Annotated in this window: 165 protein-coding genes, 6 tRNA genes, 1 rRNA gene and 9 pseudogenes; 85 read left to right on the top strand and 96 right to left on the bottom strand. The window is 54.4% G+C overall.

The window, feature by feature from the left end; genetic code table 11:
• The first annotated feature begins 132 nt into the window (after window positions 1-132).
• Together HMPREF1121_RS07245 and HMPREF1121_RS07240 are read left to right on the top strand one after the other, a co-directional pair.
• Entirely contained in the window at window positions 133-588 is a 456-nt protein-coding gene (locus HMPREF1121_RS07245) for a hypothetical protein (RefSeq protein ID WP_044115585.1), read from the top strand.
• Window positions 589-782: 194 nt separating this feature from the next.
• A complete protein-coding gene (locus tag HMPREF1121_RS07240) occupies window positions 783-3,197 on the top strand; it encodes a TonB-dependent receptor (RefSeq protein ID WP_044115584.1) in 2,415 nt (804 codons plus the stop codon).
• A gap of 108 nt (window positions 3,198-3,305) precedes the next feature.
• Here HMPREF1121_RS07240 and HMPREF1121_RS07235 read toward each other — a convergent pair whose 3' ends face one another.
• The 12 genes from HMPREF1121_RS07235 to HMPREF1121_RS07180 all read right to left on the bottom strand — a co-directional run bounded on the left by HMPREF1121_RS07235 (window position 3,306) and on the right by HMPREF1121_RS07180 (window position 18,260).
• Window positions 3,306-4,808, bottom strand: coding sequence for a glutamine synthetase family protein (locus tag HMPREF1121_RS07235; protein ID WP_044115583.1), 1,503 nt, complete (start codon window positions 4,806-4,808; stop codon window positions 3,306-3,308).
• A gap of 91 nt (window positions 4,809-4,899) precedes the next feature.
• Entirely contained in the window at window positions 4,900-5,211 is a 312-nt protein-coding gene (locus tag HMPREF1121_RS07230) for a DUF4298 domain-containing protein (RefSeq protein WP_044115582.1), read from the bottom strand.
• Window positions 5,212-5,533: 322 nt separating this feature from the next.
• Window positions 5,534-5,821: a ribosome hibernation-promoting factor, HPF/YfiA family gene (hpf, locus tag HMPREF1121_RS07225; protein ID WP_009433670.1), complete on the bottom strand. Its 288-nt coding sequence runs from the start codon at window positions 5,819-5,821 to the stop codon at window positions 5,534-5,536.
• A gap of 477 nt (window positions 5,822-6,298) precedes the next feature.
• Window positions 6,299-7,738 (bottom strand): RagB/SusD family nutrient uptake outer membrane protein, encoded by a 1,440-nt coding sequence (locus HMPREF1121_RS07220; protein ID WP_044115581.1) that lies wholly within the window; start codon window positions 7,736-7,738, stop codon window positions 6,299-6,301.
• Window positions 7,739-7,757: 19 nt separating this feature from the next.
• Window positions 7,758-10,868, bottom strand: a complete 3,111-nt coding sequence (locus tag HMPREF1121_RS07215) for a SusC/RagA family TonB-linked outer membrane protein (protein ID WP_052353646.1) — start codon at window positions 10,866-10,868, stop codon at window positions 7,758-7,760.
• A 663-nt stretch (window positions 10,869-11,531) separates the two neighbouring features.
• Complete coding sequence (locus HMPREF1121_RS07210; RefSeq protein ID WP_044115579.1) at window positions 11,532-11,822, bottom strand: DciA family protein; 291 nt, start codon at window positions 11,820-11,822, stop codon at window positions 11,532-11,534.
• Window positions 11,809-12,936, bottom strand: coding sequence for a DNA replication/repair protein RecF (locus tag HMPREF1121_RS07205; protein ID WP_044115577.1), 1,128 nt, complete (start codon window positions 12,934-12,936; stop codon window positions 11,809-11,811). Before HMPREF1121_RS07205 ends, HMPREF1121_RS07210 begins: the two co-directional genes overlap by 14 nt.
• A 12-nt stretch (window positions 12,937-12,948) precedes the next feature.
• Complete coding sequence (gene rlmN, locus HMPREF1121_RS07200) at window positions 12,949-13,998, bottom strand: dual-specificity RNA methyltransferase RlmN (RefSeq protein ID WP_044115576.1); 1,050 nt, start codon at window positions 13,996-13,998, stop codon at window positions 12,949-12,951.
• Between the two features lie 131 nt (window positions 13,999-14,129).
• Window positions 14,130-16,289: a peptidylprolyl isomerase gene (locus HMPREF1121_RS07195; RefSeq protein WP_044115575.1), complete on the bottom strand. Its 2,160-nt coding sequence runs from the start codon at window positions 16,287-16,289 to the stop codon at window positions 14,130-14,132.
• A 195-nt stretch (window positions 16,290-16,484) separates the two neighbouring features.
• The gene (locus HMPREF1121_RS07190; RefSeq protein ID WP_009433705.1) at window positions 16,485-16,787 is read right to left on the bottom strand and encodes a DUF4834 family protein; all 303 of its coding nucleotides are present in this window, start codon (window positions 16,785-16,787) and stop codon (window positions 16,485-16,487) included.
• A 75-nt stretch (window positions 16,788-16,862) separates the two neighbouring features.
• Entirely contained in the window at window positions 16,863-17,561 is a 699-nt protein-coding gene (gene pssA / locus HMPREF1121_RS07185) for a CDP-diacylglycerol--serine O-phosphatidyltransferase (RefSeq protein ID WP_044115573.1), read from the bottom strand.
• 42 nt (window positions 17,562-17,603) lie between these two features.
• Window positions 17,604-18,260: a phosphatidylserine decarboxylase family protein gene (locus HMPREF1121_RS07180; protein ID WP_044115572.1), complete on the bottom strand. Its 657-nt coding sequence runs from the start codon at window positions 18,258-18,260 to the stop codon at window positions 17,604-17,606.
• 816 nt (window positions 18,261-19,076) lie between these two features.
• On the opposite strand from HMPREF1121_RS07180, the gene HMPREF1121_RS07175 reads away from it, so the two are divergent.
• On the top strand, window positions 19,077-21,929 hold the full coding sequence (locus tag HMPREF1121_RS07175; protein ID WP_044115571.1) for a M16 family metallopeptidase: 2,853 nt from the start codon (window positions 19,077-19,079) through the stop codon (window positions 21,927-21,929).
• A gap of 153 nt (window positions 21,930-22,082) precedes the next feature.
• Complete coding sequence (locus tag HMPREF1121_RS07170; RefSeq protein ID WP_044115570.1) at window positions 22,083-22,607, top strand: thioredoxin family protein; 525 nt, start codon at window positions 22,083-22,085, stop codon at window positions 22,605-22,607.
• A gap of 102 nt (window positions 22,608-22,709) precedes the next feature.
• Here the strand turns inward: HMPREF1121_RS07170 and serS are convergent, their stop codons facing one another.
• The 3 genes from serS to rplU all read right to left on the bottom strand — a co-directional run bounded on the left by serS (window position 22,710) and on the right by rplU (window position 24,709).
• The gene (gene serS / locus HMPREF1121_RS07165; protein WP_044115569.1) at window positions 22,710-23,996 is read right to left on the bottom strand and encodes a serine--tRNA ligase; all 1,287 of its coding nucleotides are present in this window, start codon (window positions 23,994-23,996) and stop codon (window positions 22,710-22,712) included.
• A 101-nt stretch (window positions 23,997-24,097) separates the two neighbouring features.
• Window positions 24,098-24,355: a 50S ribosomal protein L27 gene (rpmA, locus tag HMPREF1121_RS07160; protein WP_009433701.1), complete on the bottom strand. Its 258-nt coding sequence runs from the start codon at window positions 24,353-24,355 to the stop codon at window positions 24,098-24,100.
• Window positions 24,356-24,391: 36 nt separating this feature from the next.
• Complete coding sequence (gene rplU / locus HMPREF1121_RS07155; protein ID WP_009433676.1) at window positions 24,392-24,709, bottom strand: 50S ribosomal protein L21; 318 nt, start codon at window positions 24,707-24,709, stop codon at window positions 24,392-24,394.
• A gap of 684 nt (window positions 24,710-25,393) precedes the next feature.
• Here rplU and HMPREF1121_RS07150 point away from each other — a divergent pair.
• Window positions 25,394-26,563 (top strand): PDDEXK-like family protein, encoded by a 1,170-nt coding sequence (locus HMPREF1121_RS07150; RefSeq protein WP_052353645.1) that lies wholly within the window; start codon window positions 25,394-25,396, stop codon window positions 26,561-26,563.
• Between the two features lie 335 nt (window positions 26,564-26,898).
• Here HMPREF1121_RS07150 and infB read toward each other — a convergent pair whose 3' ends face one another.
• The 11 genes from infB to HMPREF1121_RS07095 all read right to left on the bottom strand — a co-directional run bounded on the left by infB (window position 26,899) and on the right by HMPREF1121_RS07095 (window position 47,381).
• The gene (gene infB / locus HMPREF1121_RS07145; RefSeq protein WP_044115568.1) at window positions 26,899-29,811 is read right to left on the bottom strand and encodes a translation initiation factor IF-2; all 2,913 of its coding nucleotides are present in this window, start codon (window positions 29,809-29,811) and stop codon (window positions 26,899-26,901) included.
• Window positions 29,812-29,938: 127 nt separating this feature from the next.
• A complete protein-coding gene (gene nusA / locus HMPREF1121_RS07140) occupies window positions 29,939-31,270 on the bottom strand; it encodes a transcription termination factor NusA (protein WP_044115567.1) in 1,332 nt (443 codons plus the stop codon).
• A gap of 47 nt (window positions 31,271-31,317) precedes the next feature.
• Window positions 31,318-31,788 carry a ribosome assembly cofactor RimP gene (gene rimP / locus HMPREF1121_RS07135; protein WP_009433673.1) on the bottom strand — a complete coding sequence of 157 codons (471 nt, stop codon included), beginning with the start codon at window positions 31,786-31,788 and terminating at the stop codon, window positions 31,318-31,320.
• Window positions 31,789-31,984: 196 nt separating this feature from the next.
• The gene (locus tag HMPREF1121_RS07130) at window positions 31,985-32,755 is read right to left on the bottom strand and encodes a hypothetical protein (protein ID WP_044115566.1); all 771 of its coding nucleotides are present in this window, start codon (window positions 32,753-32,755) and stop codon (window positions 31,985-31,987) included.
• 662 nt (window positions 32,756-33,417) lie between these two features.
• Window positions 33,418-35,235, bottom strand: a complete 1,818-nt coding sequence (locus HMPREF1121_RS07125) for an endo-dextranase (protein WP_232223762.1) — start codon at window positions 35,233-35,235, stop codon at window positions 33,418-33,420.
• Window positions 35,236-35,360: 125 nt separating this feature from the next.
• Entirely contained in the window at window positions 35,361-37,487 is a 2,127-nt protein-coding gene (locus tag HMPREF1121_RS07120) for a glycoside hydrolase family 97 protein (protein ID WP_044115563.1), read from the bottom strand.
• 148 nt (window positions 37,488-37,635) lie between these two features.
• On the bottom strand, window positions 37,636-39,087 hold the full coding sequence (locus HMPREF1121_RS07115) for an alpha-galactosidase (RefSeq protein WP_044115562.1): 1,452 nt from the start codon (window positions 39,085-39,087) through the stop codon (window positions 37,636-37,638).
• Window positions 39,088-39,115: 28 nt separating this feature from the next.
• Window positions 39,116-40,675: a SusF/SusE family carbohydrate-binding protein gene (locus HMPREF1121_RS07110; protein WP_044115561.1), complete on the bottom strand. Its 1,560-nt coding sequence runs from the start codon at window positions 40,673-40,675 to the stop codon at window positions 39,116-39,118.
• A 46-nt stretch (window positions 40,676-40,721) separates the two neighbouring features.
• Window positions 40,722-42,446 (bottom strand): RagB/SusD family nutrient uptake outer membrane protein, encoded by a 1,725-nt coding sequence (locus HMPREF1121_RS07105; RefSeq protein ID WP_044115560.1) that lies wholly within the window; start codon window positions 42,444-42,446, stop codon window positions 40,722-40,724.
• A gap of 45 nt (window positions 42,447-42,491) precedes the next feature.
• Window positions 42,492-45,482, bottom strand: coding sequence for a SusC/RagA family TonB-linked outer membrane protein (locus HMPREF1121_RS07100; RefSeq protein ID WP_369793564.1), 2,991 nt, complete (start codon window positions 45,480-45,482; stop codon window positions 42,492-42,494).
• Between the two features lie 210 nt (window positions 45,483-45,692).
• Window positions 45,693-47,381: a DUF6377 domain-containing protein gene (locus tag HMPREF1121_RS07095; RefSeq protein ID WP_052353644.1), complete on the bottom strand. Its 1,689-nt coding sequence runs from the start codon at window positions 47,379-47,381 to the stop codon at window positions 45,693-45,695.
• 564 nt (window positions 47,382-47,945) lie between these two features.
• On the opposite strand from HMPREF1121_RS07095, the gene mfd reads away from it, so the two are divergent.
• The 14 genes from mfd to HMPREF1121_RS07030 all read left to right on the top strand — a co-directional run bounded on the left by mfd (window position 47,946) and on the right by HMPREF1121_RS07030 (window position 65,655).
• Entirely contained in the window at window positions 47,946-51,344 is a 3,399-nt protein-coding gene (gene mfd / locus HMPREF1121_RS07090) for a transcription-repair coupling factor (RefSeq protein WP_232223761.1), read from the top strand.
• A 31-nt stretch (window positions 51,345-51,375) separates the two neighbouring features.
• Window positions 51,376-51,888 (top strand): bifunctional adenosylcobinamide kinase/adenosylcobinamide-phosphate guanylyltransferase, encoded by a 513-nt coding sequence (locus HMPREF1121_RS07085; protein WP_044115558.1) that lies wholly within the window; start codon window positions 51,376-51,378, stop codon window positions 51,886-51,888.
• Between the two features lie 26 nt (window positions 51,889-51,914).
• Window positions 51,915-52,967, top strand: coding sequence for a nicotinate-nucleotide--dimethylbenzimidazole phosphoribosyltransferase (cobT, locus tag HMPREF1121_RS07080; protein ID WP_044115557.1), 1,053 nt, complete (start codon window positions 51,915-51,917; stop codon window positions 52,965-52,967).
• A 68-nt stretch (window positions 52,968-53,035) separates the two neighbouring features.
• Window positions 53,036-54,544, top strand: a complete 1,509-nt coding sequence (locus tag HMPREF1121_RS07075) for a LysM peptidoglycan-binding domain-containing protein (RefSeq protein WP_044115555.1) — start codon at window positions 53,036-53,038, stop codon at window positions 54,542-54,544.
• Window positions 54,531-55,214, top strand: a complete 684-nt coding sequence (locus tag HMPREF1121_RS07070; protein WP_232223760.1) for a porin family protein — start codon at window positions 54,531-54,533, stop codon at window positions 55,212-55,214. Before HMPREF1121_RS07075 ends, HMPREF1121_RS07070 begins: the two co-directional genes overlap by 14 nt.
• A gap of 91 nt (window positions 55,215-55,305) precedes the next feature.
• Window positions 55,306-55,377 (top strand) — tRNA-Arg (locus HMPREF1121_RS07065).
• Window positions 55,378-55,950: 573 nt separating this feature from the next.
• Window positions 55,951-56,838: a DNA damage-inducible protein D gene (dinD, locus tag HMPREF1121_RS07060; RefSeq protein WP_044115554.1), complete on the top strand. Its 888-nt coding sequence runs from the start codon at window positions 55,951-55,953 to the stop codon at window positions 56,836-56,838.
• A gap of 366 nt (window positions 56,839-57,204) precedes the next feature.
• Window positions 57,205-57,280, top strand: a tRNA-Gly gene (locus HMPREF1121_RS07055).
• Between the two features lie 85 nt (window positions 57,281-57,365).
• Window positions 57,366-57,527, top strand: a complete 162-nt coding sequence (locus tag HMPREF1121_RS08840) for a hypothetical protein (RefSeq protein ID WP_198019169.1) — start codon at window positions 57,366-57,368, stop codon at window positions 57,525-57,527.
• Entirely contained in the window at window positions 57,487-59,532 is a 2,046-nt protein-coding gene (locus tag HMPREF1121_RS07050) for a DNA topoisomerase 3 (protein WP_044115552.1), read from the top strand. The genes HMPREF1121_RS08840 and HMPREF1121_RS07050 overlap by 41 nt, the downstream gene beginning before the upstream one ends.
• A 178-nt stretch (window positions 59,533-59,710) precedes the next feature.
• Complete coding sequence (locus HMPREF1121_RS07045) at window positions 59,711-62,557, top strand: M16 family metallopeptidase (protein ID WP_084152012.1); 2,847 nt, start codon at window positions 59,711-59,713, stop codon at window positions 62,555-62,557.
• Entirely contained in the window at window positions 62,554-63,450 is an 897-nt protein-coding gene (locus HMPREF1121_RS07040) for a ChaN family lipoprotein (protein WP_044115549.1), read from the top strand. The genes HMPREF1121_RS07045 and HMPREF1121_RS07040 overlap by 4 nt, the downstream gene beginning before the upstream one ends.
• A 21-nt stretch (window positions 63,451-63,471) precedes the next feature.
• Window positions 63,472-64,002, top strand: a complete 531-nt coding sequence (locus HMPREF1121_RS07035; RefSeq protein WP_044115548.1) for an exonuclease domain-containing protein — start codon at window positions 63,472-63,474, stop codon at window positions 64,000-64,002.
• 591 nt (window positions 64,003-64,593) lie between these two features.
• The gene (locus HMPREF1121_RS07030) at window positions 64,594-65,655 is read left to right on the top strand and encodes a YeiH family protein (protein WP_044115547.1); all 1,062 of its coding nucleotides are present in this window, start codon (window positions 64,594-64,596) and stop codon (window positions 65,653-65,655) included.
• A gap of 258 nt (window positions 65,656-65,913) precedes the next feature.
• Here HMPREF1121_RS07030 and HMPREF1121_RS07025 read toward each other — a convergent pair whose 3' ends face one another.
• The 8 genes from HMPREF1121_RS07025 to HMPREF1121_RS06990 all read right to left on the bottom strand — a co-directional run bounded on the left by HMPREF1121_RS07025 (window position 65,914) and on the right by HMPREF1121_RS06990 (window position 72,713).
• Window positions 65,914-66,741 carry a class I SAM-dependent methyltransferase gene (locus HMPREF1121_RS07025; RefSeq protein WP_044115546.1) on the bottom strand — a complete coding sequence of 276 codons (828 nt, stop codon included), beginning with the start codon at window positions 66,739-66,741 and terminating at the stop codon, window positions 65,914-65,916.
• A 184-nt stretch (window positions 66,742-66,925) separates the two neighbouring features.
• Complete coding sequence (gene nagA / locus HMPREF1121_RS07020) at window positions 66,926-68,095, bottom strand: N-acetylglucosamine-6-phosphate deacetylase (RefSeq protein ID WP_044115543.1); 1,170 nt, start codon at window positions 68,093-68,095, stop codon at window positions 66,926-66,928.
• A complete protein-coding gene (locus tag HMPREF1121_RS07015) occupies window positions 68,095-68,700 on the bottom strand; it encodes a Maf family nucleotide pyrophosphatase (RefSeq protein ID WP_044115542.1) in 606 nt (201 codons plus the stop codon). The genes nagA and HMPREF1121_RS07015 overlap by 1 nt, the downstream gene beginning before the upstream one ends.
• Window positions 68,701-68,715: 15 nt before the next feature.
• Window positions 68,716-69,237 (bottom strand): KdsC family phosphatase, encoded by a 522-nt coding sequence (locus tag HMPREF1121_RS07010; protein ID WP_044115541.1) that lies wholly within the window; start codon window positions 69,235-69,237, stop codon window positions 68,716-68,718.
• 170 nt (window positions 69,238-69,407) lie between these two features.
• Entirely contained in the window at window positions 69,408-69,791 is a 384-nt protein-coding gene (locus HMPREF1121_RS07005) for a DUF1573 domain-containing protein (protein WP_044115540.1), read from the bottom strand.
• 82 nt (window positions 69,792-69,873) lie between these two features.
• Window positions 69,874-70,587 (bottom strand): type IX secretion/gliding motility protein PorT/SprT, encoded by a 714-nt coding sequence (locus tag HMPREF1121_RS07000; protein ID WP_044115539.1) that lies wholly within the window; start codon window positions 70,585-70,587, stop codon window positions 69,874-69,876.
• Between the two features lie 43 nt (window positions 70,588-70,630).
• Complete coding sequence (locus HMPREF1121_RS06995) at window positions 70,631-71,212, bottom strand: RNA polymerase sigma factor (protein ID WP_044115538.1); 582 nt, start codon at window positions 71,210-71,212, stop codon at window positions 70,631-70,633.
• 562 nt (window positions 71,213-71,774) lie between these two features.
• Complete coding sequence (locus tag HMPREF1121_RS06990; RefSeq protein ID WP_044115537.1) at window positions 71,775-72,713, bottom strand: DMT family transporter; 939 nt, start codon at window positions 72,711-72,713, stop codon at window positions 71,775-71,777.
• Window positions 72,714-72,961: 248 nt separating this feature from the next.
• Here HMPREF1121_RS06990 and HMPREF1121_RS06985 point away from each other — a divergent pair.
• From HMPREF1121_RS06985 to HMPREF1121_RS06975, 3 genes and pseudogenes are all read left to right on the top strand, one after another.
• A tRNA-Ser gene (locus HMPREF1121_RS06985) sits at window positions 72,962-73,046 on the top strand.
• Between the two features lie 311 nt (window positions 73,047-73,357).
• Window positions 73,358-73,894 (top strand): annotated as a pseudogene (locus HMPREF1121_RS06980) (phage integrase SAM-like domain-containing protein); the annotation flags it as partial.
• Window positions 73,895-73,896: 2 nt separating this feature from the next.
• A pseudogene (locus tag HMPREF1121_RS06975) lies at window positions 73,897-74,313 on the top strand (DUF1896 domain-containing protein); the annotation flags it as partial.
• 414 nt (window positions 74,314-74,727) lie between these two features.
• On the opposite strand, the gene HMPREF1121_RS08820 reads toward HMPREF1121_RS06975, so the two are convergent.
• Both HMPREF1121_RS08820 and HMPREF1121_RS06970 read right to left on the bottom strand, forming a co-directional pair.
• Window positions 74,728-74,895 carry a hypothetical protein gene (locus HMPREF1121_RS08820; RefSeq protein ID WP_156946064.1) on the bottom strand — a complete coding sequence of 56 codons (168 nt, stop codon included), beginning with the start codon at window positions 74,893-74,895 and terminating at the stop codon, window positions 74,728-74,730.
• 27 nt (window positions 74,896-74,922) lie between these two features.
• Window positions 74,923-76,314, bottom strand: coding sequence for a hypothetical protein (locus HMPREF1121_RS06970; RefSeq protein ID WP_044115536.1), 1,392 nt, complete (start codon window positions 76,312-76,314; stop codon window positions 74,923-74,925).
• 508 nt (window positions 76,315-76,822) lie between these two features.
• Between HMPREF1121_RS06970 and HMPREF1121_RS06965 the strand changes: the two genes are divergently transcribed.
• Window positions 76,823-77,551 (top strand): hypothetical protein, encoded by a 729-nt coding sequence (locus HMPREF1121_RS06965; RefSeq protein ID WP_044115535.1) that lies wholly within the window; start codon window positions 76,823-76,825, stop codon window positions 77,549-77,551.
• Between the two features lie 161 nt (window positions 77,552-77,712).
• Complete coding sequence (locus HMPREF1121_RS06960) at window positions 77,713-78,597, top strand: glycosyltransferase family 32 protein (RefSeq protein WP_044115534.1); 885 nt, start codon at window positions 77,713-77,715, stop codon at window positions 78,595-78,597.
• Between the two features lie 91 nt (window positions 78,598-78,688).
• On the opposite strand, the gene HMPREF1121_RS06955 is transcribed toward HMPREF1121_RS06960, so the two are convergent.
• Together HMPREF1121_RS06955 and HMPREF1121_RS06950 are read right to left on the bottom strand one after the other, a co-directional pair.
• On the bottom strand, window positions 78,689-79,186 hold the full coding sequence (locus HMPREF1121_RS06955; RefSeq protein WP_044115533.1) for a hypothetical protein: 498 nt from the start codon (window positions 79,184-79,186) through the stop codon (window positions 78,689-78,691).
• A gap of 749 nt (window positions 79,187-79,935) precedes the next feature.
• On the bottom strand, window positions 79,936-80,418 hold the full coding sequence (locus tag HMPREF1121_RS06950) for a hypothetical protein (protein ID WP_044115532.1): 483 nt from the start codon (window positions 80,416-80,418) through the stop codon (window positions 79,936-79,938).
• A gap of 298 nt (window positions 80,419-80,716) precedes the next feature.
• Here HMPREF1121_RS06950 and nrfH point away from each other — a divergent pair, with 298 nt between their 5' ends.
• The 4 genes and pseudogenes from nrfH (at window position 80,717) to ccsA (ending at window position 85,107) form a co-directional block, all read left to right on the top strand.
• Window positions 80,717-81,307 (top strand): cytochrome c nitrite reductase small subunit, encoded by a 591-nt coding sequence (gene nrfH, locus HMPREF1121_RS06945; RefSeq protein WP_044115531.1) that lies wholly within the window; start codon window positions 80,717-80,719, stop codon window positions 81,305-81,307.
• 56 nt (window positions 81,308-81,363) lie between these two features.
• Window positions 81,364-82,851: pseudogene (gene nrfA, locus HMPREF1121_RS06940) on the top strand (ammonia-forming cytochrome c nitrite reductase).
• A gap of 115 nt (window positions 82,852-82,966) precedes the next feature.
• Window positions 82,967-84,199: a cytochrome c biogenesis ResB family protein gene (locus HMPREF1121_RS06935; RefSeq protein WP_044115530.1), complete on the top strand. Its 1,233-nt coding sequence runs from the start codon at window positions 82,967-82,969 to the stop codon at window positions 84,197-84,199.
• 119 nt (window positions 84,200-84,318) lie between these two features.
• A complete protein-coding gene (gene ccsA, locus HMPREF1121_RS06930; protein ID WP_044115629.1) occupies window positions 84,319-85,107 on the top strand; it encodes a cytochrome c biogenesis protein CcsA in 789 nt (262 codons plus the stop codon).
• Window positions 85,108-85,232: 125 nt separating this feature from the next.
• Here ccsA and HMPREF1121_RS06925 read toward each other — a convergent pair whose 3' ends face one another.
• The 4 genes from HMPREF1121_RS06925 to HMPREF1121_RS08680 all read right to left on the bottom strand — a co-directional run bounded on the left by HMPREF1121_RS06925 (window position 85,233) and on the right by HMPREF1121_RS08680 (window position 89,377).
• Window positions 85,233-85,898, bottom strand: a complete 666-nt coding sequence (locus HMPREF1121_RS06925; protein WP_052353641.1) for a hypothetical protein — start codon at window positions 85,896-85,898, stop codon at window positions 85,233-85,235.
• 377 nt (window positions 85,899-86,275) lie between these two features.
• Complete coding sequence (locus tag HMPREF1121_RS08905; RefSeq protein ID WP_255327148.1) at window positions 86,276-87,094, bottom strand: cation:proton antiporter domain-containing protein; 819 nt, start codon at window positions 87,092-87,094, stop codon at window positions 86,276-86,278.
• Entirely contained in the window at window positions 87,073-87,858 is a 786-nt protein-coding gene (locus HMPREF1121_RS08900; RefSeq protein ID WP_255327147.1) for a cation:proton antiporter, read from the bottom strand. Before HMPREF1121_RS08900 ends, HMPREF1121_RS08905 begins: the two co-directional genes overlap by 22 nt.
• 232 nt (window positions 87,859-88,090) lie before the next feature.
• Window positions 88,091-89,377 carry a hypothetical protein gene (locus HMPREF1121_RS08680; RefSeq protein ID WP_052353640.1) on the bottom strand — a complete coding sequence of 429 codons (1,287 nt, stop codon included), beginning with the start codon at window positions 89,375-89,377 and terminating at the stop codon, window positions 88,091-88,093.
• A gap of 898 nt (window positions 89,378-90,275) precedes the next feature.
• Here HMPREF1121_RS08680 and HMPREF1121_RS06910 point away from each other — a divergent pair.
• Complete coding sequence (locus tag HMPREF1121_RS06910; protein ID WP_232223759.1) at window positions 90,276-92,516, top strand: glycyl radical enzyme family protein; 2,241 nt, start codon at window positions 90,276-90,278, stop codon at window positions 92,514-92,516.
• Window positions 92,517-92,696: 180 nt separating this feature from the next.
• On the opposite strand, the gene HMPREF1121_RS06905 is transcribed toward HMPREF1121_RS06910, so the two are convergent.
• From HMPREF1121_RS06905 to HMPREF1121_RS06875, 7 genes are all read right to left on the bottom strand, one after another.
• Window positions 92,697-92,951 carry a GlsB/YeaQ/YmgE family stress response membrane protein gene (locus tag HMPREF1121_RS06905; protein WP_044115528.1) on the bottom strand — a complete coding sequence of 85 codons (255 nt, stop codon included), beginning with the start codon at window positions 92,949-92,951 and terminating at the stop codon, window positions 92,697-92,699.
• A gap of 203 nt (window positions 92,952-93,154) precedes the next feature.
• On the bottom strand, window positions 93,155-94,396 hold the full coding sequence (gene nqrF, locus HMPREF1121_RS06900; RefSeq protein ID WP_044115526.1) for an NADH:ubiquinone reductase (Na(+)-transporting) subunit F: 1,242 nt from the start codon (window positions 94,394-94,396) through the stop codon (window positions 93,155-93,157).
• 21 nt (window positions 94,397-94,417) lie between these two features.
• Window positions 94,418-95,035 carry an NADH:ubiquinone reductase (Na(+)-transporting) subunit E gene (gene nqrE / locus HMPREF1121_RS06895; RefSeq protein ID WP_044115525.1) on the bottom strand — a complete coding sequence of 206 codons (618 nt, stop codon included), beginning with the start codon at window positions 95,033-95,035 and terminating at the stop codon, window positions 94,418-94,420.
• Between the two features lie 32 nt (window positions 95,036-95,067).
• The gene (nqrD, locus tag HMPREF1121_RS06890; RefSeq protein WP_009433758.1) at window positions 95,068-95,709 is read right to left on the bottom strand and encodes an NADH:ubiquinone reductase (Na(+)-transporting) subunit D; all 642 of its coding nucleotides are present in this window, start codon (window positions 95,707-95,709) and stop codon (window positions 95,068-95,070) included.
• A gap of 2 nt (window positions 95,710-95,711) precedes the next feature.
• Window positions 95,712-96,446 carry an NADH:ubiquinone reductase (Na(+)-transporting) subunit C gene (gene nqrC, locus HMPREF1121_RS06885; RefSeq protein ID WP_044115523.1) on the bottom strand — a complete coding sequence of 245 codons (735 nt, stop codon included), beginning with the start codon at window positions 96,444-96,446 and terminating at the stop codon, window positions 95,712-95,714.
• A gap of 18 nt (window positions 96,447-96,464) precedes the next feature.
• Window positions 96,465-97,679 (bottom strand): NADH:ubiquinone reductase (Na(+)-transporting) subunit B, encoded by a 1,215-nt coding sequence (locus HMPREF1121_RS06880; RefSeq protein ID WP_044115522.1) that lies wholly within the window; start codon window positions 97,677-97,679, stop codon window positions 96,465-96,467.
• A 33-nt stretch (window positions 97,680-97,712) separates the two neighbouring features.
• The gene (locus HMPREF1121_RS06875; RefSeq protein WP_044115521.1) at window positions 97,713-99,065 is read right to left on the bottom strand and encodes a Na(+)-translocating NADH-quinone reductase subunit A; all 1,353 of its coding nucleotides are present in this window, start codon (window positions 99,063-99,065) and stop codon (window positions 97,713-97,715) included.
• A gap of 827 nt (window positions 99,066-99,892) precedes the next feature.
• Between HMPREF1121_RS06875 and HMPREF1121_RS06870 the strand changes: the two genes are divergently transcribed.
• The 7 genes from HMPREF1121_RS06870 to lipA all read left to right on the top strand — a co-directional run bounded on the left by HMPREF1121_RS06870 (window position 99,893) and on the right by lipA (window position 110,294).
• The gene (locus HMPREF1121_RS06870; protein WP_052353639.1) at window positions 99,893-100,531 is read left to right on the top strand and encodes a hypothetical protein; all 639 of its coding nucleotides are present in this window, start codon (window positions 99,893-99,895) and stop codon (window positions 100,529-100,531) included.
• A 285-nt stretch (window positions 100,532-100,816) separates the two neighbouring features.
• Entirely contained in the window at window positions 100,817-102,286 is a 1,470-nt protein-coding gene (locus HMPREF1121_RS06865; protein WP_044115519.1) for a potassium/proton antiporter, read from the top strand.
• A gap of 1 nt (window position 102,287) precedes the next feature.
• Complete coding sequence (locus HMPREF1121_RS06860) at window positions 102,288-103,649, top strand: MATE family efflux transporter (RefSeq protein WP_052353638.1); 1,362 nt, start codon at window positions 102,288-102,290, stop codon at window positions 103,647-103,649.
• 79 nt (window positions 103,650-103,728) lie between these two features.
• Window positions 103,729-105,144, top strand: a complete 1,416-nt coding sequence (gene cobJ / locus HMPREF1121_RS06855) for a precorrin-3B C(17)-methyltransferase (RefSeq protein WP_044115518.1) — start codon at window positions 103,729-103,731, stop codon at window positions 105,142-105,144.
• A gap of 610 nt (window positions 105,145-105,754) precedes the next feature.
• Window positions 105,755-106,951: an MFS transporter gene (locus HMPREF1121_RS06850; RefSeq protein ID WP_044115517.1), complete on the top strand. Its 1,197-nt coding sequence runs from the start codon at window positions 105,755-105,757 to the stop codon at window positions 106,949-106,951.
• 203 nt (window positions 106,952-107,154) lie between these two features.
• Window positions 107,155-109,329: a S9 family peptidase gene (locus tag HMPREF1121_RS06845; RefSeq protein ID WP_084152004.1), complete on the top strand. Its 2,175-nt coding sequence runs from the start codon at window positions 107,155-107,157 to the stop codon at window positions 109,327-109,329.
• A gap of 71 nt (window positions 109,330-109,400) precedes the next feature.
• Window positions 109,401-110,294: a lipoyl synthase gene (gene lipA / locus HMPREF1121_RS06840; protein WP_044115516.1), complete on the top strand. Its 894-nt coding sequence runs from the start codon at window positions 109,401-109,403 to the stop codon at window positions 110,292-110,294.
• Between the two features lie 96 nt (window positions 110,295-110,390).
• Here the strand turns inward: lipA and HMPREF1121_RS06835 are convergent, their stop codons facing one another.
• Both HMPREF1121_RS06835 and HMPREF1121_RS06830 read right to left on the bottom strand, forming a co-directional pair.
• Window positions 110,391-111,749 carry an alanine/glycine:cation symporter family protein gene (locus tag HMPREF1121_RS06835; protein WP_044115515.1) on the bottom strand — a complete coding sequence of 453 codons (1,359 nt, stop codon included), beginning with the start codon at window positions 111,747-111,749 and terminating at the stop codon, window positions 110,391-110,393.
• A 446-nt stretch (window positions 111,750-112,195) separates the two neighbouring features.
• On the bottom strand, window positions 112,196-112,840 hold the full coding sequence (locus HMPREF1121_RS06830; protein WP_044115514.1) for an NAD(P)H-binding protein: 645 nt from the start codon (window positions 112,838-112,840) through the stop codon (window positions 112,196-112,198).
• Window positions 112,841-113,002: 162 nt separating this feature from the next.
• On the opposite strand from HMPREF1121_RS06830, the gene HMPREF1121_RS06825 reads away from it, so the two are divergent.
• The 10 genes from HMPREF1121_RS06825 to HMPREF1121_RS06780 all read left to right on the top strand — a co-directional run bounded on the left by HMPREF1121_RS06825 (window position 113,003) and on the right by HMPREF1121_RS06780 (window position 121,436).
• Window positions 113,003-113,452 (top strand): hypothetical protein, encoded by a 450-nt coding sequence (locus tag HMPREF1121_RS06825; RefSeq protein ID WP_044115513.1) that lies wholly within the window; start codon window positions 113,003-113,005, stop codon window positions 113,450-113,452.
• Window positions 113,453-113,628: 176 nt separating this feature from the next.
• The gene (locus HMPREF1121_RS06820) at window positions 113,629-114,081 is read left to right on the top strand and encodes a hypothetical protein (RefSeq protein ID WP_044115512.1); all 453 of its coding nucleotides are present in this window, start codon (window positions 113,629-113,631) and stop codon (window positions 114,079-114,081) included.
• An 808-nt stretch (window positions 114,082-114,889) separates the two neighbouring features.
• The gene (locus HMPREF1121_RS06815) at window positions 114,890-115,333 is read left to right on the top strand and encodes a hypothetical protein (protein WP_044115511.1); all 444 of its coding nucleotides are present in this window, start codon (window positions 114,890-114,892) and stop codon (window positions 115,331-115,333) included.
• 175 nt (window positions 115,334-115,508) lie between these two features.
• Window positions 115,509-115,958 carry a hypothetical protein gene (locus HMPREF1121_RS06810; protein ID WP_044115510.1) on the top strand — a complete coding sequence of 150 codons (450 nt, stop codon included), beginning with the start codon at window positions 115,509-115,511 and terminating at the stop codon, window positions 115,956-115,958.
• A gap of 167 nt (window positions 115,959-116,125) precedes the next feature.
• Window positions 116,126-116,590 carry a hypothetical protein gene (locus HMPREF1121_RS06805; protein ID WP_156946063.1) on the top strand — a complete coding sequence of 155 codons (465 nt, stop codon included), beginning with the start codon at window positions 116,126-116,128 and terminating at the stop codon, window positions 116,588-116,590.
• A gap of 453 nt (window positions 116,591-117,043) precedes the next feature.
• Window positions 117,044-117,469 (top strand): deoxycytidylate deaminase, encoded by a 426-nt coding sequence (locus HMPREF1121_RS06800; protein WP_009433799.1) that lies wholly within the window; start codon window positions 117,044-117,046, stop codon window positions 117,467-117,469.
• 45 nt (window positions 117,470-117,514) lie between these two features.
• Window positions 117,515-119,164, top strand: a complete 1,650-nt coding sequence (locus tag HMPREF1121_RS06795; RefSeq protein ID WP_052353637.1) for a S41 family peptidase — start codon at window positions 117,515-117,517, stop codon at window positions 119,162-119,164.
• A 3-nt stretch (window positions 119,165-119,167) separates the two neighbouring features.
• Entirely contained in the window at window positions 119,168-119,728 is a 561-nt protein-coding gene (locus tag HMPREF1121_RS06790) for a 5-formyltetrahydrofolate cyclo-ligase (RefSeq protein ID WP_044115507.1), read from the top strand.
• A 13-nt stretch (window positions 119,729-119,741) separates the two neighbouring features.
• Window positions 119,742-120,641: a dihydropteroate synthase gene (gene folP / locus HMPREF1121_RS06785; protein WP_044115506.1), complete on the top strand. Its 900-nt coding sequence runs from the start codon at window positions 119,742-119,744 to the stop codon at window positions 120,639-120,641.
• Between the two features lie 21 nt (window positions 120,642-120,662).
• Window positions 120,663-121,436: a diadenylate cyclase gene (locus HMPREF1121_RS06780; protein WP_009433756.1), complete on the top strand. Its 774-nt coding sequence runs from the start codon at window positions 120,663-120,665 to the stop codon at window positions 121,434-121,436.
• A gap of 146 nt (window positions 121,437-121,582) precedes the next feature.
• Here HMPREF1121_RS06780 and HMPREF1121_RS06775 read toward each other — a convergent pair whose 3' ends face one another.
• The 10 genes from HMPREF1121_RS06775 to HMPREF1121_RS06730 are packed head-to-tail and all read right to left on the bottom strand — an operon-like array spanning window position 121,583 to window position 133,149.
• A complete protein-coding gene (locus tag HMPREF1121_RS06775; RefSeq protein WP_044115505.1) occupies window positions 121,583-122,884 on the bottom strand; it encodes a M64 family metallopeptidase in 1,302 nt (433 codons plus the stop codon).
• A gap of 21 nt (window positions 122,885-122,905) precedes the next feature.
• Entirely contained in the window at window positions 122,906-123,853 is a 948-nt protein-coding gene (locus tag HMPREF1121_RS06770; protein ID WP_044115504.1) for a ketopantoate reductase family protein, read from the bottom strand.
• Window positions 123,854-123,867: 14 nt separating this feature from the next.
• Complete coding sequence (locus tag HMPREF1121_RS06765; protein WP_044115503.1) at window positions 123,868-124,842, bottom strand: glycosyltransferase family 2 protein; 975 nt, start codon at window positions 124,840-124,842, stop codon at window positions 123,868-123,870.
• Window positions 124,843-124,848: 6 nt separating this feature from the next.
• Entirely contained in the window at window positions 124,849-125,826 is a 978-nt protein-coding gene (locus HMPREF1121_RS06760) for a glycosyltransferase family 2 protein (protein ID WP_044115502.1), read from the bottom strand.
• A complete protein-coding gene (locus HMPREF1121_RS06755; RefSeq protein ID WP_044115501.1) occupies window positions 125,827-126,900 on the bottom strand; it encodes a glycosyltransferase family 4 protein in 1,074 nt (357 codons plus the stop codon).
• 12 nt (window positions 126,901-126,912) lie between these two features.
• A complete protein-coding gene (locus HMPREF1121_RS06750; RefSeq protein ID WP_044115500.1) occupies window positions 126,913-128,103 on the bottom strand; it encodes a glycosyltransferase in 1,191 nt (396 codons plus the stop codon).
• Window positions 128,103-129,026 carry a riboflavin biosynthesis protein RibF gene (gene ribF / locus HMPREF1121_RS06745; RefSeq protein WP_044115498.1) on the bottom strand — a complete coding sequence of 308 codons (924 nt, stop codon included), beginning with the start codon at window positions 129,024-129,026 and terminating at the stop codon, window positions 128,103-128,105. The genes HMPREF1121_RS06750 and ribF overlap by 1 nt, the downstream gene beginning before the upstream one ends.
• Window positions 129,011-130,429 carry a murein hydrolase activator EnvC family protein gene (locus HMPREF1121_RS06740; RefSeq protein WP_044115497.1) on the bottom strand — a complete coding sequence of 473 codons (1,419 nt, stop codon included), beginning with the start codon at window positions 130,427-130,429 and terminating at the stop codon, window positions 129,011-129,013. The genes ribF and HMPREF1121_RS06740 overlap by 16 nt, the downstream gene beginning before the upstream one ends.
• Window positions 130,426-131,325 carry a lipoprotein insertase outer membrane protein LolB1 gene (locus tag HMPREF1121_RS06735; RefSeq protein ID WP_044115496.1) on the bottom strand — a complete coding sequence of 300 codons (900 nt, stop codon included), beginning with the start codon at window positions 131,323-131,325 and terminating at the stop codon, window positions 130,426-130,428. Before HMPREF1121_RS06735 ends, HMPREF1121_RS06740 begins: the two co-directional genes overlap by 4 nt.
• A gap of 6 nt (window positions 131,326-131,331) precedes the next feature.
• Entirely contained in the window at window positions 131,332-133,149 is a 1,818-nt protein-coding gene (locus HMPREF1121_RS06730; protein ID WP_044115495.1) for a tetratricopeptide repeat protein, read from the bottom strand.
• 449 nt (window positions 133,150-133,598) lie between these two features.
• Here HMPREF1121_RS06730 and radA point away from each other — a divergent pair, with 449 nt between their 5' ends.
• The 17 genes from radA (at window position 133,599) to HMPREF1121_RS06645 (ending at window position 146,508) form a co-directional block, all read left to right on the top strand.
• Complete coding sequence (gene radA, locus HMPREF1121_RS06725; protein ID WP_044115493.1) at window positions 133,599-134,975, top strand: DNA repair protein RadA; 1,377 nt, start codon at window positions 133,599-133,601, stop codon at window positions 134,973-134,975.
• A 164-nt stretch (window positions 134,976-135,139) separates the two neighbouring features.
• A complete protein-coding gene (rpsF, locus tag HMPREF1121_RS06720; RefSeq protein WP_009433752.1) occupies window positions 135,140-135,469 on the top strand; it encodes a 30S ribosomal protein S6 in 330 nt (109 codons plus the stop codon).
• 26 nt (window positions 135,470-135,495) lie between these two features.
• Complete coding sequence (rpsR, locus tag HMPREF1121_RS06715) at window positions 135,496-135,762, top strand: 30S ribosomal protein S18 (RefSeq protein WP_009433795.1); 267 nt, start codon at window positions 135,496-135,498, stop codon at window positions 135,760-135,762.
• A 60-nt stretch (window positions 135,763-135,822) separates the two neighbouring features.
• The gene (gene rplI / locus HMPREF1121_RS06710) at window positions 135,823-136,347 is read left to right on the top strand and encodes a 50S ribosomal protein L9 (protein ID WP_009433798.1); all 525 of its coding nucleotides are present in this window, start codon (window positions 135,823-135,825) and stop codon (window positions 136,345-136,347) included.
• 209 nt (window positions 136,348-136,556) lie between these two features.
• Window positions 136,557-137,030, top strand: a complete 474-nt coding sequence (locus HMPREF1121_RS06705; RefSeq protein WP_044115492.1) for a Dps family protein — start codon at window positions 136,557-136,559, stop codon at window positions 137,028-137,030.
• Window positions 137,031-137,175: 145 nt separating this feature from the next.
• Window positions 137,176-138,171, top strand: coding sequence for a polyprenyl synthetase family protein (locus tag HMPREF1121_RS06700; RefSeq protein ID WP_084152002.1), 996 nt, complete (start codon window positions 137,176-137,178; stop codon window positions 138,169-138,171).
• A 31-nt stretch (window positions 138,172-138,202) separates the two neighbouring features.
• Window positions 138,203-138,790, top strand: coding sequence for a hypothetical protein (locus HMPREF1121_RS06695; RefSeq protein ID WP_044115491.1), 588 nt, complete (start codon window positions 138,203-138,205; stop codon window positions 138,788-138,790).
• Between the two features lie 6 nt (window positions 138,791-138,796).
• Window positions 138,797-140,290, top strand: coding sequence for a metallophosphoesterase family protein (locus HMPREF1121_RS06690; protein WP_044115490.1), 1,494 nt, complete (start codon window positions 138,797-138,799; stop codon window positions 140,288-140,290).
• A gap of 37 nt (window positions 140,291-140,327) precedes the next feature.
• Window positions 140,328-140,666, top strand: a complete 339-nt coding sequence (locus HMPREF1121_RS06685) for a TM2 domain-containing protein (RefSeq protein WP_044115489.1) — start codon at window positions 140,328-140,330, stop codon at window positions 140,664-140,666.
• A gap of 32 nt (window positions 140,667-140,698) precedes the next feature.
• Entirely contained in the window at window positions 140,699-141,115 is a 417-nt protein-coding gene (locus tag HMPREF1121_RS06680; protein ID WP_044115488.1) for a DUF2752 domain-containing protein, read from the top strand.
• 315 nt (window positions 141,116-141,430) lie between these two features.
• Window positions 141,431-141,518: transfer RNA gene (locus HMPREF1121_RS06675), tRNA-Ser, on the top strand.
• Window positions 141,519-141,829: 311 nt separating this feature from the next.
• Window positions 141,830-143,056, top strand: coding sequence for a site-specific integrase (locus HMPREF1121_RS06670; RefSeq protein ID WP_044115487.1), 1,227 nt, complete (start codon window positions 141,830-141,832; stop codon window positions 143,054-143,056).
• A gap of 32 nt (window positions 143,057-143,088) precedes the next feature.
• Window positions 143,089-143,565, top strand: a complete 477-nt coding sequence (locus tag HMPREF1121_RS06665) for a DUF1896 domain-containing protein (protein ID WP_044115486.1) — start codon at window positions 143,089-143,091, stop codon at window positions 143,563-143,565.
• A gap of 135 nt (window positions 143,566-143,700) precedes the next feature.
• Complete coding sequence (locus tag HMPREF1121_RS06660; RefSeq protein ID WP_044115622.1) at window positions 143,701-144,036, top strand: hypothetical protein; 336 nt, start codon at window positions 143,701-143,703, stop codon at window positions 144,034-144,036.
• A 377-nt stretch (window positions 144,037-144,413) separates the two neighbouring features.
• On the top strand, window positions 144,414-144,812 hold the full coding sequence (locus HMPREF1121_RS06655; protein ID WP_084152000.1) for a hypothetical protein: 399 nt from the start codon (window positions 144,414-144,416) through the stop codon (window positions 144,810-144,812).
• Between the two features lie 5 nt (window positions 144,813-144,817).
• Window positions 144,818-145,240 carry a PcfK-like family protein gene (locus HMPREF1121_RS06650; protein ID WP_044115484.1) on the top strand — a complete coding sequence of 141 codons (423 nt, stop codon included), beginning with the start codon at window positions 144,818-144,820 and terminating at the stop codon, window positions 145,238-145,240.
• Between the two features lie 2 nt (window positions 145,241-145,242).
• Window positions 145,243-146,508, top strand: a complete 1,266-nt coding sequence (locus tag HMPREF1121_RS06645) for a PcfJ domain-containing protein (RefSeq protein WP_044115483.1) — start codon at window positions 145,243-145,245, stop codon at window positions 146,506-146,508.
• A 155-nt stretch (window positions 146,509-146,663) separates the two neighbouring features.
• On the opposite strand, the gene HMPREF1121_RS06640 is transcribed toward HMPREF1121_RS06645, so the two are convergent.
• The 9 genes and pseudogenes from HMPREF1121_RS06640 to HMPREF1121_RS06600 form a co-directional block, all read right to left on the bottom strand.
• The gene (locus HMPREF1121_RS06640) at window positions 146,664-147,437 is read right to left on the bottom strand and encodes a hypothetical protein (protein ID WP_044115482.1); all 774 of its coding nucleotides are present in this window, start codon (window positions 147,435-147,437) and stop codon (window positions 146,664-146,666) included.
• An 88-nt stretch (window positions 147,438-147,525) separates the two neighbouring features.
• Window positions 147,526-148,002: pseudogene (locus HMPREF1121_RS06635) on the bottom strand (lysozyme).
• The gene (locus HMPREF1121_RS06630) at window positions 147,995-148,444 is read right to left on the bottom strand and encodes a DUF3872 domain-containing protein (protein ID WP_044115480.1); all 450 of its coding nucleotides are present in this window, start codon (window positions 148,442-148,444) and stop codon (window positions 147,995-147,997) included. The pseudogene HMPREF1121_RS06635 and the gene HMPREF1121_RS06630 overlap by 8 nt, the downstream one beginning before the upstream one ends.
• Before the next feature lie 14 nt (window positions 148,445-148,458).
• Window positions 148,459-149,031, bottom strand: a complete 573-nt coding sequence (locus tag HMPREF1121_RS06625; protein ID WP_044115478.1) for a conjugal transfer protein TraO — start codon at window positions 149,029-149,031, stop codon at window positions 148,459-148,461.
• 4 nt (window positions 149,032-149,035) lie between these two features.
• Window positions 149,036-149,995 (bottom strand): conjugative transposon protein TraN, encoded by a 960-nt coding sequence (gene traN / locus HMPREF1121_RS06620; RefSeq protein WP_044115477.1) that lies wholly within the window; start codon window positions 149,993-149,995, stop codon window positions 149,036-149,038.
• A gap of 20 nt (window positions 149,996-150,015) precedes the next feature.
• Window positions 150,016-151,254, bottom strand: a complete 1,239-nt coding sequence (gene traM / locus HMPREF1121_RS06615) for a conjugative transposon protein TraM (protein ID WP_044115475.1) — start codon at window positions 151,252-151,254, stop codon at window positions 150,016-150,018.
• Between the two features lie 293 nt (window positions 151,255-151,547).
• On the bottom strand, window positions 151,548-152,171 hold the full coding sequence (gene traK, locus HMPREF1121_RS06610; RefSeq protein ID WP_044115474.1) for a conjugative transposon protein TraK: 624 nt from the start codon (window positions 152,169-152,171) through the stop codon (window positions 151,548-151,550).
• Between the two features lie 24 nt (window positions 152,172-152,195).
• Window positions 152,196-152,915 (bottom strand): annotated as a pseudogene (traJ, locus tag HMPREF1121_RS06605) (conjugative transposon protein TraJ); the annotation flags it as partial.
• A 154-nt stretch (window positions 152,916-153,069) separates the two neighbouring features.
• Window positions 153,070-153,567: an HU family DNA-binding protein gene (locus HMPREF1121_RS06600; RefSeq protein WP_044115473.1), complete on the bottom strand. Its 498-nt coding sequence runs from the start codon at window positions 153,565-153,567 to the stop codon at window positions 153,070-153,072.
• A 420-nt stretch (window positions 153,568-153,987) separates the two neighbouring features.
• Here HMPREF1121_RS06600 and HMPREF1121_RS06595 point away from each other — a divergent pair, with 420 nt between their 5' ends.
• On the top strand, window positions 153,988-155,082 hold the full coding sequence (locus HMPREF1121_RS06595) for a ComEC/Rec2 family competence protein (RefSeq protein WP_044115472.1): 1,095 nt from the start codon (window positions 153,988-153,990) through the stop codon (window positions 155,080-155,082).
• 552 nt (window positions 155,083-155,634) lie between these two features.
• Here the strand turns inward: HMPREF1121_RS06595 and HMPREF1121_RS06585 are convergent.
• Genes HMPREF1121_RS06585 through HMPREF1121_RS06565 form a run of 5 tightly spaced genes read right to left on the bottom strand, consistent with a single transcriptional unit; the run spans window position 155,635 to window position 158,253 of the window.
• On the bottom strand, window positions 155,635-155,964 hold the full coding sequence (locus HMPREF1121_RS06585; RefSeq protein WP_044115470.1) for a DUF4133 domain-containing protein: 330 nt from the start codon (window positions 155,962-155,964) through the stop codon (window positions 155,635-155,637).
• A gap of 3 nt (window positions 155,965-155,967) precedes the next feature.
• Window positions 155,968-156,246, bottom strand: a complete 279-nt coding sequence (locus HMPREF1121_RS06580; protein WP_044115469.1) for a DUF4134 domain-containing protein — start codon at window positions 156,244-156,246, stop codon at window positions 155,968-155,970.
• A 57-nt stretch (window positions 156,247-156,303) separates the two neighbouring features.
• Complete coding sequence (locus tag HMPREF1121_RS06575) at window positions 156,304-157,032, bottom strand: hypothetical protein (RefSeq protein ID WP_052353636.1); 729 nt, start codon at window positions 157,030-157,032, stop codon at window positions 156,304-156,306.
• Window positions 157,029-157,463 carry a DUF3408 domain-containing protein gene (locus HMPREF1121_RS06570; RefSeq protein WP_044115467.1) on the bottom strand — a complete coding sequence of 145 codons (435 nt, stop codon included), beginning with the start codon at window positions 157,461-157,463 and terminating at the stop codon, window positions 157,029-157,031. Before HMPREF1121_RS06570 ends, HMPREF1121_RS06575 begins: the two co-directional genes overlap by 4 nt.
• Window positions 157,450-158,253: a ParA family protein gene (locus HMPREF1121_RS06565; RefSeq protein ID WP_044115466.1), complete on the bottom strand. Its 804-nt coding sequence runs from the start codon at window positions 158,251-158,253 to the stop codon at window positions 157,450-157,452. The genes HMPREF1121_RS06570 and HMPREF1121_RS06565 overlap by 14 nt, the downstream gene beginning before the upstream one ends.
• Before the next feature lie 474 nt (window positions 158,254-158,727).
• On the opposite strand from HMPREF1121_RS06565, the gene HMPREF1121_RS06560 reads away from it, so the two are divergent.
• From HMPREF1121_RS06560 to mobC, 3 genes are read left to right on the top strand one after another with little or no spacing between them, the layout of a single operon-like run.
• Entirely contained in the window at window positions 158,728-159,108 is a 381-nt protein-coding gene (locus HMPREF1121_RS06560) for a plasmid mobilization protein (RefSeq protein WP_044115465.1), read from the top strand.
• Window positions 159,105-160,391, top strand: a complete 1,287-nt coding sequence (mobB, locus tag HMPREF1121_RS06555) for a conjugal transfer protein MobB (protein WP_044115464.1) — start codon at window positions 159,105-159,107, stop codon at window positions 160,389-160,391. Before HMPREF1121_RS06560 ends, mobB begins: the two co-directional genes overlap by 4 nt.
• 41 nt (window positions 160,392-160,432) lie before the next feature.
• Entirely contained in the window at window positions 160,433-162,436 is a 2,004-nt protein-coding gene (mobC, locus tag HMPREF1121_RS06550) for a conjugal transfer protein MobC (RefSeq protein ID WP_044115463.1), read from the top strand.
• Here the strand turns inward: mobC and HMPREF1121_RS06545 are convergent.
• Together HMPREF1121_RS06545 and HMPREF1121_RS06540 are read right to left on the bottom strand one after the other, a co-directional pair.
• A complete protein-coding gene (locus HMPREF1121_RS06545) occupies window positions 162,426-164,564 on the bottom strand; it encodes a DEAD/DEAH box helicase (protein WP_044115462.1) in 2,139 nt (712 codons plus the stop codon). The two genes, mobC and HMPREF1121_RS06545, sit on opposite strands and share 11 nt — an antisense overlap.
• Window positions 164,565-164,572: 8 nt before the next feature.
• Window positions 164,573-165,481: a HamA C-terminal domain-containing protein gene (locus HMPREF1121_RS06540; protein WP_044115461.1), complete on the bottom strand. Its 909-nt coding sequence runs from the start codon at window positions 165,479-165,481 to the stop codon at window positions 164,573-164,575.
• A gap of 551 nt (window positions 165,482-166,032) precedes the next feature.
• Here HMPREF1121_RS06540 and HMPREF1121_RS06535 point away from each other — a divergent pair.
• Both HMPREF1121_RS06535 and HMPREF1121_RS08880 read left to right on the top strand, forming a co-directional pair.
• Window positions 166,033-166,890, top strand: a pseudogene (locus tag HMPREF1121_RS06535) (DUF4099 domain-containing protein); the annotation flags it as partial.
• A 9-nt stretch (window positions 166,891-166,899) separates the two neighbouring features.
• Window positions 166,900-167,187, top strand: a pseudogene (locus HMPREF1121_RS08880) (conjugal transfer protein TraG); the annotation flags it as partial.
• Here the strand turns inward: HMPREF1121_RS08880 and HMPREF1121_RS06525 are convergent.
• The 10 genes from HMPREF1121_RS06525 to HMPREF1121_RS06475 form a co-directional block, all read right to left on the bottom strand.
• The gene (locus HMPREF1121_RS06525; RefSeq protein ID WP_044115458.1) at window positions 167,177-168,682 is read right to left on the bottom strand and encodes a RagB/SusD family nutrient uptake outer membrane protein; all 1,506 of its coding nucleotides are present in this window, start codon (window positions 168,680-168,682) and stop codon (window positions 167,177-167,179) included. The pseudogene HMPREF1121_RS08880 and the gene HMPREF1121_RS06525 sit on opposite strands and share 11 nt — an antisense overlap.
• A gap of 14 nt (window positions 168,683-168,696) precedes the next feature.
• Window positions 168,697-170,331 carry a TonB-dependent receptor gene (locus HMPREF1121_RS06520; protein WP_232203994.1) on the bottom strand — a complete coding sequence of 545 codons (1,635 nt, stop codon included), beginning with the start codon at window positions 170,329-170,331 and terminating at the stop codon, window positions 168,697-168,699.
• Between the two features lie 70 nt (window positions 170,332-170,401).
• Complete coding sequence (locus tag HMPREF1121_RS06515) at window positions 170,402-171,757, bottom strand: PKD domain-containing protein (protein WP_232223757.1); 1,356 nt, start codon at window positions 171,755-171,757, stop codon at window positions 170,402-170,404.
• A 38-nt stretch (window positions 171,758-171,795) separates the two neighbouring features.
• Complete coding sequence (locus tag HMPREF1121_RS06510; protein ID WP_044115456.1) at window positions 171,796-172,827, bottom strand: PQQ-binding-like beta-propeller repeat protein; 1,032 nt, start codon at window positions 172,825-172,827, stop codon at window positions 171,796-171,798.
• Between the two features lie 3 nt (window positions 172,828-172,830).
• Entirely contained in the window at window positions 172,831-178,152 is a 5,322-nt protein-coding gene (locus tag HMPREF1121_RS06505) for a hypothetical protein (RefSeq protein WP_044115455.1), read from the bottom strand.
• A gap of 268 nt (window positions 178,153-178,420) precedes the next feature.
• Window positions 178,421-179,593 (bottom strand): hypothetical protein, encoded by a 1,173-nt coding sequence (locus HMPREF1121_RS06495; RefSeq protein ID WP_044115451.1) that lies wholly within the window; start codon window positions 179,591-179,593, stop codon window positions 178,421-178,423.
• A gap of 27 nt (window positions 179,594-179,620) precedes the next feature.
• Complete coding sequence (locus tag HMPREF1121_RS08755; RefSeq protein ID WP_044115450.1) at window positions 179,621-185,005, bottom strand: hypothetical protein; 5,385 nt, start codon at window positions 185,003-185,005, stop codon at window positions 179,621-179,623.
• Between the two features lie 27 nt (window positions 185,006-185,032).
• Window positions 185,033-188,164 carry a pectate lyase gene (locus tag HMPREF1121_RS06485; protein WP_232223756.1) on the bottom strand — a complete coding sequence of 1,044 codons (3,132 nt, stop codon included), beginning with the start codon at window positions 188,162-188,164 and terminating at the stop codon, window positions 185,033-185,035.
• 128 nt (window positions 188,165-188,292) lie between these two features.
• Window positions 188,293-190,362, bottom strand: a complete 2,070-nt coding sequence (locus HMPREF1121_RS06480) for a fibronectin type III domain-containing protein (protein ID WP_156946062.1) — start codon at window positions 190,360-190,362, stop codon at window positions 188,293-188,295.
• Complete coding sequence (locus tag HMPREF1121_RS06475) at window positions 190,359-194,600, bottom strand: hypothetical protein (protein WP_232223755.1); 4,242 nt, start codon at window positions 194,598-194,600, stop codon at window positions 190,359-190,361. Before HMPREF1121_RS06475 ends, HMPREF1121_RS06480 begins: the two co-directional genes overlap by 4 nt.
• 625 nt (window positions 194,601-195,225) lie before the next feature.
• Here HMPREF1121_RS06475 and HMPREF1121_RS06470 point away from each other — a divergent pair.
• The 5 genes and pseudogenes from HMPREF1121_RS06470 to HMPREF1121_RS06455 all read left to right on the top strand — a co-directional run.
• Window positions 195,226-196,245 (top strand): annotated as a pseudogene (locus HMPREF1121_RS06470) (DUF3945 domain-containing protein); the annotation flags it as partial.
• A 17-nt stretch (window positions 196,246-196,262) separates the two neighbouring features.
• On the top strand, window positions 196,263-198,344 hold the full coding sequence (locus HMPREF1121_RS06465) for a type IA DNA topoisomerase (protein WP_044115448.1): 2,082 nt from the start codon (window positions 196,263-196,265) through the stop codon (window positions 198,342-198,344).
• A gap of 141 nt (window positions 198,345-198,485) precedes the next feature.
• Window positions 198,486-200,036: an Eco57I restriction-modification methylase domain-containing protein gene (locus HMPREF1121_RS08940; RefSeq protein WP_369793558.1), complete on the top strand. Its 1,551-nt coding sequence runs from the start codon at window positions 198,486-198,488 to the stop codon at window positions 200,034-200,036.
• Between the two features lie 254 nt (window positions 200,037-200,290).
• The gene (locus HMPREF1121_RS06460; protein WP_369793567.1) at window positions 200,291-204,580 is read left to right on the top strand and encodes a helicase-related protein; all 4,290 of its coding nucleotides are present in this window, start codon (window positions 200,291-200,293) and stop codon (window positions 204,578-204,580) included.
• A 115-nt stretch (window positions 204,581-204,695) separates the two neighbouring features.
• Window positions 204,696-205,778, top strand: a complete 1,083-nt coding sequence (locus HMPREF1121_RS06455; RefSeq protein WP_052353635.1) for an IS5 family transposase — start codon at window positions 204,696-204,698, stop codon at window positions 205,776-205,778.
• Window positions 205,779-205,950: 172 nt separating this feature from the next.
• Here the strand turns inward: HMPREF1121_RS06455 and HMPREF1121_RS06450 are convergent, their stop codons facing one another.
• The 3 genes and pseudogenes from HMPREF1121_RS06450 to HMPREF1121_RS06440 form a co-directional block, all read right to left on the bottom strand.
• Window positions 205,951-206,862 (bottom strand): nucleotidyl transferase AbiEii/AbiGii toxin family protein, encoded by a 912-nt coding sequence (locus HMPREF1121_RS06450; RefSeq protein WP_044115447.1) that lies wholly within the window; start codon window positions 206,860-206,862, stop codon window positions 205,951-205,953.
• On the bottom strand, window positions 206,855-207,619 hold the full coding sequence (locus HMPREF1121_RS06445; RefSeq protein WP_044115446.1) for a type IV toxin-antitoxin system AbiEi family antitoxin domain-containing protein: 765 nt from the start codon (window positions 207,617-207,619) through the stop codon (window positions 206,855-206,857). The genes HMPREF1121_RS06450 and HMPREF1121_RS06445 overlap by 8 nt, the downstream gene beginning before the upstream one ends.
• Window positions 207,620-207,826: 207 nt before the next feature.
• A pseudogene (locus HMPREF1121_RS06440) lies at window positions 207,827-208,126 on the bottom strand (bifunctional DNA primase/helicase); the annotation flags it as partial.
• Between the two features lie 1,084 nt (window positions 208,127-209,210).
• On the opposite strand from HMPREF1121_RS06440, the gene ftsH reads away from it, so the two are divergent.
• From ftsH to HMPREF1121_RS06425, 3 genes are read left to right on the top strand one after another with little or no spacing between them, the layout of a single operon-like run.
• On the top strand, window positions 209,211-211,220 hold the full coding sequence (gene ftsH, locus HMPREF1121_RS06435) for an ATP-dependent zinc metalloprotease FtsH (RefSeq protein ID WP_044115444.1): 2,010 nt from the start codon (window positions 209,211-209,213) through the stop codon (window positions 211,218-211,220).
• A complete protein-coding gene (locus HMPREF1121_RS06430) occupies window positions 211,213-212,028 on the top strand; it encodes a phosphatidate cytidylyltransferase (RefSeq protein ID WP_009433358.1) in 816 nt (271 codons plus the stop codon). Before ftsH ends, HMPREF1121_RS06430 begins: the two co-directional genes overlap by 8 nt.
• Before the next feature lie 13 nt (window positions 212,029-212,041).
• Complete coding sequence (locus HMPREF1121_RS06425; RefSeq protein WP_044115442.1) at window positions 212,042-213,592, top strand: glycoside hydrolase family 10-like protein; 1,551 nt, start codon at window positions 212,042-212,044, stop codon at window positions 213,590-213,592.
• Window positions 213,593-213,692: 100 nt separating this feature from the next.
• Here the strand turns inward: HMPREF1121_RS06425 and HMPREF1121_RS06420 are convergent, their stop codons facing one another.
• Window positions 213,693-214,514: a GIN domain-containing protein gene (locus HMPREF1121_RS06420; RefSeq protein ID WP_044115441.1), complete on the bottom strand. Its 822-nt coding sequence runs from the start codon at window positions 214,512-214,514 to the stop codon at window positions 213,693-213,695.
• Window positions 214,515-215,382: 868 nt separating this feature from the next.
• On the opposite strand from HMPREF1121_RS06420, the gene HMPREF1121_RS06415 reads away from it, so the two are divergent.
• From HMPREF1121_RS06415 to HMPREF1121_RS06380, 8 genes are all read left to right on the top strand, one after another.
• On the top strand, window positions 215,383-217,917 hold the full coding sequence (locus tag HMPREF1121_RS06415) for a S9 family peptidase (protein ID WP_044115439.1): 2,535 nt from the start codon (window positions 215,383-215,385) through the stop codon (window positions 217,915-217,917).
• Between the two features lie 428 nt (window positions 217,918-218,345).
• A complete protein-coding gene (locus HMPREF1121_RS06410; RefSeq protein ID WP_044115438.1) occupies window positions 218,346-219,902 on the top strand; it encodes a T9SS response regulator signal transducer PorX in 1,557 nt (518 codons plus the stop codon).
• A 7-nt stretch (window positions 219,903-219,909) separates the two neighbouring features.
• The gene (locus HMPREF1121_RS06405; RefSeq protein ID WP_044115437.1) at window positions 219,910-220,545 is read left to right on the top strand and encodes an HAD family hydrolase; all 636 of its coding nucleotides are present in this window, start codon (window positions 219,910-219,912) and stop codon (window positions 220,543-220,545) included.
• A gap of 66 nt (window positions 220,546-220,611) precedes the next feature.
• Entirely contained in the window at window positions 220,612-221,358 is a 747-nt protein-coding gene (gpmA, locus tag HMPREF1121_RS06400) for a 2,3-diphosphoglycerate-dependent phosphoglycerate mutase (RefSeq protein WP_009433363.1), read from the top strand.
• 187 nt (window positions 221,359-221,545) lie between these two features.
• On the top strand, window positions 221,546-222,109 hold the full coding sequence (locus tag HMPREF1121_RS06395) for a hypothetical protein (protein WP_044115435.1): 564 nt from the start codon (window positions 221,546-221,548) through the stop codon (window positions 222,107-222,109).
• Between the two features lie 626 nt (window positions 222,110-222,735).
• Window positions 222,736-223,755: a cation diffusion facilitator family transporter gene (locus HMPREF1121_RS06390; RefSeq protein WP_084151998.1), complete on the top strand. Its 1,020-nt coding sequence runs from the start codon at window positions 222,736-222,738 to the stop codon at window positions 223,753-223,755.
• Window positions 223,756-223,801: 46 nt separating this feature from the next.
• Complete coding sequence (locus HMPREF1121_RS06385) at window positions 223,802-225,877, top strand: putative porin (RefSeq protein WP_044115434.1); 2,076 nt, start codon at window positions 223,802-223,804, stop codon at window positions 225,875-225,877.
• 9 nt (window positions 225,878-225,886) lie between these two features.
• A complete protein-coding gene (locus HMPREF1121_RS06380) occupies window positions 225,887-226,681 on the top strand; it encodes a transporter substrate-binding domain-containing protein (protein ID WP_044115433.1) in 795 nt (264 codons plus the stop codon).
• A 93-nt stretch (window positions 226,682-226,774) separates the two neighbouring features.
• Here HMPREF1121_RS06380 and truA read toward each other — a convergent pair whose 3' ends face one another.
• From truA to HMPREF1121_RS06355, 5 genes are all read right to left on the bottom strand, one after another.
• Entirely contained in the window at window positions 226,775-227,536 is a 762-nt protein-coding gene (truA, locus tag HMPREF1121_RS06375; RefSeq protein WP_044115432.1) for a tRNA pseudouridine(38-40) synthase TruA, read from the bottom strand.
• A 7-nt stretch (window positions 227,537-227,543) separates the two neighbouring features.
• Window positions 227,544-229,895 (bottom strand): type I DNA topoisomerase, encoded by a 2,352-nt coding sequence (gene topA / locus HMPREF1121_RS06370; RefSeq protein ID WP_044115431.1) that lies wholly within the window; start codon window positions 229,893-229,895, stop codon window positions 227,544-227,546.
• A gap of 186 nt (window positions 229,896-230,081) precedes the next feature.
• A tRNA-Ala gene (locus HMPREF1121_RS06365) sits at window positions 230,082-230,155 on the bottom strand.
• Window positions 230,156-230,172: 17 nt separating this feature from the next.
• A tRNA-Ile gene (locus HMPREF1121_RS06360) sits at window positions 230,173-230,246 on the bottom strand.
• Between the two features lie 137 nt (window positions 230,247-230,383).
• Window positions 230,384-230,686: ribosomal RNA gene (locus HMPREF1121_RS06355) — 16S ribosomal RNA — on the bottom strand; the annotation flags it as partial.

Here is a 230,686-nt window from a genome sequence, read left to right as displayed (position 1 = left end):
GGAAGAAATACCTAAAAATGAGGATTGCAGAAGGCGGGGAAAGCGTGTACCTTTGCCCCTATATGCTGGGGCTACTGAGTACCATCCCCAGTCCATCTCTCACCTGCAACGGAACGACACAACAGAAAGACGATGACACGACACGCCTGCTTCCGCTCCCTCTCCCTCGGAGCGCTCACCCTCACACTCCTATTCGGCTCATGCCAGGGAGCCCAGAAAGCCTCCACAGCTGAAGACAAACACCACCTCCAAGGCACCGAATGGTGCGACAGCACGGGTATCTTCACCCTCCACTTCAATAGTCCCGAGGACGTCGAGCTAAGCCTGAACTACGAGGGCTCTCCTATGGGTACCCTGACGTATGACATCCCCTGCCACTTCGCTGGCGACACGATTTATATCGATGACTATTCGAAGACCACGCCCTTCGGCAAGATAACGATCCTCCGCTCCTTCCGCGGTATCGTCCGTGGGACGTCCATCTCCGCAGGCTTCGTCACCTCGGATGCCGAGGTCGCTCCTGGCTCGACCTTCCCCACCTTCACCGAGCTACCCCTGCAGGAGGTCATCTTCAACAAGAAGTCTTAGCGCACACACCGCCCCCGCACGATCATCCAGCGTATAGCACCTAACCCCCGATAGCCCGTCCTGGGCTGTCGGGGGTTATTACTTTCCCGCCCGAGAGCAGGAAATACGAAGGAGTGTACCATACATTTGTACAGATCAAAAGAAAGTGCTTATATTTGCGGTGTAATAATCATCCATTACACCGCAAACTTCTTATGAAACGCCTTCATCTACTCCTCACCGCCCTCGCACTGGGCACGGGAAGCACCTTCGCTCAGAACACGGGCGACGCACGACTCCAGGGTATCCTGCTGCGCGCAAGCGACCGCCAAGCCATCGACATGGGTAATGCGCTACTGCGCCGGCTCCCCGACAGCACCCTCGTCACGGGTGCCGTAACCGACTCCCTCGGCACCTTCTCCCTCACGGCCTCCGCTGGCACCTACCTCCTCGAGCTCCGTGCTCTGGGCTACCAAGGTCAGTACAAGACCATCACCCTCCCCGCCACAGGCCTTGACCTCGGCGAGCTCCTCCTCAGCGAAGAGACCCAGCAGCTCCGCGGCGTCGAGGTGCGTGGCCGCCGCCCCATCATCACCCGTCAGGCAGACCGCCTCGTCTTCGACGCCCAGCAGATCAGCGCTGGGGCGCAGAATGCCCTCGACGTCCTCAAGCGCACCCCTGGGCTCAGCGTCACTGACGAAGGTATCTCCATCATCGGTCGTGGTAAGGCCATCATCCTCATCAACGACAAGCGCGTACGCCTCTCGGGCGAAGCCCTCACGGGCCTGCTTCGCTCCTACAGCCAGTCCGACATCGCCGAAGTACAGGTACTCACCACCCCACCAGCCAAGTATGAGGCGGAGGGCAATGCTGGTGTGCTGAACATCGTGATGAAGAAAGCTCAGAACGACTACTTCGGTGGGAACATCTCGGCCGATGCTTTTCTCTTCAAGGGCCGTGTCAGCCCCAGCCTCTCGACAGGGCTCAACTACAAGCAGGGTCGTATATCCGCTTCACTCAACCTTGACGGTTCCCACCCAAACACCATCGGGACCTTCGATACCTACCGTACCGCCCCCTCGACCCAGCTCTATTCAGCCAGCACCTCCCTCTTCGACTATCAGACGCGTAGCCTCAATATCAGAGGCGGTCTCGACTACACGATTAACCCCGAACTCACAGTAGGCTTCACTGCCACCTATACTCCCAACAGCACGCAGATAGACCGCACGAACGAGACGCGCAACTACTCCATCCGCCCCGATGGTAGCCACAACCTCCTGCTCCGCCTACCTGGGACAGCCTCAGAGATCGAACATGAAGCCTACACCGCACTCAACCTCCACCTCGAGAAGACCTTTGCCAAAGCTCCAGGGCGCAAAATCTCGTGGGACGCTGACTACGTAGGTTCGCGCACCTCCTCGGATGACCGCTTTGCCTCCACGGGTTACCTCGCCGACGGATCGCCTGTAGCTGGTAGCGACTTCTCCTACAAGGGACACAAGGGACAGCGAGTGCATTCCTACCTGACGAACGTGGACGTCACCCTACCCTTAGGGCAGACCATACTCGCCTTCGGAGCAAAGGGTACCTGGAGCCGTACAGACAACCACAACGAGTACTTCGCCCACACGACTCTCGGTGCACGTACCGATGCCATCCTCTTCGATGAGCACGTCTATGCGCTCTACACCGACATCACCCAGCCACTTTCAGCCAAGTGGAACCTCCGTGGAGGGCTGCGTATGGAGTACACCCACACCGCAGGTAAGGTGAAGGGAGAGCCTGATCTCAAGACACGAGACTACGTCAATTTCTTCCCCACGCTCTACCTCGGCTTCACCCCCAGTGAGCGTCACGCTCTGAGCTTCGAAGGAACAATCCGCCTCGACCGCCCACACTTCAGCCAGCTATCCCCCTATCCTCTGTATGAGAACCAGTACAGCACCATCTCTGGGAAGGAAGACCTGCGCCCCACCAAGCAAGGCTCACTCACCTTCGGCTACACCCTCGACGGCTCACTGAACTTCCAGGCCTTCGCTAACTACAGCTGGGACGGCATCACGCCCCTTGCCCTCCTCGACCCCCACACAAGCGCTGTACGCTATCTGATCGACAATGCCGAGACAAAGTACAACGTCGGGCTACAGAATAGCTACTTCTTCCACTCGCTCTCTTTCCTGCAGTGCTACATCAGTCATCAGATTGGCTACACTACCTCCTCCGTTGCCTACAACGGGCACCCACTCAATGCGGACAAGGGTCTTTCCTATAGTGCAAGCCTCAACGGCACACTCTTCTTCAACCACACAAAGAGCTTCAGCGGGAACTTCTATCTGAACTACAGGACTCCCGAGATTTCTGGTGCTGGACGTACAAGCAGCCAGGTTTACTCCAGCGTCAGCCTCAACTACAGCCTCCTCAATGGGCGCCTTCGTCTGCAGATGGGTATCACAAATATCGCTTCACCCGACCCACGTACGACCATGACTACAGAAGGGAATACCATCGAGGTCATCAACATGGGCATGCGTAATATGCTCACGGCCAGCCTGACCTATACCTTCGGTGCTCACCTCCAAGACAAGCAAGCCAGCAAGAACGCCGAGGCTATGCGCTCCCGCTTCTAAGCGCATAGCGCCCTCGCTCCCCATAACACCCTAAATGCAGCAGCCCCCGCCACTCCGATGGAGTAGCGGGGGCTGCCCGTTATCTGATGCTTAGACGGAGGGAGCGCCTTAGCAGTAGAAGTAGCGTTCTACAAGCTCCTTGAGGAACTGAGGATCAGCCTGTGCCTTAGCACGGAGGTCAGCATCCTGATAAGCCTCGAGGTTGCGGATCAGCATATCGATCGTCGTAGGATCGAAGACACCGCGAGCTTCGTAGATAGCGCGGTGCTGGCGCAGACGTTCGGCCGATGCGACGCAGGAAGCAGGCAGGCTATCCAGATGAGCTACAGCGCCAGCGAACTCATCCTTGTGGATGTTCACAGCGACATAGGTATCCTTAGCGAGCTGCTCAGCATTGTCGATCTCGAAGCCGTGGCGTACTGCCGTACAGATACCAGCCAGCAGGAGGTAGAGGTTAGCCGAGCCGTCGGAGGCACGGAACTCGATCGTCTGCTTATTGGTGTAGCGCTTCTTGCTGGGCGTTTCGAGGGGGTTGATGATGCTGGACATATCGACGTCTGCACTCCAGCCAAGGGGTACACGCACGAGAGCCGAGCGGTTGCGGTCACCCCAGCATACCGTCGTAGGAGCCTCCTGATGAGGTACGAGACGCAGGTAAGAGGTGGGGTTCGTGTTACCGAAGGCGGTGAGCGAAGCAGCGAGGCTCATCATACCAGCGACAGCCTTGTGAGCAGTAGCCGTGAGTTCGCCAGCCTGGTCGACGTACTGGTTGATGCCGTTCTTGTCGACGATCTTCGTGTGGACGTGCATACCGCTACCAGCCTTACCGACGATGATCTTAGGAGCGAAGGTTACCTTGAGACCCATTCTCCAGCCGAGCTCGAAGAGGATCCACTTACCGAGCTGCAGGTGCTGGGCAGCTTCTTCGACGGGTACGGGGAGGAATTCGATTTCGTTCTGCTCGTAGTTGAGACCGTCAGCCGTGAAGTTCCCTACTTCACCATGGCCATACTTGATCTGGCCACCGCACTCGCAGATCATACGCATAGCCTGAGTGCGGAAGTCAATCTGCTTGCTGAAGGGACCCATCTCATGGTAGCCACGCTGGTCTACTGCTTCGTAGGCGTCTTCCTTATCGCCGATGACGTAGTACTCGAGCTCGCCCATAGCGTAGAACTCTAGACCGCCCGTCACTTCGCGGAAGGCCTGAGCAGCTCGGCGCAGGATCTCGTCGGGAGCAGCCGAGAGAGGCTGGCCGTTCTTATCCATATAGGCGCAGAAGAAGGAGATCGTAGTCTGAACAGCGAAGGGATCCAAGAAGGCCGAGGAGAACTTAGGCACTACATAGAGGTCAGAGGAGCCGGCTTCCATCAGACCGGGGAAGAGGCTGGAGCCGTCTACGCGCTCACCAGAGGAGAGGACTTCATCGAGGTACTCAGCATCTTGGATGACGAAGTTCAGCTCCTTGAGACGCCCATCAGCTGCTGTATAGCGGAAGTTGAGCTCGTGGATGTCGTTGTCGAGGATGTACTTGGTGATGTCTTCCTTGGTGAAGTCCTTGGGAGCCTTCCCGATAGCGCGTGCTATGGGATTGAGGGTGTACTGCTGCATAGTGTTCTTAATGTAGTTGTTTGTGTACCATATAGTCGGGGGTAGTGCGCCGCTCCAAGGGCTGGGGAGGTACGGCTACCCTAACTTTACTCTAAGGTATCTTTCCGAGGCGCTGCTCTATGTCTTTCACGATCCCGCACAAGCCATACAGCTGTGTGAGGAGGTCGAAGACGGCATCTTCGCTGAGGACGCCGTGGGGAAGATCTGGTGGGAGGAGTCCCTCATTGCTGGCATCGTGGTCACGCATCCAGTCAGGGGAGCTGTAGTAGGCGACGAGACGCTCCAGGCTGGGGAGATGAGCCGTCATCTCCTCAAGGAGTTCTTCCCCCTTGTTGCCGAGGTCGACCCACTCGTTGAGTGCGGTCTCCATCTCACGAATACGTGCGATGCGTCTTTCGTCCATATGCTTTGTCGCCGTTTGTAGTAGCAAATATACACATTAAAGCATTACGTGATACCGCTTCGTGCACTGCAGTCCTAACACTTTGACAGTATTTATACTCAAGCACCTATACACGAACGACTTGCCCTATCACAAGGGGCGCGAAAATCACGCTATTCTCACGTCTCCTACCCTACCACTCCAGGAGGACAGCAAATGGCACTTCTCGGGGGAGGCAGTTGGGGGCGATCGCTACCTTATATATATGAGTTGCCCCCAGCTGAGGGGGACTCAGTGGGGGCAAGAGTTAGTCGCGTGTGCCCTCAAGGCGAGGGCTGGGGGCTTAGGCCTCCTTGTGCTTCTCGAGCTTACGCTTCAGGACGTCGATACAGAGATCGACAGATTCCTCGAAGCTGTTGCCTGTCTTGTCGACAAAGAAGTCTGCACCATTGACCTTGAGCTTGATGGAGGCTTCCTTGTTATTGGATACTTCGGGCTTGACAACCTTTAGGACGACTTCGGCGGCCTGTATATCATCGGCGAAGCGGGTCAGCTTCTCGAGTTTCTTCTGGATAAAGGCCTTGAGCTGCTCTGTGGCATCGAAGTGGATGGCTTGAATTCGGATGTCCATAGTTGAATAGCTTTTAGTTCCCCGAGGGGGAGTGTGACATGAGTTATGGTAAGAGCACTAAGGGAGTCCTTCGTAACCCTCACCTCAAAGTTAGCGAAAAAGACTTCGAATAACAATACCCTTCCGCGCTTCACTCATACACCTCGGGATATTCGTCCCCCATAGCCCCTTCATTCGCTCCTCCAGGCTACCCCATCATCCCTCCAGCACAAGTCCCTATGAATAGGCCATCTACGGAGAGCGAAGCAACGATCACGATGAAGGAGGTGAGTGAACCTATATTGGTCGGCGGGCTGACCTATATAGGTCACGGATGCGACCAATATAGATCGGAGAGCAAAGCTATATAGGTCAGCCCGTCGACCAATATAGGTTCAAACCACGACCCTCCCCGAGGGTATAGATACAACACGCCCCCAGCGGCCGAGGCTGCTGGGGGCGTGTTACCTTTTTCACTAACAAGTAGAGCGTGTAAGCCTACTGTGCGGCACGGACTACGAGGTCCGGATTGATGTTCTTCTCTCGCTCGGGGAGCTCGACGATGGTGCGCCAGTCGAGGTAGTTGACCGTACCACCCGAGACGTACTGGCTGGTGAGATTGAGCTTATTGCGCAGGAGGTCAAAGGCGCGGTGTCCTTCGCAGAAGAACTCGATACGGCGCTCATCGAGGATATCCTGCAGCGTCACCGAGGTAGCGGCAGTATAGCTGGAGAAGCGGTTGCGTCGCAGCGTATTGTAGTAGTCGACTGCCGTCTTCCCGTCACTCGCCGTAGCCCCACGCAAGAGGGCTTCCGAAGCGATAAGGTAGAGCTCAGAGAGGCGGATGACCTTGAAGTTATTCATCGCCGTAGCGTTCGAAGCGCCATCCTGACCCACGTACTTCGTGGTATAGTAGGCCTTCGCTACGCCACCTGCCTTAGAGCGCTCGCTGATGAGCTGTGCGCGGACGTCATTGGAGCGGGTCGTCTGCACCCACGTGACGAAGTCATCAGCAGCACCGAACTCAGGGTACACCCCAGGGTTGGTATAGCCCCCGAGGCTATTGAGCCCGGCGTTGGACTTCTCCGTGGTGAGCACCTCAAAGAGGGACTCCGACGTCCCCTGCTTGCCCCAGACCGAGGGATAGTCTGCTACGCTATAGAGCGTGTAGGGGCTGGAGGAGATGACTTCGCTGGCGTACTTATAGGCGTTCTGCCAATCACCGAGGTAGAGGTAGGTACGAGCCAAGAGGCCTGCAGCAGCCCAGTAGTTGATAGCGCCCGAGTTGAGCGTCTTATTCTTGCTCAGCCCTTCGAGGGACTTCGTCAGGTCGGCGATGACCTGCGCATAGGTCTCACGGAGCGTAGAACGCTGGAAGCGGTAGCCAACGGGATGCACGGCGGTGTTCAAGGGAATACCCGAATAGGCCGCATCCAGGTTCACGCCCGTGGTGGGGATATGGCTAAAGAGACGTGCCAGCTCCAGGTGTGCCAGGCCTCTCAGCGCGTAGAGCTGTGCTACCTGGTCATTGAACTGCGTCTTCTCGGATGAGCTGAGCGTCTTCTCCACCGAGCCTACATACTGCAGGATGTCATTGACACGGCTGGAGGTCGTGGCGAAGGCTTGGTAAGCCCCTGCCGAGAAGCCCGAAGACTTGTCGGTGAGGAACTGGTGGATAGCCGTCGAGTGATTGTAGCTCCCTACGACGATCTTCACGTCGCCCCCGCGTCCATCGGCGAAGATAGCGGTCTCGCCGCTGTAGCCATAGCGGGTATTGAGGCGCGAATAGACGCCACGCACGGCACTAGTCAGGCCACTCAGTGAGGAGACAGACTCCTCAGAGGGTAGGGAGCCCGAGGGGAGCTGATTCAGTTCCTTCTCACAGGAGGTGAAGAGGACAGAGGAGGCCAGCAGGATATATAATGGAAATCTTTTCATCTGGATACTGGGATAAGCGTTAGAAACCAACATTCACACCGAAGCTCACCGTGCGTAGAGCAGGGATATCGGCCGTACGGAAACCATTGAGAGGCGTCTCGAGCTCCTTATTCTTGGTAGCTGCGTAGAGATAGAAGAGGTTGTTCGCCGTCAGTGATACGCTCGCCGAATTGACGTGGACTGCCTTGGTGAGCGAGCTGGGAAGACGGTAGCTCAGCGCCACTTCCTTGAGGCGGACGAAGTCCGAGGAGTGGAGGAAGCGCGTCGAGGCCAGACGTGCACTCGAGAGTGGATTGTTCAGGATAGGCAGGGGGTTGGAGGCCGTCGTATTGGTAGGCGTCCAGTAGTTACCGACCAGATCCTTGCTTGAGTTCACCGAGATCGTACGTGCGCCGTCCGAGATAGCGAAGCCTTCAAAGTGGTCGAGGAAGTGCCCGCCGAACTGGTAGGTCAGGAGTGTGCTCAGCGTAAAGCCACCATAAGAGAAGGTATTCGTCAGACCACCAAAGAGCTTAGGATAAGCAGACTTGGTGGGAGTGAATGCTGCCTGAGAAGAGTAGTAGGTGAGGTTGTCAGCCGTAGCGTCCTTCGTGGGGTCGATGACGAAGCGAGCCAGACCCGTCTCCTTCTCCACGTCGTGGAACTTGCGGAGGTAGAACGTATAGATGTCTACACCTGGGCGGTAGAGGTAGTTACCAGCACCCGTGATGATGTCGCCATTGGGGAGCGCCTCTACACGAGAGCGGATCTTCGTCAGCGAGAGGTCAGCATCCCAGCGGAAGGCGTTGGAGCTAAGGATGTTCGATGCGTGAAGCTCGACTTCGATACCGCGGTTAGAGAGCTCACCTCGGTTGGCCTGATAGTTGGGTACCCCGTGGTTGTACGAGACAGGTACGGACATCAGGAGGTCGGTCGTGTACTTATTGAAGTACTCCACGCTCAGAGCGAAGCGGCGTGCGAAGGTCAGATCAAGACCGACATTGAGGCTACGGCTCTTCTCCCAGCCGAGGTCGAGGTTAGCCAGCTGATTGAGGTAGATAGCGGACTCAGAGCCATAGTTACCACCGAAGTCATAGAGCCCTCTCCAGCTGTACTCGGCGTCAGGGAGGTTACCATTGGTACCATAGGAAGCACGGAGCTTAGCATCGGTCAGGAAGTTATTGTCCTTGAGGAAGGCTTCACGGCCAAATCTCCAGGCACCCGATACGCTGTAGAAGACACCCGAGCGCTTGTTCTTACCGAGCTTCGAGGAGATATCATCACGCAGGCTCAGACCGAGGTAGTAGCGATTGTCATAGCTGTAGTTGACACGGCCGAGGTAAGAGAGGAGGAAGCTCCCGTAGCGATTGCTCTCGCTATCAACGACCTGCCCGTTGCCGAGCTCACGGAGCTTATCCGTAGAGTACTTATTGACCGAGAAGCCGTAGCGGAGCTGGTCGAAGCTCTGAGCCTCGATACCGGCAAGAGCATCGACGTGATGCTTGGTGAAGTCACGGTTGAAGTTCAGGACATTAGAGGTCGTCTTGACGACAAGCTCATTGGAGAAGCGGACACCCTGACCACCGACACGACGGCCGTCCTGCGTATTGGGGCTTACATACTCGAAGCTCTTGAGGAGCGTGTACTCGATTGAGTTCGTCGTCTTGAAGTTGAGGTAATCCGTGAAGGTCACCTGAGCATTGACACCACCGATACCGCGGAGCGTACCCAGCTGATTCGTGATGTACGTGGGATCAAGGATCTGCAGCGGATTGTCCGTACCCTTCATAGGTGCGACATTCTGATTGTAGCTACCGTCCGCATTATATACAGGCTGGTCGGGAGCCGAGAGGAGCGTCAGGATCGTAGGCTGCGAGAGCGAGACACTGCTGCTCTGACCGGAGTTGTCACCACTACCCTCCTGTGAGGTGTAGGATACCTGTCCCTTGAAGGAGAGATTGAGCCACTTAGTAGCCTTGTTATCGAGGTTCAGAAGACCTGAGTAGCGCTTGAAGCTACCGAAGGGCGTGACACCCGTCACATCATTGTAGCCCAGCGAAGCAAAGTAGCGTAGAGCATCAACCCCGCCCGAAGCGGAGAGGCTGACATCGCTCAGACGACCCGTTTTTCCGAGGAGTACCTTGCGCCAGTCGGTAGCCGTCGTACGGCTCTTCACCAGAAGGTCTTCATCCGTGACGGCGGCATCGGTGTACTTCGCCTCGAGCTGCTGACGGAGCGCAGCACGCTGAGCGTACTGCGACCCAGTGGGCAGGAGGGCATCAGCTCGGTACAGCTCGTAGTTGATGAGGGCTTCGCGCTGGTAGTCGAAGGCTTCGTTAGCATTCATCAGCTCGAAGGCATTGGTAGCAATACGCGAGAAGCCGGTATTGGCCTTGAAGCTAAAGCTCGTCTTACCCTGCTTACCGCGCTTGGTCGTGATGAGCACGACACCATTAGCAGCACGTGAGCCGTAGAGTGAAGCGGAAGCAGCATCCTTGAGCACTGAGACCGACTCGATATCCTCAGGGTTGATGGAGGCAAGGATGTTGGACGAATAGCCGCCGATACCATAGTTCCCCGTCGTGACAGGCACCCCGTCGACGACGTAGAGAGGCTCGGTAGTCCCGTTGATACTCCCTACCCCACGGATCTGGACCGTTCCAGCTGACCCAGGGTTACCCGTCTGTGAAGCGACGCGGATACCCGAGACCTTACCCGAGAGGGCCTTATCGATGGACTCTACCTTGGCATTGGCAAGCTCAGAAGCCTTGATGCTGGAGGTAGCGCCCGTGAGGGAGGACTTACGCTGGACACCGTAGGCCGATACGACCAGTGGATCAAGCGTCTTCTCCGTGCTCTTGAGCTGGACGCGAAGCTCCTTACCTGCTACGACAGCGACCGTCTCGGCGCCATAACCAATATAGGAGATACGCAGGGTCTTCGCTCCCTCGGGCAGACGGAGGGTAAACTTCCCCTTCGCGTCGGTGAGGGCCCCACTACGGGGGTGCTCAACGCAGATGACCGAAGCACCGTCGATCGGTTCATTGTTCTCAGCCGCAACGACTATCCCAGTCACGGCTACCTGCTTCTGTGCCCAGGTAAGTCCTACGGAGAGAACCAGGAGCAACAGGCTTAGTAAACTCTTTCTCATTAGCGAATTGGTGAATTTGGAGGTGAATATATACAACGAAGAAGCGCTTCTTACAAACTCTTTGTATGGGTATGCTATATACTAACAGGTATACAACAAGCTACTTCGCCTATGGATATGCGTCATCATGCTGAGCCACATCATCGTGTCAGCATACATTCGCATAATCATCATAGACTGGACTTGTTGCATATAGCTATTAGTCTTCTTTTCTTTTGAGTGAAGGGAGGAAGGTGAATTATCCAAGACGGACATCCTTCCGATTGGTGCAAAGGTAAAGCTCTTTTTGAAAACTCCAAATCACGCCCCTCAAAAATGCCCGCACGACACCACTCAATGGAGGGCTATCCACCCGAGCGAAGAGAAAGCACTACCCCATCATACACAGCGACTTACCCCCACCATACAGAAACATCCTGCCACGCTCAAAAAAATTTCTCGCTGAGGGTGATAAACGAACCTATATTGGTCGGCGGGCTGACCAATATAGGTCATGGATACGACCAATATAGGTCGAAGTACGAAGCTATATAGGTCAGCCCGCCGACCAATATAGGTTCGCATCCCCCCTCCCGTGAGGTCACAGACGAGCGCACATAAAAAAGGCTGACCTACCGCAGTAGATCAGCCGAAGAGCATTGGGAGAAGCGGGCTCGTTTGCCCTTAGTAAATCTGAATGAAGCGCACGAGCTCGGCACCAAGGTGGCCGTTGATCTTGCGCTGGAGCTCGGCTTGCTGGAAGCCCAGCTCCTGCCGTACCGCAGATGAAGAGACCTGCAGACGGAGTACCCCTTCATCGAAGCGTACCTCCTGAAGCCAGCGGTACATCGGCCCTAAGAGCTCAGGCAAGTAGTCTCGCAGACGATGCACCAAGAGCTGCTCATACATATCGGGGTCGTCGTCCCACAGCGAGGCGATGGCTTCGCCGAGGAGCACGGTCTTACTCTGCTTCATGAGTGGGGGTGGAGTCGATAGAGCGCACTTCGCCCGAGGACACTTCGAAGAGGCGATAGTCTTCGCCCCAGCTCGTGACGATCTCGTCGAGGTGCTTGCGGTTCGTATCCGTGATGAAGATCTGCCCGAAATCACTCCCTCCGACCAGACGGATGATGCGCTCCACACGCTCAGCATCGAGCTTGTCGAAGATATCATCCAAGAGGAGAAGTGGGCGCTCGGGGTTGGTCGCCGAGAGCAGTGCGTACTGAGCGAACTTCAGCGCGATGAGGAAGGTCTTATTTTGCCCCTCACTCCCGACCTTGCGAATGAGCTCTTCGCCGAGGAGCATCTGCAGGTCATCCTTGTGCAGACCTATAGTCGTATAGCCCATGAGGCGGTCACGCTGACGGGCCTCACGCAGGAGCTCGAAGCAATGGCCCCCGTGCTCAGCGAGCGACGACGTATAGACGAGGCTCACACGATCCTGCCCGCCACTGATAGCGGTATAGTACTGCTGGAAAAGAGGAATGAAGTCACGCACGAAGGCTGCACGACGCTCGTAGAGGAGCGGGCTGACCTGCTCGAGCTGTAGATCAAGGACTTCGAGGACGGCATCATCGGCACGCTGGCTCTTCAGGAGCACATTGCGCTGCTCAAGGATGCGGTGGTATTGTGCAAGTGCCGCCATGTAGACACTATCCTGCTGGGAGAGCTGCTTGTCGACGAAGCGGCGACGCTCGTCGCTCCCCCCGAGGATAAGCTGGTAGTCCTGTGGCGAGACGATGACCAGCGGGAAGGCACCGATATGATCGCTGAGCTTAGGGTACTCCTTCTTGTTGCGCTTGAGCACCTTGCGATGCCCGGGGCGGATCTGCAAGAGCAGCTGACGCTCGTCGCCGAAGTCGCTTCGGTAGACGGCATCAAGCACGGCAGCCTCCTGCCCGTATTGCACGGCGAGGCTGTCGGTGATCGAGAGGTGACTCTTGGTGAAAGAGAGGTAGTGCAGCGCATCCAGCAGATTAGTCTTCCCCATCCCATTGAGGCCAATGAAGCAATTGACCTTGGGGGAGAAGGTGCAGGAGGCCGAGGCGATGCTCTTGAAGTGCAGGAGGTGCAGACGCTGGAGGATCACGGGCGGGAGGGATTAGCGTGGTGCAGAGCCGCCACGAGCCATCTGCTCCTTGGTCGAGAGCATACCGCAGGCAGCAGAGATATCTTCACCGCGGGAGGTGCGGATCGTCGTGGTGTAGCCGCGTGACTCGAGCTGGCGCTTGAAGTGCTCCATCTTATCTCGCGAGAGCGGACGCAGGGGCACATCAGGGATTTGATGGAAGGGGATGAGGTTGATACGGCAAGGGATCCCACGCAGGAGGCGAGCAAGCTCCGAAGCGTGCTCGTCGCTATCGTTCACCCCGTCGAAGACGATGTACTCGAAGGAGACGCGGCGCTGCCCCGTGAAGTCAGCTTCGCGGATCATCTGCAGCGTGTCCTCCAGTGGCAGACCACCCTCAGCAGGCATCAGCTCCAGACGCCCTTCGTGGAAGGGATTGTGCAGGCTGACCGCCAGATGGCAGGTCGTCTCGCTGAGGAAGCGCTCGAGGCCACGGCGCACACCTACCGTAGAGAGGGTAACGCGCTTAGGCGACCAGCCCAAGCCCCACGCAGAGGTTAGGACGGAGATGCTCTTCAGTACGTTCGTCGCATTGTCGAGCGGCTCGCCCATACCCATATAGACGACGTTGGTCAGCGAGGCGGATTCCTCGACGGAGAGGACTTGGTTGATGATCTCACCCGAGGACAAGTTCCCCTTGAAGCCCTGCTTACCCGTCATACAGAAGAGGCAGTCCATCTTACAGCCCACCTGCGAAGAGATGCAGAGCGTAGCGCGGTCCTTATCGGGGATAAAGACTGCTTCGACAAGCCCCCCTGTGGAGACGGCGAAGAGGTACTTGCGCGTGCCGTCCTTCGACAGCTGGCTCATCACGGGAGCCGTACGACCGACGGTATAGCGCTCAGCGAGGAGCGTGCGATTGGCTTTGGAGAGGTTCGTCATCTCATCGATGGAAGTGACGCGCTTGTCATAGAGCCACTGGGCTATCTGCTTGCCCGTGAAGCGGGGCATGCCCAGGGAGGTGACCAGCTCGGTAAGCTCATCGAGGGTGCGACCAAGGAGTATTTCTTTGCCTTCTGGCATCGTATGCGGATAAATCGAGGGATGAATGAATAAGGCTGCCCGCAGAGTGTCTTCATGCGGGCAGCCTATTTAATAACTGATATCAGTGGCAAAGGGTTGTCCCGATGCCCCGATAGATGGGGAGCCGGCTACTAATAGAAGCGAGCGCGGTTGTCCTGAATCTTCATCTTCTGGATGAAGTCCGTGAAGACACGGTAGCTGTACTGACGAGCCAGACCGAGCTCCTGCTGCTTGACCTGTGCAGCGACAGCAGCGGGATCGTTAGGCGTAGCAGCGACAGGCTGGAGGACCATGACTTCGGCATTGCTTGCAGCGAAGGGCTTAGAGAGCTTACCCATGGGAGTCGTCATAGCTACGCCGTTGAAGGTAGCAGGCTCGCTACCACGGACGAGGTAGTTGACGTCGACGAGGGTATCGACCTTCGTCTGGAGCTCCGTAGCGTAAGCATCAAGAGAAGCGAGGTTCTTGCCTTCGAGGTTCTTAGCGAGGGTCTCAGCCTTCTTCTTGCTGGTGAGGTAAGCTACGATCTCATCCTTGACAGCGGAGAGAGGAGCTACGCCAGCAGGCGTGTGCTTGACGACTGCGGGGATGACGAGGTAGTCCGTACCGCAGGTATAGAGCTTCTGGCTGACTTCGCCGTCCTTAGCACCGATAGCCCAGCTGATGACCTGACGCGAGCTGGGGATCTGCCCGAGAGCAGCCGTCTGCGTCGTCACAGGGATGTTGCGAGCTACGCTGAAGCCTTCCTTCTCGGCCTTCTTAGCCATAGCATCGAAGCCACCGCCACCACCGAGGATGCGGTTCATAGCTGCGTACTTAGCGTTGTAGGTCTCAGGAGAGAACGTAGCGGGTACCGAGAGGAATGCTACCTGATAAGCATCTACTGCAGGCTGGGGATTCTCAGCACGTACGAGGACGGAGAGAGGAGCCCGACCGAGACGAACGACCGTACCGAAGGGTACCTTGTAGAGCGTATCGAGGTTGAGAGCTGAGCCCTGAGAGAGCTGTACCAGCTGTGATTCGGTGAAGGTGCTATCGACCGAGCCGTAGCGGTTAGGCATCTGGATAAGGCCACCCGTAGCCGACGTAGAGGGGTCGATGCTGTGCTTCTTAGCCAGCTCAGCGAAGCTAGCACCCGCATGAAGCTGTGCGAGCAGGCTGTCTGCCTGACCCTTGACGCTGTCGTTGAGGACGATCATACGGACAGAGACGCCCGAGGTCACCGTCTTCTTACCGACGAGCTTGATGATATCGTAGCGGTCGCTGACGAGCTGAGGATCGCTGACGGCACCAGCCTCAGCACCCTTGATGAAGGCAACCTGCTCAGCACCGAGGCCCAGCGCATCGAGCTCAGCACCGGTGAGGTAGCTCTTGGAGAAGAACTTGCTGGAGGTAGCGAAGCCACGGAGTACAGACTCGACGTTGGCGGCATTTGCATTGCGAAGCTCAGCGACAGCCTTCTCCTTCTCAGTAGCAGCGTTCTTGTAGTCTTCCTGCGAAGGAGTGACCTGCAGGCTGATGTAGCTCACCTCGGTGAGAGGGTACTGCATCTTGTAGAAGTCCTTGTGCTCGTCGTAGTACTTCTTCACCTCGCTATCGCTGGGCTTAGCCGCCTCGTCTGCGATCTGAGCAGCAGAGGTGCGCACGAGAGCGATGCTACGGCTTTCCTTACCGACGGAGAGCTCACGGTCTACATCGTTGATCTTATAGGTACGAGCGAGCAGCGTAGAGAGCTTCTGCTGGAGACGCTGAGACTTGATCTGCTTCTGGAGCTGCTCGAACTGGCTCTTAGCCTGCAGGAGCTGACCACGCTGCTCAGCAGGAGCGGCCTGGATCTGCTTATCAGAAAGCTGCTTGATGATCTCGTTGATCTGCTTCTCATCTGCCGAGCCGAAGAACTGTGCAGCCAATGGCGAGGGAGCGATCCCCTTACCCACGAGGAGTGCATAGAGTTCGTCGTCAGATACGCCGAGGCCGACCTTTGAGGTCACCTCATTGAGGGCATACTCCGAGATGTACTCTTGGGCCAGTTGGTTATTCAGCTGCATACGTTGCTCATCGGAGAGCTGCTGGCCCTGGGCTTGAGCCTGGTCTTCGAGCTCCTTGAGGCGCATGCTATACTCTTCGATCGAGACATCTTTGCCATCGATGGAGAGAGCCGTACGCTCATTCTTGCTCCAGAAGGTGCGCCCACTGGTGAAGAGGTCACCGATGACAAAGCCCGCCAGGGCGATCCCGATGACCACGACCAGCAGTACCGAATGACTTCGGATCTTCTCTAATACTGCCATTGTTTGTTGTTACCTATGGATGAATAGTGTTTATATTTCAGTCTTTGAGGAACAAAGATACAAACACTCCGACGAATACTCAAATACAAAGGGCCTTCTCAGAAGGAAGTGGGATAAGGGAAGCGCACTTCCCCTATCCCACTGCTTCGGATGGCGTATATAAATACGGTGTATGGAGTACCCGCAGAGCGCTGCTTAGTCCCGTGGAAGCTCCTCGAAGTCAACGTACTCGTCGCTTGAGGGGCGGGTGAACTTGCGAGCCTCGATATCATCAAGCTCCTGCTTCTGGCGGCTGTCCGAGCTCTCTGCCGTGCCTTCACGACGCTCAGAGGATGCCCCAGGGGCACCGTAGCCACGATTGCGGTAGGCCTCACCACCGGCTGCCTCGGTCATACGGCGCTGCAGGCGCTGGAGGAGCTTCACGGCCAGCCAAGCTTGGATCGTAGGCCAGTAGAGGTAGAGGAGGACACCGATGAGGATTATTATCAGGAGGCTCATATCGAAATTCGGATTTATCTAATACATACTATGTGACAAAGCTCCTCTTTCAAAGAGCGTGCCACAGCACTCCGCTTAGGACTTCTCGCCCTTCTGCTGAGGAAGGAGTGACAGCAGGAGGTAGGCGATGATCGTCACACTGCAGCCGAACCAGCCCAGCCACACGACCGACCCGACAGCCACCACGATGAGCACCAGCTGAGGCCACTTGTGGCTCAGGGGCTCCTTCGAGAGCTTGAAGGAGAACATCGGCAGCTCGCTGACCATCAGCAGGGATAGCACGAGCGTCAGCACTAGATAAGTGATGAGCGTGGCCGAAGCACCGATGGACAGCCCGAAGGAAGGGATCGCAGCTGCAGCACCGATCCAGAAGAGCGCGTTCGAGGGGACGGGAAGTCCGAGGAACGAGGTCGACTGGCGCGTGTCGTTATTGAACTTCGCCAGGCGCAGTGCAGCAAAGGCCACGACGACGAAGACGCCATAGTTCAGATAATTCCCTGCATCCAAGCCCTCCAGTCCACGGAAGACAAGGGTAGCGGGAGCCAAGCCGAAGCTCACGACGTCGGCCAGCGAGTCGAGATCCTTCCCGATCGGAGAGGACACACCCAGCAGGCGTGCTACCATCCCATCGAAGAAGTCAAAGACGGCCGAGAGGACGATGAGCCACATAGCGATATCGGGGCGACCTGCATAGAGCGTGAAGACGATAGCCAGCACACCTGAGAGGAGGTTCCCCGCGGTCAGCATATTAGGTATATGCTTCTTGATATTCATTCCTACTATTATATATACGTATAGGGAGGGGCGCTATACTGCTTAGCGAGGCAGCGTAGCGATGTCGGTGATATTCCCCTGGACCTTCTGCCCGACCTTGACGTGCACCTTCGTGCCGAGGGGGAGGTAGAGGTCGACACGAGAGCCGAACTTAATGAAGCCGAGGTTCTGGTTGATATTCACACGTTGACCGACCTCTGGATAGGTGACGATACGGCGTGCGATAGCCCCAGCAACCTGACGGACGAGGATGCGATCCCCACCCTCACTGCGGATGATGACAGCAGAGCGCTCATTGTCCGTACTGCTCTTAGGCAGGTGAGCCGAGAGGAAGCGTCCATCGGTGTGCGAGACATGCTCGACGACGCCATTACAAGGAATCCAGTTGACGTGCATATCAAAGACGCTCATAAAGACGGATACCTGCAGGCAGCGGCAGCCAAGCAGCTCCGTCTCCTCCGTCTCCTCGACGACGACGACACGGCCGTCAGCAGGGCACACGATCTCCAGCGAGCCATCGCTGTGCTTGCGAGGCTCATAGCGGAAGAAGTTGATGACAGTCAGATAGAAGAGGATCGAAATAGCCAGGAAGATGTAGCTAAACGTCCCTCCCGCAAAGAGAGCAATGAAGGCATTCAGCCCGATAAGAGTGATAGCAAAGCCAATGAGTGGGCCGCGCCCTTCTTTGTGAAGTAACATAGGGGTCTATTGAGTGGACACTTTATGACATAGGTAATATATCGTGCAAATATACTTAAAAAAGCCTATACCTCAGACAAAAGAGGGACAGCTTCACGGCAAGCACCTGACATTATGCCATACTGACACGGCCTTATTCTCCCCTTCTTTCCCCCACTTTTCAGCCCTCGTATATAGCTCCTTCCCCACGGATATCGGAAGTCCATCTCCGAGAGGGATTAAGTGGCCCCATATAGGTTGCCTCAGCGACCAATATAGGATCATACCTCATACCACTATTGAGACTGTTGCCGCAAGTCCTACCCTCTATTTAGCGTGCTAAGGCATCGTACGCCCAGCTCCCCGATATACCTCTCCGAAGTGACCAGCAAGCCCTTCGTCCCTTCGCGAGTATTCCTCTTATCCAGCGGAGGGAAAATTGTCCTTCTCGTGAAGAAAAAAGCGCCTTCACGTAGTGATTTTTCCATATCTACGCACGTAGATTTAAAGACCAGACACGTAAATCCAAATATCCACGTACGTAGATATTAGAGCCACGTACGTAGTCCACACTTTTCTACCACTCGTCCGCAACTTTTATCCCTACGCGGAGCAACAACCTAATAGAAGTCACTTCACAAAGCTATATAGCTTTCTTCGCCATCCTATATAGCTCTACCTACGCAACCATATACCTATATGCAACCATATACCTATATAATAGATACCTGCGCGCGTGAGGTATCTCATATAGTAGATACACACCGAAGAATTATCGTACATTTGCGGTACAGTGAACTATAAATATCTTTTCACCTCTTAAACCACAAACAAGCGATGAGGCTCAAGAAAATCATCTTATCCCTCCTCTCGGCGCTCTTCGTAGGCACTACACTGGGCCTGCCTTCGGCTGCTCAAGCCCAAGCTCCCAGCGAGATGCCACCACTCCCCATAGACACCGCCGTCCGTATCGGAAAGCTCCCCAATGGTCTGACCTACTTCATTCGTCACAATGAAGAGCCCAAGGGTAGAGCAGAATTCTATATCGCCCAGAAGGTAGGCTCGATGCAGGAAGAAGACTCGCAGCAGGGTCTGGCTCACTTCCTCGAGCATATCGCCTTCAACGGCACAAAGAACTTCCCAGGCAAGGGGATCATCAACTTCCTCGAGAGCATAGGTGCCAGCTTCGGTGGCAACATCAATGCTTACACGAGCTTCGACAAGACGGTCTACACGCTGATGAAGATCCCCGTCCCACGCAAGAGCATCATCGATAGCTGTATCCTCGTACTCCACGACTGGAGTAGCTTCATCAGCCTCGAGGATAAGGAGATCGACGCTGAGCGTGGTGTCATCGAAGAAGAATGGCGTCGCAGCAATAGCGGGGATATGCGCAACATGGAGAAGCTCCTCGACTTTGCCTTCCCTGGCAACAAGTACGGTAAGCGCCTCCCCATCGGTAAGATGGAGATCGTACGCAGCTTCCCCTATCAGGTCCTGCGCGACTACTACAAGAAGTGGTACCGCCCCGACCTGCAGGCGGTCATCATCGTCGGTGACGTCGATGTCAACTACACGGAGGCTCAGATCAAGAAGATCTTCGCCGACATCCCTGCTCCAGTGAATGCTGCTGAGCGCGTCTACATCCCTGTCGAAGACAACGTCAAGCCCATCGTAGGTATCGCTGCTGACAAGGAAGCTACGCAGAATTCGATCAATATCTCTTACAAGAGCGATGTCACGCCTGCTGATGTCCGTGCTACCCTCATGGGTCCCCTCGAGGACTACATCAATAGTGTCGTCTCATCGATGATCACCCAGCGCTTCAGCGACATCGTCAAGAAGCCTAATGCACCCTTCGTCAACGCTTCCGTTGACTTCGGTAACTACGTCGTCGCTAAGACCAAGGACGCTGTCAACTTTGACGCTACCTTCAAGGAAGGGCAGTGGGAGCCCGCTCTCAAGGCTCTCGTAGCTGAGATCGTACGCCTCAAGACGTACGGCTTCACGCCTGGCGAATATAGCCGCGCTAAGAAGGACTACCTCGTCAGCATGAAGAACTTCTACAACGAGCGTGACAAGCGTACCAGCGATGCTTGGGCAAACGTCTATGTAGACTACTTCGAAGACGGTGGTTACCTCCTCGATATCCCCACACACTACCAGCTCATCCAGGGCATCGCTGAGCAGTTCCCACTCGAGCAGATCAATGCTATGATCAAGCAGCTTGACCTCGAGAAGAATGTACTCGTCGCTCTGACCAGCGTAGAGAAGCCCAGCGTCAAGCTCCCCAGCATCGAGGAGCTCACGAAGAAGTACCTCGACTATACCAAGCAGCAGGTCGAAGCTCCTAAGGACGAGGTCAGCAACGAGAAGCTCATCGACAAGCTCCCCATGAAGGGTAAGATCGTCAAGACCGAGAAGAACGGTCAGTACGGCTCTACCATCTGGACGCTCTCCAACGGCACGAAGGTCTACATCAAGAAGACCGACTACAAGGAAGATGAGATCCTCTTCAAGGGTCGCCGCGATGGTGGGTACTACAACTTCACCAAGCCCAACGCTACGGATCTGAAGGTCCTCAACAGCCTTGCTGCTATCGGTGGTCTCGGTAAGTTCGATGAGTCAGCTCTCGAGAAGGCCCTCAGCGGTCGCATCGCTTCTGTCTCTGCGACGGTCTCCAATATCAGCGATGATGTAGCAGGTAGCACGACGAAGGAAGACCTCGAGACGATGCTCCAGCTCCTCTACCTCAACTTCACAGCTGTACGTGCTGACAAGGACGCCTTCCAGGCTTGGCAGGAGCGCACCATCAGCCAAATCGAGGCAAGCAAGGCAAATCCGCTCTCCTTCCTCGGCGACTCCGTCACGCGCTTCATCTTCCCCAACAACCCTGAGCGCTATCCACTCAGCGTTGAAGAAGTCAAGAGCGTGAACTACGATCGTGTACTCCAGCTCTTCCGCAGCCGCTTCGCCAATGCCCGCGGCTTCGAGTTCTACTTCGTAGGTAATGTCGACGAAGCAGCCCTCCGCCCTCTCGTAGAGCAGTACATCGCTTCACTCCCCGCGCAGAAGGTCTACACCGACAAGGCTCACACGAACCGCGTCCCCGTAGAGCGCCTCGGCACGAACAAGAAGGAGTACAGCGCTCCTATGGAGACGCCTATGGGTATCGTCATCGACGGTCTCTCAGCTCCTACGACCTACAGCCAGCAGGAAGGTCTGACGAGCGCTGTGCTTGAGTCTATCCTCGATCAGCTCTACACGAAGACCATTCGTGAGGATGCAGGTGGTGCCTACAGCGTCGGTGTCCTCGCTGACGTATCACGCTTCCCCAGCCCACGCACGAACGTCACCGTCCAGTTCCAGACTGACCCCGCTAAGGCCGTAGCTATGAACGAGCTCGTCTTCAAGGGTCTCGAAGGTATCGTCAAGGACGGCCCCTCTGCTGAGTACTTCGACAAGGCTGTCAAGAATCTCAAGAAGGCTCACGGCGAAAGCCTCCGCAAGAACAGCTACTGGCTCGGTCAGCTCGCTCGCTTCTACGGTCAAGGCTTCGACTTCGTGACGAACTACGACAAGCTCCTCGACGCCGTCACGCCTCAGTCTGTACAGGCTCTCGCTAAGAAGCTCTACGAGTCTAAGGACCGCACGGAGATCCTCTTCCGCTCCACCGAGGCTAAGAAGTAAGCACTTCGCAGCCCTCCCCCACTTCATATAGCAAGCCGGGCACCCTCCCCTTCTGAGGATGCCCGGCTTGTCGCTTAATGAACAATTCGCCCCCGTTCACGCTTATCATACCAACGAGCAGTATTCTATCACCTCGTAGCAACTAACTGAATAATGAAGAAAGTCATCCTCAGCCTCGCCCTCATCTCCGCAGGTCTCTTCTCGAGCTATGCCTGCACGGCCAAGGCTTCGAGCAACGCTGCTTCTGCCTCCACCGAGACGACCGCAGCTGCACCCAGCGAAGAAACTGCTGCCGACGACAAGGCCGCAGAAGGCGCTATCAAGCACATCGACGCAGCCTACCTGCGCAAGTACATCTGGGACTATAAGGAAGAGCCCTCGAAGTTCGTCTTCAAGGGCAGCCGTCCCGCTATCATCGACTTCTACGCCGACTGGTGCGGTCCCTGCCGTAAGCTCAGCCCCAAGCTCGAAGCTATCGCTAAGAAGTATGCGGGTAAGATCGACGTCTACAAGATCGATATCGACAAGGAAGCTGGTCTGGCCAATATCTTCGGTGTGAAGAGCATCCCAATGTGCCTCTTCATCCCTATGCAGGGTACGCCCATCCAGACGGTAGGCGATCTCACTCCCGATCAGATCGAGGAGACCATCAAGCAGATCTACTCCGACGCGAAGTAGGCCCAGCGAGTCATTCGCATCTACAATAAAAGCTCATCCCCACACTGCCTGATGGCAGTGTGGGGATGAGCTTTTATTGTAGCGTCCGAGTGAGGAAGTCGCTTACTTCTTCGCTGGACGGGGGATGAAGTCGAAGCCCGTGTAAGGACGAAGAGCCTCGGGGATGCGGATACCTTCGGGCGTCTGGTTGTTCTCCAGCAGTGCTGCGACGATACGGGGAAGAGCCAGTGCACTACCATTGAGCGTGTGCACGAGCTGGACACCCTGCTCAGCGTCACGATAGCGGCAGCGCAGACGGTTGGCCTGGTAGCTCTCGAAATTCGACACAGAGCTGACCTCGAGCCAACGCTTCTGTGCAGCCGAGAAGACCTCGAAGTCATAGGTCAGTGCGCTGGTGAAGCTCATATCGCCACCGCTCAGACGCAGGATGCGCCAGGGTAGCTCGAGCTTCGTGACGAGCGTCTCTACGTAGGCGACCATCTCATCGAGGCGCTGATAGCTGCGCTCGGGCTTGTCGATGCAGACGATCTCTACCTTATCGAACTGGTGGAGGCGGTTCAGACCACGCACATCCTTACCATACGACCCAGCTTCGCGGCGGAAGCAGGCAGAATAAGCCGTGTTGCGTACGGGCAGATCCTTCTCCTCGAGGATGACATCACGATAGATATTCGTCACAGGCACCTCAGCCGTGGGGATGAGATAGAGGTTGTCCACCGTAGCGTGGTACATCTGCCCTTCCTTGTCAGGGAGCTGACCCGTGCCGTAGCCAGAGTCTTCGTTGACGACGTAGGGAGGCTGTACCTCGAGGTAACCAGCTTCACGAGCATTGTCGAGGAAGAAGTTGATGAGCGCGCGCTGCAGGCGAGCTCCATAACCCTTATAGACGGGGAAGCCAGCACCCGAGATCTTCACCCCCAGCTCGAAGTCAATGAGGTCATAGTCCTTCGCCAGCTCCCAGTGGGGCTCGGCGGTAGCATCGAGTGCGGGCATCTCGCCACCAGTCTTGACGCAGACGTTGTCCTCAGCCGTAGCGCCTTCGGGCACGATGTCGGCGGGGAGGTTAGGTACAGAGAGCAGGATCTCACGGATCTTAGCTTCGGCCTCGGCCTTCTTCTCCTCAAGGCTCTTGCTTGCTTCCTTGAGCAGTGCCACCTGAGAGCGGATGCTCTCAGCCTGCTCCTTGGCGCCCTGCTTCATCAGATCACCGATCTCCTTAGCGAGGGCCTTCTGACGAGAGAGACTGGCATCGAGCTCCTGCTGAGAGCGACGGCGGATCTCATCGAAGTTTAGGACTTCGGTGATCGCTTCGCGTGCCTCGAATTGCTTCTTGCGGAGGCGCTCAATGACCGCCTCGGTATTCTCCTTGATTTGCTTGAGTGTAAGCATAATGTCTCGTGTGGGGTATAATGAGAGGAGGTCGCTCCCTCCGGGCTGTGTAGACCCTTCTGGAGCAACCTCCGGTTGACTTGTCTGACGTGTGCTCCGTCTTAGGCCTCAGCCGCGATGGAGACGTACGAGCGGTCGTTCTTCTTGCGAGTGAAGACCACCTTACCGTCGATCAGTGCATAGAGCGTGTGGTCCTTACCGATACCTACGCCTGCACCTGGGTGATGCTGCGTGCCACGCTGGCGGACGATGATGTTACCAGCCTTAGCGTGCTGACCACCGAAGAGCTTTACTCCGAGTCGCTTACTTTCTGATTCGCGTCCGTTCTTGGAGCTACCTACACCTTTTTTATGTGCCATTGTCTTATGTCTAAACTAATGCGGTGATACAATTACTTACGCTACGATTTCCTTGACGAGGACTTCGCTGAACTGCTGGCGGTGGCCATTGAGCTTGCGATAGCCCTTACGGCGCTTCTTGTGGAAGACAAGTACCTTGTCGCCCTTTACAAGAGGCGTGATGATTTCGCACACGACCTTAGCACCAGCCACTACAGGCGTACCTACAGTGACAGCACCATCCTTGTCTACGAGGAGGACCTTGTCGAATTCTACTACTGCGCCACTCTCAGCACCCTTGACGTGGTGAATGAAGAGGCGACGGCCCTGTTCTACATTGAACTGCTGGCCCTGAATGTCTACGATGACGTACATTATCGTTGATAACTAAAAAGTTAGCCCCGTAGGGTGCCACCCGCTCCACAGCGGAGGGACGGTCTTCTTCTCCTACCCTACATAGGAAATTCGGTCACAAAGATACAAAAATATCTGATACAACACCTTGCACTCCCTTGACTTTCACCGAAGAAACTTCCTCAGTCCGAGCTCTTCTCCTACCCTACATAAGGCAATATCTCTCCCTCCCGAGAAGCACCCACTGCGACCTGCCGTATCACGAAGTTCCACAGTAAGGGGTGTGAACCTATATTGGTCGCTGCTCCAACCTATATTGGTCAGCGCACGAAGCTATATTGGTCGTCACAGCGACCTATATAGGTCAACCCGACGACCAATATAGGTTGCAAAAGCCCCTTCACACCGAGACAACATAACACCATAAGGGGAAACCACTTACGAAACACATAGAAATGCTATCCAAACTCCTTTATCATTCCAGAAACCAAGCGACCTCTATACCTCCGACAGCCTCACCCAGATGAGGTCGCACGCAGCGCACAGGATCCCGCGCCCTATCCTATCGAAACTCGTACATTTGTAGCCAGAGGATATTGCAAATACAGGCATTCGGATCCACCGATTAGGAGTCTGCACCCCCGCATATTCACTCTGGCAGAGCAAAGGATCAGACTTAGACAATCATCACAACTCCAAATAAGTATGGACACAGAGCTGGATATACAGCGATTCTTTCAAGAGGTAGCGAGCATCTGCGCCTTAGGACAAGAGCAGCAGGAGGAGCGAAATCGCAAAGGCGAAAACTACAATCTCTTTAGCATCCTTAACATAGAGCGCTACGAATTAAAGCACTCCGCCCTAATCGCTAATCTACTTGACCCCAAGGGAAGCCACGGATGCGGCGATGCCTTCCTAAGAGCTTTCTTTGAGATCGCACTGAAGGAGCGAGCCTATCCTTTCGAGGGCTGTACACTCCCGGATAGCGATACAGAGTATTATACAGGCCCCATAGCAGGCGATACCGGCGGGCGCATTGACATCCTCGTGAAAAGTAGCCGCTACGGACTCATCATAGAGAACAAGATTTACGCTGGAGATCAAGACAAGCAACTGACTCGCTACGACAACTATGGCAAGGAGACTTTTGGTGCAGACGGATATCTCTTGGTTTATCTCACGCTATATGGATGCGACGCCAGCAAAGAGAGCACAGCCACGAAAAGTGCTGAGGAAGTAGGCTACTTGCGCCTATCGTACGCAGAAGACATCCTTCGCTGGCTGGAGCAATGCGTGCGACTGGCCGACAACAAGCCCCTCGTCCGAGAGTCTCTCAATCAGTATATCCGAACTATCAAGCAACTCACCTATCAAGATATGAATCAAGAGAATATCCAGACAATCATTGATCTTGCAGTTGATCACCCCGAAGTAGTGGCCACGCTATCAAGCAAACGTGATGCAATCGCTGAGGGAATTAGAGAGAAGTACATCTTCGACAAACTGAAGGAATATGCCGATCAAAAGGGCTGGTTGTACGATGATAGTGAGTCTTCGTATAATGAAGAAGAGCCTAAAATCCGCTTCCGTAAAGAAGGCTGGGATGGCTCTATCATCATATCAGCAGATAGCGAAGATAAAAAATCGAACTATGGCTGGTGGATGAACCTCTGGATAGGCATAGACTCAAAGGTGACTGGAGCGAAAAAACTTGCTTGCTTAGAAAAGCAAAGTCCTGAATATCCTATGGGATGGGAGTACCTCACGACACCAAACTGGTACTCAGCCGAGAACTTCCCCGCGATGAAAACAAGTGTCGCCCAAGAGATCATCAACAAACTTAACGAGATCATAGAGGAATTGGGCGTCAAGTAGGGTAAGTAGAGCGACCCTACCCCACACAAGGCAACATCTCCCTCCTCCCAAGCAGCGCACCCCGAAGTCAATCGTAATACGACGCCATACAGCAAAGCGGTGTGAACCTATATTAATCGTCACGGTGACCAGTACTGCTTCGCGTCGTGACCAGTACTGGTCACGACGCGAAGCAGTACTGGTCGCTATAACCAACCAGTACTGGTCAACTCAGCGACCAGTACTGGTCGCAAAGCCCCCTCGCCGATAGTGCAGAAACGCATTACGCCCCAGGCTGCCGAAGCGGCCTGGGGCGTAATGTCTATTGGTATATCGTGAGTGAAGTTGACCGCGACTTAGTCGAGGGTCTTCTTGATCTCGATTTCTTCGTAGGCCTCGATGATGTCACCGACCATGATGTCGTTGTAGCCATCGATATTCAGACCGCAATCCTGACCCATGACGACTTCCTTAGCATCGTCCTTGTAGCGCTTGAGAGAGCCGAGCTCGCCCTGGTACTTGACGATACCATCGCGGATAAGGCGGATCTTGTTGTTGCGCTTGATCTTCCCTTCGACGACCATACAGCCGGCGATAGTACCGACCTTGGTGATCTTGAAGGTCTGCTGGACCTCGAGGTTGGCCACGACATTCTCCTTGATTTCGGGCGAAAGCATCCCTTCCATAGCGGACTTGATGTCTTCGATGGTGTCGTAGATGATCGAGTAAGTACGGATCTCTACGCCCTCACGGTCTGCCAGACGACGAGCGGCCTGGCTGGGACGCACCTGGAAGCCCAGGATGATAGCCGAAGAAGCAGAGGCGAGCACGACGTCACTCTCGGAGATCTGACCAACACCCTTGTGGATGACGTTGACCTGAATTTCCTCCGTAGAGAGGCGGATGAGCGAGTCGGAGAGCGCTTCGATAGAGCCGTCCACGTCACCCTTGATGATGACATTGAGCTCCTGGAAGTTGCCCAGAGCACGGCGGCGAGCGAGTTCGTCGAGGGTAAGCCCCTTCTTCGTACGGTTGTCCTGCTCACGCTTGAGCTGCTCACGCTTGCTGGCGATGCTACGCGCTTCCTGCTCGGTCTCCATGACGTTGAAGGTCTCACCTGCGGTAGGTGCACCATCCAAGCCAAGGATCAGAACGGGTTCGCTGGGACCAGCCTTCTCGACCTTCTGGTTACGCTCGTTGAACATAGCCTTCACACGGCCATAGTGCGTGCCCGAGAGGACGACATCACCCTGCGAGAGCGTACCGTTCTGCACGAGGACGGTAGCCACATAACCACGGCCCTTGTCAAGCGAAGACTCGATGACGGAGCCGACAGCACGGCGCTTGGGGTTGGCCTTGAGCTCAAGAAGCTCAGCTTCGAGGAGGACCTTCTCCAGCAGCTCATCGATGTTGATGCCCTGCTTAGCGGAGATCTCCTGACACTGGTACTTACCGCCCCATTCCTCGACGAGGTAGTTCATGGCAGCGAGCTGCTCACGGATTCGGTCGGGGTTAGCGGCGGGCTTATCGATCTTATTGATCGCGAAGACCATGGGCACACCAGCAGCGGCGGCATGGTTGATAGCTTCCTTCGTCTGAGGCATCACGTCGTCGTCAGCAGCGACGATGATGATAGCGATGTCGGTGACCTTTGCCCCACGAGCACGCATAGCGGTGAAGGCTTCGTGACCCGGAGTATCGAGGAAGGTAATACGCTTACCGTCCTTGAAGCGGATGCTGTAAGCACCGATGTGCTGGGTGATCCCCCCTGCTTCGCCAGCGATGACGTTGGTATTGCGCAGGCGGTCGAGGAGCGACGTCTTACCGTGGTCGACGTGACCCATGACGGTGACGATAGGAGGACGGCTGATGAGGTCAGCTTCGTCATCGACCTCTTCTTCCTGCGTGATGGCTTCGACGACCTCAGCGCTGACGAAGTCGGTCTTGTAGCCGAATTCCTCTGCGACCATCTCGATGGTCTCAGCGTCGAGGCGCATGTTGATAGACACCATCAGACCGATGCTCATACAGGTAGCGATGACCTGCGTCACGGGGACGTCCATGAGATTTGCGAGGTCACTCACCGTCACGAACTCGGTGAGCTTCAGCGTACGGCTTTCGGCTTCGCTACGCTCCTGAGCGTCGAGAGCTGCAGAGCGAGCGGCATCACGCTTGTCCTTACGGTACTTAGCGGACTTAGCACCCTGCTGATTCTTACCCGTCAGACGAGCAAGTGTCTCCTTGACCTGGCGCTGTACATCTTCGTCAGTGACGACAGCCTTCTGAGGCTGCTGGCTCTGACGCTTGGCCTTACGACCGGTCTTCTGCTCGGCAGCGCCCTGCTGGACATTGCCACGACCACCACGGTTGTTGGGGTCTGCGGAGCGGCCATTGCCAGCGTTGCCATTGCGCTGTCCGGGCTTCTTCGTGCCATTGTCCGTCACCTTAGCGGCTTCGGCCTTGACATCGACGGGGCCCTTACCGATACGGGTACGCTTACGACCCTTGTCGGCAGCGGACTTCTTGGCGGGGCGCGTATTATCGTTGATCGAAGAGAGGTCGATCTTACCTACTACATTGAAGCTGATCCCTGCACTTGGAGTCGAAGGGCGATAGATCTCGGGCTCACGCACCGTCGGCTCTTCAGCTGCGGGAGCAGCCTTGGGCTCGGGCTTGACCTCGGGTGCTGCAGGGGCAGGCTCGGGAGCAGGAGCGGGCTTAGGCTCAGCCTTGGGGGCGGGAGCTTCGACCTTAGGAGCAGGAGCAGGCTCGGTCTTGGGTTCAGGCTTGACCTCTACCTTGGGCTCGGGCTTCACTTCGGGTGCTGGAGCCTCCGCCTTAGGAGCGGGCTTTGGCTTAGGCTCGGCCTTCGCCTTGGCGGCGGGCTTGGGTTCAGCCTTCTTCTCCGTGGCGATGGAGCCCTTGATATTGAGGCTGGGGCGGCGATCCTCGGGGACGACTGTCTCGATGTGCTTCACCTTCGCGGGAGCGGGCTCAGCAGCGGGGGCCTCGGGCTTAGCAGCAGGCTTGGCAGGCGCAGGCTTAGCAGTGGCACCACTGAGGGTGTCAAGGAGCGCGGCGATCTCGGCCTTGCCCATGCCCTTGCCGTGCTCAGCGATGAGCTGCTCGGCCACCTCGCGGGGTACGCGAGTGTTGGGGGTGATCGTATTGACGTCTAAGACGTTCTTCTTCTCTAACGAATCCTTGAATGAGCCAATCCCTACGTTGAGTTCCTTGGCCAAGGTAAAGAGCTTGATGTCCTTTGGCATGTATCTTCTCTTTTGAATGGTTTATGTCCGCCTCTTCACGGGCTCGCTGCTGGCTTGCTCGGGCTTCTCGCTAATGGGTATCTACACTACAGGGAGCGACAGCTGGGCAGCGGGCGGGCGGGACGGATTAGTCTTCTTCTCCCTCTTCGGTGGCGAGCTCAGCGGTGGGCTCGTCAGCTTCGTAGGGCTCTTCTTCGGAGAACTCGGCGCTGAGGACCTCGAGGATACGGTCGAGGACGTCTTCGTCCAGCTCAGTCTTCGCAAGGAGCGTAGCACGATCCTCGCGCAGTACGGACTTAGCCGTAGTGTAGCCTTCCTCCTTGAGGGCCTGGATCATCTGCTCGTCGATCTCGTCAGAGAACTCGTCGAGGTAGATATCCTCTTCACCCGTAGCACCCTCTTCGTCGCGGAAGATCTCGATACGGTAGCCCGTCAAGAGAGAGGCCAGCTTGAGGTTGGCAGCGTTCTTACCGATAGCCAAGGGCACCTGATCGGGGCGCATGTAGACCTCGGCCTGCTTGATTTCTTCGTCCTCATCGCTGAGGGCGATAGCCACGGCCTTCCCAGGGCTGAGTGCGCGCTGGATGAAGAGCATGGGGTTCGTGGTGTAGGTCGTCACGTCGATGTTCTCACCCTTCAGCTCGCGGACGATGCTGCGGATACGCGAACCGTTGACCCCGACGCAAGCCCCTACGGGGTCGATGCGGTCGTCATACGACTCTACGGCGATCTTAGCGCGCTCACCAGGGATACGGGCTGCGGCACGGATCGTGATCAGGCCATCGGCGATCTCAGGCACATTGAGCTCCAAGAGACGCTTGAGGAACTCTGGGCTTACGCGCGAAAGGATGACCTTAGGATTGCTGTTCTCGTTCTCTACACGCTCGATGACAGCGCGTACCGTCTCACCCTTGCGGAAGAAGTCGCCAGGGATCTGCTCAGTCTTGGGCATGAGGAGCTCGTTGCCCTCATCGTCGATGAGCAGGGCTTCACGCTTCCATACCTGATAGACTTCGGCGGAGATCAGCTCGCCCACACGGCCTGCGAAGCTGTGGTAGAAGTGCTCCTTCTGCAGCTCGAGGATCTTACTTGCCAGGGCCTGACGCAGGTTGATGACTGCGCGGCGACCGAAGGAGTTGAAGTCGACTGCATCGACGAAGTCCTCGCCGACGGAGATCTCCGAGTCAAAGCGCTGGGCTTCGCTCAGGGGCACCTCACGCACCTCATCGACGAAGTCCTCATCGGCGACGACGTGACGCGTGCGCCAGATCTCGAAGTCACCCTTCTTCTCGACGTTGATGATGACGTCAAAGGTATCGTCCGAGCCAAACATCTTCGACAGGACATTGCGGAGGGAATCCTCCATGACCGCGATCAGCGTATTGCGGTCGATACTCTTGAGCTCCTGATACTCGAGGAGCGCTTCGATCAAGCTGGTAGTCTCTTTCTTCTTTGCCATGGGGCTATTATATAGGTTTATTCTTCTACTTGGATAGGGTGGTGAGTTTAGAACTTCAAGACGCGCTTGGTCTGTAGCACCTCATCCATAGGGATGGGGAGGGCTTCCTCGACCTCGATCTTGCGCTTCTGACCCTCGGGGCGTACCTTGCGTACGACGGTGAGGGTGATCGCTTCGGCAGTAGCGTCGGAGAGGACGCCCTTCTCCTTGATGCCTCCCTTACGGAGCACCTCGACCTCCTCACCGATAGCGTCGGTGTACTGACGGAGGACCTTGAAGGGTGCGGTGAGGCCTGCGGAGCCTACCTCGAGCTCGAAGTCCTCTGCCTCACGGTCCAGCTGCCCCTCGATATGCTTCGAGAGAGCTACGCATGCATCGATGCTGATGCCCCCACGGGCACCCAGCTCGACGATAATACGATTGCCAGGGTGGACAGCGACTTCTACAATATAATAATCGGGGTGCTCGGTGGCACAGTACTGGGAAGCAATTCCCTCGATATAGCTCTTATCGATCATGACGCGTCTCGTAGGATAATAGGGGATGAATGCAAAGAGAGGAAGCTCTGTCGCCTCCTCTCTCGATCATCTCTTTGCCACAAAGGTAATAAAAATCACCGACATAAGCTCCCTCACCCGACACTTCTTCATACAGACGTTCCCGCCCAGCACCTCCTGAAGGCACTGGTCGGGAGCATCTATGATAGGCAAGAGGCTACTTCGTGGGAAGCTCCACCTTCACAGGATTTCCTTCGTCGCGGACAAATGTGAGGACGAGCTTACCCGCCGTCAAGTCGACAGCATCCTTCTTCAGGTAGAGGTAGGCAGAGGCATCACGAGGAGTGAATTCGGAATTTAAGTAGTACCCCCAGAAGGTCCACCAAAGATCCTTTGGAGTAAGACTTGCCAAGCTCGCTTCTTCTCGAATAGTCTTAGGCCCAACTTCATGAGCTAAAAACCTATAATACCAAGTCTTAGCACCTGGTGCGAGTGGCTCACGCTCATAGTACGTCTTATACAGGTGCTCGTAGCTGAGTAGTGCCTGCGAGGAGAGATCCGTCACCACATGATCTGCGTCACGAGTAAAGCTCAGCGTCATGGCCTGCAGCCCATGGACACCCAATGTATTGAACGGCCCAATCACACTGTAGAAGGTGACATCCTCACGCATCTTACGCTCCTTATATATTTGCGAGACCTTCTCCTCATCACGTATGAGCGAATAGTGGATCTCTGAGCCTGGGACAATCTCCCAGCAGAGGTAATCTGATCGATCTTTCTGTGGGGTTTTCTCCACAGGTGTAAGGGTTGCCTCAGCCTTAATCACTCGGAAGAAGCCTGAGATGGGGTGCTTCGAGGGGAAAGAGCCAGATATCGGTTCTGGTCTCTCCTTCTCCTTATCACACGAGGAGAGGAAAGCTGCACTCAGAGTGGCGAAGCCAAGAAAGAGGCTACTCATCGCCACACGCAGTATCGTCTTTTTCATACGCTTGGGGTATTAATGACTGCAATTAGGATCACGCGATCCGTTCACCCCAAAAATATTATTTCCCCAACAACTAACACTCCGCCACCCGAGGGCACGCCAAGAGCCCTTATCACAAGTGTACTCTCCATTCAGAAGGCACAGATACGCTGTTCTTTAATTCCTTTACGAACGCATTTATAGAGCCCCCCAATGCCACCTCTTCCCTTGCCGAGAAATGGGGAGGAATATAAGGGAGAGCTATCAACCAATATAGGTCGGCGGGCTGAGCTATATTGGTCCGACGACGAAGCTATATAGGTCGCGATGACGACCTATATAGAATGGCGAAGAAAGTTATATAGCTTTGTGAAGTGACCTCTATTAGGTTGTTGCTCCGCGTAGGGATAAAAGTTGTGGACGAGTGGCAGAAAAGTTTGGACTACGTACGTGGATCTAATATCTACGTACGTGGATATTTAGATTGACGTGCCTGGTCTTTAAGACTACGTGCATAGATAGAAGAAAACCACTACGTGAAGGTGCTTTTTCCTTCACGAGAAGGACGCTTTTCCCTCCGCTGGACAAGAGGAATACGCGCGATAAGGCGAAGCCCCGCCCCATAGACCGAGGGTCTACGAGACGGGGCCAACAACACCTATCAACTTATGAATGAGGGGGAGCTAACGAGCAGGTGCCAGCTCCAGGACGAGCATCGTCCAGTAGTGGAGCGCAGGGAGCGTAACCGATACCACCCCGCTACGCTGGGTGAATGGCAGGAGCTCGGGGGCTCCGCCACGCAGGTCAGGCGAGGCTGCCCAGACACGGACGACACGCTCCGCACTCTCCAACTGGAGCGGTAGCTGACGCACCAAGCGAGGCTCAGGGCGAGTGCCATCGACATCCCGCCAAGAGAGGTCATTCGTCCCCAGGAAGTTCAGCAGATGCACGACCTGCTGTCTCGGGCCGACCTGCTTAGCGAAGGCAGTGATAGCATCTGCCTTCGGAGGCCAAGTCGTGAGCTGGACGTCGGTACTCGTCGTCCAGATACGAGGTGTGAAGGCATGGCGGGAGGTCGTCCCACGGAGCCAGTTCTGATAAGCCGTGAGGAAGTCATAGTAGTGGACGATAGCCCCCCGTAGCTCGGGACTCATCGCCAGGGGTGCTGCGGGGAAATACTCGCGAGAGAGCATGTGGTCTCCCAGCTCGAGGTGTGAGCCTCCGAGGGCAAACATCACCGCATCGGTCAGTAGTACACCTGGGGTATTCATCAGCTTATCCCCTCGCCCACCGTGATCGGCCTTATCATAGTTCAGATACGCAGCGAAGACCGTAGGGAGGCGGTGACGGCTCAGGCTATCATTGCGCTTGATGATCTCATAGAGGTTGGCAAAGGCCGCTTCGGAAGTACCTCCATAGCCGTTGCCATTGCCCCAGACCTCATTGTAGCAGAAGTCCAGCTTCCCTGTGCCGATGATCTCGGCAGCACCATAGCCCGAGACGGCATTCATGATGAGACGCTTCTCGGGACGACGCTTCTTGACCGCCTTGATGAAGGAGGCATAGGCGCGTGGGAGATGGACCTCGCGCCCCGTCGCATCATAGCGTGGACCACGACTGCCGAGCTGGTCGATCTGGTAGCCATCGAAGTCAAAGAGCCGATAGACCTCGTCATTGCGGTCGCAGAGATAGCGCTGCCAATCTGCGTTCCCTGGATCCAGGAGGTAGATATTACTCTGCCAGCTCGAGGGCAGGCCGTGGAAGTCCTGATACCTCTCACCATCCTTGGGCCGAGCATAGAGCGCCCAAGCCTCCTGCACACCATCTTCCGTAGCTCCCTTCCACGACCCGAAGCAGAGGTTGTAGAAGATCGACTTCATCCCGTAGCGGTGCTGTAGCTCGATGTAGTGACGGACGTGCTCGGCCTTGACCCAGCGGTTGCTGACGTCGCGGTAGGCGGGCATCAGCTGCCCCTTAGCATCGAGAGGAGCGGGATAATGATGCTTCCACTGCCAGTCTTGGAACTGCACGCCATTGATATGGCAGCGATTGAGGAAGGCCATCTCCTCGGCGATGCGGGTGCGCTTGGCAGCAGGGTCTCCCCCGTCATCAAAGTCCGCCACGAAGCCGTAGCGGGGGAAGCGTCGCCAGTCACTGGATACATCGACGGCGATGGTAGCGACGACCAGCTCACATTCGGCAGAGCGGGTATAGACCTCTACGAGGTAGCCCTGAAAGTCCCGCCGTGGAGGGCGCCATGACCAGCGGCCAGCCTTCACCACCTCGGCATAGGGGACCTCAGCGAGGATCTGCGCTCCGTGGCGGTAGCGGATGAAGAGGGCGGAGGGAGGTGTACCCGAGGCGGTGAGGTGTACCATCTCGCCTGGTAGATAACAGGCCTTATCGGTAGCGAGCTCCATACGGGGTAGTGTGGGCTCTTGAGCTTCAGCTGAGAAGAGGAGAGCTGCAGAGAGGGAGAGGCTCGAGATCATCTTCGGCATACGCATACAATATTATATATAGAGTGTGTGGGGTATCATGAGGGCGAGCAAGGGCACAAAGAGAGGAGGCTGAGCACAGGCATAGTGCCGTAGCTCAGCCTCCTTATCTATATAGGATAGGCGGATTACTTCAGGGGCTTGAGACCCTTCGTATCCTTAGCCTCTACGATGCTGATAGCATAGCCACCACCAGCTACCGAATGGAGCTTGAGGACGGACTTAGCCGTGACCAGTCCCTTAGTGATGGTATAGGCCTGTGGGTTGGTCTTGTAGTCGGCATCGGGAGCATCGGCATAGACCGTAGCCACATACGTCTTCCCCTTGTCGAGGAAGTCCAGACGCAGGGTAGAGTTGTGAGGCTTCAGACCCGTGACGCTACCGACGAACCAGCTGCTGGAGCCCTTTGCCTTACGAGCTGCGGTGATATACTCCATAGGCTCAGCCTCGAGGTAGATGGACTTATCCCAGTCGAGGGCGACATCCTTGATGAACTGGAAGGCATCGAGGTGCTTCTCATAGTTCTCGGGGAAGTCAGCAGCCATCTGCAGCGGGCTGTACATCGTCACATAGAGCGCGAGCTGCCCCCCGATGGTGGAGTTGGCACGTGAGCCATTGGAGCACTGCATCTCGAAGATACCAGGCGTGTAGTCCATGGGGCCGCCCTGCAGACGCGTGAAGGGAAGGATAGCCGTATGCCCAGGGGTGATCCCGCCGAAAGCTTGATACTCCGTACCACGTGCGCTCTCGTTGCCGATGAGGTTAGGATAGGTACGGCAGAGCCCCGTAGGACGGACAGCCTCGTGGGCATTGACCATGATCTTGTAGTCTGCAGCGCGCTCAATGGCATGCTGGTAGTGATTGATAGCGATCTGGCTGTAGTGGTGCTCACCACGAGGGATGAGGTTGCCGACATAGCCGCTCTTCACCACATCATAGCCATAGTCCTTCATCAGCTGATAGGCTTGGTCCATGTGCTTCTCGTAGTTCATGATGGACGAGGAGGTCTCGTGGTGCATGATGAGCTTCACGCCCTTGGAGTGCGCATACTCATTGAGCGCCTTGATATCGAAGTCAGGGTAAGGCGTCTGGAAGTCGAAGACATATTCCTTAGAGTTGCCGAACCAGTCTTCCCAACCGATATTCCAGCCCTCGACGAGGACGCCACCAAAGCCATGCTGAGCGGCGAAGTCGATGTAGCGGCGGACGTTCTCATTATTCGCTGAGTGACGGTCCGAGGGCTTAGCCTTCGCGTAGTCGGTGATGCCGAGCTTGACGGAGGGGAACTGAGAGGTATAGGCCCAGTCGCCCTTACCCGAGATCATCTCCCACCATACGCCGACGTACTTCGTGGGGTGGATCCAAGAGGTATCCTTGATCTTACAGGGCTCGTTGAGATTGAGGATGAGGTGCGAGGAGAGGACCTTGCGCGCATCGTCGGTGATCATGATCGTACGCCAAGGGCTCTGGCAGGGCGTCTGGAGGTAGCCCTTGATACCCTGTGCATCGGGAGTCAGCCAAGAGCGGAAGACCATGTTCTTATCATCGAGATTGAGGTGCATCGCAGGATAGTTCACCAGCGCAGCCTCGTGGAGGTTGATGTAGAGACCATCGTCCGTCTTGAGCTGCAGAGAGGTCTGTACCCCCGTCTCGGAGAAGGAAGTCTGTGAAGCATTGTCCGTCACCTTCTTCTTGAAGAGCGGGCGGATCTCGCTAAGGCGTGAGCGCGAATACTCGTACTCCTGCGTGTCGTAATCACCAGGGATCCACCAAGCGATATGGTCACCCGTGAGGGCGAACTCGGTGCACTCCTCCTTGACGACGAAGTAATTCAGCTTACTGCCCTCCTGAGGGAACTCATAGCGCAGGCCGACGCCCTCGTCATACACACGGAAGCGGAGGTTCATCACACGCCCCGTCTTCTCCTGGATGAGACCCACCAGCAGCTCCTTGTAGTGATTGCGGATGGTCTTATTCTCGCCCCAGACAGGCGTCCAGGTCTCGTCAAAGGTCGAGGTCTTCTCCCCCGTCTGCGTGAAGCCCTCGAGGAGGTTCTCCGCATTGTGGAGCTCGTAGCCGAGGCGGCTGGGCTTGATGACGGGCTTACCTCGGAAGGAGACCGAATAGTAGGGCTTGGAGTCACGGAGGGTGAAGGTCAGCTTCATCTCACCGTTGGGGGATGTCACCTCGGAGGCATGGACTCGACCAGCGAGCCCCAGGCACACGAGGCACATAAGCATAAAGAATCTTCTCATATCTGCTTAGCTATATGAATGGTATGGGTATAAACTCTTAGAGATAGGCATGCCCCAGCCCGCACTTGGACTGGGGCATACTACGAGCCTGCCCGCATAGGGCAAGAGGCTCTACTCAACATTAAATAGATGCTCGGAGCGGAGGATCTTACAGCTTCGAGAGCTTGAGGATCTTACAGCCATGCGCGGGGATCTCTGCGGAGATCGTCCCTGAGACCGTACCTTCATCCTCATGTGTCCAGAGGTTGCGAGCCTTCCACGAGCCGTGGATGCCGATCTGTGAGAGCATAACGGAGCGCGTGGCGGCAGACTGATCGCGGTTGAAGAGGCCGACGACCCAAGAGCCGTCCTTCAGCTGGCCGTACCAGATCTCGCCATCGATACCCCAGAGGTCACGCTTGTAGGGCTGACCGACGAAGCCGTCCTTCTGCAGGGCGAGCAGCTCTTCATTCTGGAAGAAGGTGAGGTCATGGGCATTGGGGTAGTCCGTGACAGCGATAGGCCCACCTGCCATCAGAGGCAGGGAGATAGCCGAGCGCTTCTCGTCATCGCTGGCGAAGGAGCCGAGGCGGATGAAGTCCCCATCGAGGCGAACCTTACCACGACCCGAGATCTTCGACCAGTTGATGAAGCCGTCAAAGGCATTCTCTGAGTTAGGCCAGCCACCACGCAGCGAGCCACGATTGTTCTCCGAGAAGCGGTACCAAGAGCCTTCGAGAGCGTCGGCATTGATACGGATCATATTGCCGGCGTACTTCTCGATGATCGCATTGTTCTTGAGGTGAGGCATGACGAGGGAGACATAGACGCCGTACTTACGGGCGTACTTATTGATCCACTGCATCCCACGCACATAGCGCTCACGACCATAGCCACGGTCGATCTGGTCGCTGTAGTTCATACCATCTTCATACCAAGAGAGGAAGTCCATACGGATGAAGTGCACGCCCATATCAGCGTAGTGCTTGAAGAAGGCCTCGAAGTGCTGCTCAGCTCCAGGATGATCGGTGAGCACCCAGCCGAACTGATCATTCTTCGTGGGGTGGAGGACATCCTTATCCTTCTCGGGATTGTAGCGCAGGCTACCGACAGTGATGCCATCAGTACCTGGGATGATCGCATTGGGATTGCTATAGTGCAGCCAGAAGGGGTTGTCGTAGACCCCGAGCTTGAGGCCCTTAGCCTTGAGCTTGGTGATGATCGTCGAGAGCTCGATCTCGGGAGAGCTCTCATCCTTCTGAGAGCGGCTGTAGCGCGTCATATATCCATCGTCCCCACCCATGGCAGCGAAGCCATCGGTGACGAGCATATCGTAGCCGTAGGGCTTGAGGTTGGTAGCGACGAAGTCAATAGCTTCATCCCAATCCTTCTCGGTGAAGATATTGGGGAATGAGCCATCCTTCTCCTGCTGACGCAGTGCACCATAGACGCTCCAGTAGAGCGGAGCATAGTCCATCCCTGGGGCTTGAGCCAGTGGCGTCAGGCCCTGCGTAGGGTCGACCTTGTCGACACTGAGGTCACTCGTCACGTCCCACGTGTTGCTATTGCAGCTGGTCATGAAAGCTGCCAGCGCCAGTGCGGCGATGAGATATTTCTTCATATTCCTATTGTCTTGTTAGAGTCGTCGGCTATGCACCGATATACGTGACGTTGATCTTCTTCGTGGAGAAGTTGATGGTGATCTTGTAGGTACCAGCCCGCGTCACCTTCCACTTGTGGTCAGCACCGCCCTTGACGACGTCGCCAGCACTGATGCCCGAGGCATTCACCTCCGTATCAGCCTGCGGTGCCTGAAGCCAATCACCAGAGAAGTCATCGTTGGTTGAGGTAAGAGCCACCTTAAACTCCCCAGTGCCGAGAGCACCCTGCCATGAGAACTCGAGGGGCGAGGAGCTACTCTTCGTCATCGCCGTCCCCTTGATATCCCAGCCCTTAGGCGTAGCACCACCGACGAGGCGTGCCTCAGCAGTAGCGATACTCGTGCTGGCACCACCGACGTATTCGGCGGTGAGCTTGTGCGTCTTCATATCGATGGTGAGGACGTAGTTGCCAGCCTTCGTGACCTTCCACTTATTGTCAGCACTCTTATTGGTACCAGCGACGACGTCCAGTGCGCTGGTCGTAGCGTCCGAGATCTCGACATCGGCAGCCGAAGCATAGAACCAGTCCTTAGCCACGTCATCGAAGCCACCGGTATTCGTAGCCATGAGCTTCAGTGCTCCAGCCTTGAGCTCGCCAGCGTAGACGAACTTATGCTCACCGACCTTCTTGAAGGCAAGCGCCTCGCCGATATTCCAGCCACCGGCAGCATCGCCAAGAGCGTAGAGCGTCTCGGTCTTCCAAGGATCGCTCTTGGGGGCAGCGGTGAAGGACTCTACCTTGATCGTGCGGTTCGTGACGTCGAAGACGAGCTTATACGTCCCAGCCTCGGTGACCGTCCACTTATTGTCTGCACCACCAGCGACCATACCCTGCTTGGACACCCCTTCGTGGCTGAGTGTCACACCTGCTTCGGGAGCCTGGATGTAGGGACCAGCGTAGTCCTTGAGGACCGTAGCGTCAGAGACGAGCTTGAATTCGCCCGTCTTCAGTGCGCCCTCATAGGTGAACTGCAGAGGGCTATCGGAGGTCTTCGTGAAGGCCGTAGCTTCCGTCGTTGACCAGCCCGCGGGAGTAGCATCACCGATGAAGCCCAGCGTAGAGGTCGTGATAGGTGTCACGGGCTCAGCGCCCTCATAGACAGCCTGAATCGTGCGCTCTCGCAGGTTGATCGTCAGCAGATAGGTACCCGACTCGGTGACCTTCCACTTCGTGTCGTCACCACCTCGGCGAACGCTGATGCCGCTCTCGGCGACACCTTTACTATTGATCTCGGTGTTTGCCTTCGGAGCATAGATGAAGGTCGCCCCCCAGTCGCCCTTAGCGAGAGGGAACTTCAGCTCCCCTGCGGCGAGACGGCCATGGTAAGTGAAGACGAACTTATTGCTGGCATCGCGTACCAGCTCGGCAGGATTGTCAATGCTCCAGCCCGCAGGCGTAGCGTCACCTACCATATAGAGATGGTCGACCTTGAGAGGGAGCTCCTCGTCGATGACTACGATGTCCTTGTCATCATGGCATGACTGGAGGACCGCTGGGACGGCGAGCACTGCGAGAGCCCATATCCCATACTTGAATATTCTGTTCATGTCTAATCTGTGTGCTTTAGAGATTACACCTTAGTATGTAGTGGAGTTAGTAGCCGGGGTTCTGCTTGAGGTTGCGGTTAGCCCCAAGGATATCTCGGTGAAGCGGGAAGATGAGTGTGTGGCTATCGGCATCAGCCTTCTTATCCCACCAAGCATCGAGGAACTTCCCGAAGCGGATGAGGTCGATACGACGACGACCTTCGGCGAAGAACTCACGGCCCCATTCGGCGAGCATTTCCTTGAGATCAAGCTGTGCCGTACCCTCGGGGGCGTAGAGAGCCGTCGACCAGTCGGTGGAGGGATAGTTACGCTTACGGACGCTATTCAGCAGCTGAGCAGCAGTGGTCGCATCGCCACTGCGGAGCTTGCATTCGGCGAGGCTGTAGATGATCTCAGGCAGTCGGATCTCACAGTAGTCTGCCTCGAGCTGCCCTGACTCATCGTCTGAGTAGAGAGGATACTTGGCGAACATCCAGCCAGAGTTATCGTCCCCGTCCTCCAGACGGCTCTCAGAGGTAGCGAGCCACTTATTCCCGTCGGTACCGCCGAACTTCCCTACGGCATCACGCAGGTCAAGCGTGTAGCGCCCGTTGTGATCCTTGAGGTAAGCCGTCTGCCCCTTGTCATCCGTGTAGGAGATCTTGCCGAAGATGAAGAGCCCTTCGCGGCGGTTGTTGCCGAGGTTCGTGTACATCTTCAGGCGGACATCGGAGGGATATTGCTTGAAGCGCTCGATAGGCATACCCAGCTCATAGGTGTACTTCTCTCCCTTGGGGTTGTAGCTGGGAGAAGCCGAGTACTTGATGTTGTGCGTACCGACCTTATTCTTCGTATCCTTGAGCCAGTCGCTGGCCTTAGAGGGGACAGACCACCAGTACATATCACCGGTGTAGTGCCAGTGCGTGCGACCTGCTGAGGCAGGGAAGGCGAAGATGACTTCGTCGGAGGTCTGGTTGTCCCAGTCGAAGGCAGCATCCCAGCGGTCAGCTACCTTGTAGGAGCCGTACTTGCCGTTGAGGATATCCTGAGCGTACTGCGCGCACTCGGTGTAGTGATCCTCACCGATGTAGACCTTCGCATTGAGGTAGAGTCGCACCAAGAGAGCTGCGGCACTGGCCTGCGTCCACTGCCCTTGGATAGCCTGATTGCCACCGAGAGATGTCTTGCGAGTCAGCTCGGGCAGGGCGGCCTTCAGCTCAGACTCGATGAAGTCATAGACCTTACGAGGCTCTACCTGACCCGTGGAGTTCTTGCTCGTGTCATAGTAGCTCACCGCCAGAGGGACGTTGCGGAAGGCGTCCAGCAGACGGAGGTAGAACCACGCACGCAGCACTCTATTCTGCGCCTTGAGGTTCTTGAACTCCGCATCAGAGAACCCGAACTTCGCGGCTGAGCGCTGCTCGAGGTCCTCGATCACGAGGTTAGCCTGCATGATCCCTTGGAAGCAACCATTGTACTCCGTCTGGGCTTCGCCATTGGTCGTGAGCCACTCATGGCGGTGCATACGCGCCCAGCGTCCACCATCATCCCACCAGTCTTCGCGGGTGGGGGTGATGAGCTGGTCAGCGGACTCTTCATTGAGCACGTGGCGGCTCTGCACGCTCCAGAAGGCGTGCTCGAAGGGGCGGAAGACGGCACGGATGACGTCCGACTTCGTGTTATAGTAGTTCTGTGAGGCGACCTGATCGTAGAGATTCTCGTCCAGGTTAGTACATCCCACGAGGCTGGCAGCGACGAGCGCACCTGCCATATATTTCATTGTCCTTCTCATTGCTTACTCTGTATGATGTCACAGACAGTGATGTCCATCAGTAGATTAGAAGTTCACCTGCGTACCGATCATGAACTGACGGGTCGAGGGGTAGTACGAGCGAGAGCCCGTAGCCCCTGGGTTCAGCCCATTGACCTGATAGTTCGAGGGGTCGATACCAGAGAACTTGGTGATGGTAAAGAGGTTGCTCGCCGTAGCGTAGATGCGGACAGCATCAATGTACTTCTTCTTCAGATTCAGCGTATAGCCGAGGCTGACGGAGGAGAGCTTGAGGTAGTCCCCGGGCTCGAGGAAGTAGTCGGAGACGATGGGGTTCTGCGAGACGATCTTATTCTTGCTATAAGCCTTGTCCATCACATTGCCCTGGAAGTTCCGCGTCCCATAGTAGAAGTCGTGGATATTGAAGAGGTCGAAGCCGAGTGCCGTCTGGAAGAAGAGCGAGGCATCGATATTCTTGTAGCGCAGGGTATGGGTCATCGAGCCGGTGAACTGAGGCAAGCCATTGCCCACATACTGACGGTCATCGTCGGTAGCATTATCGGCAAGGACCTTGTCGCCGTCCTTGTCGTAGACTACCCAGCGGCCCTGAGGATCTACCCCAGCATACTTCAGCATGTAGAAGTTCCCGATACGCTTGCCCTTCTCGATACGCTGCAGGTTGTGGAAGGGATAGGGATCCTCCGTGCTGACGACGTCGTAGTAGTCCTGCCCGACGAACTTATCGTTACTGAAGTCCACGAACTTATTGCTCATCGTAGCCCCGATGACATTGATCGTGTAGGTGAAGTCCTTCGTCTTGACGGCATTCCACGTGAGGTCGAATTCGAAGCCGCTATTGCGCATCGTACCTACGTTGACAAAGGTCGAGGTGAAGAGATAGGGAGGCACCGAGACATTGTAGTCACCGAGGAGGTCCTGCTGCTTACGGCTGTAGTAGTTGAAGGAGCCATAGAGGTCACCACCGAAGAGCGTCCAGTCGAGACCGACATTCCAGTTCTGGCCCTTCTCCCAGCGCAGGTCAGGGTTGACGTTCTTGCCAGGTCCCCATACCTGATAGTACTTACCATTATATAGGTAGTAGCCGAAGCCCGACATCGTGTTGAGCGAGCGGTAGCTGTCGAAGGACTGGTTCCCCGTGATACCGAAGTCACCACGAAGCTTGAGGTCCGTGAGCCAGCTCTTCGTCCCAGCCATAAAGGCTTCGTCAGAGATACGCCAGCCGGCAGAGATAGCGGGGAAGTTCCCCCACTTGTGGTGCTCACCGAACTTTGACGAGCCTTCGTGACGGAGTGAAGCCGTCAGCATATAGCGACCCTTCCAGTCGTAGCTCACACGGCCGAAGAAGGAGATGAGCTTGGAGTCATTCTTATAGGACCCCATACCGAGCTCCCCTTCATCCTTAGCGTAAGTACCGCTACCGAGGTTGTTATCCTCGAGCGCATCGTTGGGGAAGTCCTTATTCGCAGCGTTCAGCCCTGAGTACTGCTCATACTGATAGGAGTACCCTGCCATCACCTTGAAGTTGTGATTGCCGAAGGAGTTGACGTAGTTCGTGACCCACTCGAGGGTACGTATAGCACTCTTCGAGTAGTCCTGTGAGGCCTCACCTTCACGACCGGCATTGATCGCCAGCGTGCTCGTCGAGGGGCGAAACCACTGATTGTAGTTGTCATACTGGTGGTCTGCGAAGGTCAGCTGCGTGGTCAGCGTCTGACGATCCTCCTTATTCAGGAGCAGAGGCAGGAGGTTGAGCTTGACGGTACCGTCCCAGTCAAGGAGCTTCGTCGTACCCGTGCTCTTGTCCTTCTTCAGGAGCTCAAGCGGATTGTAGCCAGCAGCCTGCCCCTTGAAGTTGTAGTAGAGCGAAGGATCCTTGGGGTCCATGATAGGCGTCGTGGGGTTAGCCTCGACAGCATTGCGGAAGACATCCCAAGAAGCATTCTTGCGGTAGGCGACGCGGGGAGCGACATTCAGCGAGAAGGTGATGAGCCCACCCTTCGTCGTGTGGTTCAGTGCGACACGCGCACCATATTCCTCACGCCCCGAATAGAGATCGATACCATTGGCGCTGCGGTAGTCAGCCGACACACGATAGTTCGAGCGAGCACTACCACCGCTGAGGCTGAGGGAGTGCTGGGTGCGTGCCCCGACGCGGCTCACCGCATCAAGCCAGTCGACACTGCCCCCGAGGTCGTAGCCGACGCCCGAGGCCAAGCGGTTCGCACGATACTCATCAGCACTGAGCATATCGAGCTCACGCTTGATGACGTCGAAGGAGACCGTACCCGTGTAGGTCGTGTGTAGGTTACCGTCACGGGCGCCCTTCTTCGTCGTCACGAGGATGACCCCATTGGATCCGCGCGTACCATAGATAGCACTGGCAGCCCCATCCTTGAGGATGTCGAAGCTCTCGATATCGTTGGGGTTAAGGTTCGTCAGGTTACCACCAGGCACCCCGTCGATGACGATGAGTGGGCCGAGGCCTGCAGCACGGGAGGAGACCCCACGCACCTGGATGCTTGCCTGATTGTTGGGGTCACCTGCTCCGGTATTCGTGATGCTCACACCAGCGACCTTCCCCTGGATCATCATCGAGGGGTCGACGGTAGCCATCTGAGAGAAGTTCTTGGAGGAGACGTGGGTGACAGCGGAGGTCAGCTCCTTCTTACCCATCGTGCCATAGCCGACGACGACGACCTCATTGAGTGTAGCCGCCTCTTCGGTGAGGACGACCTTGATCTCACGACGGCCATCGAGGGCTATCTCAAGGGGCTTGTATCCGACGTAGCTCACACGGATCGTAGCCTTAGGATTCTTAGCCTTGAGGACGAAGTGCCCCTTGGCATCGGTCATGGTACCATTGGTCGTACCCTTCTCGAGGACGGTCGCCCCGATGATGGGCTCACCTGCTGGATCAGTCACGGTGCCCTTGACACTCACGGTCTGGGCAAAGAGGCTGACCGAGGTGAGTACCAAGGTCGATGAGAGGAGTAGTCGCCGCAGCGAGGTATCCACGCTTTGTACAGTTTCCATCATTGATATGTAGGTTAGAATTTTTATCCCAACAGGTAGGTATCTGGCGACTCAGATGAGTGGCTGAGCCGTAGCTCACCTGGATCGCTACCAACGAAGATAGACGAAATGCATACGCGAAGAGGGTGAGGTACTAAGTATATAGTTGGTGTAGAAACATCCACTCTGATACTTAGCAACTTACCCTCTTTTTGCAGACAAAAAAAGTAGTAATTATTGGGGCGGATTGGCGCCTTTCAGAGCCTTTTTCCCGATCTCCATGACCTGCTTCTCGAGCTCGTCACGATCGCCTCGAGCACGATTGCGCATGCGGGTACGGTAGTTGTAAATCGTCGTCACCGAGTAGCGCAGGAAGTGTGCGATCTTGGTGCTGTCGGTGATGCCGAGACGGATGAGTGCGAAGACACGCAGCTCGGTATTGAGCTTCTGCCCTGGCTTGAGCTGTACCTGCTCGTCCTCACGGAGGAGCGCATTGAAGTCCTCGACGAAGGTCGGGAAGAGGTTGATGAAGGTCGTGTCGAAGCTATCGTAGAACTCTGCCAGCTCCGTCTCGACCTCCTGATTGTATGAGGTGAGGGCCTGCTGGATCTCCTTCGTCTTGCCAGCGCTGAGGAGCTGACGCAGACGCTGACGGAAGCTCTCCATCTTCTCCAGATAGCTCGAGCACTGATCCATGTACTGAGTGATGTAGGCCTCCTTGAGGTACGAGGTCTCGGTGATGAGCTGATTCTGCCGCTTCATCTCCTCGTTGTACTCCACGAGCGTGCGGTTGACCTCATTGAGCTGACTATTGGCATGCGCCAGATCCGTCTGCGCCTGCTGTAGGGCTTTCTTCTGCTTCAGGACACTGAAGATGGCGAAGATGAGGCTCACGACAAGGAGGCTGATGGCGATAAGGACCCCTGTGATGACACGCTGTTGCTGCTGCTTCTTCTCCAGATAAGCCTCATTGACGACGGGGAAGGTATCGAGGATCTCGAGGATACGGAGGCGGGCATTACACGCCTTCGCATCGGCCATACACAGCGTGAGGTAGTGGTAGGCGCGGTCGATGTCGCCCGACTGGAAGAGGATCACAGCGAGCTTGCGCAGGGCGATGTACTCACGTGTATCGCTCTGCATGTCGCTGATAGCGGCCAGCGTGTAGTAGTGTCGGGCCTCCTCGATACGCCCCATGTGGTAGTAGGCCTCGGCGATGGTGTAGTGGTAGCCCGCATCGAAGCGCCCATCGCCCGTCGGCGTGAAGGGCAGGAGCTCACGTAGGGCCTCGGCATACTTGCCGTGGGCAGTCAGCTTATCGGCATAGATCATCCGATACATATTCGACCCCGCCTCATAAATCGTCAGCAGCGAGTCGCGGAAGTCATCGGTGAGGCTGGCATAGGCCGCTTTCTCTTGCGCCGTCACGGCATAGTCCGCCATGAGGCCGAAGAGGCTTCGGCAGAGGTGGAAGAACTGGCTACGCTGCCCTGGGAGGACGCCCCCCTCACGCAGCGGCTTGATGATCTCATCGGCTTCCTTGAACATCCCGATCGTCATCAATGCCGTAGCCCGATGGAGCAGGGCGTTCTGCTTCTGCTCCTCATTGCCCGCCTGCTGTGCCAGCTGGGAGAGTGCCGTAGCATAGAAGAGCGAGGAGTCGGTATTGTATGAGCGGTTCTCCTGCCACAATGCCTCGTAGAGGTTCATACGCCCCTCCACGTTCCCTGCACTCAGCTTACTCAAGCTCTGTCGCAGGGTCTCTAAAGCTTCCTCCTTGCGCTGCATATAGGATGGGCGCTGCTCAATCGTCTGATTGAGCTTCACCAAAAGGCTATCCGAAGAGCCCGCCCACAGCGAAGGAAAGAAGGAGAGTAAGGCAGCGATAACGGCTACCCATTTTAGAGAAATCCGCTTGATCATAATCCCAAATTTAGAAAGTATCCTTGATTTATCAGCAAAAGCGTGTGAATTCAGCAGGGTTTCCGTCATGGGATCTCCCACCTATGACCGCCCTCTCCCATCCTCTTTTTTTCTTATCCAGCACAGGGAAAAGTGTCCTTCTCGTGAAGAAAAAAGCGCCTCCACGTAGTGGTTTTCCTCTGTCTATGTACGTAGTCTTAAAGACCAGGCACGTCAATCCAAATATCCACGTACGTAGATATTAGAGCCACGTACGTAGTCCCAACTTATCTGCCACTCCTCCACAACTTTTATCCCTACGCGGAGCAACAACCTCATATAGGTCACTTCATAAAGCTATATAGCTTTCTTCACCATACTATATAGCTCTACCCACGTACCTATATAGGTCATCGCAGCGATCTATATAGGTTAGCCCACCGACCAATACGGTTCGCACACCCTTACTACGAAGGCGCAGAAAAGCCCGCCGTAGGAAGGCACTTCCGAGAGGTAGCTTTTGCCCCACGAAAAGGAATAGCACGGCAGGCTCCATACGTGGGGGAGAAGCCGTATCTTCGCAGAGTGAAACAGGTCGATACAAATCCATCCCGCCCTACCTTCCAGCCGCCGCTGATGACGGGGCTTTCTGAGCAAGGAGTCTCCCTCTCCCAGCCCCTTCCGCCTCACACCCGTCGCTCCCTCTCGGGGCTCATGGGTTCTGCCCGTGCCTTCGTCGCTCCGCGCATCCGCGAGGCAGCACCGCTCATGGCTCTCCTACGTGACGAAGAGGAGGCTGGCTACTTCTATTCGGACTTAGCCCAGCTCTTGGGCGAGGATGGTGTACTCTTCTTCCCCTCAGCCTATCGCCGTGCGATCCGCTATGGGCACCGCGATGAGTCGAGTGCCCTCCTGCGCTCTATGGTACTCAGCGCCCTGATAAGTGCAGCAGCACCAGGCGGCACTCCCCTACCCATCCTCGTCACCTATCCCGAGGCCCTTATGGAGGGTATCCGCCAGGAGAGTGGCACGAAGGAAGAGCCCCTCATCATCCATCGGGGGGACGTCATCGAGCGTGACCACCTGCGTGACCAGCTCCTCGCCTGGGGCTTCGAGCGTGTGGACTACGTCTATGAGCCGGGGCAGTTCGCCCTGCGTGGGAGCATCGTCGATATCTATTCCTTTGCCTCCGAGCTCCCCTACCGTCTGGACTTCTTCGATGACGAAGTGGAGAGCGTACGCTGCTTCGAGGTCGATAGCCAGCTCTCCGTACGTCAACTCACAGAGATCACGCTGAGTCCCGACCTCTCTCAGGGCTCGGGCGATCTCACATCGCTCATCAGCCTGCTCCCTGCAGGCACCCAGCTCCTCCTCTCGGGTGGTGGATCGCTAAGTACCCGCCTCGAGATGACTTGGACCGAAGCCCCACTGCTGCAAGACGGCGAGGGCTTCGAAGACCTTGAGGCGCTGCGTCGCATGCTCATCGAGCCCAGCCAACTCTTCTCCGAGATCCAGGCTCTCTCGGGCTACGAACTGACGGACGAGGCTACACCGAATGGCCTGCACTTCCACACCACGCGCCAGCCCCTCTTTCACAAGGACTATGATGGCTTAGCTGCCCAGATCCGCTCTTGGCGCGCCGACGGCTATACCATATATATATGTGCAGCGAGCCGTGAGGGTCACGAGCGTGCCCGCGACATCCTCACCCCACGCCTCAGCGAAGCCGAGCTACCTACAGAGGTGACCCTCGGCCTGCACGAGGGCTTCGTCGACGAAGACCACCGCTGGGTACTCCTCACCGAGCACGAGCTCTTCGACCGCTACCACAAGTACACCCTGCGTAGCGACAAGGCCAGCTCGGGGAAGGTCACACTCTCGCTGAAGGAGATCCAGAGCTTCAGCCGTGGCGACCTCATCGTCCACGCCGACCACGGTATCGGGCGCTTTGACGGCCTGGTGAGTATGCCTCAGGGCGACCACATGCAGGAGTTCGTCAAGCTCGTCTACCGCAACAATGACACCATCTATGTCAACCTGCATAGCCTGCACAAGCTCTCCCACTACCGCTCGGGCGAAGGGGGGAAAGAAGTCACGCTCAGTGCAGTCGGCTCAGGGGCATGGCAGCGTATCAAGGAGCGCACGAAGAAGCGCATCAAGGATATCGCCCGTGATCTGATACGTCTCTACGCCAAGCGTCGTGAGACGGAGGGCTTTGCCTTCAACCCCGATACCTACCTCCAGCACGAGCTCGAGGCATCGTTCGCCTTCGAGGATACCCCCGACCAAGCCGCTGCCGTCACCGCTGTGAAGGCCGATATGGAGCGCCCCTATCCGATGGACCGCCTCCTCTGCGGGGATGTCGGCTTCGGTAAGACGGAGGTAGCCGTGCGTGCTGCCTTCAAGGCTGCCACCGACGGCAAGCAGGTCGCCGTCCTCGTCCCCACGACGGTCTTAGCGTACCAGCACTACCGCACCTTCTCCAAGCGACTGAAGGACTTCCCCGTCCGTGTCGACTACATCTCACGTGCCCGCACGCCGAAGGAGCTTCGCGCTATCCTCGCAGACCTCCGTGAGGGGAAGATCGACATCATCATCGGCACGCACCGCCTGACGAGCAAGGACGTAGCGTTCCACGATCTTGGCCTGCTGATCATCGACGAAGAGCAGAAGTTCGGCGTCGCCACGAAGGAGAAGCTCCGTCAGCTTCAGGTCAATGTCGACACGCTCACGATGAGCGCCACGCCTATCCCCCGTACCCTGCAGTTCTCCCTGATGGGTGCGCGTGACCTCTCGAACCTCAACACCCCGCCTGCCAACCGCCGTCCCGTAGAGACCCTCCTAACGCAGACCACCCCGCAGATCATCCGCGAGGCCGTGGGCTTCGAGATGAGTCGCAATGGGCAGGTGTACTTCGTCAATAGCCGCATCAGCAACATTGAGAACCTCGCCGCCCTCATCCAGCGCGAGGTCCCCGACGCACGCATCGCCGTCGCCCACGGGCAGCTGGCACCGAAGGAGATGGAGCAGATCCTCATCGACTTCGGTAACCACGAGTACGACGTCCTCGTAGCGACGAAGATCATCGAGAATGGCATCGACGTGCCGAACGCCAATACCATCATGATCCACGATGCACACCACTATGGCCTAAGCGAACTGCATCAGCTCCGTGGCCGTGTAGGACGTAGCGACCGCAAGGCCTTCTGCTACCTCCTCACTCCTCCGCTCGAGGGGCTCAGCGAAGACTCCAAGCGCCGCCTGCGTGCTATCGAGAGCTTCAGCGATCTGGGCAGTGGCATACGCATCGCCCTACAGGACCTCGACCAGCGTGGTGCAGGCAACGTCCTCGGCGCCGAGCAGAGTGGCTTCATCACCGACATGGGCTACGAGACCTATCAGAAGGTCTTCTCCGAAGCTATCCGAGAGCTCAAGGCCGATGAGTTCGCACACGTCTATGCTGACGACGATAAGCAGAGTGACGGTAGCGAGCTCGCCGACCGATTCGTCGTCGAGACGCAGGTAGAGAGTGACCTCGAGCTTGCCCTTCCCGATGAGTACGTACCCTCGGACAGCGAGCGTATCCTCCTCTATCGTGAGCTGGACAGCCTCAGCGAAGACAAGGAGCTTGAGGACTTCGCCTCCCGACTGCGTGACCGCTTCGGTGCCCTTCCCCCAGAGACCGAAGAACTCATCCTCATCCCTCGCCTACGCCGCCTCGGCCATCACCTCGGCATCGAGAAGGTCGTACTCAAGGGTGGCTCTATGAGTCTCCACCTCATCGCCGATACCTCCAGCCCGTACTACGCCTCGGAGACCTTCGGTCGACTCCTCGAGTACATGGCACGCAACAGCCGTCAGTGCGAGTTCGTCCAGCGCTCGGGGCGCCACATCATCCGCGTGCATCATATCCCCTCCGTTGCCGCTGCTATCACCGTGATGCAGCACATCCTCCAGCGTCGCATCGAGGGGACACGAGCCTAACCACACTGCCACTACCATCACCTGACTACCTATGAGCTACATTCATCTCATCACCGGCGGCGAGCGCTCTGGCAAGAGCACCTATGCCGAGAGCGAAGCTCTGCGCCTCAGCGGGCAGCCCGTCTATCTGGCGACGGCCCGCATCTGGGACGAAGAGTTCCGCCAGCGCATCCTGCGTCATCAGGAGCGTCGCGGCCCTGAGTGGACGAACATCGAGGAGGACATCCGCCCCTCCAAGCACGACTTCACGGGGCGCGTCGTCCTCATCGACTGCATCACGCTGTGGGCGACGAACTACTTCTTCGACATGCAGCAGGACGTCGATCGTGCGCTCGAAGCCCTCAAGAAGGAGTTCGACACGCTCGTCCAGCAGGACGCCACCTTCATCTTTGTTACCAATGAGCTGGGCATGGGCGGTATGTCCGAGTCCCGCACACAGCGCCTCTTCACCCAGCTACAGGGCTGGATGAACCAGCATGTAGCCGCCCGCGCAGACCGCGTCACCCTGATGGTTAGTGGCCTTCCCCTCACCGTCAAGGGCTGACCTCACTCGAATTACTCCCTATCACAATGCAAGACTTCGATATCCGCCCCATCCCCGAGGAAGAGATCTACCGCGCCCAATGCTACATCGACCAGATCGCTAAGCCTCTGGGCGCCATGGGCAAGCTCGAGACACTCGCCGCACGCCTCGCCGCACTCCAAGACACCCTACAGCCCAGCCTTTCGCCACGTGAGCACTTCGTCTTCGCTGCCGACCACGGCATTGAGACCGAGGGCGTGAGCAAGAGCCCGCGCGAGGTCACCCATCAGGTCGTCTACAGCATGCTACGTGGTGGAGCGGGGATATGCTTCCTCTGCCGACAGCATGACTTCGCTCTACACATCGTCGACGTCGGGGTAGATCACGAGTTCCCCCTCGAAGGGACAGCACTTATCCACCGCAAGATCCGCCGAGGTACCCGCTCCTTCCTCCACGAGTCCGCTATGACTGAGGAGGAGGTCGACCGCGCTATCTCTATCGGCGTCGTCTCAGTAGACGAGGCCGTCGAGCGTGGATGTAAGCTCCTCTCCTTCGGCGAGATGGGCATCGCCAACACCTCTACCTCGGCACTCTGGATGTACTACCTCACCGACCTTCCTCTCGAGGAATGTGTGGGTCGTGGGAGCGGACTTGACTACGACGGCGTACAGCACAAGCTCGCCATCCTCCGCCAGGCTGTGGACAACTATCGCGGTCCTGTGGATGCCGAAGCTATACTCCGCTACTTCGGTGGCTACGAGATGGTGGTCACCGTCGGGGCGATGCTCCGTGCAGCAGAGCGCCGCGTGGCCTTCCTCGTTGATGGCTTCATTATGACGGCCTGCCTACTTATGGCACGGGCATTATACCCAGCAGTCACTGATTATGCGTTTTATGGACATGCAGGGGATGAGGCGGGGCACGCTCGTCTCCTACGCTACCTCGGGGCCGATCCCATCCTGCGCTTAGGCATGCGTCTTGGCGAAGGGACGGGGGCTATCTGCGCCTTCCCTATCCTCGATTCGGCTGCGCGAATGCTCCGTGAGATGGCCTCCTTCACCACCTCTGGAGTCACCGACTACGTCAGCTCTCCCGAGTAGCTCCGAGCTCATTTGCACACGATTAAGTACCTTTGCCCCATATTCATCACAAGACTAAGTATAGACAGATGACCCTCTCCGACACTTGCCGCCGCGCACACCTCTTGCTATCGACCGCACTCCTTATATATGTAGGTGCCAGCGCCCAGGGCGGGCGACGCATCCGTGAGCACGAGGTCCAGCGCGAAGAGACGGTGTATAGCATCGCACGTCGCTACGGTGTCGCCATCGATAAGGTCTACGAGCTCAACCCATGGGCCCGCCAGCAGATCAAGGTCGGCGACAAGCTCCTCATCCCCTCTACTCCCGCTACACCTGCCACCACCTCCGCAGCTTCGTCCTCTTCGCAGAGCCCCAAGAAGCACCGCGTAGAGACGGGCGAGACGCTCTATGGCATCAGCCGTAGCTACGGCATTGACCTGGCGGACCTCCTACGCGCCAATCCTGGGGTAACCTCCTCCACCGTCAAGGTCGGCATGGAGCTCGTCATCCCCGGTGCTAAGGGCGACAGCGCCACGACCACCACCCCTAAGCAGGATGACAATGAGAGTAGCCTACCCTCACAGGTAGCCGCTTCGCAGACGCGCGTCCTCATGCTCCTACCGCTGAAGAAGGACAAGCACTTCGTCGAGTTCTACGAAGGCTTCCTCCTCGGTATGTATCAGCTCAAGAAAGCTGGGATCTCTATGCAGCTCACCACGCTGGATGTACCCAACGATGAAGCGCTGAATGCCTACATCGATGCTGGCAAGCTCCGTGGTAAGAACCTCGTCATCGGTGGTGTCACCGAGGGCCAGATCCGTGCTATCTCCGCAGCATCAGGATACAACTACTATATCATCCCCTTCAGCAAGGCCAGCCACCTTGAGACAGGTGAAGGCCGTGTCATCCTGACCAACGCTCACACCTCCACCATCATCGACCGTGTCATCCCTGCCTTCCTGCAGAAGTACAAGGGCCGCGAAGTCATCTTCGCCTCACGCCTTGGCGACACGGAAGACGGCTTCGTCAGCCAGCTCCGCTCGGCACTCAGCCACGCAGGTCTGCCCTTCCGCTCCATACAGGTAGGTAGCGGTGCCGTCGGAGGTATCAGCTCTGACGCTGTCGTCGTCCCCGTCTCTCCCGACCGCAACCTCGCTATGGCTACTATGGCGGCTATCGGCACGCGTACGAGTGGCGTCACGCTCTTCGGCCACCCTCAGTGGCAGGCCTACGGCTCACAGTTCCAGCAGAGCCTGCGCCGCTACAACACGACCATCTACTCGACGTTCTTCTTCGATCCTACGCTTGCCGAGTCGAAGGAGTTCCTGAGTCAGTTCACTGGATGGTTCAGCCACAAGGTCAGCAACTCCTATCCGAAGTACAGCGTCCTCGGCTATGACCTGGCACGCTACTTCATCCGCGCCTACTCGATGTACGGCCGCAACTTCATCAACAGCATGTCGTCCATCCCCTCGGACGGCCTCCAGCTCGACTTCTACCTCCAGCGTAGCGACGAGGCGAACGTGTACACGAATACCCGCTTCTTCTTCGTCCACTACCCCAGCTCAGGTGCTATCACGCGTGAAGCTCATTAGTTCCCTCCGCCACAGCCTCATCTTGATATGCCTCCTGCTCGCAGTAGCAGGAGCGCGTCTTAGTGCGCAGACGACGAAGGAGCCCTTCGCTCAGTCGGTATCCGTCGGGGTGCATGGTGGGGTGACTGCCAGTCGCTTCACCTTCGTCCCCTCGGTACGTCAGCGCCTGCACACGGGTCCCGTTGCTGGTATCGCCGTGCGCTACGACGTCGAGCGCGGAGCATCACTGCAGGCCGAGCTGAACTACCGCCGTGGTGGCTGGCAGGAGCGCTATGACTCGCTCGCCACGAGCTACAGCCGCACACTCGACTATCTCGAGCTTCCCCTACTGACGCACCTCTACTTCCGCTCGGGCGATATCCGCATCTTCATCAATGCGGGGCCATTCTTCGGCTACCAGCTCGGAGAATCAGCTACCAGCTCGGGCGAGGCGAATATGTCCGCACTGGACTCCACCCGCCACGGTATGGCTGTGCGCGATCGCTTCTTCTGGGGGCTCGGTGGCGGGCCTGGGATAAGCATCCCCATCGGCAAGCGTCAGCGCATCGAGCTCGAAGGGCGCTTCGTCTACGGGCTGGGCAACCTCTGGAGCTCTAAGCGTGGCTCGACCTATGTACAATCGTCGGAGATGTACTTTGGGGCGACGCTAAACTACTTCTTCCGTCTCTGACCTCACGTCTGCTCACTGAGGGTGCAAGTATAAAATGACTATCTTTGCCCCGCATCTCAGCGCGACAAGAGCTCTGCGCAAGAGGAGATGAGCCCTCGTAGTTCAACGGATAGAACAAGAATTTCCTAAATTTTAGATAGCAGTTCGATTCTGCTCGGGGGTACACCTACTATCGCCACGCCCCACCATCCCACAGCGGATGGTGGGGCGTGACGCTTATATCCCTACCGCCCAATCGTGGGAAGAGGCAATTCACTCCACCATTCCTTCGCAAAGCAACCAGTACTGGTCGGCGATCAGACCACTACTGGTCACTATTGCTTACCAGTACTGGTCCACTCAGCGACCAGTACTGGTTCATTTTATCCCTCCACAGCTCCGCGCTAATCGCATAATAATAAGGATGTTTGCTTCACCCTAAAAAGCGTCCCTTCTCTCCGAAGAGCATACACTCTACTGGTGCGTGCAGTCAAGGCAATATCTCCCATCACCTCAGAGAGTAATCCGAAGCTAAAACCTTAATCCACTCCTCTTTACCGTAGATTCTCTTTGGTTAGATTATCACTACCTTTGTTTGTCAGTCGTGACACGGACGTCTAATCAATACCGCATCGGAATACACCAGCCCCCTACATCAACGACATAGCCCAGCTATTGTAATAGGGGAGCATTATCATATAGGCTCCGTCACAAACAGGCATGACGCACTGGATACAAACTAATCAACAAGAAGGACATGGATAAGGCCCGCATCATCCAATACCAATCCAGCTTCGATGCTATCGCTCAGCGCATAGAGATCGAAGGGGAGCATACGCATATCGAAGTATGGTATGCTCGTGAACTTCAAGAGCTATTAGGCTACGCTCGATGGGAGAACTTTGCAGTTGCTATCCAAAGAGCGATCACCTCATGCAATTCCAATGGGGGCAACGATCTCGATCATTTTCGTGAGGTCACGAAAATGATCAAAGTCGGGAAAGGAGGGAGACGTAGTGTCTCCGACTTTATGCTCACTCGCTACGCATGCTACCTCATCGCACAGAATGGTGACCCCAAGAAAGAAGAGATAGCCTTTGCTCAAAGCTACTTTGCGCTACAGACAAGAAAAGCGGAGCTCATCGAAGAGCGCCTTAACCTCATCTCCCGCCTGGAAACTCGGGATCGACTAAGGATCTCGGAGAAGCAACTGTCTCAGAACATTTACGAGCGTGGTGTCGACGAGAAAGGATTTGGACGCATACGCTCGATGGGCGACAAGGCTCTATTCGGAGGCTTCACAACGGATGCTATGAAGAAAAAGTTGGGGGTTAAGGCCAATAGACCACTCGCAGACTTCCTTCCGACCCTCACCATAGCAGCAAAGAACCTTGCAACCGAAATGACCAACTATAATGTCGAGAGTAAAGATCTCCATGGCGAGCTACCTATAACGCAAGAGCATGTACAGAATAATGAAAGTGTACGTAGCATGCTTGGTGAGCGAGGAATAAAGCCCGAAGAGTTGCCACCCGCTGATGACATCAAAAAGCTGGAGCGTAGGGTTGCCCGAGAGGAAAAGGCGCTTGGACAAGACGCGCAGAAGCTCCCTCAAGCGCAGGCTGTCGGCACCGAGAAGGAATAGTAATCCTACTTCCAACACTACTGGTATGCGGAGCGAACCTATATTGGTCGGCGGGTGAACCTATATTGGTCGAGATGCGGACCAATATAGGTCGCTGCGTGAAGCTATATAGGTTCGCCCGCTGACCAATATAGGTTCACACCACCCTCCTGTAGGTCTCCGATCCAATTCCCTCAAAATGAAGCCATTTTATTCTGCCTTGCAATCTGCATCTACATCTGGAGAAGAGGCAGATCATCTCACCTGGGGCGAGGAGTGAGATAAGAAATTGCAAGAAATTTTGCCGAACATTTGGTCAATTCAAAACTTCGTCGTACCTTTGCAGTGCAAAAGGGAAAGGCAAACCTCCCAGAGCAAATTTGAAATGCGGAAGTAGCTCAGTTGGTAGAGCATAACCTTGCCAAGGTTAGGGTCGCGGGTTCGAGTCCCGTCTTCCGCTCCAATAGGTTTCCATAGTTTTGATGTGTATTTGTTTGATGAGGCATTCTAAGATTCACTTAAGTGATCTTGGGATGTTTCTCTCTTTTATGCCTATTGCATTCGGAGATCAGCCCACGGGAAGGGCACTCCTCTGCGGCACATCATCTGCGCTGCACCTACTCACATCGACCATCGCCCAGCTCGTCTCACCCCTCACTCCATACTATCTTGATCGTCTGCATCGCCGAGAAGCCCAGCGTGGCACGTGACATAGCGAACATCCTCGGAGCCACTGTCCGTAGGACCGACAAAGGTATCGGCCACTACGAAGGCAACGGGTATGCTGTGACCTGGACCTTCGGACACCTCTGCACGCTGAAAGAGCCCCACGACTATACGCCGGGGTGGAAGGCGTGGAGCCTGGCGTCCCTGCCTATGATCCCGGAGCGCTTCGGCATCAAAGCCATTCCCATCGAGCACTATGAGCGGCAGCTCGCCGTCATCGGGCAGCTCGTAGCAGGCGCCGAGATGGTCATCAACTGCGGTGATGCTGGGCAAGAAGGGGAGCTCATCCAGCGCTGGGTACTCCAGAAGGTCGGCTGTAAGGTACCCGTGCGCCGTCTATGGATCTCCTCCCTCACTGACGAAGCGATCCGCGAGGGCTTCGATAAGCTCCGCGACAGCTCCGACTACCAGTCCCTCTATGAGGCGGGCTTAGCGCGTGCCATCGGCGATTGGCTCCTCGGGATGAATGCCACCCGACTCTATACCCTCCGCTATGGCGGCAGCGACCGCAAGCAACCCCTCTCCATCGGACGCGTACAGACCCCCACCCTCGCCCTCATCGTCGAGCGCCAAGAGGCTATCGAGAACTTCAAGAGCGAGACCTACTGCGAGCTGAAGACCCGCTACCGTGAGGTCATCTTCAGCGCCGACAAGGGCAAGTACAGCGACAAGGCGAAGGCCGATGCTGCCCTACAAAGCATCACGGGCGAACCCTTCACCATCACCAGTGTCAAGAAGAAGGACGGCAAGGAGTCCGCTCCGAAGCTCTTTGACCTGACGAGCCTGCAGGTAGCGTGCAACCGTAAGTTCGGTATGAGCGCCGAAGAGACGCTTGCCACCGTGCAGTCGCTCTATGAGAAGAAGGTGACGACCTACCCACGTGTCGACACCACCTACCTCAGCGAAGACCTATACCCCAAGGTCGCAGGCATCCTGCGGGGCCTCGTCATCCCACCCTATCTCAATCTGGTGAGCCCGCTCCTCAGTGGCGCCCCCATCCGCAAGAGCAAGAAGGTCTTTGACAATAAGAAGGTCACCGACCACCACGCTATCATCCCCACAGGGCAGTCGCCCTCGGGGCTCTCCGAGACGGAGACGAAGGTCTTCGACCTCATCGCCCGCCACTTCATCGCTGCCTTCTACCCCGACTGCCTCGTCAGCACGACGAGCGTCGAGGGCACAGCAGGCAAGGTAAAGTTCAAGACCTCGGGGAAGGAAATCCTCGAGCCAGGGTGGCGTGTGGTCTTCGAGACCGAGACACCCACCGAGGCGAGCGAAGCCAAGGAAGGCGAAGAGGGCGGAGAAGCATCCGAAGCACTCCTACCCACCTTCACCGAAGGCGAGACGGGCGAGCACATCCCCGAGCTACGCGAGAAGCAGACCCAGCCCCCGAAGTACTACACCGAAGCGACGCTCCTGCGTGCTATGGAGACTGCGGGTAAGTTCGTCGAGCAGGAAGAGCTCCGTGAGGCGATGAAGGAGAATGGTATCGGGCGCCCCTCGACACGTGCCAATATCATCGAGACGCTCTTCAAGCGCGGCTACATCGTCAAGGAGAAGCGCAGCCAGATCCACGCCACCGAGACGGGTCGACAGCTCATCAAGCTCATCAACTACGACCTCTTGAAGAGCGCTGCACTCACGGGCGAATGGGAGTACAAGCTCCGCCAGATCGAGCGCCGTGAGCTGGAGACGCAGGTCTTCATCGACGATCTCAAGGCGATGCTCTACCAGCTCGTGCAGTCCGTCCTCGCTCCACAGCCAGCACCTGCACCCGCCCCAGCCCAGACAGCCCCCCCCCTTCCCGTCGACACGGGCGTGCCCTGCCCCCAGTGTCAGCAGGGTACCCTTCTGAGAGGTCGTGCGGCCTTCGGCTGCTCCGCCTTCCGTGAGGGCTGCACCTTCCGCCTCTCCTATGAGGAGTGCCCCAGCACAGCTTCGCCCGAAGAACTGAGCGCCCGGCTGGGCGATGCGCCTCTCCTCTTCTGATCCCGATGCTCTCCTCTGCAGACGCACGATATAAATATGGAGCCGTAGACCCAGGTCTGCGGCTCCATTCTCGTACCACGGCAGGGCGTAGAGTTACCAAGAAATAGGGATATTTGGCGGATTGACAACCGGAGGGCATACCTACGGCGTTCTATCTATTAGCGAAAAGTAGCATCTGATGGCAATAGACAGATACGTGTACACACCGACCAGCCGTGTGGAGAGGAAGGGATTCCGCTCCATAGGGCTCCCCCTCCTCTTTACCCTTTTCTTCCTCTCCTTCGCCTGCACCGCTCTCGCCCAAGAGCGACGAGGGACGCTTTCCAATGGGATGAGCTACATCCTCAGACACAATACTCAGCCACGCAAGAAGATGGAGGCACGCCTCGTCATGCGTGTGGGCTCCTGCGCTCAGCGTCCCGACGAAGCAGGCTACGCACACTTCATTGAGCATCTGGCGTTCGGCCGAACGAAGCACTTTGCCTCGGGCGGTATCAAGCGCTATGCAGAGCGTCTCGGTACACGCTACGGCGTCGGGCTGAATGCTATGACTGGTCACGACCGCACCGTCTATATGATCTCCCTCCCCACCGATGAGCCGCACGTCCTCGATAGCACGGCACTCATCCTCAGCGATTGGCTCACGGGGCTACAGCTCGACAGCCTCGAGGTGGAGCAGGAGCGCAGCATCATCAAGGAGGAGATACGCGCCTACGTACAGACCGATCCCTTCTACGCGCTGAAGGTCGGCACAGGCATCCACAGCCGTAGCCTCCCCGTAGGCACGGCACAAGACATCGACCGTGCGACGGCGAGCGGCCTACGTGCCTTCTACCATCGCTGGTATCATCCATCCCTTGCTACCATCGTCCTCGTCGGGGACTTCGACCTCGATGCAGCGGAGAAGAGCCTACGCGCGACCTTCACCACCGCACCCACTACCCCAGCCCGTACCTATATCGAGCCAGAGCTGCACTACCCGCGTGGCCTACATCTCGAGAGCCATAGCGACACCCTAATTCGCACAGCGACCCTCGATCTCATCTTCCCCCACAAGACCCTCCCCACGCGTACACTCTCGGAGCTCTTCACGGAGAAGATCCACCGCATGGCGCTCGCTGCATGGAGCCACCGCCTGGATAAGCTCCGTGGCGCTAAGCTCGCTGACAGCTGGTATCTGGGCCGTACAAGCCACCTCTCCCTCACCCTCGAAGGCAGTCGCACGACCGAGATCCTCCGTGATCTCCGCGAGGCTATCTCGGCACTGAGCGTACTGCGACGAGGCACGATATCAGAGCGCGAACTCACACTCCTCAAGGAGCGTGCAAAGTCCGCCCTATACCTCGTCACAGGCGACACGCCCTCGGCCGGCTGGTGCGACTACTACACCGATGAGATCCTCCACGGCGACCACTTCCTCACCGACGAAGCGGAGAAGGAGGAGCTCGAGCGCCGTATCGACGGCCTACGTGCCAGCGATCTCCGCCCCGCTTTTGACCGCCTCTACCGCTACCTCATGGGGCCAAGCAAGCTGGCGAGCTTCACACACAATGCGCAGCTTCCCGAGACAGCGCGCCCACAGCGTGGCGCCATCGAGCGAGCTATCCAGCGCGGACTCTCCGCCCAGCGCACCCGTCTCAGCTTCACTCCACCTTCGGATGAGGCTACCGAAGAGAAGAAGAGCGCCATCCCACAGCTCCTCACTCCCCCTCAGACGCTCCCCACGGCACAGCTCCGGTCGTCGAAGCTACACCCCGACCTCGGCGTGCAGGAAGCCTATCTCCCCAATGGCATCCGCATCATCCTGCGCCCACTCTCGGAGGCAGACTCCGTCGTGAAGATCGCCATCAACCACCCCTCGGGCCTGCGTGACATCCCGCTTGACGAGCAGCCCCGTGTGGCTTCGCTCGCTGCCTACATGGAGCTGGGTGGTATCTCTACCCTACCCCGTGAGCAGCTCGATAGCTTCCTCTTCGACCACGGCGTAGCACTCACCCTCACCGAAGCCATGGACTGGGGTGCACTCCTCGGTACAGCTCCCACGGGCAAGACCTACAGCCTCCTACGCCTGATGAAGGAGAAGATGCTGCACCCCGAGGCTGCGACAGCGGACTTCGAGGAGTCACGCGAATCACTTATCTCCGCCCTCAGGCGCCCCAGCCGCCTGGAGCAAATGCTTGCCCGTGACCCTGAGCGCAAGCTACAGCGCCGTCTGGATAGCATCCTCGGCACCTACATCCCCCAGCGCGAACCTGAGACCGAAGCCGAAGCACGTGCCCTCAGCCTTCCCTACATGATTGACTTCCACACCGACCTGTGGACGCGCACCGAGGGGATGACGATCGTAGTCGTCGGGCGCTTCGACAGCGAAGCTCTCCTCAAGGAAATCTCGGGCGTCTTCGCTGACCTTCCCCAGCGCCCCGCTAAGCCCACTCTCCCATCTCAGGGCCAGCTCACGGCAGAGAACTATACCCTCGAGGATATTGATGCTGGCGACGAGACGGCACTGCACAACGTCTACTACGGCACCTACGAGCCTACCCTACGCGGTAGCCTGCGCCTCAAGCTCATGCGTGAGCTCCTGCGCAGTCGTCTCATCGATCGCCTGCGCTCGGAGGCAGGCATCATCTATTCGCCCTATCTCTATATGGAGTACCGCCCGAAGCCCGAGCCCTTCGTATGGTTCCGCCTCGAGACGCTTGTGAAGAGTAGCAATGCTCCCCTTGCCTGCAAGCTCATCGAGGAGCTGGTCGAAGACCTCCAGACGAAGCTCGCCAGCCCCAGCGAAATAGCCGATATCGCCCGCACCTTCCTCATCAATAAGCGCGAGGCCCTCACCGAGAGCGATCTGGCTCCTTGGCAAGACACGCTCCTGGGCCTCGTGCGTAGCGGTGAGCGCCTTGAGGACTTCGCTCAGTACGAGCAGATCCTTCGCTCCATCACACCCGAGGAGCTCCGCACCGCCTTCCGCACGATCCTCAGTCCCCAGCGCCACCTCATCTATTCGATTGTACCCAAGCAATGAAACTCCTCCGTACCCTCACCCTGCTCCTCACGGGGCTTCTCTTCTCCCTCTCCGCCTCAGCGCAGAAGACCACCGAGCCCGTCGCCTACCGCCTCGTAGACTCCGTCGGGCGTCCCGTCACCTTCGATAAGCTCATCACACGCGCCGCTGGTGCCGATGTCGTCTTCTTCGGGGAGCTACACAACAACCCCATCAGCCACTGGATGCAGCTCCGTGTCCTCGAGGCCCTGCAGCAGCGTAAGGGGAAGAACCTCACCCTCGGGCTTGAGATGCTCGAGGCGGATATCCAGCTGATCCTCGACGAGTACCTCGCCAAGACCATCAGCCCCAAGAGCTACGGCGACGAGGCACGCCTGTGGCCGAACTATGAGACGGACTACGACCCCGTCGTCTACTTCGCCAAGGACCATGGTCTCAGAGTCATTGCGACGAACGTACCCCGTCGCTATGCCGACCTGGTGAATCGCAAGGGCCTTCCCGCCCTTGACTCGCTCAGCGCCGAAGCCAAGCGCTATCTACCCCCTCTACCCATCGCCTTCCAGTCCACAGAGCAGAGTGCAGGGATGTTCGCCGCTATGGGCGCTCTCGTCCACGGGGATAAGAAGCAGGAGAAGCGCCACCTCGAAGAGGCTCAAGCCATCAAGGATGCCACCATGGGCTACCGCATCAGCCAGCACCTCTGCCCTCAGCACACCTTCCTCCACCTCAACGGCTCCTACCACTCCCTGCAGAATGGAGGCATCATCCCCTACCTACGTCGCTACGCTCCCAAGACGCGCATCGTGACGATCACGACCGTCCTGCAGGAGGATGTCGAGGCCCTCGAAGAAGCCTACGGCGGTATGGCAGACTTTATCCTCATCGTCCCCGAGGACATGACCCGCACGCACTAAGCTCCCCCATCACCCTACGGAATGAGCAAGCTCAACTTCATCGCCATTGACTTCGAGACGGCTACGCAGAAGCGCAGCTCCATCTGCGAGGTGGGTATCTGCGTCGTCCGTGATAGCAAGATCGTCGAGACGCGCTCGTGGCTCGTACAGCCCGAGGACAATGCCTATGCCTATTGGAACATCCAAGTGCACGGCATCCGCCCCGAGGATACCGCCACGGCACCCGCCTTCCCCGACGTGTGGGAAGAGATTGCCCGTGAGTACTTAGAGGAGTTCGACACATTCGTCGCCCACAACGCTCCCTTCGACCGCAGCTGTCTGGAGCGCACGGCCGAGCTCTATGAGATCGAGCTTGGTGAGCTGAAATGGGACTGCTCGCTGAAGCGTGCACGGCAGATCTATGACTTCGAGAGCAATTCGCTCGCATCCCTCTGCGACCAGCTCCAGATCACTCGCGGCACACACCACCGCGCTGGCGATGACGCCGAGATGTGCGCACGCCTCTACCTGAGGGAGTGGGATGATGCTCCAGCGAAGGGCAGACGTAGGTAAGCACATCAGTACCGCCAGCCATATAAGGCGAGAAATCATATAGGCAGGGGGACGAACTTATATTGGTTCGTCCCCCTGCCTATATTCATATCCACCCAAAGCATTAGATTAGAGAGGGGGGAGCGAACCTATGTGGAGACTGTTGCCGAGAGTCCTGTCCCCTACTTATTGTGCTAAGGCATCGCGCACCCAGCTCCCCGATATACCTCTCCGAAGTGATACGCAAGCCCTTCGCCTTATCGCGCGTATTCCTCTTATCCAGCGGAGGGAAAAGGGTCCCTCTCGTGAAGAAAAGGGCGCTTTCCCTTAGTGGTATTCTTCTATCTACGCACGTAGTCTTAAAGACCAGACACGTAAATCCAAATATCCACGTACGTAGATATTAGAGCCACGTGCGTAGTCCAAACTTATCTGCCACTCGTCCACAACTTTTATCCCTACGATGAGCAACAGTCTCATATTGCTCAGCGGGTGAAGCTATATAGGTTCGCCCAGCGACCAATATAGGTTCATACGACCTTTCGGTATAAGGTAGCGAGGAGTACCGTATCTTTGCAGGACAAAAGATCTATTACTCACGACAGCAATTCAATGAAAGCCCTCCCTCGAGGTACCATCCACGGTCTCCTCTTCCTCGTCGTCTTGACACTCCTTGTCCATGCCCTTTCGCTCGTGCCCTTCCTCCACGACCTGCGCCTCAGCCCGATGGTGCTCGGCGTCATCGTGGGGATGATCTTGGCCAACACTGTTCGCTCCCGGTTCCCCGAGAGCTGGGATGGCGGGCTGAAGATCGCCAGCAAGCAAATCCTTCGTACGGGGATCGTACTCTATGGCTTTCGCTTGAGCTTCGATACGCTCCTCGCCGTAGGTGGTGGCGCCATCCTCATCGACGTGATCATCGTCGCTGGGACACTCATCCTTGGGAACTACCTCGGGCGAGCGCTGGGCTTGGACAAAGACGAACGCTTACTCATCTCCTCGGGCTCGGCTATCTGTGGAGCAGCGGCTGTACTCGCCACTGAGCCCGTCGTAGGAGCGAAGCCACACAAGACGGTCGTCGCCGTAGCGACGGTAGTCCTCTTCGGTACGCTATCGATGTTTGGCTACCCGCTCCTTTACCGTGCAGGGTTCTTAGATGCCCTTTCCCCACAAGCTGTCGGGGTCTACACGGGATCTACCATACACGAGGTCGCACACGTCGTCGGCGCAGGAGCTGCGATGACACCCGACACCCACAGCTCCAGCGTAGACATCGCGGGCATCGCGACGATGACGAAGATGCTCCGTGTCCTCATGCTCGCACCCGTCCTGATGATCCTCGGCTACATCATGCGCCGAGGGAGTGCAGACAGCGCTACCTCGGGGAAGATACAAGTACCTTGGTTTGCCTTCTACTTCCTCATCGCCATCGGGATCAATACGCTGCTGGGCATGGGTGCTGAGCACATCGGCCAAGTCCCAGCATATCACCAGCTGACGCATATCATCGAGGTCATTGACGGCTTCATGCTGGCGATGGCGATGACGGCGATTGGCTTGGATGCGACCTTTGCCAAGTTCCGCCAGTCGGGCGCTAAGGCCTTCCTCCTCGCCTCGGGGCTCTATATCTGGCTCGTCTTCGGAGGCTATCTGCTGACCCTGCTTCTCGTCTAAAGGCAACATCTGCATAGAAGTTATCCCTTGAAGCTATCCGAGGCAAAGGGGTTTCACCAAAAAGCAGAAGACAAGCCTTCCTTCCCGCCCGCCTCTTGGGCTAAGGTCTCCGTGTCGTCAAGCCAATGCCTCTCTTCGGTCGAAGGGAGAGTCTCGTAGAAGAGCGCGCAACGCTCCCTACAAATCAAATCGCCCCGCTTGTACCCAGAGGATACAAGCGGGGCGATTAGCTAAAAGGCGGAATAAGTACCCGCTACATCAAAGACGGAAGGTGAAGATCTGCGTACTCTCCCGCATCTTCTTAGTCAGTTGCATCAGGTGAGCGACCCACCAGACCTCTGCCATCAGATCGACGACCGCCTTTTTCCGCTCAAACTGCGCCTGAGGCAAGAGACGCAGAATATCCACTTCCGAGTCAATGCCCCCGACGAAGGTCGCCTCCATGTGCTTGAGCGTGTCGTGCATCTTGGATCGCCCTGCCCAGAAGCTACTGAGCGCATCGAAGACCAGCACACAGCGCCCTGCGAAGTAGTGGTGCAGATGCTCAAGCAAGAGCTGGATCTGATCTAGGGTGAAGTAGGCGAAGACCCCTTCGATCGAGATGAGGACCTGAGTCTCGGGCGTGATCTCACTTGCGATCCGACTGAGCCAATCCTCCTCCAGCAAGTCCGAGCCAAGAGCCGTAGCGCTCTCCCCGAGGAGCCTCTGACGTAGCTCGATGACATTAGGGAAGTCCACATCGTAGTGGGCAGCGCCGTAGGTTGCTCCAGCTATGCGCTCTCCTCGGGTGTCTAGCCCGCAGCCCGCATTGACGGTGACGAAGGGCTTGCCTTGGGCATGCAGCTCCCGAGCGTAGCGGATGAGCTCACCGTCCATATAGCCTGCCCGCTTGAGACAGCCGTAGTAACTAGGGCTCTTCTTGGGGGAGAACTTCTTATCGCTATAAGTAATCTCTTCGTAGAGTCTCGCTGCACGCTCATCGTCGAGGATCGGACGCTTGCTCTTGAGGTCCAGCGCACGCATCGCTAGCGGAATGATCAGGGTCTCTTGGACTGCTCCAAGCCCCTCTAAATTGATTTGTCCCATGGTTTATTCAGTTTCTTGGCCGAAGCCTTACATATATTCGGAACAAAACTAGCACTTATCCCCAGCCCACTCAATACCTAGAAATGCTGATTTTCACCCCTCAAACCCACCCCTCGTGGGGGTAAACGAAGATGCCCCATGCTCCTAGAGCATGAGGCATCCTTATCTTAGGGGTAAGCTTAGACTAAGCCCAGTATTCTTCGCCACGGACCGTACGACCACGGTGCATGACGAAGCGCAGCTGGAGGTCTTCGTCGAGGAAGAGGATATCCGCATCGTGGCCTGCCTCGAGAGCGCCCTTCGTATCCTGAATACCCATGATGCGGGCAGGCGTGTAGGAGCACATGTAGATAGCATCGATGAGGGGGATATTAGCCTTCTGCACAGCGGTGCGGATGAGGAGGTCCATCGTAGCGATACTACCAGCGAGAGCCGAGCGGTCGCTGAGCTTGCAGACGCCGTCCTCGACGATAGCATGACCCGTGGGGTCCTTGAAGTTCACCGTACCCGTATAGAGGAGGGCATCGGTAGTGAGAGCCATACGTTCGCGGCCCTTCACAGCATAAGCCAGGTGGACCATCACGGGAGGCACGTGGATACCATCGCAGATCACCTCGATATCGAAGTCGGGCATATCGAGGATGGTCTCTACGGCACCGGGCTCCTTGTAGACACCGACCTTGTGTGCGACCTTCATCGCATTGTAGAAGTGCGTACCGAGCGTGTAGCCATGCTCCCAAGCTGCACGGACGTGCTTGTCGTTGGCCTCAGTATGTGCCAGTGCGACGACAACACCGCGCTCACGGATGTAGCTACCGAAGTCCAGTGCACCCTCGATCTCGGGAGCAGCGTCCCAGCGCTTGATGACACCGTCACCGCGCTCCATGATCTTCGTGTATTCCTCGGGACGAGCGGGGCGGATCAGCTCGGGGAGCTGAGCACCAGCCATCTTCACAGAGAAGTAAGGACCTTCGAGGTGTAGACCTTCGACGGTGGACTCATCGTCCTTCATCAGGACCTCCGTGCACTCAATACCCTTCATGATCGTCTCATAGCTCGAGGTAGAGAGTGTGGGGAAGATCGTCGTCGTACCCTGCTGGAGGTGGTAGTCTGATGCCGTGCGGAAGGCCTCTACCGTCCCATCCATGTAGTCTGCTCCGGCAGCGCCGTGCACGTGCATCTCGATCCCACCAGGGATGATGTACGAGCCTCGAGCATCCAGCTGACGTGCGCCCTCGATAGGGAGGTCGGTATTAAGAATCGCTTTGATCTTCTTGCCTTCGACGAGGACACTGCCACCATCGATCCAGCCTGTGGGCGTGTAAATGCGCCCGCCTACGATCTGTATATACATTATCTATTGGATGTATTTGTTTGAAATATGCTCATCAATTGTTCGCCCACCAGATGCACTGGCAAGCCCATTACCGTGTAGAAAGAGCCTTCGATACGGCGGATGGCACGGTAGCCGATCCACTCCTGTATACCGTAGGCGCCAGCCTTGTCCAGTGGCTGGTAGCGAGTGACGTAGTAGTCAATCTCCTCATCCGTCAGGGGGAGGAACTCCACCGTCGCCGTGTCGGAGAATGCCACCGAGCGATCGGGCGTCATCAGTACGACACCCGTGGTGACAGTATGCTTCTGCCCACTTAGCTCGCGAAGCATCGCCTTCGCCTCCGCAGCATCACGGGGCTTACCGAGGACTTTATCCCCGATGAAGACCAGCGTATCAGCCGTGATGAGGAGCGTGCGCTCACCGAGAAGTGGACGATAAGCCTCCGCCTTCACGCGGGCGATATAGAGGGGGATCTCCTCGAGAGGCAGGTCAGTAGGGTAAGACTCATCGACACCCTCCAGACGGATCTGCTCAAAGGGAAGATCCAGCCCACGCAGGAGCTCCACACGGCGCGGAGACTGTGAGCCTAAGATGATCTGGTAGTCGTCGAGGTGCTTCCACATAGTTTATAGGTCTCCTTACCAGCCAAAGCCTGCTGAGAGCGACCACTGGCCATTGGCGCGCAGGGTCTGCTCGATGACGTCACGCACCACACCATAGCCCCCATCACAGAGGGAGATGTAGGTAGCGATGGACTTGACTTCGGGAGCGGCATCCGCAGGAGCACAAGGCAGAGCCACGAGCTTCATGATGGGGATGTCGGGGATATCATCGCCGATATAGGCGATCTGGTCGGGTGTAATACCCGCTTCTTGGCAGAGGATATCAAGCTGAGCAGCCTTGTCTGAGACCCGCATATAGACGTGCTTAGCACCGAGCTGGTGGAAGCGCTGCGTCATCGCTTCGCTCGCACCACCGGAGATGACTGCCAGCGTATAGCCCTGCTTGACAGCGTACTGCATCGCATAGCCGTCCTTGACATTGACCGTACGCATGGGCATACCATCGGGGCTAATGGGGCTCACCGTAGCACTCACTACCCCGTCCATATCCAGGACGAAGGCGCGGATCTTCGACAGATCAAAGGGGATACTACTCATTTCCTAAAAGAATTTATGATACAAAGGTACAACCATTTACCCATATCTGTGCCTATTTCCTCCATAAAATTCGGCACATCTACCCATAGAGCAGGTCTATAAAAGAGCGAAGCCGCCACAGCTGAGATGCTGTAGCGGCTTCGCCTTAGTCGTGATAGAGTCTGGTGAGATTACTCGACCTTACCCTTGATACGCAGGGTGAAAGCCCCATCGCGGCCGTTGCTATAGACAGCGACATTCTTGAAGAAGGGACCGGGACGGCCTACGGGGTTGAAGGAGACAGTGATCTTCCCTTCACGCCCTGGAGCGATAGGCTCCTGGCTGTACTCAGGCGTCGTGCAAGCGCAAGGCGTAGCGACGCGCATGATCACCAGGGGAGCGTCTCCGATATTCTTGATGACGAAGGTATGTGAGACCTTACCATTAGCTTCCTTGATGATGCCGAAGTCAAACTCTGGCGCAGCGGAAGAGATGACGGCACCCTTACCACTCTGTGCGACGACGAAGCCCACGCAGAGAAGGAGTGCTGAGAATATAAGAGCAAATCTTTTCATAATGTCTTGAATCGTTTAATATGATCCCTCTGAGAAGAGGCTATTTGTCGCAAAGATAGTTAAAACTATTTAAAAGACCATTTTACTCGAAGGACAGCGTGAAGAGAAGCGCACGTGTCGCCACCCCACGAACGGCCTCAGTGAAGCGTATCCGGGGGTCGCCCTGCAGATCGGGGCGGTGCGTTTGGAGAAGGTTCGCCAAGCCATAGTGGAAGGTCAGCTGAGGCGAGAGCTTGAAGAAGGAGAAGTAGAGGTCGCACCCAGCGCCGATACTCAGCCCGTAGTCTATAGGGCGGAGGTGCAGGAGTTCGCTTGAGCGCGTCCCGAGCTGCAGGGCTGCATAGCCACCAGCAGCGACGAAGGGGCGGTAATTGCCCCAGCGCACGGCTGCCCACTTCAGCTCCAGTGGTAGCTGCAGGCTACTCGTGCGCAGAGAGAGGTGCTCTACCTCTTGGCTCCCATCGGTGTAGGCCACGGGCACATCCCCGAGATGAAGCGTCGGGAGCAGGCGTAGCTCCAGCTGAGGCACGAGGGTCATACCCCCGATGATGCCGATACTGAAGCCAGGATGCCACACAGGGCTATCGGCCCAGAGTTGTCCTCCCAGACTATTGACCGCCCCGCTATTGGTGATCCGCACATCGGGCAAGTGAAGCCCGAGGCGGAAGCCAATATAGTAGCGGCGTAAGTCGAGATAGGGCTGACGCTCGACGGCTCCCTCTTGCGCCCACAGAGCAGCGGGGAAAAGGACGGAGAGCACGAGCGCGAAGGCAAGTGTAAGGCTGCGAAGGGACATATATATTATATGGTATCGTCCCACCGCACAAGGGGCGGGAGGCTTACTGACGCACGTAGCGGCGCAGATGCTGCAGAGCGTAGCGCATACGCCCGAGGGCCGTATTGATGCTGACGCCTGTCTCTTCGGCGATCTCCTTGAAGCTCTTCTCTTCCCAGTAGCGAAGGCGCACTACCTCCTGCTGCTCGGCAGAGAGCTGGCTCAGGCCGTAGCCCAGCTCATCGACATATTCGCCGTGGATCAGGCGCTCCTCAGCGATAGCTTCGGGAGAGGGGATCTGGATCGTCTGCAGGAGATCTTCGGTCGAAGTCCCCTCGATCGTCTGCTCTTGACCACGCGTACGCTGACGGCGGAAGTGGTCCATGATCAGGTTGTGCGCGATGCGCCCGATCCAGCTGCGGAACTTCCCCTCAGCCGTGTAGCGGCCTTGGCGAATGGTCATCATGACCTTGATGAAGGTATCCTGGAAGATATCTTCCACGAGATCTTCGTCAGTGACCCAGTAGCGGATCGTCGTATGGACATAGGCATCGTAGCGAAGGAGAAGCGTATCAAAGGCTTCGTTAGTCCCAGCGGAATAAAGGTGCACCAGCTGATCATCGCTCATGCTTTCATATCGTCTCATTGTCGTCTCAGTTTAGGGCTGGATCCACAGGGCGCACCCACAAGACGTCGGGGCAGACTCTGGCTACGGACCAGCGATAGACTTAATTACTTTCAGATATGTAAAGCTTGCTCGATAGGCGACTATTTATTGCTACGTAATGAATGAAATTTGTGCGTGGAGATGAGCGTTTTTTGCCACATCTCTCGACTACAAATTAAGAGATATGTTTTGAATTCACCAAATCTCCCGCCTTAGACAATACGAATAGACCATAAAGTAGGTTACATCGAAGCCCCCTATTTCGCGCCTCCCACGCCCCTCTCCTACAGAGGCAAATCCCCCTCCTCAGAAGAGGAAAAATCAACCAGTACTGGTCATCGATCGGAGGAGTACTGGTCACGATGCGAAGGAGTACTGGTCACTATTGGCAACCAGTACTGGTCCACTCAGCGACCAGTACTGGTTGATTTTTCAGCTCCCACGCAAACGACAAAGGGCCCTCCCGTAGGAGAGCCCTTCATCACAAGGAACACCTTGGTAATAGGAGAGATATAGCGGGAACAAATCCCCTGAAGACGGCTTACCTCCGCCCAATGGGTCGCTGAGCAAAACGGCGCAGGCGCTCGGCGATATTCTTATCAAGGAGGGGCGAAAGCACGATGATCGTCACCGCTACGATGATGAGGAGAATCCCCAGAGCCATCGTCCCCGAAATCGTTTCGCCGAAGACCACCACCCCGATGACAATAGCCGTCAGCGGCTCCATCGCCCCGAGGACCGAGGTCAGCGTCGAGCCAATACTCTTGATCGCCCGCACGAGCGAGAGATTCGACACCAGTGTAGGGAGGAAGGCCAGCAGTAGGAGGTTGACCAGAGCCGCCCCGCTGGGGATCGCTTGTACCCCGCCATTGAAGGACGCATTGATGAGGAAGAAGCCCGCACTGGATAGGAGGACGTAGAGCGTCAGCTTCAGATTGTCCATCTCGCGGATGCGGCGGACATTATTCACCGTCACAAGATAGATCGCATAGCTGAGCCCCGAGAGCAGGACCAACAGGATGCCCACCAGCGAAGCGCTTCCTTCCACTCCCTCGCTCCCTCGCAGCGAGAGCAGTGCCACGCCCGAGAGCGCCAGGACAATAGCAATGATCGTGAAGGGCGAAGGACGCTGCTTGAAGAGCACCGCCATAATGAGCGTCACGCCCACTGGATAGAGGAAGTGCAACGTCGTGGCCATCCCACTCGACATACTCCCATAGGCCTGGAAGAGCAGAGTAGCCGACCCATAGTAGAAGAAGCCCAAGAGGACGAGCCAACTCAGCTCGCGCACGCCTAGGGAGAAGTTCACCCGACGCACCATCATCAGCACGGCCACCAGCAGCGAAGCGAAGAGCATACGATAGCAGAGGATGCTATCCGTCGTCATGCCCTCGGCCATCGTCGGCAGCGTGAAGAGGGGCAGCAGCCCGAAGGTCGCAGATGCAGTCATCCCGAAGAGGAAGCCCTTGAACTTATTCATATATATAATGTATTAGGCGATGTGCGTGACCGCAGTACCGCGGCCTTCTTACAAAGGTACAACTTCCCCAGCGAGCAGGCGTGGCGGCAGGTCCCACGACTCGCCCTTCTCTCCCCGCCTCACGAGGGAGACATTGCCCTCTCCGACAGGTCTGCTCTTGCAAATTCACCGAAATAGACTATCTTTGCATCGGTTAAGCCCCCTACCCTCCCTTGCGGATGGGCTTTAGACGGGGTAAAATTGACCATGGAGAGATGGCAGAGTGGTCGATTGCGGCGGTCTTGAAAACCGTTGAACTGAGAGGTTCCGGGGGTTCGAATCCCTCTCTCTCCGCAAAGAGGCTTCAAAGTGACTGCAAAATGGTCGTCACAGAAGCCTTCAAAACAAGAGTAAATCGTTGTAGGACATGGTCTTACAACGATTTTTCTTTGTACGCAGTCCATAGACCTGACGGCTTACCCCTAGGGTCTAATCGTCATCAATCGGTCAAATTCTGCTACAGAAACTGCTACACAAATCGAAGCGTAGCAATTAGTGTAGCAGTGACGGCTAAATGAAGGGCTATTTGAAGGCAGCAACGTGCTCTCATTCAATGCGTAAGCAAGTAACTTTGTAGCACGTGCTACACTAAAGAATGATGCATTATGAGACAATCGTTCAAGGTGTCCTTCTACCTACGCTCCAACTACGAGAACAAAGAAGGCAAGTCGCCCGTCATGCTACGCATCTTCCTCGGAGGAGCAATGAGCAATCTTGGCTCCACGAAGATCTTCGTAGACAAGGCACAGTGGAATAGCAGAACCAGCCGGCAGAAGGGACGCTCCTCCGAAGCCCTCGCTGTCAATGCTAACCTAGATGCCATCTCTGCTAGCCTCCACTCCCTCTACCACAAGTACCAAGACGACCAAACGATCTCGCTCGACAAGCTCCGCTCCGCCTACCTCGGGCAGGTCCAGGAGTTCAGCACCTTTCTCTCTGTCTTTGACAAGTTCATCGATGACATCCGTCAGCGCGTGGGGCACACCATCAGCAAGGAGAGCTTGCAGAAGTACAGCGTCCTGCGTAGGCACTTCTTCGAGTTCCTAGTGCACCGGTATAAGCGTAAGGACATTGGACTGATGGAATTCACGCCTGCCATCATCCAAGACTTCGAGTTATACCTCACGACAGTGGCTCTGTGTGTATGAATCAGACCAAGAAAGAGCTTTCCTACTTCCGACTCAAGCTGGAAGGCTACCTCAGAGACCATCATCCCGAGCTAAGGACCGACAGCGCCTTCATCGGAGCTCGTGTAGACCTAGCCCTCTCCTCCTACTGCGATAGCGTAGCCCAGGGCTTCTCGCACCTCGAAGCGGAGGCAATGGCCAGTGAAGTCCTCTATCAGGGACTCCACTGCTCCAAGTATGACACCCTCGTCTCCATCCTAATGGAGGAGTTCTCCGAAGAGCTTCCCGAGCCCCTTCCCCATAGGCTCGCCCCCATCCTCCTGGGCAACAAGTCCATCCAAGCGGTCTTCTCAGGGTACAAGCTCCACGATGACTTCGACGGCAGTCCTGAGTACGAGCTACTCTACACCGAGCTGACAGGTACCATCGTCCTCCACACTAATTTCCGACGCAGCCGCCTAAACACCTCCCCACCCCATTCGCCAAGGAAATCCTCTGTCCTCCACGCCAATTCCCGACACACCTCCCTGAGCATTTTCTCACCCCTATCCAGCCTACTTGTAGAGGGCATCTCAGAAGCCCCATTTTGGGACTGACAGTGGATCGCCAAAAAGACCCACCGTAGGGTTCTTTTTCCACCCACCAAGGCAAGGGAAGGGAAACGCTGCTTCCTCCCCTCAAGAAAGAGCAGAGCCGAGACCCTCCGTAGTGTGAGGATCTCGGCTTCTAATACTATAGAGATAAAAGGAGAGCACCTCACGCTCTGCCAAGTCAAAGACTTGTATGGAGCGTGAGGCGCCTGTTGTATCCCCTAGAACTAGGGGCATAGTGACTTCGCGTGGAAGCTACTAGAGGTTACTACCAGAACGAGTACCAGGCAGACCCCAGTTATCATCGAAGCTTGGATCCTCGAGATCTCCGTCGAAAGAGAACCCTACGAGCAGGTGGAGAGACTGCGGAAGCACGAAGGTCTTAGCTTCAGGTGCCTGATAGGATTCCTTATATATCTTATTCATCTTAGTTTCTAGTCTTCGTTATGATTATTAAGGAATAGCCTCCCACTGAATACCTTTAGTCTTGTTTATGTAGGTGGACAAGATAGGATTTTTCACTGGTCTTGTACTACTCATAGTCTTAGGTCCTACTTCAAAGACTGGATAGTAGACCTTGTTATCGACGCCCCTACGATACGGAGCTGAAGTTCCAACCGTAGGCTTAAACTTCTGAAACTTATCAACAAGAGTTCCGAGCGTCTGATAGCCAATGCCAGGAGCCAGCGAGAATGCAGATCCATCATAGAAGTAGTTGTCAGCAAGTCTGATGCCAACCGAACCATAGTCATCAACCTGAGGGAAGTACATAGCTACCACCATATCACCCTTAGCAGGCAGTTCACCTGCAGGAGTAGTCGAAACAGGGACCTGAAGCACCTTATTATACGTCAGGTAGCCACCCCCAGGAATGAAGTTCGCATTGCGCGCCCCCCCAGACTGCATATAGAAGTGACCCTTCTTACTCTGATTATCGATCCTGAAGTCGAGTTGCTGATCCAGAGCCACAGAGAGCGTAGACGACACATCCAGATAGGTACGCAGATCTGGACGAAGAGCACGATAGCCCTTGCTCCCGCTAGCATCAGTATACGGAGTTTGTGACGTTGGATTAATCCTCATGACATACTGAGGGAAGGTATTGTGGATACGAGCCATCATGAGATAACCCATCATCTTAAGCTTCATGCGAACATTGCCCGCAGTGCTGATCTCATGAACCTTTCCACCCTTGGTGTAACGCCACCCAACTGCGTTATGCTCACTTTTAAGCATCACGAAGTTCTTAGGGAGCTCCACGTTATCGTCCCAACTCGTAATGACGTGAGGACCCTTGTTGGTGAAGTTTAGGCCCCAGGGATTATTGCCGATAATAACCGAGACATAGCAGTCTCGCATATGAACAGCCACCATCCGATCAAAGATCTTTCTGTAGCCAGAGCCCTCAGGGAAACCAGACACTAGACCATCGTAACCGATGCTTTTACCATCGTTATAGACACGGAAGGGGGCATTGAAGGGGACAACCTCCCCGCCTTTATTATAGAGATAAATCATACCCATAAGGCGATCCTTGGCCGGGCCCACTCCATCGACATAAGCACGAAGGTCGATCAGCTTCTTATTCGCAGCACCAGTATTGATGTGAGGGATAACGGCTCTCGCCTGCTGAGCAGCATCAAAGCCACCAGCCACTTCTTCAAAATTCTCAACATCCAAGCGGAGGCTTAGACGAATACCTTCCTCTCCGTCGGCACCTCCGTCAGACAGGGTGATAGGCGCTTCTTGATCCTGCGCCTTGGGTTCAGTTGACACAACGGGCGTCTCCTTCGAGCAGGAGGCGAAGATCCCCACAACAGCCAACAGCATAAACAGTTTTTTCATTCTCTAATTAATTGTTACTGATAAACACTTTGCAAACCCAGCATCCTCCCCAAACCTCCCAGGACTCCCAAGTCTATATATATTAGCTAGACAGAAGGAACAAACTAGCGAGTAGACAGACCCATCACAAGACAAGCCCTATCCTCCATTGAAGTAGACGCAAAGCCCCCCCCGATCTATCGACATGAGACCAGAGGTGTCGAATTTGCTTCTTTTCGGATGCAAAGTTAAAAAAAATAAACAACCCAAACCGCGACACAAACCTCTTATCCATGCACATGCCCCCCTAACAGCATCCATACTGCAGCTCCTCATCGACCTCAGCTCTCTGGAGCAACAACCGACCATCAGCCTTGAGATACGAGCTCGCTGATCCCATACTCCGACACCCCTCGATCAGATCCAAGGCGCACACCGAGCCTGCCATGCCTGGGCTCTGGATTAGCATACACCTTGATCTCCCTACCCTATCTTTGTACCGCAAGATCAAGATTCCAAGGCAAATACAATGACGATTACAGAAGTAAGAGATGCTCTCCAGAAAGAAGATCCCCAGGAGCTAGTTAAGCTACATCATGCTTGGGTAAGCACCCTAATCCCGTTTTGGAGGCAGGCGGTCATACGAATCGCAGAGCTGACCGGCACACCGACAGACCGCAGGGACAAACACTTGAGAGCTATAGAGCAATCCATGACCCTACTACCCGGCTGGCGATCGAAGCAGATCACCTATATCAAGGCTAGACGCAGAGAGATCGACAGCGCCATCAGTTTCATCTTTAATGCAGCCTTAACGAATAAAGTCTCAAAGTATGCCTTTGCACCAGTCTGCAGAAACCTAACCGGCATCTTACGTGTAGCACTATATATATCCACCTTCGGCTACAGCGACAAACAGCTGCCAGACGTATTAGCTCACGACATTTATAAAATAGCCACCTGCCACACGCTCTTCCCCTTTGACACCAGTGACTTCGTATGCTTCCTCTCCGGCGAGGGATCTCCCGAGACCGACGGATCCATTGGGGAGAACTGGCACCTCATGATGGATCGTGCTGGCGAAGTACTCGGTATTCGTCCCCTCATTAAAGCCGTGGATCAGCAAGCAAGACTCATATGGGAGAGCTACAGCGCACCCTTCGCGTGGGTGTATGATGAAGCCATTTGGACTCAGGAGGTCCCTAGCCTCTTCAAGGAGCTATACTACATTGCCCAAAGAGCCTTTCACCAACGATAAAACCAAGGTCTCTGTATCACCGCTGGATCGGCATGCCTTCATAAGAGAGTATCTCGAGAGCCGGAAAGCCCTTTCCCCGCACTCCCTCCCCTTTTCACTACCTTTGCAGAGGCGCCGATGAGCTGCGATTTGGCTGGCGGCGATAAAGTTAAACAGGAGCGATGAGCATCAATTATCAGGAATTAGTGCCGGAGAAGGCATTGGGCAAGGAGATCAGCCGACACATCTTCCAGACCTATCGAGCGAAGATCGGGCTGCCTCACGAGATCGAACAGAACATCGAGCACATCAAGCGCTTGAACCCCGAATACGAATATCACCTCTTCGACGACGAAGACATCAAGGCCTTCATCCTCGAGCATTACGGCGAAGTCATTTGGGGCTATTACCAGCGCATCGCACCCATCTATGGCGCCGCCCGTGCCGACTTCTTCCGCTACCTCCTCGTCTACCAGCTGGGGGGCGTGTACCTTGACATCAAGTCCTCCTTGGACAAGCCCCTCAAGGACGTCCTGCACCCTGAAGACCAATTCATCCTGACGCATTGGGACAACCGCCCTGGCGAGCAGTATGAAGGCATCGGCATCTACCCCGAGCTGGGCACCCTTCCTCGTGGCGAATACATTCAGTGGTGCATTGCCTCCGTAGCGGGTCACCCCATCCTGCGTGCCGTCATCCTGCAGATGCTTCGCAACATCGACGAATACACGCCCTTCCGCCACGGAGCGGGTCTGTGGGGTGTCCTGCGCACGACCGGCCCCGTCATGTACACCAAGGTCATCGAAGCCATGCGCCCCACGCTCGTCGAGGGGAAAGACTACCGCATGCTCGACAAGCCCCAAGAGATTGGCCTGCGCTACTCCATCTTTGATACGGCAGGGGTCTACGGCCATAAGAAGGCGCTCAAGGCCAACTACAACAAGGCCTACACCCCGATCATCGTGACGCCCGACCGCCCACTCTACGCCAAGTGCGCCAAGTACTATCTCTTTGCACGCTTAGCCATACGCGTCCTCGGCGACAAGATCGCCGCCCGCCTCAAGTAGCCACGACGCCCCCTACACAAAAAAAGCGGATCGCTGCAGGAGATGCTCCTACAGCGATTCGCTTTTTATTAGGTTACCTATTATGAGTGGGCTATTTGAATAGTGCGTCCAAAGCCCTCGTGATAGCCTGCTTAATATCATCAGCCTCTGTACTACCACATCCCTCTGCGGTCGTAGTAGCCACCAACTCTCCCGTCTCTGCCGAGACCAACTGGATAGTTATTTCTATCGCATAACCTAAGCCCAACACGACATTGCGTCGTCCGCTCTCACCATAGCTCACCATGAGGGTCTTGGTTCTAAAGCGCTCATCTAAGCTGGGTAGGACAACGAAGCCTCTCTTAGCAAAAGCACCAGCTATCACATCGCGGGGATTGACTGACTGAGAATAGGGGATGACAACTCCTGCTACGGGTATTCCCGAGTGACTATCCATACTCTGAGTTGCAGGGACATAGACATGACTATATGCCCGAAGGTCCTTATTGACACGCATGGTAGGAGGACGTAGCGTCGCACATCCAGTGAGGAGGCACATGACAACAAGGGCCATTATACCAAAGAGGAAAGTAGTGTATCTGTTCTTCATAAACGATAAGTTTTGTTCCCCGTAAAAGTACGATAATATATGGTATACCGAGAGGTACAGTCCTTCCGCTGGAGGGGAGAGGTATGAACCTATATTGAGACTGTTACCGAGAGTCCTGTCCTCTATTTCGAGTGCTAAGGCATCGCACGCCCAGCGCCCCGATATGCCTCTCCGAAGTGATACATAAGCCCTTCGCTTTATCGCGCGTATTCCTCTTATCCAGCGGAGGGAAAAGCATCGTTCTCGTGAAAAAAAAGCACCTTCACGTAGTGGAATTCTTCTATCTACGCACGTAGTCTTAAAGACCAGGCACGTAAATCCAAATATCAACGCACGTAGATATTAGAGCCACGTATGTAGTCCAAACTTTTCTGCCACTCGTCCACAACTTTTATCCCTACGCGGAGCAACAAACTAATATAGGTCACTTCACAAAGCTATACAGGAATCAGTCCAAAGCCATATAGCATTCTTCGCCATCCTATATAGCTCTACCCACGCACTCATATAGGTTGACTCAGCGACCTATATAGGTTCACACTGCCCTCCCATAGAGATGGATTTCGATCCAAGGGAAGTTGACCATAAAGAAAGCCCCAAGAAGTTTGGCTTATAGGTGCTTTTACTTGACTGTACACCGAGATAGCTTTTCTTGTGGACAGGCGCCACTTCCTCCACCCCCCCCAAAAGCACCATAGCCGAAGCGACGACGTCGCTTCGGCTATGGTGTTAGTCAGCTTGAGCTTATTCTAAAAGCCTCTCTCATCCCTAAACCCCGGATTAACAGAGATACACTTGGGAAGATACTTCTTCATCAGATCTATTATAGTGGGATCTGTTATCTCTTTCCCTCTTTCTTTGGGGCACAACATTTCGTATTCTCCCCCAAAGTCTAGCTCTCTAAACTTCTGAAATTCCGAAGCTTTAAAACTAATGTAATCACCTTTCTCCAATTGTTGGAGTAAATTGAGAGTCGTATGAAGTAACCGGATAATCTCATTATACTCCTTTTCTATCTCTTCTTTACCAGACACATCTTTACTCAAAGATACCGATACCGCAACTTTATCGTTTGCATTTCGATAGTAGATTTTGGCGTTTCTCAACTTATCCTCAAGTATATTTCCAAGAAGCCTATAGCAAACCTCTGTATCGCTCTTTTCATCCAGCTTTCGTATAGCTCGACATAGATCTTTCTCTTCGTCAGTTAACTGATCAATTAATGATTTCATCCGAATTAATATTATGATTGACTTAGAATCTCCAGCAGTTAGGCTAAGAGATATTACTCCCACAAATATACTAAATCATCTGGTCCCTCTCGGTTATTTTAGGCCACCCTTTCTGAACTACAACACCTTTTCCCTTTACACTTCCCCGCCCATTTATCACCAATAAAAGAGCACGTCCTTCAAACACCTTAACGGCGCAGAATACCAACGCAGTAGCTTCCTTAAAAAGCTAAAGAAATTGGCTGTAGGAGCAAAGAAAAGTTGATTATACTTGTGACGTATTCATCACTTAGACCTCATGATAATGAACCGATTCCTCCAACGACTACCGCGCTTGAGCTACCGTGCCAAGGTGGCCATGCTGCTCGTGTGTGGCGTTGTGGTGGGTTTAGGTGGGCTCTTCCTCTATCTGCTTAGGTTCCACACCTACTTAGGAGATGACCCCTCGGCCTGTGTCAACTGCCACATCATGACTCCTTACTACGCCACGTGGATGCACGGTGCCCACGCCCGCAACACCACGTGCAACGACTGCCACGTACCGCACGACAACGTCTTCCGCAAATACTTCTTCAAGGGGAAGGACGGTATGAACCACGTCTACAAGTTCGTCACGCGCCAAGAGCGTCAGGCCATCCAAGCCATCGACGAGAGCGCTGAGGTAATCATGGAAAACTGCGTGCGCTGCCACGCCACCCTCAATACCGAGCTTGTCAACACGGGGCGCATCACCTACATGGACGCCAAGTGCGACGAAGGGAAAGCCTGCTGGGACTGCCACCGCGATGTGGCCCACGGCAGAATGAACTCCCTCTCCTCGACCCCAGGGGCCGAAGTACCCCTACCCGACTCGCCAGTGCCCGACTGGCTGCAGAAGATGCTGAACTAAGCATCCTCACCACGCAAGCATAATATCAGAATAACAAATAAAAGAGACTCAAAATCATGGCACAACAATTAAAACGTTGGCAGGGATGGCTCCTATTCGGAGGCTCTATGGTCGTAGTCTTCGTCCTCGGACTCATCGTCTCCTCCCTCCTGGAGCGCCGCGCCGAGGTGGTGAGCATCTACAACAACCGCAAGCACATCTTCAAGGACGCTATCGTGGCACAGAACGAGCTGTTCGCCGAAGACTTCCCCCGTGAATATCAGACGTGGCTCAAGACCGCCGACACCACCTACCAAGGTGAATTCAATAGCTCGCAGCGTGTCGACGTGCTCGCTGCCCGCCCCGAGATGGTCGTGCTATGGGCTGGCTACTCCTTCTCTATGGAGTACAACACGCCTCGTGGACACAAGCACGCTATCGAAGACATGGACGAGATCCTTCGTACCGGCTCCCCTGGCGTGAACGGCAACAAGGATATCCAGCCTGGTACCTGCTAGACGTGTAAGAGCCCCGACGTACCCCGCATCATGAAGGAGAAGGGTATCGCCGAGTTCTACAAGGCACCCTGGAGCCAGTGGGGACCCGAGATCGTGAACACCATCGGCTGCTCCGACTGTCACGATGCCCGTACCATGAAGCTCAAGCCTGCGCGCCCTGCGCTCTACGAAGCGTGGTCACGCCGTGGACAGGATGTCTCTCAGCAGTCGCACCAAGATATGCGCTCGCTCGTCTGTGCTCAGTGCCACACTGAGTACTACTTCAAGGGCGACGGCAAGTACCTCACCTTCCCCCACGACAAGGGCTTCACGGTCGAGGATATCGAAGCCTACTACGATGAGATGGATTATTCCGACTACACGCACAAGCTCTCGCGTGCTCCGATTCTCAAGGCACAGCACCCCGACTATGAGCTCTGGCGCATGGGTATCCACGGACAGCGCGGCGTATCGTGCGCCGACTGCCATATGCCCTACGTGAGCGAAGGTGGCGTGAAGTACTCCGACCACCAAATCGTCAGCCCTCTGGCGAAGATCGATAAGACCTGCCAGACCTGCCACCGTGAGGATGCAGAGACACTCCGTCAGAACGTCTACGAACGTCAGCGCATGGCCAATGACGTGCGCAACCGCGTAGAGAAGGAGCTCGCTAAGGCCCACATCGAAGCTAAGTACGCTTGGGATAGCGGCGCTACCGAAGCCGAGATGAAGTCTGCCCTGCAGTCCATCCGCAAGAGCCAGTGGCGCTGGGACTTCGCTGTCGCCAGCCACGGTGCTTCCTTCCACGCGCCACAGGAAGTGACACGTATCCTCGGTCAGAGCCTCGGCTATGCTCAGGAAGCTCGCCTTGCCATCGCCAAGGTACTGGCACGCCACGGCTTCTCTGGTGACGTCCCCATGCCTGACATCTCCACGAAGGAAAAGGCTTGGGCTTATATCGGCGTCGACGGCAAGAAGCTCCAGGCTGATAAGGCAGAGTTCATGAAGACCGTCGTACCTAAGTGGGTGCAGTCGGCTAAGGCGCAAGGCAAGCTCATCGAGCTCTAAGCCGAGCCTGTTGCCCTGACACACATCATCTGAATATCCTCTTGACTTCAGCGCGGCGACAGACCTCATCGTCTGCCGCCGCGCTTTCGATACAACCCCAACCGCTTCTCCGTCTATGTTCAACGCACTCTGGAAAATGAGAGAAGGCTTCGTCACTGGTGCAGGCTTGATCCTCGTTGGGCTACTGCTGCAGTACACGGCAGGCCCGATTGACTGGTCAGCCTTCGCCTTCCCGGTGAATGCCATCGTCCTTGCTCTCTACCTCCTCTTGCTCATCATCATCTACGCGCTACGTCATCGGATCCGCCTCTTCTCCTTCCTCTTCACTGTCGAGGCGGCTGTCCCCACACTCATCTACGCAGCTATACTCACCGTAGCCATGGGGCTCACCCGTCAGGTAGCCCCCCACGAGCGAGCCATTGACCCCATTGGTCTCACTCGAATGCTGTCCTTCTGGCCCTTCGTGCTTATCTACGCCCGCCTCGCTGGCATCGTGGGGCTCATCGCAATACGACAGATCTTACACTTCCACCTGAGAGAGCTACCTTCGCTGCTCTCCCACATCGGGCTCTTCATCGCCATCGTCGCTGCGACGCTCGGCAGTGCCGATATGGAGCGTGTGAAGCTCAAGGCCACCACCGACATGCCTGAGTGGCGCGCCACCCACGATCAGGGCTTCATGGAGCTACCGCTGGCCATCCAGCTGGAGAAGTTCACCATCGACGAATATCCCCCCAAGCTCCTCCTCATCAATAGTAAGACAGGGAAGTCCATACCAGAGAAGAACCCACAGATCGTCCTTATCGATAAGCACTTCCAGGAAGGCATGCTGTCGCAGTGGCGCATCCGTGTACACAAGAACTATCCCCTCGCAGCTCCCGTCATGGCGGACGACACGACGAAGTACGTGGAGTGGGGCTCATCGGGCGCTGTGACGGCACTCCTCGTCGAAGCCCAACCGATGAAGAACGGCAAGGAAGTGGGCAAGCCCATCATCGGATGGGTCACCTGCGGTAGCTACCTCTTCCCCTTCCAAGAGCTGAAGCTCACGAAGGACCTGAGCCTCGTGATGGCACGCCGCGAACCCGAGCGCTACGCCTCACGTGTCCATATCTATACGCAGACGCAGAAGAACATCGTCGCCACCGTCGAGGTCAACAAGCCCGTGACGGTCGACGGATGGAAGATCTACCAGCTCAGCTATGATGAAGCGATGGGTCGCTGGAGCGAGACCAGCACCTTTGAGCTCGTCAAGGACCCTTGGCTCCCCGCCGTCTATGTGGGTATCTACCTACTCTTGGCTGGCGCTATCCTCACCTTCATCACAGCACAGAAGCGCCGCCGCTAAGCAAGGCGACCTGAGTGTAGGGGAAGTCCCTACCCCGAGCGTGCACCGCTCCAATGGCTCACGGACAAGCTACCCTACTCCTTCTGCTTCTTCACCCCAACCCTATCAACTCTATCCTCATGACTTGGGATTCCTTCATATTCTTCGCTATCCCTGCCCTCCTTCTGTGGGCGGGTGGTGCTTGGACGGCTTGGAAAAAGCGTCCACTCCCGACCTATCTCCTCACCGCTGCGGGACTGCTCGTTTACTTCGCCTTCATCCTCGGACTGTGGATGTCGCTGGAGCGTCCACCCCTTCGCACGATGGGTGAGACCCGCCTGTGGTACGCCTTCTTCCTCCCCACGGCGGGGCTGATCGTCTATTCGCGCTGGCGCTACCCTTGGATCCTCGCCTTCAGCACCATCCTGGCAGGCGTCTTCACCACGATCAATATCGTCAACCCCGACATCCACAACAAGACGCTCATGCCAGCGCTGCAGAGCCCATGGTTCGCTCCGCACGTCATCGTCTATATGTTCGCCTATGCCGTGCTGGGTGCCGCTGCACTTATGTCGGCATACCTACTGTGGTTCAAGAAGTCGCCCATCAATGAGCATGAGATGGATATCTGTGACAACCTCGTGCAAGTCGGCTGGGCGTTCATGACTGTCGGTATTCTCTTCGGTGCACTCTGGGCGAAGGAAGCCTGGGGGCACTACTGGGCGTGGGACCCCAAGGAGACTTGGGCTGCTGCGACATGGTTCGCCTATCTGGCTTATATCCACGTGCGCATCCGTTCGGACCGCTACCGCCGTGCAGCACTCTGGGGGCTCTTCATCTCCTTCATTCTCCTGCAGATGTGCTGGTGGGGCATCAACTACCTACCCTCTGCCCAAGGCGTCAGCGTCCACACCTACAGCTTGGGCTAAGGCGCTCCGCCCATAAGCCTCTCTAAAAGCAATCGTCCCCACCCGCAGCCTCTACAGGTGGGGACGATTACTATTGCTCTACCTAATCCTAGAACTCTTACTCTACAGGAACAAAGTCAGTGGCATCAGCCTTCCTTTTTTCCAGGCTGAGGTTTGGTATAAGGCATACTGAGTAGCTTGTATGACCTCAAGAACAATTCATTTGTATCTGCATCATCTTTACTTGCCTCAAGAGTCGGGTCCAAGATCTTATCCTTAAACTTATCATTGGCAATATACTTAAACACCACAGCCCCCTTTGATAGCACATCATCTCTGAGATCATTAAGCGCTTCAGTTGCATCCTCAAGCTCTTTATTTAGCTTGGGTCTAACTTTAGGGGAGGCAAAAATAATTTCATACTTATAGTCTTCGGGGAAGTAACTGCGTAGAAGCAGATAGGAACGCAGAAGCTTCTTCTTAAAGCTCTTTATTGTCCTATCCTCGTTCTTGTAATTCAGCCCGTCCTCATGATAGGCGATGTCCATCACATACATCTTCTTTTCGAAGAGGTTAATTCCAAGAATATCTATTTCAGCCTGTTTTAAAAACTGTGAGAAGCTGGGCTTAGTCTTTCCTTGAAATGATAATAGACCATCCTTTACAAGCCTCTCAAAAGCTTCACTTGCGTCTTTTCCTTCACCAAGAAAAGCCCACTGACTCGAGCTTTTCCAGTTCGTCTGATAAATCACGCATCTCTTCACGTGCTTGAGGTAGCTCACGGCTAGGGACTCTCCGATTTCGATTTTCATGCGACTTGTTGTTTATAGGGTTTGATGATATGCAAAGCTACGAAGAATAATCCCCCCTTGCGAGACGTAGCTCCATAGCTATAGCGCCCAGTGAGTGATGATTGACAGGTCGATTCGCAAACGACTACTGCTCTGCATACGGACGACTATTGGTTTCGGGGCAAACCACTACTCGTCCGTATGCAAACCACTACTCGTCCGCACTCGGAACAACTACTGGTTTGAGTGCGAACGACTATTACTTTCACTCTCGCCTCCAATTGCGTCACGCCACCTCCTCGGAGAAAAACGGCTTGTACATGGATGCGTCAGCCCTAAGAAACGATACGTCCCCACCCGCAGCCTCGGCTGCGGGTGGGGACGATTGCTTTCAGAGCTTATTCGTACTTCAGGCGCTCCTGCTCCAGGTCGATCCTTTGAATAAAGCGATTCACGATATCCTCATTGATATTAGCATGCTCCTTATTCAAGTGATAGAGGTACAGGCGCTGCTGATCCAAGATATTCGAATAAAGCTCATTCGACGCGTCATAGAGCGGGGTCTGCCCCTCCTCCTCCAGCTGCGTCATCCAGTGGGAGACCATCGACTGCAAGTGCTGGCTATCGCTGATGAGCTCACACACCTCATTCTCCCTGAGGTAGCGTAAGCTGACATCGGCAAGGCCTTTGCGTATGATTGACTCGGTCTCTTGCTCGGGGAGGTAATCATTGAAGGCAGGGAGCTTCATCCGCTCGATCAAGATAGGCAGGGTGAGCCCTTGTAGAAGCAGGGTCACCAGGATCACTACGAAGGTGATATAGATGATCATCGAGCGCTCTGGGAAAGGCACCCCCGCCTCAGTCATCATCGGGATGGAGAGAGCGGCGGCCAAGGACACGACACCGCGCATGCCCGACCAGCCCAAGACGAAGGGAACGTGCAGGCCATAGTAGTTCGGGTCAGCCACCTTGATGAATCTCCGCATAAAGAGCGTGGTCATGACTGCCCCATAGCTGCACGCCAGACGAACTAAGATGAGCACCGCCGAGATCAAGAGACCATACCACGTCGCCGTGGACAAGCTCATCCCCCCTTCACGCATACCAGCGACCACCTCGGGTAGGTCCAGGCCGATAAGTAGGAAGACAAGACCATTCAGCAGGAAGACAAAGTTATGCCAGAAGTTCCATCCACTCAAGCGAGAACTACTATCCATGAAGAGGATATCCGGCTGCTCAAGTACAAGCCTCCAGATACAACGGCTATTACTCCTGATGCCCCGACCTCTTCGGCAGCGAGATACATGATATAGGGAGATATCAGAGTGAAGACCACATCGATCTTCTCATCGGTAGGCAGGTAGTGATGTAGCTTGATCATCACCCAAGCCACCGCCAGTCCAACCAATAATCCGCCCACGATCATCCACACAAAGCTACCAGCTGCTTGATACCAGACAAACTGCCCCGTACCAACGGCAACGAGGGCCACGCGCATGATGATCAAGGAGCTGGCATCATTGAAGAGGCTCTCCCCCTCCAATATGGAGGAAAAACGCTTCGGCACCTTCACAAAGCGCATGATCGCCTGAGCGCTTACAGCATCAGGAGGCGAGACGATCCCCCCGAGCAAGAAGCCTAAAGCAATAGAAAAGCCGGGCAAGATAGCGTTCGCCACAAGGGCCACCACACAAGCCGTGATGAAGACGACAAGGAATGCAAAGCTCAAGATAATGCGTCGCCACTTCCATAGCTCCTTCCACGAAGCGCTATAGGCCGCTTCGAAGAGTAAGGGTGGAAGGAAGATAATAAAGATCCATTCGGGCTCCACCTTTATTTGTGGCATTCCAGGCACCAAGCTCAACGCCAAGCCGGCCAAAACGAGCAAGATAGGGTAAGCGATCTTGATCTTATTCGCCAGCATGGTCAGCAGGCAGATGATGACCACCAGCGTGATGAAAAATAGCGTTTCAAATATCATCTGTTCGAATTTTTATGAGGGTTAATCCAGTCGCGTGCATATACCACGAACCATCAGCGAAATAAACTCTATGGAAGTCCCTGTGAGCACGTCATTCTCATGCCCTTTCAGGGCGTGCAAAGATACGAAGAATAGGCCTCACCGATAAATACACGTCCCCACCCGCAGCCTCAGCTACGGGTGGGGACGTGTATTTATCGTCTCGCGACTTTCTCTTACAGGCTATCGGTAATTATTTGGGAGAGCCCGAGTTACCCTGCTGGTAATTCGGGTCGATCATCACATGAAATTTCGGTGGATCGCAGGCTGTCGTAAAGATGACGATGCTGGGAGTACGCACACCTGGCATCGTCTCCCCTCCAATGAGCATACCATCCATCATAGAAGAAAACCTATCCAGATAGACGGCATCTGCTCGGCCATCGAAGTGAAATCCGCTTTTCGCTTCCCCCCTCCCTCTCGACCTATCGAAGGAGTACCACTCGCTACAGAAGCCATACCATGCAGGGTCATGGCTGAGATAAGCACGCTGCTCTGCCTGTAGCTTCTTCACCAGTCGACGATTGTCCTTAGCTTTCGCATCCTTCAGATCCTTCTCTCGCTGGAGTGCCGTCACAAAGAGGTCAGCCCGCACCCCACCAGAGAAGATGGCCTCGTACCGCCAAGCATAACCGCCCCCAAAGCCATGGGCAGCGATGGGGTCATCGGGTGCGATCTTATAAGTCTGCCACTGCTTCGTCTGAGGTGTATAAGTCATATAGGTGACATCGGCCTGGACTCGCTGATCAGGCTCATCTACACCCGTGAACGACCCCATAACAACTAAGCACGGGACGTAGGAAGGAGTGCTGTATTCACCCAGATTCGTTGTAGCTACGAGCTTGAGGAAAGGGCTATGCGGATAAGGCGTCTCCTCACGCCACTCCTTTTGCGGACTGCTGAGGTCAAGAGACAGGACGGTATTGGAGAGCTTACCATTCACATGGCCCCCGATGAGGTAGAGCACATTCTTTATGAGAGCTGAAGCCATCCCACTACGAGGCTCTGGCAAGCTGGGTAGCGGAGTGATCTCCACGTCAAGGCTATCGCTCAGCTGAATGATATAGGCGTCACTTAGGTCTCCCGCAGCAGACTGCCCACCTGCGACGATGAGCTGATCATCATACAGCTGAAAGGCCGCATAGGCCGTTGGGTGGGGCAAATGCCCTACGAGCTTCCACCCCATATCCAGCTCCGAAGCCTTTGCCTCACAAGCATGATGCACTGCGCCAAGATACTCGCCGATATAGATCTCTGAATAGTAGCGCTTTGCTCCACCCTTTCGTGCTGGGCGGTCGGGGAAGTTACACCCACCAGCCATCACAAGTAGTCCCGGACGTAGTTCTCCCGCTATATGCCCCGACACGCCCTTGGCATAGGCGGGGTCTAACTGAGGCGTCTTAGCCTCGAACATGCGATAATCCTCTTGTGCCTGCGACGTGCCGTAGCTTCCACCCACCGCAAGCAGGAAGAGAGCCATCAGTCGCACTCTATATAGTATGCTATTCATCATTGTCTATTCACTATTTAGCCAGCAGGGACGGATGTCCTCGGCGTGATTTGGTAGCGTAAAGATGAGAATAATCGGCAGCATGACCATAGCCTCCTAACACCCCCTTCTCGAGAGGGGCTGCTACCGACCTATATTGGTCAGCGGGTGAACCTATATAGGTCACGACGCGGAGCTATACTGGTCGTCGCGTCGACCTATATTGGTCGGAGTAGCGACCTATATAGGTTCGCACACCCCACTCCCCGATATACCTCTCCGAAGTGATACGCTTTTCCCTTCGCCTCATCGCGCGTATTCCTCTTATCTAGCGGAGGGAAAAGCATCGTTCTCGTGAAGAAAAAAGCGCCATCACGTAGTAGTTTTCCTCTGTCTATGTACGTAGTCTTAAAGGCCAGGCACGTAAACCCAAATATCCACGTACGTAGATGTTAGATCCACGTACGTAGTCCAAACTTATCTGCCACTCGTCCGCAACTGTATCCCTATGCGGAGCAACAACCTCTATATATATATAATGTATAGGCGAAGGAGGCGGGAAAGGGGTGCATTGTAGCAGGTGAGGGTGAGATTTCGGGGGTAGAGAAAGGGGCAATTTCGTCCCTTCTCGGGGGTAGTCAAGAGGGAAAAAAGAGGGGTCAAAGGGGCAAAAAAAATGTATCTCGCTGAGGGATAAAGCAGTGCGATTTGGGGGTGAACTTTGGAGGGAAAGTGCGGTTTTGTTTTTGTAGCTTTGCACAAACTTTGATTGGATTGCTTCGGGAGTCCACTCGTAAATATTACATTTTCAATAACCATCATGACAGAGAGCAAACGCGCTTTATCTGAATACGTTTACCAAAGTAAGTATTCCTTGTTCCGCGAAGACTTGGGTCGTAAAGAGACCTGGGACGAGAGCGTCGAACGTATCCGCCAGATGCACCTGACACACCTGGAGCGCATCGCCCCCCAGGCGCTGCAAGACGAGTGGTTCATGACTCAGTTCAATGAGGCCATCGACTACTACAAGCTGAAGAAGTTCGTTGGGTCCCAGCGCAACCTCCAGTTCGGCGGTGAGCCCGTCCTGAAGTCCTCAGCGAAATCTTATAACTGTAGCTACTCGCACTGTGACCGCCTTGAGGTCTTCCGCGAGATCGAGTGGCTCCTGCTCAGTGGCTGCGGCTGCGGCCTCTCCGTAGAGCAGGCTCACGTAGACAAGCTCCCCCCACTCCTCCCTGCCAGTGAGCTGTCTCAGGAAAGCGAAGCCTATGTCATCGGTGACAGCATCGAGGGCTGGGCTGACTCCATCCACCGCCTTCTCGAATACTACTTCATTCCCGGGGTAAAGAAGCCCGTCTTCGACTACTCTGAGATCCGCCCCAAGGGTGCTAAGATCGCTAAGCGCTTCATCGCTCCTGGACCTGACGGTCTGCGTATGGCACTCGATAAGATCCGTGCCCTGATGAATGCTGCCGTCGCAGCTGGTCAGAAGCGTCTCTCTGCTCTGCAGTGCACCGACATCATCGCTCATCTGGCGGACTCTGTCCTCTCGGGTGGTGTCCGTCGCTCGGCGCTGATGATCCTCTTCTCTCCCGAAGACACGGAGATGGTGAACTGTAAGCACGGCGACTGGTTCACTACCAATCCTCAGCGTGCTCGCTTCAACATGTCTGCCGCTCTCAACCGCGGCGAAGTCGATCGCTCGCTCTATGAGTCGCTCTTCCAGGCGATGCGCACGAGCGGTGACCCCGGTCTCTACTGGAGAGATAAGTTCGGCGTCGGCTGTAACCCCTGCTGCGAAATCGGCTTCTTCCCCACGGACAAGAATGGCGATACGGGCTGGCAGGTATGTAACCTTGCCTCCATCAATGGGATGGAATGTACGAGCGAAGAGGAGTTCTACAAGATCTGCCGCTGCGCGTCTACGCTCGCTACCGTGCAGGCTACCTACATGGACTTCCCCTACCTCGGACAGGCTACGACGAATATCATCCAGTCAGACCCCCTCATCGGTGTATCTATCGGCGGGATCATGAACAACCCTCAGATCCTCACGAACAAGGATATCCTCGCCGTCGGGGCTATGCAGGTGCGCCAGCAGAACTCTCAGTGTGCTCGCATCCTCGGCATCAACCCCGCTAGCCGCACTACCTGCGTCAAGCCTGATGGTACGGTGAGCCTCCTGCTCGGTATGACCTCGGGTATCCACGGTGCTTACGCTAAGCGCTACCTGCGCAGCGTCGAGGCCAACATCGAAGAGCCCAACCTCAAGGCTTACGAAGAGGCTAACCCCAAGGCTGTACAGCCCAATATCTTCAAGCCCGCTACGGACAAGAAGATCTTCTTCCCCATCGAAGAAAGCGAAGACACTCTTCTGCGCAGCGAACTCAGTGGCGTCAAGCTCCTCGAGTACGTCAAGCTCGTCCAGCAGAGCTGGGTCATCCCTGGCATGAGCGACATGGAGTCTCCCATCAAGAATAATGTATCGAACACCGTCGACGTGCCCAACGACCAGTGGGATGCCGTCTGCGACTGGGTCTGGGAGAACCAAGACCACATCGCTGGCGTGACCTTCCTCTCGACCTACGGCGATATGGACCTGCCTCAGGCTCCTATGTGCAAGGTCTCGACGGCTGAGGAGATCCTCCGCGAATACGGCGTCGGTAGTATGTTCGCTTCGGGGCTCGTCGTGGACACGATCGAGGTATTCGGCGACCTGTGGAAGGCTTGCGAATCGGCTCAGGGCCGTGGCGAGCAGCTCTTCGTCTCGGACTACGCTATCGACGACTACATCCAGCGTCACAGCGTCGAGGGCGAAGCCCCCTGCCTGGACCGCGAGCACGTGCGTGGCATCCTCGCAGCACGCCTGCAGGACAAGGTCGAGAACCTCGCTGCTAAGCGCGATATCGTCCGCCGTATCGAGAAGTTCGCCCACAACTACTACCGTGGCGACATCTACAAGGCGGTGAACGTGCTGAAGAGCGTCAATAACCTCCACCTCTTCGAGGTCCTGAAGAAGACGTACAAGCCCGTTGACTGGAAGAGCGTCGACTTCTCTGGCAAGCAGTTCACCAATGCCGATGAGCTTGGTGCAGCCTCCTGCGCTGGTGGTGCCTGCGAGATCAAGTAACGACTCCCCCGCCTCCCTGTGAGGCGTAGAGATACGTAAGCAGCCCCCGAGTAAGCGATATGCTTACTCGGGGGCTGCTTCATTTGCAAAGCCGTGGTGTGGTGCCTAAAAAAGCTGACAGCAGGGTGGAAGCATGCTCTCCGCCCTACTGTCAGCTAGATTCTTGAAGCTACGGCTTCCCTATTTCTTCCGCTTGAATATCAGATTCATTACGAATAGGATGACGATAGCGCCGATGGCTCCCGTCAGGATAGAGCCGATCCAGCCTTCGCCCAAGGAGATATTGAAGACCTTCTCCAAAAGCCAAGAGCCCACGCCACTCCCCAGAATACCGACGACGATATTCCCGAGAAGGCCAAGGCCACTACCTCTATAGATAATCCCGCCCAGCCATCCGGCCAGGGCTCCTGTAATCAGTGTTGCGATCATAATTATAAGCTTTACTATTAAATTCAGCTACGAAGGTAAGGTTTATTGGTTGGATGGCAAGACATCAAAGCTCAGCGCCTTCGCCCTTACGCTCAGGCCTCCTCGGGCTGCCCACAGAAAGAGCCTCCCCACCGTCAGCACGGAGCTAACGGTGGGGAGGCTTTGTATTGGACTTCGCCAGCCACCCGAAGGAGGCAAGGCGAGCGGTGTTATCCGCCGAAGTCGTCGAAGAAGAGCTGGCTGCGCGGTACGCCGAGGTCTTCGAGCATCACCTTCACGGCGTTGGCCATAGGACCAGGGCCGCACATGTAGTACTCGATATCTTCGGGCGCATCGTGATCCTTCAGATAGTTGTCATAGATGACCTGATGGATGAAGCCGACGTAGCCGGTCCAGTTGTCTTCGGGCTGGGGGTCAGAGAGCGCGATGTGGAAGCTGAAGTTGGGGAACTGCTTCTCGATCTCGCGGAAGTCCTCTTCGTAGAAGATCTCCTTCTTGCTTCGTGCACCGTACCAGTAAGAGACCTTACGACCCGTGTGGAGCGTGCGGAAGAGGTGGAGGATCTGAGCACGCAGAGGAGCCATACCAGCACCACCACCGATATAGAGCATCTCAGCATCCGTGTCCTGGATGTGGAAGTCCCCATAAGGACCGCTCATGCGGACCTTGTCACCAGGCTTCAGCGAGAAGATGTAGGACGAGGAGATACCAGGAGAGACGGGGAGCCACTTGTGCGTAGCGCGGTCCATAGGAGGCGTAGCGATACGGACGTTGAGCGTGATGATGTTCCCTTCGGCAGGGTAGTTAGCCATCGAGTAAGCACGGATGGTCTCCGTATCATTCTTACAGGTCAGGCTCCACATATCGAAGTGATCCCAGTCGCCACGGAACTTCTCATCGATGTCGTAGTCGGCATACTTGATATCATAGGGAGGGATGGTGATCTGTGCGTAGCTACCGCTCTGGAAGTTCATCACTTCACCCTCGGGGAGCTTCACGACGAATTCCTTGATAAAGGTCGAGACGTTGCGGTTCGAGACGACTTCGCACTCCCATTCCTTGACGCCGAAGACCGACTCAGGTACGATGACCTGCATGTCTTCCTTGACCTTGGTCTGGCAAGCCAGACGCCAGTGTTCCTTCTGCTCCTTGCGAGAGAAGAAGCCCGTCTCAGTAGGCAGGATTTCCCCACCACCTTCGACGACACGGCAGCGGCACTGACCGCACGAACCGCTACCACCGCAAGCGGAGGAGAGGTAGATATTCTCACCCTGCAGAGTGCTCAGCAGCGTACCGCCGATGGGTACTTCAGCTTCCTTCTCCCCATTGATGGTGAGCTTGACGTTGCCTGATGGGACGAGCTTGCTCTTAGCGACAAGCAGGACGATCACCAGGAGCAGTGTGACCACGAGGAAGATGCCCACACTGACGAGTATAATGGTTGTATTCATTTCGTTGAGTCTTCGCTTTCGTTACATCTTGACACCAGAGAAGCTGAGGAAGGCAATCCCCATGAGCGCCGTGACGATGAAGGTGATCCCGAGGCCACGCAGGGGCTTGGGCACATCAGAGTACTGGAGCTTCTCACGGATAGCAGCCATCCCGACGATAGCGAGCATCCAGCCGATACCGGAGCCGAAGCCATAGATGGTAGCTTCACCGATGGTGGGGAATTCACGCTGCTGCATGAAGAGTGATCCACCGAGGATAGCACAGTTCACAGCGATCAGCGGGAGGAAGATCCCGAGTGAGGCGTAGAGCGAGGGGCTGAAGCGCTCGACGAGCATCTCCACAAGCTGCGTGAAAGCGGCGATGACGGCGATGAAGATGATGAAGGAGAGGAAGGAGAGATCTACACCTGCGGCATCAGCACCGATGAGCCAGTCAAGCGCCCCCTGCTTGAAGACCTTGGTCTCGAGGAGGTAGTTGATAGGCAGCGTGCAGGTCAGGATAAACGTGACAGCGATACCCAGGCCAAAGGAGGTCTTTACGTTCTTCGATACTGCCAGGAAGGAGCACATCCCCAGGTAGTAGGCGAAGATCATGTTATCGATGAAGATCGACCTAAAGAATAAGGCTAATGAATCCATTCTTTGTTAGTTCTTATTTGCGTGGGTAAAGGTTAGTTTTCCTGAAGCTCCTTGTTGTACGAGCGGTGGATCCAGATGAGCACAGCCACGGAGATAAGTGCCATAGGAGGCAGGATCATCAGACCGTTGTTGACATAGCCGTGGATACCATCGGTAGCGTAGAAGCTCTGAGGGATGATCTGGAAGCCGAGGAGCGTACCAGAGCCGAGGAGCTCACGGAAGAAGCCTACAGCGACGAGGACAGCACCATAGCCAAGACCGTTCCCGATACCATCGAGGAAGGATTCCCAAGGGCCGTTACCCAGAGCGAAGGCTTCGAGGCGCCCCATGAGGATACAGTTCGTGATGATCAGCCCGACGAAGACGGAGAGCTGCTTACTGACGTCGTAAGCATAAGCCTTGAGGACTTCGCTGACGATGGTCACCAGGGTAGCTGCCACGACGAGCTGCACGATGATGCGGATACGGTTAGGGATCGTCTTACGCAGGAGCGAGATGACGACGTTGGAGAAGGCGACGACGACCGTCACAGAGAGTGCCATGACGATAGCGGGCTCGAGCTTAGAGGTTACAGCCAGCGCGGAGCAGATACCGAGCATCTGCACCATGATGGGGTTATTCTTGCTGAGTGGCCCGAGGAGCGTTTCTTTATTCTTTTTATTCCAGAGAGACATGGCTACTGAGCGTTATAGGTTTCAAGAAATTTTTGGAAGGGCTTGAGCGAGGCAGCGAGCATATCGTTCACACCATTGCTGGTGAGCGTACCGCCCGAGATACCATCGACGTAGTCCTTATCCTCGACCTTCTGGCCATTCTTGACGACAGCGATACCGGTGAAGGCGCCTTCACGGAAGATGTGCTTACCCTTGAACTGGGCAGAGAAGTGTGGCGTGGAGATTTCAGCACCGAGACCTGGGGTTTCCCCAGCGTTGCCGAAGTCAGCCCCATCGACCGTAGAGTGGTCAGCAGCATCGATAGCGATGTAGCCCCAGATCTTGTTCCACAGACCTGCACCATTGAGGGGGAGGACGTAGAGGGTCTTCCCATTGACCTCAGCGACGTAGACGGGGAGGTCTTGTGGTTGTTTCTTGGCGATCAGCTTGTACGCCAGCTCGGTGTTTGCATTGAAAGCTTCGCTATTACCAATCTCTTCCCCTTCGAAGGTCTTGACGATCTTCCCTTCGGCATTCACGAGGAGTTCCTTCTTGATGAGGTCCTTGTAGGTGGAGATGACGGCGGACTTATCGGGGCTCTGACCGAGTGCGCGGAGGATCTGCTGCATCTTGTCGATGTTCGCATTCTCCTGCTGTGCGGGACGCAGGACGATCGCTGCACCTGCCAGGAGGACTGCAGCGAGGATGACCATCACCGCAGCATAGATCAGTACATAAGAATTCTTATCTCTATTCATCGTTGTAGCGGTGTTGGATTAGTTCTGAGCCTTAGCGGAGAGACGCTTGAGACGCTTCTGCGTATTGCGCTCTACCACGATGTAGTCGATGAGAGGTGCGAAGGTGTTCATCAGGAGGATAGCGAGCATCATACCTTCAGCGTACCCAGCATTGAGCACACGGATGAAGACGACCATTACCCCGATGAGGAAACCATAGACCCACTTCCCAGCTTCGGTGCGTGCAGCGGTCACGGGGTCCGTAGCCATGAAGACGATACCGAAGGCGAAGCCACCATAGATGAGGTGGTGAAGTGCAGATACCTGCATAGCGGGCGTAGTACCGATGGCGTTGAAGACAGCAGCCATGACGACGACACCGACGACACCAGATACCATGATCTTGTAGCTAGCGATACCCGTATAGATGAGGATGCAAGCCCCGATGAGGATAGCGAGCGTGGAGACTTCACCTACCGAGCCTGGGAGGAAGCCGAGGAAGGCATTCCAGTCAGTCAGTGGACCACCGAGCGTATTGTGGATATCGGGGAGCATACCCTTAGCAGCAGCGATCTGCCCGAGGGGCGTAGCACCAGAGAAGCCGTCGACAGCCTTCTCAGCACCACCGAGCCCGAAGGTCGATCCGAGGCGTACCCATACGCTGTCACCAGACATAGCGGCGGGGTAAGAGAAGAAGAGGAAGGCACGCGTGATCAGCGCTACGTTGAAGACGTTGTAGCCCGTACCACCGAAGACTTCCTTAGCGAAGACTACAGCGAAGGCAGTAGCTACAGCGATCATCCACAGTGGGGTCTCCACAGGGATAATCATCGGGATGAGAATCCCCGTGACGAGGAACCCTTCCTGGATCTCCTCATGCTTCATCTGGGCGATGATGAATTCAATACCCAGACCTACAGCGTAGGAGACGATGATCTGAGGCAGCACGGAGAGGAAGCCATAGAAGAAGGTGCTCCAGAAGGAAGCTCCCATATTCTCAACGGCGATATTGTGCTGCAGCCCGACGTTGTACATCCCGAAGAGCAGCGCTGGCAGGAGAGCGAAGATGACTACGCTCATCGTGCGCTTGCTATCGATGGCATCGTGGACGTGAGCGCCACGACGCTTCGAGGTCGTATTGGGGACGAAGAGGAACGTCTCAAAGCCGTCGAAGACTGACTCCAGGGCCGAGAAGCGCCCCCCCTTCGTGAAGGCGGGCTTAATCTTATCGATTTGTTTTCTTAATGCGTTCAAGGTCGTTGTCCTTTTAATGAGTGAAACCTTCTATTAGTTCATTTCCTTGTACAGCTCATCCAGACCCTGACGTACGATCTGCTGGAGAGGTATCTTGGACGTGTCGACGAATTCGCAGACAGAGAAGTCTTCGGGAGCTACCTCATAGATACCACGAGCCTCCATATCGTTGATGTTGAAGGCAATGATGCTCTTCAGGAGGAACTCAGGATAGATATCCATAGGGAAGACACGGTCGTACTCGCCGCTCATGATCATAGCGCGGCGACCACCCTTGACACGGGCATCGAGCACATACTCCTTCTTAGGCATGAGCCAAGAGAAGTAAGAGCGGCTGTGGCTGTACTGGTTGAGACGAGGCATAGCCCAGCCAAAGACCTCGTGCACGTCGTCCCCCTCGGGGATGATCGTGATCTGGTCAATAGAGTAGCTCATGCGGTCGTGCTCTTCATCGACCTTGACACCGGAGAAGACATCCCCCTCGATGATGCGCTCATGCTCACCCTTCTTACCGAGACGGCCTGCGAGGGCTTCGGTGAAGCGGGCACCAGGCAGGACGGTCAGATAGCCCGTCTCCTTGGCTTCGGAACCCGTGAGAGCGATGGTGCGGGAGAAGTCGACCTTACCGGTCTTGAGGAAGCGGCCGATCACAAGAAGATCGCTGGCCTTGAGCGTCCAGACGGTCTCTTCCTTGTTGATAGGCGCCGTGTGGTTGATCAGCGTACCGACCAGACCTGCGGGGTGTGGCCCGCGGACTTCGACGCGCTCGACACCCGTCACACCCGTCAGTTCGCCAGGAGCGACACCGAGGTAGACCTTACCCGTGGTAAGCTTGGTGAGAGCGGTGAGAGCCAGCTGCAGCTCGTCCTCGCGACCCTGATCCAGATAGCTGAAGCGGGGAGCAAGGGGAGCGGTGAAGTTCGCCGTGACGAAGATGTCACGGGGCTCAGTCAGAGGATTAGCCAGGCGGTCGTAGGGACGCTGCTTGAAGAAGCTGAACATACCACTCTCCAGGAGGAGAGCAAGTACCTCAGAGCGCTGCATCTTTTCGACCCCAGCCGTGGCGAAGGACTTGTACTCCGTCGTCGCATCGGGGCGTACTTCGACACTCAGGACCTTGCGCTTGGCACCGCGATTGACAGCGATGACTTCGCCACTGACAGGCGAGGTCAAGCACAGCTCAGGCGCACCCTTGTGGCACAGCAGAGCATCGCCTGCCAGCACCTTGTCGCCTGGGTGAACGATCACTTTAGGGACGAAGCCGATGTAATCATCGGGGACGACGGCATAGCTCTCCGTGCGCTGGGCTGCTGCGAGTTGCGTCTCAGCGGCCTTTCCCTTCAGATTCAGCGTGAGGCCCTTCTTTATCGTGATAATGTTCGGCATAACACGTGATTTGATGATTTGTTTAGTTAAATTATTTGGGTACAAAAGTACACATTCTTTGCCATACTCTACCTATAATAAGGGAGGCAGCGCCCCACCACATCCCCACAACAAGCGAAGAGGGTATGCATAACTCCTCATCTTCGCCGTTCCTCCCAGCCTCGCGCGCGTACATATACTATATAGGATCGTGCCCGTCCCCCTCCCGCTAAGGGGTACACTCCGAGCGACGGTGCACCTATCCCAACCACGCTACACGCTCCCACTCCACCGAAGGGGGGGAAGGGCAAGCACAGCAGACACACGCCCCCACCAATAGGGGAGGTAAAAGGACCTATATTGGTCGGCGGGCTAACCTATATGGGTACGTGGGTCGAGCTATATAGGATGACGAAGAAAGCTATATAGCTTTGGACTGATTCCTATATAGCTTTGTGAAGTGACCTCTATTAGATTGTTGCTCCGCGTAAGGATATAAAGTTTTGAACGAGTGGTAGATAAGCTTGGACTACGTACGTGGATCAAATATCTACGTACGTGGATCTTTGGATTTACGTATCTGGTCTTTAAGACTACGTGCATAGATAGAAGAATACCACTACGGGAAGGCGCTTTTTTCTTCACGAGAACGATGCTTTTCCCTCCGCTGGATAAGGGGAATACGCGCGATAAGGCGAAGGGCTTGTGTATCACTTCGAAGAGGCACATCGGGAAGCTGGGTGCGCGATGCCTTAGCACATTAAATAGAAAACAGGACTCGGGGCAACAGCCTCCTATAGGTCGCGCAGTGAAGCAATATAGGTTCGCCCTTCCGCCTCGGACTCTTCATGCCCGACTACTTCGCAGCGGTCGGTCCTCTGGCTGCCGCTATTGAGAGCCTCGAGCTCGCAGAGAACCTGCGCAACGTAGCCTTCCGCTTCGATGTCGGGGAGCGCGACTATGAGTACGACCGCACCCTCAACGCGATGGACTGGCGCGATAAGCTCAGTGAGCTCGCCAAGGCCAATACAGAAGACTTCGTCCACGAGGCGAATATCATCGCTGGTCACGGGCACACCATCCCCTATCTGACGATGCCTCCATGGCTCTCGGAGCACAAGCGACGCGTATACCCCAAGCATCTAAGCTACACCTACTACAATATCGACGACGGATTCTCCGACGGGGTCTATTACCTCGGCTTCAGCGGGATCAAGCACAGCAGCGATGCCCGTCTGCACCTTGACGTACGGCATGAGGGCAATAGCTTCGACGTGGAGACCAAGCTCCTGCGTGGTACGGCCCAAGGCACGCTGACCCTCTATGTCGACAGCGTGGACTTCACTAAGCCCGTCGTCGTCAAGCACAATGGGCGGGTCATCTTCTCGGAGGTGCTACACCCCAACAAGGGGGTGATGGCCGAGGCTATCGCACGCTTCGGTGACCCCAAGCGCATCTTCCCCGCCAAGGTCATGATACCGCTCTAAGGTCGCTCAACCAAGCAGCCCACGGAGCAAGCTACCGACAAGAGAGCCCCCCGACAGCGTCCTACGGATGCCGTCGGGGGGCTCTCCTTGCTTCATGCGCGATGAGGACGGCAGTAGAGGAGCGAAGATCGGGGCTTTTCTCTGCTAAGAAGGCTCGGGCGAGGGCTGATGTACAGCGACTCCTATGCGGGTCGAGCGATCGAAGACTGCCGAGATTTCTGTATCTTTGTTTAGGCCGATGGCCCACAACTCTACTCACTCCCGTCCTCTCACATATATATGCCTATGGATCATGCTCCCGTAGCCTTCGAACCATATATCCTCGTAGGATCCTTCCTGATGCTCACCGGTATCATCGCCGGTAAGGTGGGCACGCGCTTTGGGGTGCCTGCCCTGCTCCTCTTCCTCATCACAGGGATGCTCTTCGGCAGTGCGGGCCTCGGGATCCAATACAACGACACGAACAAGACGCAGTTCGTCGGGATGATCGCCCTGACGGTCATCCTCTTCTTCGGGGGCTTCGAGACGAAGCTCAAGGAGATGCGCACCGTCCTCGGCCCGGGGATCATGCTCTCTACGGTAGGCGTCATCTTGACGACGCTCTGTCTCGGGGGCTTCTTCTACGGTATGGACCTCATGGGCTGGGCGCCCGTACACTTCACCTTCCCCATCGCCCTTCTGCTGGCAGCGACGATGTCGAGTACCGACTCCGCCTCGGTCTTCGCCCTCCTGCGCTCGAAGAATATGCACCTCAAGGAAGGCCTGCGCCCCATCCTTGAGCTCGAGAGTGGTAGTAATGACCCGATGGCCTACATGCTCACCATCGCCCTCATCCAGTACATCACGGGAGGAACGGACGGCTCGTGGGGGAGCATCCTCGTGACCTTCCTCCTACAGTTCTCCGTCGGTGGACTCATGGGCTATATCTTCGGGCGTATCACTCCCACTATCCTTAACAAGGCAGACATCGGCAACGGGGCGCTCTACCCCATCCTCCTCCTGTGCTTCGTCTTCCTCACCTTCTCCGCTACCTCGCTCCTGCATGGCAATGGCTACCTCGCCGTCTATATCATGGGCGTACTCGTGGGGAACAAGAAGCTCGTCCACAAGAAGAGTATCGAGACCTTCTTCGACGGGCTGACGTGGCTCCTACAGATCTCGCTCTTCATCATCCTCGGGCTCTTCGTCGATGCGCATAGCCTGCTGCCCATCACGGGCTTTGCGGTGCTGGCGGGTCTCTTCATGATCTTCGTAGCACGACCCCTGGCGTTACAGCTCAGCCTCATCTTCTTCCCCAGCATCAGTATGCGCGGGCGCTCCTTCCTCTCGTGGGTGGGCCTGCGTGGCGCCGTGCCGATCATCTTCGCCACCTACCCGATGATGAGTCAGGTCGAGGGCGCTGAGACGCTCTTCAACATCGTCTACGTCATCACCCTCCTCTCGCTGCTCATCCAGGGAAGCACCCTGCCTGCCGTAGCTCGCTTCCTTGGTCTCGACGAAGAGGTCAAGGTCAAGGTCAGCCACTTCGGCGTCGAGATCCCCCAATACACGGGGGCGAAGATGGTCGAGCGCACCGTCACGAGCAAGATGCTCCGTGAGGGCAATAAGCTCATGGAGCTAGACCTCAAGGAAGAAGAGCTCGTGATCCTCGTGCGCCGTGGTGAGAACTACATGGTCCCGAAGGGTAAGCTCGAGCTCGAGGTCGGCGATATCCTGCTCATCGTCTACGAGCAGAACTCTCAGCAAAGCGCCTAACGTGAAGCCCTCCGACATCCTGCGCCGTATCTGGGGCCTCGCGTTGCCCAACATCCTCTCCAACGTCACCGTCCCGCTCCTCATGCTCGCCGATACGGCGATGGCGGGACGTATGGCCACAGCCGACAGCATCGCAGCGGTAGCCATCGGCGCTGCTATCACCCAGTTCGTCATCGGTATCTGGAGCCTGCTGCGTATGGGTACGACGGGCTTTACCGCTCAGGCGTGGGGCGCATGTGACGTGCGCGCCCTACTGCGACAGCTCACCTCAGGCTCGATCATCGCACTTGCGGTCGGCCTGCTCCTCATCCTCCTGCGCCCGCTCTATGTCGCTCCCGCTGCCGCACTCCTGCAGGCAGGTGCCGACATGCACCTCCCCGAGGCGCAGACCTACCTCCATTACTCCTTCCTCGGCGCACCTGCCGCCCTCCTGCTCTACGTGTATAATGGCTGGCTCATCGGCGTACAGCGGATGAAGCTCGTCATGAGCGTGAGCATCGCCTGCAACCTGCTGAACATCCTCTTCAGCTACCTCCTCGCCTTCCCCGCAGGGATGGGCGTCGGGGGCTTGGCACTGGGCACGGTGCTCGCGCAGTACACGGCTGTCCTACTCCTCGCGCTCGGCGGCCTGCGCTACGAAGGGCGCATCCTCCGCCACCTCTCCAGAGAGCACCTCTGGCACCCCGAGACGCTCGTTCGCTACTTCCATGTCGGGAAGTACCTACTCATCCGCACACTCCTCTTGCAGGCGGTGATGCTCTCCTTCATCCGCTATGGGGGCGCTATCGGCGTGACGAGGCTGGCTGCCAACAGCCTGCTGATGCAGCTCTTCACGCTCTTCTCCTACTTCATGGACGGGCTGGCCTATGCTGCCGAAGCCCTCGTAGGCGAAGCTATTGGCGGGCGTAAGTTCGGACTCCTACGACTGATCATCCGCATCACACTGCAGGTAGGCTTCGTCGTCGCCCTCATCACGAGTATCCTCTACGCCCTCTTCCCCCGCCCCCTCCTCGAGCTCCTCACCGACAAGCAAGAGGTGCTTAAGCTCGCTCTCAGCGATAGTTTCCTGATGGCAGCCGTACCGATATTCTCCTACCTGGCCTTCCTCTGGGACGGGATCTTAGTTGGTGCGACGGACAGCAAGAGCATGAGCATCGGGGTAGCTGGTGGCGCGATGTCGTACTTCATCGTTGCGGAGAGCATCGCCACTATAGGTAGTGGCACCATGCTCTGGTTCGCCTTCCTCAACTACCTCCTCGTCCGCAGCTTCATCGAGTACTACCTCGGCATGCGTCGCATCCGAGCGCTCAGCCAAGAAGTGCATGATACTCGCCATTCATCCTATACTTATAGGCTGAAATAGACTATCTTTGTGATAGAAATCCAAAACTATTCAACTACAGGTATCTTACCTCTCCACTATTCAAGTACCCCTATTTTAGATGAAAAAGAATAAGATCATCGTCGCTGGCATCGGCCCTGGTAGCCCCGAGGATATCACCCCCGCCGTACTCCAAGCCGTGCAGGCCTCTGATGTGATCGTCGGATACAAGTATTACTTCCGCTTTATCAAGGACTATGTCCGCCCCGATGCCCTGTGTATCGACAGCGGGATGAAGGCTGAGCGTCAGCGCGCCGAAGAGGCCTTCCGCTACGCCCTCGAGGGCAAGACCGTCTGCGTCATCTCCTCGGGCGATGCTGGCATCTACGGTATGTCGCCCCTGATCTATGAGATGATGCGCGAGAAGGGTATCACGGATCAAGTCGAGGTAGAGGTACTCCCTGGCATCAGCGCCTTCCAGAAGGCCGCCGCTCTGCTCGGCTGCCCCATCGGCCATGACCTGTGTATCATCTCGCTCTCCGACCTGATGACGCCTTGGCTTCGTATCGAGAAGCGCATCGAGGCTGCCGCAGCGGGCGACTTCATCACTGCCATCTACAACCCCAAGAGCCAGGGGCGCTACTGGCAGATCTACCGCCTGCTGGAGATCTTCGCTCAGCACCGCAGCCCCGACACGCCCATCGGCTACGTCCGTCAGGCGGGCCGTGAGGAGCAGGTCGTCAAGCTCACCACACTCGCAGAGTTTGATCCCGAGGAGCTTGATATGTTCACCGTCGTGATCATCGGCAATACGCAGAGCTACAGCTTCGACGGGCACTTCATCACCCCTCGTGGCTACTATGACGAAGGCACGCTCGACAAGGATGCGAAGATCGGTCAGGCGATTATGATCGAGAGCTTCCGCACGATCAATAGCGAGCTGGCGAACCCCAACATCCCTCTCGACCACAAGTGGGCACTCATCCACTCGATCCACACCACGGCGGACTTCGAGATGGAGAAGATCCTCTACTCCGATCCCGGTGCGGTATCCAGCATCTATCAGGCGATGCTCGATGGGAAGTTCGACACCATCATCACCGACGTCACCATGGTGGCTTCGGGCATCCGCAAGGGCATGCTGGAGCGTCTTGGCCTGCAGGTCAAGTGCTACCTCAATGATCCTCGCACGAAGGAGCTCGCCGACCTGAAGGGTATCACGCGCTCGCAGGCAGGTATCCGTCTCGCCGTCGAGGAGCATCCCAATGCACTCTTTGCCGTGGGTAATGCCCCCACCGCCATCATCGAGCTCTGCGACCTCATCCGTCGTGGTAAGGCCCAGCCTACGGGTATGGTCGTTGCGCCCGTCGGCTTCGTGCAGGTACGTGAGTCGAAGTATATGGCGAAGGTCTTCAAGGACATCCCCAAGATCATCGTCGAAGGCCGTAAGGGCGGTAGCAACCTCGCTGCCACGCTGGTCAACTCCATCCTCACGCTGGACGACGCCGAGGCCCTGCGCCCTGGCCGTGACGTCTAAGTCGTCCCGCACACTCCCCATACACGTATGCGGCTGCACCGAGCGCTCGGTGCAGCCGCATTCTTTGTATCTATACTACTTTGCCTCCCATCCAATACGAAGACAAGCGCTCCCCTTCACGAGAAATAGTTCGCGCCTCGTAGTGCTTTTCCTCCGTCCACGTACGTAGATTTATCATCTATGCACGTCACTCCTAATATCTATGCACGTAGATTTTACGACCACGCACCTGGCCGAAGGTTTCCCCATACTCCTCCGCGCCTTTCCCTGTACAGCCTCACACCTTTTCCCGCGCTCCTTCACAGCTCCTGCTCTATCGAAGTGCAGCACGCACGAGTACCTCAAGTGCTTGCACTTATGCTTTGGGATCACTTCCCTCCCAGTGATCCGACCAAGGGGAAATGCCACCGCAAGCAGCCTCAAGACATACGAATATATAGCCGTTAGCCCGTAAGTTTATTTTAATAAAGCACCCTGAAAACACTACAAATCTCAGGAGCACAGATAAAATTTTAAAATATTTTTAGTTACATTTGCAGTAGCTACAAGTCAAACTACTGCTTTTTATTTGCGTGACTTGACAACACGAAAGCCAAAATATCCCCCTCATATGAAAGAAAATAAGTTCATCGTACCGATGGTATTTCTTGCCTTCATGTTCTTTACATGTGGGTTTGCCTTAGGGATCAACTCCCTACTCGTACCTGTATTGAAGGTATCGCTAAGCGTCTCGTCAATGGAAGCCTATATGCTCATCGGGGCGACATTCTTACCCTTCCTGATCTTTGGTTATCCAGCAGGACTGCTGATCAGTAAGATCGGCTATAAGCGCACGATGGCATCAGCTTTCGCTATGTTCGCGATAGCATTTGGCGTGTTCATCTTGTCCGCAGAAGCCAAGAGCTTCGTAATATTCCTCTTAGCCTCCTTTATTTGCGGGATGGCTAACACGTTCTTGCAGGCTGCGATAAATCCGTATGTCACCATTCTGGGGCCTACAGAGAGTGCGGCAAAGCGAATCTCAATCATGGGGATGATCAACAAGCTAGCTTGGCCTGTATCTCCATTATTTATCGCTCTCTTTGCCAGTAGTGGTGGTAGTGTTGGTCTGGAAGACCTCAACAAGCCCTTCCTTGTGATCATCGGCCTCTTCATAATCTTAGGGATCGTCGCACTCGTATCACCACTGCCCGAAGTGAAGGCTGCAGGAGAAGACAATGACACGGCCGACACGGAAGTATCGAGCTATGCTAATAGTAAGAGCTCGGTCTTCCAGTTTCCCCATCTTGTACTCGGAGCGATCGCCATATTCTTCTATGTGGGTTCGGAGACCATCGTCTTAGGGACACTTATAGACTATGCACAGGAATTAAGTCTCCCCCATCCAGAGACCTATTCATGGATCACTCCTATTAGTATCAGCATTGGGTATATACTGGGTATTATCCTGATCCCGAAGTACCTCTCGCAAACCAAAGCCCTACAGATATGCTCTTTCGTGGCACTCGTAGGGACTGCTCTCGTAGTAGTGCTTCCTGGAGTTTATAGCATCTACTCTGTGGGTATTATGGCATTAGGCTGCTCGCTGATGTGGCCTGCGTTTTGGCCTTTGGCGCTTATGGATCTAGGCAAGTACACCAAGCAGGGTTCATCCCTATTGACGATGGGTCTTATCGGTGGGGCTGTCATCACCGTCCTATTTGGCCTTATCAAGGATATCTCAGATATCCGATATGCGTATAGCATCTGCTTCATCAGCTTCATCTATATTCTCTTCTACGCCTTTAAGGGGCATAAGCTGAGATAGCGACCAGCCTTCCCTCAGTCGCGAAATCTCTATAAGATGCCCTCTACATACACATGCGGCTGCACCGAGCACTCGGTGCAGCCGCATACGTATATCGGTATAGCTATGCCTTCCACTCCCCTTCGAAGCGGATACAATAGTCCCTCGCTTGCCACCCTTGCTTTTTGTATCTTTGTCGAAAAGCAAACTAATACATACGAGTTATGCGGACACTACTATCACTCACACTGCTGCTCCTTGGCTTAGGTGCAAGCACCGAGGCTCTGGCCCAGCACCCCACCAAGGACCTCCAAGTTGAGGACGTCACCTCGGGTAAGTTCTACGCCTACACCGCAGGGCGCGGTATGCGCTCCACCAGCGACGGGAAGTACTACACGATGATGGATGACGGACATACCGCCATCCTGCGCTATAGCTTCCAGACGGGCGAACTCGTCGACACACTCTTCAGCGTCAACAAGGCACGCGAATGCGAATTCAAGAAATTCGACGACTACATCCTTGAGCCCAAGGGGCATCACATCCTCCTCATCACCGACCAAGAAGCCATCTACCGCCGCTCCAGCAAGGGTAATGTCTTCCACTACGACGTCCGTCGCAACCGCGTCGAGCCACTGAGCACGACCACCGGCAAGGTCATGATCCCCACCTTCAGCCCTGACGGCCGTATGGCAGCCTTCGTGCGTGAGGGGAATATCTTCATCAAGAAGTTTGAGTTCGACACCGAGGTCCAGGTGACGAGCGATGCCGTGCACAACAAGGTCATGAACGGTATCACCGACTGGGTCTACGAAGAAGAGCTGGAGACCACGCAGCTGATGACCTGGAGCGAAGACAATAACTACCTGGCCTTCGTCCGCACCGATGAGAGTGAAGTCGACGAGTACAGCATGCCTATCTACGGCACGGAGCAGTACCCTGGCGCCTATACCTATAAGTACCCTAAGGCCGGTACGCCTAACTCAAAGGTCTCCGTACACATCTACAATGTCACAGACCGCGCGAAGAAGCCCATTGACTTCAAGAGCGCACCCTACTACATCCCCCGCATCGAGTTCATCGGCCGTGATGGCAACCTCGCCGTCTTCTCGCTGAACCGCCAGCAGAACCACCTCACGCTCTACTACGTAAACGACAAGACGCTCCTGCCGAAGGTCATCTTCGAGGAGCGCAACAAGGCCTACGTAGATAGTCGCAACCTCCCGAAGTGTAAGTTCGTCCCCTCAGGCTTCGCCTACCTCGGCGAGCAGGACGGCTACCGCCATATCTACCTCTACTCCGACAAGGGGGCTTTGATCCGCAAGATCACCACGGGCAGCTATGACGACACCGACTTCTACGGCATGGACGCTCAGGGCAATGCCTACTATCAGGCTGCCGATGAGTCGCCCCTGCGCCGCTCGATCTACAAGGTAGATCCCAAGGGCCGCAAGACCGCTCTTCACCCTGGAGCAGGTGCCAATAGTGCTATCTTCAGCGATGACTTCTCCCACTACATCAGCATCTTCAGCAACTCTACCACGCCGACGACTACAGCCGTCTACGCCACGGGGAGCCTGCGCCCCCTGCGTGTACTGAAGGACAACAAGGAGATCGCTGAGCGCCTCAAGGACTACCGCCTGCGCCGTGAGGAATTCATCAAGATCCCCAACGGCCGTGGCCAAGAGCTGAATGCTTGGATCCTCAAGCCCTACGACTTCGACCCCAACAAGAAGTACCCCGTGCTGATGACTCAGTACAGCGGTCCCGACTCACAGCAGGTACTCGATGCCTTCGGCCTCGGCTGGGAGCAGGTACTCCCCAGCAAGGGCTACATCGTCGTCTGCGTCGACCCACGTGGTACGGGCGCTCGCGGTGAGGAGTGGCGTAAGTGCACCTACCTCAACCTCGGCGTGAAGGAGATCGAAGACCAGATCGCTGCAGCGAAGTGGCTCGGCAAGCAGTCCTACGTCGACGCCGACCGCATCGGCCTCTACGGCTGGAGCTTCGGTGGCTACATGACGCTGATGGGTCTGTGCCACGGCGAGAGCGTCTTCAAGACCGGTGTCGCCGTCGCCCCCGTCGCTGACTGGAGCTACTACGACACGATCTACACGGAGCGCTTCATGCGTACCCCACAAGAGAACCCCACGGGCTACAAGTCTTCCTCCGCCCTCGAGGTAGCGAAGAAGCTCAAGGGTAAGCTCCTCCTCATCCATGGTAGCGCCGATGACAACGTGCATGTGCAGAACGCCATGAACTTCACCGACCTCCTGGTCGCCGAAGGTATCCCCTTCGACATGGCGATCTACAAGGACCGCAACCACGGCATCTACGGAGGTAATGCCCGCAACCACCTCTACAAGCGTATCATTGCCTTCCTCGAGCAGAACCTTTAGCCTCGGCTATTTTACACCCCACTACCCTTAGGCTGAAGGCACCGCCCCTCAGCCTAAGGGCTATCACTTATATGATGCAAGAAGAACCTATCACCCAGAAGAAGAGCGGCAACGTCGTGCGCGTCCGCAAGCCCGAGTGGCTGAAGATCCGCCTCGGCGATAACTCGACCTTCACCGATACAAAGCATACGATCGAGCACCACGGGCTCAATACCATCTGCCATAGCGGCCGATGCCCCAACCAAGGGGAGTGCTGGAGTGCAGGCACGGCGACCTTCATGATCGGAGGCGCTGTCTGTACGCGCGCCTGCCGCTTCTGTAACACCCTCTCGGGGAAAGCCCCCGCACCACTCGACCCCCTCGAGCCGATGAAGGTGGCACAGAGCATCAAGAAGATGGGCCTGAAGCACGCCGTCATCACCAGCGTCGACCGCGACGACCTCGAGGACTACGGCGCAGGGCACTGGGTACGTACCATCGAAGCCATCCGCCGCACGACACCTGAGGTCACTATCGAGGTCCTCATCCCCGACTTCAACGGCCGTCTGGACTACGTCGACCAGATCATCGCTTGTCAGCCCAAGATCATCTCGCACAACCTCGAGACCGTCCGCCGTCTCACCCCCACGGTGCGCCACATAGCGACCTACGACCAGAGCCTCTCGGTGCTGGAGCGTATCGCCCAGAGCGGCATCCCTGCTAAGACGGGTATCATGCTCGGCCTCGGCGAGACGGAGGAGGAAGTCCTCGAGCTCATCGACGATGCCCACGCTGTCGGCGTGTCCATCATGACCATCGGGCAGTACCTACAGCCTACGCGCCGCCACCTGCCCGTCGTGGAGTACATCCACCCGAAGCAGTTCGCTCGTCTGCGTACCCTCGGGCTGGAGAAGGGCCTGCGCCACATCGAGAGCGGCCCCCTCGTGCGCTCCTCCTACCACGCCGAGCGCCACGTCCTCGACTAAGACTCCCTACTTATACAAATCAGTTCGCCCCCACAGCTCGATGGAGCTGTGGGGGCGAAGTGATTTAAGCCCACGGGGAAGGAGGGAGGAGGCTGCTTAGATATTCTCCGTCTTACGACGAGCGAGGAAGCGCTTGTAGAGCTTCTTGACCTGTGGCGCGAGGATGACGATGGCGATGACGTTCGGGATGACCATCAGCCCATTGAAGGTATCAGCCAGCTCCCAGATGAGGTTCGCATGGAAGATCGTCGCCGAGAAGACGCAGGCGATGACGATGACGCGGAAGCCGTAGACCGCCTTGGACTTGAAGAGGTAGCGTATATTCATCTCCCCGAAGACATACCAGCCGATGATGGTAGTGAAGGCAAAGACGAGGAGGCTGATCGCAAGGAAGATGACACCGGCCTGCCCGAAGGTCTCCTCGAAGGCACGCTGTGTGATCTGTACCGAGATCAGCCCAGGCTCAGCATAAGCCCCCGTCAAGAGGATGATGAGTGCCGTAGCGGTGCAGATGAGGAGGTCAACAAAGACCCCCGACATCGCTACGAAGCCCTGGATGGATGGATCCTTGACATGAGCCAGTGCATGGGCGTGTGGGGTCGAGCCCATACCTGCTTCGTTGGAGAAGAGCCCGCGGGAGACCCCATAGCGGATGGCGTACTTCATCACGCTACCCGCAGCACCACCAGCGGCCGCCTTCGTGGAGAAGGCATCACCAAAGATGGACTCGAAGACGGGGAGGATCTGCTCGGAGTACATGAAGAGGATGATGATCGCCCCGACGATATAGGCCAGTGCCATGAAGGGCACCACCAGCTCGGCGATGGTCGTGACGCGCTTCTGCCCGCCGACGATGACGACAGCGACAAGCACTGCGATGAGGATACCGCTGACCCAACCCTTCATACCGAAGGCGTTGGCCAGACCGATGGAGATGGAGTTCGCCTGCACCATACAGCCGATGAAGCCGAGGGCGACGATGACCATGACGGAGAAGATGATGGCGAGCACTGGGCTCTTCAGACCGCGACTGATGTAGTAGGCAGGTCCCCCGACGACTTGGCCGTCGCGTATCTCGCGATACTTCTGGGAGAGGACGGCTTCGGAGAAGATCGTGCTCATCCCAAGTACTGCGGAGATCCACATCCAGAAGACGGCACCCGTACCTCCCATAGCGATGGCGGTAGCTACGCCTGCGATATTACCCGTACCGACCTGGGCGGCGACGGCGGTGGCGAGCGCTTGGAAGGAGTTCGTCTGGTCACAGGCATCTTCCGTCTTCTCTTTCTTCTTGAAGATCGAGCCGAAGCTGTACTTCATTGCCAGGCCGAAGTGACGTAGCTGAGGGAAGCCGAGGTAGATGGTGTAGAAGATGCCGACGCCGAGGAGGACGTACATGAGGAAGTTGTTCCATAGGATTTCATTGAATCCCTTTACGATCTGAAGTAGGTCCATCGTAATAGTTCGTTTAGTGTGAGTGTAGTAGTAGGGGACACCGCTCATCAAGTAGCGGACGGGCCTTTCAGACGCATAGGTAGAGGTGGGGACCCGCTGGGCGTGTCCTGTAGAGCGTGAGGGGAAGGGTGGGCGGAGAAGAGGAGCTTGTCCATCCTATGCGTCTGAGTGGGTGTGTGGTGCTCCTCGCTAAGAGCCCCCTCAAGAGGGCTACTTACGGAGAGCATGTCTTGCTGTCTCTGTGACAAAAATAGTCAGACTTCCTTAAAACACAAGCAGGGTGATTTAATAATTTTATTAAAGAAATGCCATTACCCAGCGCCTTCCTAAGAATAAACACCAAAAGCGAGCAGGGCGAGGGAGTAGTCCCTCGCCCTGCTCGCTCTCCTAAGTGCGGTCACGATACTCGGCAGACAGCGCTCACCGAGCCGCCCGACACCCCGCTCTTAGAGGTCTAAGATCGCCCTTTCAGCAAGTACATATTCGCCCGCATCACGCAGCCGCGCCTCACCGCGGATCATCTGACGAGCGAGTGTCTCGACGGCTATCGGCGCTTGACGCTTCAGGAGGCCGATGCGATTCAGCGCACGAAGGATGGCCATGCTGATGCGCTCATTGCCTCGTGCCTTCACCCCGCGATCGATCATCCCAGGGCGGAAGAAGAGCGTCCGCTCAAAGCTGAGAGCACGCACGCCCTCCTCAGCTTCGCCCTTGAGGCGCATGTAGAAGAGGCTTGACTTAGCATTTGCCCCAGCTGCCGAAAGCAGGACGAAGGTCCCCACCCCACTACGGCGAGCCATCTCGGCGAACTGCAGTTGGTAGTCCACGTCCACACGATGCTGAGCCGCTTTGCTCCCTGCTGCCCGCAGCGTCGTACCCAGACAGGAGAAGGCGACATCTGCTGCGGGGCCCATCTGCCAGTCCTCAGCTCGCTCCATATCTACCACGTGGACGCGGAGCTTCGCGTGCTGCAGCTGGAGAGGCCGACGCACAAAGACATGCACCTCGCTGTATTCGTCACTCCCAAGGAGCTGCTCCACCAGAGCCGCCCCCGTAGCGCCTGTAGCGCCTAATACCCATGCTCTCTTCATCAGTCTACCTATATATAAAGGATGATGCTGTACTCCCTAAGCTCTCCGCCTCCTACCAAGGAGCGAAGATACCTCGCAGAGTACTACGACGTTATAAGTACAGAAGGGTCGCTTTTGTTTACCCAGGCGCGCTCTAAATCACACTTTAATACTACAGTAGATATGAAGCTAAAGCAAATCTTCGCGCTCCTCGGAGTCGCACTTCTTGGGCTCAGTGCTTGCTCCAAGGACACCCCCAAGACCAACCCTGCTTCAAGCGGTTCCTTAGCCGGCTCTCAGTGGGAGTACATCGAGCAGGAGCTGGAGGATGATGGCAAGACAGAGACCACCACGACAGTCCTTCGCTTCATTGACGGCACGAAGTTCGTCACGGAGTCCACCTCAGTAACCACACAGGGAGGTACCATCCTCAAGAGCGAGACAGACACCCCTAAGCAGGGTACCTACACCTACCAAGGCAAGGAGGTCACGCTCACCACAACCCGCCAGGACGATGGCAAGATCCGCACGAGCATCGTCCGCCTCGTCATGGACGAAACCAATCAGACACTCGCGGGCACGGTGACGGATGACGGCGTACGCAAGGGTATCATCTACACCCGCAAGAAGTAAGGCACTCGCCTGCACATACCCCATAAGACTCGCCCCGCTCTTCTCTCCATAGAAGAGCGGGGCGAGTCTATTTATAGCCCTCCACGCGAAGAGGAGAAGGGAGGTTGGCAACTCTGTATAAATCTCCTATCTTTGCAAAGATTCAATAAATCACTAACCCCATAACAAAAGAACGTATGAAGCTAAAGTACATCTTCATGTTCCTCGGAGTCATGCTCCTTGGACTCTCCGCTTGTGACAAGAAGGATACTCCTGAGCCCAGCAACAAGAACCCATTCGCAGGCACGAAGTGGGAACGCGTCCTCAAGGCTACGACTGAGGAAGGCGGGAGTGAAATCATCTCGATCGAACTCCAGTTCATAGACGACAGCCACCTCGTAGTTCTTTCAGACTACAAGGACACAGCGAAAGATGGTAGTATCATAAAGCAAAATCCTACGGTTAAGGAAGAAATGACTTACACGTACGAAGGTCTTGTAGCTACAGTGATTACCCATGAAATAGAAAATGATAAGCAGGTAACACACAAGGGCACCCTCACAATGGATGCTGCGAAGCAAAAGATCACAGCGACGTCAACAAAGATGGAAGAGGGCGACGAGCCTGAAATCTACACCCGCAAGAAGTAAGGCACTCACCTACCTGACACTCCATACAGTCCGCCCAGCCCATCCCGAGAGATGAGGCTGGGCGGACTGCTTTTAGGAGAGGAGCAGGAGTAGGCACACAAGACTAAGCTTAGGCATTATAGCCAAGCGACTTACTCGCGACACGACACACTTATAGTGCGAGAGTGTGGGGACACCTCCCGCAGGGGAGTGATGCGAACCTATATAGGTCAGTGGGCTGACCTATATTGGTCGCGATGTCGACCTATATTGGTCCGTGACGCGAGCTATATAGGTTCACCCAGCGACCAATATAGGTCGAAGTAGCGAGCACTAAAGCTTCATACCCTCCTCCTATGGGGAGCACCTTCACCAGCTGCAGGTAGAGGCCTATCCCTCAAGCCTATGACTCGCGCGATGAGATACAGCACAGAGAAACATTCCGCCCGTGGAAATGGAGGAAGCTACGGAAGGCAAGGAGACACTATAGTCCTTTGACCGATAAGCCAATAGTCGTTTGCACCCAAACCAATAGTCATCCATGGGCAAACCAATAGTGGTTTCGTGTGCGAACTTATAGTGGTTTGACCCCCAAGCCAATAGTGATCCGTACCGAGACCAATAGTTGTTTGCAAATCGACTTCTACGGAGCACTATAAATAAGTGTAGCGACAAGGGAGGAGATACGACCTCTATGCACGCCTCGGACTTGGATGCTGAGAGATGAGGCTGAGAGAACGGCTTTCTTCCGAGACTATAGGCTTAGCATGCAGTATTTACCTACCTTTGCGAGTAGTATTCATTCCCTCTTTATAACCCCATAGAAATTATGAAGCTAAAGCAAATCTTCATGCTCCTCGGAGCAGTCCTCCTTGGGCTCACCGCCTGCTCCAAGGACACGCCTAACACCCCCGACCTAAGTAAGACCCTCGCTGGCACTGAGTGGGAGGCCACCGTTCGGGAGTCCGACGCAGGTAACAAATCGGTAGTCACTACGATAGTCCTCAAGTTCGTCGACGACACCAAGTTCACGTCCCAATCCACCCAACAGACGATAAAGAATGGTGCGGTAGTCGAAACTGAGGTAGACGATCCTGAGCAGGGCACTTACACCTATCAAGGTGGCGTCGCTACACTCCTCTTCAATACTCGAGATGATGAAGATAATGCTATCAAGCTGGCACTCCCTCTGACAATGGACTCCTCCAAGCAGCAGCTCACAGGTAAAGCCCCAGAGTCAGGTACGATATTGACCTTCGTCCGCAAGAAGTAAGGTCGCACCTGCACATACCTCATAAGACTCGCCCCGCTCTTCTATGGAGAGAAGAGCGGGGCGAGTCTATTTACAGCCCTCCACGCGAAGAGGAGAAGGGGGGCTTGCAACTCTGTATAAATCTCCTACCTTTGCAAAGATTCAATAAATCACTAACCCCATAACAAAAGATCGTATGAAGCTAAAGCACATCTTTATGCTCCTCGGAGCAGTCCTCCTTGGGCTCACCGCCTGCTCCAAGGACACGCCTAACACCCCCGACCTAAGTAAAACCCTCGCTGGCACTGAGTGGGAGTGCGTTATCCAAGGGACCGAGCAGGAGGATGGTGAAAAGGAAGTTGAAACGCTACTCCTCCACTTTATTGATAACACCAAGTTTACTGTCCTGGGAACTCACAAGACCCTCAAGAATGGTATTGTAGTCAATACAGAAGAACCAAGTGCATCCGAGGGCACCTACACCTATATCAATAAGGTGGCTACACTTACTACCCAAACCATACGTAATGGCAAGACCGAAACTGAGGTACTTACCCTAACAATGGATGCATCCAACATGAAATTCACTGGAACAGTGACTGATGAGGATGAATCCCATACATTGACCTTCGTCCGCAAGAAGTAAGGCACTCGCCTACCTGACACTCCATACAGTCCGCCCAGCCCCATCCCGAGTGATGAGGCTGGGCGGACTGCTTTTTGAGAGCGTGAGAGGTAGCGTGGCAGCCCTTTCCGACTATGCACTATTTCCCCTACCTTTGCGACAATTCAATTATCAATACCATTATAGATATGAAGTTCAAATACACCCTGATACTCCTCGGAGCTGTTCTCTTTACCCTCACCGCCTGCTCTTCGTCCAAGGAAGATGACCCTAAGGAGGATCCATTCGTTAAAACCATGTGGGAGTCCTCCAGCTATATTGGGAAATATCCAAATGGCGAACAATACCACTTCCAGACCTGGATATACTTCGAAGAGGATAAGCATATCGCATTCAGGATAGAGGAGGAATTAATACGGGAAGAGGGTGAGGGTAAAAGACACACGACTAAGGTCCTTTCTCTTCCCTACACCCGTAAGGGGATGGTGGCGACAGTTCGCGTGGCACGTGAGATAGCCCCGGGAGGAATAGGGCCCGAGCGCGAGCCATTTAAGCCTGACACATTCACCTATACCCTGGATGCATCCAAGCAGAGACTCACCTGCAAAAAGCACTCAACCGGAGAAATCACCATCTTCACCCCGAAGAAGTAAGGCACTCGCCTACCTGACACTCCATACAGTCCGCCCAGCCCCACCCCCAGTGATGAGGCTGGGCGGACTGCTTTTCGATGGGCTCGAAGCAGGCATAGTAGGGAGAAGCAAGCAACACATAGAGAGCTGAATTACAGGTGTTAATGGAGCATCCCGAAGTCATAGGAGGCAAGTAGCAGCGTCGCACGTAAAACGAACCAGTACTGGTCACGAAGCGAAGCAGTACTGGTCAGCTATAGTTACCACTACTGGTCGGAGTGCGAACCACTACTGGTCAACTCATCGACCAGTAGTGGTTACTTTTCCTCTCTCATAGCGATCCTAATCGCCCCTTCCCACAGGATCTCCCTTTATCCTCGGCAGATAGCCCCCCCGAAAAGCATACACATTCGGGCGCAAAGCCTTATCTTTGTATATCTATATCCTCGTGTCAAGACAATCCAAAGAGTTATGATGGATGACAAGCAACTCGCCCTCGACATGCGCTACCTCCGTATGGCGCGCATCTGGGCTGAGAACTCCTACTGCGAGCGCCGTAAGGTAGGCGCCCTCATCGTCAAGGACAAGCGTATCATCGCCGATGGCTACAACGGCACCCCCGTGGGCTTTGAGAACATCTGCGAAGACGAGAGCGGTCAGACGAAGCAGTATGTGCTCCATGCTGAGGCCAATGCGATCACGAAGCTCGCCAGCAGCACCAATGACAGCTCTGGTGCGACGGTCTACGTCACTGATGCCCCCTGCATCGAGTGCGCCAAGCTCATCATCCAGAGCCACATGCGCCGCGTCGTCTACAGCACCGAGTACCGTCTACGTGACGGCATCGAGCTCCTTCAGCGCGCTGGCATCCAGGTAGATTACCTTCCCCTCGAGGACTAACCGACTCTTTCTCCCGCCCCTTCATCATCCTCTATAGCAGACAGCATGCAATCAGCACCCAACGAGCAGCCCGGCTCACCTCGCCCCGAGCGTAAGGCCCACCTCCTGAGTGGAATCACCTACGGGCTTGTCACCGTCTTGGTCTTCCTCTTGGGCATATTCACCTCCAGCTACTTCGGCATCGGAGGCCGACGCGGAGCGGCTGGCAAGCTTGGCGAGATCTATTCGCTCATCCAGCAGTACTACGTCGACTCGACGGATATGGACAGCCTCACCGAGCAGTCCCTCCCGCTGATCCTCTCACAGCTCGACCCCCACTCCGTCTACCTCAGTGCTGAGGAGAATCAGGAGTCGACCGAGAGCCTCGAGGGCTCGTTCGCGGGTATCGGCGTGCAGTTCAATACCCTCCTCGACACCGTCGTCGTCGTGCGTGTCATCGAGGGTGGCCCCAGCGAGCGCGCAGGCCTGCAGCCCGGCGACCGCATCCTACGTGCTGACACGACGAACCTCGTCCGTGACTCCATCACCTCTGAGCAGATCATGAAGGCGCTGAAGGGTCCTGAGGACACCGTCGTCAAGCTCACCGTCCGCCGTGGTGGGAAGACCTTCACCACCTCGGTCGTCCGTGGCGCCGTCCCCGTTCCTACCATCGACGCGAGCTATATGATCCGCCCCCACGTGCTGTATGTACGCCTCAATAAGTGGGGCACACAGACCCCCTTAGAGTTCCAGCAGGCCTATGCCGAGCATGCCTCCGAAGGCGTCGAGCGCATCCTCATCGACCTCCGCGACAATGGCGGGGGCTATCTGCAGGCCGCTACGGCACTCGCTACGGAGTTCCTCTCCAAGGGCGACCTCCTCGTCTACAACAAGGGCGCACACTATCCCCGTGAGGACTTCAAGAGCCCTCGTGACGGCCGTCTGCGCCAGCTCCCCCTCATCGTGCTGGTGAACGAGAGCAGTGCCAGCGCCAGCGAGATCTTCGCCGGTGCTATGCAGGACCTCGACCGCGCGCTCATCGTCGGCCGTCGCACCTTCGGTAAGGGTCTCGTGCAGCTCCCCTTCGAGCTGAAGGACCACTCCGTCGTCCGCCTCACCGTAGCTCGCTACTACACCCCCTCGGGCCGTAGCATCCAGAAGAGCTATGCCAAGGGCTACGAAGCCTACGCTGAGGACATCGAGGAGCGCTACCTCCATGGCGAGTTCTACTCAGCCGATAGCATCAGCCGCCCCGACACCACACGCTACTACACGCGTCTGGGCCGTGTCGTCTACGGCGGTGGCGGTATCACCCCCGACATCTTCACCCCGCGCGACAGCGCAGGGATCAACCCCTACTACATCCGTCTCCTGCGCTCAGGGACCTTCCAGCGCTTCGCCTTCAACTACGCGGACCAGCATCGTGCGCAGTTCCAGTCCTTCCGCTCGGAGAAGGCTATCCAGGACTACCTACATTCGCAGGGCGAGGAGATCGTCTATGCCTATGCACGCTATGCCCAGCAGCAGGGCGTACCCCAGCGCCCTGGCTACCTGCAGGAGTCGATGCCCATCCTACGCCGTGACCTCATCGCCTTGATCTCTGACCTCTTGGGTGGGGACAAGAATGCCTTCTACCGCGCACGTAACGAGGAGGACCCCGAGGTCAAGGCCGCTCTCGACCGCCTCACCTCCGATGACTGGCGTCCGACGAAGTAGCCCATGGACAAGCCCACCCTCCGCCGTGAGCTCCGTGCCCTGAGCCGTGAGCGTCTCACCGATGAGCTCCGTCTCACGGGGAGTGCGTCCATCATCTCCCAGCTCCGTCAGCATCCCCTCTGGCAGCAGGCCCAGCATGTGGCCCTCTACGCTGCCCTACCCGACGAGCCGAACCTCCGCACCCTCATCGACGAGGTCGCCATGACGAAGCAGGTCTACCTCCCCCGCGTCCTTGACGGTGAGACAATGGATTTCTTCGCCTTCACTGGCTGGCAGGAGCTCGAGCAGTCGGGGAGCTTCGGCATCTACGAGCCCCGCCTTGAGGCTGATGGAGCCGTAGACCCAGCGACGCTGGACCTCCTCGTCATCCCCGCTCTGGCGTATGACCAGGCGGGCTACCGCCTCGGCCGTGGCAAGGGGTACTACGACCGCTACCTCAGCCGCACCCCACATGCCAACCGTATCGGCGTGACCTTCGCCCTCCGCCCCATCGCGTGCCTCCCCCATGACCCATGGGACCTCCCCGTGGAAGTCGTACTCACCCCGCAGCCTGCCCTCATCTAATTCCCTCCCCGCCATGTCCTTCACTCCAGCACAGACGACCCTCACCCTCTCGGGGAAGCTCCTTACCCTCGAGAGCCCCGTCGTCATGGGTATCGTCAATGTCACCCCCGACTCCTTCTTCGCTGGTAGTAGGATAGCAGGCGAGACGGCACTGCGCACCCGCTTCGACGAGCTGGTGAGCGAAGGAGCTGCCATCGCTGACCTCGGCGCCTACAGCTCCCGCCCAGGGGCTGATGAGGTGAGCGTCACGAAGGAGATGGAGCGCCTACGCCCCGCCCTGCGCATCCTGCGGGACGAATACCCCGACCTACCCGTCTCGGTAGATACCTTCCGCTCGGAGGTCGCCCGCATGGCCGTCGAGGAGTATGGAGCCGCTATCATCAACGATATCTCTGGCGGAGCACTTGACCCCGAGATGTACCGCACGGTAGCCGCCCTGCAGGTACCCTATATCCTCATGCATATGAAGGGCGACCCGCAGACCATGCAGTCGCTCACCGACTATAGTGACGTGACGCTCGAGGTCATCGACTACTTCGCCGAGCGCATCGGCAAGCTCCTCGAGCTGGGCCTGCATGACATCATCCTTGACCCTGGCTTCGGCTTCAGCAAGACCACGGAGCAGAACTATGAGCTCCTCATGCACCTCGACGACCTCACCCACACCTTCACACAGCCCGTCCTCGTCGGTGTCTCACGCAAGAGCATGATCTACCGCCCCCTCGGCTGCACGCCTGCCGAAGCCCTCGGTGGTACGACCTTCCTCCATGCCCTCGCCCTCGAGCGTGGCGCACAGATCCTCCGTGTGCACGATGTACGCGCTGCCGCTGAGGCCATCACGCTCTACGAGCAAGCCCGCCCCTACCTCCACAAAGAGGAGCACCTGCACTATAGCTTCACCCGCTCACACTAACCCACGACTTACCCTGCCCTTATGCTCGCTTGGCTCGACATCTCCATCAAGGACATTATCGACATACTGCTCCTCGCGGTCTTCCTTTACTACGCGTTCACCACGATGCGCTACTCGGGGAGCCGCTCACTCTTCATGGGGATCATCGCCTTCCTCGGGATCTGGCTCTTGATCTCGCAGGTTCTGCAGATGCGACTGATGGGTGCGCTGCTGGACAAGTTCATCAATATCGGCTTCATCATCCTGGTCATTATCTTCCAGGACGAGATCAAGAAGATCCTGGTCACCATCGGCTCCGCCCAGCGCTGGCGTAAGATCCGCCGCTTCTTCCGCGAAGGCTCGGCGAAGGAGCAGGAGGAAGAGGACTATATCGCACCCGTCGTGCTGGCGTGTATGAACATGGCTCGTAAGAAGACGGGCGCCCTGATCGCCATCCAAGGCACCTCAGACCTCACGCCCTACCAGCACGCTGGGGAGCGCTTCCTCGCCGCCGTCAATGCCCGCCTCATCGAGACGATCTTCTTCAAGAATAGCCCCCTGCACGACGGCGCTATGATCATCGCTGGCGGGAAGATCTGCGCTGCAGGCTGTATCCTCCCCGTAGCCAGCGACACCGACCTCAATAAGGACCTCGGCCTGCGCCACCGCTCTGCCCTCGGCCTCTCGCAGAAGACCGACGCGAAGATCATCATCATCAGCGAAGAGCGTGGGACGATCTCGCTCGCCTACCGCAGTGAGATCATCGTCGACATCACGCCCGACGAGCTCCGCGCCCTCCTCTCCTCCGAAGACTAAGCACACCGCTCCACGAGAGCACGACGCACGGGCTTATCCGCTTAAGCCCCTACGACACGATACACTTAGCCCCCACCACATCGAGCTGATCGCTCTTGTGGTGGGGGCTAACCGCTTCTATCAGGTAGGGCATGCGCCCTTCGCTATTACTTACGGCGAGGAGGGAGGTTGTAGTCGAGGATCTTATCCAGCCCAAGACGGCAAGCAGGGCAGAAGTCGGGGGTATCATTGGTACGCATACGGCAGTTGTAGCTCGCGCGGTACATACCCTTCGCCAGATAAGCGCCCCCTTCGTAGAGCCCGACGGGGTACTTCTTCTGGAGCTTCGTGGGCGTAGGCATGGGTGTACCCTTCTTGATCAGGTGCGACCACTTACCGGAGAAGTCCTTGAGGTTCGTGACGTTCTGCTCCCAAGGCTCGACCTCGGTAGCGTGTTCGCTCGCTGCCGCAGCGTCGCCTTCGTGGAAGTACTCGTCCGTAAGACCGCCGAAGCTATGGCCAAACTCATGCACCACCACGGGCAGGTACCACTTGTGATGCGTCGAGGAGATGAGGTATGAGTTGTACATACCGCCACCGCCGTAGACGTCGCTATTGGCGAGGATGATGAGGTGCTCGTAGGGGATGCCGATGAGGGCATCGTTGATCGCCTTCACACTGCGCGTCGTCAGATAGCGATCGGAGTAGAAGGTATCGAAGTGCGAGGAGAACGCCGTACGGGGCCAGCGCTTCTCACGAGGCACGGCGACGCCCGACTCTTCGGAGGGAGAGAAGACCACCACGACATTGAAGTGCTGGCGGTTACTCTTGAAGGGCTCGTAGTTGAAGAGCGCTTCGGTAGCGGCCTCGGCATCACGGAGGAAGATAGGCATCTCAGCCTCGGTATAGCCCTCAGCAAGGAACGCCAGGTCGATGCAGTCACGGCTGTCCCCCGAGTGAATGAGGTACTTGTGCTTCTGAGGCTGCTTCGTCGTCTGGTCACGGATGAGGATATCCTTAGGATCGACACGCTGCGTCTGATCGACGATGGTGCGCTGCTCGGCATTGCACAGGCGGAGCGTCACCTTCACAGGAGCCTTGGGGAAGGGGATGCGCAGCACTTCCTCATAGGAGCGGCGCTCGGTCTTGGCCAGCGGTGTCTGACGCCACTCGAGGTAGAGCGGGTTGAAGGAGAAGGCATAGATCAGCTTGCCCGTCGCTTCGTCATGCACGTAGAGCTGGGCATTCCCTCTGAGGACGAGGCTATCGAGGTAGTGACGACGGCCAGCCCAGCCCTTGAGTAGATGGGCTTCATCGGGCGTGATCTCAGTCGTCGACTCGCCCCCGGTGAGGATGTAGTCCAGACGGAGCGTGCTGTCTCGGAAGAAGGTCTCAAACGGCTGCTGCGCCGAGGCGCGGCCACTCCCCACGAAGAGGAGCAGAAGGAGAAGGGATAGGTAGGTTCGCATAGTTATAGTGGATGTAAGGGTTTAATCGTGCTGCGGGGGATAGGGCTCCGTGGCGAGTGCCTTGTACATACGCTCATAGAGTGGTAGCTCCAGCCCGATGCGGCGTGCCTCACGGACGACGTAGCCCGTGAGATTCTCCAGCTCAGTGGAGCTCCCCGCTATGAAGTCCACGTGCATCGAGCTTGTGCTGGAGGGGATCATGAAGGTCTGACGCTCGACGGTGCGCTCCACAGCTCCCTCGCCTAAGTCGTGGCCGAGGGCGGAGAAGAGCGTGCAGAGCTCCTCGATGAGCCCACGCATCTCCACGGGGTGCGACGCGAGGGCTTCGCCCACCGTCATATTGTAGTAGGAGGTACCCGTCGCGGTAGCCGAGATCATGAGGAACTTCTTACGGATGCTCTCCTCGATATCGTCGGGATTGACCACGTGCACGCCGACGGACTCCAGGAGGGTGAAGAGCTCACGCTCCTCGGCGCTACGCTCAGCACCACGTGACCCGAAGAGGAAGATCTCTCGATCAGCCTCCAAGAGGATCTCCCCCGCCGTAGGCTTGCGCCCCGAGATATAGACGCAGCCGTCCCAGACACGGGCTTCGGGGAGAAGCGCCTGGATCTGATCAGTGATATCCGCACCATTGAGGAGGGGTAAGATGATGGTCCGAGGCGTGATGATCGGGCGGAGCTGCTGGATATTCGCCTCGAGGTCGTAGCTCTTCGTCGCGAGGATGAGGAGGTCGGTCAGTGGCAGATCGTGGGGATCTTCGGCTAAGTAATCGGGGCGCACGGTGAAGTCCCGCTCGGGAGTGTGGACATGCAGTCCGCGCTCCTCGATAGCAGCGCGGTGTGCGCCACGGGCGACGAAGCTGATCTTACGGCCGAGGCCCTCACGTCGGGCAGCCTCTACGAGCATCGCTCCGTAGTAGCCCCCGACACCGCCGAGCCCGGATATGGTGATATTCTTGAGTAGCATAAGAAGACTATATACTAAGACTTATTTTTCAGCTTATTAAAGGCTCGTCGCCCCATAACAAATGCCCTGGGAGCGATGAGGAATAGGCGAAACTTTATCCGTTTCGACCGCGAGCGGAAGAGATTACGGAAGGGGCGACATCGGAGCTTGTTGGCAATCTGCAGATAATCAGTCACCTCTTCCTTATATCGATCGGAGGCACGACATAGCAGACGGAAGTGATACCAGAGGCTACGCACGGCCAAGGTATTAGCATACTCCATATAAGTAGTATCCCCCACATGCCTATCAATGGATTCTTCTATATCCGCAAAGAGATCTCGTAGATCTGGGATCTCAGTCGCAGTAATCGCCCCAGGACGCTGGATGCGATAGTTGTAGCCTGCGATAGGTAACGCATGGAAATCGCCTGTACTCTGATAGAATGCCTCAAGAGAGTAGACGTTATCTTCCCACTTCGACCCCTCACGGAAGGTAAGCCCCTCTATAGCTTGGCGGCGGTAGATACGACTCCACACAGTCGCTTCGATAGCAAGTTTATTCGCAGTAAGGTAGCTATCTAAAGCCTCTTCTCGTGACAAAGTCATCTCGGGCATAAGGCAAGGCGAGGAGCAAGTATCCTGCACTTTGTTGTGCCCATAGCCAAGAATAGAGACTTCTGGATGCTGCTGCAGATAACTCACAGCCGACTGATAGATCCCAGGCTCCAGCCAATCATCGCTATCAACGAAGGTCACCAATGGGCAATCATCCGTATAGGGAAGAGCGAAGTTGCGTGCAGAGCTTAGCCCCCCATTCGCCTTATGGAGAACAAGCACACGAGAGTCATGTGCAGCATACTCATCACAAATAGCTCCGCAACCATCGGGCGAGCCATCATCGATGAGGATGACCTTTAGCTCCCGATAGCTCTGAGAGAGGATTGAGTCGATGCATTGGTGGAGGTAAGCTTCGACCTTGTAAACAGGGACGATGACCGCAAGCTTCATATGGAGTTATTTACTGCTAAGCAGGGTGCGAACGAGAGTACGAATAGCAAAGGATGTACGGGGATAGGCTAAGAAAAGCTTCACCTTCCTCACCTTCGATGCTGAATGGAAGGCATTAAGATAAGGACGAGCTTTCAGCTCTTCTATGATCGGCAGATAGCGCTCCAGCTCCCTTACAGCGACAGAGTAGGTAAAAGACGATAGATATTTAATGTGATACCACAGACAGTTAGTCGCAAGGGTACTCGCTAAAGCTAAGAAATGAGCATCATCTGGATAGCGCTGTATTGCCGATTCGATATCCCAAAGAAGGGATCGCTTATCAGGCAGTAGCTCGGAGGTCATAGCCCCAGGGCGCTTACTCCGATAATTGACCCCGACAAGGGGCAAGATATGATATCCACCCGTACACCGATAGAGTGCCTCAAGCGCATATACAACATCCTCCCACTTACACCCCTCGGTAAAGGTCAGCCCATCAATCACCTCACGCCGATAGATACGACTCCAAACCATCGTATTGATGATATTGGAAGTCGTAGCTACATAGCGAAGCAGAGCTTCGTCACGTGTCAAATGCTCCTCTGCAGGGATTAAAGGGATGGTCTTCTCCTCTGTGACAAGGTTATAGCCATAGTTGATGATGCTGACCTCAGGGTGTGCGGTTAGGTAGCTTACCCCCTTCTGATAGATGTCAGGCTCCAACCAGTCATCGCTATCTAAGAAGGTGACCAGAGGGCAGTCGTCAATGTGCTGTAGAGCCAGGTTACGTGCCGAACTCTGCCCGCCATTCGGCTTATGTAGAGCGAGGACACGAGGGTCACGCGCTGCATACTCATCACAAATCGCTCCGCAGCTATCGGGCGAGCCATCATCAACAAGAATCACTTTCAGATCCTCGTAGCCCTGCGACAGGATCGACTCGATACACTGACGCAGGTAGGGCTCTACCTTGTAGACGGGGACGATGACGGCAAGTTTCATTTATCTGGAGAGTATTTCGTGGTAGAACTGTAGGTAGCCCTGCGCCATTCGTCGATAGTCAAACAGACGAGCACGAGCACGGAGAGCTTCAGCCTGAGAAGGTGACATATCATAAGCGCTCAAGCCATCTATAATGGTCTTTGCTATTGCTTCGGGGCCTACCTCATCGAAGTAATAAGCCACCTCTCCGCCGACCTCTGGGAGACTCGTAGCAGGACGCAGGAAGATAGGCTTCCCTAAAGCCATAGCCTCCACCACTGGCAATCCAAACCCCTCGGCAATGGAGGGCTGTAGCAATGCACGGCAGTGCTGTAGCAAGGATGCCTTCTCTACATCACTCACAGCACAAAGGAGATGCACACGATCCTCCAATCGATATTGCTGGATCATACGCTGGATCTTAGAGAGATATTCAGACTTAGCCTCCGAATAAATTAAGACCAGATGTAACTCTTCGGGAAGATGGCAAAGCGCAGGGACGAGCAGATGCTGCTGCTTCTTCTCATGCAAGACCCCCAACGCCAAGAGATAGGGAGCATTGGGGACTATAGGATCTCGAGCGATGCCTGATATCTGCCCTTCTTCAGGAAGGAAGATCCCATTATGCACTACTGCAATGGGGGTCTCCTCCGATATCTGGAAGAGCTCGCGATGCTGCTCCAAATCATGCCGCACAAATTCGGAGATACAGACGATCCCATGGGCACGATTCAGATTACTTGCCACCAGCTTCAAGAGCTTCTTTCGCTTCGACTCGGGGAGAGGCTCGGTGAGGAAATTCAAGTCATGAAGGGTGACGATGCACTTTGCTCCCCATAGCTGCGGGAAGTAGTGCTGACGCTGGTGCGTGATATGGACTAAGTCATAGCCCTTTGCCTGCACACTGAGCAGGGAGTGCAGGGGCGAGAAAGGCTTCCTATTATCTATAGGATAAGAGGTCGGAGCATAGTAGTGAAGGTCCAGTGATGGATCCCGAGCCTCCTGTAGTCCCCGAGCAAGGGCATGCCCATAGTACCCTAATCCCGAGTAGGGATAGCGGGTACGCTCCAAATCTATGAGGATACGAGGCTTCATCAACGAGCGGTATTAGAGTTGGCTAAATATCTCTTCCCATCGCGAACGAATCCGCTCTGGGCTATAGTCGAGGCAATGTGTCTGAGCTGCTTGGGAGAGGCGACTTCTCAACTCCACATCCTGACAGAGCCGTCGAAGCTGAGCTGCATAGGCGTCCAAATCAAAGGGAGCAACAAGGCATCCATAGGTACTATCCTCCCCTATAAGCTCACGGATACCTGCCGAGCTATCGAAAGCTATGGGTACAACTCCCGACGCTTGTGCTTCGCTCAGGACAAGTCCCCACCCTTCATAGGTCGAGGTCATCATCAGAATAGCACCCGACGCATATACGGCTGTCGCATCAGCGATATAGCCCTTGAGCGTGATGCGAGGGAGCTGCTTCTGCTGAATCATGCGGCGCAAGAACTTCTCTTCAGAGCCTTTCCCGTAGATCTCTACCTCCCAGTCAGGCAGATCCTGACAGACCTTCTCCCAAATCTGGAGGACTCGATCTGGGCGCTTATCTGCATAGCTCAGACGTCCGACGAAGAGGATTTTCTTCGGTCGGTCCTTAGCTGGTATGGGCTGATGCTTGGGTAGGAAGGCCATATTCGGCATAACGGCAAAGCACGAAGCTTCATCGTCGTTAAGCCCCAAAGCCGATACAAACTCCTGCACATACTCAGGGGTGAGCGTAATAAAGCAGTCTACCTGCCGTACCAAATCTCGGTAGCGAGTACGGAGCTTCTCCTCAGATGTTAGTGCCAGACGCAGACGACGCAGCGTTAGGCTATAGAGATTCTTGTACCACGGATGGTGCGCCTTGTAGCTGGCGCGCTCACGTCTGTCTACGAGTTCCCACAGCGGAGAGCTATGGCACCAATAAATAATCTTGATCCCTGCAGCCCGAATTAGGGGCAAGTAATCATTGCGCAGAGCGATAGGGATGATCAGCACCTTCACCCCTCTCTCCTTGAAGGCACGCACCAGGTAGAGGGCACTTTCCTTTGTCCAGAGGCGCATCCCTTGAGGAAGAAGGGAGAGATCAATCAGCGGATCATCGGGCAGAGCCCATTCTGTAGCGATATGGGTCTCCGCAAAGAAGTGCGTGTGAATACCCAGGTCGGAGAAAAGGCAGGCGGTCTGACGCGACACCTCCTCCGCTCCACCAAGGGCAAAGCGGCGATGTACGATCGCGACGTGTAGTCCTTTTATCTCCATTAGTAGCGGGTATTCTCAGCGAAGTAGTGGCGGGTATCTTGCTCGTAGGTCTCAAGGGCGGAGCGAAGCTCTTCGGTCGAAGCAAAGCGGTGCTCGGGATGGAGCTGCTCGAAGATATGCACGATGACCTCCATACCATAGATCATCTCATCGAAGTCAAGGATATGTACCTCGATAGTGCGCTCCAGCTCACCGCCGAGGGTCGGGCGCTTGCCGATATAGAGCATCGCATGGTGCTGCTCCGAGCAGCCCGTGGGGCGAAGGAGCTCCAGGTCACAAGCATAGACACCATCGGGAGGGAGGAGCTGGTCTGCATCCTCACGCTGGACGTTCGCCGTGGGATAGCCGAGGCGACGGCCAAGCTTCTGCCCCGCAACGACCGTGCCATAGATGGCATGCGGACGGCCGAGAGCACGGTATGCCTCACGCATCTCGCCACTACGTATCAGCGACTTGATGGCGGTGGAGCTGACGATCTCCCCGCTGAGGGAGAGGCTATCGGCTTGGATGACCTCCATACCATACAGGGCGCCGAGCGCCTTGTAATCCTCATAGGCAAGCTTAGCCCCCGCACCGAAGCGGTTGTCATAGCCGAGGAAGAGATCCGTCACATGCAGCTGCTCATGCAGAACTTCGCGGATGAAGGTCTCAGCGGAGTGGGTTGCCAGCTCGGCGGAGAAGACCATCGGCACGACCTCGAAGCCCTCAAGCTCCCCCAGTCGCTCGAGGTGGCGGTGGGGCGGATCGATGTGCTGACTCCCGTGTGGGCGCAGGACATCGGCAGGGTAAGGGACGAAGGTCAAGATGACGAGACGCGTCCTTTCGTAGCGGGCAGCATAGTCGCGCATCTGCGAGAAGAGCGCCTGATGCCCGAGGTGCACGCCGTCAAAAGCCCCGATAGTAGCGATTACCTTTTGATCCATGCGAGGGGATTGAGCTTGGTACGCTCGTGCCAAAGCTGGAAGTGCAGGAGGCGACCCGAGGAGCCATCAGGCGAAGCACCGACAGAGCCGATACCCTGGCCTGTGGAGACGCGAGAGCCCGTAGAGACGGCGACGCTACTGAGATTGGCGTAGACGGTGAGGTAGTTCCCGTGGCGGAGGATGACGGCAGTGCCGTAGCCTGGGATGACGAAGACACGGCTGACGACGCCCGAGAAGACAGCGTAGGCACGGCTATCTCCATTGACCCCGAAGTCTACCCCACTGCTATTGACCTGCACGCGGTTGTGCTCGCTATGCTGATGCACGCCGAAGGTACGGAGGATCGAGTACGAGCCACGGATAGGGGCAGGGAGACGGCCCTTGTTCTGCGCGAAGGACGAGGCGAGCGCACGCTCATTGGCATCCATCGCGTAGCCCCCTGGGGTCGCTGCACGACGCTCTTCGGGCTCATCATCAGCAGGAGGTGGCGGGGGAGGCGGGGGTGTCGTCCCCTTACCACGGCCACTGCGTCCCGTAGAGGGTGGTGGTGTAGGCTGGGTGCGCTGGGCTTGACGACGACGGCGAGCCTCTTCACGACGACGCTGGAGCTCGGCGGCACGACGCTGGGCAGCGAGGATCTCGGCCTCTACCTGTGCCTGGATCTTGCGGTCAAGATCCTCAGCTTTCTGCTTCTGCTTCGAGAGGTCTTGCGCTAAGACCTGCTGCTTGCCCTGCAGGTCCTTGACCTGAGCGGCACGCTGCTGCTCCTCGGCTTCGAGCTTCTTCTTCTCGGCCTCACGGAGAGAAAGGAGCTGTTCCTTCTCCGAATGGGTACGCCCGACCTCGGCCTTGGTGGCCTCAATCTCGGCACGTGTAGTGCGCAGAGCGACGGAGGCCTCACGTACGGCCTTGGAGTAGCGGGAGAGGAAGCGCTGACGCTCACGAGCCTCGGCAGGGTTCTGCGACGAGAGGACGAAGAGCACAGGGTCGATATGCGTGTCGATGCGCTGGAGCTGCACGAGGGCTGCACGATAGCGCAGGAGGAGGGCACCCTCACGGCGGTGCAGACGGCCGATGTGCCCTGAGAGGGTATCGATACGGGCCTGCAGACCGCTAACCTCATTGCCAAGGACAGCGACGACCTGACGGCGCTGCTCTACCTGCTCCTTGACGGTGCGCAGGGTCTGCTCCTCGTTGCGCGTATCACGGCGCAGCTGCTGGAGCTTCTTGTCCGAGGCTTCGATGGAGCGAAGGAGCTGCTTACGCTCCTGCTCGAGGCGCTGGAGGGTCTTGGACTTACGCCCCTGTGCCGCAGCCTCAGGGGTGAGGGCAAGGAGACTGCTCGCGAGGAGCAGGGCGAGGGTGAGGCAGTGCCTCAGCTGATGGCGGGCGTAGGCGATCATAGTGAGGGCAGGAGCTTGATGAGCTCAGTGAGACTGATACGCTTGTAGCCCTCCTTGATGCGGGGCGTCAGGTCAGGCGCTTCGCCAGTGTAGGGACGGAGCTTACTCCAGTCGATGGTGAGTGCAGGGCGCGTAGTGCGACCGAGGAAGAGGAAGGTGCGCTCAGCGAAGTGGCGGGCAACAGAGGCCTCCGTCTGATCATAGTTCAGCGAGAAGACAGGAGCACCCTGACGGGAGGACTGGCTGACGACGAAGCTCGTAGGCTGGTGCTGGGCGTTGAGGAGCCAACGCAGATGATAGGCGCCAGCGGCCTCGCCACGGGCGATGCTGAGGCTGGCTTCGGCATCGGTCCCCCCATCTTCGGTGACGCCGTAGCTGAAGGCTCCGCCCTTGGCCCCACGGGCTTCGGCGGGGAAGAAGGGCTTACCTAAGAGGAGGCGCTCCACATCATTATAACTGATGGGGAAGCCCACCAGCGAAGAGAGCTCGGCATAGCTCACCTCGGCATAGCGACCGTGGATCTTGTCGATGGCGGTCACGCCCTGAGGGGTGAACCATACGCGCGCTGCCTCGATGAGAGGGAAGGGCACGACGGACCAGTAGATACCTTGGCCACGCACGATGGTGGCATTGACCTTTGATGAATAGGTCTCCTTACCGATGAGGATCTCTGCCTGCAGGTTACCCTTGAGCATCGGGCCATAGGCGGGGTCTGACTGGAAGGCTGCGAGGCGGGGATTCACGCCCGACTCTTGGCGGGTCTCGGTACGCGTCGTCTCATCATCGGGATGGCTGACATCACGCAGGAGGCCACAGCTGGAGAGCAGGCCTGTACATAGGGCTGCCACGAGGAGGCCACGGAGGCGCTGGTGGCGGGGATATGCGGTGCTATTCATCGTTCGTTACTTCTTCTGTGCTTGCTTAGCTTCGTTGATCTTCTTCTCTATGCGGATGCGCTCAGCCTTATCGGCTTTCTCATCCTTATTCTCACGCTCAGCGAGACTCTTGAGGGCCTGCTGCCAGGCTTCGATAGCCTCGGTGTACTCGCCCAGCCCGCGGTAGATATCGCCCATGTGGTCGTACATATCGGGCGAAGTCTTCTCAGGGCCAGCCTGCGAGAGGGCTTTACGTTGGTAGAGCTTGGCCAGCGTATAGTTCTTACGCAGGAGGAGGATATAGGCGTAGGTGTCGAGGATGTGGGCGGCATCGGGCGAGAGGCGCACGGCCTGCAAGGCGTAGCGCTCCGCCTCATCGAGGTTGCGCCCCGCCTTCGCCAGACGGTAGGCGTAGTTGTTCAGCACATCGGGCTCCTTGGGGTTGGCCTCGATAGCGCGGAGGTAAAGGCTGTCAGCCAGCGGGGCCTTCTCGGGGCCACCACGCTCAGCATAGACGTCGGCGAGGAAACCGAAGAGGCGGGCAGCACCTTCGCCCGTCTTGGGGTCGATGGCGGTAGCACCCTCTTCGAGGATCTTCATCGCGCCGTCAGCATCATCGTGCTGGAAGCGCTCCCCCGAGAGCACGATATAGTTGCGCCAGTCGGTGGGGACGTAGCGCTTGGCATCACGGGCGACGACGACGGTGAGGCTGTCGGACTGGAGGCCGATAGCCGCGTCGAGGAGTTCGCTCCATATCCACTCCTCGCTGGGGTGGATCTTGCTCTTGGGAGCGAGGAGGTCATAAGCCTCCTGATAGCGCTCTTCGTAGCGAAGGAGCTGGGCATAGGTCCTCAGCACCTGCAGGTCATCGGGGTACTCGGCGACGAGCTCTGCGATATGGGGCGTGTACTTGCCTGCGGTGTAGCCCTCACTGCCCTGCGACTCCTTGGTCAGCAGGAGCCAGAGCGTGAGCTTCTCGTCGGCACCGATCTTCTTATCCGGGGTGAGACGGACCAGCTCGGCCTCTGCGGCGGGATAGTCCTTCTGCAGGATGTACTTATGGACACGCAGGGCGGTGGCATCCCCCGAGGAGATACGGCCAGCACGCACGTCAGAGGCGAGTTGCTTCTCCGCCTCCTTCGCCCCTCCCGTCTGGAAGAGATGGAGGATCCAGTCGTAGTACGGACGGCGGTCTTCCGGATAGAGAGCTGCCCAAGCACGGTATTCACGACCCACCGCTACCGAGTCCTTGGAGAGGGCAAGGAGCTGGATCTTCATCTTCGTCAGCTGCCCATAGGCCTCGGGCATAGGCTGGAAGCGCTTCTGTAGCTCCGTGGCGAGCTGGATCCCCTTCTTCAGCTCTCCCGTACGGGCATAGAGCTGGATGAGACGATAGCGCACATCGTCATCTTCGGGATCGGCCTCGGAGAGGCGCTCATTGATGTGGAGGGCATCCTGCATGCGCCCGGCTTCAATATAGCCAGCCGAGAGGGCACGCGCGTAAGTGAGGTTCGTGGAGTCTGCCCCGTAAGCCTCCTCGAGGAGGGAGAGCGCACGATCACTCACACCCTGCTGGGCATAGTTACCCCCGAGCATGAAGGCAATAGCGGGATCAGTGGGGTCGAGGGCGCGCGCGTGACGCAGGAGGTCAAAGGCCTCCATCGTACGGCCAGAGGACTGTGCCAGCACCCCTTGGTAGAAGTATTCGCGGGCCTTCGTCTGGGCTGCAGAGTCAGGGGCGGGTTGCTTGGGGCGGGTCTGCCCAGCAAGCGGGAGGGTCAGCAGGCCTATCAAGAGGCCTATATAGCTTCGTCTTATATAATCTTTTCGCTTCGTCAATCTCATCGAATCTTGCTGCTTCTGCCGTATGAATAGAGCACGGCATACTATCTACCAAAGGTAACTATTTTCTCGCGATAGCTCGCCGAAGAGCCCGCTTGACATGGGGATTAACCCACCCATAAAGAACTAACAATCTGCTCGATATGCATCCCAAAAGCACACACCGATCCACCGACCTCTGCGAGGGAGAAAGAGCGACCTCGTGGAGGAGGCAAATCGAACCTATATTAGTCGGCGGGTGAACCTATATTGGTCCGTGAGTGAACCAGTAGTGGTCCGCAGCCGAACCAATATAGGTTCACCCGCCGACCAATATAGGTTCACTCACGAATCAGTAGTAGTTGACTTTGCTCCCTCCGCAGCGCGGTGTAGACTCCCCAGTGTATATACCTTATAATAGGCGCATTCTCCCTACTTTTGTGGACACAATCACAGCAGCATCACGATACACGATGGCAAAGAAGAAAACAGTCTACCACTGCACCGAGTGCGGTGCTGAGTACCCCAAGTGGCAGGGCTTCTGCTCGCAGTGCGGCGTATGGAACTCCATCGAAGAGGAGGAGATCATCATCGGCAAGCAGGATAAGGCGAGCCGCACCTTCACGGCACAGAGCATCACCGCCAGCAAACCCGTACGCCTCGGCGACATCGAGCAGCGCAGCGAGAGCCGCCTCAGCCTCGGCGATCCCGAGCTGGACCGCGTGCTCGGTGGGGGGCTCGTCGAAGGCTCCTTCATCCTCCTCGGCGGAGAGCCAGGTATCGGGAAGTCCACCCTTGTCCTGCAGACGATCCTCCGTCTGCCGTACAAGACGCTCTACGTCTCGGGCGAAGAGAGCCTCTCCCAGCTCAAGATGCGTGCAGACCGCATCGGTGGGACGAACGATGACTGCCTGATCTATGCTGAGACGAACCTCGAGAAGATCCTCGCCACCGCCATCGACACCCAGCCGCAGATCCTCGTCATCGACTCCATACAGACCATACAGACCGAGCTCTCCGACTCCTCCCCTGGGAGCGTCTCGCAGATACGCGAGTGCGCCACCGCCCTACTGAAGTACTGCAAGACCGAGGGCGTGGCGGTCATCCTCATCGGTCATATCAATAAGGAGGGGAGCATCGCAGGGCCGAAGATCCTCGAGCATACGGTGGACGTCGTCCTGCAGTTCGACGGCGACAAGCACTATATGTACCGCATCCTGCGCGGGCAGAAGAACCGCTTCGGGAGCACTGCCGAGCTGGGTATCTACGAGATGCGCCAGTCGGGCCTGCGTCCCGTGGAGAATCCTTCGGAGCACCTGATGACGCAGAGCGACCTCAAGCTCAGCGGCACCGCCATCGCCGTAGCCATGGAGGGCGTGCGCCCCTTCCTCATCGAGACGCAGGCGCTCGTCAGCTCTGCCGTCTACGCTACGCCCCAGCGCTCCAGCACGGGCTTCGACACGCGACGTATGAATATGCTGCTGGCCGTCCTTGAGAAGCGTGCGGGCTTCAAGCTCGTGCAGAAGGACGTCTTCCTCAACATCGCTGGGGGTATCCGTCTGGCTGACCCCGCCTCAGACCTCGCGGTCATCACCGCTGTCCTCTCCTCGAGCCTCGACATCGCCCTCCCCGAAGGCGTCTGCCTCACAGGCGAGGTGGGTCTATCAGGTGAGGTACGCCCCGTGGCCCGTATCGAGCAGCGCATCATGGAGGCCGAGCGCATCGGCTTCCGTGCGATGATCCTCCCCGAAGCGAACCTCCACGGGCTCAGCACCGAGGGCTACAACATCCGCCTCGTCGGGGTGAAGACCGTCGAAGAGGCCTTCCGCAAGCTCTTCCGCGGCGAGTAGCTCATGCCCTCCCGAGGCAGAGCTTCGCCCCACACATAGCTATATAATAATGGTACGCGCGTGTGGCACTTTGCACCACCTCGCAGGTGCATAGCTTGGTCAAAACGATATATTTATGTACCTTTGTGCCCGATATTTTTAACTCTCACTAAACAGAAAGAGAAATGAATAACTACGAAACCGTTTTCATTCTTACTCCCGATTTATCTGAAGCTCAGGTAAAGGAAGCGGTCGCAAAGTTCGTTGGCATCCTCAAGGGCGAAGGCGCTGAGATCGTCAACGAAGAAAACTGGGGGCTGAAGAAGCTCGCCTATCAGATCCAGAAGAAGACGACTGGTTACTACCAGCTCGTTGAATTCCAGGCCCAGCCAGAGACCATCGCCGTACTCGAGACGCAGTTCCGTCGCGATGAGAATGTCCTCCGCTTCCTGACCTTCCGCCAGGATAAGTTCGCAGCTGAATACGCAGCAAAGAGAAGAAGCCGTAAGGCATAACCCATTAACGAAAGGAGAAAATTAAAATGGCTGCATCAGAAGTACGCTACCTCACTCCCCTGACCGTAGATAGCAAGAAGAAGAAGTACTGCCGCTTCAAGAAGAGCGGTATCAAGTATATCGACTACAAGGATCCCGACTTCCTCAAGCGTTTCCTCAACGAACAGGGTAAGATCCTCCCCCGCCGTATCACCGGCACGAGCCTCAAGTTCCAGCGTCGCGTCGCACAGGCTGTCAAGCGTGCTCGTCACCTTGCCCTGCTGCCCTACGTCACGGACAACATGGCTAAGTAAGGTCTATCCCCCCTTACTCATCCACTTAGTAACGAATAAACATAGAGGAGACAGAATACAATGGAAGTTATTTTGAAAGAAGACGTAGTCGGTCTCGGCTACAAGGACGATGTCGTCACAGTAAAGAACGGCTACGGTCGCAACTTTCTAATCCCCACCGGTAAGGCTATCATCGCCACGGAAGCTGCGAAGAAGATCCTCGCAGAGAACCTCCGTCAGCGTGCTCACAAGATCGCCGCTATCAAGAAGGAAGCCGAAGAGCGTGCCCAGAAGTACCAGGGCGTACGCCTCTCTATCACGGCTCACACCAACGTCGCTACGGGTAGCCTCTACGGCTCCGTCACGGGTGCTGAGATCGCTGAAGAGCTCACGAAGCTCGGTCTCGAAACCGACCGCAAGCTTGTCTACATCAAGGCTATCAAGGAAATCGGTAACTACACCGCTATCGTGCGCCTGCACAAGGAAGTGGCTGTAGAAATCCCCGTCGAAGTCCTCTCTGACGCTCCTAAGGCTGAAGAAAAGAAGGAAGAAGCTCCTGCTCCTGCTGAAGCTCCCGCTGAAGAAGAAGCACCTGCTGAAGCCTAAGGGACTACTCCCCATAGACTATAATCCCGCCCCTACGGCACGTCCTCACTTGGACAGTCGTAGGGGCGGATTCGTTTGTGCACCACATGAAGCAGGTAGAGGCAAAGTATAAATGGTGCTTATATCGATATAGAGAAATTCATTTGTATAGATTCATTAACTCCCCTACCTTTGCAGTGTAATCATTAACACTTTAATACGACAAGACAATGAACGTACTCTCAATCACTGGCCTCGACGCTAACCAGGTCGCACCTATCGTCAAGGGTCTTCAGCAGCTCCTCGCTGACTTCCAGGTATACTATGCTAACCTCCGCGGCTACCACTGGCACGTCCGTGGCCCTCAGTTCTTCACGCTGCACAGCCAGTTCGAGAAGATGTATGACGAAGCTGCTGAGTCAGTAGACGAGATCGCAGAGCGCATCCTCCAGCTCGGCGCTACGCCTGAGAACCGCTTCAGCGAATACCTCAAGGTCAGCCAGCTCAAGGAGCAGACCAACGTCAGCGCCGCCAGCGACATCATCTCCGCTATCCTCGAATCGCTCCGCGTACTCATCGCCCAGGAGCGTACCGTCCTCGCCCTGGCTGACGAAGCTGGCGACACGGCCACGAGCGACCTCCTCTCTGACCTCCTCGACGGTCAGGAAAAGACCGCTTGGATGGTAGCTGCCTACCTCGGCTAAGCACCTCGCTCCACGCGCGTACCTTATATACGACCAGCCACCCCGCAGTCTCTCATCCCCATATATCAGGGGCGTGGAGACTGCGGGGTGGCTGCTTCATGAGCGTTAGCCGAGGAGAATTAGCTACTTTTGCAAGGAATTAACGATGCGCCGACAGCCCATGCACGACCTCAATCAGATCAAAGCCCCCGTGGCAGCCCTCGTGGATGACTTCCACAGCCAGTTCACTTCGATCCTCGCGACCAAGTCCGAATGGCTGAAAGAAGCCATCGAGCACCTCAGTGCCTCCACAGGGAAGCAGGTACGCCCCATCCTCACAGCCCTCATCGCTGGGCTGCTGCGTGGTGACGTGCCCCCACAGCGGAGCATCGATGCGGCCGTGCTGCTGGAGCTAATCCACACGGCGACGCTCATCCATGACGACGTCATCGACGAGGCGAAGACCCGTCGTGGCCGCCCCACCCTCGGGGTACTCTTCGACAACCGCGTGGCGGTGCTGATGGGAGACTTCATCCTCTCCTCCGCCCTCGTGGGAGCTATCGCTCTGGCGGACCTGCGTATCATGGGTATCGTCTCAGCCATCGGGCGCGAGCTCACCGAAGGGGAGATCCGCCAGTTTGAGACCGCCGAGGGCGTCATCCTCGACGAAGCCACCTACTACGATATCATCTTCCAGAAGACCGCCGTACTCTTCCGCTCCTGCGCCGAGGTCGCGGCGATCACCGTCGAGGCCAGCGCCGCAGACTATGACCGTGCCGCCCGCATCGGTGCAGCACTGGGTATGGCCTTCCAGATCCGTGATGATATCTTCGACTACCACCGCTCTGACGTAGGCAAGCCCACGGGCAACGATATCCGTGAGGGTAAGATCACCCTCCCCCTACTCCACGTCCTCACCGAGCTTCAGAAGGAGGGTAAGGCAACGCCCTACCTCCAGCTCCTCGCTGAGAAGCCCATCGCTGAGGGGAGCATCGAGCGCCTCACCACCCTCGCCCACGAAGGTGGTGGTATGGACTATGCTTGGCAGCGCCTCTATCATTACATAGACGAGGCGAAGACGCTCCTCCTATCCTTCCCCGAAAGCGTGTACCGCTCCTCCCTCATCGACCTCGCCGACTACATCGCCGAGCGCACCATCTAACCCCCTTCTTCACGAAATATCCTATTAGACAATGAGTACTAAGTCCGCCAACCGCACCATATCCGTCTCGATCTACGCCCTCGTCTGGATCGTACTGATCATCCTGCAGACCCTCGTGACGACCGTGCAGGGGACGCCCGAGATGTCGGTCTTCACCAATCCCCGACTCTACTACTCAACGTGGCTCACGGACCTCTATCTGGTCGTGATCTTCTACCTCAACTACTTCCTCCTCGCACCACGCCTCATGCGTCGCCGCCTCTTCCAGCCCTATCTGTGGATGACGCTGGCGGCTACACTCATCGGCTTCATCATCCCCATCCTCAGCTATAGCCTCTGGGATCTCACGATGCCTGGCGTAGCCGAAGGCACGGTACCCGTCTCCTCCCTCGGCGTCATCGGCGTCGTAGCAGCGATGGCTATCGGCCTCTCCGTCCGAGGGCTCTACGAATGGGACAGCCTCGGACAGGAAGTCCGCACCCTCAAGGAAGAGAAGACCAAGTGGGATGCCGAGCGCGACGAACTGCAGCGTGAGCTCACGATCCTCAAGGCCAGCGTCCCTACCGCTGAGTCCAGAGAGGCACTCCCCTCTGGCGAGGAGACCACCGATACCCTCTAAAGCATAATGAGACGCAGACGCTCCACACTCCGCGGGCATCAGCCCCCCAAGAGGAAGCACCGCTGGCGTATCGCCCTCATCGTCCTCGCCGTACTGCTCGTCGGGACAGGTATTCTCTTTAAGCTCCGCTGGCGTGCTTGGTTCGGCAATGTGCCCGAAGAAGCCTACACGACCGAGCAGGCTGTGAGCCGCGTCACGCTGACGCCTGGCGAAGACTTCGCTTCACAGCGCACGATCACTTGGCTCTCGGGAGAGACCGCCCAGCCCGCTGAGCTTCTCCTACGCGCCATCAATGAGAAGGGCGATACCCTCCGCCCCGTCTCCTTCGCCCCCACGAGCGAGGTCATCGCCTCCCGCTCGGGCCGTGGTTGCTATTACCAAGTTCATCTCGACAGCCTCATCTCAGGGCGCAGCTACCTCTATACGATCCGCGTGCAGGGTGCTGACCCCGTCTCGGGACGCTTCGCTATGCCCAGTGAAGACCGTGCGACGCACTTCGTCTATATGGGTGATGTGCAGGACCCTGGTATCGCAGAGAGCAAGCGCTACTTCGACTACCTCCGCCACGCAGCTGACTCTATCGACTTCTTCGCCTTCGCAGGTGACCAGATCGAGGGGCCTACGGACACCTACTGGAGAGCGTGGTACACCAGCATCGGCAGCCTCACGCGCAGCATCCCTATCATCGCAGCACCAGGCAACCACGAGTACCTAAAGAAGGGCTTCGGGCGCGAACTCGACCCCCGCTGGGTACGTCAGTTCGGCTACCCTACCAATGGGCCGAAGGACTTCCTCGGGCGAAGCTACTTCATCGACATGCCGCTCCTGCGCTTCATCGTCATGGACACCACAGACATTATGGGTCTGGGTGCTATCAATCAGCATAAGGAATGGCTACGCTCTGCCCTCAAGGGCTCGCACCAGCCTTGGCAGATCGTCCTCTTCCACCACGCCGTAGACTGCGTGCGTGACGGGCGAAAGAATCTGGTGATGCACTACGTCTTCAAGGACGAGCTCATCGAGGGAGGTGCCGACCTCGTCCTGCAGGGCCATGACCATGGCTATGCCCGTAGTACGACGCGTGGCGAAAAGGGCGACACCATCGCCCCAGCCTTCGTCATCAGCTCCGCCTCGCCTAAGGTCTACCGCAATGGTTTCGACGCCGTGCACGACCGCTTAGGTTCAGGTCTCAAGCTCTACCAGCGCATCAGCGTCGACTCCGCCACTATCAGCTACGCCTCCTACCGCTTCCCCGAGCCCGTCAAGGGACATCCCGACAGCATCATCCCTGAGACGAAGCGCCTATATGACTCCATCATCATCGACAAGGGTACGGCCGGACAGCCCCGCGTGAGGGACTTCGCTCGCACGCTGCCCGAGCGCTTCGAGTTCGACTCCTTCGGCACCGACAGTAAGGGTCGTAAGAAAGCTGCTCAATATGCCAAGGAGGTGCGTGACCGCAAGGCCGCTCACGCCTCGAAGCACAATAGCTCTAAGTAATATCCATCTCAAGTCACACATATAGTACATCAACGCTATGGACAGTCAGAAAGTAGACCTCTTCCTTGCCGCTAACCAGAAGTTCTTTAGCCCCACGCAGATCCTCACCATCAAAGACCGCCTGCTCGCCCTCGATGATGACAAGTTTACCCTGATCAATGCCTTGGACTACAAGGACCCCACGATGATGATCATCGTATCGGTCTTCGCAGGCTCACTCGGCATCGACCGCTTCATGCTCGGCGACACAGGCTACGGCGTGCTCAAGCTCCTCACGTGTGGTGGCTGCGGCATCCTGACGATCATCGACTGGTTCAACATTCAGGATCTGACTCGCAATCAGAACTACACCAAGCTCCTGCAGATCATCAGCTAAGCCCCCACTCGGGTAGCCCCCTTCTCTCGGGGATGAATCACACTCCCCTCCCCCCTACACAGCCCCATCGCTCCCCCCTCAAGCAGCGCCGATATCTACTCATCGGGCTTCTGCTCCTCGGGGTAGCCGTGGGGCTGTATGCTTTCCTTGATCCAGCGACCTACCCCTTCCCTCGCTGCATCATCCTCGCCGCCACGGGCTATCGCTGCCCAGGGTGTGGACTCCAGCGCGCCGCTCACGCCCTCCTCCATGGGCACCTCACCGAAGCCTTTAGCTACAACCGCGCGCTCCTCTTCACCATCCCTCTCCTCCTTCTCTACGGCTACGCGGAGCTCTTCCCCCAGCGAGCGCCCCGCCTTAGACGCACGCTCCAGCATCCGCTGACCCTCGGCCTCCTCGTCATCGCTGTCATCGGCTGGTGGATCGCACGTAACCTCCTCGGCTGGTAGCCCTAACGCAGCTACCCGCACCGAGTCATATAAGCGGGTGGTACGAACCTATATTGGTTGGCGGGCTGACCTATATAGGTCGTCATCGCGACCTATATCGTCGTCGGACCAATATAGGTCAGCCCGCTGACCTATATTGGTTCACACTGCCCCGCTCCGTAGAGTCTACCACCACACCCATAAGGGCTCCCTTCGGCAAAGTCTGCCATAGGTATCCGAGACGGGAGCTGAAAGCGTGGCAGTTTGGCAGTATACAGATATTATTATACCTTTGCGGAGCTTTCCAATAAGTAGAAGCCTTAAGCAGGCTGATAAGGAGAGGTGCTCGAGTGGTTGAAGAGGCACGCCTGGAAAGTGTGTAAACGCCAAAAGCGTTTCGCGGGTTCGAATCCCGCCCTCTCCGCTAAAAGGCTTCAAAGTGACTGCAAAATGGTCGTCAAAAAAGCCCTAAAAACAAGAGGAAATCGTTGTAGGACATGGTCTTACAACGATTTTTCTTTGTATGCAGTCCATAGACCTGACGGCTTACCCCTAGGGTCTAATAGTCATCAATCGGTCAAATTCTGCTACAGAAACTGCTACACAAAATTAGACGTAGCAATTAGTGTAGCAGTGACGGCTAAATGAAGGGCTAATTGAAGGTAGCAACATACTCTCATTCAATGTGTAAGTAAGTAACTTTGTAGCACGTGCTACACTAACGAATGATGCATTATGAGACAATCGTTCAAGGTGTCCTTCTACCTACGCTCAAACTACGAGAATAAAGAAGGCAAGTCGCCCGTCATGCTACGCATCTTCCTCGGAGGAGCAATGAGCAATCTTGGCTCCACGAAGATCTTCGTAGACAAGGCACAGTGGAATAGCAGAACCAGCCGACAGAAGGGACGCTCCTCCGAAGCCCTCGCTGTCAATGCTAGCCTAGATGCCATCTCCACCAGCCTCCACTCCCTCTACCACAAGTACCAAGACGACCAAACGATCTCGCTGGACAAGCTCCGCTCCGCCTACCTCGGGCAAATCCAGGAGTTCAGCACCTTTCTCCCTGTCTTTGACAAGTTCATCGATGACATCCGTCAGCGCGTGGGGCACACCATCAGCAAGGAGAGCTTACAGAAGTACTGCGTCTTGCGTAGACACTTCTTCGAGTTCCTAGTATACAGGTATAAGCGCAAGGATATCGGGCTGATGGAGTTCACGCCTGCCATCATCCAAGACTTCGAGCTATACCTCACGACAGTGGCTCTATGTGCCTACAACACCGCAGTCAAGAAGATGAAGACCTTGAAGACCGTCACCATCTATGCCCTCAAGCGGGGCTATCTCCTCCAAGATCCCTTTCGTGATCACCACTTCCACCTCGCACCTGTGGATAGAGGCTTCCTCACCGACGAGGAGATCCTGAGGATAGCCAACAAGGAGCTGACGATCCCTCGCCTTGAGCTCGTCCGTGACCTCTTCCTCTTCTCCTGCTTCACTGGACTTGCCTACATCGATGTGGCCAATCTCCGGCGAGAGCACCTGGTCACCCTAGATGGGAAGGCATGGATCATGACACGAAGGAAGAAGACAAGCGTCGAGAGTAACATCCTCCTTCTAGACATCCCCAAGGCCATCATCGAGAAGTATAGCTCGAGTACTACTTCCCAGGACGGGAAGCTCTTTCCCATCCTCTCCAACCAGAAGATGAATGCCTACCTCAAGGAGATAGCCGACGTGTGTGGAGTACAAAAGCGACTCACCTTCCATCTAGCTCGTCATACCTTTGCGACCATGTCGCTCAGTAAAGGCGTACCGATGGAGAGCGTCTCCAAGATGCTGGGGCATACCAACATCAAGACCACGCAGATCTACGCCCGCATCACCAGCAAGAAGATCGAGCACGATATGGAGCAGCTAGCCGGTAAGCTCGATAAGTTCAACCAAGCCATGGGTCTCTAAGCCTATGCTCTCCCCTTAATACAAGCCCTATTATGAATCAGACCAAGAAAGAGCTTTCCTACTTCCGACTCAAGCTGGAAGGCTACCTCAGAGACCATCATCCCGAGCTAGTGGCCAACAGCGCCTTCATCGGAGCTCGTACAGACCTAGCCCTTTCCTCCTACTGCGATAGCGTAGCCCAGGGCTTCTCGCACCTCGAAGCGGAGGCAATGGCTAGCGAGGTCCTCTACCAGGGACTCCACTTCTCCAAGTATGACACCCTTGTCTCCATCCTAATGGAGGAGTTCTCCGAAGAACTTCCCGAGCCCCTTCCCCCTAGGCTCGCCCCCATCCTTCTGGGCAACAAGTCCATCCAAGCGGTCTTCTCAGGGTACGAGCTCCACGATGACTTCGACGGCAGTCCTGAGTACGAGCTACTCTACACCGAGCTGACGGGTACCATCGTCCTACTCATCGAGGAGAATCACTTGCCCATCGTAGACAAGGCTGAGATCTACGTTCAAGAGTAAGATTCCACTGGGGGCACGCGAGTATCAAGAGCCAAGATATACGCTCCGCTCCACACGTCAAGGGGTAAGTACCCTTGCCCTTTGTGTCTCGGAGCATCTTGCCCCTGCTCTTGAATCTCTAGCATGTCCCCAGATATGAATACTCAAGCAATGAATCACGATCCGCACAGCCCCATCTTCATCAGGGGTAAGGCTTCTCCCGACAAGCAGACGAAGGCGCCAGCTACTCCCACTCGCTCCATCGACTGGCGACGTATCATCGAGCTGGCACTTCTCCTGGCACTAGTGGTAGCTGCCCTCTACCTCGTCTCTAGAGTCGTTACACCACAAGTCGTACAGATCATGAGCGTCATCGTGGGCTTCCTCCTGCTACGCTTCGTCGTACGAACAGTCCTACAGGTCACCTTCACCATCCTCGGCTTCCTCTTCTGGCTAGCCATCTTCGTGGCGATCCTAATCTGCTTCCTTTAGCAAGGATACTTCCTCATACTCTTGACGGGTGGCTGGCTCTTAGGAGCTAGCCACCTTTTACTTTCGACTTATAGGCTTTGCACTTCTACTTCTCATCCAGCCGCTCCACTTGATGCGTAAGCGACGGATGCTGTTTCTTTTCCCTCGCAAAGGTAGGACGGGGCTTGGGCTACCCCAAGGTCGGTGCCTGCGGTTGGCAGGAAAATCTCCACACTTCCGCCCCAGGGGCTCCAGGTTGTATTTTCCTCCCAAACCTTGTGTCCGCCATCGCCCCGCTACCTCTGTCTTGCTCGAAAAAGGAATCAGCATACTCCGATCGTTGGACGCATAAAAAAAATGTCACTATGGATAAGCAGAATGTAAATACCAGATCTTCGATGAAAGGAAAAGGAGATAGCTCCTCCTCCCATTACCGCATAAGTTCGGGGCTTGAGAAGTGTGCGTGTGTCGTTGCGACTAAGTTCGTGCAGTGGGAGGTGCAACCCTTGGAAACCCTCTGTGCCTGTGAAGCCTACCTCCTGCGTGTGAAGCTCAATCGTGGCGGGACAATGAACCGTGAGGAAAAGGATTGGCTATGCGAAGCCGTGAACAGCAACACCTACTTCTGCACCGCCGTCCCCGTGATGGGCTACCGCTTTGACTTCTTCGATGTGCTGAAAAAGTACTTGGTCAAGCAATACGGACAATGGGCTGAATACTACGCCCCTGACCGAACGAGCCTACGTAAGCTCCTCTACGGACGTATCAACCAGATTGTAGAAATCCCTAAATACTAAGGACAATGAGCGGAACAGAACAATTCACTCGCACCATAGCCGAGTACCTCAACCTACGAGCAGCTACAGACCCTCTGTTTGCTCCTAACTTGGCAAAGCCCCACAAGAACATCGAGGACTGCATCACCTACATCTTAAAGCAGGTACAACAGAGTGGTTGCAACGGCTTTGAGGACGATGAGATCTACTCTATGGCGATACACTACTATGATGAGGACGATCTAGAAGTGGGTAGCCCTGTCGCCTGCCATGTGGTGGTCAATCACACCATAGTCCTCACCGAGGAAGAGAAAGCCGAAGCACGCAAGCAGGCGATACAGCAGTATCAAGCCCAGGAGCTACGCAGGTTGCAAGAGCCGAAGCGAGTAAAATCCAAGGCAAGCACCGACAGCGAGCAAGTACCCCAACCCTCCCTATTTGATATGTAGCTATGAAACCGAGAAACAAGTTTGAGCAAGCCGTCCTCGCTCAAAGCAAGCACCTCCGCCCCATAACGAAGGCACAGAGGCAGTGGGCATTCCGTGAGTGCATTGACCACTATGCCTACCGCCTACCCAAGGGCAAAACCACTTGTATGGATTGTGGGCATTCGTGGCAAATGATTGAGCCTACCGAGCGTTGCACCTGCCCCCAGTGTGGGGCAGACTTAGAGGTCATAACGACAAGGGCGAGGAAGTTAAAGCAACGCCAGTATTTCACAGTACTGACTACTTCGGGAGGGTATCAAGTCTTGCGTATGTACTTGCTTATTGCGGGTATGGAGAAAGGCTACCAAGCCAGCTCCTCCGTCATGGAGATTGGCCAGTATTGGTGGGATGAGCGTGGCAGGCAGTCTATTGTCGCCGTAGAGCGAACGATGGGACATTATATAGATAGCTTTGCCTACTATTCGCCTATGGCTATTCGTCGGGACAACGAAGCCTACCGCTTCGTCGCTCATTGCCCTCTATGCCCCAAGGTTAAGCTAAGCGATACCCTAAAGAGGAATGGCTTTGAAGGCAAGTGCTATGGCATCGCTCCCACAAGCCTTATCCCAGCGCTCCTCACGGACAGCCGAGCCGAGACCCTACTGAAAGCTGGACGCACCGAGCATCTTGCTTACTTCCTCAGCTGCCCAAGGAGTTGGGATGCCTATTGGCCAGCCTACAAAATCACACTTCGCTGGGGCTACGACATCACGGACATCGCCCTTTGGTGCGATTATGTGGATATGCTCCGTAGATTATGTAAGGACACGCACAACGCCCACTACGTTTGCCCCGAGGACTTACAGCAAGCCCACGACGAGGTACACCGAAAGTTGCGGGCCCGGCAAGAGCGAGAACAAGAAGAGCACAAACGACAGAAGGCGCAGGAGGATGAAGCACGATTCCAAAAACTCAAAGCCCCATTCTTTGGCGTTGCCTTCACTGATGGTAGCATCCAAATCCGAGTGCTGGAGAGCGTGCAGGAGTATATCGAGGAAGGACAAGCTCTACACCATTGCATATTCACTAATGAGTATCACCTCAAGGAGAAGAGCCTTATTCTATCGGCTCGCATTGAGGGCAAACGGATAGAGACCATCGAGGTATCGCTTGAAACGATGCAGGTCATCCAGTGCCGTGGCTTAATGAATCAAAACACCGAGTACCACGAGCGCATCATCGAGCTCGTACATCGCAATATCAAAGAGATACAAAGTCGTTTAGCCTAAGCCATAGTCCTAAAAACAAAAGCCCCGAAGCAATTTACTTAATCGCTTCAGGGCCTCTTTTCTTTATCTTTGAACCAAGCAGGTGACATAAAGAAAAGGAGCAAAAGAAAGTCGCATATATTTTTTCGTTATACCTGAGCTTTTTCCTGAAAAAATTATTGGCTGGCAAGCGACATAAAATCATCTAAGAGTGCTATGTATTCCTCCTGTTTTTCTTTAACAACAAAAAAACGTATAAATTCCAATAATGCAGTCTTAAACTGTTCCTGATTTTCCTTAGATACATCATCAGCGAGATAGTCCGTTGAAGTTATGCAATCAAAATCCGCTATAACATATTCAATATAACCACTTAATGGATTTACCCGAAAGAAGAAGGCGTCTGAGTATAATGCAATCTTATTGGAAGTTGCCTTTTTCAAATCTTCTCGGACACTACAACAAAAGAGCTCTAAATTACTTATAAACTTTATCTTATTATTATAGACTTCACCTTCAGCACCAATAGCAATCTTTTTCTTCCTCATTTGATCAACAACCTCCTCAGCAAATCCATTTGTTTTGAGAATATGCATAAAGTCAAACTCTTTGCATTGTTCACTTTCCAAGGGAGTAAGACTTCCGGAGTTAATGCACTTTATAAATATATCTACGCAGTTTGGGTAATTTTTAATAGTATTAGGACTAACAAAATACCCTTTTGAGGTATCAGCATTTAAATCCTCTGCCTCAATTTCATTATCATTCACTTTTACATACCTCTTCAGAGTTGGTAAACCAGCTTTGAGCACAAGGTTATAAGTTGTGATATTGTCATCTACATTTCTGCCATGCTTCCTGACCACGGATTTTTCTTGCCCATTATCACTTATTGAAATCCGCTCTACACTCCAATGGGCTCCTTTACCTATTATATCTATTGGTATCATCGCAATATGAATTGATTATATCCTAATTAAATACTTTATTCACAACCAGGCATATACTGCTGTATCCATTTTCAGCAAAGTTACTCATTCATAATCTAAATAACGAATAAACAAACTCACGCAAGACCTTGCCTTTGTAGTGGCAAAAGGACAGGTAGTCCTTGTGGAAATCCCTATCCCCTTGCTCAATCTTGCAAAGCAGCTTGTTTTTACCTTGTTTGCCATAGCCAAGCAGGCGCCCCACACCGACGTTATAGGAAAGCCGAGTTAAGAGCAAGACATCTTTGCGATAGCCCCTAAACACCTTAAAGCGTTCCATAGGTCGACACACAAAAGTAAGTCAGCTTGTCGCTCCGTCATCTCTGCCGTAAATTTCTCTCCTTTTGGGGAGCTGCTATCCATAGCCGATATAGGGACAATGTTCCTTGCCGTGCCAGCCACCAAAGTATTTAACACAAAACATAGATCGCTCAAAGGATAGATTTGATATCCTTTGAGCGATCTGTGCCATAGAGGACAAAGCCTCCTGTAACAGAAGACAGAGAACAAATATCCATTTAGCCATCTTTCTTTTTATCCTCTGCCTTCTTATGATTGAAAGAGAAAGTCAGCTGTTGCACCTTGCCGAAGTTGTCCTCTATGTACACGTCAATCGTCTGCCGATCTGCTGACTGCGAGGTATAGTACAGGCGAAACTCCTCACTCACTAGTGGATAGCGGTCATTAGGCTTGAGTGCTGCGCCTTTATCTAGCCTCAGCATCCCCTTACCCTCGCTTTGGAAGTAGCGGAGGGTATAGCGGGCCCCAGCAAAGCGACCAGCTCGTTTGAGGGAACATCGTATCTCAGCCGTTTCGCCCCTACGGATATCCTTCTGGACGGGCATCGTCTCTAGCATGAAGTCATAAGCCTGCTGTACCTCCAGCTCGCGGTCACAAGCAGAGAGACAAAGGCTCACTAGGGCAAGTAGCCCCACAGCCCACAGCGTATTCACAAGTTTCCTTTTCATTATTCTTCTTCGTTCTATAGGTTAAAGCGCAGTCCCAAGGCAAGAGCGGGACGAAAGCGATATAGATCAGAGCCCAGGAGCACCCGCCCCTGAGCTTTGAGGACAAGGAGTAGCCTATCCGAGAGGAAGCACTCAACGGTGCTATGCAGAGCTCCGCCATAGACGAGGCGTGAGCGGTCTAGAAGCGTCGCCCCATCAGGAAGGAGCCTCTGCCCCTCATTGAGTTCCTCATAGCCCCCAAGGGCGGAGATACCTAGGTAGGTAAAGATATTCTTGCCTCTATCTGAGAGAAGAGGCTGCATATAGCCCACTTGTAGGAGCACATCACGCATCGGAACTTCATAGTCACGATACGAGAGTCGCTGCTCTTCGTATTCAGCCAAGAGGAAGGCATAGCTAGCTCGCTTGAGGTACTTCGTAAGCGACACACCAGCCCCCCAGTGCTCTTTGCTAAAGACCTTCTCTCCCTTGATAAGTGGCACGGACGCGATGATCTCAATCCCTTGTTGTCTGGGGATGAGACGCTGCGCCTCTACAGAGAAGAACCCACAGAGAGCACAAGCGAGGAGTAAACAAAACTTCTTCATAGGGCTACCACTTGAGTTTAAGGTTGTCAATCTTCCTAGTAAGTAGAAGGTCTTCCTCATCGAGGTAGAAGGCAAGCGTGCGTCCACCACCTCGTTCGTAAAGCCTTACCTCAAGCTGTTTGTCCTCCGAGAGGGTAAACTGCTCGAGCACGAAGACTGTGCGCTCGCACCCTTCTGCTCGCACCCGAGTCACCTCGTGGTAGGCTCGTAGCGGTTGCAGGACCTGCTCCTGGACGGCCGTACGTCGAGCCACCTTCTTATCGACGACCTTGAAGCTGATGAAGTCTACCGAGTAAGGAAGATTCGTCTCATTGTCGATGCGGGTATGTAGGTAGAGTAAGCCGTTGTGTGCATAGAGGCCACGAAGGAGGAAGCGTATTCCAAACTGGCGTACCCCGATGTGTTTGACCGTCCGCTCATCATTCTGATGGATGGTCTTCATCATCAGTTTCACGAGGATAGGCGACTCACTCCCCAGCTCCTTAAAGTAGATATCGGCACGATTGCTCGGTAGCCTACCCTCCGTGCTTGACAAGAAGTCGGCCATCTCTACGCTGAGCTTCTCGGGCTCTTCGGCATACTTCACATTGAAGGCATAGAAGGAGCCATCCTCACAGATGACACTCATATTCGTCTCCGTCTCAAAGTCACGCACGGCGGCCTTGACACGCAGGACGTTCTCCGCATCCTCCGCTTTCCCTGCGATGAGCTTGTTGCTCCCGAGGTCTACGTAGCGGATAGCGGAGGGGAAGATCAGGTGCGAGGTCTTGTCAAAGGTGACCTCAAGGCCATAGGGTAAGACCACACGTCCCGAGGGGATGGTCTTACTCATCCCTTGATAGAGATCGCCCGTGGAAAGGGGACGATAGCCCGTCTGAGCTCTCAGACTATCGGTCGTAGTCTGAGCAAGGGCGGTAGTCATACTCGCCCCGAAGAGCAGGGCGGAAAGAATCCATTGCTTCATTGTTATAGTGCTTTTGCTGTTTACTTACTGGAAACTAAAAAGAGACGATAGCCACCTTTGAGGGTAACTTGAAGGGTACGGAGCTTCTTCTGAAGGAGCTGGCTTGCACCCTGCATCACGCCACGAGCTGCCTCGGAGATGATCTGATCTTTTGCCGAGCTAGCAAAGGTGAAGGAAGTGCCTACCGAGCCTCCTATGTTCGCCCCCACCTCCTTCAGGGCAGAGACCTGCTCTGCCCCCGGGATATAGATCCCCTCCTGCCCATCAAGATCATAGGCCGAGAGCTTGACGGGGATAATCCGCCCACCGATCTCAAGACTCTTGACGAGGAGATGCAAGCGATTCCCCCCGAGCTTAGCTTGAGCTATCAGCAAGCTCTGTCGTGGGATACGTAGTTCGCCGATATGGACGGACTCTAAGAGACGTAAGGCCACATAGTCTCCCTCTCGTAGTATCGTCGTATGATCGACCACCGCGGGCAGGGTGTTACGCTGAATGGAAGAGGGCTGAGCGAGAGCCGAGTGAAAGCCTATATGGCGCTCCTTGCTCCCGTACTCTTGCATGAAGGTTGAATCGTCCATGGGCTGAGCTAGGCTAGAGACCATGTGCTTGGGCTCTGCAAGGACCTCCATCCTGGGCTCTTGAAGAGCGCTCTCTGCTTCTGGCTCTACGATAGTACGCTCTTCTGCTCGAAGAAAGGCCTTAGCTGGAAGCTCCCCACCCTTGGGGAGGTACTTGGAGGCCATCTGATAGCTTCGCTCCATCAGGCGAAGTTGCTTTTCCTCCTCGTCATCCTCTTCACTCTCTTTCTTACGCAGAGCTTCACGGAGATCTTCGTTCTCAGCTCGCAAAGCATCACGCTCTTCTGCATTAGGATCCGTGGCATAGAAGGAGCTCAAGAGACGCTTATTCTCCTCATAGCGCTGGAGCGAGCCCTCAATCTTCGTTGAGGAACTCCGCTCCTGACCTTGGGCCTCGAGGGAGGCGGGCTCTTCGGCAAAGTAATCCGAGAGGCGCCCAATCTCAGCTTGCGTCTCGTTCTCTAAAGCCGACTTGTCGCTGAGCTCATAGCTCTTGAGCTTGTTATCGGTGAGCTGGCGCACCGTAGCCTCGGGGATATCCTTATTGAGGCCCTCTTGCTCTGCGCCCTTATCCTTGTCTGAGGGGGCAAAGATGAACCACAGGGAGAGGGCGCAGAGCAGCCCCAGCCCTCCGAAGACGAGCCCCTTACGGAGCTGTTCCTGCTGTTTCTTATCCATAGTGTGCTATCTTTTGATGAGTGATTCTCGAGAGTTCACGCCCGAGGCTATCCAGCTGAGACGGGCGGAGAGGTGCATCCAGAGGCTGGCGCCTGGGAATAGGTAGCTGGCGTGCTTCCTGCCTGGGGAAGAAGACCTGGACCAGCATCATAAGGGAGCAGGATAGGTAGAGCAGACTGATACCATAGACCAAGCGTCGACGAGTCATAGGACTAAGCCGATCACAGTAAGCCCGAAGCCAGTAGTGCAGCCCGAGATAGTAGCGATAGAGGGAAAAGCGAGTAGACATGGCTTTAGCGTTTATAGCTCCGTAGATCTTGGTTCTCGCGTACAAGGAAGTGCTCCATCAGAAAGCCCTGTGGGTTGTCATCCGAGCGGACAGAGTTCTGAAGTGTACAGCTCGTCACCAGGCTTCGCTCGGTGACATTACTCTGCCTTAAGATGACCTGCCTGGCGTAGGTCGTCACCTCATAAGGATAGCTCTCAAAGTTGCAGTGGATCGAGTCGATCACAATACGCTGATTGACATTGCCCGAGATCGCCCTGTTGTAGTAGCCCTGCTCCGCCAAATCCTTGTAATAATCAAAGGCTGATTTATCACAGAGGGCAAAGGCACGGGACATATTCTCCTCGATAGCATCCTTGTCGGGAGCGATACTGAAGAAGAGCTCATGAAAACGACGGACATGCTCTCTGGCCTCCACAGGGCGATTACGCGAGGCATCTTGGCTAAGCGCCAGCATCAGCGACTTACCTTGATCTAAGACATAGATCTTTTCACGCTGCCTTTCGGCAAAGCGGTAGGAACTATAGAGGGCATAGCCACAGACTCCTGCACAGAGCAAGGCAAAGAGGAGGATGTAGAGACGGATCTGACGGAATGCCGTCTCGATATTCTTTAATGATTGGAATTCCATAGTGTATACTTCTCTCTGGTGTTACTAGCCTTTGATTAAAGCCCCCTTGATGCGGCCACCAAGGTTGCCTATGCTGGCACCTACTCCTGCAGCCGCTGCCTTACCTCCAGCATAAGCCCCCTGCATCCCGCGCTGAGCTACCTGATTGACATTGCGCCCATAGGAGCCGATACCGCCTCCAGCTTCAATAATCCACCCAGCAACCGTAGGTACACAGAAGTAGCCCACAATGCCAATGAGGAAGAACACGATGTAATACCACGAGCCTGAGTCAGGCAGGTAGTTGGGATCGCTTAGGGCGGAGATGTCCTTCTGGATCATCAAGACCTGGATCTTCGTAAGCAGAGCCGTAAGGATAGAGCTGACGGGTAGCCAGAGATAAACCGAGATGTAGCGAGAGAACCACGCCGTCAAAGAGCCCGACAAGCCATCCCACACAGCAATACCAAAGACCACAGGACCCAGGATGGAGAGGACGATCAAGATGAAGGTGCGTAGCGTATCAATGATCAAGCCGGCAGCATGAAAGAGTAGCTCCATCAGATCATGAATCAGGTTCATAAACCACTGCTTCGTCTGATACGCTGCGCGCTCAGCATACATCCCCGCGATAGTGATGGCATCCTCGGGCCCAATAATTCCCATCTCCTCGATCTTCTGATCAAACTTCTCATTGGAGACCAGGTAGGCAGTCTCGGGATTACGGAGATAGGCCTCTTCCTTGAGCTGGCTGTCGGTGAGCTGGCGCACCGTAGCCTCGGAGACATTCTTCTTAAGCCCGTGTTACTCTATAGCCTTATCCTTATCTGAAGAGGTAATAGGGTAAAAAACAGTGAGCCCCCGACGGATGCGATTGCATCCGTCGGGGGACTCGGTTTATTAGTGCTTCGGCGAAGGCTTAGATACCTACGTGGCCGTCACCGTTGCCTGGTGCAGGCGTGGATCCGCCGCCTTCGGGCTTGTCCTTTTTCTTCTTTTCCGAAGACTTATACGGGACATCGAGGACACGCTCAGCACGCTCCAGGCGGACGCCCTTGAGCGCCGTCTTCACCTTGACGCGAGGCGTGTAGATGACCTTGGCCTTGTCGACGAGTTCTACACCGACCTTCTCAGCGCTCTCCACGCCCGTACCCGTCTTGGCAGTGATGCTGGGGCGGAAGGTACCCATGTCACCGCAGTCGACGCTCTTACCGTCTTGGAGCAGGCGAACGAGCACCTTCGAAGCACGGTCGAAGACGGCCTTAACGTCGGCCGAGGACACGGTAGTCTCGTCCGCTACGAGCTCGATGAACTCCTCGAACTTGACATCAGAATGCAGGTGAATAGCGGGGTACCAGAGGGTTTTTCCGGTCTTGTTGAAGCCGACTTTACGCTCAACAGCTTTGATCTTGATCATGATAGATTAATTTATTGTTAAACAACGCGTTATAACGCTCTGCTAAGTTAGGCAGATTTTCTTGCGGAAGCAAATAAATTTCTGTGCGCACGAAAAAATATTTTCTTCCGCACGGAAATTTATTTTCGTGCGCACAGAAATTTTCTGCCCTGCGCACGAAAGTTTTTCCGCATGCGCATGCTGAATCCATCTGACAGCAACCTCGGAGGTCGTTCTCTCCCCCTCAACGGATACCTTTGCATACAAATCCGCCCCCTCCTACTTAGACCACTTATATAGTTCGCATAATACGGCAACCTTGGCGTAGCCTGAACTGACACGGCCCAACGCCAGACAATATGTCACACGAGTATATCCCCTGGAGAATGGCAAGCCTTTTGCGTCAAGGGTAGCATGTTTAATAATTATTTCTATTTAAATATGAGAAGATTAACTGATTACTTCCCACTCTCTGGCTACGAGATTGATTTCATCCCAGTGGGAGAGGGTGAGAGGAGTGGAGATGCGATAGCTATGCGCATCACGAAAAACGGAAAAACAGAGATCTATGTGATCGATGGAGGAACTAAAGCTTCCGGAGAGGCTCTGGTTCAGCATGTCAAGGAGTATTATGGGACTGATCGGGTTGATTACCTCATCAGTACACATCCCGATATGGATCATATCTCAGGTCTTAGGGTTGTGCTGGAAAAGTTAAAGGTCAGAGAGCTATGGATGCATAAGCCCTGGGAGCATGCCTCTAAAATTATCAATGACATCTTAGATGGACGAGTAACTCAGCATAGTTTAAGCGAAAGGATAAAAGAATCCGTTAGGCTTGCAACAGAAGTAGAAGAGATGGCTAAGGAGAAGAAAGTTAAAGTCTGCGAGCCATTTCAAGGCGCCAAGATAGGTTCATACTTCTATGTTTTATCTCCAAGTAAGGAGTGGTATATAGAGCTACTCAAAAACTTTGATAAAATGCCACCTACGAAGAGCACTCCTATGCCAGGGTGTAAAGCGTTTGCAAGTAGTGCAGATAATACCGCTTATGAAGACTGGTATAACGAGACGTTAAAGGAGGATGGAGAAACCTCTGTCCGAAATGAGAGTAGTGTAGTTCTACTTGGCATTCTCCCTGATGACCATGGAGTTCTGCTTACTGGGGATGCAGGTAGGCAGGCGCTTACCAAGGCATACGAGTATGCATGGGATTGTGATTATGATCTCCAGCAATGCCGGTTTGTCCAAATGCCGCATCATGGCAGTAGGAGGAATGTTTCTCCCGAAGTATTAGATATGTTATTAGGGCCTATTCTTCCGGTGGGCTCTACAGCAACAAAGACATCCTTTGTAAATACATCGAAGGGAGCTCCTGATCATCCCAGAAAGTCAGTTGTTAATGCCTTTATCCGACGAGGGGTAAAGGTTATAGCAACCAAGGGAAAGAAAATTTGTAGTTGGTCAGGATATCCTCCAAGAAATGGTTGGGGATCTGCGTCACCACTAAGCCTATCACGTAAAGTAGAGAAGTAAGCTATGAGTGAACTCCTACAAAAGTTGTCAACGTACAACATCTTCAACTACCTATTTCCCGGCGTCGTATTTGTGATTCTGTTGAATCGATACACGGGGATCAACCTGGCTGTAGATGACGTAATACTAGGCATGTTCCTATACTACTTCTTCGGGTTAGTCCTAAGTAGAATTGGCTCGATTCTTATCGAGCCAGCTCTAAGGTGTACAAAGATCGTCGAGTTCTCTGATTATGCGAGATTCGTACGAGCATCCAAACTAGACGACAAGATCGAGCTACTCTCAGAGGTCAACAATATGCACAGAACGATTATTGCAATGCTAGTTGTCCTGTTAGCCATCTCTATTTGCAATGGATCTGTCACTTGTCTCCTCACGACAGGTCTCCTCGGTATTGTAATCCTATTCATCCTATCATATAGGAAGCAAACCTCTTTCATAACGAAGAGAATTGATGAGGCGCTCCGAAACACCCCCTGATCGCCCTAGAAAGCAGGCAGGGTACACCATAAGGGAACTTGGCCTCCAAGCTACAGGTCTTGCTCTTGTGTCTCATCTTCTGAATGATTTGAGCCGGTGGAATAAGTGTAGGACGCTACGGCGATGAGCTAAGTAACGGGGATGAGAGCGTAGTGCCCCCCGCTTCATCAGTCCATGCTCACCATACTTGCGGTTCATAGCGAAGGTTTGCCACACCAGGAGTGAGGCACCCAATACGCCTATGCCGAGGCAGAGCAGCTGACTGACGCCAAGGAGGTAGAGCACGACCACCACGATGAAGGTCGCCAGCAAGCCTCCTGCAAAGAAGAAGAGATACTGCGCTTTCAGCCCCTTAAACTCCACCGTGCGTCCTACGCCTTTATTGATTTCCCAGCTGGCCATGGCTTACAAGAAGAAGGAACGCAGGATCGTAGCCGCCACGATGAGGAAGATACAGGCGCCGAACCAAGAGGCCGCTGTCTTACTCGTATCTGGGTCACCCGAGGAGAACTTGTTGTAGACCTTGATGCCCCCGATGAGCCCTACCACAGCTCCGATGGCATAGATCAGTTTCGTGCCTGGATCAAAGTAGCTCGTCACCATCTTGGTGGCTTCGTTGATACCTGCCATACCATTGCCTTGGGCATCCGCTACGACGGGTGTAAGGAAGAGGGCAAGTAGCAGGAAAGCAAGTTTCTTTGTGTTCCTATTCTAGGATCATGAATGATTGCTATACGGGAATCACAGGTAATAGTCGAGCCCTTGCATGTCAGCTCTGGTTTCTTGACTTGGAGGAAGGGGCGCCACCTCTTCCGTCTCAGACTCCGCCTCGCGGATAGCCAGAAGAAGCTTCTTGTGTACAGCTTCCTGCCTCAGGAGCTCCGCTTGGTACTGCGCTAGGAGATCGGTCCCCCGAAGACTGTGGAGCGACGAGGAGACCATATCGGGTGCTTCTTCATCAAGAAGATCATCCTTCTGGCTCCACTGACTTAGGCGAAGGAGGTCACGGGAAAGAACGCTCGTAGAAGTGAGCTCAGCGCTGCTATCAGCTTTCCACTCCAGCTCCTCACGAAGGACTTCCTCCTCATCGATCGCCTCCATTGTGTAGTTCACATCCAGCTCTTCATCTTCGAGGAGCTCAGCTTCGACGTTCGACATCGCGGCCGGTTCTTCGCCTTCCTCCTCAGCGGTTTGCTCCGCAAAAGTAGGCGCATTCATATTCGATTCTTCAGCCACAGAAGACACGGGAAAGGGAGGGATAACATGGGCAGTCAAGCCCTTACTCCTGATGACGAGCTCGTGTGCCTCTTCCCTCCTCAAAGCCCCGACCTCACGCTGCTGGGGCTCTTGTCGCTGGCCTATCCTTGGGCGGGATAAGCCCCTCCAGCGCTCGTAGCTGTAGGCGATACCAAGGATGAGCCACACGATACCTAGCAAGAGGAGCACGCAAAGTAGTATCGTTGTCATCATAAGGGGATCGTCGTTTTACGCCGCTGCTTAGCACTGGCTTGGTTGAGGAGCTCGCGATGGGCTCTGAGATGCTCACGGATGATGTTGTCGATATAGCTCACCATAGACACACGCTCATGGAGGTCCTGCAAGACACTGCGGAGGATCTCCAGCGTCTCGGCATTCATCGTAAAGGAGGTCTTCTCGCGGATACGCAAGGGGACAAAGTAGCTCGCACGGTATTCCTCAATCGTAAAGACCTCCCCTGAGGGGCTTAATGCCGCTACTTGCACCGAGGATGGTGATAGCACTGTCTTCTCCGGCACACTTCGCTCCTCATCTATGGGATCAAAGTTCGCCGTAGCGGACGACGGACTTTGGAGCACTCCATCCTCTGCCATCTCTTGGAGCTTAGCATCCAGGCGCCGGCGCTGCTCTTCAATCGTGGCCATCAGTCGTCAGTGTGGGGAGCTGGAGGGCACTGAGAACCCATTCAGCTAGTTCATCGATGTTCGTCCCTGCTCGGAGGGCTTTGTTCGACGGGAGGTAAGTCGAGCGGAAGACCCCACGCGCCCCGTACATCGACAGCTCATGCGAGAAGCGATGTGTCCTATAAATCGGGAAGGGCACGAGCGTAAGCCCCTCCTCCTGGATATGCTGCGTGTAATGCGTGACCAGCGTATTGCGCACCCGACGATCAACCTTATTCCACAGAAGCCAGATATCCTTAATCCGAGCCGTCTGCATCGAGACACCCAAGTCCTGGATGCTCTTGGCATAGCTCAGACAGGCAACCATCGACTGGATATCAGGCTCCAAGGGCGAGAGGATATAATCCATCTCCAGTGAGAGCTCAAGAAGCTCTCTCGTCCCTGCATAACCAGGGAAGTCAAAGACAACCAACTGGTAGCCTTCCTCGGGGTGCTTCGCAACGAGAGCTTCCGCTTGAGCAAGTGCCTCCTGAGGCCGTGCTTTGATGATGCGGTAGGAGCGACGCTGGAGCTTATGAAAGTAAGCCTGCATATAAGTCGTCAGAGCTGGATCCTCTCCTATCGTACCCTTCTCTCGCTCACGGAGCTTGAAGAAGGAGTCCTGGGTCAGATCACAGTCCACGACAAAGAGCGAGATACCCTCCTCATAGTAGAGCATACTGCTGAGGATCTCGGCTAGGGTACTCTTACCCACACCACCCTTCTGTGAGGAGAAACCGAGATATAAAGGTCGAGGTCGAGAGCTTTGCATATCAAGCGATTAAGGACTGAATTAATTACCATGACGAGCGAGACAATAAGCGGGATATCACTTAAGCAATCGCAAGGACTGCATCTCGATATCTCGAGATGTCGAGATCTCGAGGTCTCGAGAAATTAATTAATCGACATCTCGAGCGCTCTATCGCTCGCTCTGACTGCAAAGTAAGAGCTTAATTTTCCCCCTTCTGGGAGTCAAGGAAGAGGCGGGAAAGGCAAGGATAAAGTGGGCAGTAGGCTTATAGCAAGCCACTTACAACGAGGAAGTAACTTTGCAGCAGAATAGAAATATCGTCTAACACGACCGAAGGAGACAGCCCCCCAAGGGCTGGATACTTCATCTCAATCAACTCTTTCTACTGGCAAGGTGTGTCTTTGTCCGACAAACTATCGTTTTGCCGACAAAAACCCTTGCCCCAAGAGGGGAGAGAATCACTCCGAAGTCGTAATTACTACACCAAGAGTTATGTCTGAAAGGATAGAACGCTGGGACCGATGGGATACCCGGCTGCCCAGTGCCAAAGACCAAGAGAAAGTGATCGCCCTCTTCCATAAATCAGGAGCCAAAACAAAATCAGACTTCGTGCGCGCTCGTCTCCTAGAAGAGAGCTTTAAGGTCATCACCGTAGATAAATCCGCCGTCGAATACTACCGGAAACTCTCCCAGCTGACAGCCCAAATACATAAGATCGGTATCCTCTACAACCAAACAGTAAAGGCTATCAACAGCTACCACTCGGTCAAGGCAGCACAGGTAATGCTTCAACGATTAGAGCAGTACTCCCAGCAAATAATCACCCTAGAGCAGCAAGCTATCAGCCTAACCTTAGACTACCGAAAGCGATGATTGCTAAGATCTCGAGCTCGGAAAATCTAGCTGGAGCCCTCGGCTACAACTTCAAAAAGGTAGTATCTGGGGACGCGAGTGTTCTCCTGGCTGAGGGCTTGTATGCCAATCCTGAAGGTGGCTATACCATGGAAGAAGTGCTTAGCGATATGCAGGCAGCTATTCCTAAGAAGTGTCGCACGAAGAATGTGGTCTTTCATTGCTCGCTTAATCCGCACCCAGACGAAAAGCTATCCGATGAACAGCTTACACAAATTGCCCAGGAGTATATGCAGGCACTCGGCTATGGCGAGCAGCCCTACATCGTCTTTAAGCATAACGACATCGAGCGAGAGCACATCCACATCGTATCACTCCGTGTCAATAGTGCTGGAGAGAAGATTAACGACAAGTTTGAGAACAGACGTAGCAAACGAATCACCGATCACTTGGAGCGTAAGTATGGACTCATTCCCAGTACACCCAGCAAGGAGCAGAGGACAAATGCCCCCATCTCCCAAGAGAACTTACCCTCGTATAATATCCGAAGTGAAATCGCGCAAACGCTGCATGGGGTCTTAGAGCACTACCACTTCTGCTCCTTAGGTGAATTCAAGGCCATTATAGGGGGCTACCAGCTGACTGTCGAAGAGGTCAAGAACACCTACCGAGGCAGAGAATACAATGGTCTCGTCTACGCCCCGACAGACGAGGCGGGGAATAAGCTCTGCCCGCCCCTACACGCCTCTAAGGTTGGGAGAGGCGTAGGATACACTGCTCTCCAGAGCAAAATGAGACAGTCTAAGCAAAGGATTAAGCCCTTCCTCCCCGAGATACGCCAGCGTGTACTAGCCGTCATGCGCTCCTCCCCCCGAACGGAGGAAGAACTCTTAGCTAGCTTAAACAAGAGCGGGCTACGCTGCCTCATTCGCAAAAGTGAGGGCGGACGTATCTATGGCATCACCTTCATCGATGACAACCTTGGTATAGCACTCAATGGCTCGCGCCTAGGAAAGGGATATGCAGCCAACCAGTTTGAAGCCTACTTCTCAGCTCCTGAGTCGAATCGCTTCTTAGACGAAAAGCTCTATGGCCACTTATCATCCCCCTGGGAGGCACCAAAGGACCTCGCCCAAAGCATTCCCCTCCTTGTGGCAGAAGGTGACAACCCCATGGAGACGGTATTAGACGAACTTATAGGAGACACTCCCCTAACAACTGGTAACGATGATTGGAAGGAAGCAACCTGGCAGCGCAAGCTTCGTAGGCAACATCAGCTTAGGCTCAGGAGAAGAAAAGGCTGAATAAATCGCTCCACCACTCTAACTTCAACAAGATTATAGCTATGGCACAAGAAGACGACCTCAGAGCCCTCGGGAAGATCATGGACTTCATGAGAGCACTCTCTGTGATATTCCTCCTTATCAATGCGTATTGGTTCTGCTATGAAGCCTTTCTCGGTTGGGGCTTCACACTTCCTATCGTGGACAAGATCCTCATGAACTTCCAGCGAACGACCAACCTCTTCTCATCCATTCTCTGGACGAAGCTCTTCTGCCTCGTCTTCCTCGCGCTATCCTGTCTCGGAACCAAGGGTGTCAAAGAGGAGACCATTACTTGGCCAAAGATTTGGGCAGTGCTTACCGTGGGCTTTGTTCTCTTCTTTCTGAACTGGTGGCTATTAGCTTTGCCTATCGGCAAGATAGGTAGTGCCTCACTCTACATCTTCACGCTTTCGGTCGGATATATCTGCCTACTCATGGCTGGTGTGTGGATGAGTCGCCTACTCAAGAACAACCTCATGGACGACGTCTTCAACCTCGAGAATGAGAGCTTCATGCAGGAGACACGCCTGATGGAGAACGAATACTCTGTCAACCTACCTACCCGCTTCTACTACAAAAAGCGATGGCACAAGGGATGGATCAACATTGTCAATCCCTTCCGTGCATCCATGGTACTTGGAACCCCTGGCTCGGGGAAGTCCTTCGCCATAGTCAATAACTACATCAAACAGCAGATCGAGAAGGGATTCGCCATGTACATCTACGATTACAAGTTCCCAGACCTCTCGGAGATCGCCTACAACCATCTCTTGACACACCTCGATGCCTATGAGGTGAAGCCTCAGTTCTTCGTCATCAACTTCGACGACCCGCGCAAGTCGCATCGCTGTAACCCTATCAATCCCGCCTTCATGACGGACATCTCCGATGCCTACGAGTCCGCCTACACCATCATGCTCAACCTGAACCGGACATGGATACAGAAGCAGGGAGACTTCTTCGTCGAGTCGCCCATCATCTTGCTGGCGGCCATCATCTGGTTCCTCAAGATCTACCAGGGAGGCAGGTACTGTACCTTCCCCCATGCCATCGAGTTCCTCAACCGACCCTACGCCCAAATCTTCCCCATCCTCACCGCCTACGATGAGCTCGCTAACTACCTGTCCCCCTTTATGGATGCCTGGGAAGGCGGAGCACAAGACCAGCTCCAAGGACAGATCGCCTCGGCAAAGATCCCGCTCTCTCGTATGATCTCCCCTGCACTCTACTGGGTAATGACTGGCGATGACTTCTCCCTCGACATCAATAACCCGCGTGAGCCAAAAGTCCTCGTCGTGGGCAACAACCCCGACCGACAGAACATCTACTCTGCGGCCCTTGGCTTGTATAATTCTCGCATCGTGAAGCTCATCAACAAGAAGAAGCAACTCAAGTCCTCCGTCATCATCGACGAGCTACCAACCATCTACTTCCGTGGCCTAGACAACCTCATCGCAACAGCTCGCTCCAACAAGGTAGCTGTATGTTTAGGTTTTCAGGACTTCTCACAGCTCACACGTGACTACGGAGATAAGGAGAGTAAAGTGATTCAGAACACCGTGGGGAATGTTTTCAGTGGCCAGGTCGTAGGCGAAACCGCCAAGACCCTCTCCGAACGCTTCGGGAAGGTCCTACAGCAACGGCAGTCCATGACTATCAACAGAAACGATAAGTCAACCTCGATCTCCACACAGCTCGATAGCCTGATACCTGCCAGCAAGATTAGTAACCTTACGCAGGGGATGTTCGTCGGGGCCGTATCTGACAACTTCGATGAGCGCATCGAGCAGAAGATCTTCCACGCTGAGATTGTCGTCGATGTCGCGAAGGTATCAGCCGAAGCCAAGGCTTACCAACCTATCCCCATCATCGCGGAGTTCCTTAACGAAGATGGCTCCGACAATCTCAACGAGACCATCGAAGCCAACTATAAGCGCGTGAAACAAGAGATCCTAAGCCTTGTCGCAAGCGAGATCGAGCGAATCAAGAACGATCCTAACCTCAAACATCTGATTAAGGAGTAGACGTTATTCCCTCAAAGAAGTTAGATAAAATGAACTGATCTACCTCGGAAAGATCGGCAATCTCAATAATTTTCTTCTCCCCGATCAATTTGAATTCATCCAAAACCTCATCGATTGAAATATCATTTCTTTCCAAGTCTAGTATTCCCGTATTTTGAATCTTACGACTTAGCATTCTGGGTAGACCAAACTCCTCCAAGACAAACACTAGAGGCGGAAGAAATGCATTAGAAGCCTTCGCTATGAAAGGAGATATATCTACATTCGAAGGTAACACTCTTTTTGCCACAGCATTGATACTATGCAGCAATGAAATAAAATCAAAACTTACCATTCTCTCCAAATCAAAATACTCCTCAATCTCAATCTTAATACCGTCAACAGCGACTTTTCCCAAAATCTCAGGAATTGATTGAGTCCAGCTTCTAGATAGAGCTTGAATAAAATGTACGATGGCTTTATCTCGTCTTTTGAAATGCTTCACCTTCCTTAAAAGAGGCATCATAAGATACAATGGGTTACCCCACCTCTTGGGATTAGAGTCTAACAATCCACGAAGCTTACTATTCCATTCACCAGTATGCCCCTTCATCTCTTCAATGATATCTTCCAATACTGCCTTGGAGACACCATAGGAAGCTATCTCTTTCATAATTTTACGATATTCACCCTGTCCTAGGATAGCATCCATCTCCTCCTCATTCTGCTTTATTCTTGCAATTTGTTCAGATGTAAGTTGGCCCGAGTAATCTTGTGGATCGATTCTTTCTAAAAGGACATCTGGATAATCAAGCTCTAAACAAGGGAACGTTTCTTGAGGGGGCGCCTCCAAAAGATACACCTCTCCTACAAAATGCTTGAACATACGTCCACTTCTTCCAACTATATTCTTGTACGTGAAGTAGTCGTACTTAGTGTTTGAATTCTTATTAGACCATACAATTACATTCCTTGCAGAAGTGTTTACACCTTCAATTAAAGAAGACGTAGATACAAGATTTTTCAGGCCTCCTTCTTGCTCAAATAACTTAATTTGTATTTGAGCTAAAGCCCTATGTAACCGTCCACTATGGATCCCAACTCCTCTTCTCACAAGATGAGCAAGCACATAACTCTTCTCGTAATGTTCCTTAAGCCACAGAGAAAATAGGCCAAGAAAACCGCAGGTCTTCATATCGATATCAAACTCAAGAATCTTCTCTGTGACCTTCTGAAGGCTTGAATGAGAGTTCACATATATGAGAGACTTTCCTTCCACAGTCTCTAGTATACGTTTTAAGTGTGCAAACTTCTGAGTTTCCTTTTCCTTTTTATCTCCAGATATACTATCATACGTCTTTTCAACGTGCGTATATACTGTATTGAAATCTACCTTCATAAAACGCATTCCTGATGTAAGTGAACTACCCTTTAGTTCCGAGATATTAGGAGCAAGAAAGTATTTCTGAGAAGCCTTTCTCCCTAGAAGCGAAATAGCTTCGATTAATTGTGTGGCACGCCCATCCAAAGCATTAATGTTCCCATGCATCGTCCCCGCCTTATAAAACTCATCTACAATGAGGAGGTCTATATGAGCAATCTCATCTACATACATAAGAGCTCGTTCTTGAGGGAACACAAACAAATTCTTCTCCCCCAGCTCCTCCCCTGTAGTTGTGATCACCTTATAATCTTTTCCAAACTTACGATATAGGCGTCTTCTTGTTTCATCTGTCAGTGCTAGTGTAGGAACTATGATAACAACATTATTGGGCTGCTTCATAGCAACAAATGCATCTATTATGAAGCTCTTTCCAAAGCTTGTTGGAGCACTTATAGCCAAATCTTCACCTTTCAGGAGGGCAGATAGAACCGCAGATTGTTCTCGGTGAAGAGTTATTTCATCTCCACATCCAGCATCAACCTTAAATGCCTCAAAAACAATCCGCTCTTGCCAATCTGAAGTCGTGGTATCTATGTAGAGATATAATCCGACTTCTCTTATTAGATGATTGACTAATGGGGTATATTCAATCTGATTATCCTTCAGCTCTTGAAGTAAAATAATCAAGGCATCTCGCGCCTCCTGCTCTTTACCTTGAAATAGGAGGTCATTAATCTGCTTGCAATTATCAAAAACGTCTATCATACAACAGCTTAATCTTCTCTTAAAGCCTTCGCCTTCTTATAAAACTTCTCTACTACACGAGGCTTACTCGGAACGGGGAAGGGAATCAGATGGAATGTAATCTTCTCATATCCATTCACATCAACACATTTCTGATGGAGCCTTTCAAAAAATGCATGTGCTTTTCTTTGATAGAACGACTTCATTTGACTGCAATATGCTGGAGTCATCTGACTGAATCCTGCTGTGATTTGACATTCATGTAATAGCAAAATGGGGATATGCAAGATGGGCTTTATCCGATCAAGAGAGGTATCCGAACTTAGCATAGTATTTATACGATTAAAAAGCTCTTTGTCTAGGACTAACTTCTCCATGTCACTCATTGAAGTGACAAGGCTATTCTCTTTACGCAACTTATCATCCGAAATCGTATCCTTAACCGAAGATACAGCAGATCTCATAGCCTCTTCCAGGTCTGTATAGAATTTAGCCTCGCCATACCACAGAGAAAAACGCCCATCATTTTCAATAACTATATGGACGCTATCTGCGCCCTTCGCATTATCAAGAACATTCTGCTTGTAATAAATTTTAGGGACTACCGGAAGGGCCTTATAGTGACTACGCATTACTCCATACAAGAGGATTTCGGCCAACTCACTACCTAATCCAGATGTACTTTTTTCTAGTTCATCAGAAATGCGCAAATTCTTAGCAGCCTTACTCATGGCCGACATTGGCGAAGTAGGTAACTTATCGCGTTCCATCTTTGAGAGAGCAGTCTCACAAAGGTTATCAAGAATGAAGCTCACGAAATGCCCATACCTCCACTCATTACCCTCGAAATCATTCAGATAGCTCAATAGAAACTTATCTCCAGGGAGAAAATCTCTAAGTATATCATCAATTATTAAGGTAAACTTAGTCTTCATCATTTAAGTTCGGATTGACATTTATCTACCAGTATAGTTTGCCGATGGCTAAGACTTCAATAGTCCAACTCTGCAAGTAGCTTTGTTATCGTATTTACGTACTAGCTATAGCTGTATCATCATCAAAAGAGGCATAGTCACACAACTCTCCAGGGAGCCCCTTTGCTACATTTTGAGAGCCATATTGAACCCTCAAGACTTCATTTTAGGCAACATTCCAATAAATCCACTTTCTGTACGGTCATTTAACTTCTTCTGGATAGTTTCGACTCATGTAATCCAACCCATTCTAAAGGTCAGCTTCTTCTCTCCAGGGAACGATGCCTCCCTTGCAATATGAATAAAACAAGGGAGACGTTACCGAGTCCTTTTGATACAAATATACAACGTTACATTCAAGGTATATTTAACTAAGAGTACAAGTTCCCAAACACAGCTCTTGAGTTCCCAGTTTTTCCAGCTGTTCCCCGCTTTATAAGGCATTTAATCTACATATCAAACCAGCCCATATATTTGCCATACAGAACATTTTATATCGAATATTTGGCATCATTATGGACAACAATCACACCGAGGACTACGTACTGGTCCTAGAGGACCGCACAGAGGTCCAGAATGCATCCGAGGTAGGCAAACTCTCCATCATCTCGGATATCAACGACGAGGGAGAGCTCAAGACGACGCCGAAGCTACCAATCAGAGTAGCTTCCTCAAGTTCAATAACCAAGACGGGCTGCTGAAGAACTTCATGAAGAACTTCCTCAAGCAGTTCAACGACCCGACTCGCTTCGGACTGTACAAGGTCCTTGCAAGCAATGTCGAGCAAGGCGTAGAGAGCCTTCGCTCCTCCTTGCAGAATCGGCACCATCCTGCCTCCGAAGAGCTAATCAAATCACAGCAAGTGTCCTTTGAGGACTTCCTTTCCATGCAGAAGCGCACCACTGCCATTGATCCCGAACAGATCGACTGGCGTATGCTTGAAGACCTCGGCCTCAGTCGCGAGAAGCTCGAAGCCAGTGGAGCGCTCGAAAAGATGCTCTCCTGGCAGAAGAGTGACCTCCTCCCCATCGCAGTACCCTACGGCAACAGCTCGATCTACACCGAGGCACGCCTAGCGTTCCGCACCGACGATGATGGCAACATCGGCCTAGCCGTTCATGCCATGCGCAAGGAGCCTCAGCTTGACTTCCCCTACATGGGCTACAAGTTCAGCCCCGAGGATAAGGCACAGCTCCTCAAGACGGGTAACCTAGGCAAGACCATCGAAGTCGTCACCAAGCAGGGAGAGCTCTTCGACGCCTACGTATCCATTGACCCACAGACCAACGAACTCCTTGCCTTACGTGCAGACCGAGTATCCATCTCCAGGGAGATCAAAGGTAACGCTCTCTGACCAGCAGTATAAAGACTTGTAGAGGAGAAAAGGGATCTTCGTCGGGGCCGTATCCAACAACTTCGATGAGCGCATCGAGCAGAAGATCTTCTACGCTGAGATTGTCGTCGATGTCGCGAAGGTATCAGCCGAAGCCAAGGTTTACCAACCTATCCCCATCATTGCGGAGTTCCTTAACGAAGATGGCTCCGATAGTCTCAGCGAGACCATCGAAGCCAACTATAAGCGCGTGAAGCAAGAGATCCTAAGCCTTGTCGAAAGCGAGATCGAGCGAATTAAGAATGATGCTAAGCTCAAACATCTGATCAAGGAGTAGGACTTAACGGAAGAGGAAGCCTCAGATTCCTAGGCAGTGCTCCACCACTCGGACTATGTACCTCAGTGAGGGGAATAAAAATTATCTCAGTGCTACCTTGCACTTTGCTTGGATAAAAGCCTGTACGAGCGATATCATATCCCATTTTCATCTCTAGGACGAGCTCCCTGAAGCGTTCAAGCCAGACTTTTTGCAAGAAGGCATCTATGCCCAGAGCCATCAACTCAGCCTTTTCCTCTTCTCTGTTTAAATGTGGCATAGCTCTCAACTTTACATCTAGGAGGGCATCAACGGCCTCCTCCCGCACAGTAGCCTCAGACTGGCAAAGAGCCTCGGCAAACATAAGAAGTACCTCAGCATAGCGATAGACTCCAAGCTGATTTACCCTTGGAGCAGAAAGGCTATTTCCTTCTCCAGCGAGCCAAAAGTAGGGAGCAGGATTAAAGACTTCAAAGATGGTCTTATTACCTTCCTGCACTTTAAAAAAGGAGTGAAAAAACTGTCTATCTTTAGCTCTTATATCCTCCTCTGCATACAATGATTGTAGAAGCTTGCTTGGCTCGTAAGCATTAAAGGCAACAGTAGTCTTCACATTACTCCAGCCCTTCGCCTTGCTAGGAAAAGAGAAAATAGACCTCGAACTACCATCTTTTGCCTGCCAAGTATGCAGGTACTCTTGAGCCATAGGGTTTTGACGCAACTTATTGTAGGCAGATAAATCTTCACTGGGACCATGTCCTAGAAGTTGATACTTTCCTGATGCTAAGATAGGCCTCAAGATAGCGGTAGCTTCTGCCCACTTGTTTTCTCGCAGTGGCAACCCACTCATCTGGATATAAACTTCCGCCAAAAGAGCTCGAGCTATGAAAGCACTAACTCGAGATTTATTCTCTATAAAGGTCTTATGGGGTAAGCGAGCAATAGCATCTTGAAGATCTTTAATGACTAAAGAATAAAGAGCTACCTCTGTCCCAGATGTTGAGCTGGTACGAGTTGTGGGGTGAGCTCCAAAAGTTCTAAGTAGAGAAAAGCGATTAAGGGCTCGGAAAAACTTAGCCTCCCCTTGTAGTCTCTCCCGCTCTTGGACATTCACAGATGGACTGTCATTTATGCGTGCTATAATGGTATCGGCTTGCTCAATAGCATCGAAATAACTCGTGTATAGCTTCTTGCTAAGCTCTTGGACTTTAGGGCTACTCACCTTCCCTTGATGTAGATCGGGATAATAGCCCTCGCTAGCTTCACTCTCAATGAGTCTTGAGAGATAAACAGACCAAGCTAAGGGGAGACCTTTGTTGGCATCCGCCTCTAGGGCTATAGAAGGATAGCCAAGATGATACAAAGCTTCGACAGCAGCCTGAGCCTCCTCTATATTCTGATAGGCATTTTGTGTCTGAGGATGTATCTCTCCTGGGAGTTGTTCTTTCTCACAAGCCCACAAAAGGCTACAAAAGATGACTAGACAAGAGTTTTTAAAGAATGTACTTATGTGCATAGGTGAATGATATTCTAGAATGAGAAACTATAGGCAATTTGACTCGTTATAGAGGATTTTGGGGGTGTCTGCAGGTTATGGAAAGAACGACCCTGATAAGACAAACTAGCATTTAGGCTATGTCGCTTGAGGAACCGATAACTCGCTTGATAGCGGAGGTTGAATATGCTAGCCTGTAGTTCCCCTTCATCGCGCGTTTGATTATAAGATAATGTTAGCCCCATACTCATCGCATCTTTCAAGAGACGCTTGTTAAGATTAAGCATGGGACCAAAAGTGAACATATTCTTACGAAGAGCATAGTTGTTACTCCCATTAACTCCAAAGTTTATAGCAAGCTTGAGTGCTGAAAAATCAACGCTATAGTTGCTGGATAGGTTAAGAAAGCGAGTGAGCTTACCTGGCATAATATATCTCCCCTGTTTATCTGCGCCTTCTTGATAGCCTAAGCTTGCCGAGAGGCTATGGTTTTGTGCTTCACTCTGCTTGACCTGCCAGTTCATGTTGAGGTCAAGACTGTTGTTGAGCTGTACAAAGTTCAGCGTATCAAGATTCTCATAAGGCATCTGCTGATTGATATAGTCAAAACTAGATTTGATATTACGATGCCCCTGAAAGCTTGATGCCGACAGCGATAGCGAGAAACGTTCACTGGGCGTAAAGCCGATATTGGCTGAGCCTACAAAACGCTTGTTCTTTTCTTTCTTGTCGCCGGAGAGGTCATCTCGCTGTACCCCACCACTCAGTGCTAGGCTTAGTTTATCTGAGAAGAAGTTTCGGCTATAATTGACTGTTAAATTCTCGTAGTCATTATTAAAGTAGTAAGCACCTAGAGTCTCGTAGTCTGGACTAATACGCTCATAAGCAAGACCGATATGATTACCCACTAGTTCATAACTAAGCTCAGTCTTAAAAGCATGATAAGTTTGACGAGCATTAGTGCGGAGGTCTTGCTGCATCAGACTAAGACCATACTCAAAAGACCACTGCAGATCCTTGATGAGACTAAGTCCTCCCTCGATACCCAATGCAAGGTTGGCTTTGGGACTAAGGCCAAGAGCATCGGCATCAAAAGAGATAACACCAGCTTTATCTTTAGCCGTAAACACTGTACCTCCAATGAAGAACTTATCTCCATCATAGCGACTCTTGAGCCCGTAGCCCCAGCGCTCGTAGGTTGGTCTAATACTCGGCAGCTCAGGATTGAAGTCAACCCGACGTAATAATCGACCACCCATCGCGGAGATTTGCCACTTCCCAGGTGTGAGCTCTAGCCCCAACCCCGTAAACTGATGCCCACTCATCGTATAAGGGCTAAAGGTCATCGACACATCGCCAATATGTGCCTTGATCCACTTATATGATGGGTGCAGGCTGAGACGATTAGGAAGAGATGGATAGCTGAAGTTAGAGCCGTAGTTGTTGAGATTAAAAGACAAGGGGATATTGAAGAGCTCATAAACGGAGATATTAACTGCCCCCGTCACTTGATAAGTAAAGCTTTGCCGTGCTTGCTGTGGCTTAGCAGAAAAGTAGGAGGCACTGGTCGAAATACTACCACTAATCTTGATCGGCTTCTTCTTCCGGAAGCTCATGACCTCCTCTATGTCCACATTCTGGGCCTTCAAGCTTGGCGAGATCGCCAGCATAGCTATGGCTAAGAGTAAAGAAAAGGCTATGGTGAAATATACCCTTGACGTACGTAGCATAAACATAATCTTATTCTCCTAGTCGTTTTTCTATCTTGACATCTGCAAGAATGTATGATTGAGCTCCAGCCTCCACAAAGCCTTTGACTCTAATAATCCCCCTACGGCCATCAGAGGTTCTAAACAGGACGAAGTGCGGGGTCTGCGCTTTGGTGAAGTGCCTTCTACTAGGCTCCGCCCACTGAGTAAATCGAGAAAGAGCTTGTGCATTATTAAGAGCATCAAAGCTATCATTACTCACCAGGATCCCCATAGCTGATGGGCTATTGATGAAGGTAGAGGCTATAGCATTGGGGATCGCTGGGAAAGCGTTAGCTCGTGCCTCAAGTGGAGAGAAGAAATAGCAATAATTGAATGAAGAGTTCAACGCAAAGAACCCGAAGTCAATACTTGCCCCTACATTCTCTTGTGCGATACGCTGAGAGGTTAACACGCCTCCTAAGCGAGAGGAATAGAAGCAACCGATACTATTCTTAGCTTCGTTAATGCCGAACTTAAGGTCTTGCTGGAAGACCAGACCACTATTGGGCTTTATCGTTAATGTCTTCTCAACAACCTTGTCCTCCTTACCGTTGCTAGCAATCAGTCTAAGGCGATAAATACCAGCCCGCTCAAAACGCACCGAAGGGTGCTCAGCCGCAGCGTTATCTATCGTAGCTCCCTCGCAAGACCAACGATAGCTTAGTCCTCCACTGGTTCGGTTCCGAGTCTGTAGCGTTAAAGGGGCCTCCCAGTCTTGGTCTACGGCAATGGGCTCATAGTCGAAGTCTGCCTGCATAGCGGGCTGTAGCGTAAAGCTTTTACTTTGCTCCTCATAACGACTACCATTGAAGACCTTGAGATGAATGCGATGTATGCCTCCATCCGCAAAAGTAACAGTGGAGGGATATTGCTCTGTAGATGAGCTGGGGTTGCCTCCCTCAAAAATCCACTCATAGCGACTACCCCCTCGACTCTTATTGCTGATAGATACTACCCCTGGAGCAATATCATTGATGGCAATAGCGTAGTCAAAGTCAATACTCATCGCAGAGTCCACACGAATAACTTGCTCGCTGATGCGCTCATCAACAGCATTCCATACGCGTAAGCGAATCTTATGCTCACCCGCTTCTGTGAAGGTTACAGACTCGGGAGCTCTATCCCTTGAGCTGGCTGGTACACCGCCCTCGAACGTCCACTCATACTCGTCGGCTCCATAGCTATTATTCTGTAGCTTGACCGTCACCGGAGAGGTCTTATCATCTGCAATCGTAACCTCGAAGGACGAGGCGATGGGCACAGCAGTCTCCTTGAGGCAGGACGAGAGGAAAAGAAGCCCGACTACTAATAGAAGACTCGGTAGTTGCTTAGTATTGATGTTCACCGCTAATTATATTGCATTCAGTTGCTTAAACTTATGAGCTACTCGTCCTCGTCTAGGTCGAGAACGTGTATATCGCTATGATCAAGCTCTGTCTGAATCTCCACGTAGAGCTGCCCTTCGTGTACGCCGATGCTCGATATTTGGTTCAGATTTCCTGGTGTGTAGTCAATCTTAACCTCTGGAAGCATCTCGTGCGTACGTAAGTCGATAGCCCCAACGAAGAAATAATAGTTGAGTGTCCCATAGAAAAGATAGTCCTTGTAGACCGTCGTTACATATGTACTGGTGTTATAGCCTGGGAACTTATACATTTGAAAGGCTCCAGTCCGTACGTCTAGCTCTGCAAGCTGGTGATTATCTCCACTCTCATATCCATCCTCCCAAAGTGAAGAGTAGAAGAATACTAGTTTGTCGTTTCCATATTTTTGGTAGTATCTCGGCTTTCGATTTTCCCAGATAATCTTCCCGGATGGCACCTCCACACACAACACACGACTTTTATCTTCCTCTCCCATAGGAGGGAACCACACGATAACTACCTTATCTTCGTAAGGATAAACTCCGCTGATACGAGCACCTGGGAGGTCTAATTCCCAAACCACAGCTCCCGTAGAGAGGTCTATCAGCTGACAACCACCTTCTTTATGTCTTCCTATGGTGCCCCATAGGAGAGCATAGTCCCCAAACTGCTCGATGAGTCTATAGGGATATGATCTAGTCCATAACACCTCACCATTTTGAATGTGTCTATAGACGTGATCGCCTGTTGCTTCATCCCATTTGTTCATTATATAGAAATGGGGAAGTTCACCTATCTTCGGATATCCTACAGCTTCATCTACTTGTAGTTGTAGCTTAATCCCATTGGGAGTCATCTCGTAGATGTCCCCATTAGGACTCATAGCCGCAAATACCCCTCCTCGCAGGCCTGCCTCAAGGAAAAGCTCCCTACTTGAAACTTCAACACCATTCAGTTCTGTGCTTTCTCCGCGAAACCACATAATACCTAGAGGACTGTTCCGTATATATCCAGCTCCTCTTATAATCTCTCGTACTTCCTTTATCTTCATAATCTAGTTTATTATAAACACCTTCTCAAGCAGATCTTTAATCATAGCATTCGCACTACCATACCCATAGCTTTTAGCCATTTTAAAAGTTATTATTGACTCTAGCTTATTTCTAAGCTTTTGCAAATCTTTAGCTTGTATCTTCCTGCCATCAAAGACCCATCTAAGATTGTCCATGCCCATATTAAAGTTAGGCCTAGTTAAATCATTAGAGAATTGTTGGATGAAATCTTTTGGTGGTAAGTTTTTCACCGACTTGAACTCGTAATAAACCTTACCTCCTTGAGGATACTCTACAACCATATCTGCAATACGTTTTCTGCCATTAGGTAGTATTTCTTGGACCTCAAAGCTAACCTTTGAGGCACCAGTAAATTCATCAGCATTGTTCGCCAAATACCGTAGTGTCCATTCCGCTCCTTCACGAAATGATGATTCCGTATGGCCCAAGTTATTAACCAGCAGCTCTAAGCCTTTGATTTTATTTGGGTCAAACTTATCAATGAGTACCCTGAGATTAGAAACAATTTGAGCATAACCATCAGTATTGATTGTACTTGCTATTCTTCCTAATAGCTCATCAGTCAGCCCAAAAGCCTTAAAGTTTCGATGATTTCTTATGTCAACAACTACTCTTAAGGCATCAACTTGTTGTGCTAATTTAGGATGCCCTGATCTTATCAAAAGCTCCTGGGCATCAACGATATCACGATGGGGAACAACACGTAAAGCGCCTCTAGTATCAGACTTTAGTAGTCTTTCTAAGGCCTCGTTTGTAGCCCCACGAGCCAACTGTTTCGAACCTCTTTCAATGGCTTCTCTACTAATAGGCTCTATGCTTACCTTAGCTTGATCTTTAATCAGCCCAAACAGAGGTTTGCTGATGTACTCCTCAGCCGTCTTAATTGATTTAGAGGAGATCGATCCAGGAAGTATAAGTGATATACTTGCAAAGCTGGCATTACTATAATCTCCTCGGATCGTACTATAAAAGACATTAAAAGCATCTGGAACAGCATCAAGGCCTACGAAAGCCAGCGCTACGGATGCTCCATCAAGTACTGCATACACAGGCTCATCCACATAACGAGTGAGGACCCAATCGGTCTTATCCGTCAGAGTATGCTCCTGCTTGAAGTAAAAGCCTGAGCGAAGATTAAGATTAAGCTTCTTAAGTACATTCTCGTAGGCATACTGCAAGAGGTAAGCTTCATAATTCTTCAGCCCCTTACCATTATCAGCATCAAGAAAGCCCTCTCTATAGTGTATAGGGTCGGATACTGTATGAGGCTCATACTGATCAAACTGATCAGCATATTCCGCTAGTTTGAAGAATACTGGCCAGTAGTTCTGCTCCAGCCATTTTTGATTGTCATCATGCCCATAACCCTGTGGCGTAATGTTCCCATCGGTGGCACCAAGAGTCTTTAACCTAATACGCTCTCTTGTTTGGTATGTCTGGACAACATTAATCAACTGGTCGCTGCCCTTCTGGATATATGGGATGATAACCCTATTATAAGGATAGCCACTAAGTTCCTTCCCGCCCTTGTGGTCCGCAACCACGGTAATAGAACGAGATGCTGAGAAATATCCCTTATAGAGGGTAACCTTTTTACGAGTCTGACGGAAGACCTCGAGGATAAAATCTTCCATCCCAGCCTGATTCCTGCCAGCCGGATACTTGGAGTTGTCAAAGCGTCCTGAGAGTGGAGCTATCACAGCTTGAGTGCCCTGTGCGACACCAGGCATATAGAAGGTAGATCCAGATCCCCGCACCAAACCAGGAAGTGTCATATAAGGAATCGTAATAAGGATATCCTTATCCCCTAAGCCTGATTCATTAAAGACTCTTGACGCTAAGGCACTCCATTCCTCAACAGATTTACTTACATAAGGGATGGAACAGGTAACTACGACAAAGCGTCTGCCATTAATCTGCTCATAGGCCTGTAGCTTATCCTGTAGACTCGGATTGAGATGCTTTTGATTGGGAGTCTTACTTAGAGCCTTAACAACTTCCGCTTTAAGCAATGAGATGACCTCCTTGTTTGAAGAAAGCTGATTATCCTCAATGGTCTTACCTTCCTTATGTCTCAGGTCAATAGCATATCGAAGCAGACCCTCAGTAGCTTTGCTAATCTCAATTATAGAAGAGTTAATCTGAACGCGAGACTGAGCACAGCTAGAGCAATCAATCGGGAAGCTCTCACCATCTATGAACAGCAAGCATTTGTCGTAATCAAAACGTAGCTCAGACGGAGTACCTGACTCAACCCACTCAGGGGCAAATAGCTCTCCCCTATCATTCTTATATAGTAAGAACTTCTCATGATTAGTGTCGTAGTTACTTCTATAAACCTCCTCTTGCCACGTGAAGGTAGTAACGGCTCCAAGAGGCACTTGCTCTAGCGAGGCATCGCCACAGGCGATAGAGAATATCGTAGCATCCTTAGGAAGAAGGAATAAGCGTCCATTAGGAGCAAAAACGGGCTTCTTAGCCAAGCGTTCAGAAGCTTTGTTGCTTATATGGACTCGCTTGGTCTCCCGGTTAATGTGTGCATCCTTCTCTCTGTCTAAGGCTGTGAATGGAGCTGGGTTAGAGATGATATTCCACTGGAATGCCACGAGCTTGGTCGCCCCCACCGTGTAGTCCATGAGGTTCGCAGTTTTATCCTGTGACTGCTTACCTCCGTACTCATCGTCGAAGCTATGTTGGAGCGTGAAGAGGCCATGACCCAGTTCGTGGGCTAGGGTACGGGCAAGGCTTTTCCCATTGGGGCTATTGCCTGTAAAGATGTAGCCGAAACGACTCTTGCGAGGCATTAAGCCCTCTACATCCTCGAGCTTCGATGACTTGCTTAGCTCTGAGCTAAGCACAAAGACACAGACCTCATCCTTGCCGAGTGGGTGTTGCTCTTCGTAGCTGTCACGGAGCTTCTTAAGGTCTTGCCTGATATGCCCGTTCGATAGCTCTGCTTGGAAGGCATCCGTCTCGGCGAGCCTAAACTCTACCCCTACTTGCTGGTAGATTTTATTGAGGTGCTGACTTAGCTCTGAGACATCGCCCACACGCTGCCCATTCACAGATACGAGACGCACACGATAGCTTTGCTTCGGATAGCTTACGACACGGAGCTTACCCAAGACCTCACCCTCATAGATCGCATAGACATCATAGCTACTCTGGGCATCCGCTGCCGGTAGCTTGAGACTCCAGGTCTTGCTCTCTTCGTGGAGCTCTGCTGGCAGTGCAGGACTATTAGGAGACGTAGCAAAGCGAACACGGCTAAGGTCAATCGTCTTCTTCCCTTCGTATCGTGCTGCGACGACATCCTGCTCTCCCGTAGGGATGAGCTTCCAGGGGGCGATATAGTCCTTAGCAAAAGGCTTGTAGTATTCGTCCAGCTTGACGGAGCCCTGGTACCAGGACTCAGTGCCGCTGTCAAAGGCATAGCGTGCCTGTGCTGATGGCTCAAAGCGAACCGGGCCTATACCTTGAGCTAAGCGGCTCGCATCAAAAGAGCCGATCCGCTCTACACGCTCTACCTTGAGGCCTTGCTTCGTGCCTACGCGTCCCTCCGTTGATGAGGTACCTGATGATGCACCACTGCTACTCACCTCAGACGACTCGTCGGGGCTAAGCTGATAGCTATCGCCCTTACTGTCGGTGATGATCATTGGGAAGGCCGAAGCAGACGCCCCTCCCTCGGGAAGGTCGAGCTTAATACGCTGTGGCTTGCCCTCAGCATCGGTCACCTCCAGCTCTCCGGTCTCGGGGTCGAAGCTCATCTCGGGCATCTCCCCGAGGGCGAAGTCTACCTTACGCTCTCTGATGCGTAGCTTACTTGGCTGGACTCTCTTACCCCCATCATCGATCTTGTCGAGATCAGCAATACCGCCAGGCTGATCTGCGTAGATAGCCTCGACAAGCCCATCGATCTGACACTTCTCGATATTGATACGAAGGCGATCAAAGCGAAGGGCCACTCGTGGAAGCTCGATGATAGAGCTGAGTCGTGTCGTGCCACGACCGGAGTACCAGCCATCACCAAGGCTCTGGAGCTGGGTAATCACCATCGGATAGTCACCACCAATGGTAACCGTATCCCCCACTTGAATATCTAAGGCGGGATCGGGACTGAGGTTGGGGCGTGGTGGCTCCTTACCACAGTCGCGCAGAAGGTCTACGTTACTCTTAGGCAGCGTTACCTCTTGAATAGCCGAGTAGATAGGCTTATCGCCCGTGCAAAGCGTGCCCACACGCCATTCGTAGGTCCAGCCGGGCTTCAGCTGGGCAAGAGTCATTCGCTCGCCGTAGGACTGCACCTCGCTCCATTCGTAGATATCCTTGCTCGTCTTCGGGCGACAGGCAAGCATATAGCCCGTAGCACCGACGACCCTATTCCACGAGAAGTCTACCTTAGCATAGCGGGGATCTGCCTTCAGCCCCGTGGGCACGGGGCAGTTCTCATTGAGTGTGAACCAGTATATTTCGCTGAAGCCCCCATGCTCAAACAGACCTAGCTCATCTACACCATCACGAGCGATAGCCTGTACCTGCCAGGCGTAGCGTCGATTGGGCAAGAGAATCGGCTCTAGGTGAGTATAGTTGAGCGTCGTATGACGCGTACGAGTGCGGTAGATCTCGTTACCATAGGCGAAGGCGGCCTGAGGAGCAGCGCCATTATCGGGGAGCTCCTTGAGGACAAACTCATACTCCGTACCAGCCAACCCTTGATGACGAGGATACCACTGGAAGCGGATGAAGAGCGGGTCACGATAGGCCACTTGCTCATCGCGCTGGGGGAGGTTCAGCATTGGCGGCTGCTTACTGTCCAGATAAGCGCGAGCCGTATGCCAAGACGAGAGGACTTGCTGGCTATAGTAGTCGACCACTTGTACAGAAATCTCTGTAAAGCCTGTCGGGAACTGACCATTACGCAGACGACCATTGATAAGCAGGCTCTCAGGACGAAGGTAAGGCATCAAGTCTGTTGCCGTCAGACGCGTTGGTACACCCGCCATAAGCTCCAGCTGAGGATACGACAGCTCCTCGCGGGTCTGGGCAAGGAAGCCATTACTTTTGATCTGCAAACGCAAGCGAGCCAGAAGTAACGGCTGCTGAAGATCTCGGTTATGCAGCGTGATGATAAGGCGATCACGACTGCCCGAATAATAGTCCACTAAGTGCGGACTCTGCGGAGAGGGCCACTGAACAGTCGCATGAACAGGATAGTACTGACCAAACAGCTGACCACCGACACCTAAACTGAGTGTCAGTAGCAGCACGAGTAGACGAAGACTATGCCTGAGGATATACATGAGACTATTATTATGGAGCTTTATAGCTTGCTGAGCTTATTACTATGTGAGGCGGGCCTTAAACGGAGCATCTTTGCTGTCAAAGTTAGCCCTTTCAGCGGGGAGTACGGCGAGGCGCAGAAGCGTGGTAGCATGCGGGCTTGCGGAGGAGGGGATGCCTACCACTACTCGTTCGTGGTACAAACCAATAGTGGTACGGGGGGCAAACCTATAGTGGTTCACGAGTCAACCAATACTGGTCGGTGGTAGTAACCTATATAGGTTGCTACTACCTCCCCACGATGGGAGTGGGGGCGCAAGCAGCGGAGGCGGTCGCTTCGCTCTGCGGGCGCGCCTGTGCCTTTAGCCGCCATTCCTTTTGGTAGATATGCAGGGTGTTCTCAGCATCCTTTATGTAGAGCCTATTCCCTGCCATCTGTAATGGGAACTGTGCAAGCAGGTGATTACCCGTAGACATCTTTTCTTCCAATGAAATGATATCTCCTATCCAGCTGAACTGGCGAGCCTTCAAGTCGAAGATCCCAGCACAACGGTAGCCATGCGCCTCCCTGTGTCGCTGTGCGATGAACGTAAGGCAATCTCCGTATAGGCGTGCGGCATCGAAATACTCGAAAGCCCTGATCCCTTGCGGATCAACCTCCGAAAAAGAATAGCCCTCGATGATCTTGGCTGTAGCGGCATCAAGGATCTGCACCCCCCAATTGCTGATTAATACGATGGTTTTTTCAGCTTCACGGAAGAAGCACCACCCCAAGCCATCTAAAACGGTGTAGTTGGAATGATCTTCATCAAACCAGCCTCCAGAGAACAGATGCACGGGCTTACCCGTCTCCAGATCCAGAGCTATAAGTCGGAACCAACGGGTGCAGATCCAGAGCAGGCCTTGTGCTATCCCCAGCACCTTATCCAGTTTATCGTGGTTATCGTAGTCGTCAGGTTCATCGCGACTACTTTCGCACAGGGGTAAGTCAAAGGTCCAAAGCACCTCGCCAGAGTAGTTTAAACGACTGAGCTTATACTCGAAGATCTTATAACCGATGACCTCCTCACCCACTTTATACAAGCGGTAAGGGACGTTTTGTGCTAAGAGAGGTTGCCCGTCTGAGACCGAAAGGATATTCTCACTCGCCTCAAAGGTCTTGGGATCACGGACTTGATGCCTAATGTAAGGGCCTACATTTCTATCAAAGAAATGCACCTCCCTCTCAAATACCTTGAGCAAGGTATGTCCCGAATAGATCTCTATAGTTCCATAGCGACCGTACCACGCATAGACGTATTCACCTACAGAAACGATATCAAGAGGAGGTTCCTCTTTTTCAAGCAAGACACCATCAATACAGAGGTAGCCCCGCCCATTTTCCTCATAGGAATAGTCTCCCGTGATGGGGTTAATGCCCTTCACATTTTTGATCTTATCGATCTGGATATATTTATGCATATTATGTAAGTAACTACTTCATTAGAACTACCTCGTTAGTTTAATTATACGTCTAAATATGGGACGTTGCGACAGTTGCTTTGTAGTGCAATATTCCGCCAAATCCTCCCAACGGTTTAAGCCTATATCAAGCCAGAGTTCCCGATTCACATCAAAGACACTCCTTGCATCTTTCGCTATCATACGCTCCAGCTGCTTGATTATTTTCTCCTCATTCATGCCAGGACGAGCTTGCTGAATTATACGTAGTTGCTCAAAGCTTGAGATTTCCCTCAGGTATGCCTTGAACTGCCCCAAGTCTCTGAACATGTCACTCACCGATGCATAGTTCTTGGTATCAACATATACACTGACGGACCTCTTACTGAATTTAGAATAGCCTATCCATTTAATATCAAACCGATGTGCCGCTGTACTGAGGATGCGCCCCTCCAGCTCTATATTTGACAGCTTAACGATATTGGGGCTAACATACTTCTCTGGATGACGGATGACTTCAAGGGTAGTTGCCCCAACCTTGAACTTATCCGTTGTCTGCATCATCTCATTGATAAATGTAGCGAGCTGGTCTTGCTTATCTCTCTGGGCTAGGTCTGGAAGATGCTCATTGACGAGGTACTCAAAGTCATCGAGCAACTCATCCAGCGACTTGATGGATTCTTTGGGACACGACTCATATAGATCCTTAAACCTTTTGACAAAGCCATCAACGGCTTGCTCCAATGTCTTACCACTCGCACTCTTAATTTGCCCGAGGAGCTCTACCAACTGCCGATTCTTACGAATAAGCTCAGGCAGTCTAGGTAGGCCAACGAGTTTTACGGGTGGCACGCCCAAAGCCTTAGCCACAGCAGCCTCCTTGCCACAGAGCTTACTTTCGGCCACAAGTCGCTTAATAGACTTAGCGATACTCACCGCTCTGATGGAGCGATATAGCTGGGCTACACCTACACCACCTTCTGTCCACGCTGCCACATTATAAAGTTGCTCCCAAGCCTGATAGAAGTCTTCATACTGGGCATCATAAGCTTCACTGCTTCCGAGCTTCAATCGCCCTGATTTCAGAGCCTCATCAGCCGCTGCGACTATACCAGAAGCAATTGCGCTATAAGCAACTAACGATCCTCCATCTGTCAAAGGAGCAGATAAGACGGCAGCTGTAATGGCAGCATAGTTCCCCAAGGTCCTTATATCTTGCTCCAAAGCGTTATCAGCAAGATACTGCTGATAGACAGCCGCCAAGAAAGCAGGGATCGTATACTCTACCCCAGCCTTAATACCTAACCCCTTGTAGTCGCGCGAAGCAATAATGACAACGGGCTCGAATGGAGAGACAGGTAGCTGGGTCGTGATATTATATGCTCTAGGGAGACGCTTATCTGAAGTGTGCAGATACTCGCCATGGAGCTGGCCAACAAAGTGTTGTACAAAGGTTATGTGTCCATCCTGGAAGACAATACGTCCCCAAGAGTTAGGGTTCAGCCTCAGATCATAAAGTAGACCATTATCAGCCTGTCTGGTGTAGAAGAAGTTATCACTATCTCGACCAGTCCCAAGGCACACAGGGGTAACAGATGCAAGTGAATACTTCAGCTCATCGAACCCAGAAATGCCAATACCATTCACCACCCCAGTCGTAATCGGGATGGACAAATCCTTATAATATAGCTGTACCCAGTGCCCCAACTCACTCATCAAGGGGAGGAGATCGGGAATGGTCACATCATTATTCCAAAAGCCTTTGCTCTTACTAAAGAGGATCTGTAGCCACTTCCCTCCATTAGCCATAAAGCCATCTCGGAGGAGTGTTAGACGATCTGACTCTGGGGTACTCAAGAGAAGCTTATCAAGGAAGAAGGTATCCCCTACACTCAGCTTACCATAGGAGAATTCCCAGATGCTGTCATCTACATCATCACGAATAAGGCGATTCAGTATCTTTATTCGCTCATGAATACCTACATGCTCGAAGAAACAGGGCTCATCTTGATACTGCTTAAGTAACCCAACAAGCTCATCAAGGTTACCATCAAGCTTGCTCTTTAGCGCCTCTTGGTATCTGCGTTGTAGAGCTACAATATCGCCAGTGTCACAATTAAGAGGGAGCGGTTGCTCTACCCAAGCATCATTACTTGATTTCCTAGAATCCTCACACTTAAGAACCTTTGAAGAGGCCTGATTCCGCTCGATCACACGCAACAGAGCTCGTTTAGCTTGCTCTATCTGCCCCCGCCTCTTGTACTTGAAGACTTCTGACAGATCGCTATAGCGAACGACCATGTAAGCCTTCTTCCCACACTCCTGATCAAGGTTATAGAATAGGTATATAGGGCCCTTCGCTGTCTCCACCGTCGTGGGGTTATAGGGCTTTCCTGATTCAACAGAGCTATAAGTAGCTCGATTCCAAGCGTAGGCCTCTGTTTGACCACTAGGCTTAACAACTATAAACCCAGGTAGCGTCCCTTGCACAAGCTGGTCATTGTATAGACTAGCCACATACAGGCTCCTGCTATCGCGGACCCGAATCAGATCCAGCTTAGGACTCAGCGCGAATCCGGAGAGGAAACGAACCTCCTCTGCGTTATCTGCTACAGTGAAGACGGCTGGATTCGCAAGGACATTCCACTGGAAGGCTGCAAGCTCCTTGCCCGTGGTGTAGTCCATCAGATTGCGTGTCTGATCCTGACTCTTCGCCCCCCCGTACTCGTCATCGAAGGTATGCTGTAGCGTGAAGAGCCCGTGCCCCAGCTCGTGGGCAATGGTATGGCTTAAGGCAGACACATCTCCATTCGGGCTATTCCCCGAGAAGATGTACCCGAAGCGGCTACGACGGGGCATCTCACCCAGCAAGTCCTTCGGCTGAGCCTCCAAGCCTCCTGCCGCGTCCACAACGAAGAGGTAGACGCCATCAAGCGTACCTGCAAGCTGCGTATAAGTCTTCTTCAGGTAATCCATCTCCGCACTCTCCTTCACCTCACGCACACGACCGAAGAAGCTCTTACCGACAATGCTGAGCTTACCGTCGCCGTCACGATCCCAGCTATAGTCCCCACGCATGCGAGCATCCACTTCGACATCGAAGTGAATACCCACCGAGTCGTAGATACTATTCAGCTCGCGCTCTATCTGCGCCTTGTCAAGCTTGGCCTCATTGACGGGTACCAGCGTTAGCTTATGACGCTGCTTCGGATAGCTTACGACACGGAGCTTACCGATGACCTGCCCCTCATAGATCGCATAGACATCATAGCTACTCTGGGCATCCGTTCCCGGGAGCTTGAGACTCCAGGTCTTGCTCTCTTCGTGGAGCTCTGCTGGCAGTGCGGGACTATTAGGAGATGTAGCAAAGCGAACACGGCTAAGGTCAATTGCCTTCTCCCCTTCGTAGCGTGCCGCGACGACATCCTGCTCTCCCGTAGGGATGAGCTTCCAGGGAGCGATATAGTCCTTAGCAAAAGGCTTGTAGTATTCGTCCAGCTTGACGGAGCGCTGGTACCAGGACTCAGTGCCGCTGTCAAAGGCATAGCGTGCCTGTGCTGATGGCTCAAAGCGAACCGGGCCTATACCATGAGCTAAGCGGCTCGCATCAAAAGAGCCGATCCGCTCTACACGCTCTACCTTAATGCCTTGCTTCGTGCCTACGCGTCCCTCCGTTGATGAGGTACCTGATGATGCACCACTGCTACTCACCTCTGACGACTCATCTGGGCTAAGCTGATAGCTATCGCCCTTACTGTCGGTGATGATCATTGGGAAGGCCGAAGCAGACGCCCCTCCCTCGGGAAGGTCGAGCTTAATACGCTGTGGCTTGCCCTCAGCATCGATCACCTCCAGCTCTCCGGTCTCGGGGTCGAAGCTCATCTCGGGCATATCCCCGAGGGCGAAGTCTACCTTACGCTCTCTGATGCGTAGCTTACTTGGCTGGACTCTCTTACCCCCATCATCGATCTTGTCGAGATCGGCAATACCACCAGGCTGATCTGCGTAGATAGCCTCGACAAGCCCATCGATCTGACACTTCTCGATATTGATACGAAGGCGATCAAAGCGAAGGGCCACTCGTGGAAGCTCGATGATAGAGCTGAGTCGTGTCGTGCCACGACCGGAGTACCAGCCATCACCAAGCCCCTGGAGCTGGGTAATCACCATCGGATAGTCACCACCAATGGTCACCGTATCCCCCACTTGAATATCTAAGGCGGGATCGGGACTGAGGTTGGGGCGCGGTGGCTCCTTACCACAGTCGCGCAGAAGGTCTACGTTACTCTTAGGCAGCGTTACCTCCTGAATAGCCGAGTAGATAGGCTTATCGCCCGTGCAGAGCGTGCCCACACGCCATTCGTAGGTCCAGCCGGGCTTCAGCTGGGCAAGAGTCATTCGCTCGCCGTAGGACTGCACCTCACTCCATTCGTAGATATCCTTGCTCGTCTTCGGGCGACAGGCCAGCATATAGCCCGTAGCTCCGACGACTCTATTCCACGAGAAGTCCACCTTAGCATAGCGGGGATCTGCCTTCAGCCCCGTGGGCACGGGGCAGTTCTCATTGAGTGTGAACCAGTATATTTCGCTGAAGCCCCCATGCTCAAACAGTCCTAGCTCATCTACACCATCACGAGCGATAGCCTGCACCTGCCAGGCGTAGCGTCGATTGGGCAAGAGAATCGGCTCTAGGTGAGTATAGTTGAGCGTCGTATGACGCGTGCGTGTGCGGTAGATCTCGTTGCCATAGGCGAAGGCGGCCTGAGGAGCAGCGCCATTATCTGGGAGCTCCTTGAGGACAAACTCATACTCCGTCCCTGCCAACCCTTGATGGCGAGGATACCACTGGAAGCGGATGAAGAGCGGGTCACGATAGGCCACTTGCTCATCACGCTGGGGGAGGTTCAGCATTGGCGGCTGCTTACTGTCCAGATAAGCACGCGCCGTATGCCAAGACGAGAGGACTTGCTGGCTATAGTAGTCGACCACCTGTACAGAAATCTCTGTAAAGCCTGTCGGGAACTGACCATTACGCAGACGTCCGTTGATAAGCAGGCTCTCCGGACGAAGGTAAGGCATCAGGTCTGTTGCCGTCAGACGCGTTGGTACACCCGCCATAAGCTCCAGCTGAGGATACGACAGCTCCTCGCGGGTCTGGGCAAGGAAGCCATTACTCTTGATCTGCAAACGCAAGCGAGCCAGAAGTAACGGCTGCTGAAGATCCCGGTTATGCAGCGTGATGATAAGACGATCACGACTGCCCGAATAATAGTCCACTAAGTGCGGACTCTGTGGGGAGGGCCACTGAACGACAGCATGGATGGGGTAGAACTGAGCACACAACTCCTTCCCTCCTCCACTAAGGAGAAGAGAGAAGAGTAAGACTTTATAGAGTATGGTCCGAGCAAAGCCCGTGTGCTTAGATCTCCACATCGCTATCACGATTATAATCTAAATAAATTAGTTGCCTTGTTTTGTCACCTTGAGCAAAGACCTCTCTTCCCCGACACGAAGCTCTACGGTATAGACTCCAGAGGTATTTCCTCGCAGCTCGTACTCAAAAGTTTTCACTTGCACTTTCTTTAGAGCCTTCTTATCCATCTCTACCATGGTCGGAGATAGGAGGCGTAGTGTAAAGTCTTGAGGCTCTCGGAGCTCAATAAAGACCTTAAATTCTCCTGTCGTTGGATTAGGTGTCACAAGAAACTGTTTGATCATGGCTCCAACCTTATCATCGGGAAGAGTCACACTCCCAGCAGGTAGTACCTCGATACGCTGGCTAACAAGTGCTGAGCAGTCTCCAAGATAGCCCTCAAGTGCTACTGTGTATATACCAGCAGAGTTCATTGTGAAGATAAGCCTCTCGTCACTCTGGCTCTTGACAACTGCCCCGACAGGGAGGTGCCATTTTAGTCGATCAGCCTTGATTTGACTGATATTAACTACATGGATCTCTGCTCCTAGGTCTACAGAGCTTGGAGCTGTAATATCAATGGGTAGTTCGGTCTGACTCTCACGGATTATAACCTCAGCGGAGGCTGTGCAACCGCCCTCATTGGTCACGATGACACGATAAGTGCCGGCACGGCTAACGCTAAGCTCTTTACCAGTTTCGCTGAGAGGCTGACCATTACGCAACCATGAGTAGCTTACATTCTCTTGATTGGATGTAGCTCGGAGATTACGACTTTGATCTTTACAGAGAGTAAAGGCTTCGGAGAGGCTTACCTTGAGTTCATCTGGCTGTGTCAATCTCAAGCGATAGCGTAGCGTACATCCAGCAGCATCAGATATCAGAGCTACATATTCTCCAGCCTGGAGTTTATCTCGTTGACGAGTAGTAAGACTAGGACTATCCTCCCAACGTATCGTATAGGGACTCGTACCTCCACTGATATTGAGTTTGATGCTACCATTAGAAGCTCCAAAGCAACTGGGGTGCACTAATTCTGGTCGCACAACAAGGGCGTCAGGTGAAGAAACCTCTGCTGTAGCATCAATAGTACAGCCTCTACTATCTGTAACACGAAGGAAGTAGGTACCTATTTCGTTAACTCGAAGACTTGAGTTGGTTTCACCCTCCTTGTTCCACTCATATGAATATGGAGCAGTGCCTCCCGTGACAAGCGCTTCGATAGAGCCTTCTCCTCCACTACAATTAGGGCTGATGACCTTAAACTTGAGGCTTAGAGCCTCAGGCTGAACTAATGTAAATATGGTAGATAATACACTAATGTTATTAGCATCTGTAATCTTCACTTGATATTGTCCTGCACTAAGACCACGAGCGATACTATCTGTTTGTTGACTTAGCTCTTCGTTAGAACCATTGGTTAGCTTATACCAAGTGTAGGTGTAGGGCAGACGGCTCGCTATATGGGGCTTGCCACCCTTAGCATGTGCTGTTATCTCTCCGTTACTATCTCCGTGACAGCTAACGAAGCGACTTTCCTTAACCTCAACACCTAGGGGAGGAGGAGCATTGAGCGTTATATCAAGCTTTGCTCGACAACCACAAGGGGCATTCTTATCCTCGGGGGCGAGAGCATCAAAGCGGGCATCCTCTACAATGACCTGATATTCTCCTCTAGATATATTAGATAGAGTGTAGATATAGGCTCCCCCATCGGGGCGTACAGAAGTAGGGGTAAAACTGCGGCCATCCGACAGACGTATGATACGAACCTGGTAGCCGTTAGGGAGTGGAGTTCCCCCTGAGGCTCTAAAACTGATGGAGCCATCAGAAGAGTTATAAGCTAAGGGACTTACAACAGCTTCCGCCAAAACAGATACAGCTTCGGAGGGCTCCGCTAGAGTGACGCGGTGTATGAGCTCATTGCCTCCACCGTCTTTGGCGAAGCAATCATTGCTATCATAAACCTTGAGGGTATATTGCCCTGCTGGAAGGCGAGAGAAAGTAGTTGTTGAGCTAAACTCTTGGGTACGGATCTCCGTCCCTGAGGCGTCAAGCAGATGTGCCTTGAAGCGCCCTGTTCCGCCCGAGGCCGTGAGTGTGATGGCACCATCAGTGCCAGCGAAGCAACTCACATCCTTCTTGGTAAACGAGTGTGTGATGGCAGGTCGCTCGGCGATGGTCATATTGATGACATGGCTAGGTGCTTGGGCGTAAGCAGCTAATCCATTAGAGTGTGTCCCTAAGAGAGCGAAGGTATAGCTCCCTGCTGTGAGCCCCCGAATGTAGAAGCCATTATTGGCATCAAGAGCCTCAATATTATCTACCCTCTCCCTGATATTCCCAATCAATCGAGCAATTCCAACAGTTTCATTGGGCTTCAGTGCTCTATCCAGTCTCACATAAATAGAGGCATCTTGAGAGTTATGACAACGCTCTTGTTGCATCTCTGTCGAGATAATATGAGGGACTGTGAGTGTAGGCTTGAGCGTGATGATCTTATATTGACTCTCCGTGCGTGCCTCATCGGTGATAGCGTTAATGCGAAAGGCAATGGATTTGCCACTCACAATCAAAGCACGATAGTCGGCCTCGCTCATAAGGTCTTCGCCCTTAAGCGTAACAACAGACTTACCCTCACTATAAGATACGCCTGCTGGTAGGGGGACCCAGGTTGGGTCTCCTACTATTCGGTACTCCCATTGATAGGTTGCCTCAACGAAACCTTTTGTTGCCTTGAGGGTAATAGGATCTTTGTCTGGCAACATACGATTAACACCTACTTCCGACCCCTTCCCCTGGTTGTGGAAGTAATGGAGGTTAATAGAGACGGGGATGAGCTCAAGGTGCACCATTAAAAGCATCTTATCGATGAATGAATGCCCTTGGTCTCCGTGGTCAAAACTAAGATTAATATAAGGCAATGTCCTGTCTAAGATTTTGTAATCTTGGGCATAATACTTCTTCGCTCCAATTCCAAACAAGGGCTTCGTTTCTTTTTTACTCCAGATTCTTATCCTATCAGGAGCATTTCCATCTTCATTCCTATATTCTTTGACGATTGTTGGAGGTTGCCTGCCCCACCAAGGAGAGTCTTTTACAGGGCCGTGCTGAAATTTACCTAAGAGCTCCTCTTTACCTTTAGACGATGCAAAAAACTCAAAATCTAGCCAGCCCATAGGGTTACTCCCCGTATTATGCACCCTGTCAAAAGACAGAGTTAATTTATACCTCCCATTGTTCTGAGCTTGGCTGGAGAGTATGATAATAAGCCATATAAAGACTATTTGTAGGATTTTCTTTCGCATCATAAATTTACGCTTCTCTTAATCGTTTGCGGCTTGCTGCCCTTATGCTTGACTACAAGGGTATAAGTATTGCTCTTTCCCTGTTGGGTTTCACTGTCTACGACTTCTCCCTCGGCAGGTAGGCTATCACGATAGAGGTATAAGCGTCCTTGCTTATCTGTCTTATAGAGAGCTACACTTATGAGTGCTGGAGCTTGTGTCTTCCACTTAATAGCTATTACTCCTTCTGGCAGGGTACTGAGGCTAAGATGGCTATCTACCAAGGCTTTTTCACTTATCTGAGCTCCGATAGCGACTTCTTGAGACAGCACAGAGAGAAGCCTCTTACTAGAGTAGGCTTGCATCTGATAGATGTAGCTCTTCCCTGGTTCGTCTTTGATGCGATAAGTTCTCTGGGTCTTATCATCAATCTTCGCGACTTGGTGCAGGGTATTACTTCCTAGCTCCTTCCTAAAGATGATAAAACCTGTAAGGTATGGGTCATCTGCGGCTTCCCAGTGAAGCACAGTATGCTCCTTATCATGCTCTATACGAGTAATACTTGGTGCCGTGGGTGCAAGTACATTAGGTTTTAATGCCTCAACAAGCTCTGATTGCTCTGATTGATTGTAGCGATGATCAAGAGCTGTCAGGGCATAGTACACCTTACTATTAAGAGATTGCAGACTGACGCTGTCCTGATATAGAGTATCTCGTATGGCTACATCTGTAATAGGGATTAACTCTTCTCCCTTATTCTCTCCTCGGTATAGGCGATACCCCAATATGTCAGCCTCTTTATTAGCACTCCATTGTAGACGGACCTTACCTAGACTATCTACTTGAGCTCTTAGTCCAGTTGGCTTGCTCGGGGGAATACTATCAATCGGCTGCAGAAGGATGGGTAAAGATTCTCTTGATACCCCTCTCTTAGGCTTAGCTTCTATCTTATAGTAGACATATTTCGCTTTAGGAATATCTATCGTATAGCTCCTTACGGAAGGAGCTAGTCCCTGTTTCAAGGGAACATACTTCTTATCATTGGTCGAGTGTAAGATACTGAAGCTCTCCAAGAGGTCTTCTTCCTCTGGGGAGAATGTCCAACTCATCTGCGCCCCACCCTTCTCATTAAAAGAGGCAGAGCTAATCATAGGTATCGTCTTAAGACTTGGATATCCAGCTCCTGAAACAACTATGCTATATGCGCTCTTAGTACCAAAAGGAGTAATCCCAGCTACACGATAGTAATAGGTCTGTAGGTTAGCAATGCTATCCGTATAGGTAATCGGAGCATGTGCACTCTTTTCCCCTTTGGACATACGAGTAATAGGCTCTGGGGTAATAGGAGTAAAGGTATGTCCATCCTCACTCCTCTCGACGATGTAGCTATTATATAGGTGTACTAATCCATTGTAGTCCCAAGAGAGTTGAGCCGATGCATCCCCGAAGCGAACAGAAAGGGCTTGAGGCTTGACTAGCTGGGTATTCTGCCCCATGATGACGAAGTTTAGCCCGGCCTTGATTGGATTCTTCTTGTCTGTACTGAGTGAGATGACCCTATACAGGTATCGCTCTCCAGGCTTAACCGTTGTATCCTCCCACCCCCATCCCATAACCTTGGCAACAGGAAAGCATAGGTCGGCCGCATAAGCCGAGAAGAGATAACGCTGCTCTCTTTGCTCATCAAGAGCTATAGCCTTGGCCATGGGGTTATCTCCGAGACCGACCTCAAAGTCCTCCCCAAAGACAGCTTGTGCCATCACTAAGCCCATAGGATATTGTGTGGCTATAGCCTTGAGTTCATCGCTCTCTCTTGGCTTGAGCTCAGCACCTAAGATATGAGCCTCGGGGCTTGGTAGTATTTGTCCATTACGTGCGATAGTCAGACGCTCTAAGCGAACCCCATGCTTGTTCAAGCTTTCCCAAGTTTTGGCATCACTGGCAATCCATCGCAATAACACTTTATTACTATGGACTTCAGTCCTTACCTTAATGCTTCCCTGTGACTTCGTTTGTGCCTTGAGCATAGCCGACAGGAACAAACATATCCCAAGGGTAAGGAGCCTCATACCCCATCTTGCTTGTTTCATCGCTCTGTGTTAAACTTGAGATTGTTATTATAAAGGATAGGCATCGTTGAGCTTACGGTACCGTCAGGTAAGACATAGCTCACGAGAGCCTTATACTTGCCATGTCTGAGTACGGGTAAAGTTCCAAGGGCGAAGCGCTCATAAATACTACGCCCCACTAGCTCTCGGTTATTGACCACAAGCCCCTGTAGGTCGCTGAAGTCAGCAAAGACAACATGCGAAGCTAAGAAAGTGAAGGGGAATCGATAAGCTTGCTTATTGAGAGTCCCGTCACTCAATTTAGACAAGAAGTATGGACTTGGAGCAAAGGCATAATAGGGTGGTACACCATAGGGTTGCTCACTACGATAAGTTAACTCAAGACCAGCAAAGGGATAGCCCTCATAAACTAAGGGGTAGACGGTCTTCGCAAAATAATCCTCTTCTAGCGTTGCTTTGAGTTGAACAAGGGCTCTCCCTTGTGTTTTCTCTACCCCTAATACTTCAGCCTCATCAAAAGCCTCATCAGCTCGGACATCCAGTTCAAGAGGATAAGCTGAGGCTTCATCATAAACAGCAAAGCCATCTTTAATCTTGAGGGCGTCCATCTTTTCCTTGAAGGTACTGTGCTGACTTGTACTGAAATCATAGCTGAGGATAGCTTTCTCTAGGTTGCTAGCCACAAGGCGCTCAGCCCTATCACCTCCAATACGCACACTTAAGTCTTCGCTATCAAGATGAGTAGTAGAGTTACTCTTAGTACCTTCTTGCCCCTCTTGAAGTCGTGCAGTGTAGGCTAGGCTCAGCGTGTAGGGAGTTTTCTTTCTCAGGCTGGGAATAATAAACTCTAGTCTATTCTCACTCTCGTTGTAGTTGAAGTCCGTGGACACTCGTCCACCCTCTTCGTCAAGGAAGCTCATCTTGTAGTCAAAGCCCTTCTCAAAGAGGTACTTTTGTCCCATCTTGAGCTGCACATAGCCCTTGTTACTTTCCTTGGGGAGGAAGTATGACTGGCCTACAACTGGGTAAGCATAAACGACATTGGCAAGAGGGATTTCACTGGGAGCCCCACCCGTAGTGAAAGTATGTGTCTTCTCTTCTATTGCTGGTTTACCCGAAGTCACAACTTGATGCCAAGAACCATTTATAAACTCTTCAAAGCCAACACGAACACTTGCCGTAAGCTCTGTATTTGGCGGAAGGACTTCTTTAGCCTGCAAGCTGAGCTTAGTCTTATCATCACCCCACACAAGTTGAGCTGCAATGCTCTTGCCTTCCTTGTCCTTAAGGTCAAAACTTTTGAGACTAATACGATAGATCTTATTTACACCACGCTCGTCTGAGGCCTCAAAGGTTTTACCCATTGCAACATTGAAGGTTGCTTGAGGTACAGCAAAGACGCTTACTTCTCGCTCCCCGATAACTGGCGAAAGATCGTTGATCATTGGTTCATCTACGGGAGATGAGCCTGGATTGACGACTTCACACTCTTCGCCGATACTTAGCTTAAAGCGAGCATGTCCCTTCACAAGCCCAAGCACATTAAGATTTACGCCAAGGTATCCCTTGAAGAAGGTTGGATCAGGTAGGCCTGCTTGTAGCAAGGCGGCCGCACCTCCCCTAATGACAGGGACACGCACACGCACAAACCACAACTTAATTTTCACACCTAACTCGCCTTGCAGATAGGCATAAGCCTGCCCTTGAGCGTACCAGCCATTCAGACCGATTGTCCCAGAGCGGCCTCGACATTGTGCCTGACCATAATCCTTGAGCATCACATCAAAACCTAAGCCTGCATTAAAGTTGGCATACATGATAGCAAACTGAAGGTCACCAGTACGCACTCCCAGTTTAGAGCCAAAAGCGAAGCCTTTACCTGTACTTAGAGCGTCTAAATTACGCCCTAGGCTCAGACGGCTAATATCTTGCCCTATAAGATTAGCTACTTCTTGCGGAGGAGTAGGCATACCCGGAATACGGCTTCCTGCCATTAGGTAAGCATCACTCTTAACAGCGAGAATGCTACCAACATTTAACTTCAAGCCAATAGGAGTCGCAGGAGTCCCTAGATGTAAGTACCACTCCTTAGGATCAATATGCAGTACACCCCTTCCGGCAAGTCCATCAGGACCAGTGCCTGCGATTACGCCAGCTGGACTTGACACATAGACTTGGCTCACGGCGTGTAGGCTACTATTGTTCAGATCCAACTGCATAAAAATAGAACCTGAAATATTAGCCCCCTTAAGTGCTTCTGGTAGTTTCTTTATACTTAAAGCCCCTAGAATGTTCTCAAAGTCACCACCCTGCTTCAGCTGTTCTCCTAAGTTGCTCGGAATGAAACGATGTTGTTGCTCTATCCTCTCTTCTGCGGACACTTCACCCCTAAGATCTTTAGGGAATTGGGCATAGCCATAGAAACCGACCATACTTAAGCCTCCAGAACGAGAAAAAATTATCTCTAGGGCAGCCTCACCTTGTGCCGTTTTGCTGATTTCAAATAATGTAGATGCCTTGAATCCGAGTCCCTTACTCTCATCAGGCACGTACTGAGCACTTCGGAATTTGCCACCCTCGGCACTTTGCCCTTCAGCTCGCACACCATAAGTAAGAGCTCCCCCAATACCATTGAGGGTCATAGGGGCAACAAGCGGTATACCTTGAGGGAAAGTCCCTAGGCCATCGGCATACCAATAACTATTGCTGTCTTTACGACCAAAGCCTGCGCGGACTTTCCACGAAACATGATTAGTCTTGCCTAAACCCAGCGATAAGAGAAGATCCCCAGTAAAGCCATTCCCATAAATTGCATCGTCGCGATGCCAATTAAGCTTGCCTACCAGACCAATCTTGCCCGCAATTTTAGCATCAAGGGCAATCTCACTGACGTCCATACCCTCATAATACCAGACATTATCGCGATAAGCCGCTCGTAGCGTAATGTTTGTCTTTCCTGAAAAGAGATTTTTCCCTAGGCTGAGCCCAGCCCCTAGTGTCAAATGAGCACCTCGTTCATTAGCTCCGAGTTCTAACTGGTGTATGGAGAGAGGAAAATCTCCCAGCTTAGCCTCACCCTCGTATCCCAAAGCCTCAACGCTAATATAAGGTGCTTTGGTAGTTAAACGAAGGTTGCGAAATTTTAAGCTCGCCAACTTAACGGACTCAGAGCCGTTTAGACCATCAAGTCCTTCGGTCTTACCAAGAGCCATCCGACCATGTAGAACGGCCTCTGGGACAAATTTGTCGTCTATTAAATCTAGCTTAACATAAGAGCTGGGATCTAACTGAGCCTCAGCATTAAAGATTGAGAAGTTCAAACTAGAGTCTGGCCGAACAACCAATGTATAACGGTCGTTCATTTGCATAAAACCCTCATAGGCTAAGGTTGTTGTTTCCCCTTTGAAAGGCAAGCCTAGGCGGCCTTTAAGCTCCGAAGACACTAGCTCGCTGGCTACAAGTTGCAACCCAAAGTGATCCACAGAGAACTTCCAACCGCTGGCACTCCCTTTATCCAGTTGCAGAACATTATCCGCAGCAAATATCCCTGTAATGCCATTATCATCAATTAATAGATTCTCGGCAGAGAAACGTGCATTAGAAAAAGCTTTAGGTAGAGTCACGGAAACACTCTTAGCGTATACCCCCCGCCATAGTGTACGCTCATCTGGTAGAAAACCTTGTTCATATTCCCTGGGGAAGTCTATATCTTTAGAGTTGCGCACGCTACTGAAGTCAAAGACCACATCGTTAGCATCAAAAACATAGCCCCTAAGTCCCTTTATTTCAAAAGAAGGTAGGCTCATCGATACAAGTAAGTCGTCCCAGCTTTCTATGACTGTGCTGAAACGACCAACTACTTGTTCACCATTTATCGCTGATGATATCAGAGAGGTTGGAAAATGTACCTCTGCATCTAAAGCTAAGTTTTTAAAGCCATCACAATTGATGGTCATGTAAGTATTGCTCTCAGAGACACCTCGAGTACGATTGAATCCGCCCTTAAGAACAAGGGATGTATTACCTCCATTGAACGGGATCTCTATATCTCGGAGAAGTGATAACTTGACTTCATCAGCCAAGCCTCCTGAATGAGTACCCTTGACACCCTCTGCGCCAAAGAAGAGGACTAACCTACGACCATCACTTCCCTGTGGAATAATGGCTTTTGCATAAACGGCAAGTTCACTATGGGCTGGCCCCAATGCAAAACGATTAACGGCAATGGTAACTTCCATACCGCTAATCGTTCGCTTCATTCCTATGGGCAAATGTGCCATAGGCAAGTCATTATAATCTAAGCTCTCAACATAGGCATTGCGCTGAGCTAGATCGGCAAAAGTTCGTTCTACAGCCTCAAGTTGCCGTTGAGTATTCTGAGAAGTTTGAGCATATCCCCCGTTAGGTAGATAGAGTAGGCAGAAGAAAATTAGTAGAATTAAACACCTCTCCAGAGAGAACTTAACGCCCTCAGCACCTCTAGACCTCTCCTTTTTTGAACAAATCTGCAGACTCATTAATACAGCCTAAAACAAACAACAATTACGATTCGCTACTTACGTTACTCAATGCGAATTTACTTATCATTTACCAATTGGAGACTATTGCCGAGAGTCCTGCCCTCCATTTATTGCGCTAAGGTATCGCGAGCCTAGCTCCCCGATATACCTCTCCGAAGCCTTATCGCGAGTATTCCTCTTATCCAGTGGAGGAAAAAGTGCCATTCTCGTGAAGGGAAAAGCACCTTCACGTAGTGGTTTTACTCTATCTATGTACGTAGTCTTAAAGACCAGGCACGTAAATCTAAATATCCACATACGTAGATATTAGAGCCACGTACGTAGCCCAAACTTATCTGCCACTCGTCCACAACTTTTATCCATACGCGGAGCAACAACTATCAATCCCGAACAGATCGACTGGCGTATGCTTGAAGACCTCGGCCTCAGTCGCGAGAAGCTCGAAGACAGTGGAGCGCTAGAGAAGATGCTCTCCTGGCAGAAGAGTGACCTCCTCCCCATCGCAGTACCCTACAGCAACAGCTCGATCTACACCGAGGCACGCCTAGCGTTCCGCACCGACGACAATGGTAACATCGGACTTGCTGTTCATGCCATGCGCAAGGAACCCCAGCTTGACTTCCCCTACATGGGCTACAAGTTCAGCCCCGAAGACAAGGCACAGCTCCTCAAGACGGGCAACCTAGGCAAGACCATCGAAGTCGTCACCAAGCAGGGAGAGCTCTTCGACGCCTACGTATCCATTGACCCACAGACCAACGAGCTCCTTGCCCTACGTGCTGACCGTGTATCCATCCCTAAGGAAATTAAAGGGGTGACGCTCTCTGACCAGCAGTACAAGGACCTCGTCGAAGGTAAGGCGGTCAAAGTAGAGGGTATGACCTCCAAGAACGGCAAGTCCTTCGACGCTACGCTTCAAGTCAGTGCCGATAAGAAGGGCATTGAGTTCATCTTCGACGACAGCAAGAGTCTTCGTGAGCGTCAGGAGCAGTCTCTCTACCCAGGGCAAAGCCAGGGCGCTCCCCGTAAACTCTGTGGACTTGAGCTGACCGAAAAGCAGCGCGAGGCTCTTGACTCGGGACGCACCCTCTACCTCAAGAACATGGTCGACAAGGAAGGCAAGCACTTCAACGCCTACGTCCGTATGGATAAGGAACAAAACCGCCCCCGCTTCTTCAAGTACAACCCCGAGAAGAAGCAAGGGAAGCAGGAAGTCGAAGCCGTGGCCGAAGGACACAAGACCCAGGTAGCAGTGAACAACGAAGGCAAAACCAACGAATCGACCAAGCACCTCAAAGAGCCCCTCAAGTCTGAGCAAACAGAGCCCACAGCCGACCAGAAGCAGAAGCAAGAGCGTAAGGCTCGTCGTGGACATAAGCTTTAAGCCAAAGACACAAGACCATGACGACCTGTATCATCGCAGAAAAGCCCTCTGTAGCACGTGACATTGCGCGCATTGTAGGGGCTACACACCAGCAAGACGGCTTCATTGAGGGTAAGGGCTACCTCGTCACATGGGCATTCGGTCACCTCATCACCCTAGCCCTACCCGAGCACTACGGACTCGGGACATACAAGGCCGACGAACTCCCCATCCTCCCTCAGCCCTTTCAGCTCATCGTTCGACAAATCCGCAAAGAGAAATCCTTCGAAGACGACCCGACAGCCCTCAAACAGCTGAAGGTGGTCCGATCCTGCTTCGAGCGTGCCGAGCAGATCATCGTCGCCACCGATGCAGGAAGAGAAGGAGAGCTCATCTTCCGCTACATCTACACCTACCTCGCCTGCCGAAAGCCCTTCCAACGGCTATGGATCTCCTCCCTCACCGACAAGGCAATTCGGGAGGGACTCGCCAAGCTCAAACCTGGGGAGCAGTATGATGCACTCTACCAGGCAGGCAAAGCTCGTAGCGAGGCAGACTGGCTCGTCGGCATCAATGCCAGCCGTGCGCTCTCGATAGCTCGCCGTGGAGCCTATTCGCTGGGGCGTGTACAGACCCCGACACTCGCCCTAGTATGTCGTCGCTTCTTAGAGCATCAAGGCTTTTCATCCCGCCCCTATTGGAGACTCCATGCCACAATTGAGCAAGACGGCATCCTCCTCAAGGCGCTTTGTCAAGAGCGCTTTGAGATCAAGGACCTTGCCCAAAGCGTCCTGAAAATACTAAGTGGTCAGCCCCATCTGAAGATCCTATCGGTCGAGAAAAAGTGCACCGAGACCCGACCTCCTCTCCTCTTTGACCTCACCACACTTCAGAAAGACGCCAACCGCAAGCACGGCTTCTCGGCCGACAAGACCCTCTCGCTAGCCCAAGCTCTTTATGAAAAGAAGATCATAAGCTACCCACGCACCGGGAGTCGCTACATCAGCGAAGATGTCTTCGAGACGATCCCCACCCTACTCCATCAGCTAGGTATCACTCTTAGCCAACCGCTTAATCGGCATGCTGTCGATGATCATCGGGTGACCGACCATCATGCTCTCCTCCCAACAGGTGAGTCCCCCGAGGGACTATCTCCAGAAGAGACGATGCTCTATCAGATGATCCTCAGCCGATTTATCGAAGCCTTTGCTCCCAACAGCGAAGAAGAGCGTATGCAGGCGGAGCTGAGCGACGGGACCTACCGCTACAGTTGGCGGGCTACACATAGACTGTCGCTGGGCTGGAGAGCTTATTCGCAAGACGGAGGAAAGGACAAAGCAGAGGCGACAGACGACGAGGAAGAGCTCCTCGAACAACTCCCCATGCTCACCGAAGGGGAGCACTTACCCCTTCGTCACTCTGAGATCACGGAGCATCAGACCAAGCCCAAGCCTTTGTTTACCGAAGCCTCCCTGCTCTCCTCCATGGAGCATGCTGGGCGGGAGCTGACCGATGCTGAGAGTCGCAAGGCGATTGCCGAGTGCGGACTCGGGACACCTGCTACCCGCGCAAGCATCATCGAGACACTCATCCTACGCGAACTCATCCGTCGGGAAAAGAAGACGCTCATCCCCACAGAGAAAGGGCTGTCCGTCTATCAGCTCGTCAAGGACCAGGAACTAGCCAATGCCGAACTCACGGCCAACTGGGAGCTCACCCTCTCAGCTATAGAAGCGGGGAAGGCTTCTGCCGAAGACTTCGCTCTCCGAATCAGAAGCTACACCACAGACATCTGTCACAAGCTCCTCGCCCTGCAGGCTGAAGCCCCAGCCTATCCCTCCTACCGCTGCCCGCTCTGTGCCCAGGACTCTGTGGGCATCTTTGCCAAGATCATCAAGTGCCGCAACGAGACGTGTGACTTCCACATCTTCCGTGAGATCTGCGGGGTAAAGCTCACAGAAGCACACATCAAGGAGCTCCTTACCAGTAGACGGACCTGCCTCATCAAAGGCTTTCAGAACAAAGCGGGCAAGAAGTTCAATGCCCATATCACCCTCCGAGGGGACGGCTCAACGGGGTTTGAGTTCGACTCCAATAGCCACCCCCACAGAAGACGCTAACGATCCTCTGGAAAGCGCCTTATAGACTGCCGAAAAGTGGCTAATCTTTTGGGCAAAAGATTAGCCACTTTTCGGCGGAACATTAGTGACTTTTCGGACGACCTCTAGAATCCCCCCCCCCTCAGAAGCACAAACTCAGCTATGCCTTACAACAAGAAAGCCGTACTTGCGGCCAATACCCAAGCGATCCGTATCATCCTTCGCCTCGAGAAAGAGCAAAGGCTAGCCACCGAAGAAGAGCGGATCATACTAGGCGCCTACCAAGGCTTCGGAGGGCTCAAATGTGTACTGAATCGCACCGAGCAGCCCGAAGATATTTGCTACTGGGCAAAGTCCGAGCAAGAGCTCTTCAAGCCCACCTGCGCCTTGAAGCAGCTCATCTACCGAGAAGCTCCCGATGCTCTGATCGCCAAGCGCTACTGGGAGAGTATCAAGGCTAGTATCTTGACCTCCTTCTATACCGACACGCGCATAGTCTCTGCCATCGCCACAGCCTTAGCTGAGACCGGAGTGGAGTTTCACTCCTGCCTGGATCCATCATCCGGGATAGGAGCCTTTGCCGATACCTTTGCTCCTTATGTTCGCCGTGTTGATGCGCTCGAAAAGGACTTACTCACGGCTCGGATAGCCCAAGCACTCCATCCCCTTGGAGAGAGCAAAGTCACGGTTCGCCAAGCACCCTTCGAATCCCTCGGTGAGCTCGCTGAAGCGGACCGGTATGACCTCATCACAAGTAACATCCCTTTCGGTGACTTCATGGTCTATGATCGAGCCTACTCCAAAGGGAAGGATAGCATCAAGCGGGAAGCAACACGCACCATCCACAATTACTTCTTCATCAAGGGGCTGGAGAGCCTACGAGAGGGTGGTGTCCTGGCGTTCATCACGTCGCAGGGATTGCTTGACTCCCCCTACAACGAGATCTTCCGACGCTATCTGATGGAGCAGAGCCGACTCATCTCGGCCATTCGCCTACCCTCAGGCATGTTCTCAGAGCATGCCGGAACCGAGGTCGGCAGCGACCTCATCGTCCTGCAAAAGCAAACGGGCAAGGGGATAACGCCAGGCGAAGAAGAGCGCTTCGTACGTACCGCAGCCGTGCCCAGTGGCGATGGCTTCTCCATAGCCTTCTCCCACAACTCCCTCTTAGAGGGCTCATGGGAAGAGGTCCGCTCGCATACGATCGCGACCGAGCGAACCATGGGAACCAACCCCTACGGGAAAGCTGCCTGGGTATACCAATTCGATGGCGACATGGACGAGATGGCTGATAGTCTACGGATACAGCTTGCTCAGGATGTAGCACAGCACTTCGATCGAAAGCTCTACAACACAGGAGTAGCAACGACTGAAGAAGAGCGCCAAGCAGAAGCCGAGAAGAAGCTCCTCGCTCTCGGAGTGACCGTAGGATCTCCGCAGAAGGAGGCTCAAAAGAAAGACAAAGAAAGAGACGATGCCTTTAACCTGATGCCTAAGGCCATCGAGAAGAGCCTCCCCCAGCTCTACAGTACAGAAAACGAGCTCCTTGGTGATCGTACCGCCTATGCTCGCTACTTCTTCCCCGCTGGAGCTTACACCGCCTACCTCCTGGAGTACGACCCGAAAGAGCGATCGGCTTTGGGGCAGTTACTATGGGCTATGGATGGGAACTCGGGAACATCTCACTCGATGAGATGGAAGAGGTCAGGGTAAGAGGGCTACGCATCGAGCGAGATCTCCACTTCTCTCCCACTAAGCTCCACCAGATAGAAGAGCTGGAAGAGCTCGTACAAGGGCACTTCACTAAGGAAGCTCTACAGGCGGAAGAGCGCCCGACAGAGGAGCAAGACAAGGGACAAAGGGCGCTCCCTGACGAAGAAGTTGCACCTGAGGGAGTCCCGGCACTCACCCTATTTCGTCAGTATGAAGAGCCTGAGCGACGACCCGACATGGAAGCTCCCCGAGAGATGAATGGGCAGACCGTGTACTTTGATGACGATCATCACCCCATCATGCAGGCAAGCCACGAGCAGGAGGATCTACTCTTTGCCCCAGAAGAATACACCCTCTGGACTCTGGAAGTAGGGCGGGTGAGTGCTGAACTCAAGGCCAATACCCCCAAGTATGAAAGCTCATCACTAAAGGCTCATACGGAAACTAAGGCCCAAGCACCTCGCAGGCGCAAGCAGCCTGCTCGCGATACGCTCCAAGGAGCTTCTCTCTTCGACTTCACGGATGAGCCTGGACAAGGACAAGTGGTCCCCACAACCGAGTATCGGGAGGTCTTTGACACATCTCCTCGCCCCTTCCTCTCCGCCCCCGACAGCCACCTTCGTGATGGCTCGATCGTCGTACAGAAAGGACAGGTAGGCTACCTCTCTGACCTCAAGAGGCGACCAACCTTTCACCCCATAGATCTCCCCATCGCTCAGCTTACTCGCCTAAGAGCCTACATAGAGATCCGCGAGAGCTACCACCGGCTCTATGACTATGAGGCCACCAACCATGCTGAGGATAAAGAGGAACGGGAGAAGCTCAACCGGCTCTACGATGCCTACGTCGCTCGCTGGGGGGAGCTGAACAAGAAAGCCAATACGGACGTCATTAAGATGGATGCCACGGGGAGGGAGATGCTCTTTCTTGAGCGCTCTATCGATGGACACTTCGTCAAAGCGGATATCTTCGATCATCCCACAGCTTTCTCCTCCGCCGAACTCTCGATTGCTTCCGACCCGCTCGAAGCTCTAGGAGCCTCGCTCAACAAGTACGGAAGTGTGGAGCTCGCCTTCATGGCTTCGCTACTTCCCGAGATGGAGGATAACGACATCATCTCTGCCCTCGAGGGACGTATCTACTTTAATCCCGAGGCAGGTGGCTATGAGGTAGCCGATAAGTTCATCTCAGGCAACGTGATCGAGAAAGCTGATAGGCTTGCCTCTTGGCTACTTGACCACCCCGACCACGAGGAAGGGAAACAGAGCTTGGCAGCTCTTATGGCAGCACGCCCAACGCCGATACCCTTTGCAGACCTGGACTTCAACCTCGGGGAACGCTGGATCCCAGCAGCTGTGTACGGCGAGTTTGCCTCCGACTTCTTCGGAACAGATATCCGCGTGGCCTATCACGCCAACATGGATGAGTATACCATCACTTGTGATCGAAAAAATGGTAACATCTGGCATAAATACGCCGTACAAGGTGAGTTCCGTCGATACGACGGGCTACACCTACTGAAGCATGCTCTGCATAATACCATTCCCGACATTAACAAGAGCAAGGAGATCATCGACCCCTCCTCGGGTGAAACGAAGTCCATCAAGGTGCGTGATGGCGAGAAAATCCAGCAAGCTAACAACAAGATCGAGGAGATTAGACAAGCCTTTGTCGATTGGCTCACAAGACGTCCCGAGACCTTCAAAGAGCAGCTCACCGATCGCTACAACGAACTCTTCAATTGCTTCGTGCGCCCCAATTTCGACGGAGCGCATCAGAGCTTCCCCGACCTAGACCTCAAGCGTCTCGGCATCCCTGACCTATACAAAAGTCAGAAAGATGCCGTATGGATGCTGAAAACCAATGGTGGGGGGATCTGTGACCATGAAGTAGGGGCAGGAAAGACGCTTATCATGTGTACCGCGGCCTATGAGATGAAGCGACTCGGACTGGCAAACAAGCCCATGATCATAGGACTCAAAGCCAACGTCTTTGATATCGCTGACACCTTCCGCAAGGCCTATCCTAATGCGCGGATACTCTATCCCGGCAAGGATGATTTCACCAAGCAGAACCGCCAGCGCATCTTTGCCGACATCAAGAACAACGACTGGGATTGCATCATCCTGACGCACGAGCAGTTCGGGATGATCCCTCAGGCCCTCGAGATACAACAAGCCATCCTACAAAAGGAGATGGACTCCGTGGAAGAGAACCTCAATGTCCTCCGAAAAGAAGGCAAAGACATCTCCCGCGGGATGCTCAAAGGACTTGAGAAGCGGAAACAAACACTTGAGGCCAAGCTCCACGACATCCAGGACAGCATCTCCGAGCGTAAGGATGACGCCGTGGACTTCAAGATGATGGGCATAGATCACCTCTTCGTCGATGAGTCACACCAATTCAAGAACCTCATGTTTAATACCCGCCACGACCGCGTATCGGGTCTAGGGAACCCTGATGGCTCACAGCGAGCGCTCAACTTGCTCTTTGCCATTCGCACCATCCAAGAGCGCTCAGGGAAAGACCTAGGAGCAACCTTCCTCAGCGGCACGACAATCTCCAATAGTTTGACCGAGCTCTATCTTCTCTTCAAGTATCTGCGCCCACAAGCCCTCGAGAAACAAGGCATCAACAGCTTTGATGCCTGGGCTGCCGTCTTTGCCCAAAAGAGCACAGACTACGAGTTCTCCATCACTAACGAGATCATCCAGAAAGAGCGCTTCCGCACCTTCATCAAGGTCCCTGAGCTTGCTGCCTTCTATGCCGAGATTTGCGACTTCCGCACAGCAAAGGATATTGGCATTGACCGTCCCGAGAAGAATGAGATCCTGCACAACATTCCACCAACGCCTGAGCAGGAGGATTTTATCAAACGATTGATGGAGTTTGCCAAGACGGGCAATGCCACTGTTTTGGGGCGTGAACCGCTTAGCGAACGTGAGGAAAAGGCCAAGATGCTTATCGCAACAGACTATGCCCGCAAAATGAGTTTGGACTTGCGCATGATTAGTGAGGAGCAGTATAGCGACCACATCGACAACAAGGCTTCACACTGCGCTAAGATGCTGGCGGACTACTATCAGAAGTTTGACGTACAGAAAGGTACGCAGTTTGTCTTCTCTGACCTCGGGACCTACAAGCCTGGAGAATGGAACGTGTATTCGGAAATCAAGCGCAAGCTCATAGAAGACTATAAGATCCCTGCTCCCGAGATACGATTCATACAGGAATGCAAGAACGAGCGAGCGAAGAAAGCCATGGTAGAGGCCATGAATCGAGGAGAGATCCGCATCATCTTCGGCTCAACATCTATGCTCGGCACAGGCGTTAACGCCCAGCAGCGAGCCGTGGCCATTCATCACCTGGATACCCCCTGGAGACCATCGGACCTCGAGCAACGCAACGGAAGAGCCGTACGCAAGGGCAATCAAGTAGCCAAGGAGTGCGCGAATAACACGGTCGATGTCATCATCTATGCCGTAGAACGATCGCTCGACAGCTATAAGTTCAACCTCCTACACAACAAGCAGCTCTTCATCAACCAGCTCAAGAGCAATACCCTCGGTGCACGAACCATCGATGAGGGCGCTATGGACGAGGAAAGTGGAATGAACTTCTCCGAATACGTGGCTGTACTCTCAGGCAATACCGACCTCCTAGAGAAGGCAAAACTTGACAAGAAGATCACAGCCCTGGAGTCAGAACGTAAGAACTTCATGAAGGAGCGAGACGCTGCTTCAGGAAAGCTCCAAGAACTGGAGCACTCCGTAGAGTTCCACACAAGCCGTGTGGCCGAAGCTAAGGGAGATCAGGCCTTATTTGAAGCCCGCGTGCAGCGTGACACAGACGGTAATGCCATCAATAAGCTGGAACTGACGGGGCTTCCAGAGAATTGCGACATGAAGCTTGTAGCATCCCGTCTGCAAGAAATAGCCAAGAAAGCTCGAACCCAAGGAGAATACCACAAGATTGGATCAATCTACGGCTTCAACATCTTCGTCAAGACGGAGAGTTCAGCAAAAGACCTCTTCCAAGGCTCCGTCAATCGATTCTTCGTCAAGGGAGAGGGAAGCATCTACTACACCTACAACAATGGTAAACTTGCCAGCGACCCCAAGCTAGCCTGCCAAAACTTTCTCTCCGCCCTCGAGCGCATTCCCAAGGTGATGGCAACCCACGAGAAGGAACTCACCAGAGCCTCACAAGACATCGAGATCTACAAGGCGATGGCTAGCGGACAGTGGAATAAGGAGGAGGCTCTTAGAGACCTCAAAGCACAAGCAGCAGAGCTTGACAGAAAAATAGCCCTCTCCCTCATCCCTACGGACGGAGCCGAGGGGGAGGGAGAGGACCAAGTAATACAGCAGAAAGAGAACGTACAGCAACACCCCAATGGAGGAGGCAACACACGCCCGATATCTGTAGGGCAGTCAGCTACGCCAGAAGAATCATCCTCCTTAGCTCAATCCACGGCTTCCCGAGCCAACGAGAAGGAAGAAGCTGTGAGTAAAGTCGTCTTCGCTAAACCGAAGATAAGGTAAGAGGAGCTACCAACCACTTGAGACCATTGCACGGCACTGGAGGGGATCCAGGTCTATTCCATTTGCGTATATTTCTGATAATTAATATCTTCATAGATAAAATAGTCGTATAACTATGCCTACTAAGCAGACAGAATCCGCCCCGAGCTTCCTGCAAGTTTATACACAGGTGCGTCGCGACCGCATGAAGCACTCGTTCCTTCAACAGATCAGCGCTTGCGTTGACTGGCGAGGTATTCGCACACTACTCAACAAGAAGTATACAAAGACCCAGAACGCCACAGGCAATCTAGCCTATGATGCCTTGATGATGTTCAAGATCCTACTACTTCAGACCTGGTACGGCCTGAGTGATTACGAAGTCGAAGAACGGATCAACGACTCCCTCCTCTTCAGCGAATTCCTCCTCTTGGATATGGGCCTTCCAGCTCCAGACCATAGCACCATCTGTCGCTTTCGCGCTGAACTGACCCGCTTGGGGATTATGGACAAGCTCCTTCGCGAGCTGAATAAGATGTTCAAGAAGCACGGGATTAGCCGTATTGACCAAGGGGCTATCGTAGATGCGAGCATTGTGGATAGCCCGCATGCTCCCGATGGAAGTATCCTCATTGAAGTGGCGGACGACCGAGAAGACTTGCGCACCGAAGAAGAGCAAGCCCAAGAGCAGGCTTATCGGTATGAGCTGAAAAGTCGCAAGCCAGGGGTCAATACGGAAGCTCGTTGGGTGCGCAAAGGCAGGCACTATCGCTACGGGTACAAAAAGCACGTGCTGACCGATGGACAAGGGTTGGTGGAGAGCATAATTACTACGCCAGCCAATTGTGCCGATACGGTGGTATTGCCCCAGCTGATAGAGAAGGCTGAGCTTACGCAGGGCGTTAGTGTCCTTGCCGATAAAGGCTATTGTAGCAAGAAGAACTCGGCTTGTCTCCTTGAGCACGGCTTGATTGATGGGATTATGCTCAAGGTGCAGAAGGGGATGAAGCTCACAGAGCACCAACGTGAACTGAATAACGCCACCAGCAAAATGCGCTGTTTGATAGAGCGTACTTTCGGAAGTATACGAAGGTGGTTTTCAGGAGGGCGATGTCGCTACCGAGGGCTTGAGCGAACGCATACACAGAATATCTTGGAGGCTATGGCATACAATCTGAAGCGTATGCCTGGGCTTCTTGTGCTCCAGAGCGCCAAATAGCCCAGAAAAGCCCCCTCTCGGGAGGATGATCCTTCCGAGAGGGGGCAAGGGGGAGAGACAGCCATCCCACTTCTCAGCCTAAAGATCCCGATTTTCGAGGCAAGAAGGTACGTGCAATGAAGAGGTGGCCTTGCGCAATGGTCTCCACTTGTGCAGATGGAGATAAGTTGTATTAGGATGAAAGCTCCAAGAAGTGGCTAAGGCGCTCTATCTCTTCTCGGAATTTTATTGGATTATTATCTCGTAACTTCTGAATGTTTTGAAGCTTCCATTGAACTGCCGGGAACCGTCCTAAATCACCCGCGACACAAAGGCTCCAATCAGGAGTGCCCTGTTCAAATGACAAGAGAAACCTCTTATCCCTATCTGTCCAGTTCTCACGAACCCTCTCTACAAGATTCTTGCGAGCCTCTTCATAATCAAGGTAGGAAAACGGCGTACTCGTCATCCCCTTGAACTGATTCTCAAGAGCTTCTTCTTGGTTGATGCGATGAGGTGACAAGGACTCAATAATGGGTTTGTCACTTCCACACAAGCTCAGGAGCAAACCTTGTTTGACCTGCTCCCAATTCTCTTTTCGCATCAACCAAAAATCAAAGAGATCCCGAGGATGTTGCCGACTAAGAGCTGCAGCGAGCTTCCCTCCGTAGAGTTGAGCATAAGAAACAATACGAGCCTTACAACTTGCTTGGAACACTTCTTGAGCCTTAAGGCACAAACTCAGGATATCGGCTTCCCCAAGAAGGCCTCTTTTCATTCCATTGACTTCAATCTTAACTAGGGCACCTTGATAAGCGCACTGTAGCTTCCACACATCGGCTCTGTGTATGACTTTGATGCCAGGAATGGTGCGCTCTATATGCTCTTTTAAGCCCTGCAACAAGCGATTGATATCAGCCAAGCTCTCACTCCTCGGAGCAATAGGGATATAAGTAAGATCAATATCCACAGAATAACGAGGCATATCTTGATGGAAAAGATTGATCGCCGTTCCTCCATGAACAGCAAATTCTTTTATCCTATAGACAGAAGGCATGATGCGTATTAGCAAGGCTACCTGCTGATGATACTGCTGGCTATTCATAATTATATAATTCTTTAGGAATAGTCATCTTGTATTTAGCAACATAGGCCCCATCCTTAACCAGCTGATGCTTGTGGGAACCAATATCAATTCGGGATACATCTAAATCGTCGAACCAAGCGTGCCCAGCCTTTTCCGCCATATAAAGGAAAAGACGTCGCACACGATAATGCTCGACTTCCTCTAATAGCAACTGCAGTACATCTGCTCGAAGCACCGTGAGTTGTTCCATTATATAGAAAAGATCGACATAGTTATATAGCTTGGGAGCTAAATACAGACACTCGATAAAAGCCTGTTCTGGGACCGATACTTGGAGTAGCCAATCTTGATATTGGAATGAAGCAAGGCGAACTGATTGAAGTATCGACGAATGAAATGGTCTGAAATCACGATCAAACAAAGAGGATTTCAACCATAAAGGGACGGAGCGCTGTCGCATGCCAACCATCAAGACGGGCTTGCCCATAGGGACATAGTGATTGAACCCCCATAACTCCAAAGCGGAATGAGCCGCAACATACAAGTCAGAAGATACTTGACTTTGATAAGAAGCTAGGGCTCCCAAAGCAGACAAGCTCTCTCCTTTACGATAAAAAACTCCTTTTGATAGAGCTGATAACCACCCAGACTTACGATAGCGCATAAGGAGCTGAGGGCTATAGCCTTGGTCATGTAGCCAGCTCGAGAAGAAGAGCCCGCCCTTCTGGCCAAGCTGAAGTAGCTGGTTTATCTTTGCTTCTCTATATACACCCATAGTTTATTACTATTTGCTTTTATCAACCACAAAGATAGGCAATTGAAGATGACTTCCGCCTGTCCTAAAGTTGATTACTCTGCCAAATAATACACTATAAGTTTATTACAAAGACCGAAACTTCAACCAGCAGAACTCTTAGGGGCTAACACCTCATCGCTACCACTCCTCGGGTCGCCTAAGCATCTCATCGACCTCTGCTCTCATTAAGGCCTTGACGACCGAGTATTCAGGGTGATCATCTTTCTCAATAGAGAGGATACCTGCTGCCTTACGCTGTAGCTCGGATTCGATATGCCCTCTGAGCTTTATCCCACTAGGTACAAAGTGAAGGACGCAGATAAGGCAGGTGTTATAGATACCGGCCAAGCGATAGAGCTCATCGACTATAGCAACGCTCTCCGTCTCATCATTAGCTGAGCGAATGAGATCGGCAATACCATCAATAACCATGAGGTGAATACCTCCATGCTGATGGTGAAAGATGTCCATACTCTCCTGGATGAGACCATTGCGCAAGGCCATCTCTTCATTGCTTACACTTTTCTACTTCGAACTTCTCAGCCTAAAGACTCCGATTTTCGAGGGATGGAGGTACGAGTGATAAAGAGGTGGGCTTGCGCAATAGTCTCATATAGGTACATAAGTACGTGGGTAGAGCTATAATAGGATGGCGAAGAAAGCCATATAGCTTTGGACTGATTCCTCTATATAGCTTTGTGAAGTAACCTATATTAGGTTGTTGCTCCGCATAGGGATAAAAGCTGTGGACCAGTGGCAGATAAGTTTGGACTACGTACGTGGCTCTAATATCTACGCACGTGGATATTTGGATTTGCGTACCTGGTCTTTAAGACTACGTACATAGACAGAGGAAAACCACTACGTGAAGGCACTTTTTTCTTCACGAAAACACTGCTTTTCCCTTCGCTGGATAAGAGGAATACTCGCGATAAGGCGAAGGACTTGTGTATCTCTTCGGAGAGGCATATGGGGAAGCTGGGCGTGCGATGCCTTAGCACTCTAAATAGTAGACTGGACTCTAGGCAACAGTCTCATAGATGTCTACTGGGGCTGCAATAGGACTGATAAAAGATAGAACTTGGTTAGTTTATTCATCAAAAGAGCACGTGAATCTTCCTCTGCCACATAACCTCCTATAAAAGAGAAGCTTTGCTTATCGTTCGTTTTTCTGTACCTTTGTCAACCGAAAAAGAGAGATGTTTTACTTTCAATAGCCATTCAGAAGAGTAGTCAAGAGTCAGTCAGAAAACTGCTAGACTTTTACTACACTCCCCGCTTGACTAGATTAGATAGAACCTGTCATACAACAACATAGGTGGGATGCGTTCATATCCCGCCCTCTCCGCAGTATATAGCATGAGCGATCAAGTGAGCGAGACTCCCTTCGTCGCTCTTTTTTCTTTATCCCCACAACTGGGAAGAGCCGTGGGCTACGGAGGGTGCTTTGCAGCTCTCTGCCTGCGCGCACCCGCAGGCAACTAAGATGGCATCGTCTTTGTTAGGATAAGAGTGGGACTAAGGCCGGATACGCCTGCCCGCTCAAACGACAAGACAACATAGATTACGAATGATAGAACAAAAGAAAACCGGCGGGTCAGGGCGTCCCTTCCGCTTCAACGAACTCTGGATCTACGCGATCATCCTCGCTATCCTCGGGGGGCTCTTCCTCTGGGATGGTGGCTTCGGCGAGAATAAGGATATGAGTTGGAACGAATTCCGCCAGATGATGAATCAGGGTGCCTTCACCCAGATCACCGTCGACCGCGGGGAGAAGACCGCCACAGCACAGCTGAACAAGCGTGCAGCCGATAGCCTCTTCACCCACCGCTCTCCCGTGCTGGGCCGCGAGCAGAAGCGCATCGAGTACACGGTAAAGACGCAGATCCCTACCGTCGACCGCTTCGCCGAAGCCTACGACACCAGCGGCACAACTGCCAAGGTAGCCTACAAGGAAGAGAGCTCCCGCTGGATCTCTCTCACGGCCAATATCGTCCCCTTCGCCCTCATCATCATCTTCTGGATCTACATCTTCCGCCGCTCATCGGGTGGCGCAGGTGGCGGTGTAGGAGGTGGTATTTTCAATATCAGCAAGAGCAAGGCCCAGCTGTATGAGAAGGAGAGCACCTCGGTGACCTTCAATGATGTAGCGGGGCTACACGAAGCGAAGGTCGAGATCGAGGAGATCGTCCACTTCCTCAAGAACCCCGCTAAGTACACGCAGCTCGGGGGTAAGATCCCCAAAGGCGCACTGCTCGTAGGACCTCCAGGGACGGGTAAGACCCTACTGGCAAAGGCCGTAGCAGGTGAGGCACACGTACCCTTCTTCTCGCTTGCCGGCTCGGACTTCGTCGAGATGTTCGTCGGTGTCGGGGCATCACGCGTCCGTGACCTCTTCAAGACGGCCAAGGAGAAGGCCCCCTGTATCATCTTCATCGACGAAATCGATGCGGTGGGTCGTGCCCGTGGTCGCAACAACAATCTCGGGGGCAACGACGAGCGTGAGAATACGCTGAATCAGCTCCTCACCGAGATGGATGGCTTTGGCACCAATAGCGGTATCATCGTGCTGGCTGCTACGAACCGTGCCGACATCCTCGACGCAGCCCTCCTGCGTGCGGGCCGCTTTGACCGTCAGATCTATGTAGACCTTCCGGACGTCCACGACCGTAAGGAGATCTTCCTCGTGCACCTTCGCCCGCTGAAGATCGACGAATCTGTCGACGTCGATCTCTTGGCACGCCGTACCCCAGGCTTCTCGGGTGCTGACATCGCCAATATATGTAATGAGGCTGCCCTCATCGCTGCCCGTGCTGGCAAGGAGTTCATCTCCCGTGATGACTTCATGAACGCCGTCGACCGCGTCGTCGGTGGTCTGGAGAAGAAGAACAAGATGACCACCGAAGAGGAGCGTCACAGCATCGCCCTCCACGAAGCTGGACACGCCACGGTCAGCTGGTTCCTCCAGTACGCCAATCCGCTGGTCAAGGTCACCATCGTACCTCGAGGCAAGGCCCTCGGTGCAGCTTGGTACCTCCCCGAGGAGCGTCAGATCACCACGACTCAGGCTCTGCGTGACCAGATGTGTGCCACGCTCGCTGGTCGTGCCGCCGAAGAGGTCTTCCTCGGTCGCATCTCTACGGGTGCAGCCAACGACCTCGAGCACACCACGAAGACGGCCTATGCTATGGTCGCCTACTACGGGATGAGCGACAAGCTCCCCAACGTCAACTACTACGATATGCAGGGTGATGGCTACGGCCTGACGAAGCCCTACAGCGATCGCACCGCCGAGCTCATCGACGAAGAGGCTCGCGAGATCGTCCGTGTCGAATACGAGCGTGCTAAGGAGCTCCTCCGTGAGCATGCCGAAGGCCTCAAGGCGCTGACGCAGCTCCTCCTGGACCGCGAGGTCATCTACACCGAGGACGTAGAGCACATCTTCGGTAAGCGCCCTTGGGTCAGTCGCACCGACGAAATGATCCTGGAGCGCGAAGAAAAGAATCAGGAGAAGGAGCAGGTACAAGAAGAAGAATCCACAACCCCAACAACAGATACAGAAGCAACATCGAATGAGTAACCTCGTCAAGCGAGCCATCTTCGGCTCCCTCTATGTAGGCCTGATCCTCGCGGCACTCCTGCTGCGTGAGCACCTCGTCTACATGATCGTCTTCGGCCTCTTGGCCTTCCTCGGTACCTGGGAGTGGTCGAACCTCGTATCGACTCACCGCCTCTTCCCCCTGCGCCGCATCTTTGACGCTACGGCTGCAGTCTATCTCTTCTGGGCGACTCACGAGATCGCAGACAAGGGGATCGCGTACGCCGCCTTCCTCGTTCCCTACGCTGGCTACCTGCTCTACATCTTGGTACGCAGCATCTACAGCGAGCGTCAGGCTATGCCGACCGACTTGGCGAAGGTGATCTTCGGACAGATCTATGTCGGGGGCTTCCTCAGCATCGCGAATATCTTCTACACCGATACCGATACCTCGATCATCCTCCTCACGATCTTCGTCTCGATCTGGGCCAACGATACGGGTGCTTATCTGGCGGGCTCGACCCTCGGACGTCATAAGCTCTTCCCCTCCGTATCACCGAAGAAGAGCTGGGAAGGCTTCGTCGGCGGGCTCATCGCTGCCGTCGTCGCTACGGGTCTCCTCCTCGGCTGGGAGCAGTGCTATATCGGTGTCATCATCTCTATCGCCGCTACGTGGGGTGACCTCTTCGAGTCGATGGTCAAGCGTAGCGTCGGTGTCAAGGACTCGGGCAATATCATCCCCGGCCATGGTGGTATCCTCGACCGCATCGACAGCCTCCTCTTCACGCTGCCCTTCGTGGCCTTCTTCCTCTGGGTACTCTATACCTATCAGCTGATCCACCTCGCCTAATTCTTTAGCTCCGATGAACGTCAGACTCCCCCTTGGTGCACGTGGCACCGCCCTTCTACTCTCGGCCTTTGCCTCGCTGTGGCTCCTCGCTTCGTGCGGTGTGAGCTCCCGCCAGAGCCGCCCCTCCGATCCCAAGCAGCCTGTGAAGCGTGAGTTCCGCGGCGCTTGGCTCCCGACGATCTACCGCAGCGACTACGCTTCGCTCTCTCGCGAAGAAGCCCGTAAGCTCCTGAGCAACCGCATCGCGCTCCTGCAGCACCTCGGTTGCAATGCGGTTATCTTCCAGGTACGTGCCGAGGGTGACGCTTTCTACAAGAGCACCCACGAGCCCTGGAGTAAGTACCTCACCGGTAAGCAGGGCGAAGCTCCTAACCCCTCTTGGGACCCTCTGGGCTTCGTCATCGACGAGTGCCACTCCCGCGGGATGGAGCTCCACGCTTGGGTCAATCCCTATCGTGGTGCAGGCAACGCTGAGGCTTATCTGGCACCTAACCACGCTGCCAAGCAGTCGCCCGAGCTATTCATCCGCCACGGCAAGCAGCTCTATATGGATCCAGGCAATCCTCAGAGCATCCGCTATATCAGCACCATCGTCCGCGACATCGTACAGCGCTACGATATCGATGCCATTCACTTCGACGACTACTTCTACCCCTACCCACAGGCAGGCTTAGAGTTCGACGACGAAGAGTCCTTCAGCCGCTACGGCCTCACGGCAGGTTACCGTCCCGAGCAGAAGAACGAGTGGCGCCGTGAGAACGTCAACCGCCTCATCTACACGATCCGTCAGACCATCCTCGAGACTAAGCCTTGGGTGCGCTTCGGCATCAGCCCCTTCGGCATCTACCGCAACCAAGCCTCTTCACGCGAAGGCAGCAAGACCTCGGGCCTGCAGACCTACGATGACCTGCACGCTGATGTCCTGCACTGGGTGCGTAAGGGCTGGATCGACTACATCGTCCCCCAGGTCTACTGGAATATCGGTCATCAGGCTGCCGACTACGCTGAGCTCACGCACTGGTGGGGCAAGCACACCCCTCAGAAGAAGGCACAGCTCTACATCGGCCAGCACGCTGCTCGCACGATGGACGGCGGTCAGCTCGAGGAGAAGCTCGCCCTCAGCCGACAGAATAGCAGTGGGAACTCCTGGTGGTCAGGTGAAGACCTCGTGAGGAACTACAAGGGTCTTGGCGATAGCCTCATCACCAGCTACCAGACCTACCGTGCACTCCTTCCCGAGGTACACGGTGCTCTCGGTAAGACGAAGGCCCCTGCCGCCATCAGCCTCATCCTCGAGGACACCAACGAAGACGGGCATATGATCCTCTGGGATGACTACCGCGAGCCCAGCGATCCCGAGACGGCATTCTACTATGCCGTGTATGCCTTCCCCGAAGGTACGCGCCCCGATATCTCTGACGTGCGCTACCTGATGAGCATCTCTACCAATCCCTACTTCATCCTGCCCAGCATGGAGCGTGGCACGACCTTCCGCTATATGGTGACGGCCATCAACCGCTTCTGGCAGGAGAGCAAGCCCGCATCGATCCGCATCAGCTACTAAGGAGCTAAGCGCATCACCTGATATATAAGCCGAGGGGGCTACGGACGCAGTGTCCGTAGCCCCCTCGCTTTGCGTGGGGATGAGGAAAGGGAGGCGCGTGCTACTTAGCAAGCGAAGAGTTCACCGTGCTGGCACCCGTGACGACCTGACCGATCACGATGGGCTGGCCTTGGTATCTGAGGTTCGAAGCTCCCGACACGCCATAGCTGATGGTATCGACGTTCCCAAGGTCGAGGCGCGAAGCTCCTGCGAGAAGTGCCTCGACAGCACGCGTATGGAGCTGCTCAGCACGGAAGTCACATGCCCCCGAGAGGCTCACCGAGAGGTAGTCAGCCTGCCCTGAGAGGCGGATCGAGGAGGCACCCGAGGAGATGATCTCAAGGCTCTTAGCTACGTTCACCCAGCCACGGATACCCGAGGCACCCGCTGTGCTGACGGAGAGACTGTCGGCGGTGAGGCGAAGGTCTGTGAGGTCAGACGCCCCCGAGAGGACGACGGAGAAGGACGACTGACGGAGGCTGTCTGGTACGGAGATATTAGCGGCATAGGTAGCCTCTACCCCGAGGAACTTGGGTAGATACACATCGATGTGGGCGCTCTTCCCGCGCTGGACATCATCAAAGGGATCGACGCCCGTGCGCTCGTGGCGCGAACTGATGAGGAGGATGTTGTCCTTGACCTTCACCTCGATATCCTCACGGATACGCTTCGGCATTTTCTCGTCAAAGGCGACGGCAGTCTGAGCGCCAACATGGACCGTCACGTTGAGGGGATAGTCGACGACGAGGTAATCGCAAGTAGGGAGGTTCTTGAGATCGACTTCGGTGAAGCCGACACGTGCCGTACGACGACACGAGATGATGAAGAGAGCCCCGAGGACAAGGGTGAGAGCCCCGAGGAGGAGTCTGCGGTAATGTGCCATGATAGTGTGCGTATTGGACTTGTGTTTGTGGATCTTAGTACTATCAAAGGTAGCATTTCCTCACAAAAGCAAAGGATATACAAGCAAAGAGATAGATCTCCCTTGCCTTTTGGTACAACGAACCATCTTTTGAGGGTGCAGAAAACGCCCGCTCGTCATAGGGGATCTCTACCTCTATATTGGAGGGTGGTATGAACCTATATTGGTCAGCGGGCGAAGCTATATAGGTTGCGATGGCGACTTATATAGGTGCGTGGGTAGAGCTATATAGGATGGCGAAGAAAGCTATACAGCTTTGTGAAGTGACCTATATTAGGTTGTTGCTCCGCATAGGGATAAAAGTTGTGGACGAGTGGCAGATAAGTTTGGGCTACGTGCGTGGACGATAAATCTACGTACGTGGATATTTGGATTTACGTACCTGGTCTTTAAATCTACGTGCATAGATGCGGAAAAACCACTACGGGAAGGTGCTTTTTTCTTCACGAGAATGGCACTTTTTCCTCCGCTGGATAAGAGGAATACTCGTGATAAGGCAAAGGGCTTGCTTGAGCACTTTGAAGAGATATATCGGGGAGCTGGGCGTGCGATGCCTTAGCACTCTAAACAGAGTACAGGACTCGCGGCAACAGTCTCTATATAGGTCTGTAATACGACCAATATAGGTTCGCTTGCCTCCCCTTATGAGGTGCATTCTACAGCCCTTGTGAAGGGCCGTCTTCGCTACGTGGAAAATGTGGGGAAGAGATAGGGAATTTTATCGCCGTAGTTCGTATCTTTGCCCTAAGGAGACACTTGCAGGGCTTCGCAAAGCCGCACACCTCAGAGCCTCCCCCACGACACATACATACACATTCTATCAAACGCTATGAAACGAACGACTACAAGCCTCGCCTTGCTCGCCCTCTGCCTGGCGGGGAGCACTGCCCAGGCGCAGACGCTCACGAAGGCGACGAGCTACGGCACCCACGCAGTGAGCCGTCCCGTGATGATCGATTCGGTCGACGTCCACAACCAGAAGTTCTCTTTCGGCTCCCTGCTGAAGACCTCCTACAAGACCGAGGGGCTCAAGGGCACATCCGTCGCAGCGGCATCCAATGGCTTCTTCGCCGTCGCCCAGCCTGCCAGCGGTGCCAGCACGTTCTCCTCTTACTCCTTCCCCCTCATCAGCCAAGGCTTCACCAAGGGCACACTCAAGCTCTATGGCCGTGCACGCTATGCGCTCTATGATGGCGAGACGCTCTTAGGCTCGAATGAGGATAAGCTCGCCGAGAGCGATACGGTGCCTGCTGTATCCGTGCCGCTGACGCTCATCGCTACAAATAAGAACCTCGTCGTCAAGGTGCTCTCTACGGCAGAGGACAAGGCACGTGGGGACTTCAAGCTCGTCTTTGAGCCCGAGGAAGGCCTGCCTCAGCTTGACCTCAAGGCTGCAAGTGATGGCATCCGCTACATCAACTGGAACTACCTCACCCACGGCAAGCGCCTCTATTACACCCACGTCTCCCCCTCGGGCAAGTACGTGCTGGTGACCTACACCGAGCGCGCTCCGAAGAAGGGCGTCAGCTATCAGGAGATCCGCGAGGGTGCGACGGGCAAGGTCCTTCGCACGACGCAGTCCCTCTACGGCGCCGAATGGATGCCCGATGAGGACGTCCTCGTGATGAAGACCTCGAATCGCGCTGGCGACCAGCTGGTGAAGATCGATCCCGTCTCGGGTCGCAGCACCGTATGGATCGACAAGATCCCTGGGGAGAGCTTTATGATCAGCCCCGACAAGCGCTCTATCTATATCTACGAAGAGGTCAAGGGCCCCGAGAAGGATAAGCTCCTCATCCGCCGCCTCTCGCCCGATGACCGCCAGCCAGGCGCGCGCGATCGTCAGACACTCTACCGCTACGATATCGCCACGGGAGTCTACGAACCCGTACTCTACGGCTACCGCTCGGTGAGCCTCCTCGACTTCTCCGCTGACGGCAGTCAACTCCTCTTAGGTCTCTACACGAAGGACTGGCAGCACAGCCCCTTCGACCAGACGACGGTACTGCGCTACACGCCTGCCACGGGCCGTATCGATACGGTCTTCACAAAGCAGTTTGAGATCGGCAGCGTAAGCTTCATCCCCGGTACGGAGGACGTGCTGGCTATGGGCTCGCCCAATAGCTTCGGCGGTGTGGGCAATACGCTCCCCAACGGACGCGCGGGCAACGGCTATGAGCACGAGCTCTTCCGCGTCAATATCCCCACGGGCCGTGTCACACCCCTAACGCGCGACTTCGACCCCAGCGTAGACCACGTCCAGTACCACGCCAAGGGCAAGGCCTTCTACATCCTCGCTGACAACGGCAGCCGCCAGAGCCTCTACCGCCTCGACGTCAAGACGAATAAGATCACGCAGATCGACACGAAGGAAGACGTCGTCCGTGGCTTCGGTGTCGCCTCGCACGGCAATACCTTCTACTACTTCGGGCAGAGCCTCAACAATGCCGACCGCCTCTACAGCCTCGATGCTTCGGGCAAGAGCAAGCTCATCTGGGACATCTCGGCAGAGAAGCTCCGTGGCGTGAAGTTCACTCCTGCGAAGGACTTCGTCTACCGCACGCCCGACGGTGTCGATATCGACGGCTGGTACTACCTGCCCCCCAACTTCGACCCCTCGAAGAAGTACCCGATGATCGTCTACTACTACGGCGGGACGATCCCTCTGAGCCGCGAGCTGGAGACGACGTACGACCTGGCGATGTTCGCCGCTCAGGGCTATGTAGCCTATTCGCTGAACCCACGCGGTACCGTGGGCTACGGACAGAGCTTCGCGGCTGACCACCTGAATGCTTGGGGCACGAAGACCTCCGACGATATCATCGGTGCGGTGAAGGCCTTTGTCGCTGCACATCCCTTCGTCGATGCGAAGAAGATCGGTTGCGCTGGCGCCAGCTATGGTGGCTTCATGACGCAGTACCTGCAGACGCGCACGGACCTCTTCGCCGCTGCCGCCAGCCACGCAGGGATCAGCTCCATCTCCAGCTACTGGGCAGGGGGCTACTGGGGTATGATCTACAGCACGGTGGCCTCCGAAGGTAGCTACCCCTGGAACAACCCCGAACTCTACACCAAGCACAGCCCGCTCTTCAACGCTGATAAGATCCACACGCCCCTGCTTCTGCTGCACGGGACGTCCGACGTGAACGTACCCCCCAGCGAAAGCACCGCGATGTACAACGCGCTGAAGATCCTCGGCCGCACCGTCGAGCTCATCGAAGTGACGGGTGAAGACCACCACATCCTCGAGCCCGAGCGACAGGATCGCTGGATGCAGACGATCCAGGCATGGTTCGCCAAGCACCTGCAGGGCAATAGTCAGTGGTGGGATCACCTCTACCCCAAGACGCCGCTTGACCTATAGGCCCGTGCCTATCCCCACATAGCCGTGCGCCCCGCCCTATCCAGCGTGATAGGGCGGGGCGCACGCTTTTGGGCACGCTGAAAATGCGCCCTATATGCGGAGGGAAATTTCTGTATATACGGAAATTTATTTCTGCATATACGAAAAAAGATTTCCGTATATGCGAAAATCTCCGCCCGTGCGCACGCAAAAAATTCGCCGCACGGGAAGCGAAAAATCGGCGTGCGCACGCGGGGAAATTTCTGTGCGCACGGAAATTTTGCGCCCTGCCCAGAGAAGCCAACCCACTCAGGCAGAGACGAAGGTCGCTCCAGCCACAGAGAGCAAGAGCAAGTACCACCGAAAGTCTGCCGAGGGCACGGCAGGGGCGAAGTCTGCCGTTATAGCTGGGGGGAGAGCCCCCATAACTTTTATTATCTTCGCAAAGTATGAGCAGCAACAAAGTATATCAGATCCTCTGGGCAGACGACGAAATCGATCTGCTCAAGCCACATATCCTCTTCCTCAAGGAGAAGGGCTACGAAGTGACGCCCGTCCTCAGCGGCGCCGATGCTATCGAAGCCGTACAGACCCAGAACTTCGACCTCATCTTCCTCGACGAGAACATGCCGGGGATTACAGGCCTGGATGCCCTGCAGCGCATCAAGGAGCTACGCCCCTTCCTCCCCGTCATCATGATCACCAAGAGCGAGGAGGAAGAGCTGATGAACCAAGCCATCGGCGGTAAGATCACCGACTACCTCATCAAGCCCGTCAACCCCAATCAGCTCCTGCTGTCCCTGAAGAAGAACCTTCACCAGAGCACGATCATCAGCGAAGCCACGACGATGAACTATCGTCAGGAGTTCGCTCAGCTCAGCGCGCAGATGAGCGACCGCCTCTCCATCGACGAATGGAAGGACCTCTACCGCCGCCTCGTGCACTGGGAGATCGAGCTGGAGCAGGGCGACGCGCAGATGAAGGAGCTACTGGAGATGCAGAAGACCGACGCTGGCCGCCTCTTCAGCCGCTTCATCAGCCGCAACTATGAGGGCTGGATCCGCGAGCCCGAGACGCGCCCGCTGATGAGCCCCGACCTCTTCAAGACGAAGGTCTTCCCTCTCTTGGACTCGGGCGAGAAGGTCTTCTTCATCCTCATCGATAACTTCCGCTACGACCAGTGGGAGTCGGTGAAGGCGATGCTGAGCGAGTTCTACACCTTCGACGAAGACCTCTATCTCTCGATCCTCCCCACGGCTACGCAGTACGCTCGCAATGCGATCTTCTCAGGGCTGATGCCGCTGGACATCGCGAAGATGTTCCCCGATCTGTGGGTCGACGAAGAGAGCGAAGAGGGCAAGAACCTCAACGAAGAGCCGATGATCCAGACGCTCATCCAGCGCTACCGCAAGAACTATTCCTTCTCCTATAATAAGGTCTACGAAGCCCGCTTCGGCGAGCGCCTCTTAGGCAACCTCAATAGCCTCAAGCAGTATCAGCTGAACGTCATCGTGCTGAACTTCGTCGACATGCTCTCCCACGCCCGCACCGAGAGCAAGATGATCCGCGAGCTGGCCAATACCGAGGCTGCGTATCGCTCGCTGACGCGCAGCTGGTTCCGTCACTCGACGACGTACAACCTCTTCAAGCACATCTCCGAGATGGGCTACCGCGTGATCCTCACCACCGACCACGGTACCATCCGCGTGAAGAACCCCGTGAAGATCGTCGGCGACAAGAATACCAATACCAACCTCCGCTACAAGGTCGGGAAGACCCTTACCTACAACCCCAAGGAGGTCTACGAAGCCATCGTACCGGCGAAGATCGGCCTGCCACAGGTCAATCTCTCCGACCGCTATGTCTTCAGCTACAGCGATGACTTCTTCGCTTATCCGAATAACTACAACTACTACGTGCAGTACTATCGGGACACCTTCCAGCACGGAGGGATCTCGCTCGAAGAGATGCTCATCCCGCTGATCACAATGCAACCCAAACCATAGAAACTGAATGATAAGAAACATCGTATTGGACCTCGGCGGCGTCCTCTTCCGACTGGATCGTGAAGAGGCCCTACGCCGCTTCTCTGCCCTTGGGGTACCTGACGTCGAGAAGATGCTGGATCCCTACCTTCAGAGTGGCTACTTCCTCCAGGTCGAGGACGGGCGTATGACGGAGCCCGAGTTCCGTGCAGCGCTCAGCTCGCTGGCAGGTCGTACACTCACCTACGACGACATCGCTCACGCTTACTTCGGCTTCCTCCGCGAAGTAGACGCCTATAAGTTCGACTTCATCGAGGAGGAGCTCGGGGACTACCGCATCTTCATCCTCTCCAATACCAATCCCTACGTCATGGACTTCTGCGAGTCGGATCGCTTCCTCCCCAGCGGCCGTCCGCTCTCGTCCTTCTGCGAGAAGAAGTTCGCCTCCTGCGAGATGGGGATGGTCAAGCCCGACCGCCGTATCTTCGAGACGATGCTGCGCGAGGGGAATATGCGCCCCGAGGAGACGCTCTTCCTCGACGACGGCCCAGCGAACGTAGCCATGGCGCGTGAGTTCGGCATACACACCTACCAGCCCCTCAATGGCGAGGACTGGCGGGAGCCCGTACGCCAGCTCCTCCACCGACTCAACCAGCACGGATAAGTTTGGCTATCTTTGCAGTCGATAAACGAGCACATTACTAATTCATTTATAGACCATCAACGAATCATGAAGAGAATTGTACTGATCCGTCACGGCGAAAGCGTGTGGAACAAGGAGAACCGCTTCACTGGCTGGACGAACGTAGACCTCTCCGAGAAGGGTGTCGAAGAAGCTAAGAAGGCTGGGGCCATCCTCAAGGAAAACGGCTTCCACTTCACGCAGGCTTATACCTCCTACCTCAAGCGCGCTATCAAGACCCTCAACCAGATCCTCGACGTCATGGACCTCGACTGGATCCCCGTAGAGAAGAGCTGGCGCCTCAACGAGAAGCACTACGGTATGCTTCAGGGCCTCAACAAGGCTGAGACGGCTGAGAAGTACGGTGACGAACAGGTGAAGATCTGGCGCCGTAGCTACGACGTGCCTCCCACGCCGCTGGCTGCTACCGACGAGCGCGCACCTCAGGCTGACCCCCGCTACACGGGTGTCGTACCTGCTTACCTGCCCCTGACCGAAGCGCTCTGCCACACGGTCGCTCGTACGCTCCCCTACTGGGAAGACAAGATCTTCCCATCGCTCATGCAGCACGATGACGTCCTCGTAGCAGCTCACGGTAATAGCCTGCGCGGTATCATCAAGGTCCTCAAGGGCATCTCTGACGAAGACATCGTCGAGCTGAACCTCCCCACGGCCGTTCCTTACGTCTTCGAGTTCGACGATGAGCTCCGTCTCGTCAAGGACTACTTCCTCGGTGACCCCGAAGAGATCAAGAAGCTCATGGAGGCTGTAGCCAACCAGGGTAAGAAGGCTTAAGCCTACGACTCCCCACTACTTGTTAGATAAAAGCGCCCCAGATAGCACGTGCTATCTGGGGCGCTTACCTATATATAGGTATATTGCAGACTGTGAGCCATTAAGCCTACATATTGAGCTACCTTTGCTCCTCGTAGGGAGGGACTTTTCCCTCCGTCATCGTATCACACTTAGTCCGTTCACAGACATGAATACCAAAAAGTGGGCTTCGGTCCTTCTCCTCGCTGGCCTCACCCTCGGCCTCTCCTCCTGCGGTGGCAAGGAAAACAACGAGCCCAAGCCAACACCAAACCCCATCGTCACTGGCACCGATGGCACCTACACCATCAGCAAGGTGACGGTCACTCCCGCAGAAGTCACCCTCGAAGGCATCGGTAAGATCAACCTCACCGAGTTCAACTTCGGCGAAGCAGTCCTCGGCACGGGCGAGTTCACTCAGGTCACGCTCAAGGGCAACAAGATCACCTTCACCGGCAAGCAAGGCTCTCGCGAATACGAAGTACAGAATGGTGCTACTATCCACACCCCTAAGCACGGTGCTATGCCCTTCGCCCCCAAGGTAGGTAGCTTCTCCGTCAAGGATGGCAAGCTCTCTGGTCAGCTGGATCTCTCCATGTACATCATGTACCTCAATAGCTACAAGACGCGCTACGGCAAGAGCCCCAGCGAAGAGATCACGAAGATCCTCACCGCACTCAACAAGGCTGAGACGAAGTCGACGATTGCCTTCGAAGGCACCGTCACGAAGTAACCCACCCCATACTCTACCCTTGGCTAAGATCAGGAGGCTGCACACTGCAGCCTCCTGACCTTAATGCTTTATACAAGGGATCACATTCTCTTTAGGACGAGGGCAAAACATCCTCTCCTACAAGAGGGTAATATGAACCTATATTGGTCAGCGGGCGAACCTATATTGGTCGACGCGTGGACCTATATTGGTCCGTGAGCAAACCTATATAGCTCACCCCAGCGACCACTATAGGTTGCTTTTCCATCCTCTACAAGATCCTTCAGCATCCCTTACACCGACGCACTTCCTCCCCGCACATCTTAGGTGAATAATTCCCCTAAAGGTGTAGGATCTCCACCACACGCAGCACCTTCCCCACAGCCTTATCCCCAGCGTTATCCCCGAAGAATACCCACAGCACCGACGCATTGGCATCGGCACATTCGCACCAAGAGCAGTGCAGCATCCTCACCATCTACCGACTTATCCCCAGGCTTATCCCCGAGGAATGTGGACGAGGAAGAGGATAACACCAGCGTGGAAGTGCGTCCTTTGTAGGGTGTACACAGGGGAAAGAGGGGGAATAGTTGTACTTTTGTGTCAAGAAGTAAGCCACTTCAATTAACGTATCGTAAACAACTCCTATGAAGCCCCACGAGCACGAGCATGAGCACGGAGACGTGTGTGCTCACGAACATAATCACGACCACGACCACTGCGGTCATGATCACGACCACGGTCATTCCCATAGCCACGGACACAGTCACGGCCATGGGCATCACCACCACCACCATCATGCGGAGGGGAATATCCTCATTGCCTTCCTGCTGAACCTCTTTTTCTCCATCATCGAGCTCTTCGGTGGGCTCTACACGGGTAGTGTAGCGATCCTCTCCGACTCGCTCCACGACCTCGGGGACTCCTGCTCGCTCGGTGTGGCATGGTACCTCGAGCGCCTCTCGAAGAAGGGCCGCGATAGCCACTTCAGCTACGGCTACAAGCGCTTCTCCCTCCTCGGCTCGCTTCTCATCTCCACCATCCTCTTAGTGGGCTCGGTCTTCGTCATCAAGGAGTCCATCGAGCGCCTGATCATGCCGACCGATCCACCTCGTGCGGGTGCTATGCTCGTCCTCGCGGTCTTCGGTCTCCTGATCAATGGCTTCGCTGCCTGGAGAATGAGTGGCGGCACATCGCTCAACGAGCGCTCCATGCGCCTGCACCTGATGGAGGACGTCCTCGGATGGGTAGCGGTACTCGTGGTGAGTATCGTGATGTACTTCTTCCCCTCCTTCAAGATCCTCGACCCCCTGCTCTCCCTCGGCATCACCGCTTGGATCCTCTACAATGTCTACTTTGCCCTGCGCGACAACTTCCGCATCCTCCTGCAGGGGGTGCCCGAAGGCGTGGACCAAGAGGCCTTCGCTGAAGAAGTCCGTGCCCTGCCTGGGGTGCTCGACCTGCACGACCTACATATCTGGACGCTCAATGGCGAGCAGCATATCGCCTCCCTGCACATCGTCTACGATGGTGTAGGCACCACAAGCCCAGAGGCTCTCGCTGCCCTCAAGGAGTCAGTGCGCCAGGTCGCTCGCCGCTACCAGCTCGACCATCTGACTATCGAGCTCGATCCTCGGGGATGCAGCTGCGGTATGGAGCAGTGCTAATCCCCCCCCTCATCGTCCGTATATTTCCCCAGCCTCATTCTACTTAATGAAGATAAGAAGCCTCCTGCTCCTTGGTCTCCTCGGCCTCAGCTCCGCCACGCTATTTGCCCAAGAGCCCGTGCGCCCCTACGATCCCTATCAGGTACGTGAGGTCGTCGAGGTTCCAGATGAAATCAAGATGGTCCGTGGCGACAAGCTCAAGGCCTATAAGATCACACCCGATGTGGCGCGTGCCGTACGCGTCGAGATGCCCGACACGCTGACGCACTACACCTTCGAGTACATCTCACCGGAGTTCCGCTCCCTCGGGGTCTCCTATCTGGGGAATACAAATAGCCAGTGGCAGGCGAAGCTCTTCTTCGATCGCCCCCGCCGTGTCGGCGACTTCTTCTATACCGACGGCTACTACCGCATGCTCTACACGCCCGATGCGGTGCGCTACTACGACACGAAGACGCCCTTCACCTACGTGCGCTATCACAAGAACTTCAAGAGCAACGAGAGTGAGGACGTCATCACGGCGGACTTCGGAGCGAACCTCGGCAAGGAGCTGAATGTCGGAGCGAGCTTCGACTACACTTATGCCAGTGGCTTCTACACGCAGGGGCGTAGCAAGGATGCTCGCTACCGCGTCTTCACCTCCTATCGTGGCGACCGCTACGAGCTCTTCGGCTACATCGCCAACGACTACTACAAGCAGGAGGAGAATGGTGGGATCACCAACGCTGACTACATCTACAATCCCGAGCGCTACACGAATAGCCGTACCAAGATCAGTTCGCGCGACGTACCCGTACTCATCAGTACCGGTGAGCTGACGAACCGCATCCGCTCTGGTCACGCCTACCTCGCACAGTCCTATCGCCTCGGCTCCTACCGCACCGTCAAGCGCAAGCAGCCCCTTCCCATAGAGGGTCAAGAAGGCTCCGAGGCTCTCCAGAGCCTCGACTCCACGTACTTCGTCCCCGTGGGCGGTATCTCGCTGACGACCTACTACAACAAGCAGAGCCGTCGCTTCTTCTCCCACACCGAGAGCGACCAGTGGGGCACGGTCTTCGGCACGCCTGCCGTGACCCATACCCGCACCAATGCCGACGGCACCACGACGACCTATACCCTCCCGAACGACACCGCACAGCTCGTCACCCTGCAGAATACCGTCGCCCTCTCTCTGATGGAGGGCTTCCGCCCCTGGGTAAAGTTCGGCCTCTCAGCCTACCTCCGTCAGGAGAACCGCTGGGCATCGCTCCCCGACCTTGCCACAGAGCGCTACACTCGCACGGCACTTAGCTCGACCTTCATCGGTGGGCTCATCGAGCGTCGCGAAGGCACAGGGCTAAACTTCTCCGCCCGTGGAGAGCTGGGTGTCCTCGGCTCGGACCTTGGCGCCTTCAAGCTTGAGGGGGATATCCGTACCGCCTTCAGCCTCTTCCAGAAGCGCTTTGCCCTCGAGGCCGACGCCTATGTCGACAATGCTCGCCCCTCTTACTTCGCTGCACATCACCACGGCACCTACGGCTGGTGGGACAAGTCGCTGAGCTTCACTCGCCGTGCTGAGCTCGGTGGTCGTGTGCACCTCTCCTCATGGGGTACGAGCTTCGAGGCACGTACGGCAAGCCTGCAGAACTATATCTACTTCGATAGCAAGGGCGAGACACAGCAGCACTCCGACCTCATCCAGGTCCTCGCGCTGCGTGCTCGACAGGCAGGATCCTTCGGCCCGATCAACTGGGATCTTGAGGCTGCCTATCAGCAGTCTTCTGTGCCCTCCGTGCTACCTCTACCTTCGCTCACGGCAGCAGCTGACGTGTATCTGCGCTTCCTCTTGGCGAAGGTCCTGCGTGTCGACCTCGGCATCAAGGGCTATTGGCACTCTGCCTATCACGCGCCCTACTATATGCCGACCGACCAGCAGTTCGCCCTCCAGACGGAAGGCAATGTCGGCGGACAGGCTCCGCTACTCATCGCCTATGCGAACTTCCGACTGAAGCGTGCACGCTTCTTCCTCCAGATGTACAATGTGGGTGAGGCCTTTATGACCAACGAGCGCCTCTCGATGTACAAATACCCCTACAACCCGATGCACCTCTCCGCAGGTGTCGTCGTCGACCTCAACAACTAACCCTCTCCTATGGCTAAGCTCCGCACGAATACCCGCCTCTGGGTATATGCCTTCCTACTCCTCCTAGCCATCGCTATGCTCCTCTACCTGCGCCGTCAGGTCAAGACAAGCAAAGAGGCGGCCTCGCTCCCATTCATCGAGCGCGACTACCCCGAGATACGCAAGGAGGGCACACTTCGCCTCCTCGCAGGCTACGGCAGTGGTGGAGAAGTGCAGGGCGGACAGCTCTCGGGCGCTATCTACGAGCTCGCCAAGCAGCTGGAGAAGAAGAGCGGGCTACGTGTCGAGGTCGTACTGGAGAACCGCTGGGACGAAGCCCTTCGCCACCTCAGCACCGGCACGGCAGACCTCGTTGCCCACCCCATCACGCATACCTCGGCGGTAGATACCACCCGCTATATGCTCTTCGCTGAGAAGACCTCTGGACCTATCTACCTCGTGCAGCGCCGTGCAGACAGCGCACACCACATCAGCCGTCAGGTAGAGCTCGCAGGGCACTCCATCACCCTGCCGAAGGCCTCGCCCCTCTCGCTCTTCATCGAGCACCTCGGCGAAGAGATCGGCGACAGCCTAAGCATCCAGGTCGACACGCTCTACGCTGCCGAGCAGCTCGCCATGCAGGTCGCCTCGGGGAAGATCAACTATACCGTCTGCACCTCTGAGGAAGCCGAGCGCTTTGCACGTCTCTTCCCTGCACTGGACTGCACTCTCCCGCTGAGCTACTCCGTACGCACAGCTTGGCTCATGCGCCGCAATTCGCCCGCACTTCGCGATAGCCTCATCGCTTGGGGCGTCGGGCAGTAAATACCCCTTCCCCTTATACATAAATAGCGCAGGCTCCTCCGCCCATAGTGGCGAAGGAGCCTGCGCTATTTATTAGAGATATGTGGGAGGAGCTTAGTCCAGATACAGCTCTTCGGGATAGCCGACAGCCTCGAGATAGAGGGCGTGTCCTGGAGCTGACGAGCCAGCACGACCGCGATCCTTGGCTTCGACGACGGCAGCGAAGTCCTCGACAGACAGGCGCCCCTTGCCTACTTGGAAGAGCGTCCCGACGACGGCACGCACCATATTGCGCAGGAAGCGGTCGGCCGTGATCGTGAAGATCCACTGACCAGGCTCCGCGCCTGCGCGCCAATAAGCCTCCGTGACACGGCAGTTATTCGTCTTGACGTCGGTATGGAGCTTGCTGAAGCTCGTGAAGTCCGTGAAGCTCAGGAGCTGCTCGGCAGCTACATTCATCCGCTCGAAGTCCAGCGGGAAGTGCAGGCGCAGCATGCGTGACTCCTGGAAGGGATCCTTGCGCAGCGTCACATAGTAGCGATACGTACGGGAGGTAGCGCTGAAGCGTGCATGTGCCTCGTCCGTCACGGGGCGGATGCTATGCAGAGCAATGTCATGGGGGAGGTAGCGGTCGGTGCGGAAGATCAGCTCACGTGCGGCCTCGAGGTCCATCGGCAGATCGACGTGAGCGACCATACCACGGGCATGGACGCCAGCATCTGTGCGTCCAGCACCGACGATAGCGATAGGCTCGGGAGAGCGCGAGACGAGAGTCAGCGCCTTCTCGATAGTCTCTTGGACGGTCGGAGCATCGGGCTGGGTCTGCCAGCCGCTGTAGTTCGTGCCGTCGTAGCTCAGAGAGATGAAGTAGCGCATCTACAGCTTAGCTCTTCGACTTCTTTGCGCGGGGAGAGGACTTGCGAGCTGCCCCCTTACGAGCCGTCTTCGCAGGCGTCTCAGCGATGAGCTTCATGCAGTCATCGTAGCTCATCGACGTGGGGTCGACATCCTTGGGGAGCTTGTAGTTGTCGGTCTTGTACTTGAGGTACGGGCCGAAGCGACCGGTACGGATCGAGAGGTCAGCATCTTCAGCAAAGGACTTCAGGAGACTCTTCTCCTCGCTCTCACGCTTCTCACGGATGATCTCAATAGCTTGCTCTGCGGTGCAGGAGAGGGGATCGGTGTCCTTAGGCAGACTGTAGAACTTCCCTGCGTGGCGAACATAGGGGCCGAAGCGACCCACTGCGACCGTCATTACCTCACCCTCATACTCACCGATATTCTTCGGTAGGTCAAAGAGCGCAAGGGCTTCTTCGAGGGTAATCGTCTCAAGCGACTGCCCCTTCTGCAGCGAAGCAAAGCGGGGCTTCTCGGCATCCTCTGCCGTACCCAGCTGTGCCATGGGGCCGTAGCGGCCGATGCTGACCGATACCTGCAGCCCTGTCGAGGGCTGTACACCGAGGATGCGCTGGCCGACACGCTGAGCAGGACGCTCATGCGTGGCACGCTCTACCTCGGGGTGGAAGCGCTGGTAGAAGTCGCCTATAGCGCCTGACCAAGAGGTCTTCCCTTCGGCGATCGTATCGAACTCTTCCTCGACACGTGCCGTGAAGTTGTAGTCTACGATATTGGGGAACTGGTCGACGAGGAAGTCATTGACGACGATACCCACATCGGTAGGCAGGAGCTTCCCCTTGTCGGCGCCGTAGACTTCGCTCTTGACAGCACGCTTGACAGCGCCATCCTTGAGGGTCAGTACGGCATAGTTGCGACGCTGGCCCTCGCGGTCAGCACGCTCTACGTAGCCACGATTCTGGATCGTCTGGATCGTGGGAGCATAGGTCGAAGGACGGCCGATGCCGAGCTCTTCCATCTTGCTTACCATCGAAGCCTCCGTATAGCGGGCAGGGCGCTGTGTGAAGCGCTCTTCCCCCGTGAGGGCTTCGAGCGAAAGAGCTTCGCGCTCCTTGACTGGGGGGAGGAGCTTCGTCACCTCCGCATTGCCTTCCTCTCCCGTCGACTCCATATAGACATCGAGGAAGCCTCGGAAGGTGATCACTTCACCCTGTGCGGTGAAGGCATAGTCTGTACCAGAGACGGGGATCGATACGGTCGTGCGCTCGATCTCTGCGTCAGCCATCTGCGAGGCAAGGGTACGCTTGCGGATCAAGTCATAGAGACGCTGCTCCTGAGGCGTACCACCGACACGCTCGCGGTCGATATAGGTGGGACGAATAGCTTCGTGAGCCTCCTGCGCACCCTTGCTCTTAGTCTGGAAGCGGCGGGGCTGGTGGTATTCCTTCCCGGGGTGCTTCTCGATCTGACGAGCGATAGCGCCGAGGGCTTGCGAAGAGAGGTTGACCGAGTCGGTACGCATATAGGTGATATGCCCCGATTCGTAGAGGGACTGCGCGAGGCGCATCGTCTGCGAGACGGAGTAGCCGAGCTTGTGCGCGGCCTCCTGCTGCAGCGTAGATGTGGTGAAGGGTGCAGCTGGCGAGCGGCGAGCTGCACGGCGCGTGATCGCACCGATAGAGAAGTCTGCCGTAGCACAGCGTGTCATGAGGGCCTCAGCCTCGGCTTCGGTAGCGAAGCGATGATTGAGCTCTGTCAAGAGACGCTCACCCGAGGGGAGGACAAAGGTCGCCTGTAGGCGGTAAGAAGATTGGGGTACGAAGGCTGTGATCTCACGCTCACGGTCGACGATGAGTCGGACGGCTACGCTCTGCACACGCCCTGCCGAGAGCGAGGGGCGGATGCGCTTCCACAGTACGGGAGAGAGCTCGAAGCCCACGATACGGTCGAGGACGCGGCGTGCCTGCTGCGCATCGACAAGATTCATGTTCACCTCACGTGGGTGCTCCAGGGCATGGAGGAAGGCTTCGGCGGTAATCTCGTGGCAGACGATACGGCGGGTCTTCTCTGGCTTGAGCTCGAGGGCTTCGCTCAGATGCCAAGCGATGGCTTCTCCTTCGCGGTCTTCATCGGAAGCGAGGTAGACGAGGTCGGCTTTCTTTGCTGCGGCTTTGAGTTCGCGCACCAGGCTCTTCTTGTCCTCGGTGATGACGTACTCGGGGCGGAAGTGATCCTCTACATTCACGCTGAAGGAATGCTGCTTGAGGTCACGCACATGGCCCGCACTGGCCATAACCTTATAGTCGTTCAGTTGATGTTTTTTGAGAAAGCCAGAGATCAGCTCGGCCTTCTTCGGAGACTCTACTATAACTAAATTCATCTACGGATTACCCTATCTCTTCTATTATAATGGTTACGGGCAGGCACGCCCGGTGCAAAGGTAGCAAAAAGCCCCCACCCCTGCATACTCAGCGCACTCTAAAGATCAGACATAGAGTACAAGAGGGGGCTGGATACAAAAAAATCGGCTCACCTCGTATGAGGCAAGCCGATCATCTTGAAAAAGTGGAGAATAACGGATTCGAACCGTTGACCCCCTGCGTGCAAGGCAGGTGCTCTAGCCAGCTGAGCTAATCCCCCAGGTAAGTCACTTAAAGTAGTCCCAGGCAGATTTGAACTGCCGACCTCTACATTATCAGTGTAGCGCTCTAACCAACTGAGCTATAGGACTGTCTTTAGGACTATAATAAGGTGAGAAGAAAAGATATCGACAGCAGAAGCGAGTACGCACATTCAGAAAAATCACCTAACTCATCTCTTACGTACATACTACACTAACTATACTAAAGCCCATTTTCAGAACTCCAGAAAGGAGGTGTTCCAGCCGCACCTTCCGGTACGGCTACCTTGTTACGACTTAGCCCCAGTCACCTGTATTACCCTAGGCCGACCCTTGCGGTTACGGACTTTAGGTACTCCAGACTCCCATGGCTTGACGGGCGGTGTGTACAAGGCCCGGGAACGTATTCACCGCGCCATGGCTGATGCGCGATTACTAGCGAATCCAGCTTCACGGAGTCGAGTTGCAGACTCCGATCCGAACTGTGATAAGGTTTAGAGATTCGCATCCTGTCGCCAGGTAGCTGCCCTTTGTCCTTACCATTGTAACAC

It is taken from the genome of Porphyromonas sp. KLE 1280, assembly GCF_000700805.1.
In the GTDB taxonomy this organism is placed as follows: domain Bacteria; phylum Bacteroidota; class Bacteroidia; order Bacteroidales; family Porphyromonadaceae; genus Porphyromonas; species Porphyromonas pasteri.
This window is presented reverse-complemented; position numbering and strand designations above follow the sequence as displayed.

What these genes read in the sequence shown, in the direction of transcription:
- HMPREF1121_RS07245 (WP_044115585.1), top strand. Translation starts at nt 133, where the DNA reads ATGACACGACACGCCTGCTTCCGCTCCCTCTCCCTCGGAGCGCTCACC.
- HMPREF1121_RS07240 (WP_044115584.1), top strand. Translation starts at nt 783, where the DNA reads ATGAAACGCCTTCATCTACTCCTCACCGCCCTCGCACTGGGCACGGGA.
- HMPREF1121_RS07235 (WP_044115583.1), bottom strand. Translation starts at nt 4,808, where the DNA reads ATGCAGCAGTACACCCTCAATCCCATAGCACGCGCTATCGGGAAGGCT.
- HMPREF1121_RS07230 (WP_044115582.1), bottom strand. Translation starts at nt 5,211, where the DNA reads ATGGACGAAAGACGCATCGCACGTATTCGTGAGATGGAGACCGCACTC.
- hpf (WP_009433670.1), bottom strand. Translation starts at nt 5,821, where the DNA reads ATGGACATCCGAATTCAAGCCATCCACTTCGATGCCACAGAGCAGCTC.
- HMPREF1121_RS07220 (WP_044115581.1), bottom strand. Translation starts at nt 7,738, where the DNA reads ATGAAAAGATTTCCATTATATATCCTGCTGGCCTCCTCTGTCCTCTTC.
- HMPREF1121_RS07215 (WP_052353646.1), bottom strand. Translation starts at nt 10,868, where the DNA reads ATGAGAAAGAGTTTACTAAGCCTGTTGCTCCTGGTTCTCTCCGTAGGA.
- HMPREF1121_RS07210 (WP_044115579.1), bottom strand. Translation starts at nt 11,822, where the DNA reads ATGAAGCAGAGTAAGACCGTGCTCCTCGGCGAAGCCATCGCCTCGCTG.
- rlmN (WP_044115576.1), bottom strand. Translation starts at nt 13,998, where the DNA reads ATGCCAGAAGGCAAAGAAATACTCCTTGGTCGCACCCTCGATGAGCTT.
- HMPREF1121_RS07195 (WP_044115575.1), bottom strand. Translation starts at nt 16,289, where the DNA reads ATGGCAGTATTAGAGAAGATCCGAAGTCATTCGGTACTGCTGGTCGTG.
- HMPREF1121_RS07190 (WP_009433705.1), bottom strand. Translation starts at nt 16,787, where the DNA reads ATGAGCCTCCTGATAATAATCCTCATCGGTGTCCTCCTCTACCTCTAC.
- pssA (WP_044115573.1), bottom strand. Translation starts at nt 17,561, where the DNA reads ATGAATATCAAGAAGCATATACCTAATATGCTGACCGCGGGGAACCTC.
- HMPREF1121_RS07180 (WP_044115572.1), bottom strand. Translation starts at nt 18,260, where the DNA reads ATGTTACTTCACAAAGAAGGGCGCGGCCCACTCATTGGCTTTGCTATC.
- HMPREF1121_RS07175 (WP_044115571.1), top strand. Translation starts at nt 19,077, where the DNA reads ATGAGGCTCAAGAAAATCATCTTATCCCTCCTCTCGGCGCTCTTCGTA.
- HMPREF1121_RS07170 (WP_044115570.1), top strand. Translation starts at nt 22,083, where the DNA reads ATGAAGAAAGTCATCCTCAGCCTCGCCCTCATCTCCGCAGGTCTCTTC.
- serS (WP_044115569.1), bottom strand. Translation starts at nt 23,996, where the DNA reads ATGCTTACACTCAAGCAAATCAAGGAGAATACCGAGGCGGTCATTGAG.
- rpmA (WP_009433701.1), bottom strand. Translation starts at nt 24,355, where the DNA reads ATGGCACATAAAAAAGGTGTAGGTAGCTCCAAGAACGGACGCGAATCA.
- rplU (WP_009433676.1), bottom strand. Translation starts at nt 24,709, where the DNA reads ATGTACGTCATCGTAGACATTCAGGGCCAGCAGTTCAATGTAGAACAG.
- HMPREF1121_RS07150 (WP_052353645.1), top strand. Translation starts at nt 25,394, where the DNA reads ATGGACACAGAGCTGGATATACAGCGATTCTTTCAAGAGGTAGCGAGC.
- infB (WP_044115568.1), bottom strand. Translation starts at nt 29,811, where the DNA reads ATGCCAAAGGACATCAAGCTCTTTACCTTGGCCAAGGAACTCAACGTA.
- nusA (WP_044115567.1), bottom strand. Translation starts at nt 31,270, where the DNA reads ATGGCAAAGAAGAAAGAGACTACCAGCTTGATCGAAGCGCTCCTCGAG.
- rimP (WP_009433673.1), bottom strand. Translation starts at nt 31,788, where the DNA reads ATGATCGATAAGAGCTATATCGAGGGAATTGCTTCCCAGTACTGTGCC.
- HMPREF1121_RS07130 (WP_044115566.1), bottom strand. Translation starts at nt 32,755, where the DNA reads ATGAAAAAGACGATACTGCGTGTGGCGATGAGTAGCCTCTTTCTTGGC.
- HMPREF1121_RS07125 (WP_232223762.1), bottom strand. Translation starts at nt 35,235, where the DNA reads ATGCCGAAGATGATCTCGAGCCTCTCCCTCTCTGCAGCTCTCCTCTTC.
- HMPREF1121_RS07120 (WP_044115563.1), bottom strand. Translation starts at nt 37,487, where the DNA reads ATGAGAAGATTCTTTATGCTTATGTGCCTCGTGTGCCTGGGGCTCGCT.
- HMPREF1121_RS07115 (WP_044115562.1), bottom strand. Translation starts at nt 39,087, where the DNA reads ATGAAGAAATATCTCATCGCCGCACTGGCGCTGGCAGCTTTCATGACC.
- HMPREF1121_RS07110 (WP_044115561.1), bottom strand. Translation starts at nt 40,675, where the DNA reads ATGAACAGAATATTCAAGTATGGGATATGGGCTCTCGCAGTGCTCGCC.
- HMPREF1121_RS07105 (WP_044115560.1), bottom strand. Translation starts at nt 42,446, where the DNA reads ATGAGAAGGACAATGAAATATATGGCAGGTGCGCTCGTCGCTGCCAGC.
- HMPREF1121_RS07100 (WP_369793564.1), bottom strand. Translation starts at nt 45,482, where the DNA reads ATGATGGAAACTGTACAAAGCGTGGATACCTCGCTGCGGCGACTACTC.
- HMPREF1121_RS07095 (WP_052353644.1), bottom strand. Translation starts at nt 47,381, where the DNA reads ATGATCAAGCGGATTTCTCTAAAATGGGTAGCCGTTATCGCTGCCTTA.
- HMPREF1121_RS07085 (WP_044115558.1), top strand. Translation starts at nt 51,376, where the DNA reads ATGAGCTACATTCATCTCATCACCGGCGGCGAGCGCTCTGGCAAGAGC.
- cobT (WP_044115557.1), top strand. Translation starts at nt 51,915, where the DNA reads ATGCAAGACTTCGATATCCGCCCCATCCCCGAGGAAGAGATCTACCGC.
- HMPREF1121_RS07075 (WP_044115555.1), top strand. Translation starts at nt 53,036, where the DNA reads ATGACCCTCTCCGACACTTGCCGCCGCGCACACCTCTTGCTATCGACC.
- dinD (WP_044115554.1), top strand. Translation starts at nt 55,951, where the DNA reads ATGGATAAGGCCCGCATCATCCAATACCAATCCAGCTTCGATGCTATC.
- HMPREF1121_RS08840 (WP_198019169.1), top strand. Translation starts at nt 57,366, where the DNA reads ATGCCTATTGCATTCGGAGATCAGCCCACGGGAAGGGCACTCCTCTGC.
- HMPREF1121_RS07045 (WP_084152012.1), top strand. Translation starts at nt 59,711, where the DNA reads ATGGCAATAGACAGATACGTGTACACACCGACCAGCCGTGTGGAGAGG.
- HMPREF1121_RS07040 (WP_044115549.1), top strand. Translation starts at nt 62,554, where the DNA reads ATGAAACTCCTCCGTACCCTCACCCTGCTCCTCACGGGGCTTCTCTTC.
- HMPREF1121_RS07035 (WP_044115548.1), top strand. Translation starts at nt 63,472, where the DNA reads ATGAGCAAGCTCAACTTCATCGCCATTGACTTCGAGACGGCTACGCAG.
- HMPREF1121_RS07030 (WP_044115547.1), top strand. Translation starts at nt 64,594, where the DNA reads ATGAAAGCCCTCCCTCGAGGTACCATCCACGGTCTCCTCTTCCTCGTC.
- HMPREF1121_RS07025 (WP_044115546.1), bottom strand. Translation starts at nt 66,741, where the DNA reads ATGGGACAAATCAATTTAGAGGGGCTTGGAGCAGTCCAAGAGACCCTG.
- nagA (WP_044115543.1), bottom strand. Translation starts at nt 68,095, where the DNA reads ATGTATATACAGATCGTAGGCGGGCGCATTTACACGCCCACAGGCTGG.
- HMPREF1121_RS07015 (WP_044115542.1), bottom strand. Translation starts at nt 68,700, where the DNA reads ATGTGGAAGCACCTCGACGACTACCAGATCATCTTAGGCTCACAGTCT.
- HMPREF1121_RS07010 (WP_044115541.1), bottom strand. Translation starts at nt 69,237, where the DNA reads ATGAGTAGTATCCCCTTTGATCTGTCGAAGATCCGCGCCTTCGTCCTG.
- HMPREF1121_RS07005 (WP_044115540.1), bottom strand. Translation starts at nt 69,791, where the DNA reads ATGAAAAGATTTGCTCTTATATTCTCAGCACTCCTTCTCTGCGTGGGC.
- HMPREF1121_RS07000 (WP_044115539.1), bottom strand. Translation starts at nt 70,587, where the DNA reads ATGTCCCTTCGCAGCCTTACACTTGCCTTCGCGCTCGTGCTCTCCGTC.
- HMPREF1121_RS06995 (WP_044115538.1), bottom strand. Translation starts at nt 71,212, where the DNA reads ATGAGACGATATGAAAGCATGAGCGATGATCAGCTGGTGCACCTTTAT.
- HMPREF1121_RS06990 (WP_044115537.1), bottom strand. Translation starts at nt 72,713, where the DNA reads ATGAATAAGTTCAAGGGCTTCCTCTTCGGGATGACTGCATCTGCGACC.
- HMPREF1121_RS08820 (WP_156946064.1), bottom strand. Translation starts at nt 74,895, where the DNA reads ATGAATAAGATATATAAGGAATCCTATCAGGCACCTGAAGCTAAGACC.
- HMPREF1121_RS06970 (WP_044115536.1), bottom strand. Translation starts at nt 76,314, where the DNA reads ATGAAAAAACTGTTTATGCTGTTGGCTGTTGTGGGGATCTTCGCCTCC.
- HMPREF1121_RS06965 (WP_044115535.1), top strand. Translation starts at nt 76,823, where the DNA reads ATGACGATTACAGAAGTAAGAGATGCTCTCCAGAAAGAAGATCCCCAG.
- HMPREF1121_RS06960 (WP_044115534.1), top strand. Translation starts at nt 77,713, where the DNA reads ATGAGCATCAATTATCAGGAATTAGTGCCGGAGAAGGCATTGGGCAAG.
- HMPREF1121_RS06955 (WP_044115533.1), bottom strand. Translation starts at nt 79,186, where the DNA reads ATGAAGAACAGATACACTACTTTCCTCTTTGGTATAATGGCCCTTGTT.
- HMPREF1121_RS06950 (WP_044115532.1), bottom strand. Translation starts at nt 80,418, where the DNA reads ATGAAATCATTAATTGATCAGTTAACTGACGAAGAGAAAGATCTATGT.
- nrfH (WP_044115531.1), top strand. Translation starts at nt 80,717, where the DNA reads ATGATAATGAACCGATTCCTCCAACGACTACCGCGCTTGAGCTACCGT.
- HMPREF1121_RS06935 (WP_044115530.1), top strand. Translation starts at nt 82,967, where the DNA reads ATGTTCAACGCACTCTGGAAAATGAGAGAAGGCTTCGTCACTGGTGCA.
- ccsA (WP_044115629.1), top strand. Translation starts at nt 84,319, where the DNA reads ATGACTTGGGATTCCTTCATATTCTTCGCTATCCCTGCCCTCCTTCTG.
- HMPREF1121_RS06925 (WP_052353641.1), bottom strand. Translation starts at nt 85,898, where the DNA reads ATGAAAATCGAAATCGGAGAGTCCCTAGCCGTGAGCTACCTCAAGCAC.
- HMPREF1121_RS08905 (WP_255327148.1), bottom strand. Translation starts at nt 87,094, where the DNA reads ATGGATAGTAGTTCTCGCTTGAGTGGATGGAACTTCTGGCATAACTTT.
- HMPREF1121_RS08900 (WP_255327147.1), bottom strand. Translation starts at nt 87,858, where the DNA reads ATGATATTTGAAACGCTATTTTTCATCACGCTGGTGGTCATCATCTGC.
- HMPREF1121_RS08680 (WP_052353640.1), bottom strand. Translation starts at nt 89,377, where the DNA reads ATGGCTCTCTTCCTGCTTGCGGTGGGTGGAAGCTACGGCACGTCGCAG.
- nqrF (WP_044115526.1), bottom strand. Translation starts at nt 94,396, where the DNA reads ATGAATACAACCATTATACTCGTCAGTGTGGGCATCTTCCTCGTGGTC.
- nqrE (WP_044115525.1), bottom strand. Translation starts at nt 95,035, where the DNA reads ATGGATTCATTAGCCTTATTCTTTAGGTCGATCTTCATCGATAACATG.
- nqrD (WP_009433758.1), bottom strand. Translation starts at nt 95,709, where the DNA reads ATGTCTCTCTGGAATAAAAAGAATAAAGAAACGCTCCTCGGGCCACTC.
- nqrC (WP_044115523.1), bottom strand. Translation starts at nt 96,446, where the DNA reads ATGAATAGAGATAAGAATTCTTATGTACTGATCTATGCTGCGGTGATG.
- HMPREF1121_RS06875 (WP_044115521.1), bottom strand. Translation starts at nt 99,065, where the DNA reads ATGCCGAACATTATCACGATAAAGAAGGGCCTCACGCTGAATCTGAAG.
- HMPREF1121_RS06870 (WP_052353639.1), top strand. Translation starts at nt 99,893, where the DNA reads ATGCCCGACTACTTCGCAGCGGTCGGTCCTCTGGCTGCCGCTATTGAG.
- HMPREF1121_RS06865 (WP_044115519.1), top strand. Translation starts at nt 100,817, where the DNA reads ATGGATCATGCTCCCGTAGCCTTCGAACCATATATCCTCGTAGGATCC.
- cobJ (WP_044115518.1), top strand. Translation starts at nt 103,729, where the DNA reads ATGAAAAAGAATAAGATCATCGTCGCTGGCATCGGCCCTGGTAGCCCC.
- HMPREF1121_RS06850 (WP_044115517.1), top strand. Translation starts at nt 105,755, where the DNA reads ATGAAAGAAAATAAGTTCATCGTACCGATGGTATTTCTTGCCTTCATG.
- HMPREF1121_RS06845 (WP_084152004.1), top strand. Translation starts at nt 107,155, where the DNA reads ATGCGGACACTACTATCACTCACACTGCTGCTCCTTGGCTTAGGTGCA.
- lipA (WP_044115516.1), top strand. Translation starts at nt 109,401, where the DNA reads ATGATGCAAGAAGAACCTATCACCCAGAAGAAGAGCGGCAACGTCGTG.
- HMPREF1121_RS06835 (WP_044115515.1), bottom strand. Translation starts at nt 111,749, where the DNA reads ATGGACCTACTTCAGATCGTAAAGGGATTCAATGAAATCCTATGGAAC.
- HMPREF1121_RS06830 (WP_044115514.1), bottom strand. Translation starts at nt 112,840, where the DNA reads ATGAAGAGAGCATGGGTATTAGGCGCTACAGGCGCTACGGGGGCGGCT.
- HMPREF1121_RS06825 (WP_044115513.1), top strand. Translation starts at nt 113,003, where the DNA reads ATGAAGCTAAAGCAAATCTTCGCGCTCCTCGGAGTCGCACTTCTTGGG.
- HMPREF1121_RS06820 (WP_044115512.1), top strand. Translation starts at nt 113,629, where the DNA reads ATGAAGCTAAAGTACATCTTCATGTTCCTCGGAGTCATGCTCCTTGGA.
- HMPREF1121_RS06815 (WP_044115511.1), top strand. Translation starts at nt 114,890, where the DNA reads ATGAAGCTAAAGCAAATCTTCATGCTCCTCGGAGCAGTCCTCCTTGGG.
- HMPREF1121_RS06810 (WP_044115510.1), top strand. Translation starts at nt 115,509, where the DNA reads ATGAAGCTAAAGCACATCTTTATGCTCCTCGGAGCAGTCCTCCTTGGG.
- HMPREF1121_RS06805 (WP_156946063.1), top strand. Translation starts at nt 116,126, where the DNA reads ATGAAGTTCAAATACACCCTGATACTCCTCGGAGCTGTTCTCTTTACC.
- HMPREF1121_RS06800 (WP_009433799.1), top strand. Translation starts at nt 117,044, where the DNA reads ATGGATGACAAGCAACTCGCCCTCGACATGCGCTACCTCCGTATGGCG.
- HMPREF1121_RS06795 (WP_052353637.1), top strand. Translation starts at nt 117,515, where the DNA reads ATGCAATCAGCACCCAACGAGCAGCCCGGCTCACCTCGCCCCGAGCGT.
- HMPREF1121_RS06790 (WP_044115507.1), top strand. Translation starts at nt 119,168, where the DNA reads ATGGACAAGCCCACCCTCCGCCGTGAGCTCCGTGCCCTGAGCCGTGAG.
- folP (WP_044115506.1), top strand. Translation starts at nt 119,742, where the DNA reads ATGTCCTTCACTCCAGCACAGACGACCCTCACCCTCTCGGGGAAGCTC.
- HMPREF1121_RS06780 (WP_009433756.1), top strand. Translation starts at nt 120,663, where the DNA reads ATGCTCGCTTGGCTCGACATCTCCATCAAGGACATTATCGACATACTG.
- HMPREF1121_RS06775 (WP_044115505.1), bottom strand. Translation starts at nt 122,884, where the DNA reads ATGCGAACCTACCTATCCCTTCTCCTTCTGCTCCTCTTCGTGGGGAGT.
- HMPREF1121_RS06770 (WP_044115504.1), bottom strand. Translation starts at nt 123,853, where the DNA reads ATGCTACTCAAGAATATCACCATATCCGGGCTCGGCGGTGTCGGGGGC.
- HMPREF1121_RS06765 (WP_044115503.1), bottom strand. Translation starts at nt 124,842, where the DNA reads ATGAAGCTTGCGGTCATCGTCCCTGTTTACAAGGTCGAAGCTTACCTC.
- HMPREF1121_RS06760 (WP_044115502.1), bottom strand. Translation starts at nt 125,826, where the DNA reads ATGAAACTTGCCGTCATCGTCCCCGTCTACAAGGTAGAGCCCTACCTG.
- HMPREF1121_RS06755 (WP_044115501.1), bottom strand. Translation starts at nt 126,900, where the DNA reads ATGAAGCCTCGTATCCTCATAGATTTGGAGCGTACCCGCTATCCCTAC.
- HMPREF1121_RS06750 (WP_044115500.1), bottom strand. Translation starts at nt 128,103, where the DNA reads ATGGAGATAAAAGGACTACACGTCGCGATCGTACATCGCCGCTTTGCC.
- ribF (WP_044115498.1), bottom strand. Translation starts at nt 129,026, where the DNA reads ATGGATCAAAAGGTAATCGCTACTATCGGGGCTTTTGACGGCGTGCAC.
- HMPREF1121_RS06740 (WP_044115497.1), bottom strand. Translation starts at nt 130,429, where the DNA reads ATGATCGCCTACGCCCGCCATCAGCTGAGGCACTGCCTCACCCTCGCC.
- HMPREF1121_RS06735 (WP_044115496.1), bottom strand. Translation starts at nt 131,325, where the DNA reads ATGAATAGCACCGCATATCCCCGCCACCAGCGCCTCCGTGGCCTCCTC.
- HMPREF1121_RS06730 (WP_044115495.1), bottom strand. Translation starts at nt 133,149, where the DNA reads ATGAGATTGACGAAGCGAAAAGATTATATAAGACGAAGCTATATAGGC.
- radA (WP_044115493.1), top strand. Translation starts at nt 133,599, where the DNA reads ATGGCAAAGAAGAAAACAGTCTACCACTGCACCGAGTGCGGTGCTGAG.
- rpsF (WP_009433752.1), top strand. Translation starts at nt 135,140, where the DNA reads ATGAATAACTACGAAACCGTTTTCATTCTTACTCCCGATTTATCTGAA.
- rpsR (WP_009433795.1), top strand. Translation starts at nt 135,496, where the DNA reads ATGGCTGCATCAGAAGTACGCTACCTCACTCCCCTGACCGTAGATAGC.
- rplI (WP_009433798.1), top strand. Translation starts at nt 135,823, where the DNA reads ATGGAAGTTATTTTGAAAGAAGACGTAGTCGGTCTCGGCTACAAGGAC.
- HMPREF1121_RS06705 (WP_044115492.1), top strand. Translation starts at nt 136,557, where the DNA reads ATGAACGTACTCTCAATCACTGGCCTCGACGCTAACCAGGTCGCACCT.
- HMPREF1121_RS06700 (WP_084152002.1), top strand. Translation starts at nt 137,176, where the DNA reads ATGCGCCGACAGCCCATGCACGACCTCAATCAGATCAAAGCCCCCGTG.
- HMPREF1121_RS06695 (WP_044115491.1), top strand. Translation starts at nt 138,203, where the DNA reads ATGAGTACTAAGTCCGCCAACCGCACCATATCCGTCTCGATCTACGCC.
- HMPREF1121_RS06690 (WP_044115490.1), top strand. Translation starts at nt 138,797, where the DNA reads ATGAGACGCAGACGCTCCACACTCCGCGGGCATCAGCCCCCCAAGAGG.
- HMPREF1121_RS06685 (WP_044115489.1), top strand. Translation starts at nt 140,328, where the DNA reads ATGGACAGTCAGAAAGTAGACCTCTTCCTTGCCGCTAACCAGAAGTTC.
- HMPREF1121_RS06680 (WP_044115488.1), top strand. Translation starts at nt 140,699, where the DNA reads ATGAATCACACTCCCCTCCCCCCTACACAGCCCCATCGCTCCCCCCTC.
- HMPREF1121_RS06670 (WP_044115487.1), top strand. Translation starts at nt 141,830, where the DNA reads ATGAGACAATCGTTCAAGGTGTCCTTCTACCTACGCTCAAACTACGAG.
- HMPREF1121_RS06665 (WP_044115486.1), top strand. Translation starts at nt 143,089, where the DNA reads ATGAATCAGACCAAGAAAGAGCTTTCCTACTTCCGACTCAAGCTGGAA.
- HMPREF1121_RS06660 (WP_044115622.1), top strand. Translation starts at nt 143,701, where the DNA reads ATGAATACTCAAGCAATGAATCACGATCCGCACAGCCCCATCTTCATC.
- HMPREF1121_RS06655 (WP_084152000.1), top strand. Translation starts at nt 144,414, where the DNA reads ATGAAAGGAAAAGGAGATAGCTCCTCCTCCCATTACCGCATAAGTTCG.
- HMPREF1121_RS06650 (WP_044115484.1), top strand. Translation starts at nt 144,818, where the DNA reads ATGAGCGGAACAGAACAATTCACTCGCACCATAGCCGAGTACCTCAAC.
- HMPREF1121_RS06645 (WP_044115483.1), top strand. Translation starts at nt 145,243, where the DNA reads ATGAAACCGAGAAACAAGTTTGAGCAAGCCGTCCTCGCTCAAAGCAAG.
- HMPREF1121_RS06640 (WP_044115482.1), bottom strand. Translation starts at nt 147,437, where the DNA reads ATGATACCAATAGATATAATAGGTAAAGGAGCCCATTGGAGTGTAGAG.
- HMPREF1121_RS06630 (WP_044115480.1), bottom strand. Translation starts at nt 148,444, where the DNA reads ATGAAAAGGAAACTTGTGAATACGCTGTGGGCTGTGGGGCTACTTGCC.
- HMPREF1121_RS06625 (WP_044115478.1), bottom strand. Translation starts at nt 149,031, where the DNA reads ATGAAGAAGTTTTGTTTACTCCTCGCTTGTGCTCTCTGTGGGTTCTTC.
- traN (WP_044115477.1), bottom strand. Translation starts at nt 149,995, where the DNA reads ATGAAGCAATGGATTCTTTCCGCCCTGCTCTTCGGGGCGAGTATGACT.
- traM (WP_044115475.1), bottom strand. Translation starts at nt 151,254, where the DNA reads ATGGATAAGAAACAGCAGGAACAGCTCCGTAAGGGGCTCGTCTTCGGA.
- traK (WP_044115474.1), bottom strand. Translation starts at nt 152,171, where the DNA reads ATGGAATTCCAATCATTAAAGAATATCGAGACGGCATTCCGTCAGATC.
- HMPREF1121_RS06600 (WP_044115473.1), bottom strand. Translation starts at nt 153,567, where the DNA reads ATGATCAAGATCAAAGCTGTTGAGCGTAAAGTCGGCTTCAACAAGACC.
- HMPREF1121_RS06595 (WP_044115472.1), top strand. Translation starts at nt 153,988, where the DNA reads ATGAGAAGATTAACTGATTACTTCCCACTCTCTGGCTACGAGATTGAT.
- HMPREF1121_RS06585 (WP_044115470.1), bottom strand. Translation starts at nt 155,964, where the DNA reads ATGGCCAGCTGGGAAATCAATAAAGGCGTAGGACGCACGGTGGAGTTT.
- HMPREF1121_RS06575 (WP_052353636.1), bottom strand. Translation starts at nt 157,032, where the DNA reads ATGATGACAACGATACTACTTTGCGTGCTCCTCTTGCTAGGTATCGTG.
- HMPREF1121_RS06570 (WP_044115467.1), bottom strand. Translation starts at nt 157,463, where the DNA reads ATGGCCACGATTGAAGAGCAGCGCCGGCGCCTGGATGCTAAGCTCCAA.
- HMPREF1121_RS06565 (WP_044115466.1), bottom strand. Translation starts at nt 158,253, where the DNA reads ATGCAAAGCTCTCGACCTCGACCTTTATATCTCGGTTTCTCCTCACAG.
- HMPREF1121_RS06560 (WP_044115465.1), top strand. Translation starts at nt 158,728, where the DNA reads ATGTCTGAAAGGATAGAACGCTGGGACCGATGGGATACCCGGCTGCCC.
- mobB (WP_044115464.1), top strand. Translation starts at nt 159,105, where the DNA reads ATGATTGCTAAGATCTCGAGCTCGGAAAATCTAGCTGGAGCCCTCGGC.
- mobC (WP_044115463.1), top strand. Translation starts at nt 160,433, where the DNA reads ATGGCACAAGAAGACGACCTCAGAGCCCTCGGGAAGATCATGGACTTC.
- HMPREF1121_RS06545 (WP_044115462.1), bottom strand. Translation starts at nt 164,564, where the DNA reads ATGATAGACGTTTTTGATAATTGCAAGCAGATTAATGACCTCCTATTT.
- HMPREF1121_RS06540 (WP_044115461.1), bottom strand. Translation starts at nt 165,481, where the DNA reads ATGATGAAGACTAAGTTTACCTTAATAATTGATGATATACTTAGAGAT.
- HMPREF1121_RS06525 (WP_044115458.1), bottom strand. Translation starts at nt 168,682, where the DNA reads ATGCACATAAGTACATTCTTTAAAAACTCTTGTCTAGTCATCTTTTGT.
- HMPREF1121_RS06520 (WP_232203994.1), bottom strand. Translation starts at nt 170,331, where the DNA reads ATGCTGGCGATCTCGCCAAGCTTGAAGGCCCAGAATGTGGACATAGAG.
- HMPREF1121_RS06510 (WP_044115456.1), bottom strand. Translation starts at nt 172,827, where the DNA reads ATGAAGATAAAGGAAGTACGAGAGATTATAAGAGGAGCTGGATATATA.
- HMPREF1121_RS06505 (WP_044115455.1), bottom strand. Translation starts at nt 178,152, where the DNA reads ATGTATATCCTCAGGCATAGTCTTCGTCTACTCGTGCTGCTACTGACA.
- HMPREF1121_RS06495 (WP_044115451.1), bottom strand. Translation starts at nt 179,593, where the DNA reads ATGCATAAATATATCCAGATCGATAAGATCAAAAATGTGAAGGGCATT.
- HMPREF1121_RS08755 (WP_044115450.1), bottom strand. Translation starts at nt 185,005, where the DNA reads ATGTGGAGATCTAAGCACACGGGCTTTGCTCGGACCATACTCTATAAA.
- HMPREF1121_RS06485 (WP_232223756.1), bottom strand. Translation starts at nt 188,164, where the DNA reads ATGGGCTGGCTAGATTTTGAGTTTTTTGCATCGTCTAAAGGTAAAGAG.
- HMPREF1121_RS06480 (WP_156946062.1), bottom strand. Translation starts at nt 190,362, where the DNA reads ATGAAACAAGCAAGATGGGGTATGAGGCTCCTTACCCTTGGGATATGT.
- HMPREF1121_RS06475 (WP_232223755.1), bottom strand. Translation starts at nt 194,600, where the DNA reads ATGAAGCGAACGATTAGCGGTATGGAAGTTACCATTGCCGTTAATCGT.
- HMPREF1121_RS06465 (WP_044115448.1), top strand. Translation starts at nt 196,263, where the DNA reads ATGACGACCTGTATCATCGCAGAAAAGCCCTCTGTAGCACGTGACATT.
- HMPREF1121_RS08940 (WP_369793558.1), top strand. Translation starts at nt 198,486, where the DNA reads ATGCCTTACAACAAGAAAGCCGTACTTGCGGCCAATACCCAAGCGATC.
- HMPREF1121_RS06460 (WP_369793567.1), top strand. Translation starts at nt 200,291, where the DNA reads ATGAATGGGCAGACCGTGTACTTTGATGACGATCATCACCCCATCATG.
- HMPREF1121_RS06455 (WP_052353635.1), top strand. Translation starts at nt 204,696, where the DNA reads ATGCCTACTAAGCAGACAGAATCCGCCCCGAGCTTCCTGCAAGTTTAT.
- HMPREF1121_RS06450 (WP_044115447.1), bottom strand. Translation starts at nt 206,862, where the DNA reads ATGAATAGCCAGCAGTATCATCAGCAGGTAGCCTTGCTAATACGCATC.
- HMPREF1121_RS06445 (WP_044115446.1), bottom strand. Translation starts at nt 207,619, where the DNA reads ATGGGTGTATATAGAGAAGCAAAGATAAACCAGCTACTTCAGCTTGGC.
- ftsH (WP_044115444.1), top strand. Translation starts at nt 209,211, where the DNA reads ATGATAGAACAAAAGAAAACCGGCGGGTCAGGGCGTCCCTTCCGCTTC.
- HMPREF1121_RS06430 (WP_009433358.1), top strand. Translation starts at nt 211,213, where the DNA reads ATGAGTAACCTCGTCAAGCGAGCCATCTTCGGCTCCCTCTATGTAGGC.
- HMPREF1121_RS06425 (WP_044115442.1), top strand. Translation starts at nt 212,042, where the DNA reads ATGAACGTCAGACTCCCCCTTGGTGCACGTGGCACCGCCCTTCTACTC.
- HMPREF1121_RS06420 (WP_044115441.1), bottom strand. Translation starts at nt 214,514, where the DNA reads ATGGCACATTACCGCAGACTCCTCCTCGGGGCTCTCACCCTTGTCCTC.
- HMPREF1121_RS06415 (WP_044115439.1), top strand. Translation starts at nt 215,383, where the DNA reads ATGAAACGAACGACTACAAGCCTCGCCTTGCTCGCCCTCTGCCTGGCG.
- HMPREF1121_RS06410 (WP_044115438.1), top strand. Translation starts at nt 218,346, where the DNA reads ATGAGCAGCAACAAAGTATATCAGATCCTCTGGGCAGACGACGAAATC.
- HMPREF1121_RS06405 (WP_044115437.1), top strand. Translation starts at nt 219,910, where the DNA reads ATGATAAGAAACATCGTATTGGACCTCGGCGGCGTCCTCTTCCGACTG.
- gpmA (WP_009433363.1), top strand. Translation starts at nt 220,612, where the DNA reads ATGAAGAGAATTGTACTGATCCGTCACGGCGAAAGCGTGTGGAACAAG.
- HMPREF1121_RS06395 (WP_044115435.1), top strand. Translation starts at nt 221,546, where the DNA reads ATGAATACCAAAAAGTGGGCTTCGGTCCTTCTCCTCGCTGGCCTCACC.
- HMPREF1121_RS06390 (WP_084151998.1), top strand. Translation starts at nt 222,736, where the DNA reads ATGAAGCCCCACGAGCACGAGCATGAGCACGGAGACGTGTGTGCTCAC.
- HMPREF1121_RS06385 (WP_044115434.1), top strand. Translation starts at nt 223,802, where the DNA reads ATGAAGATAAGAAGCCTCCTGCTCCTTGGTCTCCTCGGCCTCAGCTCC.
- HMPREF1121_RS06380 (WP_044115433.1), top strand. Translation starts at nt 225,887, where the DNA reads ATGGCTAAGCTCCGCACGAATACCCGCCTCTGGGTATATGCCTTCCTA.
- truA (WP_044115432.1), bottom strand. Translation starts at nt 227,536, where the DNA reads ATGCGCTACTTCATCTCTCTGAGCTACGACGGCACGAACTACAGCGGC.
- topA (WP_044115431.1), bottom strand. Translation starts at nt 229,895, where the DNA reads ATGAATTTAGTTATAGTAGAGTCTCCGAAGAAGGCCGAGCTGATCTCT.